Consider the following 230,686-nt stretch of genomic DNA (forward strand, 5'->3'; position numbering starts at 1 on the left):
TTGATTGCAGTAACTGTTTGGCTAGAAAAGACTCATCCCCTAAGAAACGCAGTGGGGGGGATAACACAACGGTTGCTATTTGTCCTTCTTGCACCATGCTTATTTGCGACAGCGTTTTTGTGGAACCATCAAAATACTCCCTTTAATAATTTGATGACCTCAATTGATGATCAGCCGATGTTTTACAATCAGTTAAGTGGAGCAAGAATCAATGGCCCATTACTTCAATTCATGAACAACATTGATGTTACGGTAATGGTCAAGCCAGCCGGATATTCTCAACAGACAATGACAGCAATTGTTCATAAGTACCACTTGGATGCTCAACAGATTAATCGTCAGCGGACAAACTCGTTTAGCAAGCAAACGATTATTTTTAATTTGAGTGAAAGCTTTGCTAATCCCCAACGGGTTCCTGGCGTTCATTTGAAGAGCAATCCCGTACCATACATTACTAAGCTTAGTAAACAAAATACTGGTGGCTTAATGATCAGTTCGGGCTATGGTGGTGGAACAGCCAACATGGAGTACATGGCATTGACCGGATTCGCGTTAACTAATTTTTCACCGACTTTGCCAACTCCATATACCCAATTGGTTAATAATTTGAAAAACAATCCATCAATCGCTCAGCAATTTAAGTCAGCAATCGCAATCCATCCCTATAACGGGGCCTTTTATAACCGTACCGAGGTTTACCGGAAGTTTGGCATTGATCGCTTCCTCTATTTGGGAAGTAAGTACCCAATTCGTCATCAGAAAAAGATCGATCGTAGTCCATACCTTTCTGATCAAACTTCCTACCAGAATGTGTTAGATCAGTTAACGAATTATCATGGTGGTCGGTTCATTAATCTGGTAACAATGCAGAATCACTTCCCATATAATCAGCACTTTTACAATGAAATTAGTAAATATCAGGCGACAAAGGTTTCTGCCGGTACTGATAAGTCGTCGGTAAATGATTTTGCTACTGGGATCCACCATACTGATGAAGCGATGAAACAATTCATTACTGCAATTGACCAAATTAAAAAGCCGATTACGGTTGTCTTTTATGGGGATCACTTACCAGAAATCTACGGTAATGAGATGACTAAGGATGGGCTCAAACTTCATGAAACAGATTATTTCATTTATTCTAATCGGTATGCACGAGAACATGGTGCGCGAAACTATAAGCAGAAGACAGCTTACGTTGCGCCCAACGATTTTATTGCGATGGCAGCTAAGCAAACCAACTCCAAGGTCAACTGGTATCAAGCCTTGCTGACACGAGTCTACGAACAGCTGCCGGTGATTACCGAGGATGTTCAGGCAAGCGGTAATGTGAATGCCTACAATAGTAATAGTCGCTTTATTACGCAAAAAGGAAAGATCCTTAAAGAAAACCAACTAACGAAAAAGCAAAAAACACTACTTCATGATTACCGTCTTGTTCAGTACGATGTCACGGCAGGAAAGCACTATGTTGTTAAAACGATGAAGTAGGCAATACTTACAGATAGAGGGTGGGAAAAACATTTCGTTTTTCTCACCCTCTTTGTCGTAGTTACTTTTGAATACTCTTGTTGGCTTGCACTGCTTTCAAGGTTAAGATTGCTAATAGAAAGGAATGAATTATTTTTCTCATTTACAATCAAACTTCCTTAGTGTATGGTAGAGGGGATGTTGTGGCACCTGCTTTTACAAGGTGTCCTTTTATTTTGTAAATGTTAGGATTATGATAATGAATCGAGAAAAATTTTATCATTGGCTGTTTTGGCCGATCGTTTTTTTGACAATTGCGACATTAATCTTTGTTTGTACCAAAATTCAGTTTATCTTTAAACCGTTTTGGACATTTCTATCAGTAGTTTTTGTTCCATTACTGTTATCAGGATTCTTATACTACATGCTGAATCCAATCTTAAACTTAATTGTGAAAATTAAGATCGGCAAGTTCCGCATAAATCGTGGTATAGCTAGTTTATTGATTGTCGTCTTGCTAATTCTGATTATTGTTTGGGGGATTTCTGCATTGATTCCGCCAGTGGTAAAGGAAATTAGCCAATTAGTTAATCATTTACCACAAACAGTTAGCGGGCTACAGAGCTTAATGAACGATACAATTAAACATTCACCCTTGAAACATGTGGATCTTAATGCATATTATCGTCAATTTGATCACCAATTGGCCGCTTACGCGCAGAAGATTCTAAAAGGACTTTCTGAACGAGTAGGCGATATTATTGGAATGGTTACTAACATTACCGTTGTTACCATTACGGTTCCGGTGATGCTTTTCTACATGTTAAAGGATGGCTCAAAACTAGTTCCTGCCATTCAAAAGTGGCTTTCACCACATCATGCTAAGGAAGTTAACCAGTTACTTGGTAAGATGAACAACACCTTGTCGTCATACATTGCCGGACAAGTGATTGAATGTCTCTTCGTCGGCGTCTTTACTTCGATTGGTTATCTGATTATTCACGAACCACTAGCACTTGTCCTGGGGATCGTTGCTGGTTTGTGCAACATCATCCCCTATGTTGGTCCATATATCGGGATTGCCCCAGCACTATTTGTTTCATTGACAATGGCCCCGGATAAATTAATTTGGGTAATTGTCGTTGTTCTGATTGTTCAACAGGTTGATGGTAATATTATCTATCCAAATATTATCGGTAAGACCCTTAAGATTCATCCGCTAACAATCATTGTCCTCTTACTTGCTGCGGGGCACATTGCCGGAATTGCCGGGATGATTCTTTGTATTCCATTCTATGCAGTTCTTAAGACTGTCGTTGAATATATGTTTGATATTTATCGGATTGAGCACCCGGTGAAGGATGAACAGGGAGAATAATAGCTTTTTGTAATGTTTTATTAATAGATCTAAAAAATCCTGTAGGGCACTTCATAATGCACCTACAGGATTTTTAGGTTTTAAAGAATGTGAATTACTTGTTCTGTACCGCTTGGGTAGCCTGTTCAGCAGTTAAGTTGAATGATCTCATTAAGCGTTGCTTGATATCCTGGGTATCAAGGCCAAGTTCTTTGAAATTAATCACAAATTCTTTAATTGCCTTATTATTAGCTACTGATTGACCCTCTTTTAGGCCTTCTTCCAAACCTTTTTCATGAGCTTCTCTCTTAGCATCCATTAAATCGAGTTCAAATTTCATAAAACCAGCTCTCCTTTCTGGATCCTGCTTAACCTTGGTAATTTCATTTTGAATCTGGGTGATAAATCTATCATTATTGTCTACCCGCTTACGCATGAGGTCAAGAAAACTTTTAATTGGTTTTTCTTCAGTGGTAAATTTTTTAGCCATCGCGTTAAAAATAATTATTTTACGTCGATCACCTAGTTCTAGAGATAGGTCACGAAGGCAACGGTGTTCAAAGGCATAACTTGCCCATCCCCGACCAAAATAGTCAAAATCACAAAACATAATTACGTAAGTGGGGTGACGGGTTAAGGTACGGTAGTTATCACCGGGACGAATTAATCCATGATCGATTTGCTCTTGATAATAACGTAGTCGTAAGGGAAGGTTTCCCTTATTAGCTACTTGCATCTCGATAACAATAATCCGACCGTGATCATCACGAACATACACGTCATAACGGACCTTACGACTGGCAAACACATTGATATCTTTCTGAGTAGTAAGGTGAACGATTTCGTTAACTTTTAGTCGTGGCAGTGCCCGTCGAATTAGCTCAAGACAAATTTTCTTATTCTCCATTACCATCCCAAACATTGGATCACTAGTAATTGTCATCTTTTGCCAACGCTCCATAATATTAGCAATTATTGAACTATTTGTTTCTGGTGAGTAAGACATAAAAAACTCCAATCAATTATATTCGGAAAGACTCCTATATATAAAGAACGGCTAAAAATGTAATTTAAACTATTTTTTATTTAAGCTTGCAAAAATCTTTATGATCCTATATAGTTAGTTACATAAGTAATTAACAAAATGACTGATTGACTGTCAAGGAGATGATCTTTTGCAATTTCACTTTAACGAGTCAACACCGTTATACCAACAAATCGCAAGTCAATTGGAAGAAATGATTTTTACCGGCGGCTTTGATGAAGTGAGCCAGGTACCATCAACTACCCAGCTTTCCCAGCAATTACATATTAATCCAGCAACGGTTTTAAAAGGGATGAATATCCTGGTTGATGCGGGGTTGATTGAAAAGCACCGTGGACGCGGAATGTTTGTACGAACGGGGGCTCGACAAAAGATTATGGAAGAGCGTAAAGAAAGTTTCTATAAGGATTATGTCAAAACTCTCCTTGTGGAAGCACATAAATTAGGAATTAATAAGCAACATTTAGTCGAATTAATTGAGCGGGGTGAGCATGATGGAACAATTAAAGATTAGTCATTTATCAAAGAAATTTGGTCGTCGGGTAATTCTTGATGATGTTTCATTTACTTTAGAGCCGGCAAAAATTTATGGTTTGCTCGGTCGAAACGGGGCAGGGAAATCGACCCTCTTAAACTTAATCAGTAACCGGATCTTTCCGACATCTGGTTCGATTAAGTTAGGCGATCAGGAAGTTAACACTGATCAAACTTTGGATCAGGTTTTCCTTATTGGAGAAGATAATCTTTACTATAAACAAGTTAAGATTAACCAAATGTTTGACCTCGCTGACGGTGCGTACGGCAATTTTGATTATCAAAATGCTGAACAAATGCTTAAGCGGTTTGAACTTGAAGGTAATCAAAAATTTGCCAAACTTTCTACTGGTCAGAAAACCGCTGCTAAGATTAGCTTGGCACTAAACGTTGATGCTGATTATATTTTTCTTGATGAACCGGTATTAGGATTAGATGTTAACCACCGTGAAATCTTCTATCAAGAATTAATTAAGTCATATCAAAAGCGGCCACGGACGATTGTTCTCTCAACCCACTTAATTGATGAAATTCAACAGCTGGTTGAGCATGTGATCTTGATTGATCGTCATCAGGTCCTTGAGGATACCGATGTTCAGGACTTATTGGACCGGGCATACGATATTTCAGGTCCGGCAAAATTAGTTGATCAATACACTGAAGGGTTGAACGTCCTTTCAACAACTGACTTGGGAAATATCCGCACGGCTCATGTCTTTGATCAGTTGCCAGAAGATCGGATCCTTCCTGATCAAGTTCAGGTTGGACATTATGATTTACAGCACTTATTTATCTACTTAACGAATGGGGGTCAACAAAAAGATGCTTAGTCATGAACAACGATTAGTAATTACCAATGTTTTTCATCGCCTTGGTTGGGCGTTAGCTGTTGCTGCTGTTTGGGCTGTCGGAGTAGTCTTTTTGGGATATCTTGTTGAATTGCTAATTGATCATCGTATTGATTCATTTCTTGTTAGCTTGCAAGGAATTCCGGGAGTATTACCGCCAGTATTTACAATGATTTTACTCGGTTATTTCTTAATCACTGCCTACGATGATTTTAAATGGACAATTCAAAATGGAATTTCACGCAAGACACTTTGGTGGGGACGGCTGATTGCCTTGGTTCTTGCTACTATCGGAGTTTGGGTGGTTAATAACTTACTAAGTTTGTTTGAGCACCCGCTAGCAAGTTGGCAAGCGATGGGGATGCAACTATTAGTACTTCTTTCTAGCGTATTGATTCTTCAAATGATTGGTAATGGCTTTGGCTTGCTTAATCGGACCTGGAAGTGGATTGTTGGTATTGGTTTACCAATCCTATTTATTCTTTTCTTAGTTGCATTTGTTAGGGTAATGATGAGTCTTAATATTGACTATCAGCATAATGAATGGATCGGTCCTAGTAGTGCTCTTTGGACAATTCTTGGTTCTTCAAGTACTTGGTGGATTATTTGGGGAGTTACCATGGTTATTGTTGTTCTTCTTTCTAAGTTCTTTAACGATAGAATGCAATTGAGAAGGGACTAAGGAAAGAGAGTGTGAGCCAGCAGAGAACTTGCTTGCGTTTGTGGCTCCTCACAACATCAAACAATACAGAAATAAGTCACAGTGCCTAATATTTGACGCTGTGACTTATTTTATATAAATAATTTAATTGTACGAAAGGTTATTAGTTGCTTTTTTATGCTGCAAAAGGTTAAGATATAGGCGTATAAATAGTGATGTATAATAAATCAATTGATAATTATCATTATGTTTTTGATTGGTTATTATCGTGAAAAAAGAGGATTGGAGTGTTAAACGTGGTTAATAAGCAATTAATAGGAAAATTATCTGTTGTTGGTTTGGCGTTATTGTTGGCGGGCTGCGGTGCTCAGTCAGCAAATTCTAATTCTTCATCGGGTTCATCAGGAAGTTCTGCAATCACTAATAATCAAAAAGTAAACCTTGATTCAACAAATATGCCACCACAAGAGGTTAGTAGCTTAGTAACGATTTACAGTAGTAAGAAATACGGTGGTGACTGGGCCAAGGTTGCTAATAGCGCGAAAAACAGTGGACTACGGACAAACCTTTACGATACGAGTGATTACCGATTGGATAATCCTGGAGCTACCGGTGAAGATGGTTCCGGAATCCTTTATAACGCGACACCAGAAAAGAATTCTGCTGATGTTGCCTACACATTAAATGATGATGGTAGTATTAACATCTATGAAAATGTTAAGAAGGGCCAAAAAGCGAAGAAGCTGGGAACGGTTAGCCAAAATGATATGGTTTACTACATTAACCAGCACAGTCAAGCAAGTAAGGTTCAAAAACTGACAAAGCAAAGCAAGGTATATGACGAACGCTCAGGACGGAATGATGCTGCAAACCATGAATTCGGTCGTCAGGCAGTCTTTACCACTCCAAAGTCAATGCGGGGCGTTTGGTACTCTGCTGATGGCAACCAGCAAACTGTACTAACGATTCGTGAGCATACAATTACTATCTCTACGAATAATAATTCAACTAAGTCATGGTTATATAAGCAATATCCTGACTTCCTTTCAAGTCCAGATGCAAAGAACAAATCAGTTCAAAAGCAAACTCAGACTTGGCAGAGTGCAAAGTTTGTTAATGCTCATAATCAAAATTGGTTAAATATTCGTGGATGGTGTGATACTGAGAATAAGGGACAGTTCTACCTCCTGCATCATGAAACTATTAACGGTAAACAGACACCGGTTATTGTTTCAGCTAACGGAGATAATGTAACAACTGATAATGTCTTTTACACCAGTCAATCAACAGCCCAAAAACAAGCTAACCACCATTACGCTGACCTTGACTACCCGCAAAGTCCCGAAGGCGAGGATGAGGTAAATAATTAAAGAGTGCGAGCCCGTTAAAACCTTCCGGTGGCTAACGATTTCTCCACCGAACGACGTTTCGTCGTCGGAGGTGGAGGTCGTTAGCTCGAGGAAGGTTAGGGCGAGCAGATCTTAGCTATGCTGCATTAGGAATAACAATTTCTCCTGACTGGATGCTGAATATCTGAGAGGGAGGTTGTTAGCACTATCAATTCCCTGGCGAGCAGATCTTAGCTATGTTGCCGAGAACTTGCGGAAAGCTAACAATTTCTCGACAATTATTTAGCCCAAAACATAAACAATCCCGTCATTAACCATTTAGCAGGTTAGTGACGGGATTACTATTTTAAAATTATTGACATTTTTTATTTTCCAGCTGCCTTATTAATCGCATCAATTACAGCATAGCGGAACCGGTTCTTTTCCAAGGCCAGTACACCCTTAATTGTCGTGCCAGCTGGCGAAGTAACCTGATCACGAAGTTCAGCAGGGAGCTTTTTAGTATCAAATGCTAGTTTACCGGTACCTTTAACCATGCTGGAAATTAACCGATAAGCTATTTGTCGTCCCATGCCGTTTGCTACGGCGCCATCACTCATGGCATCCATGAAAACATCGACAAATGCTGGACCGCAACCACCAATAACGCCAACAATCTCCAGTTGCTCCTCGCTAACGGGAATCACATCCCCTAATAGTTCAAGAAAGGTAATAATTTTGTTTGCATTTTCTTCAGGAATTTCTTCAGGGAGAGTAAGTCCAATTGTCCCGGCATTAACAGCGACCGGTGTATTTGGAATCATTGCAGCTACAGTAGCATCGGCAATTACTGATTGTAATTTCTGCAATGAAACACCAGCAGCTGCTGAAATAACGGTTGTTGAGACGGGAAGTTGGCTTAGTTCTTGAGCAATTTTCAGAGTAATCGGTGCGGGGGTAGTAAGGATAACAAAGTCAGGGTTAGCTTTGACGACATCAAGATTATTATTAACAACGGTAAAGCCAAGTTCTTGCCCGAGAGAGGTAACATGAGGGTTAGTTGGATTTTCACCAATAATCTTAAACTGTCTTGTATTTATAAGCCCCTTGATAATTGCAGTTCCCATATTACCAACACCGATAACCGCGATGGTTTGTTGATTAGTCTTCATTTTGCTCCTCCAATTTGACGTAATTACCGGTAATAAATGTTCCATTACCAAGTTTATACCAGATGATTTCATCATTATCACTCATCTTACCGGTAATTGTGATTTCTTGACCATCCTTAATTTCGCTAACTTTATCGCCATATGGTTTATCAAAAGCATCAATTGCTTTTCCTGGAAGGTAGTCAATCACTGCCTTTGTCTTCTTCATTGGGATGACTGCCATGTTGTCAGCGAGTTTAGATTGGAAATCCTCATCTTCAGTTTTAAACGGGTTATCCACAATTGTCATCTTGTCATATTTTACCCACTGGTCGCTACCAATTTCGTACCAAAATTCGCCTGATTTCGTTGCAACACGGTGAAAGGCTTTCAGAACAATATCGTCCGGGAAGGGCGTGCCGACTTGCATCCCATTTGGCATATCATATACCGCAGTAACCGCATTGAGGTGAAGATACATTTCGATCGATTCTACTTCACCCCAGTTTTTATTTCGGTAATAAACGTGAATGCTATGTGGTTGATCATCAAATTTTCCGGTTAATTCACCCTCATTTTTGATAAATTGGTAACCGTCGAATTGCTTCTTTTCAACAGAATACCTTTCTCCGAGAAATCCCCGTAAAAGTTGGGGGACAACCAGATTTTCTCCAGTATCAATATTTGTGTAGTAGACCCAAATTGGGTTTCCTGTTTTGAACTTATCTTCCATCCTTTTCACCCCGTCAACTATATTTACTCTTTATTATAGCATTGATAAGGTGAAACCTCTGTGATGAACAGGTTAACAAAGTGTAAAGATAGAAAAAAGCTGGAAATTGACCCATTCAAGAGCCTATTCGGATTTCCGCGATTAGACTCTGTAAGTTCGGAGACTACTAGTAAATATTAAAGAGATTGTGACATAAGTACTTTTACCAAGTTCAAATACGAACAGTGCGGTACGCAAATGGGTTCCAGTGTCCGGTATAACCGAACTCTGGAACCCTATTCACGCTCCCTCTTTTCATCAATAATTTAAATGTTATTTATCTGCAGTTTGTGCAGCGCCAACAGTAATGTTACCGTCTTTATCCAATTGTGCGACAAGTTCGTGAGCATCATTGTGATCAAGAACATAGTCAGCGATCCGATCTTCGATTTGTTCTTGAATTACCCGACGAAGGGGACGAGCCCCCATCTTTGGATCATATCCTAGATCAACTAACTTCTCATCAACATCTTCAGGAACGGTGATTGATAAGTCACGGTCAGCCAACATCTTGTTAACATCACTGATCATCAGGTTAACAATCTTCATTAAGTTATCCTTGCTGAGGGCATTGAACTGAACGATGTCATCAAACCGGTTTAAGAATTCTGGCTTAAAGTAATTGGTCAATTTATCAATGATTGAGTGAGTACTTCCGGTTGATTCAGCACCAAAACCAACACTAGCTTGGGCATCGCCAGTTCCAGCGTTAGAAGTCATAATAATGATCGTGTCCTTGAAACTAACGGTCCGTCCTTGTGAATCTGTTAATCGACCATCGTCAAGAATTTGCAGGAACATGTGCATAACGTCAGGATGAGCCTTTTCCACTTCGTCTAATAAGATTAGGCTGTATGGGTGACGACGAACTTGTTCGGTTAATTGACCAGCTTCTTCATAGCCAACATAACCAGGGGCGGCACCAATAAGTTTTGAAGTAGATGTCTTGTCCATGTATTCTGACATGTCAAAACGGATCATTGAATCCTTAGAACCAAAAAGCTGGAGCGCAAGTTGCTTAGCTGTCTCGGTCTTCCCAACACCAGTAGGTCCAACAAAGAGGAAACTCCCAATTGGTCGACCAGACTTGTTTAAGCCAATCCGATTCCGGCGAATTGCCCGCGCAATCTTATCAACTGCTTCAGTTTGACCAATGACATGTTCGTCAAGCTTCTTATCAAGATCCCGAAGTTGGTTTTCTTCTTGCTTCTGCAGATCGCCGACAGGAATATTAGTTTTTTCTTCAACAATCTCCTGCATATCCTTAACGGTTACCGTTGCGGATTCTTCAGAATGGTTTTCTTCTGCTTCTTTTTTAGCCTTTTCAAGTTTGCTTACCTGATCACGGTAGAAGGCAGCCTTTTCGTAGTCTTGGTTATCTGCTGCTTGTTGCTTGTGAGCTTCAGCGGTGTGAATCTCATTTTCGATTGCATTTGGATCAACATTCTTCAATGTTAGGTTCTTCCGTGAACCCGCTTCATCCATCAGGTCAATTGCCTTGTCGGGAAGGAATCGTTCTTGGATGTAGCGATCAGAAAGTTTAGCGGCTGCAATGATTGCATCGTCCGTGTACTTAACGTGATGATAATCTTGGTAGCGACCTTTAATTCCGTTAAGAATTCGAATTGTCTCATCAACTGAAGGTTCATTAACTTCAACTGGTTGGAACCGCCGGGCAAGGGCAGCGTCTTTTTCAATCTTCCGGTATTCGTTAAGGGTAGTAGCACCAAGGAGCTGGAAATCACCACGAGCAAGGGCAGGCTTTAGAACGTTTCCGGCATCCATGCCGCCTTCAGCGTTACCGGCACCCATGATTTCGTGAATCTCATCAATGAAGAGAATGATGTTCTTGTTCTTCCGAACTTCTGCCATTAATTGTTGCATCCGTTTTTCAAACTGTCCCCGGATTCCAGTTCCTTGAACAAGGGAAACAACATCAAGTCGGATAATTTCCTTGTTAGCAAGCTTCTCTGGCACTTCACCGGAAACAATTGCGGTAGCTAAACCTTCAACGACAGCAGTCTTACCGACACCGGCTTCACCAATTAGGACTGGATTATTCTTAGTCCGGCGATTAAGGATTTCAATAACTCGCTTAATTTCGTTATCACGACCAATAACTGGATCAATCTTTCCTTGGCGAGCAAGATCAGTTAAGTTAATACCATACTGACCGAGGATTCCCTTACCACGGCCGCCGTTGCCACCTTGTCGTTGGTTTTGACCGCTAAAAGCAGCTCCATTACCAGCAGCTTGTTGACTTTGCATATTATTCATGGCATTCATGAAGTCTTCGAGGCTTCCAAAACCGAAATTATTCATTCCGTTACCTCCATTCATCATATTTGTTTGCATGTTTTGTAATTTTTGATAACAGTTTTGACATAAATCGAGTTGAACTCGTTGGCCATTAAGGTTCATTTGTAAATGGATCGTTGCAGGATTCTGATGACAATTTTGACAAAGCACCGTAAAAAATACCCCCTTAATAAAATAGATCCGACCATCGAAAAGGAAATTATTATCTTTGACCTTTCCTGACCATTGATGTTAATTATACTTACTTTTTGTTTGACTGCAAGCCAAATGAATCGGTTTAAGAAAAAATTAGTCAGACTTTCTATTAAATTTTAGCACTCTTAACAGATGAATGCTAAAATAAGGGTGGTGAAAAAGTCAGAGATCCTTTAATGAGGTGGTTAAATGACAGAAAGAGATTATCAACAGGAACTTGATGACTTGCATTCGGGAAAGACTAGTCATTTTGATATTACTCCAGAGGAATTTCAAGCGTTTCAGCCGGTTTTTCATGGTTATCAATATCGGACACAAATTGAAGCTGAAGCTCATCGTGGGGGAACGCTTACATATCGATTAAAAAAGCGATAATCAATCGTTGAGAGAACTTGTAATTGAAGTTTACAATTGCTAAAATAAAAGCAATGAAATTATCAGGGGCTGGCCACTGATAATTTGCTAATATGCTCGAAGGAGAATGATTAATTATGGAAAAACGTGATTTTACAATTACATCTGAGACAGGTATTCACGCTCGTCCAGCAACTATCCTGGTTCAAGCAGCTTCTAAGTATAACTCTGATGTTACCCTTTCATACGAAGGTAAGAGTGTTAATTTGAAGTCCATCATGGGTGTTATGTCACTTGGTGTTGGTCAAAATGCTTCAGTTACCATTACTGCTAAGGGTGACGATGAGAAGGAAGCTTTGGATGCCGTTGCTGAAACAATGAAGAAGGAAGGCCTAACAGACTAATGTCCACACTTTTAAATGGCTTGGCAGCGAGCAGTGGAATTGCGATTGCTCCCGCCTACCTATTAGTGGGACCAGATTTATCTGTTAACCAACAATATTCAGCAAATGAGAATCATGAGGTCAAACGGCTTCATGATTCTTTTGCTTTAACGCTGAATGAAGTTCGAACAATTCGTCAGCATGCCCATAAGTCATTGGGGAAAAGGGCGGCTGCGGTTGTCGACGATCAGCTGGCAATTTTAGATGACCGGTCCCTCCATGCTGAAATTCTTAAAAAAGTTAATCGTGATCACTTCTCTGCAGAATGGGCAATTAAGAAAACTGCAGATGAGCAACTAAAAATCCTTGAAAAAATGAATGATAATGACTATCTTTCGTCACGAGCAACGGCAATTAAGGACGTTACTAAAAGAGTGCTTAGTCATTTAATGGGGGTCGAACTTCCCAATCCAAACCTTTTAGATCATCGGGCAATTTTTGTAGCCCAAAATATTACACCAACCGATACCGCCCAATTTGATCGGCGGTTTGTTGCTGGGCTAGTAACTGATGATGGGAGTCGGACTTCCCATTTTACAATCATGAGTAAAACTCTATCATTACCGGCAGTTGTTGGGACTGAAAACGCTACTAAAATAATAAAAAATGGTGATTTACTGATCGTTGATGGGATTCATGGCAAAGTTATTGCTAATCCGTCAGAGGAAGAAGTGGATCATTATCAGCGATTGGCCGCCCAATTCGATCGCGAACAACAAGAATGGGGGACCTTAAAGGATGAGCAAACTGTTAGTACCGATGGCCGTCATTTTAAGGTTGTAGCTAATGTTGGAACACCAATTGATGTCCTCGATGCTCGGCAAACCGGGGCCGAAGGAATAGGTCTTATTCGGAGCGAATTCTTGTATGCAGGTAGTGAACAGCTTCCCGGGGAAGAAGAGCAAGCACAGGCTTATAAACAAATTTTAACCGAAATGCCGGGACAACGAGTCGTGGTCCGCACGCTTGATATTGGTGGCGATAAAAAACTTGGAATGCTAAAGCTGCCTCAAGAAAATAACCCGTTTCTTGGTTTTCGGGCAATTCGAATTGGCCTCGCTAAACCTGAAATTCTTCGTCCACAGTTGCGGGCACTTCTCCGCTCGTCTGTATATGGACGTCTTGCAATTATGTTTCCGATGATCGCAACAGTTGAAGAATTTTGGCAGGCACGAAAAATTTTGGATGAAGAGCGGCAACATCTATTAGATGAAGGCGTTCAAGTGGCAGATAATATTGAAGTTGGAATGATGCTCGAAATTCCCTCAAGTGCTGTGATGGCAGATGTCTTTGCCCGCGAGGTCGATTTCTTTAGTATTGGCAGTAATGATCTAATTCAATACCTATTTGCAGCTGACCGGGGAGATCCTCGTGTCGCCTATCTTTACCAAGAATTGCATCCGGCTGTTCTTCGTTTGGTTAAGCAAGTCATTGATGCCGCTCACGCTGAAGGTAAATGGGTAAGTATGTGCGGTGAAATGGCAAGTAACCCATTAGCAACCCCATTGTTAATGGCGATGGGATTAGATGAGTTCTCCATGAATAGTAGTAGTATTTTACATATTCGATCATTAATTAATCAACTTAATACTCGCCAACTACAACCGTTAGTCCATAAAGCTCTTAATGCGGTAACCGCTGCCGAAGTTGAACGATTGATTCGTCAGGCGGTCCCTAAAATTATCGAATAAATCCTTAAGTGATCTTAATATTTGTCAAAAAAACTTGTTGTTGCTGATTGAACAGTCTACAATTGTTGGGATATCTTTTTGCGGATTGTTAAATGCTTTTGTATAATGATCTTGCAATTATTTTAAATTGAGATTAAAGAAAAAAGGAGCAATTATCTTGAAGATAGGTCTTTTTACAGATACATATTTTCCCCAAGTAAGCGGAGTTGCGACGTCGATTAAGACGCTCCGTGATGAACTAATTGCTCAGGGACACCAGGTATATATTTTTACCACAACGGATCCTAAAGCAAAGGACGATGACGAGGAAAATGGTATTTACCGTTTTCCAAGTATTCCCTTTGTGTCATTTACGGACAGAAGAATTGCGATTCGGGGTGCCTTTCGCGCAATCAAGATTGCAGAGAAACTTCAATTAGATATTGTGCATAATCAAACTGAATTTTCATTAGGTGTAATGGGCAAGGTTGTTGCTCATCACTTAAACATCCCCTGCCTTCATACCTATCACACAATGTATCAGGACTACCTTCATTATATTGCTAATGGCCATATTCTGAAGCCAAAGGATGTTGGTCGGTTAGCCCATATCTATCTTCATAATATTTCTGGAGTAGTAGCACCGAGTGAACGGGTGTTAGAGACGATGCGTTCTTATAATGTTGACGCGCCAATTCGGATTATTCCAACTGGGATTAATTTGCGAGTATATGGTCAGCGGGATTCCGTTGAAGAGAAGGATGCTCTTCGTGCCAAGTGGGGATATAAACCAGATACACCAGTGCTCTTATCGCTAAGTCGGCTTGCATTTGAAAAGAATATTCATACCTTGATTGAAGCGATGCCCGATATTTTAGCTAAAAAGCCTGATGCTCAGTTATTGATAGTCGGGGATGGACCTGCAAGAGAAACTTTGGAACGTCAGGTTCGTCACCTGCATTTGACTGATCATATTCAGTTTGCGGGTCAGGTTGATAATGATGACGTTCATCACTACTATCAAATGGCAAATGTTTTTGTTTCGGCGTCTGATTCTGAATCACAGGGATTGACATACGATGAAGCGTTGGCGTCTGATTTACCGATTGTGGTAATGAGAAGTGACTATACCGATGAGTTAATTGATGATCCAGCAATTGGGGTTAGCTTTCAAAAACGAATTGATCTTGTTAACGGTGTTCTCCGTTACCTTAATAATCCACGGACACCTGAAGAACAAGATAAACGTGATGCAAAGTTACACGAGATTTCTGCTGAAGTATTTGCTCAGCGGATCCTTAAATTTTATCGGGATTGCCAAGAGACAATGGCTGAGAAGCAATCTGATCAATCAAAGGGTACGTTTCGGAATCTTTTTCATCGATCGAGGAGTTAAGCAATGTTAAAAATTACCATGTTTTCGTCTGCCGATAAGGTTGCTGGACAAGGGGTCGGCAGTGCTTACATAGAATTAATTCATCTTTTAAGAACTCGCTTTGCCGATCAGTTTGACATTGCGATTAATAAATATCGAAAAAGTCAGATCAGTCATTACCACACGATTGATCTGCCCTTTTATTTCTCAACGTTTTCTAAAAAGCGTGGACGGAAAATCGGCTACGTTCACTTTCTTCCCGAAACTTTAGAGGGAAGCCTGCAAATCCCACAACCATTTCGTGGACTTTTTTATCGGTATGTAATCGCCTTTTATAAAAGGATGGATCACTTGGTTGTTGTTAATCCATCCTTTATTGATAAGTTAGTAGCATACGGAATTCCTCGTGATCATGTAACGTATATTCCTAACTTTGTTGATTCAGATAACTTTTTCCCGGTTGACAAGTCAACTCGTCAAAAATATCGGCAAAAGTATCATTTACCAGCGGATAAGTTCGTGGTTCTTGGAAGCGGTCAGATCCAGGAGCGAAAAGGAGTCCCTGACTTTATTAAACTAGCTCAACAAAATCCTGATATTCAGTTTGTGTGGGCAGGCGGCTTTTCGTTTGGTCGATTAACTGATGGTTACAGTGAGTTAAAAAAAGTCGTTGATAATCCACCAACAAATTTGCTATTTACTGGTATTGTTAGTCGAAAAGAGATTGCAGAATTAAATAATGCTACTGACTTATTCTTACTTCCGTCATTTAACGAACTATTCCCGATGTCAGTTCTTGAAGCATTTAGTTGTGGAACCCCGGTGATGCTTCGTGATCTTGATTTATATCATTCAATTATTGATGGGGACTACGAGCCAGCTAAGGATGTCGGTGAGATGCAAACTAAGCTTGTAGAGCTTACCCATAATCCAGAAAGATTGAATTACTTACGGAAACAAGCGGTTGAAACTTCAAAGCGTTACTCGAAAGAACATCTTGCAAGGGTTTGGGATCGCTTTTACCGACAACAAGCAAAGGAGGCTAATTAATGAGCCGACGTAATTGGGGCGTCCTGGCTATGATGCTCCTGATTGGGGTGGGGATTTTTGTATACGCCTTACGTGACATTAATCTTCATGTTTTAATTCAGGAATTTAATACAATTAATTGGGGATGGATGCTCGTTGCGGTTATTTGTATTTGTCTTTACCTTGGTTTAGAGGGAGTTGTGGTAAAGATATTCATGAAGGATCGCTATCCAGATTTTACCTGGAAAGACTCATTTCGGTTACCTTTAATTGAACAGTTATTTAATGGGATTACCCCATTTTCAACTGGCGGACAGCCTGCACAGTTAGTAGCAATGATTCAATCAGGTGTTGACGGGGGGATTGCTAGTTCAGTTCTTCTGATGAAATTTGTTGTTTTCCAAGCAATGATTGTGGTAAATTTCCTTATCTCACTGCTAATTGGGTTTCACTATATTGAAGAAAAGCTTCATGCATTAGCATTATTAGTTGTCTTTGGCTTTACAATTCACCTTGCTGTTATTGTTGGCCTACTAATGGTAATGTATTGGTACCACTTTACTAAAAAAGCAATTAACCTGCTTATTAAACCGCTTGCGTTATTTATGAAAGCCAAGCGATATGAGAGAATGAAAATTCTTTTGAACGAGAAAATTGATTCTTTCTATCAGGAAAGTTTAAAAATGAAAAAGGAATATGGTAAGTTAGCAAAGGTATGCGTTGTCACAATCGCTCAGCTCTTTTTCTACTACATTATTCCGTATTTTATTCTTCTTGCGTTAGGTGTTCATCATATTAACTTCATAATGGTGGTTAGCCTGCATGTGTTAATTTTTATGGTGATTTCGCTATTTCCAATTCCTGGGGGTGCAGGAGGAGCAGAGTATAGCTTTTCAGTTTTATTTGCTAGTTTTGTCAATTCAAATACTAAATTGATTTTAGCAATGCTTCTTTGGCGGTTACTAACGTATTATTTTGGGATGTTTGCTGGAATAATTGCTTTAATCGTCAAGCCAAATCGAGTTCAACATCGCAAATAAATTTTATGGATTATCGAATCATGGTGAATGATTAGCATAATTTAGAAGCTTCCAATGGAAAGCAAGTTTATTTTTGTGTAATTGGATTTTATATATTCAAGTAGAGTGAGGGTGAGAAAGATTTTCTCGCCCTCATTATTTAAAATGAATGTGAGGGATAAAGGGTGTACTCTTCAAATTTAGAAAAAATTATTAAACGACTTCAAGCAATGGCGCTTGATCACTCTAATAATAGACAGAAAAGAATCTTTGAACAGTTTGGAATTCCTCTTTGTGAGGTGACGTATATTCGATCAAGCCGTGAATTTATTTTTGAACGCTATCGTCCACGAGAACGATTTCGTTTTGACGATATTGATTTAGCCGCAATTGAAGTTTTTAATTGCTTATATGATTTTAAACATACTTTTTAAATTAAAATTTCCTATTGACGTGGACTGATGAACAAGGTATATTAGTTATCGTTGTCTGTGAGACAATATAAATGGACGTTACATTTGATTGTAAATTCATTTGAAATAATATGTTGACATTAATTTGTTGTCATGATATATTATTTAAGCTGCTTGTTGAGATTAATGATTTAATCTTTGGCGATTCAATTAAGTGAAATTAATTGTTGACATTAGAATGGGCATGCGATATAATCTTAAATGTTGTTCAGCTTTGCAGTTGAACAAAGTAGACCTTTGAAAACTGAACAAAGTTTCGACGAATCAAATGTGTAGGGTCTTCAATCATAATGATTTGAAGCAAAACATTTGCGAAGTCAATTCGCTTAATTAATTTGAATTAGAGCTATTCAAGTTCTTATATTTTATATGAGAGTTTGATCCTGGCTCAGGATGAACGCCGGCGGTGTGCCTAATACATGCAAGTCGAGCGCACTGGCCCAACTGATATGACGTGCTTGCACTGAATTGACGTTGGATTCCCAGTGAGCGGCGGACGGGTGAGTAACACGTGGGCAACCTGCCCTGAAACGGGGGATAACATCTGGAAACAGGTGCTAATACCGCATAACAACGAAAACCACATGGTTTTCGTTTCAAAGATGGTTTCGGCTATCACTTCAGGATGGGCCCGCGGTGCATTAGCTAGTTGGTAAGGTAACGGCTTACCAAGGCGATGATGCATAGCCGAGTTGAGAGACTGATCGGCCACAATGGAACTGAGACACGGTCCATACTCCTACGGGAGGCAGCAGTAGGGAATCTTCCACAATGGGCGCAAGCCTGATGGAGCAACACCGCGTGAGTGAAGAAGGGTTTCGGCTCGTAAAGCTCTGTTGTTGGAGAAGAACGTGCGTGAGAGTAACTGTTCACGCAGTGACGGTATCCAACCAGAAAGTCACGGCTAACTACGTGCCAGCAGCCGCGGTAATACGTAGGTGGCAAGCGTTATCCGGATTTATTGGGCGTAAAGCGAGCGCAGGCGGTTGCTTAGGTCTGATGTGAAAGCCTTCGGCTTAACCGAAGAAGTGCATCGGAAACCGGGCGACTTGAGTGCAGAAGAGGACAGTGGAACTCCATGTGTAGCGGTGGAATGCGTAGATATATGGAAGAACACCAGTGGCGAAGGCGGCTGTCTGGTCTGCAACTGACGCTGAGGCTCGAAAGCATGGGTAGCGAACAGGATTAGATACCCTGGTAGTCCATGCCGTAAACGATGAGTGCTAGGTGTTGGAGGGTTTCCGCCCTTCAGTGCCGGAGCTAACGCATTAAGCACTCCGCCTGGGGAGTACGACCGCAAGGTTGAAACTCAAAGGAATTGACGGGGGCCCGCACAAGCGGTGGAGCATGTGGTTTAATTCGAAGCTACGCGAAGAACCTTACCAGGTCTTGACATCTTGCGCTAACCTAAGAGATTAGGCGTTCCCTTCGGGGACGCAATGACAGGTGGTGCATGGTCGTCGTCAGCTCGTGTCGTGAGATGTTGGGTTAAGTCCCGCAACGAGCGCAACCCTTGTTACTAGTTGCCAGCATTTAGTTGGGCACTCTAGTGAGACTGCCGGTGACAAACCGGAGGAAGGTGGGGACGACGTCAGATCATCATGCCCCTTATGACCTGGGCTACACACGTGCTACAATGGACGGTACAACGAGTTGCGAACTCGCGAGAGTAAGCTAATCTCTTAAAGCCGTTCTCAGTTCGGACTGTAGGCTGCAACTCGCCTACACGAAGTCGGAATCGCTAGTAATCGCGGATCAGCATGCCGCGGTGAATACGTTCCCGGGCCTTGTACACACCGCCCGTCACACCATGGAAGTTTGCAATGCCCAAAGTCGGTGGCCTAACCATTTGGAGGGAACCGCCTAAGGCAGGGCAGATGACTGGGGTGAAGTCGTAACAAGGTAGCCGTAGGAGAACCTGCGGCTGGATCACCTCCTTTCTAAGGAATAAAACGGAAACCTACACATTGTGGAAACTTTGTTTAGTTTTGAGAGGTTTACTCTCAAGCTTGCACTTTGAAAACTAAATAATATCAATTTTCTTTATTAATTAACAAAACAAACCGAGAACACCGCGTTATTTTGAGTTTTTTAGAAATTAATCGCTAACTCAATTAATCGGATAATCACGAAGTGATTATCAAGGTTAAGTTATGAAGGGCGCATGGTGAATGCCTTGGTACTAGGAGCCGATGAAGGACGGGACTAACACCGATATGCTTCGGGGAGCGGTAAGTACGCTTTGATCCGGAGATTTCCGAATGGGGAAACCCAACCAACTTAGTCGTTGGTTGCTTGACTAGTGAATCTATAGCTAGCAAGCGGTAGACGCAGTGAACTGAAACATCTCAGTAGCTGCAGGAAGAGAAAGAAACATCGATTCCCTTAGTAGCGGCGAGCGAACGGGGAAGAGCCCAAACCAACGAGCTTGCTCGTTGGGGTTGTAGGACTGAACATTTGAGTTACCAAAGAGCGACGTAGTCGAAACAGTTGGGAAGCTGTGCCAGAGATGGTGAAAGCCCAGTAGACGAAACGGCACTCTCTCAGTTCAGGATCCTGAGTACGGCGGGACACGTGAAACCCCGTCGGAAGCAGCGAGGACCATCTCGCAAGGCTAAATACTCCCTAGTGACCGATAGTGAACCAGTACCGTGAGGGAAAGGTGAAAAGCACCCCGGAAGGGGAGTGAAATAGTTCCTGAAACCATGTGCCTACAAGCTGTCGGAGCCCATTAATGGGTGACGGCGTGCCTCTTGCAGAATGAACCGGCGAGTTACGATTGCATGCAAGGTTAAGGTGGAAAAACCGGAGCCGCAGCGAAAGCGAGTCTGAAATGGGCGTACGAAGTATGTAGTTGTAGACCCGAAACCAGGTGACCTACCCATGTCTAGGTTGAAGGTGCGGTAAAGCGCACTGGAGGACCGAACCCGTGTCAGTTGAAAATGGCTGGGATGAGGTGTGGGTAGCGGTGAAATTCCAAACGAACTTGGAGATAGCTGGTTCTCTCCGAAATCTCTTTAGGGGGAGCCTTGGGAAAAAGAATCGTGGAGGTAGAGCTACTGTTTGGACAAGGGGCCCGTCATAGGTTACCAACTTCAGATAAACTCCGAATGCCATTGATTTATGCCCAGGAGTCACACGATGAGTGATAAGATCCACCGTGTAAAGGGGAACAGCCCAGATCACCAGTTAAGGTCCCTAAATATATGCTAAGTGGAAAAGGATGTGGAGTTGCATAGACAACTAGGATGTTGGCTCAGAAGCAGCCACCATTTAAAGAGTGCGTAATAGCTCACTAGTCGAGTGATTCTGCGCCGAAAATGTACCGGGGCTAAGCATATTACCGAAACTGTGGATGTGCACTACGTGCACGTGATAGGAGAGCGTTCTAAGGGCGGTGAAGCTAGACCGTGAGGACTGGTGGAGCGCTTAGAAGTGAGAATGCCGGTATGAGTAGCGAAAGACAGGTGAGAATCCTGTCCACCGAATGACTAAGGTTTCCTGGGGAAGGCTCGTCCTCCCAGGGTAAGTCGGGACCTAAGCCGAGGCCGAGAGGCGTAGGCGATGGATAACAGGTTGAGATTCCTGTACCAGTTAACTGCGTTTGACGATGGAGGGACGCAGGAGGCTAAGCAAACCTCACGATTGGAAGAGTGGGGCCAAGCAGTAAGTCAGGATGTGAGTCAAATGCTTACATCCGGGTTGACAAGCTGTGATGGGGAGCGAAATTACAGTAGCGAAGTTGCCGATGTCACACTGCCGAGAAAAGCTTCTAAGGAGCACGTTAACTGCCCGTACCGCAAACCGACACAGGTAGTCGAGGAGAGAATCCTAAGGTGAGCGAGTGAACTCTCGTTAAGGAACTCGGCAAAATGACCCCGTAACTTCGGGAGAAGGGGTGCTGGTCGCAAGACCAGCCGCAGTGAATAGGCCCAGGCGACTGTTTATCAAAAACACAGGTTTCTGCAAAATCGTAAGATGAAGTATAGGGGCTGACGCCTGCCCGGTGCTGGAAGGTTAAAAGGAAGGGTTAGCTTCGGCGAAGCTCTGAATTGAAGCCCCAGTAAACGGCGGCCGTAACTATAACGGTCCTAAGGTAGCGAAATTCCTTGTCGGGTAAGTTCCGACCCGCACGAAAGGCGTAACGATCTGGGCGCTGTCTCAACGAGAGACTCGGTGAAATTGAAATCCCTGTGAAGATGCAGGGTACCCGCGACAGGACGGAAAGACCCCATGGAGCTTTACTGTAGCTTGATATTGAGTGTTTGTACTGCTTGTACAGGATAGGTAGGAGCCATAGAAGTCGGAACGCTAGTTTCGACGGAGGCGTTGGTGGGATACTACCCTTGCATTATGACCACTCTAACCCGCAGCACTGAACGTGCTGGGAGACAGTGTCAGGTGGGCAGTTTGACTGGGGCGGTCGCCTCCTAAAAGGTAACGGAGGCGCCCAAAGGTTCGCTCAGAATGGTTGGAAATCATTCGCAGAGTGTAAAGGCACAAGCGAGCTTGACTGCGAGACAGACAGGTCGAGCAGGGACGAAAGTCGGGCTTAGTGATCCGGTGGTTCCGCATGGAAGGGCCATCGCTCAACGGATAAAAGCTACCCTGGGGATAACAGGCTTATCTCCCCCAAGAGTCCACATCGACGGGGAGGTTTGGCACCTCGATGTCGGCTCATCGCATCCTGGGGCTGTAGTCGGTCCCAAGGGTTGGGCTGTTCGCCCATTAAAGCGGTACGCGAGCTGGGTTCAGAACGTCGTGAGACAGTTCGGTCCCTATCCGTCGCGGGCGGAGGAAATTTGAGAGGACCTGTCCTTAGTACGAGAGGACCGGGATGGACATACCGCTGGTGTACCAGTTGTTCCGCCAGGAGCACCGCTGGGTAGCTATGTATGGACGAGATAAACGCTGAAAGCATCTAAGTGTGAAACTCGCCTCGAGATGAGATTTCCCATTCCTTCGGGAAGTAAGACCCCACAAAGATGATGTGGTAGATAGGATGGAAGTGGAAGTGCCGTGAGGCATGGAGCGGACCATTACTAATCGGTCGAGGACTTAACCAAGTTAAGCGGTAAGGTTTGGAAGAAGAGCGATATTGTTTAGTTTTGAGAGCGCAAGCTCTTGCCCGGAAGGGTAAGTGTGGTGATGATGGCTTGAAGGATACACCTGTTCCCATGCCGAACACAGAAGTTAAGCTTCAACACGCCAAAAGTAGTTGGGGGATCGCTCCCTGCGAGGATAGGACGTTGCCACGCGATTTGATTGAGCTTTGGCACCTGGTTCGTTGCCAGGGCTCGGATTTTGGAGAGTTGTCCGAGTTGGCCGAAGGAGCAACATTGGAAATGCTGTATACGGGTTAAAGCCTGTATCAAGGGTTCGAATCCCTTACTCTCCGTTGTTATGACCCGTTAGTCAAGTGGTTAAGACACCAGCCTTTCACGCTGGTATCGTGGGTTCAAATCCCGCACGGGTCACTCTTTATGGAGGATTAGCTCAGTTGGGAGAGCATCTGCCTTACAAGCAGGAGGTCACAGGTTCGAGCCCTGTATCCTCCATTCACAACGAAAGTTGTGTTTGGTAATTTAATAAAACCCATATTATCGCAATGGCTCGGTAGCTCAGTTGGTAGAGCAACGGATTGAAGCTCCGTGTGTCGGCGGTTCGATTCCGTCCCGCGCCATTTATGGGGGAGTAGCGAAGTCTGGTTAAACGCGACGGTCTGTAAAACCGTTCCTTCGGGTTCGGTGGTTCGAATCCACTCTCCCCCATTTTATAGGGATATAGTTAAACGGTATAACTACGGTCTCCAAAACCGTCATTGTGGGTTCGATTCCTACTATCCCTGCTTTTATGAATTTTTTGGCGGTATTGGTGAAGTTTGGTTAACACACCGGTTTGTGGGTCCGGCACGCGTGGGTTCGAATCCCACATACCGCCCTTTGTTAAAAGGCATTTATCACTTTTAACGTTAACTATTTGGTGGTATAGCCAAGTGGTAAGGCAGAGGTCTGCAAAACCTTTATCATCGGTTCAAATCCGATTACCACCTTTTAGTTGTTAGCTAATATTAATATTTTGCCTCTGTGGCGGAATTGGCAGACGCGCTGGACTCAAAATCCAGTTCCCGTTGAGGGAGTGTGGGTTCGACCCCCACCGGAGGCATACTTTAGACGGATAATTAATATTAGTTAGCAAATAATGGAAATAGGTTGAAGCTTGATGCATCTTGCTTCAACCTATTTTTTACTTTTTAAATTAATTATTTTTGTTCTTGTACATTGTTTGTACATCATTGTCCGAATTTAGGATATCTAATATCACTTCAATATGTTTCTTAGATTTTGCTTTCATTTAATTTATTTTGAATGGAAATCCTGTGCCCTAGTCCTCTATGGAATTATGACCTTGATTTTGATTGCTGTGATTCTTGGCTTGATGATTTTGGTAACCGCATTGCCAATTATCATGCCTGCGTATGTTAAGCTAACTTATGATTCACGAGTTAATAAGGGAATCAAAATAAAAAGCAATATAAAATAACCATAAATTTAGACCTCTCCACTGAACTTTATTGAAGTAATCAGTTAAGGATTAGCTATATATGAATCATTTTTCATATGTCTAGACTAATAAATTTTTAGTTAAGTGATTTATCTATTGATAATATGAGGAAGAGAAAAAAGATGGATTTTCAATACAAAATCCAGGAGAAAGTTAATAAGGCAGGACTTTGTACTTTATCATTCTTAATTAGATTATCTCAATTGAGTAAAAATCACAATAAATAGTGGATATAATATCCTACCCCCTACATATTGTGTTGGGGAAGTCAACCTTTCTCTTCAATTTATTCAATAGTAAGATAGCAATCGTTAAACAATAAAAGAGGGGTCTGCAGAAATGAAAATAGAGTTAATGAATGATACAAGTTTACAAAATCTGACCGATGTAAAGGTTGTAAAGCGTGACGGCACTGAGACACCCTTTTACGGTTATAAGATTGACTTAGTGTTAAAAGAACTAAATGCTGATAGTGAAACGAAAGCTGCTGTTTACCAAGAGCTGCTCTCCTTTATGGGAAAGAAAACAGTTTCTACGATTGAAATTGCACAGGCATTTATTTCAGGGCTAAAGAAAGCAGACCAAAACATTTTGGCTCAAAAATATGTTAACTATCGTCGTCAAGACGAAGAAAACTTCGCGGAAGCAACTGATCCGCAATATAAGCTTAGTCAATTGTTTGACCGTAATTCACGGGTTGTCCACGAAAACGCCAATAAGGATAGTCACGTTTTTAATACGCAACGGGATCTGGAAGCAGGGGTCGTTAGCCGTGCTTTGGGATTGAAAATGTTACCTGATTTAGTAGCTAAGGCGCATTTACGTGGCGATATTCACTGGCATGATCTGGACTATTCCCCAGTGACTCCCGAAACTAATTGTTGCTTGATCGACTTTGATGAAATGTTCAAGAATGGCTTCAAAATTGGGAATGCTTGGGTTTCTTCACCACGTTCAATTCAAACTGCAACTGCTCAGATGTCCCAAATTATTGCAAACGTGGCTTCATTACAGTACGGTGGTTGTTCCGCTAACCGGATTGACCAATTATTGGAACCATATGCTAAATTGAATTACCAAAAGCATATGAAGGATGCTGAGGAGTGGATCGCTCCTGAAAAGCGGGAAGAATTTGCTCGGGCGAAGACAAAGAAGGATATTTATGATGCAATGCAGGCCCTGGAATATGAGATCAACACTCTTTATTCAAGTCAGGGTCAAACACCATTTACCACAATTAACTTTGGCCTAGGGACTAGCTGGATTAGCCGGGAGATTCAAAAAGCAATTCTGCAGATCCGGATTAAGGGACTGGGAAAGGAACACCGGACAGCAATCTTCCCTAAATTGATTTTTACATTGAAGCGTGGGTTAAACTTACAACCTGGTGATCCAAATTATGATATCAAGCAACTTGCACTTGAATGTTCAACTAAGCGGATGTACCCAGACCTACTAATGTATGACAAAATTAAAGAAATCACTGGCAGTTTTAAGACACCAATGGGATGTCGTTCGTTCTTGCAAGGGTGGAAAGACCCTGAAACCGGTAAAGAGGTTAATTCTGGTCGAATGAATCTTGGGGTTGTAACGGTTAACTTACCGCGAATTGCCCTTGAAGCTCAAGGCGATAAGGAACTCTTTTGGCAAATTTTCCAAGAAAAGATGAATATTTGTCACACTGCCTTGAAGTACCGGATTGCGCGGACAAAGCAGGCCAAGCCCGAAAATGCACCATTGCTTTACATGTATGGTGCGTTTGGAAAGCGACTAAAGCGGACTGATAGTGTTGATGAAGTCTTTAAAAATAGTCGAGCAACCATTTCTTTGGGGTACATTGGATTGTATGAAGTTTGCACCACCTTTTATGGTTCAAATTGGGAACATAACCAGGAAGCTCATGACTTTGCAGTTTCGATTGCTAAGGCGATGCATGAACTTTGTGCTAAATGGGAAAGCGAAGAAGGCTACCACTACAGTCTTTACTCAACTCCCGCTGAATCATTGACTGATACTTTCTGCCAAAATGACCTTAAAAAATTTGGCCGGATTGAGGATGTTACTGATAAGGAATATTACACTAACAGTTTCCACTATGATGTTCGCAAGCATCCGACACCATTTGAGAAACTAGAATTTGAAGAAGCGTTCCCATACCAAGCTGCCGGTGGTTTTATTCACTATTGCGAGTATCCAAATCTTCGTCAAAATCCGAAGGCGCTCGAAGCAGTTTGGGACTGGGCTTATGATCATGTTGGCTACTTAGGAACAAATACCGCAATTGATCAATGCTTTAAGTGTGGCTTTAAAGGCGAATTTGAGGCAACTGCACGTGGGTTTAAGTGTCCGCAATGTGGGAACCACGATCCGGCAACGTGTGACGTTGTTAAGCGGACTTGTGGCTACTTAGGTAATCCACAACAGCGACCAATGGTTCATGGTCGGCACGAGGAAATTATCCACCGAGTAAAGCATATGAGTTCTTCAATGATTAAGTCGGCTGCTCAGTTTGAACAAAATCGTCAATTCGATTCAAAAGAAGATCGGGCTGCCATTAATGGCGATCAAATTTAGTGGGGGATTAGAATGGTAGAGAAAAGGCCGCAAAGATTACCAAAAAATCCACAACCAAAGGAGTGGTTGGCAAAGGATCATTCACTTCAATACGTAGCGGACTATAAACCGTTTAATTTTGTTGATGGTGAAGGGGTTCGATGCAGTGTTTATGTTAGTGGTTGTTTATTTAATTGTCCGGGTTGCTACAATAAGGCGGCACAAAATTTTCACTATGGACAGCCTTATACCCAGGAACTTGAAGATCAGATAATGGAGGATCTTTCGCAAAGTTATGTTCAGGGGCTTACTCTTCTTGGCGGCGAACCGTTCTTAAACACTCAGGTTTGTTTAAAGCTAATTCACCGGTTACGAAAAGAATTCGGCCATACTAAAGATATTTGGTCATGGTCTGGATATACCTGGGAAGAACTATTGAAGGATTCTGATGATAAATTGGAAATGCTTCATAATATTGATATTCTGGTTGATGGTCGGTTCTTGTTGGCAAAAAAGGATCTGACTTTACAATTCCGGGGCAGTTCCAATCAACGAATTATTGATGTCCCTAAGTCATTTGCTAGTGGCAAAGTGGTTATTTGGGATAAGTTAGTCCATTAACAGGTGAAATGAATGAATGAAGAATTATTGAAGACTGTTCAAAAGGCTAGTCAGGGACAACCAGACTGGCTCCAAAAGAAGCGTTCATTAGCAATAATGTTGCAAAAACGGTTTCCGTTAGCCAATCACCAGCAAGCATGGTTAGCAAAGTGGCAGCAACCAAGTATTGCTGGTAATGATGAATCTTTATCACTGAATCATGATGGGGATGATTTTGTAGCACTGCCAATCAATGTGGCTGTTCAGAAATATCCCGAATTATTACAGGAAAACTTGATGGAAAAAGCAGTTCGCTGGCAAGATAACCAGTTGAATGCACTTCACCTGGCATTAATGGATACTGGTCAATTTATTTATGTTCCAGATGAGACAAAATTAGAGAAACCGTTAAAAATTGAGTTAGTAACGAGGAGCAATAATCCGCATAACCTAATCATCGTTGGTGCTGGCGCTCAAGTAACGATCATTGAAGAAGGTAGTTATGAGACGCAAGCTCCGTTATATACTGCTACTGAGATTTTGATGGGGGCAGGAGCGCAGGTAAAGTTCTGCCAAAATAACAGCTATTATGGCAATTTAGTTTGTCAAGCGGTTCATTCTTATCAGGCACGGAGTTCAAAGCTGGATGTGGAAGGAATTATTCCAAAGAATCAACACGGATACAGCAACTTTTATAGTTTTCTTGATGGCTCTGATGCGCGTTGGAATGTTCAGTTAGCTTCTATGGTTGAGGCTGACTGCCAGCAAGAGGTGGTTACTCAGGTTGATGGCTACGGTGAAAACACTAGTGCCCAAGTGAATGAGTGGGGATGGGTAGCTCCTAATGCACAGTTGAAGTGGGGAAAATTAGCCACTGTGGATGACGAACCATTGGAGCTTCATCAACACCGTGTAATTGCTAGTAGTGCAAAGACAGTGGTTAATGATCAAGAAGAGACCTCTCATTTTAATGCTCCTGATGACTTCTTTAAGACGCAATTACCAGCTAGTTCATGGTTAGCGCGTCTTTCTTAGTTACAAAACAGTTACAGAAACACACTGAATAGTGATAAAAAGTCTAAATTAAGGGTCAGAAATCTCTAATTTAGACTTTTTTGTTTTTCTTTATTACAAAATATCTTTTATAAATGATTTGATAAAGAAAGACACGTGGAGCGCTTGCTACTGGGATTTATTATCATTTCTCAAGAGTGAAAATAAACTTTTTATTACATCAGATTACGGAAAAGGCTGAAATTGATAATTTGTGGTAACTACCATGTAATTTTAATCGTGTATATTAGAAACCGTTGATGAGGTCATCAACGACTTAAATTAATAATTAGAAATTTGAAACAATATTTGAGAAAAGGAAGGTATTTCATTTATATGAATAAGTTATCGAAGAACATCGCTAAAGTTACAGCTGCTGTAGCCGGGGTTGTTGCCTTAGGAACTATCGCAACTACCACAACCGCTAACGCCGACTCAATTTACACGGTGCAAAGCGGTGACACCTTATCAGGAATTTCATATAAGTTAGGTCATGATTTAACTTTTGTTGATACATTAGCTTCAAACAACAACATTGCTAACAAGAACTTGATTTACGTTGGTCAAAAGTTAGTAATTAAGGATGACGGTGAAGTTGCACCTGCTACTCAACAACAAGTTGAAACCTTACCATCAGCAAATACTGCTAACCAAACCAGTTCTGCAGCTACCTCAACTAGTGTTGCTAGTCAAAGCCAAGCACAATCACAACAAGCTGCTTCAGCAAATACTCAAGCACAAACTGCAACTGCAACAACTTCAGCAAGCAATGCTGCAAGTTACAGCAACTACACATCAAGCGTAGCCGGTAATGATGCCGCTGCTAAGGCATGGATTGTTGCCCGTGAATCAGGTGGTAACTACGGTGCCCAAAACGGTCAATACATTGGTAAGTACCAATTATCCGCATCATACCTTAACGGTGACTACTCCGCCGCAAACCAAGAACGAGTAGCCGACCAATACGTAGCTAGCCGTTACGGTTCCTGGAGTGCCGCACAATCATTCTGGCAATCACACGGTTGGTACTAAAATAGATAGAGCGTGAGCAGGATAAAAAAGTCCTGTAAGACAACAATTTCTCCCGACTGGGTGCTGAAAGCACCTGGGAGGGAGTTTGTTGTCTCTAAGGGCTTTTCTGCGAACGCGTTTCTGCAATAAAATAGTAAATAACTCTCGATAATAGTGTGTTATCCGCTATTATTGAGAGTTTTTGCTATAATCTATGAATAGGTGTGGGAGATAAATGCTGTTTAAGTCAAAAAATGATCAGGAATCGATGGATCGCGCTAAAAAGATGTATGGAGCAGGAATAAATCGTGGCCTAGCAGGTTTTGTTTCTCAGGGACGAAAGAAGGAAAAACGGTCAGTAATTGATGAAATTACTTTAACAACGACTGAACAAATTCCAGAGAACGATTATAGGATTATTGGAGTAGTATTTGGGACTGCTACTAGAGAGGAGAAAACGTCTGCCCATGAGCAAGCAATTAAAGCATTACGAGATAAAGCAAAGCAAGTTGGAGCAGATGTGGTAGTAGCGATGCGCTTTGAGTCTACTTCTTCAACGGTTACGGCATACGGGACTGCGGTCAAAATAGTCAAATAAATATTAAACGGCTTCTCAACTTTCAAATTATTATGAGAGTTGAGGAGCCGTTATTAAATTAATTTTCCCATGGTTTATCTTTACTGATTGAGTTGATAATTGCTGCTTGTTTTTGACGATTTTCTTTTCGATGCTGGCGACGGGTTGCATAGCCAGCTACCATTGCTTTTTGCTCTGCTGTTTGGGGAATCAATTGGTCGTACTGGATTACTTTCTTAGGGTCTTGGATTACGTAAGTCATGAAGCAAGAAAAGCCGACGAAACGTTCACCAGTCATCAGGTGTTCACCAATGACTTTAACGAAAACTTCTAATGATCTATGACCAACACCTGTAACATAAGCTTCCATGCACATTGAGTCTTGGAGTTGAAATGGTTTAAGAAATTGAACATGATCCATAGCGGCAGTCACGACAGTTGAGCGGGTGACCCGCATAGCGGCAACAGATGCCTCACCGTCCACTAGCTCTAAAATTCGTCCGCCAAAAACGGTTCCGTGTTCATTTAGGTCTGCATTAAAAACACGGTGAAGAGAGACGGCAAGGGTTTTATTACAATTTATCTTCATTATTAATGGCTCTCCTTAAAAATATTTACTTATAGTTTATTTTAGCATAGTTAAGAAACCGTTTTCTTTAATAAAATTTGGTATTTTACGTAAATAAATGAAATTTTGTTAATATTTTTTTCATCTCTCTCTTAAAAATATACTATAATAGAGACACTACGGAGATGAAAGGATGAGATTAATGTCAAAAGACAGTCAGATTATTGGTACTAAGTCACTATATGTAAATCCTGAACGTGGAGTAGCGACCTTAAATTACAGTCAAAATTACTTCACTGATATTCCTTCATTAGTAAATAGTGATGAGGTAAAGCAAATCGTTAAATTATACTTGGATTCACGAAATCCTGATAATAATGATGATGCTTTTGATAATGCCAGTGTTGATAAGTTTATCGATGTATTAAAGAAGATCCTTTTTGACGATGATAGCGCCTTTGATGAATATGATCCTAAAGATATCTTAGCTAGTGTCGAAGAATTGTACTCATACTATCGTTCATTATTGCGGGTTTCTGTTATTAGTTACAATGATAATAAAATTGTTGGCAATGAATTTCGGACTATTGATACCCAGTTTAATGATTTAGTACGGAAACTTTACCGGATTCTTGAAGAAAAACTTCAAGGATTTGAAAACCGGACTTACCGGCAAGTCAATGCGGCAACTAACGCTACAATTTTAGTTCAACAACATGATTGGAAGATTCCTGCTGGTTATGAAGAACTGCGTGACATTGATTTCATCAATACCGTAATGCTCCGACCACCAATGATGATGCATACTAAGAGTAACAAGCGGGAAGGTGTCTTCTCGGCTGTAGAAGAGAACCCGGTCGATCGTTTCCATGGTGAGCGGGGTAAGTGGTTCTGTTATCCAGCTAAGATTGGTGAAAGTCTTGCCTTCATCTACTTTAACGTTGACTACTTAGTAAACGGGATTGCTCTTTCAAACTTGTTTGAATTAGCATCACCCGAAGAAGTTGAAGGACAAAAGCCAGATCTTGTTGTTCTCTTTGGTCTTGAAAAGACTGAGGGAATGTTTTCACATTATTACCACGATGAGAAGAACGATATTTGGGTTGGTGAAGTACCATATACTGACAAGACCACTTACTTTGGTTACATGAAGAAGATGTGCTTGACCGTTCATAACCTTCACCAAATTTACAATGGTCGTTTACCAATTCACGGTTCAATGTTGAAGATCAAGTTCACTAATGGTAAGGAAAAGAACGTTGTCTTCTTTGGGGACTCCGGTGCCGGAAAGTCAGAATCAATTGAAGCTTTGCAAGAATTAGCTGATGATAAGATTGTCAGCATGGAAACCATTTTTGATGATATGGGAAGCTTTACCTTAACTGATGATGGTCACATCTATGCACAAGGTACAGAAACTGGTGCCTTTGTTCGTTTGGACGACTTGAGCAGTGCGGTTGCATTTAACAACATGGACCGGGGGGTATACCTTAACCCTGAATTGAGTAACGCCCGGGTTATTATTCCAGCTGATACTTACCAAAATGTTGTTAAGCACCATCATATTGACATGTGGTTGTATGCTAACAACTATAGCGATCAAGTTGGAATTCACCGCTTTGACACTAAGGAAGAAGCTGAAAAAGTCTTTATTGCTGGTCAACGGAAGGCCTTGGGAACAACTGATGAAGTTGGGATGAGTAAGACATTCTTTGCTAACCCATTTGGTCCTGTTCAAGAACCAGAAAAGACCAAGCCAGTTATCGACAAGGTCTTCACTGAACTATTTAATAAGGGAGTTTATGTTGGTGAAATCTTCACTCACCTTGGAAATGATAAGTCTAAGGATGCATTGAAGGAGTCTGCCTCTGAATTGCTTGATGTTTTGATGAATAACTAAATTCAGATTACAAAGACATCAATAATTGAAATAGTCCTGTAACATTTACGTGTTATGGGGCTTTTTTTAGCTTAAAATAAGAATTCTTAGTAAAAAGCAGCGAAAATAATGGAATATTTGGTTGGTTTCCAAATTAACGAAGGAAAAATTTAGGATAACCGAAGAACGTTGGTATATCAGCAAATGACTCTTTTAGTGAAATGAATATATAAGAAAAAGATGCATATTTGTTACAAAAAATTACAAAAATAGCGGAATTTGAAAAATCGTGGTAACCCATCCGTAACGCTGAACCTGTATAGTATATAACCGTTGATGATATCTAAAACATCAATTTCCAAAACAATTAACATCATATTACTTACAAACTTACAAGAGAAAAGGATGGATTGATTTTTTTATGAAGTTATCTAAGAAAGCAGCTAAGATTACAGCAGCCATTGCCGGTGCCGTTGCTTTAGGTACTGTAGCTACTGCAACCACCGCTAGCGCCGACAGTATTTACACTGTTCAATCAGGCGACACCCTTTCTGGGATTTCTTACAAATTAGGTCATGATTTAACTTTCGTTGATACTTTGGCCTCAAACAACAACATTGCTAACAAGAACTTGATCTACGTTGGTCAAAAGTTAGTAATTAAGGATGACGGTGAAGTTGCACCTGCTACTCAACAACAAGTTGAAACTTTGCCATCAGCAAATACCACAACTCAAAACAACCAAACTAGTTCTGCAGCTACTACTAACAACTCAGTTGCACAAACTGCAACTGCAACAACTTCAGCAAGCAATGCTGCAAGTTACAGCAACTACACATCAAGCGTAGCCGGTAATGATGCCGCTGCTAAGGCATGGATTGCTACCCGTGAATCAGGTGGTAACTACGGTGCCCAAAACGGTCAATACATTGGTAAGTACCAATTATCCGCATCATACCTTAACGGTGACTACTCCGCCGCAAACCAAGAACGAGTAGCCGACCAATACGTAGCTAGCCGTTACGGTTCCTGGAGTGCTGCTCAATCATTCTGGCAATCACACGGTTGGTACTAAAAAAATAGAGTGTGACTCAGCAAAGAACTTGCGGAAAGCTAGCAATTTCTCCTGACGAAGGCGACTAGCGCCTAGGAAGGAGGTTGCTAGCTCTAGCAAGTTCCTGAGGAACAGATCTTAACCATATAATAGTTAAAGAGCTAATTAGTATTCGCTACTAGTTAGCTCTTTGTTGTCTCTAAGGGCTTTCCTGCGAACACGTTTCGGCTATGTTGCCGAGAAACCGCTCTTAATCATATAACATTCAAGAAGCTAATTAGTGTTTATCACTAGTTAGCTTTTTTCGATCTTCTAGCAATCACTTAATTATTTTCGAGTCTATTAAGTCTAATTACGAGAATCAAACTTCTTTTTCTCAATCTAATTATTCATCCCCAAGAGAAACTGGTAAAATAGGTAATTGACATCATGATATTGTGTTTTATTAGGGAGTGAACACTAAATATGGCTATTTTACAGATAAAAGACCTTCACGTTGCGGTTGAAGATGAAGAAACTCATCAACAAAAGGAAATTCTCAAGGGTGTTAATCTTAAAATACAAACTGGGGAAATTCACGCAATCATGGGCCCGAATGGAACGGGGAAGTCAACCTTATCGCAGACGATTATGGGACAACCCAACTATCACGTTACGCAAGGTGATATTTTATTAAATGGTGAGAGTATCCTCGAGATGCCCGTTGATGAACGTGCCCGAAAAGGATTATTTTTAGCAATGCAGTATCCAGCAGAAATTCAAGGGGTAACCAATGCAGAATTCTTGCGAGCAGCAATGAACGCGCGACGACCAAAGGATGACCAAATTTCAATTATGGATTTTCTTCAGGAACTTGACCAAAAGCTGGCACTGTTAGACATGAAAGAGTCAATGACGGAACGCTACCTTAACGAAGGCTTTTCGGGTGGCGAAAAAAAACGGAATGAAATCCTTCAACTATTGATGATTAAACCAAGCTTTGCAATCTTAGATGAAATTGATTCGGGACTAGACATTGATGCTCTAAAAGTCGTTTCTCGGGGAGTTAATTCTATGCGGGGTGCTAATTTTGGTTCGCTAATTATTACCCACTATCAACGACTACTGAACTATATTGTTCCTGATACGGTTCATGTAATGATGGGCGGGCGAATTGTTAAGGATGGCGGCCCTGAATTGGCAAAGAAACTAGAAGCTGAGGGGTATTCCGGATTGCGTGATGAGCTTGGCTTAAAAGTTGATTTGGTTGATGAAGATAAGTAGGGGTACTGATATTATGAATTTTGATTATTCACACCTTAAATCCCAACTTCAGCAGTTTGCAACGACTAAGGAGCCAGAAGAGCTGACTCAGTTGCGTCAAAGGGCATTTCAGGATGTAACCACTACACAGTTGCCCAAAGTAACAAAATTTAATTTTCAAGATTGGCCGCTTATTTCTGATCAGTCTTCGTCTCTTCAGTTTCCTAAAGTGATTGAACAGCTAACGGACTCTGAACAAGTTATAGTAGAGGTAAATTCCCAGAAAGTTACAGTTACGCTCCCTAATCAATTGAAAGAACAGGGGATTATTATTAGTGAGCTAGGTTCGGCAATCACTGCTTATCCTCAAATACTAACTAAATACTTAGCAAGGGTAATTCAACCGGATGAAAACCTCTTAGCGGCTTACCATACTGCCTTTATTAATCAGGGCCTTTTTGTATATGTTCCGCGCAACGTCGAATTAAAGGAGCCAATTCACCTGACAGTTAACTTTGACCAGACCATCAAAGGGACAATTAATTTTCATCTATTAATTGTTGCTGGAGAAAATAGTCGCTTCCAGATTATTGATCACTTAATTTCCGCTCGTCAGCAGACTAATCCCCTAACTAACTTTGTGGAAATCATGGCTGAAGAAAATAGTGAGGTCCATTTCTCTTCACTTGATCATTTAGCGCAACAAAGTCCTAGTTATTATCAGTACCGGGCAGCAATTAGAGATTATGCTAAGGTGGACTGGTCAATTGGGTTGATGAATGAATGTAATACTGTCGGTGAAATTGATTCGGAATTAATTGGTGAAGGAGCACGTGCTAACTCACAACTGATTGCCCTAACCACAAATGACCAACAGCTTGGGATTAATAATCGAGTTACTAACCGCAGTCCTCATTCACAGGGATTAATTAATCAGCGTGGGGTTGCTCTTGGTAACTCACGACTGATTTTTAACGGAATTGGTCAGATTATTCATGGTGCTCATGGCTCAGAAGCAGAACAGCAAAACCGGTTATTGATGATGTCGCCACACGCAACGGGCGATGCCAACCCTATTTTGTTGATTGATGAAAATGACGTTGAAGCAGGGCATGCAGCGAGTGTCGGTAAGATTAACCAGGATCAGCTTTACTACCTATTAAGTCGGGGGATCCCCTTACACCAAGCGCAGCGAATGGTGATTCGGGGATTTTTAAGCGCGGTAATTACTGCTATCCCTGATAAGAATGTCCGCCAAGAAATGGTTGATATTTTGGAAAGGAAGTTACTGGAAAATGCCTAATTGGGAGCTTGTTCGTCAAGACTTCACTGAATTGCAACAGACAATGAACGGTGAACGGCTTGCCTACCTTGATAATGCGGCAACAAGCTTAAAGCCGACGTCCGTTATTGACCGGTTAGTCAGCTTTTATCAACGAGAAAATGCTAATGTCCACCGGGGAACATACCAGCTATCATTCAAAGCGACTGCAGAATATGAGAACGCTCGTAAAATCGTTCAGCACTTCATTAATGCTAAAGCTTCCCGTGAGATAATTTTTACCCGAGGAACGACCGAAAGCATTAATTTAATTGCAGCCACTTATGGTGAACAGAATGTTAAGCCAGGGGATGAAATCGTAATCTCGCTTGCGGAACATCACAGCAATTTGATCCCTTGGCAACAGTTAGCGATTAGAAAGAAAGCAATCTTAAAATACATTAATTTAACCCCGAACGGTGAAATTAATTTAGCCGATGCCAAGCAAAAGATCACCGCTAAAACGAAAATTGTTGCGGTGACCCACGTTGGTAATGTTCTTGGTAACGTTAGTCCAATCAGGGAATTAGCAGAGCTGGCTCATCAGAACGAAGCAATTATTGTTGTTGACGGTGCCCAAGCAGTTTGTCATGTTCCGGTAGATGTGCAAAAGCTAGCAGTTGATTTCTATGCCTTTTCGGGACATAAGATGTTGGGACCAACGGGGATTGGTGTTTTATATGGAAACCAACAGCTCCTTGAACAAATGCCGCCTTATCAATTTGGCGGTGAAATGATCGCGGATGTTCAGCTCGATAACAGTAAGTGGGATCAGATCCCACATAAGTTTGAAGCGGGTACGCCTAATATTGTGGGAGCAGTCGGATTAGCAACGGCAATCAAGTATTTAGAACATGTCGGGATGACGCAAATACGGACACGGGATACGGAATTGATGGCTTATTTAGTACCTAAATTAATGGCGATTCCTGGAGTGAAAGTTTACGGTTCACAGAATCCTCAGCAGCACGTTGGGGTTGTTTCGTTCAACATCGGTACTCTTCACCCCCATGACGTCGCAACGGCATTAGACATGGAAGGAGTAGCCGTTCGAGCGGGCCACCATTGTGCTGAACCACTCGTTCATTCATTAGGGACCAATTCGACTGTTCGCGCTAGTTTGGCATTTTATAATAATCAAGCTGACTGTGACCAGTTAATTAATGCAATCAAAGAAACAAAGGAGTTCTTTAAGGGTGAGCTTAGATAAATTAAATCAATTATACCGGGCAGTAATTTTAGAACATGCAGCTAACCCCCATCACCACTATGCTGTGGATAACGCTACTAATGAAAAGACGCTCCATAATACAACTTGTGGCGACACAATTAACATTAGTCTTCACCTGGGAGCAGATAACAGAATAACTGATATTGGGTTTACCGGTCAGGGGTGCACGATTAGTCAGGCTTCAGCCAGTATGCTTACCGATGTGATGATGGGGAAAACAACGGAAGAGGCATTAGCAATCGCTAAAATTTTTTCCGATGAAGCAATTGGAGAAAAGCACTCTAGAGATGAATTGAAAAAATTAGGGGATGCCCAGGTGCTAACCCAAATCATGGAGTTTCCTGCCCGGATCAAGTGTGCAACTTTAGCCTGGTGGGCTCTACAAGAAGCCTTGCTCAAGAATGCAAAAGGAGACAAGTGATCGTGACAGATGTAAATAATGTCCTCGGTAATCAAGATTATCAATATGGCTTTCATGATGACGTGAAGCCACTTTATTCAACGGGACGCGGATTGACTGAAGCAACAGTCCGGAAAATTTCGGCAGAAAAGCAAGAGCCGCAGTGGATGCTGGATTATCGCTTAGAATCATTTCATACTTATCAAAAAATGGCGATGCCTAAATTTGGTCCAGATCTATCTGGCTTAGACTTGGAGAATATGTTGTATTATCAGAAAATGACCGCTAAGAAGTACCGGGATTGGAAGGACGTTCCTGAAGAACTAAAACGAACTTTTGATCGTCTTGGGGTGCCAGAAGCAGAACGAAAATATTTAGCTGGTTCAGCTGCCCAGTACGAGTCAGAGGTTGTTTACCATAACATGAAGCAACAGTTTGCCAAACAAGGGATCATTTTCACGGATACTGACACTGCCTTACAAAAGTACCCAGACCTATTCAAAAAGTGGTTTGGAAAGTTAGTCAAACCAGCTGATAATAAATTTGCTGCGTTGAACGGTGCCGTTTGGTCTGGAGGGTCCTTTATTTATGTTCCTAAGGGCGTTAAGGTCAAGACGCCAATCCAGGCTTATTTCAGGTTGAATGCGGAGAATACGGGGCAGTTTGAGCGGACGCTGATTATTGTTGATGAGGGCGCTAGTGTTGATTACGTCGAGGGCTGTACTGCGCCAAACTATTCGTCTGATAGTCTGCATGCCGCAGTAGTTGAAGTGAATGTTCTAAAAGACGCTTATTGCCGTTATACGACGATTCAAAACTGGTCAAAGAATGTTTATAGCTTGGAGACGAAGCGGGCAGCTGCAGCCGAGAACGCTACAATGGAATGGGTTGATGGAAACCTTGGCTCCAAAGTTACCATGAAGTACCCGAGTGTCTACCTTAACGGCAAGGGGGCCCGGGGGACAATGCTCTCGATTGCAGTGGCTAGTGATCACATTCATCAAGACTCAGGAGCGCGGATGATCCATAATGCTCCGAACACCTCTAGTTCAATCGTTTCCAAGTCGATTGCCCGGACGGGTGGCTCAACGGATTATCGGGGCAATATCCGCTTTACCGAAAAAGCTAACGGTTCAAAGGCCCATGTTGAATGTGACACAATTATCATGGATGACCAGTCATCTTCCGATACGATTCCAATCAATGAAATTAATAATTCGGATGTCACAATGGAACATGAGGCTAAGGTCTCGAAAATCTCCGAAGAGAAACTTTACTACTTGATGAGTCGGGGAATTAGCGAACGAAAAGCGACGGAAATGATTATCATGGGCTTTGTAGAACCCTTTACGAAGAAACTGCCAATGGAATATGCAGTTGAGCTAAATCGACTGATTAGTTTTGAAATGGAAGGTTCGATTGGCTAAGGGGGATTATCATGTTAGATAAAGAGAAATTAAGTCCTATTGAACAAGAGGTCCTTGAAAAATTACAAACCGTGATTGATCCAGAGTTGGGGATTGATCTAGTCAATCTGGGCCTTATTTACGACATTGAGGTTAATGATCAACAATGTAAAATTACGATGACCTTAACAACGATGGGCTGTCCGATCAGTGATTTGCTTTATAAAATGATTAAGGAGGCCGTTCTCCAAGTAGCGGAGATTACGAAATGTGAGATTAACCTCGTTTGGGAGCCAGCTTGGGGACCAGATAAAATGAGTCGCTTTGCCCGGATGGCACTGGGAGTTCATTTTTAAGCGAAAAGAATAAATACAGAAAGGCTTTAGAAGACCAAAATCGTGGACTTCTAAAGCCTTTTTTAGTGAAATTATTTTAAATCACGCTTAATGGTTCTTTGTGGGTTGGCTTAGGAAAAGCTTTTGTTAAGGCAGCTAACTCATCATGACTAAATGTGATGTTTAATGCTTCAACATTTTCTCTTGCATGGACGGGACTAGCAGCCTTGGGAATTGCTAAGGTATGCTGATCACGGATTACCCAGGCTAACATTATCTGGTAGACCGTTGCTTGGTGATTAGCAGCTAATTCTTTTAGGAGGGGATTGACTGCTAAATTACCACTTAATCGATCTCCTTGAGAAAGCGGTGAATAAGCAATTAATGGTAAGTCATTATCCCGCATCAGAGGGAGAAGGTCATATTCAATTCCCCGGCGATCAAGGTTATACAGATCTTCGTTAGCAACGCATTCTCGACCGTGAGGAAGTGCCCATAATTCTTCCAAATCAGCAACATCAAAATTAGAGACGCCCCAGTGACGAATCTTTCCCTTAGTTTGCATCTTAACTAGTTCATCTACCGTTTCTGCAAGGGGGATTCCGCCTCGCCAGTGGAGTAGGTAAAGATCGAAATAATCAGTTTGCATTAGCTTAAGACTCCGATCAAGACTTTTTTCCAATCGTTGATGACTGGCATTTTGGGGTAGTACCTTGTCGATGAGATAAAGCTTTGACCGGTCAAACGGCTTAATTGCTTCACTGGTAAGTTTTTCTGAACGTCCCTGACCATACATTTCGGCAGTATCAATGACGGTTGCTCCTGCATCAATTGCTGTTTGAATTGCTTTTACCTCTTCGCCGTGTTTTGCTGGTTCCTCACCAATATTCCACGTACCAACGCCAATTGCTGGTACAGTTGTTTGACCTAATTGTACTGTGATCATCAAATCCCTCCTTAATTTAATTACGATTTGATCCTACCATTCTTTTTCCATAAATACATCTGAATAACATATGATTATTATTTCATATGTTTAAATTAAAATTTATATTTTTGTGGGGAAGTAGTAATTCCTTAAAGCTTGTCATATAGGAATTGGTCAATAAAGGTAAAACTATTTTTAGCACTCTTTTACTTAAAGTGCTAAAAATAGTTGCGCTTTCTCTTCTAGTGATTAAGATAGGTAATGTAATCAAGATCAAGTTAACGGAAAGGAAGCTTTATTATGGCTAACGATTTAACACGTCGGAATAACTTTTTGGATAACATGATGAACATGCAGAACTTAATGAATGATGATTTCTTCTCTGACTTTACGCCAGTTGAAGATCACATGAAGACTGACATTGAAGAAAATGATAAGCAGTATCAAGTAAAAATTGATATGCCAGGCTTTGACAAGAAAGACATTCATATTAGTTACACAAATAATATTTTAACCATTACTGGTCACCGTGACACTATTGATGATGAGTCAGATAAGAATGGTCACATTCTTCACAGTGAACGGCGTTATGGTCAAATGAGTCGGCAATACCGTTTGCCAGATGTTGAACGGAAGAACATTACTGCTCATTATGAAAACGGTGTTCTTTCACTTGTTTTACCAAAGAAGCAGGCTGAAAGTGATGACGATACGCGGATTGAAATTGATTAATTGATGACTAACGAAAAGGGTCCTAGCGTTCAAAAGCTGAATGCTAGGACCTCTTTTGTTTAATTAAAAGCTTGAACAATCTTTAGAACACCGAAGATAATTAGGAAAACAGAAATAATCCAAACAACTGTTAAAGCGGAAACAACAGGACTAAAGAGGAGGATTGCTCCTAGAATAACCCCGAGAATACTAAAGATAATGGTTAACCAGTAGTAACCACCACTGACACCCTTGAAAAGACGGCCAACGGAAAATTCCATAATGGAATCCAAAATAAACCAGATAGCAAAAATAATTGCAATGTATAATGTGCCGAAGCCGGGATGGAAGACAAAGATGATTCCTAAGACGATGTTCAATATGCCAAGAACTACAATCCAGCCAGTGCCCTCACCGAGTGAACGAAGAAAGCGGCGCCGAATTGTTAGTTCGAAGATCCCATCAAAAAGGAAGACAACTCCAATAATAACAGACAATAAATGTAAGGTTTTATCTGGTCGTGAAAACGAGAGAAATCCTCCAAGAATAAAAAGAATTCCAATAAGTAAACTAAACCAGTCGAACCGCCGATGCGAAACATTATTCATAGCGCATAGCTCCTTTCTCTGATAAGTTAATCATACCGCAAAAAAAGAAATAATGGTTGTACTATATGTTACCTCCAGAATGTTTGTAAGCAGAAAGAAAACCGATGAAAGATATAGGTGCTTCATCGGTCTCTAGTTTTTAAATATGTTCCTTGATACCGTTCTTAAAATCCTTGTCGATCTCTTTAAGAATTGGTAGAAGGTAGTTGATATATTCATGATATGCTTCGATTGGCTTCATGTCCTTGCCATTAGCTTGAACTAAAGCAATAGCAATATCGTGAGCCCTTTGTTCGTTTGAAATCATTATAATCACCTCATCAGTAATAGTTTACCAAACTTTTCTATGATAGGAAAAAAGGATGGATTATTTTATCAATAAATCCTCGATCAAGTAATTTTAGTCCATAAAAGCCAACTATTCCACCAATGGTATTGGTAATAATATCATCAATATCCGCTACTCGACCAATGTGGAAAAGAAAGTCACAGACAAATTGATTTCCCTCAATAAAGAAACTAAACAAAAAGCTGAGAATAAGAATAGTAACAAAAGAATTTTTTCGGTTGACCAGATATAATAAAATACCTAGTGGGATCGTCATGATGATATTTAATAACCATTCTAAATCTAACTGTTGAAAGGGAAGAAGGTTGTATGGTACTCCGTGAAAATAGCGTAAATTACGGTTAGCAGTAATAAAACTAAAGGTAACTGGAGTTAGGCAGAGACGAAGGATGATAACAAAATAACATAGAAAAGCAAAAATTGTTAATCGCTTACTAAATTGCTGATAACGCGAAGAAAAATTAATTGCTAAAACAAGTGCGATAACAAAATAACCACAAAATGGAAACCAGTGTAACAAATTCATTCCCTCCTTTCATGAAAAAAGGTATATAATAAAAATTCGGATAAACTATTTACCATTATCAAATAAAATAATCTAAAAAGCGATAGGTTATTAATGGTTTTTTACGAGAAATTAAATTTAAGGAGAATTGAACCATATTGGCACAAAATAAAATGAAGCGTAGCCTAAAAAGTCGCCATATTCAACTAATGGCACTTGGTGGCACCATCGGAACTGGACTATTTTTAGGATCAGGTCAAGCAATTCACTCTGCAGGTCCTGCAATATTACTAGCTTATATCATTACCGGAATTATCTGCTTTTGGATTATGCGAGCACTTGGTGAGCTCTTGATGTCAGATCTTAATTACCGCTCATTTGTTGATGCAATTCGTGTTTACCTTGGTCCACGAGTAAGCTTCATTACGGGATGGGCATATTGGGCTTGCTGGATCGCATTAGCCATGGCAGAAATCACTGCAATTGGGATGTATTTTCAGCTATGGCTTCCTCGCGTTCCTCAATGGATACCGGGGTTGCTAACATTAATTGTCCTTTTATGCATTAATTTAATTACTGTTAGTGCGTTTGGTGAATTACAATTCTGGTTTGCATTAATTAAAATTTTGGCAATTGCATTGCTAGTTCTTGTTGGGATTGGTATGATGCTGGTTAGTTTTAAGAGTACTAGTGGTTATGTTGCTTCACCGGAGAATTTATTCAATAATGGCGGTTTCTTTGCTGCTGGCGCAAAGGGGTTCATCCTTTCGTTTCAAATGGTAGTATTCGCTTTTGTTGGAATTGAGATGGTTGGGATGACGGCAGCTGAAGCGGAGAATCCACGTCACGTTATTCCCCGGGCAATAAACGCAATTCCTTTTCAAATCTTGCTATTTTATGTTGCCGCATTGGCGGTAATTATGTGTATCTATCCCTGGGACCGCTTAGCACCATCAAAGAGTCCTTTCGTAATGGTTTTTAATGATATTGGCTTACGTGGAGCAGCCAGTTTAATTAACTTTGTCGTTGTTACGGCTGCAGCATCCGCATGCAATAGTTCACTCTATACGACGGGGCGGATGCTTGCGGAACTAACATCAACATCGCACCGGCCAGGAATTAGGTTAGTTAGCAAATTATCGCGAAATTCTGTCCCAGCACTAGCGGTTATTATTTCTGCTGGCGTAATTGCTATTGCCGCGATCTTAAACTTGATAATGCCTGGCGGAGTTTTTACGGTTATCTCGAGTATTGCCACGACGAGTTTTCTCTTTATCTGGGCAACAATAATTGTGACTCATTTAAGGTACCTTCAATCTAATCCCCAAGAACGGTCTTTTAAGGTTCCGGGAGCACCGTATACTGATTACCTAGTACTAACCTTTTTAGCGTTTGTTTTAGTCGTTTTGTGTCTTGATAAACAAACGCTAGGAGCATTGATTTTTACTTTAATCTGGTTTGCAATTTTAGCAGTTGCCTCACTATCTCAGCCACGAAAACAAAAATAGAGTGTAGTTCAACAAAAAAACTTATAAAAAAACTTATTTTGATAAGTTCTTTGCTGAACTACACTCTTTTCTTTTGGTAATAACTATTCTTTATCTATTCAAATGTAATTTTCTTTGGCAGTTAGGACAAATGCCGTGAACTTCAATATTATTGCCAGTGACGAGATAACCGGTTTTTTCTCTGGTCATGGCAGCTAGATCCTTACTGATTTCTGTAAAATGGGGATCAAACACGTCAGTAATTTGACCACAATTATCACAAATAACGTGGTAGTGAGGATGACCAAAGTAGTCATAATGAGTACTGCCGTCACCATTCTTTAATTCGATGACGAGGTTATAATCGACAAAAAGCTTTAACGTATTATAAACCGTTGCCATGCTAATGTTATCAACACTATCCTTCAAATCTTCATAGATCATTTCCACGCTAGGATGGGTATGATGCGAAATCAAGTAGTTTAGAATCGTTTTTCGTTGGGGAGTAACCCTAACGTGATTTTCTCTAAGTTGTTCAATTGCTCGATCAAATTCTGCTTCAGCCAATTTACTCACCTCACTAGTTTAAGAGCTTTGATTTACGTTAAGTATAACATTTACAATTGTGATTTTAAACTTTATAATACAATTTGATTATTAATAATAATTCTAAAGAAGGGGATTTTATGAGAGAGTCAATTGATCAAAATGGCCGACCATATAGCCGGTTCTGGTTTATTTTTACACTATTAATTGGAACTTTTACGATGTCGATTAGTCAATCGTCCCTGTCGACAGCTTATCCAACGTTAATGAGCGCTTTTGGAATTTCTGCCTCGACAGTACAGTGGCTAACAACTGGCTTCATGTTAGTCATGTGTGTCAGCATGCCCATTAGCCCATGGATGTTGAATAACCTTAATTTTAAGACCATGTTTATTGGTGCACTAGCCCTGTTTGATATTGGTTCATTGATGATTATTTTGACACCTGCTAGTTGGGGAGTATCCGGTTTCTGGTTTATGATGATCGGTCGGGCAATGGAGGCCTTTGCTGTGGGTGTTCTGTTCCCATCGTACCAATCAGTTCTTCTTGAGATAACGCCGCGAGAAGCTCGGGGAACGACAATGGGAATTGCTGGCTTAGTAATGGGTTCGGCATTAGCTTGCGGTCCAATTGTTTCCGGAATTATTCTCAAATTCTTTACTTGGAAGAGCTTGTTTATTTTCTTTATGATCATCATTACTGTGATCATTATTATGGCTGGTTCAGGACTTATCCGTGACGTTATGAAGAGACATGAAAGTAGCCTTGACTGGCTTTCTGTTTTCTTGTCTATCGGTTTGATTGGCGTAATGTACGTAATCAACCAAATTGGTAAGGCGAAAATTAACTGGACAATTAGTGGCACAATCTTGCTTGTCAGTATTTTAGCAATTATTTGGTTCTGCGTTCGGCAATTAAAGCTACCGAATCCGCTATTGGAACTTCGGGTAATGAAAACCTTTAATTACGATTTAGCAATTTTACTAACTTCAATCTCTTACATTGCCTTGATTGTTACAACGATTATTTTTCCGTTGTATTACCAGGGAGTGCTTAAAGTTAGTCCGTTTGTTTCGGGAATGTCGCTTGTTCCTGGGGCTGCCTTGTTAAGTATTCTTAATCCATTAACGGGAAAGTTAGCCGACAAAATTGGCTTTAAACCGACAATGCTTGTGGGGATGACGATGATTGTAGCTGGCTGGTTTGCCGGTCTCTTCTTGATTAACCAAATGAGCTTATGGATTATGATCCTTTGTGCAATGGTTATTGAGGGCGGAAATGCTTTTGTGATGATGCCTGCCGTTACTTTAGGGGCTAATTCCTTACCTAATGAGCTGGTTCCTCATGGGACAGCCGTTATAACAACAGTACGGCAAGTCCTTGGTTCTACCGGAGTTGCTGTATCAACAATTATTTTAACAACCGTAACTAGTCATCACCTTAGTCACGGAATGGGAAATCTTAGTGCGGCCCTTAGTGGTTACCATTATGTCTTCTTAACAATGTTAGCCGTTGAAATTTTTGGTCTCTTTTTGGCTCTTGCCTTAAAGAATACAGTTAAAAAAGATGCAAAAGCTTGATTATCTCGTTTTGAATATATAGAGAGATTTTAATGGGGTGATCAAATGACAGCGAGACGACCGCTGTGGGCAGAAGCATCTGAATTAATGCGGAATTATTATGATACGAAATGGGGCTTTCCTGAACATGATGATCGTGAACTATTTAAGATGCTGACATTAGAGTTATTTCAATCTGGATTATCATGGTCAACAATTTGGAAACGCGAGGCTGCCTTTGAAAAGGCGTTTGCTAATTTTGATGCAGCTAAGGTGGCAGTATTTGATCAGGATGACTTTAAGCGCTTAATGAACGACTCAACGATTATCCGTAATCGGCGGAAAATCATGGCGACGATCAACAACGCTAAGGTAATTCAAGAATTATTAGCAGATGGTGAAACGTTAAATAACTATGTGTGGTCATTTGTTAACTTTAAGCCTCAGCGGCTACAGTTAAACGGAAAGCGACTACCATCACAAACAATTGAATCGAAAAAGATGGCCCGGAAAATGAAGGCGGATGGCTTTCAATTTGTTGGGCCGACAACAGCTTATTCATTTATGACCGCTGTTGGGATGGTTAATGCTCGTGAAGATTAGTCAATTTATGTTTGAATATGGTCAGCAAATTATGCTAAGATGGTTTTCGTTATAAAGCAAATTCCCGATAGGATTCACATTACTGTGAAGATGCCTTGTAACCACTGAATGTTTCAATTGCAACTTGCATATGGGGGAATTAATACACATGGTAGAAAAACATTTATTTACTTCAGAATCTGTTTCTGAGGGGCATCCTGATAAGATTGCTGATCAAATTAGTGATGCTATTTTAGACGCAATGCTTGAACAAGATCCTGATTCACGGGTCGCTATTGAGACTTCTGTTACGACCGGACTTGTATTGGTTTTTGGCGAAGTTTCAACTAAGGCATACGTTAATATTCAAAAGGTTGTTCGTGACACAATTCGGCGGATCGGTTATACAGATGGTAAGTATGGCTTTGATGCTGACAACTGTGCAGTAATTACTGCAATCGATGAGCAGTCACCGGATATTGCACAAGGGGTTGACGATTCTCTGGAAACTCGTGAAGGGGATGCTGATCCGCTTGATCAAATTGGTGCCGGTGATCAAGGATTAATGTTTGGTTACGCAACTGATGAGACACCAGAATACATGCCGTTAACTTTGATGCTTAGTCATAAGTTAATGCAACGGATTGCTAAGCTTCGTAAAGATAATACTATTCCTTACCTCCGTCCAGATGCTAAGGCTGAAGTCACTGTTGAATATGACGAAAACGATAAACCTTTGCGGGTTGATACTGTTGTGTTGAGTACACAACACGATCCAGAAGTTTCACTTGATCAAATTAAAAAGGATGTTATGGAGCAAGTCATTAAGGCTGTTATTCCTGCAGAATATCTTGATGACCAAACTAAGTACTTCATTAACCCAACCGGTCGTTTTGTTATCGGTGGTCCTCAAGGGGATGCTGGTCTAACCGGTCGAAAGATCATTGTCGATACTTATGGTGGTGCTGCCCATCATGGTGGTGGTGCTTTCTCCGGTAAGGATGCTACCAAGGTTGACCGGTCAGCTAGTTATGCTGCGCGCTATATTGCTAAGAATTTAGTGGCTGCTGGCTATGCAAAGAAGCTTGAAATTCAAGTTGCCTACGCTATTGGGGTCGCTGAACCAGTATCAATTTCAATTGATACTTATGGTACTGGGACCCGGAGTGAAGCAGACTTAATTGCTGCGGTTCGTAAGGTATTTGATCTTCGCCCAGCGGGAATTATTAAGATGCTTAATCTTAAGCGTCCAATTTATGAACCAACTGCGGCTTATGGTCATTTTGGTCGGACTGATGTTGAGCTACCATGGGAACAACTGGATAAGGTTGAAGAACTAAAGAAGGTTCTTGGCTAGTTTGATGCTTGCATTTACGAATGCTGGTTGTTAGAATATCATTAAATATTTGATCGAATTGGAAATAGTAACTGTTAGTTAATTCTTCAGAGATCGTGTGGTGCTGTAAACACGAGGATTACTAATAATGAACTCGTCCAAAAAGATTATTACTGAAAGCGAGTAGGTAATAACGTCTGCCGCGTTATGGCGTGAAGTGTCATGGTTATGTTAACCGTGGAAATTCGGGTGGTACCGCGGAGTAAATTCGTCTCGTAGAATAGTTTTCTACGGGGCTTTTTTATTACGATCAAACAGAAGAATTATGCAAATAAAAGGAGAGAAAGATATGGCTTACGATCACACTGCCATTGAAAACAAGTGGCAACGATTCTGGAAAAAGAATGAGACATTTAAGGCTAACTTAAACAAGGATCAAAAGGAATACTATGCCTTGGATATGTTCCCTTACCCATCTGGACAAGGACTTCACGTTGGTCACCCAGAAGGTTATACCGCGACTGATGTGATGTCACGAATGAAGCGGATGCAAGGATACAATGTTTTGCACCCAATGGGCTGGGACGCATTCGGTCTTCCCGCAGAGCAATACGCACTGAAGACCGGTCATAATCCCAAGAGCTTTACTAACCAAAACATTGATCATTTTCGTAACCAAATCCAATCACTTGGTTTTTCATATGATTGGGATCGGGAAGTTAACACGACTGATCCAGAATACTACAAGTGGACTCAATGGATTTTTGAACAACTCTATAAGAAGGGTTTAGCTTACGAAAGCGAAATTATGGTTAACTGGGCACCTGATTTTATGGGTGGAACCGTTGTTGCTAACGAAGAAGTTGAAGACGGTAAGACAAAGCGTGGTGGCTACCCAGTTTATCGGAAGCCAATGAAGCAGTGGGTCTTGAAAATTACTGCCTATGCAGACCGCTTAATTGATGATTTGGATCTTGTTGACTGGCCAGAAAGCGTTAAGGAGATGCAACGTAACTGGATCGGTCGGTCAGAAGGGGCTTCTGTTTACTTCCCAGTTGCGGGAGATGAAGATACTAAGATTGAGGTCTTTACTACCCGTGCAGATACATTGTTTGGTGCATCATATGTTGTTCTTGCTCCTGAACAAGAGCTGGTTGACCAGTTAACTACTCCTGAAAATAAGGAAGCAGTTAAGAAGTACCAAGAAGAAGCTTCTCGGCGGTCTGATCTTGAACGGACCGATCTGAACAAGGATAAGACTGGGGTATTCACTGGTTCATACGTTATCAATCCGGTTAATGGTGAGAAGTTACCAATTTGGATTAGTGACTATGTCCTAGCATCATATGGTACAGGTGCTGTAATGGCAGTTCCATCTGGTGATCAACGTGACTATGACTTTGCTAAGAAGTTTGATTTGCCAATTAAGCCAATTATGGAAGGTGCTGATCTTTCAGAAGGTGCCTTTGACGGAGATGGCAAGCACATTAATTCTGGTTTCTTGGATGGCTTGAACATTGCAGATGCCAAGAAAAAAATGATTGAATGGCTTGATGAGCATAATGCTGGTCACAAGAAGGTCAATTACCGTCTTCGGGATTGGATCTTTAGTCGGCAACGCTACTGGGGTGAACCGATCCCAGTAATTCACTGGGATGATGGTCGGACTACCTTAGTTCCAGAAGATGAATTACCATTGAAGCTGCCTGATACTGATAATATTGAACCATCTGGTACTGGTGAAAGTCCGTTAGCGAACGTTAAGGACTGGGTCAATGTTTATGATGATCAGGGTCGGCATGGGTTACGAGAAACAAATACAATGCCACAATGGGCTGGTTCATCATGGTACTGGCTCCGGTATACCGATCCACACAACAGTAAGGAATTTGCCTCAAAAGAAGCATTAGATTACTGGTCTCCAGTAGATCTGTATGTTGGCGGGGCGGAACATGCTGTCCTTCACCTTCTTTATGCGCGCTTCTGGCATAAGGTCTTATACGATTTGGGACTTGTACCAACTAAGGAACCATTTATGAAGTTGGTTAACCAAGGAATGATTCTGGGATCTAACCATGAAAAGATGTCCAAGTCTAAAGGAAATGTTGTTAACCCAGACGATATTGTTGAAAAATATGGTGCGGATACCCTTCGTCTTTACGAAATGTTTATGGGACCATTGACCGAATCCGTTCCGTGGGATGAAGAAGGACTTCACGGTTCATACAAGTGGATTCAACGTGTATGGCGGTTATTGATGGATGAAAATAATCACCTTCGTGACCGGGTTTCTAACTTTAATGATGGTAAGCTGACTAAGGTTTATAACCAGACCGTTAAGAAGGTTACTGAAGACTACGAACGGATGCACTTCAATACAGCCATTTCTCAATTAATGGTCTTCGTTAATGAAGCGTTTAAGGCTGATGATCTTCCTGTCGAATACATGGAAGGCTTTATTAAGATGATTTCACCAGTGGTACCGCACGTTGCCGAAGAATTATGGAGTCACTTCAACGTTAGTGATACAATTGCCTATCAACCATGGCCAACATATGATCCAAAGGCATTGGAAGAAGACGAAGTTGAGATGATTATTCAAGTTAACGGGAAGCTTCGTTCAAAGATTAAGATGGCAAAGAATATTGATCGTGAAGAAGCACAAAAGTTAGCTCTTGCTGATGAACACGTTCAAAAGTTTACGGATGGCAAGGATATTAAGAAGGTCATTGTTGTTCCAAACAAGATCGTAAATATCGTTGCTAAATAGAAAATGATAAAGAGCCTGGGAAAAAACAAAATTTTTTCCCAGGCTCTTACTATTACCAGTAATTTTAAAATTTACTGAGTCTAATCGCGGGAATTAACCCGAGCCTTCGAGTCTAACTACGAACGACTCTGATGATTTCATCATCATTCATCGTTCTAGGTTAGCCCACCAGGCTCTTAAATGGGTTAATTCCCAGCTTCCTTTTGTTCGTGGTAAAATATTGGTTGTTTCAAAAAGAAAAAGTGAGGAATCAAAATGGAAATTGTTAGTTATCCCGCAATTTTTCAACAAAAAAATAATCAGATTGAAGTTGATTTTCCGGATCTACCTGAAGCATTTACTCAAGGGAAGAATATGGAAAAAGCAATGGAGTTCGCTAAGCTAGGGTTAGCCATTACATTAAACGATAAGTTAGGCCATTTTGAAAAGGCTCCGCAAGTCAGTGAATTAGCTGAGGTGCAAGCAGCTCATCCAGGAGCAGTGGTAAAAATGGTAACAGTTGATTTGGAGCAGTATTAGCAAAGATTTCTTAAAATAATTTGCGACAATGCTCCATTAAGGATAGAATGATTAGTATTGATTTTAAAAAGTAAAAGGTAGGATTTAAAAGTTATGAGTGAAGGACAACAAAAGGATACTGCTCGTTCAAAAATGCTGAATGGTTCGGCATGGATGACGGCGGGGAATATTACTTCGCGCATTCTTGGGGCGATTTATATTATTCCCTGGGTTACCTGGTTAGGGGCGTACAGTGATGAAGCAAATGCCTTGTACGCTCAAGGATATAATATTTATAGCCTCTTTATTACCATCTCAACTGCAGGGATCCCTTCAGCAATTTCCAAACTGGTTGCTCACTATAATGGATTAAATGAGTACGGGGTAAGCCAAAAATTGAATCGATCGGCATTGTACATGGCGCTCGCATCGGGAGTTATTTGCGGTACCATTATGATGTATATTGCTTCATGGCCAATCGTTTACAATGGCGATACGAACTTAATCCCCGTATTGCGGTCGTTGGCTTGGGCAATTTTCATTATTCCGTTAATGGCAATTAGTCGGGGGATTTTTCAAGGGTATAGTATGATGGCTCCCTCTGCAATTTCCCAGTTTGTGGAACAGCTCTTTCGGATAATTTACATGTTAGGTGCTACTTACCTAATCATGAAGATTCAAAAAGGCAGTTGGGTTGCAGCGGTTAGCCAGTCAACATTCGCTGCCTTTATTGGTGCAATTGGTGCTTGTGTTGTTCTCTTCTTGGCATGGCTGAAGTATCGGGGAGTTATGCGTGGAACCGGTACTATTGAACAGCCAGTTACTGAAGTATCAACGACTGAACTAATCTTGAAGATTGTTTATCAATCAATTCCATTTATCATTATTGAATCAGGGATTAATCTTTTCCAAATAGTTGATCAGTATAGTTTTAAGCGGATGATGCCATTAGTCGGGCATTTTTCTAAGTATCAAATTGATGTTTTATACGCCTTGTTTGCGTTTAATGCCAATAAACTTTATATGATTATTATTGCCTTAGCAAACGCCTTAGCGGTTACTGCCATTCCGTTATTAGCGATGGCACGGGCAAGAAATGATCATGCGGGGATGAGAAACCAAATTGAGAATGTCCTAATGCTCTTTTATTTTGTCATGATTCCGGCTGTTCTTGGCTTATATGCAGTTGCCCAACAGGTATACACTGTCTTTTATCGGTATAATCATGCGGGGGTAATCGTCCTGGAATTTGCTGCTTTCATCTCTATTCCGTTAGGCTTATATACGGTTGCAGCAGCAATGATGCAGGGGATTTCTGAGAATCGCCGAATGATGAAGTACTTAGGAATTGGGTTATTAATTAAGTTAGTAATTCAATTTCCATGTATCTGGATTGCGCAGGGCTTAGGACCATTGCTGGCTACTGGAATTGCGATGATGGTTATTAATTACCTTATTATCCATTCATTTAATCAGGAATTCCGGTTAAACTTCGAACAGATGGCGCTGCCAACCAACCAAATCTTGGCATACTCACTTGTTATGTTGGTTGCTACTAAGGGAGTAATGCTTTTATTAGGATTATTTATTAGTCCTTATGGGCGTTACACTGCTTTCTTCACACTAGTAATTGGCGTTATTGTTGGTGCAGGTGTCTATGGTTACCTATCGCTCCACTTCCGTCTTGCGGATAAGTTGCTTGGCAGCCGAGCACAAAGATTACGACAAATATTCCATATGAGTTGATGTAAAATTAAAGAAAACTGGAAATTACTAGTAATAGTAAGAGACAGGGAAAATTCCGCTTTTCCCTGTCTCTTCAGTTTTTAAATTCAAATGTAAAAGTGATTAGCTCAGGAAACCAATTTGGTGCTCAGTTTGGCCACCCTCCATTTTCTTCATAAATGATGGTAAGGACCGACTAATTTGGTGCGGAAGAACGATGTATTGGTTTTTGGCAATCTGTTCAGCAACCGCACTATGAGCATAGACAGCGGCTAAAACTGCCTTTAATGGGGTCTTAGAGAATTCGGCAGTAAAACCACCAACCATTCCGGCAAGCGTGTCGCCCATGCCGCCAACAGCTTGAGCAGGAGTACCAATTGTTAATTGGTAAACATCATCGTTAGTATAAATTTCTGTATGGTGTTTTTTCAGAACAACGGTAGCGTTTAACTTTGCCTGTGCTTCTCGATTTCGTTCTTCACTTTGTTCTGCAATTTTAATTCCTGAAAGACGCTGCCATTCCATCTGGTGCGGGGTATAGGTAATATTTCCTTTTGGTTGAGCGAGGTCTTCTCGCGCCATTAGGGTAATTGCAGAACCGTCAATAATAACGTTTTGCTTTTCGTTAGTATGATCAAACACATTCTTAAGAATTGCTAGGCTGGTTTGATCATCCCCAAGACCTGGACCAACGACCACCGTTGTAGCAGGTTCAACTAAGGATGCTAGTTGGTCAGCATTATTAAAATCAGCAAACATTGCTTCTGGCAGTTGTGAATGGAGAGCTCCCGAATTACTAGGATCGGTAGCAGTGGTAACTAGTCCGGCACCAGAGCATACAGCAGCCGTGGATGCCATAATAATTGCTCCGCCAAAGTTACGGTTACCACCAACTAAGGTTACCTTCCCGTATGTCCCTTTAAAACTATCGTTAGGACGTGGCTTAATAACGTCAAACAGGATTTGATCAGTTAATTTTTTCATTTTAATGCTCCTTTATATCAAGTGCTTTCAAACTGAAAACGACTACTTTCATGGTATCATTATTTTAACGAAAAGATTAACGGAGGTTGATAAAATGACGGATTGGATGAAAGCAGCACAAAGTCAGGAAGAAAGCTACCTTAAGGATTTAACTAACCTGTTGAAGATTCCAAGTGTTCGTGATGATGGTGCAGCTACGGATGAATATCCATTAGGACCGATGCCAGCGAAAGCTTTGCAAGAATTTTTGAAGATGGCAAAGAATGATGGCTTCCGGACAAAGAATATTGATAATCTTGTCGGATATGCAGAATGGGGTGAGGGTGATGAAACCTTAGCAATTCTGGCTCACCTTGATGTGATGCCTGCGGGGAAAGGTTGGGATACCGATCCATTTGATCCCGTTATTAAGGACGGTAATTTATATGCTCGGGGCGCTTCTGACGATAAGGGTCCCGGAATGGCTTGCTACTACGCTCTTAAATATTTGAAGGATCAGGGAGTTAAGTTCAATAAAAAGGTCCGCTTTATTGTGGGAACGGACGAGGAAAGTAATTGGGCGGGGATGCACCGCTACTTCGACGTTGAACCAGCATCAACAATGGGTTTCTCACCGGATGCGGAATTTCCGGTAATTAACGGTGAAAAAGGTCAATTCTCGTTGCTTCTTAATGTTCCTGCAGGTAATGGCGGTAAGGCTCAGCTTAAGAGTTTCCAATCTGGCTTACGGTTCAACATGGTTCCTCGTGAGGCAGTTGCTGAGATCACAGTGCCAGATAAAGAGCAGGTAATGAGTGAATTTGGACAATTTATCGAAAACAATCCAGTAACTGGTAAAAGCAAAGAAACAATGGATGGCTTAAAATTGACAGTGATTGGGAAGGCCGCTCATGGGATGGAACCGGAAAAGGGAATTAATGCTGGGACGTACCTGGCTTCCTTCCTGGATAAGTATGATTTTGCTGGTGGCGCTGCTAGCTTCATTAGTTTTCTTGCTAAGTATCTTCACCTTGATACGAGAATGGAGAAGTTTGATTGTTCATTTACCGATGCTGTAATGGGCGAATTAACGATGAACGCTGGAATTTTAAATTATGATGAAGAGAATGGCGGTCAAATTAACATGAATTTCCGCTATCCAAAGGGAATTACTCCAGATGAAATTCAAGCCAAGGTTGAAAAGATAACCAAGTCACTAGCCATCACTGTTAATCAAGGTGACGGCCAACTACCACACTATGTTGATCCTGATGATCCAATTGTTAAGACATTAATGGAAGCATATATTGATATTAGTGGTGACCAAAATGCTAAGCCTGAAGTAGTTGGTGGCGGAACTTATGGCCGGCTAATGAAGCGTGGTGTTGCTTTTGGTGCTCTTATGCCTAATACACCAAATACAATGCATCAAGCAAATGAATTTCAGCCTGTTAACGATTTAATTACTTCAATGGCAATTTACATGCAAGCAATTAATAACCTGGTAACAGATTAATCGCTACTAAAGCAATATGGTAAAATAAGATTAATGGTAGAAGAATTTCTGGAGGTGTCAATATGAGTTATCAAAAGATCCTTGTCGGAATTGACGGTTCAAAGCAATCAGAAATGGCCTTTTCAAAGGCTGTTGATATTGCAAAGCAAAATGACGCGGCGTTGTACTTACTTAGTGTAATTAATGGTGAACGCTACCCAACAACAAGCCCAAGTGGTTTTGGCTTTGTTGATAAGAGCATTTATGATTCTGCTATTCAAGAGATGAACAAACGGTTAGCTGAAAATAAGCAAAAGGCTGAGGATGCCGGGGTAAAAGAAGTTCATACCGATGTTGAAATTGGGAATGCTAAGGTAGAATTAGCTGAGAAGTACCCAAAGGATAACCAAATCGATTTAATTGTAATTGGCGCTACCGGGTTAAATGCGATTGGTCGCCTAATTGTTGGTTCAACTGCGGCTTATACTGTTAGGATTGCTCCATGTGACGTGACAGTAGTTAAAACTGACTTAGAAAATAAAAAATTAGATATTAAGGAAAGTAGTTATCCTGAAATTTAACTACTAATTCAGAAGACTTCTGGGATCAGGTATTTCCTAATCCCAGAAGTTTTTCTTTTATAGTAAAATGATGATTTAGTAAAAATTTATTATTATAGAACTAATAATTCTGTATTTTTGATAACATACGTTCGATAAAGCATGCTAATTTTACTAGATCGTGGTAAAATATGACAGTCGATACTTTGCTATTACTGATTCGACGTGAGGAGTATTTTTCAATGCGTTTTCAATTGAAGCACTGGCTATTAGTAATTATTGCATTATTAGTAATTGTTCTTGGAATTAATTGGTGGCACCAAGCACATCATTTTAACAAGAATGTTACTATCAATGGGATTAATGTTGGTGGGTTAACTACTAAGCAAGCCCTAAAGAAGGTCAAATCAACGAAAAATCAGAATCAGGTTTATTTAAATGACGATTTAATTTATGATGGTTCTGATACTGACTCAGCATTTACATTAGCAGATGAAGGCAAGATCAAAAAAGTATTTCATGAGCAGTTTACACTCTTTCCTTCCCGAAAGGCTTATTCTTTAGAGGTAAAGCCTAGTAGACGGGATCTCAGTCAGTATGAAACAAAAAAAGCAACCGTTCAGTCAATTCTTCAACGAGAAAATCGGGGACGACAAGCTCCGGTAGATGCTTACGCTGAACTTCGTGACGGTAAGGTGACAGTTCATAAGGGACAAAAGGGAACCAAGATTGATGAGCAACGGATTCTTCACCAATTAAGTTCTCAGGCAACTAACAGTAAGATTTATCTTACCGCTAAGCAACAACAACCACTTTCGCCAAATAGCAAACCTGTGCAAAACGAAAAGAAGCAGTTGCAAAAGCTAACGGGAAAAAGGTTAACTATAAAGTTGAAAAGCAGACTTACCACTTAACAACGGGTGACGTGATTACGAGTGCTACCTATAAAGATGGCCAATATCACTTTAATACGTCTGTTATAGATAAGAAGATTAAGCAGATTAATAAAAAGCAAGCAACGCTAGGTAAAGCATTTAAATTCAAGACTCCTGATGGTAAGGAGATAACTACTGCAAGGGATGGTAGTTACGGATGGAAGATAAGTGCTGAACGTGCCGGCAAATCTTTAGCTAATGCAATTGCAAATGGCAAATCTTCTGTAGATGCTAAGGCAGATATTTATGGAATTGGTTATAATCGTCGTGGGACTGGTTATGGGGTAACAGAAAACGATGGTATTGGTAATACCTATGCTGTTATTTCAATTGCTGACCAACACGCCTGGTTCTATAAAAACGGTAAGTGTGTAGACGATGTCGACGTTGTTACCGGAAAGATGAGTAATAAGGCTGACCAAACACCTAAGGGAGTCTGGTATATCATGTATAAGCAATCTCCTTCAGTACTAAAGGGGACGAGCGACAATGGTTCTAAATATAGCAGCAAGGTTCAATACTGGGCTCAATTTACCGATAGTGGTTGTGGCTTCCATGATGCTTCATGGCGGCATAATTGGTCTAAAACTGCTTATTTAAATGATGGTTCAAATGGTTGTGCTAACATGCACCCAAGCGATGCTGCTGGGGCATATAATAGCCTTGAAGTTAATGAACCAGTAATAATTTACTAATGAGAATATAAAGGATTAGTGATGTTCGATAAAGAAATATTACTAATCCTTTATTAGTTACTGGAAATTTGTATATACTCAAATAATTTTTAACTTTAAAGGTGCAAAGCAAAATTTATTCCGTATTGATTATTTAGAGGACTAATACGGGAGTGAAATAGATGAATGATAAGGTAATTTTAGGAACAGTTGTAATGTTGGTTTCGCTTAATACAGCGTTACCTGGTCTTGCTAATCAACAGGACGACGCACGAAATGCTGCTGAGATTGCGGTAATTAACCAAGAATTGGTAGACGTGCGAGTGCTAAGAAGTCATGGTGATGAGTATACGCGTGAATTTTTACTTCAGTTTCATAATGCAACACAGAAATATTGTCAGGCATTTCAGTTAGGAGTAGCGGATCAGGAAAAAGGAAGAACCCGTGCATTTAGTGATCACGTTGAGCAAGCTGCTTACCAACGAGGAATTGAAGAGGCAAAAACACGAGTTCAGGTAAAAACAGGATTAAAAGAAAATACTCTCTCTGACCAACCAGTTGATCAGAAAAAGTATTTACCCAAGCAGCCATTACCGAACCAAGCACGTTTTATTAATCAGATTGCTGATGATGCACGACAAATTGGTAAGGATTATGACCTCTACCCATCCATTATTATTGCACAGGCTGCATTAGAAAGTAGTTGGGGAACGAGTGAACTTAGCCTAGCACCGCATCATAATTTATTTGGTGTAAAGGGAAAATATAATGGACGTGGTGTACTAAAGCCAACGACAGAATTCGTTGGCTCTCAATCAACACAGATTCAGGATGTTTTTCGTTCGTATACTAGTAACAAGCAATCCTTACAAGACTATGCTAAGACGCTTCAGCAACCCTTGTATAGAGAAGTGCACCGTTCAGTTACAAAAAGCTACCGTGAAGCAACTCATGCACTTGTCGGCCGGTATGCGACAGATCTTGGTTATGATAAGAAGCTGAATCAAATTATTGATAGTTATCGACTAACAAGGTATGATGACCCGAAAAAGGACGGGAATGATCAGGCGCAAACCATGAATAGGCAACAATTAAGAATGCCTCGAAAACCTCACTTAAGGAATACTCACCAACGGACAATTTCAAAACATAAAAAATTTTCACCAGTTGTTTCAGTTATTGGTGGTGCCGCATCGGCTGGAGCGATTACTGGTTTAAAGAAGCTTCTTGTGAGTTAGAAAAGAGGGATGGTCAAATTCTAACTTATCAGTGCTTGATTTTCACGACTAAGCTCGGTGATTTCGGAAATTACTGGTAATAGTTAGAGGCTAAGAAAAAACGTTTCGCTTTTTCTCAGCCTCAATATGTAGGTTATTATAATGTATTGTGGTATTTCTTCAAAAGGAAAACGAAAAAGATAATACAAATAATTGAGGAAACGGCAACGATTCCAAATCCAGCATTCCAGCTGGTTTTGCCAACGATGGAACCAATTCCATATGATGCAATGACTTCACCAAAAGCATAGCCGAAGAACCCAGACAAACCAATTCCTGAGGCAACTGATTCTACTGGTAATGCGTCCATAATTACGATTCCAATTAAGACCTGCTGACCATAAATACAAATCCCTAAAATTCCTAAAATAATATCAACGATTACAATACTTTGGGATAGGGCATAGAATGGAATTAAAATTAGAATAATGGTTGAAGTAAACAACATTATTGGAACACGACGACCATTTAAAACTTTGTCTGATAGTAATCCCAGAAGAATTGTTCCAGGGATTGCGGCATATTCGAAAATGGTAAATGCTGAGTTAGTAGCAACTTAGGAGAAGCCCTTCGAGGTCGAAAGATAAATAGGAATCCAGTTTTCAATTCCGTAACGTAAGATGTACGAAAAAGCATTCATGATACAAAGCGCCCAAACAATCGGGTTCTTCATAATGTTATCTCGGAAAGCACCCCAGGAGGTTTTATGCTTAATATTCTTTTCTTTGTTCTTATTAACTTTTGGTAGGCCGACTGATTCAGGTGTATCAACACCTAATGCCATAACAATTAATGCCATTACAATGGAAATTAACGAGGGAATTAAGAAAATGTTATGAATATTAGCTGCTCCAAAAGCCCCAACAGTTCCAGCAACAATTAATGATGCAGTTCCCGAACCAATATTATGTGAAATGTTCCATGTACTTGTTGCTGTGCCAAGTTGATGCTCATCAAACCATGTTGCTAATGATTTTTGGCAGCAAGGAGCACCGATTCCTTGAGTTACACCGACACCAATCATCAATAGAACCATTACCCATAAATTGCGTGTGTAGCCAAAAAAAGTATTAAAAATTGCAGATAAGATTAAGCCAACACCAACAAAATAGCGGGGATTTAGACGATCGGCAAGTAACCCCATAAAGAATTTACCAATCCCATATGAAATTGCGAGGGCTGATAAAACAAGTCCAATATCGGCTGTCGTTAAACCAACGTCTTTTGTCAGATATGGTGATGAAAGAGTAAAGTTTGATTTGACAATGTAGTAGCTTGCATAAGCCAGAATAGTGCTAACTAAAATTCTAGTTCGGTACTTAATAAAAGCACTATGTCGTTGCTCTTTCGGTATTAATTTGTCAGCTGGTGCACTTGGTAGTAACCAATTAACCATGGCTAACCCTTCTTTCAAATGAATTAACTCACTTATTTTTAGATGAGTCAGCCTTAGAATAGAAAATAAAGAAAGCGCTGTCAATTTGGCTATTAAATTATATTAAAACATTCATAAGTTCTCTTTTGATTTACTATTTGTGCAAACGATTGCCTAAAAATTTTAGTTAAATTTACTGAATTGAATCTAAATTTGGATTAATTATACTGAAATTGTAATAATAAATTGAAAAGTGATGATAAGTATGGAACGACGAATTGCAATTATTGCAGATGTTCATGGTAATTATACGGCTCTAAAAGCAGTTCAAAATGATATTAGCAAGCAAGATGTAAATGAATGTTGGTTTCTAGGTGATCTATTCATGCCAGGACCAGGAGCAACAGATATTTGGCGGATACTAAAGTCATTAAATCCATCAATTTGTCTTCGGGGAAACTGGGATGATGATTTGGTGCAAGCTTATGATGGTCAGCATTCTTACGATGATGAGACTAAAATTATGATTTCGCGAGTTGGCGAATATATTGGTAGTCGGGTTGGGTCTAGAATTATTGATCAAATAAAAAAATGGCCGATAACGACTGATACACAGGTTGATGCATTGCATATTACTTTAAGTCATAATCTTCCTAAAAATAATGCTGGACAAGGTTTGTTCCCAACAAACGATCAGCAACAAATGGATCAAATTATGCCTTTGTCTGGAGATTATGATGTTGGAATTTATGCCCATGTACATCACCAATTATATCGGTATACTAGTCAAGAACAGTTAATCCTTAATCCTGGATCTGTTGGTGAACCTTATGATGGATGGAATGTTCACCAGAATAATCTTCGTGCTCGATATTTATTGCTGACAATTGACGATGCAGGAATTGCTGATCTTGATTACCGTAGAGTAGAGTGGGATCGCCAAGCTGAACAGAAACGTGCGTTAAATGATGATTTACCATACAAGGAAATGTATTTACGTCATTTAGAAAATGGTCGAAATTTTATTCATGATCAGCCATTCTTAGCCCAAATTAATCATAAACATAATTATTTACAGGATGTTATTCATTATTCCAGGAAACACTAAATAAAAATAACTTAGCTAACGTTAATTCTTTGAATGGATCAACGTGAGCTAAGCTATTACTAATTATCAAACTTTCTATTAGTTGCGAATATCTTTTAATCGATCATCAATCAAACCAAGAACAGTTTTAACATTTTGTGGATCTTCCAGATCGTACTTTTCCAGATCGATTTTCATTTTTGGACTGGCATCGTAATCGCGATACCAGTCTTTATAGGCATTCCACATTTTGTAGTAATAATCTTTTAATTCAGGATTCTTATCGATTTGTTCATAATCCCGACCGCGCTTTTTAATACGATAAAGAATTGTTTCGAAATCTGTTTCAGAATAAACCATTAAGTCAGGTGCTTTTTTTGGTAGCCGATTAAGATCAGCCATCATGTTATCTAATAGTTTAAGGTAGACCTCTAATTCTGTATCGCTAATGTTTCCTTCTGCGTTATTTTCACGAGTAAATAATGCGTCTTCGTAGATGGAACGATCTAAAACATTATTATCATCGGATAATGCTTGTTTGATCATTGAAAACCGTTTGTTAAGAAAGTAGATTTGCAATAAGAATCCGTATTGTTTTGGATTTGCATAATAAAGTGGTAATACTGGATTTTCACCAACCGGCTCATAGTAAGCTTTTGTATTTAAATGTTCTGCAATTTTACCAGTTAAGGTAGTTTTGCCAACCCCAATCATTCCTGCAGTAATTATCACCATAATGGCCCCTCTTTACTATAATTTTAAACACAGGCATTATCTTACTACAAAATATTGGGGATTCCTATTCAATTTTTGATATATTTTGTATGAAGAGGACAATCACTTATCGGTTTATACCTACTTAAGAATTGAATTTTCTTGATGATTCTTGGTAGACTATTTTTTGTAAATTTTTATTTGACTAATCAAATGACAATTAGGAGGCAAATACTTGAGAGAATCAGATAAGCAAGATGTTAAAATTCAATTAACCATTGCTAAGCAACAGGGAAAATTGATTGAAGTGCATAATATCAAAAATGATGATTATTTTAATGTTGGCTTTGTAGTAGGCATTGATAATTATTTTTGCTTGATGATCAGTATTGATTGGGATGGGAAAATCAACGGCTTAATTGCAATTCGTCTTGATAGCATTATCACTGTCAATGATCAAACAGATTACCTAACAACTGTTTCTGAAAAAACTAAAGTAGCTCATGAATACCACTATTTCGATATTTGGCAAGTTCAACAGTTTATTGATGAGCACCCAGAAATAACAAGCGGAAACATTCTCATGAACATATTAAAAGATTCGGCTGACAACCAATTGCCGGTGGTTATCGGAACAAAACAATACCAAGGAATAGATGACTTTTCGGGGATGATTCATGATTTAAATGAGATTACGTTAAATCTTCACTATTTTAATGAGAAAGATCTGTCTTCGATGTGGAGTTATGATATTCTTATTTCACAGATCGATTATGTCCGTTCTCGAGGAACACAGATGGCAACAACTAAGCAAATCTTGGAAGATGTTTTTCACCAGGATTAGAGTGCTATGTAACTGAAAAGAAATTTTAAACAAGACGATGGAGGATTAAAAGGTGAAAGCAGAATTAATTTTAAAAGTAGTATTGCCCCCATTAATTATTTTTGCAATTTTAGTGGCATTAACGATTGGCAAAGTAATTTCCGGCTGGTCGATGTATATTTTATGGATTTTAGGATTTGTAGTTGCTAACTTAATGGTAACGAAGGTAACCGCGAAATGGAGTTACCAACAACGAAAACAAAAGCACCTTCAAGAACAAAAGAAGGAGCAACAAAAATGAGTGAAATTTTTTCTCTTATTAAGCGCTACTGTTTAATGGCAGCCTTTTTCTTGTGTATTGAGTTACCACCGATTGCAATGCAAATTGCTAATCGAAGCAACAAGGTAACCGTTAAAACCATTGGATTAGTTCTTCTTTTCCTTCTGCTGTTCGGTTTTATTATCGTATGGTCTCGGCAAACGTACCACCGCTATAACCAGCTGCCGATTAGAAAAAGAATTGATTGGAAATTAATCCTTGGTGGGTACCTCTTTATTTTAGGAGGAGAGTTTATTCTTGGTGTGTTGAATATTTTAATCTATCACCAGACAGAAACAGCGAATAATCAAAGTTTAATGACGATTTTGGGCCATAATCCATTAGTAACAGTTGTATTTGCAATTTCCGCGGTGGTTTTGACTCCGATAGCGGAAGAGCTAATTTTTCGTGGGGTATTAATGAATCTTTTCTTTAAACCCAATACGTTCTGGCCAAAGGTGATTTTATCTGGCATTGTTTTTTCCGCTGGCCATGTTAGCACGAATATTATTAGTTTCCTCTTGTATTGTATGCTGGGGATGACATTAGCGTACGTTTATCGAAAGAGTGAGGACATTCGAAACTCAATGCTACTGCACGGTTTAAACAATTTAGTTGCAATGTTTTTAATGCTATCACAAGTATTTAATTAACTCTTGAAAGCGGTTACTAAAGGTGGTATATTATTGGTGAGGAAGGATAAAGAGACATAAAATATTGAGTCTCCCGTTCCAATAGAGTCGAAGGAAGTTAAGGAGTAGACTAGAAGCAACGTAAGAGTAACCTGAAAGATCTTGATTTAAATTGTGGTTACCAGGGTGCGCTATTTGAACGGTAACGAATAAAAGCGACTTTGCGGAAGATTAGAATCAAAAGTTTGTATTTAGTAATAAAGTTCCAGTGCAAAGTGGCAAGATTCCTTCCGTAGATATTATGAGGAAGTGGCCAACAGAAACTAATAGGTTGGTCCCCTCATAAACACAAATAAGGCTTTAACGTTTAGAATTACTGAGCGTTAAAGCCTTTTTGTTAGTTTGGTATAATAAATAAGGAGGTGAATGAAATGTTTCTTTCAACAGAAGATTATCCACAGGCACATAAAGTCCTGGGAGTTGTTAATGCGACAGCTCATTTAATGCTGCCAAGTGATGCGATTGACTCATTTGAATCTTTGGATCAGCTATTTAGTGAGGTTCAGCAGAAATTACGAGAACGGGCAGCCGAGAAGAAAGCTGATGGAATTGTCGGAGTTCGTTTTAATACTAATGTAGCTAACGTTCAGGTTGCCCCCAAGTTCCTAGTTTTAACTGGTTATGGTACAATGATTCAATTTATTAAAGGTAAATAGGACTTGTAATTCAATAAAATTCCAGTATAATAAGATTGTTGTTATTTCATTAATAACGATGCCCCAGTGGCGGAATTGGCAGACGCGCAACGTTCAGGTCGTTGTATGGTTTTCCATGTACAGGTTCGAATCCTGTTTGGGGCACTTTTGAGAAAATGTGTAAAAACGTAAATACGCTATAAATCCTTGATAGAAAAGGATTTACAGCGTATTTTATTTATTTTAAAAAACGCATAAAAACGTGTAAAATTGTGGCCTCTGCACACATTCTGCACACATTTTATATTGATGATAAAGCCTGTAATATTTGTTTATCAGTTTTGTCTTTATATTCATCAATTAGATAAGCATATACATTTGCGGTGGTGGAAATATTGCTATGACCAAGACGCTTGCTGATTGCGTATAGATCTACTCCATGTGCCAATAGGAGTGCCACATGGCTGTGTCTAAGAGAATGAAAGTGAAAGTTACGTCGATGGATATTAAGGCCACTTAGAAGTCCTCTCAGCGTCTTATTGACTGCATTAGAAGTAGGGATAGTTCCATATTGGTTGAAAAATACTAAATTAGATTTTCGATGATCACGTAAAATATTTAAGTAGTGCAAGAGTTCTGTATTTACTTTAATTATCCGATTACTTGATTCGTTTTTAGTCGGCTTAAAATCTTTTTGTTTCATATTCCACGACTTATTTATATTGATCGTCTGATGCAAAAAATCAATATCTTTCCAAGTGAGAGCCTGAATTTCAGACAATCGCATCCCTGTGTAAATCGCGGTGATAATCATAAAACGAGAAGTAAAACCCGGCCGCGATTCAATGCTTTTTGTAGTAACTTTTACAAGACCTTTAATTTCGTTAAGATTTAAATAGTCAACTTTAATAACTTTGCTTTTATTAGCAGAAAGTTCTACGCGTTGGGTAAAATCTTTGAACAGATAATCGTCAAGAATTGCTGATTTTACGCACGATCGAATAATAGAATTAACTTTTTTGACTGTTGTTGGCGCGTGAGTAGAGCCATATTGATTGATAAACTCTTGGTACTTCACACGGGTAATTGATTTTATCTTATCTTCATGAAAGAAATCATTGAGTGCTTCACCAGTATATTTGTAACGGTCAAGTGTAATTGCTGATAGTTTATCTTTCTTGTAGGTATTGACCCAGTTGTTGTAGTAATCAACCAAACTAATTTCTTTAGCGATTTGTACGCCTTTGTTTAATTTGCTTTCTTGGTCGACTGCCCATTGCTTAGCAAGGAGTTTAGTGGAAAAGCCCGACTTGGACTTTGAATATCGTTTCCCATCGTCATCAGTCCATTGGATTCTTGCCGACCATGCTTTGCCACGTTTTACAAATTGTGCCATAGTATATCCCTCCTATTTATATGCTAAAATAGAAAGATTGATGATAGTGTACGCCAATACTTTATCAACCCTGGCCCTGTTAGTGCTGCCACACTAGCAGGGTTTTTTAGGTATTAATAATTAGCACCAGGCGCAGTGCTTGTCGCACCAGCTCCGCTATTGTTTGTTCCTTGATTAGTATTAGGGACAGAATCTTGTTGATTACCATATATAGGAACGCGATAAGCTCCATGCTCATCATCATAAGCTTCCGTATAATCTGAACTATCCCAATCGCTTTCTGGTAAATTTTTTCCCTCTACCATTGCATTTAAGTCGCGTCCTTTTCGCGTAGGCGTCCCATCAGGATTCAATAACCCTTTTTGAATTAGCGCCTGCACACGAGGATCAGATAAATCCGCGTTTGAACTAGTAGAAGTAGATTCGGCTTTAGAACCGGTTTTATTATTAGAACTTTCTGATTGCCTTTTGTTATCATGCTTCTTATGGTGCTTGACTACTTTACTACTGTTTGTTTTGCTAGATGAACTAGATTCCTTTGATGACTGATTACTGCATGCTGCTAAGCTCATCCCTGCCAGAGCAACAGTACAAATTAAACCTATTTTTTTCATGATTTACTCCTGAACTTTAATTTTTATCTTTTAGTAGTTTAATAATTTCTTCGTTTTGTTTGGCTAATTTATCATTTTGCTTAATTAAAAGCCAGTTCTGCTCTGAAATCCCTAAAAGAATATTTTGCATGTTACGCTGTAAATCTTTGTCACTAGCTGCGATATTATTCAATGCTCCTAGGAATCCCGTACCCCATAATTCCGTTTTAATACGATCTACTTGAGCGTAGTCGTCCTCGGATAAATCTTCTAAGTTGCGATCTTCTAGCCATTGTTGCATTTTAGCTTGCTTTTCTTGTTCTTTTTCTTCCTTTGATTTGAATAATCCCATAATAAAGAATCTCCTTTAATTAATTCAGCTTTTAGCGTCTTCAGATTTTGGACGTAAATAATATTAAATAATAACGACTCCACGAATTGCAAAGTCGTTGTATTCATGAATTGTTATGTTTGGATATTTTTTGTTTAAAGAAATTAGTTGAACATCCCCGTTCTCCAGTCTTAATTTCTTTACAAAAAACTCGCCATCAACTTCTGCAATAACGAATTGATTATTTCTAACATCAGATTTGTCTGTTTTGTTGACATAGATGATTTGCTGATTAGTAAAAATTGGTTCCATTGAATCTCCATTTACACGTACAGCAAAATCATGATCCGGAACAACACCCTCAACAATGGCCTTCTCTGGTTTATCCTCATCTTGAGGAATATATTCCCCGGTACCAGCAGAAACAGCGCCATAAATATATACGATATGCTTATTCTCACCAATTAATGAAGAATAGGCATTTTTTTGTTTGTTTAGCTGATCAGATGCGTAATTGTAAACATTATTTTGGCGCTCTGAATTAAGTTGATTATAAATTTCTATGAGCTTAGTAGAATTTACATCGGATTGTTTTAACGCTTCTTCAAGTTTTCGACTCCTATCTACATCAAATCCCATTAGCCAAGGTTCACTAACATTCAAAGTTTTAGCAAGTAAATATAAGCGTGGCTGATCTGGCGACTGTTTTCCACTAACATATTGAGATAGTGTACTTTTTCCCATACTAATGTCTAAAGATTTCTGAAAGGGTTTAGACATATTTAAAATGTCGACCTGCTTCAAATTTCTTTCGGACATTAACTGTTTTAATCTATCGGCAGTATTTTCCATGTCCGTTCTCCTTTTATAATATTATGGTTTTATTATAAGTTTGATTGAATATAAGTTCAATAAATAAATTCACGATTTATGAACTTTTATATTGACAAAGATAAAAAGTCATAATATTATAATGAATGTAAAGTTCACGAGACGTGAACTAGTCAAGAAAGGAGGAAAATGATATGAAATTTGACTATTCAAAATTGAACGGTCGAATAGTAGAAATTTTTGGAACACAATTGAATTTTGCAATGGCTATGGGATTATCAGAACGTAGCATTTCATTAAAGCTAAATAATAAAGTTTCGTGGAAAAATACAGAAATTGCAAAAGCTACAAAACTTCTAAAAATCAAATCTTCAGAAATACCAAAATATTTTTTTAGAGTTTTAGTTCACGAATCGTGAACTAAAACGTGTTGTAAAGAAATAATTAAACAGGAGGGGCTATGGAACTTAAGATAACTGGAACGCCTGATGAAATAGAAAAACTGCTCAATGCTATTGGTGGTAGCAAAGAGCAGTATGTTCAAGATATTAATGGGCATTTAATTAACGCATCAACTTATTTAAGCGAGCGTAATAATCGGAAACAAGATCCATTACTTGGTCAGGGCTAGCTGGCTGATTACGAACCTGTTCCTTGGAGACAGTTGAAATAGCATTGTAGTTTAACTGACCATTAGTTAATTCAACAGCCATTTTTAGTAAGTCTTTGTCCATAAAAATACCTCCTTTCACTAGGGGGATGTCTTAAGTATAGCAAAAGAAAGCAAAGGGATTGTTTATGAAAGAACTTGATTCTTTATCTACTGATTTAGCAAAAATAACTACAGAAATTAAGACATATCAAAGCATTGGTGGGCAAGCAATTTTTGAAATTGGTCGGCGCCTGAAATGGGTTAAAGAACACGATTTGGCTCACGGGCAGTACCTAAAATGGCTGCAATCAATCAAAATGGATAGAACACAAGCCTCAAGGTTTATTAAAGTATCTGCGACTTTGCCTAATGATGGCACGTACCAACATTTGGGTGCTAGGGCTCTATATGAAATTGCGACCATGCCACCAGAAGAACGTGACAAGCCACAGCAATTATCTAATGGCAAAGTTAAAAAGCCTGAGGACATGACCGTTCGTGAGCTTCGAGAAACTAAACGAAAGCTTAAACAGCGTGAGCAAGAATTGTCTGATAAAGATGCCCAAATAGCAGACCAGCAAGCTGAACTTGAAGAAAATCGCAAAACACAAGCAGAACTTAACAATCAACTCCGCAAAGTTTCAAACAGTCAATCAGTTCCTAAAGTAATTACAAAGACAGTTACTAAAGAAGTACAGGTTGAACCTGATGACTATAGGCAACTTAAGCGAGAAAAAAAACAACTAGAAGAGAATTTCAGTAAAGCAGCTGGTGAACTTGATAAGGTCACTAATAGGCTTAAAGATTACGAGGATGCAGAACACCAAGAACATAGGGCTAACCATTGGAAAAATCGTGGACGTGTGAGTGTCTATAAACTTCGTAGCAATATTCATAATTTTTTAATTACTAATGAAATTGGATCGGAAGATCGTGAAGCAGCTCTTGATTCCGGTAAAGAAGCATTAGAAAGCCTGAATAAAGCATTAGATGATTTACAGTCATGGATTGATGATAAACGGTCAATCACTGGTGGTCGCCGGACTGTAAATACATTAGAAGGAGAGATTATTAAATGATCAAAAGCAATGAGATTGTAGGAAAAAGTACTGGTCACGTAGCACAAAAGAAAAGGACTCGACTAATGGCCGAAATGGTTACGTCAATTGATGAGTTAGATACGCGGGTTACCAGTCTTGAAGATACTATGAGGATCAACGGAACGCAGGAATATAAGATTCATGAAAAGGGTAAAGCCTCGGTAATGAAAGCATTGGGCGGTAAAGATACGCCAGCATATAAAAAACTAGGAAGAAAAGTGTTCTCAGCTATTTGGAGTGAATTTAAACATTATTTTGATATTCCACGTTATAACGAGTTACCCGCAAAACGCTTCAAAGATGGACTGAAGTTTGTTGAAACATGGCACCCTAAGCAGGAATTACTGATGAATATTGAAGAACTTAATAAAGGAGTTAGCAATGACTAAAACACCACAGCAAGCAGTTTATGAAATGATTAAGTATGTGTCTCCAACAATTGATAAACAAAGTTGGGAGTGGCAAAAAGAATGGTTGTTTACTCTGGTAGATTTAATTGAGGAATTAACGCCTCGACAATTTGAACAAATATTTCCAATTAAGAAATACTTCAAAGGGTATAAATACGGCGAAAGAGATTACTTTAGTGTTGTTAATTGGATTGATGAACACATTGGACAAGATACCTAATGGAATTGAATTCTTGTTTGAATATCAAAACGATGTTGCAGATGAAGCAGCAATTAATGCCATGATGATTATTAATAAATTTCATCGACGACAAAACGGAAAAGGATTAATTGAAGATTTTTGGGAAACTCAGGGAAGTAAATAATCAACAACGATAAACCAAGAAAGGAGCTGATCGAATGAGCGCATTACTTGAACTTATCAAAGAGGCACCGCCTGAGGATAGGCGGGAAATGGCTGAATACCTTAAGCCGTATTTAATAACTAAAAAAAAGAAACCAGTAATTGAGCATTGGGTAAATCTTGAAGAACTACGACCATATACACCTGGGAAGAAAGCTAAGGCATGGATTCAGTTGTACATTCTGGACACTTACCCAGAAACGAGAAAATGGTCAACTAATCCACATCCCGGCAAGGGACGAGCAATCAAGGTTAATTTGCCAGTTGCTAGGAAATGGATTGAAGAACATATTGATGTAATTGATTGGAATAAACCATTGCCGTGAGGAGGAAAGATGATGCAGTTTATTAAAGGAATTTTCTATGTTGCTTGTGGTTGTCTAATTACAATCTTTTACCGCGAGGGGATGGAAATAGCGATGAGTTGGACGTTTATGATCTGGCTACCATTTATTGCTCATGATTTAGCAGAAGCCATCACGCCACGCCCAACAAAAAAGAGCACTCGTTCTGCAAAAACGAATGCTCAAAGTAAATAAGTATATCAAATAGTATTACGTAATTAGTATATCATGAACTACTTATGAAAGTAAGAGGTATATCAATTGGTACGAATGAAAGGAAATAAAAGTAATTATGTAGCTGTTACCCACGCAAGTGAGATTGAGGTGTGATAGATGGCAATATTAAAAAAGATCCATCACGGCGATGTGAGATTAATAATTATGGATCATGAAAATAAAATGGCATTTGGCAATGGCGGAACATTATTTTCAATAAATGAGGCTAATGAATTAATCAACTATTTGGAAAATTCAAAACAATACGTAGCTAAAAGGTGTATTGATGTTGATTTGTTTAATAAAAGATTAGATCGAGAAAAGATTAAGTGAGGTGATTACTATGAAAGCTGCATGGCTATATGATGAGCACCCTATTTTAATCGATAAAAAATTAGCTTCTGTTATTGGATTGAATGAATCTATTGTCTTACAGCAGCTTAACTACTGGCTTCACGGTAAAAGTGCTAAACAAATAAATGACAGATTATGGATCTATAACACGTACGATAACTGGCAAAAAGATAATTTTCCCTTTTGGAGTAAAAGTACAGTAAGAAGAGCACTTGATAGTTGCATAAAGAAGGGATTGATCATTACCGGTAATTTTAACAAGGCAGGTTTTGATAATACCAAATGGTATTCGATTGATATTGGAAAACTTGATCAAGTAATGAGCAGTGCATCTGTTCAAAATGAGCAGACGGTCTGTTCAAAACGGACAGATGGAAGTGCTCAAAATGAGCAAGCCAATACCAGATACTACACAGATATTACTCCAGATAAGAATGATGATGATCATCCAACCGAGGATGCATTTAATCTGGCACAACTAGCCGGGATAAATGTTAACAGCGGATTAAATCTACCCGTCTTTACAGACTACATTAATCGTCTTGGTAATGAATTGGTTTGTTATGCCATTAAACGAACTAATGATGTTGCACAACATCCTAGCTGGTCTTATCTCAAAACAGTTTTGAAATCACTAGAAGATAACCACGTTAAAACGGTAAAGCAAGCCGAAAAACTGTCAAAGAAGTACGGTCAGAATCGTAAGAGTGGAAAATCATCCCCTCGGAAAACTGGTAAGAAACCTCAATATCATTTTGAAACTCGAAAAGCTCCAGAGGGAATGAGCCGAGATGAATTCTTTGCTAAAGAGTTAGCAGAAATAGAAGCAGAGGATAAAGCAAAGGAGAATGGGGATGATAATTAATGGCGTTTAAATCAATCCGAAATATCTTAAATAATCCCAAGGCATTAGACATCTTTCGTGAACACGGAGTTGATGTTGACCACCCAGAGCTTTGTGCACTTCAAGCTAAAATCTACCGAGAAAAGTCTAATAAAGAGATTCAAATAGCTGGTGGTGGAGCTAAATACATCATGTTTGATAGCTTGTGCTTATGGGAAGGCAAAAAGAAATTATCAGCGAGTTTTGATGAGTGGGATCCAAATCAACAGTTGAATTTAACGGCTGCAAGGAACTTAAAGGGGCATGCTAGCCAACTTGCAAAGGTCATGAGTCGCCATCCCAAAAAGGCAGTTCTTTATGGACCACCGGGAACCGGTAAGACAATGCTTTCACTGGCAATGATGAAGTATTTAAGAGCTGACGGGAAAACGACAATGTTTGTATCGTCGACTGAATTAGTTGCTCTTTTCTGGAGGTCATATAAATACAAAGACGCCCAGGATCGTAAAGAAAAGATCCTGGACGCTATGGAAAGTGTCGACGTATTGGTGATTGATGACCTTGGAACTGAAGGCGGAGTTAACTCTGACAAGCCTGTTCAAAAGGACGTTCAGCAGGCAATTAATCAGATAGCCACCGCAAGATACGATACAAGCAGTAATAAGGTATTCAAATCAACAATCGTCACGACTAATAATACACCAGATGAGCTTAGTTTGATATATGGAGGTAAGACGGTAAGCCGATTGTTACCACATAATCCATACTATCAATTTGATTTTTCAGAACTTAGTGACATTAGAGAATAGGAAGGACGAACGGAATGACGGAACAAAAGTTTAATATTCAAAATGTGGAGCAAATTAATGCTGATCTAGATGAATTAAAGGAACTGATAGATACAATTGATGATTTGTTCCTCAGAATTATTTCTCCAATCGAGGGGGATGCTTTTTCTAAATTAAATACTAGCAAAATTAATTTATGTGTCTATGAACTTTGTCGTGATAAAGGAAAAGTTTTGTCCCTTATTGATGTAATTAGAGCAATGCTTGTTAAAAATTATTCTAATTTAGGAAATGAAGTTAACAATTATTACGAGGATAAGAGTAATGACAAAAAAGATAAGTAAAACTTATGTAATAGAAGCTTATGGAATTAATTTACTTCAAGAAAATATTGACGAGTTCATAAAGTACAAAAAAATAGTCAGTGTTTCGATTACAGAAACAATGGGACCACAACACTTTTTAGCTTTGATTGTATATAAAGAAAATTAGGAGAAAATTTATGATCGGAAAAAAGATTAGTGATATTACGAGTTTCATACTCGGGCAGGTAATAATGTGGGCCGGAGCATTAACTATTATTGGTGGGCTTACATGGTTGGCTATAAAGATCTGGACGTCAGCATTTCATATGATTTTCGGATAAATAAAAAACGCACCACTCATGGCACGCATACTCAAATAGATTATATCATTTCTTACGGCGATTATGTTTACGTCGTTTGCTATAAGGTGGTGTTTGTTTTGACTTTGGCAATTTTTGCACTGGCAATGTCAATTGTTTCATTGCTTCTTGCTTTGATTTCATTCCTAATTCAACGTTAGAAAGATCTAAGTCTCTTCTGAACGATTTATAACGATGCTTTTTTCCAAAATATGGAAAACTTCTTACGGCATACTTAAATTGAAAGGACAGTTGCTTAGGAAATGGTGACCCATCAGTAGTTACAAATAGGTAAAGAGGAGTGAAAGAGTGCGCTTTAAATACTCCTTGAGGAGCAGAAGGTATGAAAATTTCTCCTGGGCCATGTATTAAGTCGTTCATAACAATTTTTGCTCTATCAGTAGCCCATCCAAGTGTTTTAAGAGTCCAAACATCTTTATGAATTTTTTTATCTACAATAAATTCCATATGAAAATACGCGATATCTTGTGGGGAGGGATTGAAGACCTGTATATGATAGAGAATTCCATTAGGAAAAGGAATTTGCTTTTCTTTTCCACTATCATTTTTGTATCTTGCAAAAATCTCGGAATTGACAATGGCTAATGGTTCTAAATCATCATGAAAAAAGATCAATTCAGCTTTGTTAGATGTGAATGAAAGAATGGCAACGGTAGCTGATAATCCGGAAATTATTAATGAAATTATTGAAATAGTGATTGTGTTCATTTTGTTCCTCCAGAGTAAAAAAGACGCTCTACCGTGAGAGCGCCCTTGAGATATAAATAAAAGCAAATCAATTATATCACAAGGGAGAGTGCTAATGGTGGCGTTGTTCGATGAGTTAGACGTTAATGGAACCTATCATGCTGTAAGATGGTTCTTCTATGAACGATTACCAGAAATCAAGCGAAAAGCTGGAGCATGGGGAGATTACAGCTCACCATCAGTTGACGGTATGCCTAAAGCACCCTCTGCTGGCAATGGTTCTGAAAGGAGAATGATTAATCATTCCCGTTATGCAAGTGCTTTGTATGCTGTACGGTATGCAATTAAAGGGTGTAGTTTAACCAGTCAAAAGATAATTCAGCTTAAGTACATTGACGAGTTGCCTAACTGGAAAATTAAAAATCAAATTGGCTATACAGATAACAGCACATTTAGCTCCTTAGTTAAAAGGGCAGCTTGCGAGTTTGCCGATTGTATTGAACCAGCTTGCGATTACTATGCTGTCTCCGAAAAAATCATTCCAGACCTACATGTTAATCAAAAAGAGGACAAAAGGAGGACAAATACAGGACAAAGGCAGGACAAATAGAGGACAGCACCAGGACAGTTTTTACATGATAATGGTATTGTCGAAAGAATAAGATGTGACCCGAGCACGAATGACTTCAGCATTCATGTCCTTAAACTGCTTAATAATACGACTTTATTGACTTTGGCAGAGGAGTAGACGAGTTACTACCAGCAACTCAGGATTCTCTCTGTTAAGTGTGTGGAACGGTAACCAAGCCGGAGATGGATGCGAGTTCCATAATCCACGTTGAGACTAGCATGTACTAATGCCATACACATTTTGATGACGTAAAGAAACACTTCCTTTGTTTTTATGTATACCGGCTCTGCTAGTCTCACGGTAGCCGTGCTGTTATCAGCAGAAGAGTGCGTAATCTTACTCAACGGCTAGAAGATTACACTTATTCAGAACACTAACGTCCGTTACAGGAGTAGGCGGAAAACTACGACCGGGTGCGGGAGTTAATTAGTTCTGATTATGTGAATGCGTGAAAGTAGACACCAAGCGACAACGCTTGTGGGGGCAGTTCCCAGTGTTCACTTTGGAAGGCAATATATATCTGGAGGTGAAGCTAGCACCTCACTTGTCTTATGCCTTCCATATTGAAGCACAATAAATTAAAGGAGATGTTAAGCCTCCTCTTTTAATGTTTAACAGTGCTTCAAGCAGAGAGATGACACTCAATTCAATTTAAAGGAGTTGATAGTCACCTGCTTTTCACAAACTCTCTGTAGCTAACGTTCTCTGGTGAGAGCACAGGTGGAAATTTTATGCGATTCAACGGAAGCCTGCGCATGAAGTTCGGTTCGATTCCGGCTCTTAGCATAGTAAACAATCATTAAGAATAACTACTATAATCTTAGACACATCAACTCGATTGCTTACGAGCTTCAGCAAGCACCACAAAATATATTGATAATCATATATTGGTGTGAATGCAACATCGCTTGTTGGAGCGTACTCGGTGTGGAAAGCCGGGCACATCATTTTATTTTTACCTCAGCCTGAAGTGCCTCATAATTGTTAGACAAAAGTTCTAACGATTGTGAGGCACTTTTTATGACTAAATACAAACCTGACTTTAAAGCTAAAATTGTCCACGAATATCTGACTACTCCACAAAGTTCTCGAGCCTTGGGGCGCAAATACAGTATCAGTAGCCGACTGATCAGGAAATGGATTCAAAGATATCGCTTAAGTGGGATAGACGCCTTGAAACGGCGTCGTCATCCACGAACCCTTACCGCAGATTTTAAGTTGAGTGTGATAGACTACTACCAAACTCATGAGGAATCGATGGTTAAAGTAGCGGCTCGATTTGACGTGCAAGCGTGCCAAATTTCACTTTGGCGGTCACAGTTCAAGCGAGATGGTATTGAAGCCTTGAAACCTCACCCGAAAGGTAGGCCGTCAAAGGTGAAACATACTAAGAAACGACTTCGTCGTCTTACTAATAAGACTGAAGTGGAACGTTTAAAAGAAGAACTTGCCAAGAAAAGCCAAGAACTCTATGACACAAAATTGGAACGTGACATCTTAAAAAAATCGTTGGCCCTGTTCGGACCCTCCAAGGCAAAGAGAAAACGCAAATAGTTGATCAGATCAGGGCAGATCAAGCATCGCTACCGAAGAAATATCGCTATAAGATTGGTGACATTCTCCATAAAATCAACCTTCCTAAGGCTACTTACCATGATGAGCGCAAGCGCATCGCTAACCATCATGATAAATATGCGAGTGTTAAGCAAGTGATTCTTAGCGTGGCTAAAGAAGGGCAAGTCCGCGGACGATGGACCTACGGTTATCGTCGCGTGAACCAAAAACTGCGGGCAATGGGCATTCATTTGGCGGACATGACGGTGAACAAGTTGATGGCGAAATTAGATGTTCAAGTGGCACTGTATAATCGCCACCGTAGTGGTAAATACTCATCTTATGAAGGTAATGTGGGCACAGTTGCGGATAATCTACTAAAACAACAATTTCAGGCCACCATTCCTTATCAAGTCCTCCACACAGATGTTTCTCAAGTTCGCTTAGCTAATCACAGTTGGGCTTATATTTCCTCAATTATCGATGAAGCCAGTAAGGAAGTTTTAGCCTTCCAATTGAGTCAACATCCTGATCGACAGTTGATTACCGCTACTCTCAACGAGCTATGTACAAAGCTGCCTGATAATGCTCAACCAATTATTCATTCTGATCAGGGGTGGCACTATCAACTGGGGTACTATACCCAAAAGTTAGCTGATAATCACTTTATTCAAAGTATGTCCCGTAAGGGAAATTGTCATGATAACGCACCAATGGAGAGTTTCTTTCACCTGTTTAAGACAGAGTTATTAGATGGTTTCCCACCATGTAAAGACTTAGCTGAATTAAAATCACTCTCAGCTCAATACATTCATTACTTTAATTACCAACGTATCTCCTTAAAAACAAAAGGTATGACTCCGGTTGAATACCGAAATCATACCTTGGTAGCTTAAATAATCAATTTTGTCTAACTTTTTTGTTGCACTTCAGCCTAGTCTAATTGACTGGGCTTTTTGTATTAATATAGATAAAAGATATCTATACATATTTATCAACTGATGCATCGTTAAACGTCAGTATTAATGAGAACAAATTATTAAGATTTGTGCAAAAGCATTCTCAATATCGTAGCATATATTGTACTATATAATTGTTGATAAGGAGGGAGCATTATGTACGACGTTTTTAAGATAGTTAATTGGTTACGTGTTAGAAACAATGCAGATATGCGTACGAACCCCAATGTTGAAGAACTGACTCAAATGAAGGCTATGAAATTACTATATTATATTCAGGCTGCAAGTTTATCTATTACGGGTCATCGTATGTTTAACAATGACATTGTTGCGTGGAGATATGGACCTGTGGTTGAAGAAGTTCATGAAAAATATAGAGGTCATCGTGGGATAGTCGGTGAAATAACAGAAAGCGATCTTAATGATTATAGTGAGCTTCAGAATGATTATGAGGCTTCAAGTATTTTAAATAGTATCTATGATGTTTATGGTTATAGTTCAGCTTATGATTTAATGAGGCAGACTCATAGTGAGAAGCCATGGCAAGAAACTCCTCAAAGTGAAGTTATAAGTGATAAGGCAATTAAAGATTTCTATAGCGGGGTCTTTGTTTCTGATGAAGATAAAAAGTAATAACTTTAATTCACCCTCATTTCCAAAAGAAACCAAAATTAAACCTCATCATACATCTAGGTTTGCCTTTAATTTTTCTTTTTTGACTAAGGAATCAAAGTATAATCTTGATAGTCGAGGAAATACTATTGATAATAGGGTAAGATTAAAACTTTTAGAAAAAATATATCAGCTTTCTCAAGAAGATATTGTTAGAATTCTTGGGCTTAATAAAAACCAGGGGCTTGAAAAGATACCTGAAGAAAAAGTTAGACTAAGAATTCATTCTGATTTCAAATCTAGTAATCGCTATAAAGAATGTGAAGATGATTACTGGGTATTTCGACTTGGGAATCTCGGCAGAGTTATTGGTAAAAAGAATTCAAATATTTTTTATGTGATGAGTATTGACGCATCTTTTGATCAATATGATCACGGTTCATAATGAAATAGATTATTTAGTCAGCCTAGCGCTGGCTTTTTTGTTTGGAGGAATACATATGAGCCAAGAAGAACTTGCTAAAGGTGTTATGGCAATCTGTAAAGTGTTTCAAAGCTTAGCAATAGAGACAAGCCGAAAAAGAGAAGAGCAAGAAGTCGAAAAAGCTCTTCAAAGTGCAATCAACAAAAAGAAGAAAGCACATGATGAATTTCATAAGTTTGTGAGGTCATTATGATGTTCCAAACTAAACGATTCGGCTTGGTGGCATCTAAGCAAGAGTATATTATGCTGTGCCGAGCTGACAGACATATGAAGCAAAAGAAAAAGCTGATAGGTCAACGCTTGCCAGCTTTTAAAGTACATAAAAATAGATAGATTTCTTTCAATATTTTGTTGTATTCTATACGTTAATAATGTATAATATAAATGTAGTCAAGTAAGGGACGCCCGAAAGACTACAGCGTTCCGGAAGTGATTCCCTGAATCCGGAAAGGGGATGATACTGATGGAAATAACAGTACTCCGGAAAGAGAGGCTGCCATGTTATCGCACTGACAATTTGGTTATTGTCGGTAGCCGCGATTAACTTCGCTAAGGCTTATGCGATAATAAAAAAAGCTAATCGCAAATAGCGGTTAGCAGGTTAGCTTTATTTCCGGAACGCAAGAAGTCAAGAGATGGAGCCTCTTGGCTTTTTGCATATTTAGTATACCATATTAACGTGAGAAGGTCGACATTATGGTTAGTGAAGCTCAACTGAAGGCTAATAAGAAGTGGAACGATAAGAATAAGGATAAGCAACGGATATATCGTTATCGGTCTTATGCGCGTAAGTTTATCCGTGATTTAGCTGATGATGATGATTTGAAAGAACTACAAGAGCTTATACATAAACGATTAAATAATTAAGGCGATAGTTTAACGGCTACCGTCTTTTTGTTTGCACTGAAGTAGAAAGGTGGTGTGATGATATGCGTACGCATGAATGCTGGTATCGGGGATGTCATGAGTTATGTATCCCAGGACATGACTATTGTAGTAAGCATGAGCAGGAACATAAGCAGGCAGAATTACAACGGCTACATGAGTACCACCAGACAGAACAGTATCACCAATACCATAATGAATGGCAACGGATATATAACGAAGAACAACGTGATCCAGTTGCTAATGCATTCTACCATTCAACACAATGGACTAAGCTACGTGATTATGTGAAGCGAAGAGATATGATGATTGATGGTTCAACAGGTAAAGCATTGAGTGATCATGATTATATTGTTGACCATATCATCCCGCGAAAGTATTGTGACAATCCATTTGATGAAAGCAACTTATGGCTGTTATCGAAGTCACAACATAACCGCAAGACATTAATCGAACAAGCAATTGCTAAGAAACCAGGCGGAGTCAATAAGCTTCGGCACATCAGCCGGAAGACTTGGCGGAGATGGTTGAACGAAAAGAAACCGAAAACTGAAAAATATTTTTGAAAAATGAAAACATCCCCCGCCCCCGTGAGAACCAAAATGAGCGTATCACATAGAACAACCCGGCTTTGAAAAAATCCGAGTTATTTTATCTTAACGGGTAGGGGGGATAAACCGAACGAAAGCAGTCGAAAAAAGGCGAAACGCTTTCAAAATTGTTGAAATCAAGCCCAATCTTAAGGAGGTGATAAGATGGCACGGAAAAATAAAATTACCGATGACCCAAAAGCCGAGAAATACCAGCGTGATCGGACACAGAAACTCAAAGATAGCACCTCAAGCTGGGCTCAGTTGCAGAAAACACCTCCTGTCTACCTAAGTGACGCTGCTAAGCGCGCTTATCGGTCAATCTTACCGGCATTAGTTAAATCTGACGTTGTAAAACAACCTGATTTAGCTGTTGTCGTTGCTCTATGTGTGCAAGTAGACTTGTTCCGCCAATCTTATGATGAGATTAAAGAACATGGTATCCAGACAGCTATGTATGACATTATTGTCTCTCCTAAGGGTGAAATCATCGACGAACATCATTTCTCTGGATATAAGAAGAATCCAGCGGTTACTACCCTGAGTGATTGTACTAGTAAGATTAAGCAGTTAGCAGCTGAACTAGGATTAACGCCACAGTCACGTGCTACATTACTCAACCTCTCAGATGGGGATGATGATAGCGACCCAATGGCTGATATTGCCAAAATAATTAATGGAGGTGGTAAAGCATGAGACCGTATGATTTTAATAAATCAGATAATGTCGTTGAAGCGGTAATGAATGCTTACCATCATGAGAAAAAAGCAGGTAACTATGAAGCTATCAAAAAGAAGTATCAAGATCCTGGTACTCAATATTGCTTTGAAGTCCTAGATGGCAAATATAAGACTTCAACAATGCTGAAGCTTGCTGCTTTTCGTCAATTACAAGATTTGCGAAGAATAACAGAGGATGATTCGTTTAACTATGTCTATGACTTAGACCATGTGCGAATCATCCTTAATTTTTCAAAAATTGTGCCGGACGTTGATACTGGTAAACCAGTTCCATTGATGTTGTGGCAGAAAGCCATTTTGTCAATCATGTTTGGCTGGCGGGATAGCTTGGATAACAAGCGTTATGACCGGGTAATTGTTTCAGTTGCCCGAACTAACGGTAAAACCTATCTATCAGCAATTATCTTGACTTACTCATTCATCATTGAATCAGCTGGCAAGTCTAACCAAGATATGGCATATATTGCTCCCGTTACTAGTCAATCGAAAAAGGGGTTCTCATATCTTAAGACGACAATGGATCACTTTGCAGAAATCCCAGCTTTTAAGAAGCTGTTTGAGCAAATGGATACTCACGTGCAGAATGACCAGATTATCTCTAAGAATCCGCAAAACGTGATTCTTCGTTTAAGTCATGAATCAGGGCGATTCGATAGTCGGCACTTTGTTATGGCCGTTCTTGATGAATCAGGTTCCGATGGTGCTAAGGGTAGTCCGGCCGCAATTGCTCAGATTGCCCGGAACGTTGGTCAGGTATCATCTGGGATGATGCAGACCGGTGGTTCAATGTTTCAAATATCAACGGCTTATCCAGACCCCAATTCTTACTTTTACAAGGATGAACGAATGCTTGAACGAGTAATGAGGGATGATACTAGTCGTGACCTTGATAACTACCTTTGTTTAGTTTGGGAACAAGATTCCGTTAAAGAAACAGAACAGCCGGACACCTGGGAGAAATCCAATCCATTAATCACTTTGAGTGAAAAGAAAAAGGAGCAGATGATCCGTTCCCTGATTAATGAGCGCAATACGCATATGGCAGCGGGGAATATTCAAGAGTTCCAAAACAAGAACATGAATATTTGGTTGAAGACGAAGGCTAACACCTACTTGACCCTTGCTGATATTGAAAAATCGGTAGTTCAAGAGCCACCAATTGATATTGACGGGCGTGAGGTAACCATTGGCTTTGACAAATCAATGTATGCTGATGATACATCGGTTAGTTTTATCTTCCCTTACTCTGATGGCACTGAACATAAGTGGTTCATTGTTCAGCATTCATTCATTCCGTTAGCATTTGCGCAAGGTTCTATTAGCCTGAAGGAAAAGCAAGACGGCATTAACTACCGTGAAGCGGCTAATTTAGGCTTTGCTGACGTTACCAAGGACGCTTACGGCTTTATTGACGATGGAGCAGTCTTCAGCTGGATTACTAATTTTGTTCAAGAACACCAGTTAGAAGTTAAAGCTTTCTGTTTCGATGCCTGGCACGCTGACGAAGCGGTTACTATGTGGATTGACCAAAAGACCGACTGGCTAACCATTCCAGTAAGGCAGGGTAGTCTATCCTTGAATAAGCCTACGTTAGCTTTCAGACAAGCTATTAGCTCGGAACAGATTCGCTGGTTAGATGATCCGCTGATTCGATACAGCTTCAATAACGCTGTGCTAGTGACAGATAACAATGGTGTCAAGGTCGACAAGAACAATGCTAACGCCAAAATTGATATTGTCGATGCCACGATTGATGCTTTCTTCCGGGCACAGTATGACTTCGACGACGTTAACCTTGATAAAGAACAAAAAGATCCTTTCGCTAACATGACACCTAAGCAGCGAAAGGAATACTGGAATAACTTTAGTTTTTAGGAGGTGAGAAAAATGGGATTTTTTAGAAATATCTTTCGGTCACGAACGTTAGCCAACGGAACGACACCGCTACTTGTGTTTAGTGGCGGAAAAATTCAAACTGAAACAACTGTTGACGTTAACAAGGCATTTAAGAACTCAGATGTTTTTGCAGTCATTGAGCGTATTAGTTCTGATATTGCTTCTTGCTCATTCAACGCCCAGCAATATCAAACATTACTGGATAATCCTTTTAAGCTAATGAATCCGTATTCAGGCTGGCAGGCAATCTTAATTCAGTTATTGCTTAACGGCAACGCTTATGTGGTTTTACACCGGAACAATCAGCATTTGATTACTCAATTGGAACCAGTGCCTTCAGATGACGTCGAATTGACGCTAACTGACAATGCAGCAGATATTATCTATAAGGTTCACTACACCGATGAGCGACCGGATAAAGAATATCCTAGCGCTGACATGCTGCATTTTAAGCTCGTGACACCGGGGATGGACGTTAACCAGTACACAGGGGTTAGTCCGTTAATCTCACTGGTTCCAGAGTTAGGTATTCAAGATAACAGCAAGAAGTTAACTTTAACCTCGCTGATTCATGCAATCGCCCCAACTAACATCTACACCACCCCGAATGCATTAACTGATCCAAACGCCAAGGAGACTATCCGGGAAGCGTTTGAAAAAGCTAACACGGGTGATAACGCTGGGCGACTATTAGTTATGGATGCCGGTGCTAAGTTGGAAACAATTGATGTTACCCCAAACGTTGCTAAGCTTTTAGATAACGCAACCTTTGCGCAAACTCAAATTGCGAAGGCTTTCGGTATTCCTGATAGTTACTTAAACGGTCAAGGGGATCAACAATCATCAATTGAAATGATTAGGAGCTTATATCAGAATGCTTTAACAATGTACATTCGACCGATCGAGTCCGAACTGTCATTCAAACTTGGTTCACCAGTTAAGCTAGACGTGACAAGTGCAATTGATGTTGATCATCAACAAGAGCTTACTAATATTCAGAACCTAGCTAAGGCAGGCTTAATGACACATCGACAAGCGTTCGGGTTGATGTTAGCTCATGATATTATGCCCGGATTAGATGTACAGCCTGAAGACTTGACTGAATTAAAGCAAAAGAATCAGGCTAAGCCTCAATCCACCACAAAGGAGGGAGGTGAAACAGAAGATGACAGCTCAAACAATTCCCAAGCAAATGAATGACGTTCGTACATTCGTTGCTAATAATTTAACTGTTAGCCGGGACACTACGAATAATAGTCGTAAGGTATCTGGCTATGCAGTTACTTTTAATCAACCATCAAAGCCGTTACCATTTACGGAATATATCCGACCAGGGGCTTTTGATGGCGTTGATTTTAGTGAAGTACAACTCTTATATGCTCACGATTTCGATAATATTTTGGCGCGTGTTGACTCGGGCACTTTATCTCTAAAGGTAGATGATAAAGGGCTCTTTTTTGTTGCTCAAATCCCAGATACAACACTGGGTAATGATGTTTATGAAAATATTGAAAACGGCAACTTAAAGGGTCTTTCTTTTAATGCACAGATTGATCAAAACAATGGTGATTCATGGTCACAAACGGATGATGGCACGGTAATTCACACAATTAACCATTTCAGTTCATTAAACGAGATTAGTCTAACTTCAATTCCAGCTTATACAGAGACAAGTGTTCAAGTGAGCCGTGACTATAAGGAGGTCTTAGAGAAAATGGAAAATAACGATAATACCATTGAGCGTTCAGCAGCTTCTTCAGCTACGAGTGCAGCAAGTTCCGCTAGTTCAACAAGTTCTAGTGCTGCTTCTACTGCTAGTTCTGCTGAACCAACCAATGCTCAAATTTACGCCATGCTGACAAAACTAAATTCCCAAATTAACGGGAGTGCTGCGCCAGCTTCAAGCGCTACTAAACGTGATGACGATGAGGCAAGCAGCGATGATGTCGATCGCTCTGCTGCACCAGCTGATCCAGGCAACCCAACTAGTTCAAGCTCTGCTAAAAGTTCAGCAACCGCTTCTGGGGATCCAGGGAATCCAGCTTCCAGTGCTAAATCTAGTTCAACTAGTCGTTCCGCTGCCCCTGCTGACGATGCCATTCAGCGAAGTGCAGAACCAGCCAATAACAATGAAAATGGAGATGAAAATAATATGGCTACTAAGCTCAATGATAATAAAGAAAGTATCACTCGTGATTTCGCAAACTTCTTAAAAACAGGTCAAGTATCAGACAGTATTCGTCGTGATAACAATATTGGCTTAAGTGCCGGTTCAGTTATCATTCCGGAAACAATTCTTACCCCAGAACATGAAGTACACCAATTTCCACGGCTAGGATCATTAGTGCGGACGATTAAGGTTTCAACCACTACTGGTAAGCTTCCAGTATTCCAAACTTCAACTGATAAGTTGAGTCTCCACACTGAGTTCACACCATCAGAACGTCATGCTGCTCCAGAAATTAAGCCGATTAATTGGGATCTGAAGACATACACTGGTAACTATGCCTTCTCCCAAGATTTGATTTCTGATAGCTCCTACAACTGGCAATCAGAACTTCAAAGCCGTTTGCAAGAATTGAAGGATAACACCCAAGATGACTTGATTATTAACGCCTTGACTAATGGTGTAACTGCTACTAAGGCAACTGATTTAGTTAACGACATGAAGACCGCTCTTAACGTCAACTTGAAGCCTCAAGATTCAGCCGCTGCTTCCATTATTCTTTCACAATCAGCATATGACGAACTTGACCAAATGAAGGACCAAATGGGACGGCCACTCGTACAACCAGATGTTACTAAGGCGACCGGTCAAGCTATCTTAGGTAAGACAGTAGTTGTCGTTGATGACTTACTCTTCCCTAAGGCTAAGACTGGGGATGCTAACATTATCGTTACTCCGCTTCAAAAGGCTGTAATTAACTTCCAAGAAAACGAAATTACCGGCCAATTCATCGATAGCTACGACATCTGGTACAAAATCTTAGGTATCTACCTTCGTGAAGATGTTGTTCAAGCACGTCAAGACTTAATTACATTGATTACTTCAAGTACCGCAACTCAAAAGGCTGCTTCTGCGCCAACTGATCCAACTCAAAAGTAGTGTCGTAAGAAGGTGAACAATCATGACTAATGATGAGCTTTGCCTTGAATGCATGAGCAATCTTAATCTTGATGAGATTGATGAAACCAAGCAAACAATTACTTCCTTAGTTAGTCAGGCAGAGTCGGTAATCATGAATGCTGTCAATAATCAGGTTGACTTAAAAGATTATCTTGATGACCGTTTGTTTGTTGCAGCAGTTGAAGCATTAACGACCCAGCTATTTTACGATCGGACGTTAGAAAATAATCTCAGCTTGGGAGTTCAGATGATGATTGTTCAACTTCAAGCTAGATATTTTAATAATTCGGGCGGTGATAATCATGGCAATGCCAAGAACGGTTAGCTATTTACCATATCTTTTTAACAAGCGCGCTGAGTTTGGCGTTACGAAGTCAATTCTGAATAAAAATTCAGGCGTTAATGAACCGCACTTCGTTAAGCAGTTCAGCTTACATGTATATCCACAGAAGCGGACTCTTGACATGCAGTATCGGGCGCTCGGTACTAATTATCAGAATGCGATTACGTTAGTGGTTAGGCATACTCACCGAATCAATGACCAACTAGAGGTTAAGTATGATGGTGAGAAGTACCGAATCATTAATATCAGCTCTGATGATTCAGCTAACTATCAGACTTACGATTTTCTGACCTTACAAAGGATTGATGGGGAGAGTGGTTTGAATGGCTGATAATTTTGATCAACAGATAATGGACTTTTTGCATCATGTGCAGAAACTTAATCCTGATGTTAAAACTCAAGCTAAGATGACCAATGCTGGCGCTAAGGTCTTAAAATCTAAGCTGGAGCAAGCAACCCGGGAAAAGCACTATGATAGTAAGTATTACATTGCTAAGCGATACCGAGGAAAAAACATCAAACACCTTGCTGATTCAGTTGAGTATTCTAATACTAATCTGAACGGTGAAGTGGATGGTAGTTCAATAGTGGGTTTCCAAGGGATTAAATCTTCTGGAGTCAATCATGCGCGAATTGCGCGGTTCATTAATGATGGGACTAAGAAAATGCGCGGCGATCACTTTGTCGAACACACCCGAAAAGATTACGCACAACAGGTATTTAAAGCAAACGCTGAGGCTTATCAAGCTCATGTGAGAGGGGATGATTAATCGTGGAGTTGCCGGTTATTCAAGCAAGAAAATTAGTAATGTCAGCTGGCTTCACTTGGATTGATCATCTAGCTACGATGAATCTTGAACAAGAATTTGTCGACGATAAGACTAAGACCGTTGTTTTAATTACTGAATCAGATAATGAACCTATCTTCTACGCTAATGCTACCTTTAAGGGGATTAACGCCGGAGTAGAGGTTCAAATTTTTTACAAAGAAAATATTGATTTCAATATCCAAGACGCTGAGATTAATCTTCAACGTCTTTTTATTAGTGATGATTGGCAGGTAAGTATTTCACGGGAACATGTATATGATCCCGATACCGGACAGCTTACTAAGACCTTTTATTGCAATAAGAATTTCAAAATCTTAACTAATGACGGAAAGAGGGATAAATAATGCAAGGAACAAGTTTCTCTGGTATTAACTGGGTCGCATTCGGAATTATCGATCCTAATACAGGTAAGATTGTTGCTGACGCTGATAAGGGATTATCTTCAACCGGTGTTGTCTTAGTTGATGGTGATGGTCAAGGTGCCACTACCGCTAACATCACTGGCCTAGAATCTGCCGGTCAGAAGCAATATGCCAACAATAAGGCTAAGCGGACAACTCACGGGGCACAAGCTCCTCAGGTAGCCCTAACCATGTTAGATATGCCATTTGAATACGGACAAAAGATGAAGGGTTATGTAGGCGATGGCAAGGGTGGTTACGTCCTTAAGGGTGGCAACAAGCCTAATGTTGCTATGCTGATTTGCTCGAGTGATTACTGGGGTAATGCCATGTATGATGCTTTCGCCAATGGTGAATTAATTGAAGCGGGACACAACCACGCTACTAACACCAACAACGAAGCTGACTACAACTCAACCTACACTTACTCAGGATTAGCACCTATTTTGGATAACGTCTTCATCGATCCAACAACTGGTCAACAGCAGCCTTACAAGCAATTTGCTTCTGCTGATAAAGGTTTTGATGAAGCAGCTATGCTTGCGGAAGTCTTCGGTGGTTACAAGGATGATGGTACCTTCGCAAATCATGGCAAGGTAACTAGTTCAACCTTTACCCCAACCAACCAAGACCCACAACATCCAACTCAAGCGTAAAATTAAAAACTCGCCATTGAAATAAACAGTACCTTGTGGGCGGGTTTTAGGAGGATTCAGAATGAAAATTAATGCTAAACAGATTGGCTTTAACAAGCCATTCAATGTTAAGCCAAGCGTTAAGAACTACACCAAGGCTAATGAGATGCTGATTAAGGTCTTAAAGCTTTCAGCTAATCAAACACGGGATGCAACACTCCAACCAGATAATCCTAAGTATGCCGATTTTATTCTTAAGACAATTGAACAAGAACAATCGGTTATCAGTGACGGCTTACAGTTTTTACAAGAAATCTTCAAGCTTAACGATAAGCAACTAGAACATGTTGAAGAAAGTATTCCCGGTATCAATGAGTTTGCTAACTATCTTTCATACGTTATTCAACGGATTAAAGGGATGAGTGACGGTCAAATTAAGACTGAAACTGAAAAGGAACGTAAGCGTCAAAACCAAGACCCAAAAAAATAGTGGGCGACATCTTCAAGTCAATTGATAGTGTCAAAAATGAAATTGAGGATATGAACTATCTGAAAAGGGAATTGTTCTATCAGTCTGGAGTTTTACCTTCAAGATTGGATGATGAAGATTTCTTTGAGCTACTGAAAGTTCAAAAAGCTAAGAGTCGTGAAGAACGACCACTTAGTCCAACAGAAGCCCATGCACGGCTTCGCAATATGTGAGGGAAGGAGGTAAAAGATGGCTAATAGTAATGACATTCAAAGTACGATGTCGACTAAAATTCAGGTCGATACGCAACAGGCCGGAGAAGAGGTCGCTAATTTAACTAATAAGTTCAAAGACTTAACCTCTAGCTGGAAAGCTGAGGAAGCAATGGCTAAAGCTAGTGGTGACGCTATCGGTGCTGCTAAAGCTCGCTATCAAGGATTATCAGAAACCCTTGAAGTTCAGAAACAAAAGGTTGAACAGCTTAAGCGTGAACGCCAAGACATGCAACAGACGATCCGTGAAAGCGCAACTGTTACTAAGGAGCAAACCGATGATCTAAATAAGCTGGATCGACAGTTAGCTAGTGCTTCAAATAAGTTGAACAGCTTGTCTAATCAACAAGAACGGGCTAAGCGTTCCTTTGAATATGCTAGTTCTGGGCTAAAAGAGTTAAAGAATGAGTATTACAACAGTAGTCGAGCAATTGATTCTAATGTTGAACAGCTACGTGCTGAAGGACAAACTGCCGAAGCACAGAAAGCTAAACTGTCTGGTTTAAAAATTTCCCTTGAGAATTTAACTAAACAGCAAAAAGCGGCTAAAGAGCTTGCTGATTCTGTCGCTCGTGACGAAGGTAAAAACTCAACCGCTTATCAACGACGAATTACCGACTATAACAAAATTAGTGCTGCAATTGCGAAGACTAAGACCGAAGCAGAACAGCTTTCCAAGTCACTTAATCCGCCACGTACTACTGCATGGGATACTTTTAAAACTAAAATTCTTGATGTAAATGGTGCTGAAGAAAGGGCTGCAAAAACCGGACAAAGGTTTAAAAGCGTTTTCTCCGGTGCCTTTTTAGGTACTTTAACCGCTAATATCTTGCCAGCAATGCAGAATCAGTTGCACCAGATAACGACAACGGGGATGCAAGCTGCACAGGCTGGAATGGCAATGGAAGCACGTTGGAAGAATGTTGGTTTGTCAGCTTCTGGAATTAAAGAGTTGCAAACTCAGGTAGGGCAGTTAAAGACGAACACTAACTTATCAGCACAGGCAGTTAACCAACTACAATCACGTTTTTATGGGATGACTCATTCTGTAAGTATGACTAAGCAGTTAACTCAAGGTGTTGGTAGTTTGTCTGATCAGTTAAAACTATCAGATAAACAAGTCAATGGTTTTGCTAGTGGCTTAAGCCGAATTGAAGGTTCTTCTAAAGTAACTTCTAGCTCTTTAGGGCGTTTGGAAAAACAGGCACCTGGTTTAATGACCGCCTTATCTAAGGCTAGCGGTATGTCTCAGGACGCTTTCCAAAAACTAGTTGCTTCTGGGAAAATGACAACCCAGCAGTTTAATCAGTATTTAGTCGAAGCCTCTAAGAACTATGATAAGAATTCTAAAAGTTTTAGTGCATCTGCTAATGGTTCAATGCATAAATTGCAAATGGAGTGGGCCACCACTCAAGCTGCATTGGCAAAACCACTAGTTAAGGTTGAGGCGACTGGATTAAACCAGTTAAGCGCTGCACTGGAAAATAAGGATACTCAACGAGGACTACAACAGTTAGCAACTGGAATGGCTACATTAGCAGTTAACGCTGCTAAGGCGTTGGCGGTTATGGCTCGTCACCAGACAGCTGTTAAAGCTCTTGCTGTTGCTTTTGGTGGATTAGTTATTTCAATTAAGGCCTTGCGTACCTTTACTTCAACGGTCATTATGTTTCAGCAATTTACTAAAATTGTGAACGGCTCTTCATTAGCTGCGCGAGCATTTGGTGTAGCCCTTCGATTTATGACGGGACCGATTGGCATTGCGATTACTGTGATTGCTGCACTGGGTGCCGCATTCGTTGCACTGTACAAACACAACGCTAAATTTAGAGCGTTTGTTAATGGTATTGGCAAGCAACTCAAAAATATGGGTAAAAGCTTTGTCAATGCTGGTCGAGGTATATTAAAGAGTGCTGATAACTTACATAAGAAGTTATCAAAGGGCTGGTCTAACTATTGGCGACAACGACAAAGAGAACAGCAACAAGCTCAAAAACGAGAGGATCGTTATTGGGATAGTGTTCGGAAGTCAGCCACCAAGGGTTGGAACAACTTTGTAAGAAGTGCTCAAAGCGGTGCTAAACGAGTTAATAGTGCTTACCAGTCGATGAATAGCTGGACTTCTAAGCAGCTTAACAACATGGCTCGTAATCACCCGCGTACATTTGGCAATATGTATCGGTTAATTCAAGACCGTACACGCGTTTGGCACGATGTTGTTAGTGGCCACTGGTCTGATTTAGGTCGTGATACTGGACGCTTAGCTTCTGATGCATCAAGGACCAATCGTTCTATCTTTAAGTCAATGTATGACGATATTAACGATAAAACAGACGGTGGACTTGGAAGAGTTGTTAGTTCTTGGCAAAGCCATATGTCTTCAATTGGAGATGCCATTAAGTCAGCTGCTAAACATGCTGCTCAAGCGATGGCTGATTTAGCTAACCTTGTTTTGAAACCATTTAAGATCTTGATTGATGATATTCAAGGCGGGATTAACTGGATTCTTGATAAGGTCGGTGCTAGCAAGTTAGGCGGTAGTTGGTCGGCTGCTATTCCAACATTTGCTACCGGTACTGCTGGTAACCCAGACGGCTTAAAGAAGTCAACTATTGGCATGGTGAACGATGGTCAAGGTAGCCATTGGCGTGAACTATATAGTTACAAGGGTCATGTTGGCGCGTTTCCTAACAAACGGAACTTCATTACTTATCTTCCTAAAGGAATGTCAATTCTCAATGGAGAAGATAGTCATAAGTTAATGAACATAATGGGGATTCCTCGTTTTGCAAATGGGCTTGGTGGCGGATTCACTGCATTCTTTAAGTCAATTCTTAAGGATAGTGACGCTTTACTTGAACACGTTCCTGATATTTTGAAACACCTTATCGACTTTGTTAAGTCAGTTTTTGACGATATGATTACTGGTCATATTAACAGCAATATCAAATTTGCTAAGTCATTGATTGAAGGTGTTCCACCATACATTGCTACTAAGATGGCAGAGTGGATCAAGAAACAATTCCAAGAATTAGCTAATCCTGGTGGTTCTGGAGTTGCTCGGTGGCGTCCTTACATTGAGCGAGCAGCTAAAATGGAAGGTATCAATCTAACACCTACTATGATGCGCAAAATGCTCACCCAAATTAATACTGAGTCCAAAGGTGATCCCAGAGCCATTGGTGGTACCGATGGATTGTCAGATGGGCACGCCACTGGACTACTCCAATTTAAGCCTGGAACATTCCGTTCGTGGATTTGGCATGGCCACGGGAATATTATGAATGGATTTGATCAAATCCTTGCTGCTTTCAATGCACTGCAACATGGTGGTGAAGGTGGCTGGGGATCCTTTGGTATTCCCGGACGTGGCTGGGCTAACGGTGGCCTAATCAGTACCCACGGAATGTATGAAGTTGGTGAAGGCAATAAACCAGAGATGATTATTCCATTGTCTGCTTCTAAGCGTTCTCGTGCTTACCAATTGCTCTCTGAAGTAATGGCCCAATTCAAGTATGAAGATAACAACGGCTCTGAGACACATTCAAGTGGTGGACTATACGACAAACAAGATTTCGTTAACGTTCAGCGGCTTATTGATGAATTGAATAATGGTATTAAAACCCTGATTTCTCTGCAACAGACACAGATTGCTGTTACAAAGGCTCAGGGTAAATTTGATCCACATCAACAATATATTCAACAAGCTCAGGCATTGAGTATGAAACTACAACAATACTAAGGAGGTAAGACAAATTGAGCGACCCTAAAATCTACCTGAAGGTTGGCAATGAAGATGAAATCTGTTTAACAGACAAAATCTCTGGTCTTACTTACTTAGGTCAGAGCGATTCATCATCTTCGCCACAGATAACTAATAATTATCAACAAATTTCTGGATTAGATGGTTCCCAGTTTCTCAATCAGACCTTCGATAAGCGCACAATCAATGAACAGTTTTCCCTTGACTTCATGGATTATGAAGATTTGGTAGCAACTAAACACGAGATTTATCGACTGTTTGCCAGTCGCCAATTAATCCGGATTAGGCATTCGGATAATATGGCTAAGTGCTACTTTGCATACCCGTTGGCATTTGATATAGCACCGTTTGAATCAGGAACCAATACAGCAAACTTTACGATTCCGTTTGATAATCCATCCGGCTATTGGTTCTCAGTTAATCGGAGTGATAAAGTGCATGACTTTGATGGGTCAGATGTGGCATTTGCGTTAGGTTTTCCAAATGAAAATATTGGTAACTATCAATATGATTCTTTGAATTTCAACGTCTACAACCCGTCAGATATTGCAATTGACCCTTACTTTGAACATCACGACATGAAGATTAAATTTTCATTCAATGGTGGGGGCTTTAATCTGAAAAACAATACCAATAACACGGGATTTAACTATAAGAAATCTTATAGCGGACAGTTAACCTACGATGGCTTGAACGTATATAAGAATGATGGGGCTTCTACTGACGACAATATGAATGAGAACAGTGACTATGGGACGATTACACTTGCTCCAGGTAATAACTCATTCACTGTGTCGGGCTGTTCATCAGCTAATATTACGTTTAGTTTCCCATTTATCTACTTGATTTAGGGCGGTGATTAATATGAAAAATGATTATTCATCGAACGGGAAAGTAATTGTGTATGACCATAGCAACTTTAATCATCACGCTGCTTTAAAATCATTTTTACCTGATTCTTTATATTGGACCGTAGCAGTAAATGGCGATTATACATTGTCATTCACTGCTTATGATGATGGCTCAGAAGCCTTTTCCATGTTGACTGGTCAGAACGTGATTTTAGATCATGGTGAGTTTTTTGTAATTAAGCAAACTTCTGATACTAAGGCTAATGGTGGAACTGCACTACAAATATCTGCTTCACAGGTATATACAGAACTATCTCGTCACCGTATCGCAACTGATGTTTATGACCCCGATGCACAACAAAGTACGGTTCCTACTGATTCGGACCAAAATAACCAATCAGATCAAATTGCATTGGACGGTACGGCCACTACGGTTACTCCCGACAAAATTCTTCATTACTATATTGGTAATGCCAATGGTCAAAACGGCTGTGGTATGAAATGGGCAGTACATGGTAATTTCAATGCTCAACCAGTTGTGTTTGAGGCAACAGACGTAAAATCGGGGATTAGTAAGATTACCGAGACCTGGACTGATGCAGTTATTTATCCGCATGGTTATTGTGTTGATGTCTATACTCATGATGAGTTCTATAAATCATACGGGCACCGGATTGATTATTTACATGACACATCACAAGTGCAATTAGATACTGATACAACAGTAATCGTGAATCAAGTTAGAGCAGTAGGTGCGACTTATTCTTCAAGTGGTACTGGAACAGCGGACACAGGGCTTCCCAACGGTGCCTTGGGTGCTGGTTCAGGAGCTGTTGCTGCTGATGCACGAAAGTATATTGGTGTTCCATATGTCTGGGGAGGTGCTGGCGGAGCACGTGGCGGTAATCCTTATAGTGGTATGGATTGTTCTAGTTTCGTGTCACAAGTATATAAGGATTTTGGCATTAACATACCTGCTTACACAGTCGCAATGGAGTCAAGTTTTCACGAGATACCATACAACCAAGTGACGACTGGGGATGTTGGCTTTTATGGCCCTCATGGTGGTACTCACCATATTTGTTTAATGTTGGACCATAATACAATGATTTATGAGCCACAACCTGGCGAGAAATGTAAAACTGAACCGGTAAATTATTATCGTCCGTCTTGGTTTGCCCGTAATGATCAAATGGCAGCGGTCGTTGCTAAGTCATCAGATGATAGTGGTACAGCTACGACTGAGACTTATAACGATACCAGCGCTCAATATTACTTCCAACCATTCATAGTTAGAGATAAGGAATCTATCAAGCGTTGGGGAATTTTTGAAGGCGAAGATGTTACTAATGACACAATAACTGATGCAGGACAAATGAAAGATTATGCTCTGAAGCAGATGGTGCCTAATCCTTCAATCTCCATTACTGTTACTAAAATTACTAATGAAAAGCCAATCATTGGCGAGAAAATACGATTAGAGATTAAGCCAATTAATTATGTGACATTTGTAAATGTGACAGGTTTTACTTGGTATCCATATAGTAATAGCACCGCTACTACGATTAATCTAAACAGTAATCCTAAGACTATTTTGGACTACGATGCTTCATTCCATAACTCAACGGAAAAAACAAGCACGATTGTTAATAATTGGCAAAAGATGACTTGGACTAAGCAGGAGGTGAGAACATTTGGCGAAAACATCCAAAACGCAGACAGTGATCTTGACAAAGGAAAGTCAACTCAACCAACTGGATAATATTGGTAGTGTATTGATTTATCCCAGCAAGGTTGACACTAAAAGCTTAATTAAAGCCGTACAAGATAAGAATTTAGTAATAAACTCCATTGTCGAGTACGATCCTGATAATGCTTATACTGCTAAAAATTTAAGTGACCAAGGCTTTCCAAATGGCTGTTATTTAGTAGTTGATGTAACCACTAAAGTTGAGCCAACAAAGATTATTGGCAATTTTAGTTTAGCCTTGCAGATGGGATATCGAGCCGCAACGATTTTGAATTCAAGCGATTATACGAAAGAAGAGCTAAGTCAATTTAGTTCAGCGCAAATTCATGTAATTAATCGTTCATTAATTAAAGATGATTGCTTTGATGACCCTGAAATGTTGACTAGTCGAAATGTTGCACTTGCCCGTGATTACACAAATGTTGATGATACCTTGACTGAAGGCGCCTATGTTGGAGTTAACAAAGATACGTCTGGTCTTGGTGGTGGTCAAGCGTTTGGGTATTCTACTAATGGTAAGAACTTTTATTCAGTAATTACGCCTAAAGGAATTATCTTCCGGCAAAACGATGCAGATCGTCTTTGGCGATTATTGAAGCTAACTCAACGAAGCGACATTGAATCTACAGTTAATGATTCAGTCTCAAAAGAGATAGAAGCTCAAAAGCCACTTATTGATGGGGCTAAAGAAGTTGCTCAGACTGCAGTTGATACCGCTAATCAAGCAATTGCTAATTCTAGGGTTAATTCAGAAGCTATTATCAACATCAATTCAGCCGCAAGCGCAGCTAAGAGTGATGCTCAGAACGCTACTAATATCGCTAATGCGATGAAGTCGAGCGTGACCGATCAGCTCAAGAACTTGGATAGCACTAGCAAAGAGTTAGATAATGCTCGATCAGAAATGACTCAGTATGCTAAGACCGCACAGGATCAAGGCAAAGACATTGCTGATCTAAAAAAGTCCACTGCAGAAATCACAGCGGACGTTGCTAACACCAAGGGTGATGTGGCCGAGTTAAAGATCAATGCGAGTGCTACGGCAGTCATGGCATCAAACAACAAGAGCGATATCACTCAATTGCAAGTCACGGCAAGTAACGCCTCAATCGACCTGCAAAACGCCAAGTCAGATATTGCTTCGTTTAATGCAACGGCTAACAAGATTAATACTTCGATCAAAGATCAAGATAATCGGATCAGCACCGTTGAGCAGACCGCTAAGGGCATTCAGGCCACCATTGGTAATCAACAAAACGATATCAACACCATCAAGCAAGAAGCCACTGGTATGAAAGAAACGATCACCAACAACCAGAAACAACTCACGGAAATCAACACCAGTGTTGACGGACTGTCGACTAAAGTCGCTGGTGCGGTCGGTAAGGATTTTGTTGAGTCTTCGATTAAGCAGGCTAACGACAAGATTAATGAGTCGATTACGTCAATCAATGGTAATATTCAAAATATCACGGCTGATCTGAACGGGGTTCAAGCCACCGTGAAGAACAAGGCTGATGTGAGTCAAATCACTCAGCTTACCAACTTAATCAGTACAAAGGTTAATCAGGATGACTATAAGAGTGCTATCACACAGCTTGGTGACGATATTAACGCTCGTGTGCAAAAGGGTGACCTAATCAGTCAGATTAACCTAGAAGCCGGACAGACGTTGATTCAATCGAAGAAGCTTTTCTTAGATGCCGATTCGGTTGTCTTCTCTGGGAAAGCTTTTATTCCTGATGCGGCAATTGCTAACCTAAGTTTGGATAAATTGACAACGGGGCATTTAACCGTTCCGATTGCTGATGAGTATGGCAACCAGATTGAGATGGGTAATTCTGGGATTGATCTTATATCGGCTAGTGAACCGATCAATTATGCTTCATCGGGAGGGACTTCTAATGATAAAAGTACATTTAGGCTTAACTTAAGTTCGAGTGGTATTTCATTCACTAACCGGATTGAGTATGGTGATACGTCACCACACAATAATAAATTTGATGATTATCAGTTTGTTAATTTACAACCTGATATACTTCATGCATCTGATGGAGATACTGATATGGTAACTATTCCCAGCGGAATGACAATGTATATACCAGTTAACTATTCTAGTGACTTAGGGCCAAAATCGCCCGGTGGATTTTTTGCTTTAGGACATGAAATAACTAGTGAAGCTAATGGTACCGATAGGGGCGTTGATATTGCTTACGTTACTAAAGAGATTAATGGTTGGGAGATGGGACTACACGTTAGAACACCAATGCATATTTTGCCACCCGGTGCCGATCACGGCATCCGAACAACATGAGTTAGCTGGTCTAACTGGGATAATGGAGAAAAATACCCAGCCCTTGTTCAAGAAGGTTCAAATTGGGGAGGAATTGCCTTTCCCAAATCTGGACGGGTAACATTGTTTGATGCCAATGGACGTTACTACACTCCTGATAGAAATACAGGAATTGGCCCTTATAACAATTACGGAGGATCATAATGCAAAAGACAGTAGTGTTAACCGATGAAGTCAAGAACTCTGATGAACGAGTGATTGCTCAGATGCGGGTAGTCCTTAACGGTGATGGTTCAACGCCTAACGTGATGACAATGGGGACTGATAACCCAGTTGGCTATAACGATGATGGCACACCGATTTTTCCAGATGTCGATAGTAGCTTACTTAAGTCAGCTCAACAGCAGATGATGGCACAGGCAATTCAAGTTCAAAAGGAATTGACTAAGGAAAATGGCGGTGACCCATCTAAGGTTAATGTGATTGGTGCTGAGACTGAAACGAAGGCAACACCCACGCCGCAACAGACGATTCAAGCTTCGATGATGAAGAGCATCGCATCATTACAAGCTCAGGTATTGCAATTAAAGAAGGAGACTAATAAAGATAATGGAAACTAAGGATGTATTAACCAAGTTAGCAATCCGTAATGCTAACCTTGAAATTGAGATTGCTACATTGCAAACACAAAACGATGAATTAAAACAGAAACTAGCTGATTTGGAAAGCGACGACAAGAGTTCACAGAACAAGAAAAAGTAGGCGATTAAATGGCAACTGATGTTATTAAACAAATATCACAGTACAAATATATCTACTTTGGCTTTGACCCAGCAGGTGAAAATAGTTCTAATCCATGGAAAGCTACTCCAGTATTGAGTGGTTCAAATGATGCGATTAACTGGAATGTGATTGCAGAATTTCCACAATTAGGAAATTTACGCGATGGCAATATCGCTAAGTACAATGATTACTACTGGATTACCGGGACGACCGGATTGTACCGCACTAAGGACTTTCAGACGTTTAAGTCGTTTGACGTATCATTCTTACAGCGAGATGGTTATACCGACATCTGGGCCCCAGAGTTCTTCACTGATTATAGTGATAACTGGCACTTGGTTTGGGGCGCGGTATCCGATTCTCGACACGTTTATGTAGCAGACTTTGACCCTGAAACGGGTGAAGTTACTAATTCATGGCAGATGGTTAATGAAGATCATGGAATGGATCCTCATATCTGGAAGATGAATGGTAAGTATTACCTATCAATTGATGCTTATTGGTTGTATGAAGCTGATTCATACATGGGACCATATACATTGATTAAGAACAATATCGAACACTCAGACGAGAATGGTAAAACAATCTGGTATGAAGCCGGGGAAACCTTAGTAGATGGTGACACCATCTACTTCTACTGTGATCACATTACCGGCTCAGTTCCTGGAGTTGCCGATTCTGGTCAGATGGTTGTACAGACCGCTAATATTCACGACCTTAGCAAGTGGACTGGTCCGCAAAATGTAACCTCAAGTATTAACATGCGTCACGGGTCATTCTTAAAAGTTGAATCAGGTTCCGATGCAACGGTCACTAAAGTTAACTTGACTCACGTTGATAAGCCGTTTGATCTCGGCAGCAATACCAAACATAACTATGAACAGTGTCTCTCTGCAATCAACACAATTTATAACCGATTCGGTAAGCTGCTAGGTGACGATGTAGGTGCTAAACCAGATCACTTGCAACTGCGAAGTTCCGGATTGGACCGTAATGCCTGGTTGTATATTGTTCATGTGTTCGACCAGCTAGAATTAGAAATTAATAAAGCCGTTGGAGTATTTCGCTCTAACGGCTTTGCTAATATTCGGACCAAAAAGGATTTTGATTATATTGAACTAGTTCGACCATTGAATTTGATGATTGATACCAGCTATCAAACTACTTTGAACAACAACTGGGATCAAGTTCAGACTACTTTAAATGATTTACTGGCGGTTCTTACTAAGTTCCACGTATAGAAAGGAGATAAACAATGGCTTATAAAGATTATTTAGAGGTCGACATTGAAAAACCAGTCTCGACTTTTGTCGACTTAACTAATTACTTCCAAGCCAGGGTGGGTGACGCTAGGGCTTACTGCAAGCTTCATATTAAGTCGGGCAGTAATTCTGTCGATATGACAAACCATAAAATGAGATTTTATGGCAAGGACAGTAACGCCACCCCATTTACGGCAGCTGGTGGTTTTGATGATGACCAACCGGGTGATGACCGACAATTAGGGTTAATTACCTTTTACTTTCCAGAAGGGATTTTCCAAAAAGAAGGTAAGTGGCAAGAAGCCTATTTCAAGATTCAAGGCGAAGACGGCTCTGATATTTCAACAGTTAACTTAACCTTGAATGTTTTACCAAGTCAGGTTGAAATGGGAATCAGTGTTCGGCCATTTATTCCGGAATTGGAAAAGACCCGAACTAAAATCAATCAGGCTTTACGGGAAATGAACGCTCAGCAATTGTTGAATCAAATTGAATCGATGAAAACAACTGTTGGAGCTTACACCGACTTGATTGAGCAACACGCTGTGCTTAACAAGCCGGAAACGGTTGATTTAGTTAGCGGAATTGTTAACCCATTCCGTCAACAATTAACTAGTCAGATGGACTCATTAAGTTCCAGCGTTACTAGTCAAATGAATGCGGTAAAAGCAGATGTTACTGCTCAATTAGAGAAAAATAAAGTTAGATATGAATATTTCAGCGGTACTATGCTTAATGGATGTACTGGCTGGATTGGTGGCTGTCTGGTATATATTCAAAATATCGCTATTGGATTCATCATGGGGTGGACGCATTTTCCCGAGAAGTCTTGGAAAAACATTAATTTTGCCACTAATCCACTAGCATCAAAAGTGGACTTTTCAAACTTACCAGCGGGAGCAACTATTATGATGATGCCAGCAGGAACACAAGCTCGGCGAGCAATGAAGTGTGCGCCTGACGAAAAGAGTGGCTTTCAACAAATTGGCTTATGGAACTCTGAAAATGACTATAATTCAGAAGTCTATGATCCTGCCGCTGATTTTACCTATGAGTTCTCATTTGTTGCCAGTCCTGATCAACTAAAGTAAGGGGGCTAAATAATGAATAACGATGTGGTTACAGCATATGTCTATGACACGCTTGATAAGAATAAGCTCATTGGGACAATTAAGGTCCCACGTGGCTCTGAATTACTGGTCGGCCAAACTTATATCAAACCTGCCGATGGTCTGTATGGAACTCCAATGTTCGATGAAGACCAGCTACGATGGTTTGGAATGAGTAAGGAAGAGTGGCTGAAGTCCGATCATTTAAATGGTGGGGAACCAACCAATACGCCAAGTCCACAACAACAGTTAATGGCTAGCTTAATGAAAACTAATGCTGATTTACAAAAGCAAGTTAAGCTACAAGTCACGGTCAACGCAACGATGATGAAGAGTATTGCTGAGCTTAAATTAAAAACTAAGTAGGAGGTAATTACATGGCTAATGATGTAATGTTTAACTTTTATAAGTCCTATTATGAAATGGGATTGTTTACGGCAGATGATATTAAGCTGTTTGCAGAAGTCAATGATTTGACCCAAGAGCAAGCTAATCAAATCCTTCAACCAGCAGCATAAAGAAAATACATAGTCGCCATAGAAAATCACAATACATAAATAAAGCGTACGAAAGCGTTAAAAATTTAACGCAATCGCACGCTTTTTGTTATGGGCGGCTTTGGGAAAGGAGACAAAATGAGAACACTTGTATTAGATGATGACTGGGGCAAGTGGAAGTTCGGTGATACGGATGCTGTAATGACATTCACACCAAAGACCGATGACAATACCCTTAGTTATGATAACAACGTGTTAACTTTTAAGATCGCACAAGCTGACGGTCTCAACAGTGGGGACTATATCGCTAGTGCTCCGGGTCATGTTGCTAGCAACAGCCAGGATGTGGAATTAGATACGTCTGATTTAGCACAATTAGAGCCTGGTACCTATGCGGTAGAACTCTGGATTACTAATAGCATAACGAGAAAGACTCAGGTCTACCCATCTGATTCATATTGCTTTTTCACCATTGATCAGAACACGATGGGTGTAACTGATATTAGTAACATCTCAAATAAAACACTTCAAGCGGTCTATGCTGACTTGCTCCAAAAGGTCAATGCTTTTAAGCAAGGGGTAGCTGGTGAGGATGGGGTAACCCCTAAATTGGTTGCTGGTACTGTTACTAAATTACCATCTGACGCTCAACCAACCTTCTTATTAACACCACTATCGACTGATCCGAATACCTATCGGATTGATTTAGGCTTACCAGCGGGACCAAAAGGTGATAAGGGAGACAGCATAAAGGGAGATAAAGGTGATCCCGGTGATGATGGAGTTACTCCTCATATTGACAAAGCTACTGGTGATTGGTTCGTTGGTAGCTTAGATACGATGGTCAAAGCCCAAGGGCCAGCTGGAGAAGTACCTGATATGAGTCAGTTTGTCAAAGTGGATGCGCTGAATGATCAACTAACAGCAATTAATGCTGCAATTAAGTCACGAGTTACTAGCGATCAGTTGCAAGCCGTTGCAGACGCTAACGGTCAAACGTTAAGCAAGCTAAATAGCTTAATTAATAGTCTTTCCAGCGCATCTGTTTCAACTTCACAGAGCAATTCAACTAGTTCTAGTAGCTCCACTTCGCAAAGTATGAGTTCTAGTAGCTCCGCTTCAACCTCAACCAGTGCTAGTGCTTCGCAAAGTATGAGTTCTTCGATTAGCTCTAGCCCATCCGCTTCACAGTCAATTAGTGCTTCGGCTTCAACCAGTTCCAGCATGAGTTCATCGTTAAGCGCTAGTGCTAGTCAATCAGCTTCCGCAAGTGCTCCAACCAGTACTTCACAAGCTAATAGATAGAGGGTGAAGAAATGAATTGGATTACACCACATTCTTTCTTATCTCTTAATTGGGATGAATGGGCTTCAATCATTGCTATTCTAACTGCAATTGCGTTGATACTTCGCTGGTTAATTAGCAAGGCTGATGTGCAACTTTTTGGACCGATTCGAGAACAATTAAGTGATGTTAATGCTGGGCTAAAAGAGTTTAATCAACGCCAGCGAAAGGCAGAATTACGACTTGAGAATGGTGATAAGAAGTTTATTCGGCATGATGAAGAACTGAAGGATCATGAGCGAAGAATTACTAATTTGGAGGAACGAAGATGAACGAGATTATTAATGCAATTCCTGAATATGTAATTACGTTAGTCGTTTCAACGGCCATTGTGTATGCATTTAAGTATTTGGAAAACTTGATTCATGCTAAGGCATTACATGCGAAGACCGCTCAATCAAAGGAACTGTGGAGCTTTATTGAACAAGTAGCTGACACAGCGGTTAGTTCACTGGTTAATGCTCAGATGTCTGGCAATGACAAGTTCAATCAAGCAATTACGATTGTTCAAGACGTCTTGGCTAAGCGTGGTTTCACTAATGTTGATGTCAAAGCAATTGAATCAGCCGTCCAAGCGGCTTATGAAAAGTCAGACTTAACTGGTAATGATACTGCTGACTCTGTTAAGGTTGCCATTCAAACGGCACCTAACCGGGCTAACGATTTGACAAAGGAGGATGATTAGCAATGGCATTGTATACAGTTGATGTTTACTCTGGAAGTTCCGACAGCATTATTCAAGATTCACACGCTGATGGGGTCATTGTTAAAGCTACTCAGGGTACCAGCTATGTTAATCCTTGTTGTAATCATCAATGGGACTTAGCCGGTCAACTTGGTAAGTTGCGAGGATTATACCACTACGCAGGTGGTGGCAATCCAGAGAGTGAAGCCCAATATTTTATCAACAACATCAAGAATTATGTTGGTTAAGGAATCCTTATTCTTGACTGGGAATCATACCAAAACTCATCCTGGGGCGATGCTTCATGGCCGTTGCGCTTCGTTACTGAAGTTCACCGACTTACTGGAGTATGGCCCTTAATTTATGTACAGGAATCAGCATTGTGGCAGGTTGCTAACTGTGCTAAATACTGCGGTGTTTGGGTAGCTAAATATGCATCAATGACTTGGAACAGTTGGACGTTACCAAACATGAGTGTCAGTGCTGGTGCTTTTGGTGCTCTGACTGGTTGGCAGTTTACCGGTGGTGATATGGACCGGAGTATCTTCTATCTGACTAAGGAAGCCTGGATGAAGATTGCTAACCCAAGTGGTAACACAAATGGCTGGCAAGGCAGCGGTGATAATTGGCAATACTTTGAAAATGGTTCTGCAGTGAAGAACGACTGGCGCAAGGTTGATAATCGTTGGTATTACCTAGATGCATCTGGGAATACGGTTACTGGTTGGCAACAGATTAATAACCACTGGTATTATTTCGATGTTAACCATGACGGAACGTTTGGTGCCGCTCTAACTGGCTGGCAACAGATCAACGGGAAGAAGTATTACTTTGATCTTGAAAATGCATGGATGTTAACTGGACGGCAAGAAATTGATGGTAAGCTATACGCCTTTGGTGACGATGGTGCTCTTCAAGAAGAAACTACTCAGGAAACTAAGCCAGTTGAAGCAAAGCCAAGTATTGATAAGCAGATTGCGCTTGATGATCAGCTTAAAGCCTACATTCAAAGTGAAGTTAAGGCACAACTTGCAAAATTAAAAATTAAAATGGAAGAATAGGAGGATAGACCCTCTGGCAATGTAATACAGCCCGGGTGGTTGTTGCAGATAATGCAATGGCCACTCGGGCTTTTTTTGTCGTATAATGTTAACAATTCTGAACCAGTAAAACCTGTTAACGGTGAGAAAAGCAATGAAGAAAAACAAGAACATGGAGCTATTTGGAGATGGCTTCACGGAAAGGATTGATTGAATGGCACGAGTTGAAGGGTCTACGGATTTATGGGTGGATCACTTGTTAAATGATTCTAAGATTGATTTGGACTATCAAAGCTCTCACATAAAAAATATTGATGATGCACTTCATACTGCTAGTAAAAAATTAAATGGAAAATCTGGTTATCCCGAGTATGTTGGGGTCGTAAAGGACTATTTGCTGGTGATTGAAGATAAGGCTGATATTTCCAATCATGTTTATACTGATCACGATGTTATTACGACTGATGATCCGATGGTCGTTCCTAAATATGCGTTGAATGGGGCATTACATTATGCTCGGCATATTCTGGAACGGACTTCGTATAAGAAGTGTTTTGCCTTTGGGGTTTCAGGTAATGAGAAGTTACATAAAATCACGCCAATGTTCATTAACGAGCGTGGTGACTATGATGTACTGCCAGATGTTGAGTCTTTTATTAGTTTTAACGAGAAAAACATTGATGAATATTATCAAAAAGAAGTGCTTCATGAGGACACTAACGAGGAAAAGACTACTGCTGATATTCTTAAAGATGCTGCTCAACTCCACGAGGATTTGAGAACATACGGTCAGTTAAAAGATGTTGATAAACCGCTGGTCGTATCTGGTATTCTTTTAGCTTTGCGTGAAGGAGAAGCTCGCAACTTTAGTATTGATTCATTAACTGGCGATACGGTTACTACCGATGGAGATAAGCTAATGGACGCCGTTAAGTCTAATTTACGGCGTTCTAACGTCCAACCACAGACCAAGTTGGATAAGTTACTGAGTCAGTTTAGTATTATCAAAGATTCAGCTAAGTTGAATACTAAAGATGCTCGACTGGGTATGACACCATTACGCTACTATACTGAGTTTATCAATCGTACTATTTACCAAGACATTCGTTACACGAACTCCGCAGAGGACTATTTGGGACGCTTCTATGGTGAGTTTATGAGTTATTCAGGTGGTGACGGTCAAAGTTTAGGTATTATTTTGACGCCCAAGCATATCACAGAGCTATTTTGTGACCTTGTAGACCTAAAATCTACTGACCATGTATTTGACCCTACGTGTGGGACTGCTGGCTTCTTAATAGCTGCGATGCATAACATGCTTAAACAGGCCTCTGGTGAGCAGCAGCGACGTGATATTCGTCGTAATCAGCTATATGGAATTGAGCTACAAGATTATATGTTCACCATTGCAACAACCAACATGATTTTACGCGGAGATGGAAAATCAAATCTAAAAAATGAAGATTTTCTGCAACAACCAGCAACAAAACTCCAAACCGAAACAATGGCCACTGTTGGTATGATGAACCCACCATACAGTCAGGGCTCAAAAAAAGATCCTGAGCAATATGAAATCAACTTCATTAAGCATTTGTTGGATAGTGTCCTTCCTGATGGTCGTGTGGCTGTGATTGTTCCTCAGTCTACAATGGTTGGTAAGTCCAAAGCCGAAAAGCAGTACAAAGAAGCTATTCTGAAAGAGCATACCCTTGAAGGGGTTATAACGTGCAATCCTAACACTTTCTATGGTGTCGGTACTAACCCTGTGATTGCTGTATTTACTGCTCATGTGACTCACCCTGCGGATAAACAGGTCAAGTTTATTGATTTCCGTGATGATGGCTATGAAGTTAGTCCTCATATTGGATTAATTGCTACTTCACGTGTCAAAGATCGTAAACAATACTTACTAGATGTTTGGCATGATAACGTGGAAGCTCCAACAAAGTTCTGCGTTAAGTCAACGGTTAAACCAACGGATGAATGGCTGCACAGTTTCTATTACTTTAACGATGAAGTACCGTCGGAAAGTGATTTTGATAAGTCAATTGGGAATTACCTTGACTTTGAGTTTTCGATGGTTATGGCTGGTCGTGATTATCTCTTTAAGAAAGACGGTGATCATGATGCTTAATTTATCTGATCGTGATTGGAAAGAGTTTAATGCGTTTGGCACGGACGGACTTTTTGAGATTCATACTACGAATAGCAGTATTGATAAGAATAAATTGTTATCTGGAGATAATCTAACTGTACCTTATGTGACTCGTTCTGGTGGTAGTAATGGAGTATCAAAATTCGTTAGTTCTGAAAATTATAGGTATGGTTTTGACAATGGCAAGTCTATAACGGTGGGTTTAGATACTCAGACAGCTTTTTATCAGCCTTATAAATTTGTCACTGGACAAAACATTCAAGTTGTTACTGGTGAACATCTGACCCCATCAGTGATTCAATTTTTGTTACCATTGTTTCGTTCTCAAATGACTGCTAAGTTTAACTGGGGCGGTAATGGTGCGACATTATCACGTATGAAACGATTAAAATTACTTCTTCCAGTAAATGAGCAAGGTAAACCTGACTTTAAGTTTATGGCTGATTATGAGCAAGAATTACTTGAAAAAAAGAAAAATTATTATTTGAAGTATGTTCACTCAGTTTTGGCAAAGTTGGAATATGTTAAAATCCAGCCATTATCTAATCTTCAATGGAGAACTTTTAGAATTGACGACCTGTTTGAGAGTGTTACACGACCGCCTGCTCGTTCTAAAAACAAGTATGATGAGGGTGATATACCATTCATAGCGTCGGGGGCGAGTCTTAACGGTTCTGTAAAGTTTTGTCGGCCTCATGAGAATGAAGTACCAGATGCTAGTAACTGTATAACTGTCAGTCCGGTAGATGGAAGTTCTTTTTATCAATCAACGGAATTTTTAGGCCGTGGTGGTGGTGGTTCTTCGATTATTATGTTGAGATCACAACGTTTGAATAAATATAATGGAATTTTCATGGCTAGAGCTATCAACAATACTACGTCGAAATATCAATATGGACATATGGCTACTAGTGATGGCATTAAACGTGATCGAGTTCTATTACCTATTGATGCTCAAGGCCAACCTGACTATGACTACATGGAACAATACGTTAAGAATAAGATGATCCAAAAGTACAATAACTATTTGCAATACCTCAATGCACGTTAATTATTTGAATTAGGAATTGTACAAAATGGGGCGCGGTATATATAGTAGTATACTGATATCAATTTGAAAGGAGCTAATATAATGAATCAAAGGTTAAGAGGACAATTCGTTAAGGCTCCTAGTAAAAAAATAAGCAAAGTTGTAAATAAAACTGTTGAAATTAATCCTAAATCAACTATGAATGAATTATTAGAAAATCCTAAATTAGTCAAGGCCTTACAGAAGTTATCATTAGTTTAGAATAATATGGTATACTGATTACAAGTTAATTTTGAGTGGGACAAAATACCCGGCACTTCATTTGAGGTGTCGGGTTTTATATAAAAAAATAAAGCGCTGCACACATTCTGCACACAAAACTGAGTTAAAGCCTTGATATATAAGGCTTACAACTGCCTGTTTGGAACTCAGAACGGTTTCACGAGTGGTATATGAAGTGTCCAGCAAAAGATATTTACATTAGTGAGTACACACCTTTACCAGATACTGAAATAGTCGCTGACTTAGGTAATAAACACAGTTTCACTGCAACAGGGAAACGTAAGCACGAGCTACTGTTGAAAGTAAAGAAATAAGCCGACAGGTCAACGCTTGCCAGCTTTTAAAGTACATAAAAATAAATAGTAAATTCTAGCAGAAAGGTGGTGTGGTGATATGCGAAAAATCACAGTGTATAAAATTCATAGTGCAGATAATTTGGTAAAAAAGATTGCAGAGCTACGTAATCAAGGGAAACATCCCTTTAGTATTGCAATGTTTAACCAAGATGATAATGATTTTCATGGAGATCCAACATATTTGCTTGATGCACCAGTTGGCTATTCAACACGACCGTATCAAGCAATAGCACCATATATTAATCAGTACAATATCGTGGAGGTGTAATTTTGATGAATTTAAAAAGGGAAATCCGCTTCAGGGGTTACGAGGATGACTGGTCTGAACGTCAGCACAAAGACCCATTGGGCTTTGGCATGGAGAAATGGCTAAATGAGCTAGCCAAAGAGTATGATGATGTTGAAATCGTTGGATGCAGTCATGACCAAACTATTGATGTGCCTGCCGATTCATTTTCACCTAATAAGCCATATGAAACTATCTACATAATTGCAAAGGTCATTAAATATGTCTAGATATAGAAGATGTCGTTATCCTGGTTGTCATGCGATGGTACAGTTACCAGATCATTACTGTAAACAACACTATGAACATGAAGCGGAGTATTTGGCTAATCGTCAACGATGGGCACGGTCACATAGTCAACAGTACCAACACAAGTACAATATTCAAACGCGTAATCGGAATAGTGTTAAGCATAATCAGTACCAGTTCTACCGAGGCCGACAATGGCAACGGTTAAGACCACAGGTGTTAGAACGTGATCATTACATCTGTCAATATTGCGGTCAACCTAACAGCAATACCGTTGATCACATTGTACCGATTGAATATGATGAGAACCTCAAAGATCATCTTGATAACTTAGCAACCATCTGTCGCAAGTGTCACCGATTAAAGACCGATTGGGAACATGAGTGGTATGGTACAGGCATCGACAACCAGCGCAAGCAAGTCGCCGAGTTGCATGATGTACTTAGTATCAAGTATCTAATGACTAAAGGGCACCAATAGACTCTAACGCAATGAATTTAATAGTTAAAACGACATCGCCCTGAGAGCCTCAGAAATGTCCGTAGAGCAATTTTAATTTTGATGAAAATTATTTCCAAACGGGGCAGAAGTTTAGCACCCCGCCCCCGTTACCATGCTCAGAAAGAGCGCACACATTGCAGCCAGCTTGCACGCAACCCCTAATTTTAAAAATTTTACCCCAGGGGGGGTCAAACTGTTTCAAAAATAATGAAAGGAGATCCAAGAATGCCCAGAAAAGCCTATTTTAAGCAGAATAATGGACGTTTACCCAAAGATCAACCTCATTATTTAGGACGCTTAGCAAAAGGGTGTTGGCGTAAAGTTGTGCCTTTTTTAGAGAGTACGCAACGGGTTCAAAGAATAGATGATGCATTAGTTGAACAATATTGCTCGGAATATGAAATTTATCGCCAAGCGTATCAAAATATTCAGGAAAATGGGATTCAAACTAAATTATTTAATTCATTACAAGATTCAACTGGTCAAATTATTGGTAAAGATTTTGCTGGTTACCGAAAAAACCCAGCTGTTGCAACAATGAATGACGCACTAAAACAGTTGAAGTCAATTGGCTCACAATTAGGGCTTTCACCACAAGCTCGTCAGGAATTAATGCAGATTGCTAGTCATAAAAAAGAGAAATCAGTGGCGCAACAGTTTAAGGATATTGGATTAGTTTAGAAGGTGTAAATAGAAATGCAGAAAATCGATTTAACTCAAACTCATGATGTGATTGGAGCATATCATCAATGCGATTTTGAGAATATCCGTCACCAATATACTGATCCAGCTACGCAATATGCTTTTGATGTTTTGGATAAAAGGCTAATTAGTGGTTACTTGATTAAACTAGCTGCCTTTCGTCATCTACGGGATCTACAACGTGCAGAGCGTGGTGAATTTAACTATCATTACGACTTAAAAGAAGTCGATAAGATTTTGAAATTTGCTAAAATTGCACCAAACGTTGATACGGATGAACCAACAGCTTTAATGGATTGGCAAAAATTTATTTTTGGCATGATTTTTGGCTGGCGGGATGATAAAAATAAGAAACGATTTACGCGGGTCATTCTTTCGGTTGCGCGGGGGCAAGGAAAAACTTACCTTATGGCTATTTACATGGTTTACTGTTTTCTGATCGAATCCATGGGGTTAGCTAATCAGGATTTTTTAGTTACAGCTTCTAACTATGATCAGACCGGTAAGCTGTATGGTTATATCAACCATATGCTGAAAATCATCTTTGACCGGCAGCCAATTTTTGCTCAACTAGCGAAAGAACAAGACATTGTGATTCGGGACCATACTGGAATTACTATGCGTAAGACTAACAATAACTTGTGGCCGATGTCGATGAATGCTGACAAATACGATTCAAAACACTTTACAACTGCAATCTTTGATGAAATTGGGAATGTTGCGACTCGTAAGGGTAGTGAAGATATTATGTCCGGACAGTCGAAAATTCCCAACCACCAGTACATCGAAATTTCAACCTCTTACCAAGACCCATCTGTGCCATTCCATGATGACCAGAAGGTAGTTCAACAAATCATGGAGCAGGATTATTCCCGTGACGGTGATCGGATGTTGGGGATGATTTGGGCACAAGATAGCTTAGATGAAACCTTTAAAGAAGATACCTGGTACAAATCTAATCCGCTTTTATACTTACCAGGTCAAAGGGATATTTTATTAGATGGGTTGCGTGACAAACGTGATTCAGACATGCTAACCGGTTCAATTGATGATTTTCAAAATAAGAGTCTGAACTTATGGCTACAGGAAGCTACTAATAGTTATTTGAAGCTATCTGATATTGAAAGGACCAAAATGAATTTTGATCAGATTGATGGATGTCAAGTTTATATTGGTTTTGACTATTCTATGTTCAGTGATAACACGGCGATAGCATTCATCTTTCCATATACGGATAATCAAGGCAATCCTCGCTGGCACATTAAACAACATAGCTTTATTCCTTGGAATAAGGCCGGTTCCATTGAGGCGAAGGAAAAGCAGGATGGAATTGAGTACCGGGAGTTAGCTAAGCAAGGTTACTGTACAATTACTTCACACCCTCAGGGCTTGATTAATGATGACCAAGTTTATCAGTGGTTGCTAAATTATGTTCATGAACACGATTTTAAAGTCATGTTTTTTGGTTACGATGCATGGGGAGCTACAACGGCTATTAAACAGATGGATATTAATACAGAATGGCCGTTGGAACCGATTCGTCAACGTACTAGTGAATTAAAGGATCCTACTAAATTCCTACAAAAAGGCATGATTGAAGGCACAATTACCCGTGACGATGACAAAATTATGGAAAAAGCGCTAATTAATGCTCAAATCATGGAAGATAAGATTGGCATTCAAGTTGATAAAGCTAAGGCTACGTTAAAAATCGATGTAGTTGACGCTATTATTGATGCTCTTTATCAAGGCATGTATCACTTTGAAGATTTTGGGGTTGCTAATGATAAGAGTAAACAGGTTGACCTAATGACCAGTGAACAGGTAAAGGCGTGGTTTGAAAGCGAAGAATCTGGATTACTGGGAGGTGATGACGATGATGATTAAATTATTCCAGACAATTTGGCGTTTTATTGATGTTATTTGTTTCTTAGCAGCCTTTGGATGTATTATCTGGGGCTGTTTTTTAATTAACCTAATTGTTGGGTTATTTAGCATTGGAGTTGTGTTGATCCTAGTAGGTTTAGCTACAGAGTATTTGGCATCACCTCCAAAATAATGAAAGGAGATGAAATGAATGCCTATATTTAAGATGCCAAAAGTTAGTCCAGGACTTTCAATTACGACAGATGATGACGTGTTGCATTTTTTGAACCCAGATAATAAAAGTAAGTACGTAGATGCTCGGACAGCTTTGAAGAACTCCGATATTTATTCACTTGTTTACCAGTTATCATCAGATATGGCAGATGCTAAATTTGTAGCTGAATCGTCACGAACGCAAGGAATTTTGAATAATCCAACATTGACTTCCAATGCTCATGCGTTTTGGCAGTCTATGTTTGCTCAATTACTTTTAGGCGGTGAGGCGTATGCTTACCGTTGGCGTAACAGTAATGGGACTGATACTCAATGGGAGTATTTGCGACCGTCACAAGTTGCGCCTTTTTTATTAGAAGATGGTTCAGGGTTAGTTTATAACGTTACATTTGACGGACCAGAGATTGGCTATCGACAAGCTATTCCGCAAAGCGATATGATTCACATCCGATTGCTTTCTCAGAACGGCGGTAAAACAGGAATCAGCCCGTTAGCATCTCTGGCTGATGAATTAGCAATTCGGGATAGTTCCAATCGGTTAACACTTACTGCATTGGGCCGGTCAATTATGGCACCCGGTGTGTTATCCATTACTAAGGGTGGCTTGTTAAATGGCAAGATGAAAGCACAACGCTCTAAGCAGTTTATGAGGCAAATGAATGATTCTAACAATGGACCAATTGTTTTGGATGATTTGGAAAAATACGAGCCTTTGGAGATCCAGGGGAATGTTGCTCAATTGCTGAATCAAGCCAGTTGGACCGGTGCTCAGATTGCTAAGGTGTATGGGGTCAGCGATAGTGTTATTAATGGTCAAGGTGACCAACAATCATCTATTGACATGATGAATGCTAATTATCTACAGTCGCTCTCACGATTCACTAATTCCGTTACAGCAGAGTTAAACGATAAATTAGCTGGTAGGATCAAGATGGATTTACGCCCTGTGATTGATCCAACTGGGGATGCTTATGTTACTAGTATTTCTAACTTACAGAAGAATGGCACAATTGCCGCTAATCAAGCAACTTGGTTATTACAGCAAGCCGGCTACTTACCGGAAGACTTACCGGAAAAAGAACAACCCCAAGCACAGGTTCAAGCCGTGCAAGTGGTATCCGGTGATAAGGCAACGAAGGGAGGTGATAACGATGATGAAGATTCCGATTAAAGGTGATATTGTTGATGATGCTACAGCAGCTTTTTATGATTTCTTTGGTATTCCATCAACGTCACCGTCTAAAATTAATAACTTAATTAATTCAGCAGCTGGTGACGCGTTAGAAGTCGATATTGCTTCCAATGGTGGGGATGTTTCAGCAGCTTCGGAGATTTACACCAATTTAAAGGGTTATCAAGGTAAAGTAACTGTCAATGTTGAAGGCCTGGCCGCTAGCTCTGCCAGTATCATTGCAATGGCTGGGGATGAGGTTAATATGTCTCCCACCGCTCAAATGATGATTCACAAGGCCTGGACTATTACCCAAGGAAACGCTGATGATTTATCCAAAGCAGTTGATATGATGGATGCCACTGATCAATCGATTGTTAATGCTTATGAACTGAAGACGGGTATGAAGCGAGATGACATTCTACAGATGATGGCTAAGTCAACCTGGATGACTGCACAGGAAGCAGTGGATAAGGGATTTGCGGATAAGATCTTGTTCGTTGATGAAAAAACTCCTCAAGTAGTTAATACTACTTCAACGATTGTTCCTAAAGCAGCTGTTAACAAATTGTTGACTTTATTAAACCGGAAAGATGTTACTAAGAACGCACTTAAGCCGGAAACTAAAAATAATAAGCAAAAGCCAACTCCTAGTTTGAGAGACCAGAAGTTGGCGATTTTATTTGGAAAGGATGATGACCAAAATGGTAATTAATGAATTAAATGATGCTTGGATTGCCAAGGGTCAAGAAGTGTCAGATCTAGATAGTAAGCTGAATGCGGCCGTTTTAAATGACAACTTTTCTACAGAAAAGTTCAATAAATTAAAAGGCAAGCGTGACCAATTGAAGTCACAGCGTGATGCAATTAAGGAGCAACTAAATGAAGCACGAGCTGTAGAAGTGGCAAAGATGAAAGATAAGGATAAAAAGCCTTTGACCGATAAGGAAAAGGATATGAAGAAGGACTTTGTCAATAACTTTAAGAATATGATTCGTGGACGTTTTAACGCAGTTACTTCATCAACAGAAACCGATATTGCTGGTAATGGTGGCCTGACAATTCCGATTGATGTTCAGACCGCTATTCACACCTTAGTTCGTCAATTTGCTACTTTGCAAAACCTGGTTAACGTTGAATCAGTTTCTACAACGTCTGGATCTCGGGTATATGAAGTACTTAGTGACATGACACCAATGGCTAAGATCGATAGTGAAGGAGCTGAAATCGGTGCAGGTGATGATCCGAAGCTTCGTTTAATTAAATATGCTATTGACGAATATGGTGCTATTAATACGGTTACTAACAACTTATTAAAAGATTCCGCTGAAAATATTTTAGCTTGGCTTTCTAACTGGATTGCTAAGAAAGTAGCTGTTACTCGTAATGTGGCAATTATCGCCGCAATGGGCAAACCTGCTAAGAAGCCAACAATTGCTAAATTTGATGATATTAAGGACTTAGAAAATAATACATTAGATCCAGCTATTATGCAGACTTCATCCTTTGTTACTAACCAATCTGGGTACAATGTTCTTTCAAAAGTTAAGGATGCTGAAGGTCGCTATATGTTACAACGCGATGTATCTCAAAAGGATGTTTATTTGCTTGATGGAAAGCAAATCACAGTAGTTGCTGACAAGTGGTTACCTGATATTTCTGGTGCTCATCCGCTTTACTACGGTGATTTGAAACAAGGTATTACTTTATACGATCGTGAACATATGTCATTGTTTACAACTAACGTCGGTGCAGGAGCATTTGAACATAATACGACTAAGATTCGTTGTATTGATCGTTTTGATGTAGAAGTGATTGATGATGGTGCGTGGGCTGCTGGCTCATTTAAGACTGTTGCTAATCAATCAGCAACTACTCCAGACAATAGTGGTCAAACTGCTTAATTGAAAGTGGGTGAACTGATTGGCTGATTCAGATGACAAGATGCTGAACGAAATCAAAGGATTACTGTACCTGGACGGGTCAGCGGATGATGGCCTCTTAAAAGGGTATATTGCAGCCGCTGATCAGTTCATTAAGAATGCTGTTGGCGATAATCAAGATTTCTATGAGAAGGCAAATGTAAGGCCGCTATTTGAAAGTGCTGTTAAGGCATTAGCAGCGACTTATTATCAATATCGGTTAGCATTATCCGATACACAAACATTTCCTATCAATTTGACTGTGAACAGTATTATCGGTCAGTTACGTGGGCGGTACGATTTAGAAGTAGGTGATAATGATGAAACTAGCGATCAGCCGGCTCAATCATCTAATTGATTTTGGAGTGACAGAGCAGATCGATACGGACACCATTGATGGCTCTACGACCAAGTTTGTATCCAAAAGGTGCCTGCATTGTGCCTTTTATCAGCGTTCACAAAGCCAACAGTATTCGTTATTAGGAACAAAACTGGAAGACACGATTGTGGTTGCAGTCCGTTCACAGTACAAGATTGATAAAACGATGTTAGCTCAGCTTGATGGTAATAATGACGTAACTTACCGAATTATTACCATTAGTCGTGATGATAGTCATTCGTTACAGCGTTATGACCTGATTACATTAAAAGATGTTACGAAAGGTGATGATTAGGATGGCGGATTTAGCAGATATGATGGAAACGTTCGGGAGAAGTACCGAGAAACTGATTCCAGATTATGCTACTAAGAAAGCTATGACTGCAGCTGGTGCGGAGACATTAACACAGGCGTTAAAGACTGAAACCAGGTCAAAGCACTATCAACGTGATAGTAAAAAAGGTAGTAAACGGAAGATCAAACACTTTGCGGATTCAGTAGTATTTGAAAATACTGATGTTAACGAAATTGATAACGGTAATTCAGTGGTGGGTTTTCAAGGTAAAGATGAAAGTGGTATTAACCACGCGCGGATTGCTCGCTTTCTTAATGATGGAACGATTAAGATGCGTGGCGATCATTTCGTTGATAATATTCGACGTGCAACCGCCCCTGCTGTGTTTGAAGCTGAAAAGAAAGTTTATGATGCAATGACTGGTGATAAAGGATGAAATTACCAGTAACTCAAGCAAGAGAATTGATGGGGAATGATTTTCCCTGGATTAATCGTTATTTCAAGGAAAAGGTTCCTAAAGGGGCTGGAGTCAAAGCCAGTGAAACAATATGTATTATCAGTGAATGGTTAAATGAGCCAACCTATTATGCGAACCAAACTTTTAAAGGCTGGACGATTGGTGTAGAAGTTCATATCTTCTATAAATTAAATTCTGGCCTTTCAACATTAGATGAAGAGATGAAAATTGCACGGTTGTTTGTTAAAGACGGCTGGACAATTGAAAATTCAAGAAACCATTCAACGGACCCTGACACTCAGCAAGTGGATAAGGTCTTTTATTTTGCCAAGGATTTAGTAATAAAGGAGCGTGAAAAATAATGGCAGGTATGTCTGTTAAAGGGATTGACTTTGTCATGGGTGGAATTACTGATGATAAAGGTATTTTAATTACTGACCCTGATAAGGGTGGATTAGGACCAGCTGGGATTGCTCTTTGGGATGGTGACGGTGATGGTGCTACCACTGCCAATGTCACTGCACTTGAAGAAGCTGGTCAGCAACAATATGCGAATAACAAAGTTAAGCGGATTAATCATGGGGTTCCAACACCTCAGTTGGCCTTAACAATGTTAGATATTCCATATGAAGATGCTAGTAAGATGGTTGGTTATGGTGTTGTTAATGGTGGCCGTGTACTAGGTAGCAAGAAGCCCCATGTTGCGATTTTACTAGCCACTCATGATTTTGACGGTAATTGGTTCTTTGAGGGCTTTGCTAACGGTGAAATGATTATTCCAACTCGTAACCATGGAACTTCCAATAAGAATGAAACGGATAGTAATGCAGCCTTTACGTACCAAGCAATGGCGCCAATTCCCAATAACGTCTTTCTGAATGTAGATGGGTCACAGCAGTCCTACAAGATGTATAACACTGGGGACTCTAAGTCCTGGAAGGGTTATGACGTTATGCTGGCAGAAGTGTTCGGTGGGTACAAGGGTGATAACCCGATGGCTTCCTATATTCAAGCCACTGGTACAGATAGTTTTACTAATACTAATCAGTCGGATGTTAATAAGCCAACCGCATAAATAAAATACTAGTCGCCAATTGAAATACACAATACGTAAGGGCGGCTATGAGGGGGAAACTTTATGGTTGTTAAATTGAATACAACGAAAATTGGTTTAAAAAAGCCTGTCAACGTTCACGCTAATTTAACCAACGTTGATAAGGCTGATGAAATGATGATTGCGATGCTCTCATTAAATGTCGATATGGACGAAGCAGAAAAGAATAGTGATGAAGAAGATTCTGTTAAGCAATCATTAACGATGTTAACAAAAGAACGTCAATTTACTAAGAAGTCATTAGAATTCTTGCAAGATGTTTTGAACTTATCTGATAAGCAAATTACAATTGTTAAGGATCATGCGGACTTTACTATTCTTGGTGAATATCTAAGTTATGTATGTAATCGAATCAAAGGCGTGCCAGAATCGGCTTATGAAAAGGAGACTAAGAAGACAGCCCCAAAAGAACAGTCGGCCAGCTCAGAAGAGCAATAAATGATTATCAACAAGAGCTAGAAGATCGAAACTACTTTCGCCAACGATTAATGCTTGAATCAGGAATTTTACCATCAGAGTTAGATAAGCAGGATTATTTTGAGTTACTGAAAATTCAAAGTGCCAAAGCTCGAGAAGAACGGCTATTACAAGGTGCTGAAGGATTTAAGAAAATGGCTCAGATATTTGGAAATTAGAGTATAATGATTGCTGAAGGAAGGGTGAACTATATGAAAGAAAAATGGTTAGCATTTTACAATAGCAAGTATTTCTTGCCCTTGTGTGCAGCTTTGATTTTAGCTATTGAAACGTTCATATTTATTAAAGTTATGGATGCTTTTAATTTATGGTTTGCTCTAATTGCAGTAATTATGCTCTTTATAGTAGTCAAAATTGTTACAGCTTTACTAACAATGGTATTATCAATTTTCAAATAGATAGAATAATTGAATATTTCATCGGGCCGGTCATTATGATCGGTTTTTTTGTACTCCGGGGAAGGAGGTGTCACATTGAAAGTACAAAATGAAATGTCAACTCGTATTTCTGTGGAAACAGTAGCTGCCATTGGTAGCTTAAAAGCCTTTAGGAATGCAGTTACCGCAACAAGTAATGCTTGGCGCGCTCAAGAAACAGCACTCAAAAATTCTGGTAATTATTCAGAAGCGGTTCGCTCAAGAATTAGTGGTCTGAATAAAGTAATGGAATTACAACGAGCCAAAATTAAAGAATTACGGTCAGAACAAGAAGGGCTTGATACCTCAAATAGGAAACAAGCAACACAGTTTTTAAAACTTGAAAAGCAAATTTCACAAGCTAACAAACAACTTGCTAGTTATGATGGTCAAGCTAGAAGAGCCAAAACTGCTGCTGCTTATCAAGTGTCCGGACTGGCATCATTGCAAAGTGCCTATCGTTCGGCACAGTCTGCATCAAATGCATATGTAGAACGCTTAAGAGCTGAGGGTAAATCAGCAAGTGCAAGTGTAACCAGATACCGATCATTAAAAACGAGTCTTGCTAATTTAGAATCTCAATATCGTAAACAAGAGTTTATGCTTAAGCAGGTTGCCAATGCTAGTGGCAAAGATTCTGAAGCTTACCGTAAACAAGAAGCACAATTAAATAAAACTGCCACTTCAATTGCTAAAACTAAAGATGAAATGAAGTCGTTGCGAGGAACTGTTGCCAGTCTTCAGCCAACTGGAATCAAACGTATTGATAATGCTGTGTTGAAGATTAATGACCATACTAGTCGGATGAAGACTAAGTTTAAGGATGCTTTTACGAATATTCGGCAAGGGGCTTCTGGTGTTGCTAACACAATTGGCGTTATTACCGTGGGACTTGTTGATGCCGCTAAAAAAGCTGGCTCTCTACAAAAAACTTATGTTGAAAACCAAAACTTGATGACCACCGCTGGGGAAAAGAGTGCTGATGTTCAAAAAGAAGTTAATCAGATGTACTCGCAGGGTGAAAAACTATCGGTTAAATATGGCGTTTCCCAAAAATCTATTTCAGAAGGATACCAAACTTTAATTAAACGTGGCTACGATGGTAAACAATCGCTAGGTGCAATGAATTCAATATTGAAGGCATCGAAAGCGTCTGGTGATGATTTTGATGACACCATGCGAGTTACGACTTCAACCTTGGAAGCTTTTGGGATGAAGGTAAATTCCACTGGTGGAATGATGAAGAACACAGCTAAAGTAGCTGACACTTTGGCCAAGGCAGCTGACGTTACTTCAACCAGTTTTAAAGATATTGGTGAAGCCATGACTTATGCTGGACCATCAGCAAAAGCAACTGGTGTTTCACTGAAAGAAACTTCTGCTATTCTAGGGGTGCTTTCCAATAACGGATTAGAGGCTACGCAAGCAGGTACCGGTTTACAACGGATCCTTACTCGTTTGGCGGCACCAACTGACACTGCTAAAGCATCTTTAAAGAAATACAATATGTCAATTGATGACTTTAAGACAAAGTCAGGTAAACTAAAACCTGTTGGTGATATCTTTAAGGAAATCAATAAACATGTTCCAAAAGCTGAACGACTAGAATTCTTTAATAAGGTATTTGGTCAAACTGCACAAAACGCGGCATCAATTCTTTCAAGTTCTACTAAAGATTTAGACCATGTTAATAACCAGTTAAAAACTGCATATAAAGAAGATTATGCTGGTAAGCTTGCCGAGAAGAACATGAAATCAGCTAAAAATTCTTCTGATCGTTTTAAGTATGCAATGCAAGCTGTTCAAATTGAATTAGGGCGTAATATGCTACCAGCTATTTCTAAAGCCTCACAGTCGATGGCGGAAGCCTTTATGCGTAAAGATACTCAGAATGGTATGAAAGCTATTGCTAAGGGTATTGGAAGCATCGCATCAGCCTTAGTTAGCTTTGTTACTTTAATTGGGAAGCATACGACAACAGTTAAAGTATTTGGGAGTGCCTTATTATTAGCGTTTGCTAATTTAAAGGTTCTTGAAGGCATTGGACGAATTAAGAATGCCATTTCGATTCTTAGTGGATTAAAAGCAACAACCAAGATAGTGAAAGCATTTTCATTTGGAATTCGTGGTATTGGTACCGCATTAAAAGTAGTAACTGTCGGTTTTAACCCTTGGGTGATTGCTATTGAAGCCGTTGTTGTAGCATTTACTCTACTGTATAAACACAGTAAGAAGTTCCGAAAGTTTGTTAATGGTTTAGCTAAAAGCGCTAAGTCAGGTTTGAAAAAGCTTGGCGGTTTCTTTAAGTCAGCATTTAGTAACATCGGTAAAACGATGCAAAAGCACAATAAGGAACAGGCTAAGCTTCAGCGTCAAGAAATTAAGCAGCGTCAGCAAACCGCTAAACATATTAGCAAAACTGTTTCAAAGATGTGGCGTGGAATTAAAAAGACTACGCACATAGCTTGGCATAACCAGATAAAGGAAAATCAGCGTGGCCTAAAAGATGCTCATAAAACTTGGAATTCAATGAGTCGGAATGTTCAACGAACTTCCAAAAGTATGTGGAAAAGAGCTAGTCGTGACGCTCGCAACGGTTGGAACTATGTTGCTCGTTGGGGTAACCGGAGTTCTAAGGATGTTGCTAAAACTTGGAACTGGATGAATCGGCAAACAACCAGGGCGGCACAAAGAATGTTCCAAAAGCATAAGCGGACGTTCAAGGCCGGCTACAAGGTTATTGAGGACCAAACGAAGACTTGGAAAGATCTTACTAGCGGTCATTGGGATCGTTTAGCAGGTGATACTCAACGAACAGCTAATGATATGAATAAATTTCATCAACGGTTGTTTAAGGATATGTATAACAAGTTAAATGACCTAACAGGTGGCCGCTTGGGTGATATGGTTAAGGCTTGGCAAGACAAAATGAATAGTATTGGTGATACCGTTGCGAATGCAAAGCAAGCTATTCATACTCACTTTGTTGACTTGGTACGTGTCATTATCAAACCATTTAACGATATGCTGGCTGATCTACAAAAAGGGATTAACTGGGTATTGGATAAGTTGGGAGCATCTAAGATTGGAGGCTCCTGGCAAGTGCCGATGCCAAGTTATGCAACCGGTACCCGAGATGCACATCCAGGTGGATTTGCTAAAGTTAATGATGGTAAAACTGATCACTATCGGGAACTATACCGACTACCAAATGGTGCTGTGGGAATGTTTCCGGCAGTCCGTAATATGATTGTTCCATTGCCTAAAGGTACGTCAGTCTTAGATGGTGAACGCAGCTACGCCCTAATGCGGATGATGGGTAAAATTCCTCATTATGCAGATGGCATTGGTGCTTTATCTGATATGTTTAGTAATATTATCAACACAACTGGTGATGCCCTTGATGGAATGATGGAGGAAGCAGATAAAATAATTGCTCACCCAATCGAATTCATGGAAGGTGTATTTAAGAAGTTTGTTCAAGTTTCTACACCAGTTAAGTTTGCTAGTGATTTGGTTACATATGTTCCAAAGTATATTGCTAAGCAAATGGCAGATTGGATAAAGAAACAATTTGCTACCTTAACTAATCCAGGCGGTGCTGGTGTAGAACGTTGGCGACCTTACATCATTCGAGCATTTCATCAGTTAGGTGTTGAGCCAGTTGCGTGGAAGGTTGAAAAATTATTACGTCAAATTCAAACTGAATCTGGTGGTGACCATTAGCCTTTCAACATGGTTATGTTGATGCTAACACTGGTGGTAATGAAGCACGTGGTTTGCTTCAATTTGCTGGATCTACGTGGGCAGCAGATGCTCTACCTGGTCATACTGATTGGAAGATTAGTTATAACGAAATCTTAGTTGCTATTAATGTCCTCGAACAAGGTGGCGAAGGTGGCTGGGGTAACGTTGGTAATGGTCACGGTTGGGAAAACGGTGGTCTTATCAATAAACATGGTATGTATGAAGTTGGTGAATACAACCGTCCAGAAATGATTGTGCCACTTGACATTTCAAAACGTTCGCGAGCTTACCAATTATTAGGTGAGATTGTTACTCGTTTTCATGCAGAGGAGCCAAGTCATGGTAACCAGGTTGATAATTCTGAAGATCATAAGCAGTTGCAAGAACTTAACACTAAGTTTGATCAACTACTTGGAATGTTTAGTCAATTATTAGGTTTGAGCAATGATCAGGTTCAAGCTATTAAAGGACAAGGGACTTTTGATACCAAACAATTTTATAAGAAACAAGCGCGCGATGCTGCAATGAGATCATTTAGTTAGAGGATGAGCTAGTCATGGAACCATTTTTTAAAATGAAAATTGGTGATAGTGATGAATTTGACATTATTGATAAGATTCCAGATATAACATATTTGGGAGTTGATGATGCTAGTTCATCACCACAATTCACTAATAATTATCAAGATCTATCTGGGAAAGATGGGTCTTTTTTTGTGGGTCAAACATTCGCTAAGCGGACGTTTAATGAACGATTTATATTGGCTTCCAGAAATTGGGAAGATTACCAATTAGCTAAGCATGAAATATATAAGTTATTTGGACGAAGAGAATTGATTAGAGTACGAACTGACGTGAATAATGCCAAAGTTTATTTTGGCTATGTTAACCCGTTTGATATTACGCCAATTCAATCAGGAGCTAATTATGCTAATTTAACAATTCCTTTTGATCTGCCTAAGCCGTATCGTTATTCACTATATCGTTCAGATTCCCCTTATACGTTTCAACAATTGGGGTGGCAATTTGGGATGAATTTGCCTAGTCACTCTGATTCAGTGAGTTATAAATTTACAACTAATAATTTTAAGGTTTATAACGCCAGTGATATTAAAGTTGATCCTTATTTTCAAAATCATGATTTAAAGATAATCATTAAGTTTAATGGAAATTCATTGAAGATTCACAATAAAACTACTGATACTACTTGGACCTACAACGAAAGTAGCGACGGCAACCATAGGATTATCTGGGATGGTCAATCATTAACTACCTATCTTGATGGTGATCAGGTTAACGGTAAAACTGATTTTGGTTATATTAGTTTAGATCCTGAATGGAATGATATTGAGTGTACTGGAGCTAACTCAATAGATATTACATTTAGTTTTCCATTTATCTATTTGATATGAGTTCACTTACAACTCCCTTGGTTATTTTGGAGATTAAGGATGGGTACTTTTATCCTCCAGTAAACCCTGGAAATGATAATATAGCAGTTCTCCAGTCTGCATTATCAGATTCAATTTATATCCAATGGGAAGTAAATAATACGTATCAAGCGCAATTTACTGCTTATGATGATGGCTCAGAAGCCTTTAATCTGCTAGAAGTTCAAAATATGGTAAAAATTGCTGATCAATGGTTTGTAATTAAACAGATTCAACCAGACTATTCAGGTGGGATTGCGACGGTGGATGTGAGCTTATCACATGTTTCAAATGAAATTTCGCGTATAAGGCATTACAGTAATAAGGATCCAGTTGATTGGGGAGACAATTCACATTATTCAGAAGATAATAGCAATTCAAGTCAAACCGATTTACAAGTTTCTTCAGATAGCAGTAATGACGATCAGACTGAGCAAGTGACACCACAGAATATCCTAGATTGTATTTTTAAGAACAACAGCTGGGGCGTGACGTATCAAGTAATTGGAGAATTTAACTCAGTTAGTGTAGACGATCCATATGCTAGCGGTAGTGGAAAAGATCTCTTAGACCGAATCAGAGAAGCATGGCCAGATTGCGTAATTTACCCAGACAACTTAAATATCCGTGTTTATTCGCATGATGAGTTTTATAAAAATTATGGTAATCGGATTGATTATTTGCACGATACAGCAGAGATAACGTTATCTTATGATTCTACAAATATGAGTAATTGTGCTCGCCTAGTTGGCGCTACGTATGAGCAGGATACTACAGTCGATACCGGTTTACCCAATGGAAATGCGGGTAAAGGTGCTCAAGCAGTAATTGATGATGCCAAGAAATATGTTGGTGTTCCATATGTATGGGGTGGTGCAGGTGGTTCACGAGGTGGAAATCCATTTAGTGGAATGGATTGTTCTAGTTTCGTTTCACAAGTATATAAGGATTTTGGTATTAATGTACCAGCGTATACGGTGTCACTTGAGAGTTGTGGAAGCGATGTTGCTTCACCACAAACTGGTGATATGGGATTCTATGGTTCTCATGGAGCAAGCTACCATGTAACTCTTGCTTTAAATTCAACCACGATGGAATATGAACCACAGCCTGGAGAATCGTGCAAGGTTACCCCAATTAGTTACTATCCGCCATCGTGGTGGGAACGTAATGATCAAATGGCGGCAGTAGTTGGGTCAGCTGGGGATGATAATGACGTTGACAATACAACAACTGATAGCAAAGAAATGTATTATTTTGCACCATTCTGGTATCAAAATCAGGAAAGTGTTAACCGATGGGGACAATTTGGTGCGGATGATATTACTTCTGATACTATTCAAAACAAGGATGAGATGAAGAGATATGCAGATACTCAGTTTAATCTCAACCCCGATTTAGAGATTGACGCAACTTTACAAGGTAATCGGAAGCCAATTCCTGGCGAATTAATCAGAGTTGAAGTTAAACCCAAGCATTTTGTAACTACTGTGGCTGTTGTTGGTTATCAATGGTATCCATATAGTGAAATCAGTCAGTCAACTGAAACGCTGAATTCTAATGGTAAAAATATTCTTGATTACGATAATGCCCAACTCAATAACATTTCAGTTATTCAAGATAGTGTTCGCAAGATAATGACTTCTAATATAGAAACACAAAATGGTCAGGAAACTTGGACTGAAAGTGAGGCTAAACAATATGCTGACACCCAACGTGATTGATATTTCTGAACAATGTTCAACCACAGATTTCAGTAAATTAAAGTCTGAAGGGATTAAATCAGTAATTATTCGTCTTGGTGTGGGGAATGTTCAGGATGAGCGGGCAGCTAAATTTATTATAGGTGCTAAAAATGCTGGATTAATTGTTCATGGCTACCACGAATACCAAGATGATGTTGAGAATCAGATTCAATGGTCTGTCCGGAATGCACATAAACTTGGATTATCAAATAATGCTTATTATTTTTTAAAAGTAAAAAGTAGAAAAAACATAGAAGAAATTTTTCGTCCATTTTATCGAAATTGGAAGATGAATCGATGGAATGTTGGCTTATATGCTCCGGCTACTAAATTTAATAATTTTGATTTCGATGAATTCGAGAGAAACTCCATTTATAAATGGGCCGTAAAGACTGATGATCAATTAAATCAAAAGATGGATTTGTTAAGTATTAATTCCCTAAATGGGCTAGGGAAAGACATTGATGTTAGCGGTAAATTAATTCAGGTAATTGATGCAAATGAGTTAATAGAAACTGATCCCAATAAAGATTATCGAGTTAGTTCTGGTGCTTTTGTGGGCTTTGACTATTCAACCACTTCCGTTCAGGGTGGCAAATTTTTGGTATCCTCTCCAGACGGTATTAATAAAATTCCTAAATTAGGACCTGATGGATCATTTATGTTTAACCGAGATGATGGTGAACGTATATTGAAATTAATAGGAGCTAAGGTTGTTCCCAAAATTCGTATAAATAAAAATGCATTATTGAAAGCACCAGCTGATTATTCAGATGGTGTTTTTTATGAAAAAGTATTTTTAGATAGTTTTCAAATTAAAGTCAATCAGGGAAAACTAGGAATATTAACTACCAAAGTAATTGTTGATGATAACCATTGTTATGCTAGGCAACAATTAGAAGTTATTGATAGTAAAAAGCCTGTTACTTTATTAAGAAATGGTCAGGGAAATGCTTGGAATAATTGGAACTATTTGTTGGGAGATGAAGAGAATGCAGGATCAAATTAGGTTACATACAACTGATTTACCAATTATGCTTAGTCGAGAATTTTATGATGATTTAGTTGAGAACTTTAGGTTAATTGAACAAACATTGAATAATCTTAACAGTGAGATTAATTCGCTGAACGGGCAATTTAATGATTTGAACAAAGATGATATTCAAACTGAATTAATTAATGATGCTGGAATTTCTGTTACTGATAATGACGGAGAGACCAGCATTATTGATATTAGCGATACGGATACTTCATCTGAAATTAGTTAGAAAAGGAGGGATTAATTTTGCCAGTTAAGGTAACACATAACAATAGTGGCCACCATTACCGAATAGCGATTGATATTGCTAAAGAAGGGGCCGAAGTGTTTGACCTAACGCCTTATTTCAAAGGGCGTGTTGGTGATAATAACTTTGGCCTGCAAATTGTTTGGTATTATCAAGGACAGCTATTAGACGTTTCCGGTATGAAGCCCTTTATTCAAGGGAATGTTGGCCACTATTCATTTGATGATCAGAAAAACTTACAAATGGCACCTGACGCTGGAACGGTTTCATCAACAGGCGATCCAAAGGATTGCCAAGCCAATGGTCAAGCACTATATCGGTTTCCTGAGCAGATGTTTCCTAAAGAAGGAATTTTCAAGGGCTTTATTGGGTTACTTGATGATTCCGATGACGGTGGTCATACACATTTAACGGGAGTTAATATTTGGTTCCGAGTTCTGGGCGGCGTCGCTCAAATGGGACGAGCTTGTGATTTCTACATTAGTGATTTGGATATTGCGTTGACTAACGCTAAAGAGAAGCTCCGTCAAGAAGGTATTGAACGAGAACAAGAATTTGAAAAGATCCTGGCCGATTTGCAAACTAAGCAAACAACCATTTCAAAGGAGTTAGATAAACTTGGCGATGATACTAAGCAACAATTCCTTGAATGGTTAGCTAAATATAAGCAATCACTACAAGATGCTCTTAATGCGGTTGATGATCCTAAAGAAGGATTAATGACGAAGTATTCATCGCTGCTAACGATGGCGAAGCAGATTCAAGAGATTCTTAAACAAGCCCAATTCCATGACCGGCCATTCCACTTTGCTACCGTTAGTGCTATGCAGAAGTACACAGCGTTAATGGATGGTGACCTTGCAATCACACATGGTTGGGACAATTACGATGATGGTCATGGGGCTTACTGGAATATTCGGGTTAAGCATAAGGACGAAACGCCGGATGAGCAGAACGTTATTAGCATTAATACTGATATGGGCTTAGTTGCGGAACGGAACTCATCCTTGCTGAGTGCGGATAGTCTGGAAGACTTCCTGTATGGGTACACGATTGAGATTAAGCATAATCAATGCGAACACCCACTACGTCCAGCAGTGCTGTACTACGAGGACGCTATCGGGACTGAACGGGATGGCTTAGGAAAAACTAGTCATGGTTTCGGGCAAACAAATACCAAGCTAATTAATTGCATTGCGGAATACCCGGATGCAAACACAATCAAGGTTAAGATTCCGCGGAACTTCTATCTTGATGCCGTACCGCACTATAAGTTTGGCGCTTGGTATCTGATTGATGGTAACCGGACGATCAAGGTTGACTTGGGAATAACAATTGATGACGCTAAGGCCCAAGCAGGTGATGGAGAAGGTAATTCTTACCTATCACCGAATACGGGTTACTTCTCAAAGCCAACGAGTCCAACCGACCTCCGGGCGGTCTACATTGATGAACACACACAAAGATTATTGTGGAGGGATTAGTTAATGAAATACTATATTTATCAAGGAACAGGAACGGACGGTGAACTGACGAAGATTGCCGAAGTTGAGGACAAGAAAGAATACACCGTTACTGGTTTAACAGCTAACTCAACTTATCGCTTCGCTGTAAGTTCCTATAATGGTTTGCGAGAAAGTGCTAAGTCGAACGTGATCACGGTTAAGACCAGTGCTATTCCGGTTCAAAGTATTACCTTGGCAATTGATAAGACAGCACTTGAAGTTGGTGGAACCGCTAAGGTTACCGTTACGATTACCCAAGCTAATGAAACTGACGGTGCAGCAGTATTGACCTCATCAAACCCGCAAGTGGCAACGGTTGATGGTGCGGGGAACGTCAAAGCAATTGCTCCGGGGACAGCTACGATCACCGCAAAGATTGGCGAAAAGGTTTCTAACGTGATTAGCTTGACGGTTTATGAAGCGCTGGTTAACGTGACCAACTTAGCGGCAACTAACGTAACACCAAACTAGCTTGATTTAAGTTGGGACTGATGATGAATGCAGTATCGAATCCGAAACGGTGATCAATTAATTGGCACGGTGAACAACAAGCAGTATCAAGTAACGGGATTAACTCCCAACACTGCTTATAACTTGTCAGTGGCGTCCTTTAACGGCTTCCGTGAAAGTCCAAGGACGAGCTTGACAGTTAAAACTCGAGGAATCCAAGTTAAGGTGCCAGTTAGCTTAACTACTGGAGCAACGGTGTCGTTAGTCTATCTTGAATATGCCTTGGGATTAGTCCCGATTGGGACGGAACCCAAGGGCATGTTTGGTGGTGGTAATCGACAAATTATCCCAGCCAAAGTGGTTAGCTCGACTAACGGTATAAGCACGGTTGAAATTACCAACAGTTTTAACTTGATGAGCGATGGCTTAACAATGAAACAACTACCAGACAAGAGCTTTGGAGTCTTTGAAGGCTACAAGGCTCTTTACTATAAGGGAAAGGAATGATAATTAATGGCAATAACAGCAAAAGATATTGCAAGCATCTTTACTGGTATGGACTTAGGTGCAGAAAAGATTGCTGAAAACTTTAACAAACTACTTGAAGAGAATATTGGTCAAGATAAACAATTAGGCACGCTGAATACTAATACACTGCAAGTTGGTAACTTTATCGGGAAAGATAATTCTGATCTTAATAATGTCAGTGGGGGAGTGCATGGCTTTGGCTTTTGGGATGATAGCAAGGTGCCAGCGAATAGCACTTGGCCTAAAACAATGCAAAACTGCATTGGATGGGGCTGGCTTATCCATCTGGGAACCGGCGATAACTGTAAAGTACAGTTAATCTGTTGTACTGGTGGCTGGATGTTCATGCGAATCTATGCGGGCACTGCATGGGATAAATGGACAATAGTACAAACTAAGTACGAACAATAAAGGGGAGGTGAAATCGGATGAAAGCATTCATGTATGATCAACATTACGGGTATCTATTAGCTGAAATTGAAGTCGTTGATGCCAATAATTTACCGCCATATACGACAACGGTAGCGCCAGATCCAACTAAGAGCTATCAAAAGTTTAATAGTACTGAGTGGGTTGGCGGAATGGACGATGCAACATTCCAACAACAAGTAGCGGCATCAATCGCCCAGCAACAAGCTAACATTAAACCAAGTGAAAGTGCACAGGCTATGAATACCCTTGGTTTACAAGTTGCGTCATTAACAGCTGAAAATAAGCAATTAAAGCAGTCAATTAATCAGCTAGGCTTGCAGTTAGCACAGTTAACCATGAAAGATAAGAAAGAAAATGGAGGTAACTAATTATGGATTGGATGGAATTTGTTAAAACGATGTTTATCCTAGGTAATGTAGTAACAGGGTATGTTAATGTGGTAATCACACCAGAACAGTACAAGCAAATTACTGGTAAGGATTACGTGGCACCAGCTACGGTTGCCTAGATAGTAAATTAGATAGCTAGATATAGTTGATATATAGCTAACACATAGTCGCCGAAGAAATACACAATACATAAATAAGCCTCGCTGTTGATACAACGGGGCTTTTGTTATGGGCGGCTATAAAAAGAAAAAGCGCTAATCCGAATCGGAGAATTAGCACTTTCTATATGTTTGTTGTAGTTACCTTTGGGAAGGATAACTATGCGACCTCAAAGGGCCAATAAATAATGTGTCTTTAATAAGACAAATTCATTATATCATTAATTAGATAAAGTTTAAACTAAAAAAGGCGCTTATTAAGCGCCCACAACCGGTTCGACTTAAGTAACCAACTGAAGTCGTTTTGCACTCCGGCCATTCATTATCGTAACTGTATTATAACATAGTTTTTCTATGGTACAATAGTTAGGCACTTCGAGGTCACCAACCTCAAAATGTAAGTGCAATTGGGGGTGTACCCCATGAGCCATTTTTGGCTGTTCATTATCGTAGTGCCTAGTAAGCACGTTAAAAAATTAGTTAAGGCCTTAATCAAGTTGATTATTGGCCGAGTTGGTTAAAACCCGGCGGCGCTTATCTTCGGATAGGCGCTTTTTTGTACCTAAAATTTGGAGGTGAGCATGAAATGGGTTGGATTACACCTCATTCATTGTTTAGTTTAAGTTGGGACGAGTGGGGATCGATAGCTGCAATTTTGATAGTGATAGTAGGGATTATTCGATGGGTAATCAAGAAGCTCGATATTGAGCTTTTTGGCCCGATTAGACGAAAACTAAGTGACGTTAACGACAATTTAACTGAATTTAATCGTCGTCAGGCAAAGGCAGAAGCACGATTGGAAAATGGTGATAAGAAGTTTATTCGACATGATGAAGAACTAAAAGATCATGAACGAAGAATCACTAGTTTGGAGGAACGAAGATGAATGAAATTATTAATGCAATTCCGGAATATGTAATTACAGCGGTTGTTTCGACCGCTATTTTTTATCTCATGAATGCAGGGAAGAACTTACTACACAGCAAGGTTCAACATGCCAAAACTACTCAATCAAAAGAGCTGTGGAGCTTCATTGAACAGGTTGCTAATACGGCAGTCAACTCCTTAGTAAGTAAGGACATTACTGGTGATGCTAAGTTCGCCCAAGCAACGGCAATTGTACAAGATGCACTTGCCAAGCAGGGCTTTACTAACGTTGATGTCAAAGCAATTGAATCAGCGGTGCAGTCAGCTTATGAGAAATCGCCTTTAACATCGCTCACATTTGTAAAGCCAAATTCGGACGCTTTGGGACAAAAAGCACATGCTAGTGTCCCAGATGGTAGTGTAAAGGCAATTGACCCTAAGGAGGTAAAGTAGTATGCGTAACCCATTTATTGATGTTTCAAGTTACCAACCTGATACGGTAGCATTCTTTCAGGCAGCTAAGAATCAAGGAGCACAAGGAGTCGTTGTAAAGCTAACTGAAGGTAGTGAAGATGGTTCTAATTATATTAACCCACGAGCAGCAGCACAAATTCGCAATGCCCTAGCAGTAGGCTTACGGGTAACTTGCTATCACTTTGCTCGCTACACTTCAATTCCCGATGCACAGAATGAAGCACGATTCTTTGTCAAAGTTGCTCGGCAGTTTGGCATGTATGACGATACGCTGATGATTGATGATGCGGAGGTCAATTCAGCAAGTGACTATCAAGGGGCTACCTTAGCCTTTCTTCAAGAAGTAGAAGCGCTTGGTTATAAGAGCACCGGTGTCTACTCAATGCGGAGTTTCTTTACTGATGGAATCTTAAACAGTCACGGCTTTGGCAACCGGAAGAAGTGGGTAGCTGGCTATGGAGTTACTTCACTCGGAATTGATAATGCGAACGCTTGGCAATATACCGATCACGGAATCATGGGGATTGACACCAGTCTTGATTTTGATGGCGCCTTTACTACTGGAGAAGCAAGCGGTAGTGTACCAAGTAACCCCGTGCCAGCACCGCAACCAACAGAACATGTTGGTCAACCGGCTACTGGTACTTATATTGTGCAATCAGGCGACACTCTGAGTGGAATTGCTGAAAAGTACGATACAACTTGGCAAAACTTAGCGGCAATTAACAGCTTGGGTAATCCTAATCTACTTCAAGTAGGTCAAGTATTGAAAGTGACGGGCAATGCATCACCGCAAAACACTTACTACGTGCAATCAGGCGATACTTTGTCCGCCATTGCTTCTAAGTTTGGTACCACAGTATCGAGCTTGGTCAGCCTTAATCATATTGCTAATCCCAATGTTATTTATGTTGGTCAAAAGATTATTATTGCTGGTAATGGGCAATCTAATGCCTATACTGTACAAAGTGGTGATACCTTATCAGGAATCGCTTCAGCTAACGGGACAACTTGGCAAGCATTAGCAGGTAAGAATCACATCGCTAATCCGAATATGATTTTTGTTGGTCAAACAATTCAACTATAAAGATTAATCCCTAGTGGTAGTTGCATAATGCAATTGCTACTAGGGATTTTTTGTGCTTTATAACCGTTTATACACGTTGACACATTGATGATACAAGTATATACTAAACAATGTGAGTATGCGTAACAGACGTCTACTTTCAAAGGAGGACTATAAATTGGTACAGGTACTTAAGCTAGGCAAGTGGGGTAATTCCAATGCTATTCGTCTTCCTAAGGGAATGTTAGAAAAAGTAGGAATTACTCCCACCGATCAAGAAGTTTCGGTTGATGTGACAACTGATTCTATCGTTATAAAGCCTAAAAAAGAAGAAAAAATGATTAATAAGTTGTTTGAGAACTATGACAGTAGTAAGCCTTATCCATTTGAAACGGTGGATAAGGGCGGTGCTGTTGGCGAAGAACTATATTAAATATTATTTGTGCGAGCGAATTAAGTAGCGTCTTAACACGAAAATATTTAATTATTGGAGGTAATGTGTATGGCATTATCCGAATTACCCTATGGACGGGGAGATATTATTTTGGTGTCAAACGACCCAAAGCCAGAGGATACTAACGAACAAAAGGGGACTCGTCCTTGGCTGATTGTTAGTCAGAAGGAAGTTAATGAACATAGCCCATTTGCTTGGGGTATTCCATTTACGAGAACCGACAGGAGTTATTACCCTCTGGCATTTGATTGGACTCACGAGGGACCAGCCACAAAAACAATGGGAACCTTACTGTGTGATCAAATAGCAGCACTTGATGTAAGAAAAAGAAAGTGTAGACTATTAGAACATACAGAGGTTCCCTCAAGGGTTGATGATTTAATTCAAGCCGTTTTGGGGTATAAATAAAAAATCCATCAGGGATAACTGATGGCAATGACGATATACTAGACTTGACAGTTAAAGTATATCGTCTTTTTTTATTTCCGTAAAGCGAACAGCAGTTTATGGTAAAATATACATATGGATCTTGAAGTACAAAAGGATAAGAATTAACCAGCTTATCTGCTTGTATTCTTCTAGGGAGTCTTCACATTGAAGACTCTTTTTTTGTTATCAGTGCAAAATTACATTAAATTGCACCGATAATAATATGCTATACTGATTTAAATTTAACGATGGGTCCTATTTAGGTCCCACTTACAATCTAAAGTATTGATAAATCAACGATTGCAAACACATATTACTGCCTGTTTGGGCATTCTATATAACCTGTAATTACTGTTATATCAGTGATTTGAGCCTTGAATATACATCTTTTGTATATTCGGGGTTCTTTTTTATATTTTTAAGGCATTCCTCAATTTGTTTCTCAACTTTATTCTGATACTCATCTACTAGGCAAGAGTATACTTTGGATATAGTGCAACTATGAGGGCACTTCTGTATTACTACAGCTAGTTTTTTAATTTAATAATGAACAGAAAGAGGACTATCAGTTGAAGAAAATCTTACTTTTTGACGTTAATCTACTGATAGGTTATCATTTCAAATTTTGACTTTGAAATGATTGGGCCATCGTCCTAAGGTTGTGATACAATACCATGAGTAATATTATAGCGTGATTAACAAAGCGAGGAGAAAATGAAACGCGTTAACCTTTTTAAACGTTGGAAAATTGCTCTAGTGACTATTATTACCAAATTACTAACCTTTCATGCAGCTTTTGCCTCAATGGGGTCAACTGGTGGAGGGGGCAGTTCATCTAGCGGTGGTGGAAGCTCATCAAGCGGCAGCAGTATTATAAGCAGTGGGCATAGTGGTTCCGGAGATAGCTTTAGGGCATTCTTGTTTGTCCTGTTTTTCTGTGGGTTATATGTTCTTAGCTTTGTCAGTAAAATGTCAGTGCGACTTTACCGGAGAACTCGTGATATCGCGGAAGTTAATGGCTTGGCTAGCTGGATGCTAATTCCTAATATGAAGATTAAGGACTTTAAACAAGGACTCAAGAGAGCTAAGATTCGCTTAGAAAATGATGCTGTTGATGATCAATTAGCACAGATCTTAGTCGAGACATATGCTTGGGCACAATTTATTTATGGCCAGTCGATTCGTCGGTGCTTTGCTGATAGCAGTAATTATTTGGATCAGTTGAAATCACAACTGGGACGAGTTTTCCTGTCAACAATGCATGATGAAATTATTGCCAAGGCATCGAACGGGATTATTGATGACGTGCTGGTTAGCCATGGGAGGGTCGTATCAGCTCAGAAAATTTCTCCTGACCTAATTATTGCAAAGGTTCAAGTAAGCGGGATCGATAGTGAAGTGAATGTTATTTCTGATTTTAATTCGTCATTTAAACGGCAACAGTGGACAGATTATGTTGTCTTTGGGCGAAAACAAGGAAGTGTACAGTGGAGGATTTATAACATCGTTTATGGTGCCCACTTCCACCTGAATGGAGAAGACTTTAATCATCAACAGAGCCTTGATATCAGTGGGTACACCGAAGAACATTTGGAAGTTTCGCCAGAGTTGGTTAAGTCAGCTGAAGCCTATAAGAAGCGTTTCAATCAGCGTAAAAATGTGAAAGCGGTGGTCCGTTGGGTAGGGTTCGTTCTAGGATTACTGTTTGTTAATCATATTTTAGGTTAAGTAAATGGCACTATGAAGCCTACTATTTCAGGATTGGTAGTGCCATTTTAGGAAGGAGTGTCAGTATGAAAGCCTTATCGATTCGGTCGGATTACGCTGCTGAAATCATGAATGGGACAAAAACTGAAGAATACCGTTCATGGTCAACTAAGTATCGGGGAGACTTGTTGATCTGCAACACTGCCAAGAAGATTCGTGGCTTCGTGCCTGGGTATGCTCTCTGTGTTGCTAAAATTGTTGGCATTGAGCAACGGCAGGATCAGGATGGTTCTTATTATGCTTGGAAGATCGCTCCGTTTGCGAAAAATGGATCGTATTGGATTAAACCAATTAAAGTTAAGGGGCAATTGCGATTATTTAATATTGATGATCACCTGATTGAACGGGCCCCATTTACAGATATTCATAGTAAGACAGCAATGGAATGGATTAACAAGGTAATTGCACCGCTTCGTTATTAGGAGGAGATTCAATTGCAGTTTGTTGTTGCTAGTCATAATCACGATAAAATTAAAGAACTTCAACAGATTTTTCGTGTTTGTAATAATGAAGTAATTCCATATACGGACTTGCTCTCTAAAATAAAATTCCCTCCAGAGGGGAACTATTCATATGAAGAAAATGCTAGTGATAAAGCACTCTTTATTAGTAAGCTGCTTCCTGATAAATTAGTCATTGCAGATGATTCAGGGCTACTGCTTACAGCTAGACCTAAAATTCTTGGAGTGAGGACAGCACGTGATCTTACAAATTACCCCACGCCCCAACAGTATGCACAGCACATTATTCGTCTTGTTCAAGGAAGAGACCGCAAATTTATCATGCAGACGAGTATTGCATGTGCTCATCAAGGAAAAATTATTAAAGTCGTTGATGGTACATTAAAGGGACAAATTGCAAGCACTGAACGCGGAATTAATGGCGAAGGATTTAGCAGAATTCTTATTCCACGTGGCTTAACTAAAACATTAGCTCAGATGACATTTGAAGAAAGCTATCCGTACTTAACTCGGGCGCGGGCTACTGAAAAATTAATCAGATTCTTAAAAGAAAATCACGATTAATGCCAAACAAAGGTTAATAATCATCCCCACAAGAACTAATCTTGAATGACGAGGATTACCAAATGTTACAATTTTCTCACGGAAAGCATTCGCAGTAAGAATGAAGAGGATGATAGAAATGACCAGCCAAATAAGATTGACGAGGAGACTAGTCTTCCAGGTGAGAAACAGTTGAACTATCTGGCAGGTTAAGAGAATAAAGAAGAAGCAACGGGTAATAATTAACCAATTACTAACGTGCTTTTCCATTTTAGCGTGGAGACCAGCAGTAGAAGAAATAAATAAAATAACAATTGCAAATAAAATTAGAAGATTTAGCATCGGAAAACTCCTTTCAGAATCTGATTTTATCACTGATAAGAATTTATGGTCCTTAAGAGAGACACTTTACTTGAAAAAATGTTAGAAAAAGTGTATTGTACATTATTGTGTTTACTAGAATAATGAAGAGGTGATAGCCTGTGGCTGATTTTGAAATTGGTGATCTTGTTAAGGCAAAGAAATTTGGCCCGATGGATCATGACTTTACCGGAATCGTTGAAAAAGTCTACAATAATTCTATTATGATTTCGATTCAAGACTTTGATCCTAGCGATAAGAATGGGGTTAATGAATTAAACAGTCGTGCTGTTATTCGGCAAAGTGAAGCCAAGATGATTAAGGCTGTTCCACGTACTGAAAAAGCTGACGATGAAGGCGAAGATGGTGACGAAAAGCCTTCTGAGTCATCCGCTGATTCAAAGACAACAAAAAAATCATCAAAAAAGGCTGACAAATAGTTGGATTAGCGATATACTTACTAAGTAATTGCTATTACTTAGTTTATGCGGGTATAGTTTAGTGGTAAAACTTAACCTTCCCAAGGTTGCGTCGCGAGTTCGATTCTCGTTACCCGCTTATAGAAAAAGGCAAGGAAAACATTTTGTTTTTCCTTGTCTTTTTCATTTCTACTAAATTTCTTTCAGGACTGCGGAGAGCTGTTCTGCAGAGGTATGCATTTTAGCTAATTCAGTTGGTGATAACTGGTATTCAATTACCTGACCGATCCCCTGACGGTTAATGATTGCAGGTGAACCAAGGTAAAGATCATTAATCCCATATTGGCCGGTGAGAGGAGCAGAGACGGGGATTACAGTATTTTGGTTTTCAATAATTGCACAGACAATTGATGATAAGCACTTAGCAACACCGTAGAAAGTTGCTCCCTTATGCTGGATAATTTTTGCACCAGCTCGACGAACCTGTTCCTCAATTTCATCCTTTTCTTCCGGTGTGAGTTGAATGATTTTATTTAACGGTTGTCCATTAATCATTGCCTCGTCAAAAGTGACGAATGAAGAATCGCCATGTTCACCAAGGACTTGTGCATCGACTGCATTAACTGAAATATTTAATCGCTGACTAAGAATCAACCGTAACCGCATTGTATCGAGTGAAGTTCCCGTACCAATTACCCGCTCTTTTGGGAACCCAGAAATTTGCTGAGTTAGAGTGGTTAGAAGGTCAACCGGATTGCTAGAGATTACAAAAACCCCTTTAAAGCCACTGGCAATGATCGGTTTAATGATCTCCTTAAGAATCTTAACATTTTTATGAATGAGATCTAGACGACTTTCGCCAGGTTTTCGCGGTACACCAGCGGTAATAACCACGACATCAGCATCATGAGCATCTTCATAATTGCCAGCAAAAACGTCTGTAGGCCCGGTTAGCGGGGTGATATCAGCAAGATCGAGAGCATCACCAACCGCCTTATCATGTTGACGAGTTACGATAACTAGTTCGTCGACTTCACGATTTGATTGGAGAAGGGAAAAAGCAAATGCAGAACCAACCGCACCATCCCCAACTAAGACTACTTTATGACGATAGTGATTAATCATTATAATTCCTTCTTTTTTAATTCACGTTCTGCTGCCCAGTGGTTAATTGGTCCAAATTTATGACCAACCTCCAGTGGATGAGAAATAGCAGCATAAACAGCATCCTTAGCACGAGTAACGGCATTCTTCACGTCCGTGCCCTTAGCTAATTCAGCAGCGATGATAGCCGAAAAAGTATCTCCAGTTCCGTTAACGTGAGTCGTATCGAAGAATGGCTTAGTTAGTTCAAACCGCGAGCCGTCTTCCAACAGGACTACATCAACTACTTCCTTTTGAGTTGGATCATTGTGTTCGCCTTTAATGACAACGTTTTTTGCTCCCATCTCATGAAGCTTGACTGCTGCATCGAACATTTCTTGGGTATTTTTTAACTGTAGTCCGGTTAATTTTTGTGCTTCGTAGAAGTTGGGTGTAATCACAGTTGCTAAGGGAACAATTCGTTCACGGAATAATTCGTATGCTGATTGTTCAAGAAGCATTGCCCCGTGTTTGGTAATAATTACAGGATCAACCACTAGTGGACCAAAATCAACCTTAGCATATTGATCAGCAACGACATTAATTACATCATCATTAGCAAGCATTCCCGTTTTTGCAGCAGAAATCTTGAAATCAGTAGATAATGTCTTAAATTGCTGTTCAATATAATCCTTTGGCATTACTTGTGCCGCGTCAATCCCATAAGAGTTCCCGGAAACAGCAGCGGTAAGGAGTCCGTGACCATAAACACCATCTACAAAAAATGCGTGGAGATCAGCTGGCATTCCTGCACTACCGTCTGAGTCATGACCAGCAATTGTTACTGCTTGTACTTGTTGATTAATCATGTCTATCAGCAACCTTTCTTTAACGTGTTGGGAAAATTGTAACATAAAAGGATTAATAATGATTCAATAAAAATGCTGTTAGAAACGAAATACTAAAAGAAAAGTGGACGGAGATGACAAAGCAAATCGAAAAATCTTGTTTACAAATAAATGGAATATGATAAACTAGACAAGAAACCGATGATTGAGGAGTAGTAATAAGGTACGGTTGATTAGCGATCCTGTGATGGTGGAAGTCAGGAAGCTTAACCTTATGAAAGCGTGCCCCATAGGTAAAGCTTAATAAATGAGTGGAATTCTAATTCAATTAGAGTGGTACCGCGGGTAAATCTCGTCTCTAGTAAATCCTTGTTATTTACTAGAGACTTTTTGTATAGGAGAAATTAATTTATGGATGAAAAGTTACAAGTAGCGAATGCTCTAGCTGTTGCACTGCCAGATTTAGAGCTAAACGAAATTGAAGAAAAGATTGAACGGCCAAAAGATTCAAACAATGGTGATTACGCCTTTCCAACATTCTTCTTAGCTAAGAGCTTACATAAAGCTCCACAAATGATTGCTAGTGAATTAATTGAAAAGATTGACCAAACTGGTTTTGATAAGGTGGTTGTAGCTGGTCCATACATTAACTTTTTCCTTGATAAAGCCAATGTTGGTGCTGGCGTGTTAAAGACCATTTTAAATGATCCAGAGCACTATGGTGAAAGTGATCTTGGTCACAAAGCTAATGTAACAATCGATTATTCATCACCTAATATTGCTAAGCCAATGGGGATGGGTCACCTTCGTTCGACTATGATCGGTGAAGCAATTGCCCGGATTCTTGAAAAAGTTAACTACAACTTAATTCGGATTGACTACCTTGGTGATTGGGGAACTCAATTCGGTAAGATGATGGCTGCCTACAAAATGTGGGGCGATAGTCAAGAAGTTCAAGACGGCCTGAAGAGTGATCCGATTAATACGCTGCTTCAACTTTACGTTCGGATTAACACTGAAGCAGATGAACATCCAGAATATACTGATGCAGGTCGGGAATGGTTTGCTAAGCTAGAACACGGTGATGAAGAAGCTTGGCGTCTCTGGCACTGGTTCCGGGAAATCTCTTTGGAACGGTTCCAACGGGTTTACGACATGTTAGATGTCAAGTTTGACTCATTTAATGGTGAAGCATTCTCAGCACAAAAGATGGAAGAACCAATTCAACTCCTTCGTGATAAGGGATTGTTAAAGAAGAGCCGTGGTGCCGAGATTGTTGATCTTGAACAATTCAACTTGCCACCATTGCTGATTATTAAGAGTAACGGAACTACCACCTACATTACCCGTGATTTAGCCACTGCTTTATTCCGGAAGCGGATGTATGGTCATGCTAAGTCCCTTTACGTTGTCGGTGCTGAACAAGAAGTTTACTTTAAGCAATTGCGGATGGCATTAAAGGAACTTGGCTTTAACTGGTGGGATCAAATTGAACATATTTCCTTTGGTTTAATGAACTTAAATGGTCAAAAGATGTCAACGCGGAAGGGAAATGTTGTTTCTCTTGAAGATGTTCTTAACGATTCCGTTGATCTTGCCCGGAAGCAAATTGCAGAAAAGAACTCTGATCTAAAGAATGCTGACGAGGTTGCAAAGCAAGTTGGTATTGGGGCCGTAATTTTCCACGATTTGAAGAATTACCGGCGGAATGCAGTTAACTTTAAGCTTGAAGATGTTGTTAAGTTTGAAGGGGAAACCGGTCCTTACGTTCAATATGCACGGGCCCGGGCTGAGAGCATTTTGCGGAAGGGCGGCATTCGTGACTTTAGCGATGTTGACTTAACTCAAGTTGGTGATGGTGCTTGGGAATTAATTAGCTTCTTAGGTCAATATGGTGAAGCTGTCAAGCGGGCCGCACTTAACTATGATCCATCAGTAGTTGCAAAGTATGCATTGGAACTTGCCAAGAAGTTTAATCAATACTATGCTCATAACCGGATCCTAAATGATGATCCACAACAACCGGCACGGTTAGCATTGACTCAAGCTGTTAGTCATGTTTTGAAGTCCGCATTGGCTCTTCTTGATGTTAAGGCTCCAGATGAAATGTAAGAGAAAAATTTTTAACTAAAAGGAAATCGAGAATATCTCGGCTTCCTTTTATTATTTTAAATTTTAGTTATACTGATCGAAAATTGACTATGGAAAAATTCTCCTATGGTAAAATGATTGAGACTTAATGTTACTAAATATGGGGATTAATAAATGAGAAGAGAACCAGAAAGAAAGCCACCTTTTCGGGAACGGATGCTTGCCTGGCTAAAACAGTTTTGGCAACGGGTAAAAGAGGTTGTTAATGAACTTTGGCAACAGCTTACTCGTTGGTTAAAGCAGTTTTGGCATCGGTATCAACTAACACGGTGGCTAATTGCAATTTTTTTAGGATTATTTTTGGTAACTAGTACTTACCTGACATTTGTTGCTAAGACAGCAGATGTTAAGAACTTAGAACATCGTTTACAGCGACCAACAATGATTTATGATCATGATAATCAGTCTGCTGGAAGCTTATATTCGCAAAAGGGGACATATGTACCACTTAGTAAAATTTCGGCAAATGTTCCAGCAGCGGTAATTTCCACTGAAGACCGGAACTTCTACCATGAACATGGCTTTTCAGTTAAGGGCCTTGGGCGTGCCGGCTTTTTGTTGATTAAGAATAAGCTGCTGCACCGTGACTATATTTCTGGCGGGGGAAGTACCTTGACTCAACAGTTAGTTAAGAATGCCTTTTTAACCCAACAGCAAACATTTTCACGGAAGGCACGAGAAATTTTTATCGCGGTAGAAGTTGAAAATCAATACAGTAAAAAGCAAATTCTGACGATGTATCTCAATAACGCCTATTTTGGTAATGGGGTCTGGGGAGTTCAGGATGCTGCCAAAAGGTATTTTGATTGTAATGCAACTGAATTAACTGTTCCTCAGGCTGCAACGTTGGCAGGAATGTTAACATCACCAGGAATTTATGATCCGGTTACTCATCCAGATGCAACTAAGCAACGTCGTAACTTAGTCCTCCAGCTAATGGTTGAAAATCATCAATTAAGTCAAACTGCCGCTGATCAATATAAAAAGGTTCCGTTAGAAGTTACTAACGGGTATGTTGCACCGGATACTTATCGTTATCCATACTATTTTGATGCCGTAATTTCTGAGGCAATTAATAAATACCATCTTTCGGAAAAGGAAATCATGAATAATGGTTATAAAATTTACACGACCTTGGATCAGGATCAGCAGCGCTCAATGCAGCAAACTTACGAGGACGATGATAACTTCCCTAGTAATTCAGTTGATGGGACTAAGGTGCAGTCAGCTTCAGTTGCGATGAATCCGAAAACGGGTGGTGTTACCGCAATTGTTGGTGGTCGGGGGAAACATGTTTTCCGGGGCTTTAATCGGGGAACGCAGATGCGTCGGCAACCAGGCTCAACGATTAAACCACTGGTTGTTTATGCTCCAGCCTTAGAACATGGTTATTTCTATGACTCCATGCTACAGGATAAGAAACAAGCGTATGGGACCAACGACTATACACCAAAAAACTATGATGATACTTATGCTGGAAGTGTTCCGATGTATAAGGCAGTCTATGAAAGTCTAAATGCTCCAGCAGTATGGTTATTGAATAAAATCGGGGTTAATACTGGGTATAAGATGGCCCAGAAATTTGGCTTGCCAGTGGAAAAGGGAGATAAGAATCTTGCCCTTGCTTTAGGGGGAATGACTAAGGGCGTTTCTCCTGAACAGATTGCTCGTGCTTATGCTACTTTTGCTAATGAAGGAAAGATGCCTGATACCCACTACATTACAAAAATTAAGGATGCTTCTGGAAAGACGATTGTTACCGCCAAGACGGCAAAACCTAAACGAGTCGTCACTGCTAATACTGCTAAAAATATGACGAGTATGCTGATCGGTGTCTTTGAACACGGTACTGGTCAATCTGCTCGGCCTGCTGGTTACACGTTAGCCGGGAAGACAGGAACAACGGAATCAGCGGTTAAAAGCGATAGTGCTGATGATCGTGATAAGTGGATTGTTGGTTATACTCCTGATGTGGTGGTTGCTACTTGGGAAGGCTATGATGATACTAATTCATCCCATGCCTTGCAGGATATTTCAATGAAAAATGTTAATAGCCTTTATAAAGCTGAAATGAGCGGAATCTTGAAGAATACGCCAAATACGAAATTTAACGTTCAAGATGCCCAAACCCGAGCAACCGCAAATAGCGGGAAGAGTAATAAGGGCTGGGGCTCATTGCTGAAAAATGGTGGTGACCTGATGAACCGGTTTAATCAATCGGTAAATGACTTTGGTAATCGTGCTGGCCAGTTATGGAATAATGTTCGCTCTTTATTCTGAAAGAATGATGATTAACTGATAGTATGATACAATCGAATTGTTGAATAAATGAAAAGAGGTTACAAAAAAATGGTTAATATTTACGACACCGCTAATGAACTTAGTAATCAATTAAAAGAAACCCAAGAATATCAAGGATTAAAGAAGGCTTTTGATAGTTTGAAGGCCCAAAAGGATACTTTTGAAACTTTTAAGAAGTTCCAACAAATGCAGGCTGATGCTCAACAAAAGCAAATGACTGGTCAAAAGCTTACTCAAGACGAAATTAATGCAATTCAGACCGTTGCTAAGGAAATGAGCTCCAAGCCCGAAGTACAAACCTTAATGAACCAAGAACGAGCCGTTGATAACATGCTTCAACAACTTAACCGGACAATTACTAGTCCTATTCAAGATATCTACAAGGATGTTATGCCACAAGGTCCACAACCAACTGACAAGTAACTGTTAATTTAGTTATAAAGATGATAACGGGAAGAAGAATGATGACAGTCGTGTCTGAGTGCTCTTCCCGTTTTTCCATTCAAAGGGTGAAAAAATGAAGTTTATTCATACTGCAGATTTACATTTAGATAGCCCGTTTCGGGGATTAGATGAGATGCCAACACAAATTTGGCAACGGGTTCACCAGTCAACATTTACGGCATTTGAACGAATTGTTGATGCTGCAATTAATCAGCAAGTTGATTTTGTCTTAATTGTTGGAGATATTTATGATCGTGACCATCATAGTGCTGAAGCGGAAGATTTCTTTATCCGCCAATGTCGACGGTTAGCAAAACAACAGATTCCTGTTTATTTGAGTTATGGTAATCATGACTATCAGCCAGTAACGGAACAATTAGATTCATTGCCGAACAATGTTCATGTATTTAGTAACCAGGTTGAAACAAAAACATTAACGCTTGCCGATGACCAGACAGTAGCAATTACAGGATTTAGTTACGGTAAACGTTGGTTAGTTGAAGATCAGGTTAGGGAATTTTCTGAAAAAGGGACGGTTGATTGGCAGATCGGGATGCTTCATGGCGCCATCTCACAAAATAATCCCGATCAAGATCACTACGCACCCTTCACACTTCCTGAGCTTTTACGGAAAAAGTATGATTATTGGGCGTTAGGACATATTCATAAGCACCAGGTTCTGAACGACAAACCGCTAGTTGTTTATCCAGGTAATCCGCAGGGACGCCATAAAAATGAGGATGGTCACCATGGCTATTATCTTGTTCAAAGTGATTCTGATAAGTTAACGGCAGAGTTTAAGCCAGTTGCACCAATTGAATGGTGTGAAATTGATGTTCAATTAAAAAACAATCAAACGATTGATTCATTAATTGAAATGCTTCTTCGTAAGGGAGAGGCAGAAGATGGATTTAAGATGATTGCGTTTAATGTCCATTTGACTGATCAGGATAATGTTTTAACTAAAAAATTGCTAGCTAATGGGACAATTTTGGAACGACTTCAGGAAAATCTGAGTGAAAAGGGCAATTATCAATGGTGGCCATATCAGCTTAATCTCTTAAAAGATGCTACCTTACCGAAAATGACCGATTTAGACCAGGAATATTGGGACCAGTCTGCTAAGGATGTCTTTAGCCAAGCTGTCGTTATTGATTTAGCTGAAAAGTTGGCTAAGTATGGTTTTATTGCGGATCAACTTGCAGATCCTTCCCTGGTTGAACAATTACGTTATGAGGCAAGTCAGAAATTAGGTGAGGGGGATCACGATGAAAATTAAACAGGTCCACATTGACGGCTTTGGAAAATGGCATGATCAAGATTTTAGTTTTACCAACAATCCGGTTCTAATCTATGGGGCCAATGAAGCTGGGAAGACCACTTTGGCTGCGTTTATCCTGAGTATCCTTTTTGGATTTGCGGATGGTCGAGGAAAAAATAAATACCAGCAATATATCCCTAAGGATGGTTCGGGTTATGGTGGCTCCCTAACAGTAATTGCTGATCAACACCAGTATGTTATTAAGCGTGTAAAAGGGAAAAATGGTGGGAAGGTCACAATTACCAATGAAAAGGGGAAAAAGGAAAAGCAGGATTTCCTTACTAAATTGCTTGGCCCCTTAGATCGTGAACTTTATCAAACCATCTACAGCTTTAACCAAAATAATATTTTAAATGATGAATTGGATCGGGAACAATTAGAACAGCATTTACAGCGATTAGGAGCGGTTGGCAGTCAGGAATGGCTCCAACAAATTGCTCACCTAGAAAAAGCAGCAGATTCCCTATATAAACCTCGTGGGCGGAAGTTAAGTCTAAATCGTCATTTGAAGGAATATGAAGAACTTCGCGAACGGGTTAACCAAGCTCAATCACAGAGTAGTGATTACCACCGTTTAGTTGAGAAACAAGTTGAAAAACAATCTGAGTTAGAACAACTAAAGCAAGAACAGCCCAAGCTTAAGCATCAGGTTGAAGAAGAAGAACGACTGCAACGATTATGGCCAATTTATGAACAGTGGCAAAACCATCAAAAGGAACCCCTTACAGAGCGGTTAACGGATGATGAGATTATTAAGATTCAAGAACTGCAAAGTAGGGAACGGGAACTTAATACTCAATTAAAGTCATTTAACCAACAGCAGCTTGAACAACAAGCAATCGTCAAAAAACTGAGTGATCCTGAAGTAAATGATTATCGATTACGCAAAGCACATTATCAGCAATTAAAAGATCAGTTGTTGGCCTTACAAATTCAGAAAAATGGTCAAACAGTTAATCAGCAGGAACAATGGCATACCGAACTTAAGCAGCTAGCAGAACGTTACGGAAGTGTTAATTTACCAGAGCCACTTTCTGAACGAGCAGTGAGCGAACTGGAGGGACTACTTAGGGCTAGCGCTCAAACTAACAATAGCCAAAATCTATTTATTCCTGGAATTGGAATTGTCCTTTTCATATTGGGATTGATTCTTCGCCAGCCCCTGGTTTGGATTTGTGGAATTATTGCTCTTGGTGGTGCAGGGGTATTATGGTTTAAACAGCAACAACGCGAAAAACAGTTGACTGAGGAACAAAACTCCGCACTTCAATCATTTGGAAAACAACATAATTTAACGGCTTTTCCAACAAGTAAATGGTTAATGATGCAGGGGGATCTTCATCGTTATCATGATTTAAGAGCTCAAGTAGAGCAAGCAGATAAGCGCAAAACTAGTTTTGAACACCAGCTAGAATTAATTAAGCAACAATTACCGGTTAGCTTAACAGCTGATTCTCTCAATGAATTAATTAATAGTTATCAGCGATGGCTTGTTGAGATGCAGGATCAGGTACAACAATTGAATAGTGTAGAGCAGGAATTAACCCGAATTCAAAGACGGAATAATCAATTAACGCAACGGTTGACCGAGTATCGTCAAGCTAAGGAGACCGAATATAAGTCGCTTGGAATTAAAAATGATAATGAGTTCAAACAACTTCTGGCACAAAAAGTAGCTGACCAAACTAGGAAGGTCACGGTTTCAGCTTATGGTCAGCAACTAACGACTAGTGATCGTCAACAGTTAGCTCACTACGATAGCAAGCATTCACTTGATGCTAAGGTTTCCCTTGTCCATCAGAACTTAGCAGCTAATGAACAAAAACAAACGGAGCTTGAAACGGCATTGGCCCAAATCAATGTCCAAATTAATGCCTTAGTACAGGATGGCTCATTTAGTGAATTAAACCAGAAATTAACAAATCTGCAGACAGTAATTTGGAATGAAACTAAGCAATGGCTAAGTAGTCAACTTGCTATTCGGTGGATTAATGGGGCGTTAAAATTAGCATCTCAAGATCGTTACCCCAAGATCCTTCAACAAGCAGAAAAATTCTTTGCAATTTTAACTGCTGAACGTTATCAGAAAATTATCGTCGATGATAGCGGAATTAGTGTATTAAATCATGAACAGCAAATTTTCCAGGTTGCTGAATTATCGCTTGGAACAGCAGAACAATTATTTATCTCTCTCCGCTTGGGATTTATTACCGTAATTAGTGATCAAATTAAGTTGCCGGTTATGGTGGATGATGGTTTTGTTAATTTTGATAATGTTCGTCGGGGACGGATGTTAAAATTACTGAACCAGCTGGCTGAGGAAAACCAGGTGATCTACTTTACCGCTAACGAGCAGATTAATGAGCTAGGGTCCCCCATTATTAATCTTGATCGGCTAAATAAGAATAAAGTTTGAAAATCATTTAAACATTCTGGATCAAGGCGTGGGATCGCTTTTTGAGTGTGGTATATTAGATTGGTAAGTTTTTGTGAAAATTAAATTTAATTGAGGAAGTGTTTTTGTGAAATCTAAGAAGTTAATTGCTATGATTGCCTGTGCAACGCTGGCCTTGCCGTTAGCAGCTTGTGGGAGTAAGGCCGTTGCAACTACTAGTGGGGGAAAGATTACTCAAGAAGAGTACTATAATGAAATGAAAACCACCACTAACGGGAAGCAAGTTCTTCAGCAAATGATCTTGGATAAGGTTTTGGAGAAGGAGTACGGAAAGCAAGTTTCTGATAAGCAGGTTAATGCCCAATACAACACGTACAAGAATCAATATGGTTCACAATTTAGTGCGGTGTTACAACAGCAAGGATTGACTGAGAAAAAGTTAAAGCAACAAATTCGTTCTAATCTTTGCTTGGAAGCTGCGGTACGGAGTTACACTCATATTACTAATGCGCAAATTGACAAGCAGTGGAAGAAGTACGAGCCGAAGGTGCAAACTGCTGAAATTCTTGTTGGAAGTAAGGACGATGCTCAAGGGATCATTGATCAGTTAAATAATTCAGATCATCCTTATAAGACCTTTAAGAAGTTAGTTAAGTCAAAGTCAACTGACGCATCAACTAAGAATGCTGGTGGTAAGGTTGCAGCATTTGATAATACTTCAACTTCGGTTGACTCAGCATACAAGAAGGCTGCATTTAAGTTGAAGACTGGTGAATATACTACTGAGCCGGTTAAGACGGATGATGGCTATGTTGTGATTTACATGATTGAACACCCGGCAAAAGGGAAGAAGAGTCAACACATTAATGACTTGAAGACACAAATCGTTCAAGAGAAGATGAATGATTCTAAGTTCTTACATAAGGTTGTTTCAAATGTCCTTAAGAAGGGAAACGTTTCAATTAAGGATAACGATCTAAAGAATATTATGGATGACTACTTGAATAGTAATGCAAGCACCACTAAATCAAATAGTGGCTCATCCCTCGCTAATAACTAAAATTATTTTGGCTAAAGTAAAAGGAAGCTCTTGGCATCCGGTTAATCCGAATACGATGAGCTTCCTTTGCTATTCTTTTAGTTTATCAGTAATTTGCTGAATCTTTTCAAGGTGGGGCTGACTCTCAAATTGCCACTGCTTATGAAGACGTTCAATCTCATCAGCGTACTTTTCAAGCCCTTTAGCAGCATCTTTTAATTTTTTGGTACTTGTGGATAGTTGTTTAAGTGAGCGGAGAAGAAACTTAATATTCGTTAAGTCTTCTTGAAAATGATTAGTTATTGGTGTTATCAAATTGTCGCTTAATTGATTCTTGAATTTCTTTGTATTTAGCGTCATTGTATTCACCTGAATTATCCTTAAAAATCATCTTAAAATCGTCTTGATCGGAGTAACGAGGAATTAAGTGAATGTGTGAGTGGAAAACAGATTGGTAGGCAACTTTACCGTTATTATTCAAGACATTCAGGCCCTTAATTTTCGGGTTTGATGCCTTAACTGCTCGTGCAATTTTCGGCAGGCGAGAGAATACAGCAGCAGCTAATTCTTCGTCATATGCGAAGAGATCTGGGACATGCTTCTTGGGAATGACCAAGGTATGCCCAGGTGTTCCTTGAGAAATATCAAGGAACGCTTTTACTACGTCATCTTCGTATACCGTATAACTAGGGATTTCACCCTTTACTATTTTACAGAAAATACAGTCATCCATTGGTGATCGCTCCTTTGAAAAAATTTATTGTTATTATAAGTATACCAAAAGTGTTCTGAAAAAGAGCTGTCAATAAGTGACCTATGATATAATCAACGCTAGATAAGTCAATAAAAAGAGGGAAAATAATGGCACTTGAAATAAAAAATTTGATTGGGGGATATTCCCGAATCCCAGTATTAAAAGGAATTAGTTTTCAGGTTAAGCCTGGCGAGTTGGTCGGTTTAATTGGCCTTAATGGTGCCGGTAAATCAACGACAATTAATCATGTCATTGGATTACTAAGACCATTTTCAGGCGAAATTGCCTTAAACGGGGTTAATATTCAACAGGATCCCGTCGACTATAAAAAACAAATTGCCTATGTCCCAGAAACGCCAATCTTGTACGATGAACTAACTCTTCGAGAGCATATTGAGCTAACGATTAAGGCATACTCTTTGAATAGCGAAGAGGCATGGACGCGGGCTCGGAAATTATTAAAAACATTCCGGTTGGATAATAAGCTTGACTGGTTCCCAGCAAATTTTTCAAAAGGGATGAAGCAAAAAGTTATGATTTGCTGTGCCCTAATGACTAATGCTAAATTATTAATTGTCGATGAGCCTTTCTATGGTCTTGATCCATTAGCGGTTCATGATTTATTGGAATTGATTGAAGAACGGAAGAAGGCCGGCACTGCAGTTTTGATGTCAACCCACGTTCTCGATACTGCCCAACGCTACTGTGATCGTTTTGTCCTATTAGCTAACGGTAAGGTTCGCGCTCGGGGAACATTAGACGAATTACGGCAAAAAGCGGATAAGCCTGATGAATCACTTGATGATATTTATCTCAGCCTAGCAAGGGATGATCAAAATGAATAATTTATTTAGTCAACGTCGGCAAAGGCATTTTATGGAGTTACTAAAGTATTGGCGGTTGGTATTTAATGATCACTTTGTCATTGCTTTATTCTTCCTCTTTGGTGCACTGGCCTATGGTTATTCCCAGTGGTTGCCACAATTAAATGATCATCTCTGGTGGTCGCGGTGGTTGTTAGTTCTTTGGTTTGTGTTAATTACTCAAGTTGGGCGGCTAGCAACACTGCTTAAACGCCCTGATCCTATCTTTCTTCTTCCCCAGGTAAGATCCATTAGTCGTTATCTAAAACAAGCAACTATTTATAGTATGATTTTGGGCGTGCTCATGGTGCTTACCCTCTCGGTAATTGCACTACCATTTGCTTTAACGACAGAACGCTTAACAACGTTTGACATTAGTCTAATCTTAATCACCGCGTTGATTACTAAGGTGACGTGGCTTTGGACGGCCAGAAAAGCGATCAGTATTCGCTGGGGAGCACAACGTAGTAGAACGATTGCTGAATATTGGATAAACCCATTAATCGTTTGGCTAGTGACGTGGTTTGTGGGACCTATTTGGGGCCTGCTAGTATCGGCAATCTTGTTAGTTGCAATGACTACTTATTACAGAAACGTTGCGATTGATTGGCGACTGGCCGTTCGCGCAGAACAAGATCGGATGTTTAGTATTTACCGGTTCTTTAACCTCTTTACTGATGTTCCAAGTGTTCAGGGAAGTGTTAAACGACGGAAATGGGCAACTGGTTTAATTAAATTGCTAGAAAATGATAATCATGCTTGGGCATACTTATATGCGCATGGTTTTGTGCGAAATACTGAGGTAAGTGGGTTAGTAACGCGGTTAACGATTGTTGGGATGCTAGTTGTCTTCTTTATCCCGGTCAATTGGCTGAATACCGTTATTGCTCTGCTATTTATCTATCTTGTTGCTACCCAGCTAATGCCATTTTACGAGCAGTACCAGAATAATGTTTTTACTCATATTTATCCGATTGACCATGAAGTTCGGGTTAAGGACTTTCAGCGGTTATTGAATAGGGTAATTATCATTGAAATGCTACTAATAGTGATCGCAAGTATTGGTAGAGATCTTAACTGGCAACGGTTAGGGTTGAACTTGGTTTTAGGGATTGCAGAAAGTTATCTTTTAACTAAATTTTATTTTCAACGTCGAATTAAAAAAATGACAAAGTGAGGAATATTATGCGTGTAAAACATAAGAAGTGGGCGGACCCATTAATGGCGGAACACCCTGAGTTATTGGTTGACGATGCAGCAAAGTTTAAGGGAAAGTGGCAATCGCGCTTTTCTAAGAAACAGCCTCTTCATCTTGAAGTGGGAATGGGGAAAGGGCAATTTATTATTGGAATGGCAAAAGCACATCCGGAGATTAACTTTATTGGTTTGGAAATTCAGCGGACTGTTGCCGCAATTGCCTTAAAAAAGGCCCTTCCTGAAAACTTACCTAACCTGCAGCTGATTTGTGGTGAAGGTGAGGAGTTAACTGAATATTTTGAACCTGGCGAAGTTGAAAAACTTTACCTAAATTTCTCAGATCCATGGCCAAAGAAGCGGCACGCAAAACGACGGTTAACTTATCACACCTTTTTAAGTGAATATCAACTTATTTTACAGTCACAAGGACAAGTTGAACTGAAAACTGATAATATGGGATTCTTTGAATTTTCTGTTGTTAGCATGAATAATTTTGGGATGAAATTTGCTGGGCTTTGGCTTGATCTTCATAATAGTGATGAGAATGAGCATAATGTTGAAACTGAATATGAGCATAAGTTTGCTTCAAAGGGCCAGCCAATTTATAAGCTAACCGCAACAATGCCGAAAAAGGATAGCTTATAAGGATGATTAAATGAAATTAATTATTACAGATAGCGCCAATAAATGGTTTCAGGATAATTATGGCCTCAAATCTGGGGATGGAGTCAGAATTTACGGCAAAACCGTTCAACCACGGGATGTTCATCATGGTCCCTGGCAAGGATTTGCTCCAGAAAATGATCTATCAAATGCAACGATAGTCGAGAAAAAAGATGGAATTAACTATCATATTAATTTTAACGATAGCTGGTTCTTTTCGGGACTAGTAACGTTAATCAACTATCAGAATAATAATCAGTATCCAGCCTTCTTCTTTCAACGGGAAGAAAATGGGCAAACAGTAACTGCAGATAATTTTATTGGCGAAAATGTTGACGCTACTACCGGAGCTTCAAGTAAATTTGAAGATTACTGGGAATGATAAAGAGTATAAATATAGGGTCCCAACGCTCGGTAATGCCGAACTCTGGAACCCTATATATTTTCTATTCTAAAGTAGTTTTTAGTTATTTAATGATCGCTCAACCCGCTTCAATGAAAGAAGACTCCCTGTTTTTGCGTCAGCAATAAATTGATAATCAACTGGCTGGTCATCCTCTAAACGGGTAACACCGCCTTCGTAGGCTTCAGTTTTAACTGCGAAACGTTGATAGGGGATCCGGTGTTGGTTAATCCAACTACCAGTAACCTCTCCTTCGCGTTTGAAATCGTCGCGAATCATTTTGAGAATTTGGTCAGCTGAAATTCGTCGTTGACCAAACAACTTTCCAGCAAGGAACCCAACTACCCCAGATGCACCGAGTGTCACTGGTAATAACCAAGGATTGAGTGAATTATTAGAATCATTCATTTAATTAATTGCTTCCTTTGTCAGTTAGTATCAAAATTAATAATGTTAATTTTAACATTAACGGATAGAAAAAGCTAATTAAGAGCTAATGTGATAGCATAATGATATAATTACTTCAAATTCATCATGGAGGTAAGAAAATGGAAAAATTACCGCAAATGCAAGAGGATCAATTGTTAGGAAAGATTAGTAAAGGAAAATACGTATTGTTCTTTGATGCTGGATGGTGTCCCGATTGTCACTTTATTAAGCCAGCAATGCCAGAGATCGAACAAGATTTTCCAGAATACACCTTCATTGAGGTAGATCGCGATGAAAACATTGACCTTGCTGCTGAATTAAATATTTTTGGTATTCCAAGCTTTGTTGTTTACAGTGATGGCAAAGAAATTGGGCGCTTTGTAAACAAAGATCGAAAAACTAAGCAACAAGTAGAAGATTTTTTAAATGATTTGAAGTAAAATGGTAAACGGTAAAAAGAATGAAGGGGTCGGCGTATTGTTAATCACGATTCCCTTCATTGTTATTTTGATGGAGAAAGGAAAATCTGATGTTAATTTCTAGTTATAACCCTCAAGAGATGGGTGATATTTTAGTTATTATTACTGGCCCTGATGTAGCTGACCAAACCGTAAATTCTAAGGGAAAGGTTACACAAATTACTGCTGCTAAAGATGGACGCCTCCTTGGTTACAACTTTTTTAATGCCAGTGAAATTTTGCCGGAGTTAAAGGCCGAACGGGGACAAGTATTCTTAAGTGATGAGCAAGTTGTTAAATTGAATAAGGCTTTGAAAGAAGCTGGCTTTACTGACGAATTAATTGCTGATCATACTCCTAAATTCGTTGTCGGTTATGTTGAAAAAATTGAAGATCATCCCAAGTCAGATCACCTTAAAATTACGCAAACACGGGTAGAAGATGGCAAGACAGTTCAAATTGTGTGTGGTTCTCCAAATGTTAAGGAACATATTAAAGTAGTTGCAGCGCGTCCTGGTGCAATGATGCCGAGCGGTAAGATTATCTGGCCTGGTGAATTGATGGGAGTTGAAAGTGAAGGAATGCTATGTGGCTTCCGTGAACTTCGCTTGAAAAATGCTCCTGACAAGAAGGGACTATGGATCATCCCTGACGATTGGCAAGAAACTGGCGAGGCGGTTGACTTTGAACGGGCCAATACTTACTTCCCTGCCGAAAACTAAACTGTTAATTTAACGATTGTTTGTGAAAGGAACCAGACTAATGGATAAGAAAACTTATTATTTTATTGGGATTAAAGGAACAGGGATGGCATCACTTGCGCGAATTCTTCACGACAAGGGAAATGAAGTCTTGGGATCAGACATTGAAAAGGAAAGCTTTACGCAAGAACCATTACTAAAAAATGGGATTAAGATCTTGCCATTTGATCCTGCTAATTTAAAGCCGGGAATGATTGTTGTTCAGGGAAATGCCTTTGGTGATGATCATCCAGAAGTAAAGAAGGCTCACGAACTTGGACTAACAGTCATGAGTTACCCTGAAGCAGTTGAGCATGAAGTGACTAGTCATACTAGTATCGGGATCGCTGGAGCGCACGGTAAGACTAGTACGACTGCCCTCTTAGCTCATGTTCTTGATGGCGTTGAACCTACTAGCTACTTGATTGGTGATGGTGTTGGTAAGGGAAATGCCAAGGACCGCTTCTTTGTATTTGAGGCAGATGAGTACCGTGATCACTTCTTAGCATATCACCCAGACTATGCTATTATGACAAACATTGATTTTGATCACCCTGACTTTTTTAAGGATATTGATGATGTTCGCAGTTCCTTTGAAACATACGGAAAGCAAGTTAAGAAAGCGATCTTTGCTTGGGGTGATGATGATAATCTGCGGAAACTCGATGTTGATGTTCCTGTATACTACTATGGAACAAATGAAAAGGACGATTTCCGTGCAGAAAATATCCAACGAACACCAGCTGGTTCGACCTATGATGCCTACTTTAAGGACCAAAAGTTAGGAACATTTACCATTCATCTTTATGGTGAGCACAGTGTTCTTAACAGCTTAGCGGTAATTGCCGTTGCTTACATGGAACATGTTGATATGGCAGATATTAAACGTGAGCTGGCAAACTTTACTGGAGTTAAGCGGCGATTTAGCGAGACCGATATTGCCGATGAAACACTGATTGATGATTATGCTCACCACCCAAGCGAAATTAAGGCAACCATTGATGCGGCTCGGCAAAAGTACCCGGATCGTCAAGTGATCGCCGTTTTCCAACCACATACTTATTCGCGATTAGCAGCTTATATTGATGGCTTTGCAGAATCATTAAGGAAAGCAGATAAGGTTTTTGTTACGCCAATCTTTGGTTCTATTCGTGAACAAGCTGGTCATGTTTCAAGTGAAGATCTTGAAGCAAAGATTCCTGACAGTGAAGGGATTGATATGGATACGATGACGAAGCTTCTCCACTATCATGATGCTGTGGTTGTCTTCATGGGTGCTGGGGATATTGAAAAATATGAAGATAAGTACAAAGAACTATTGAATAAATAGTTGGCAGGTTGAAGACTGCTATTAGATTTGTTATTATTTTGGAAAGGTCAGAGAAAGTCAAATTAAAAGGAATGATATATAATGAATAACTTTTCTGAACAACCGGAACGTCGGGTTGTTACCGATTCTGCAGGACTAAATCGGTTTTTGACTCGGATGTACGGTAATATGGTGGTTGCGATTTTAGTTTCTGCATTCTCCGCTTATTTAACGATGAATACATTTCGTCGTGAAGTTTTCGGTTACTTTGGTGCCCATCCAGCAATGATCTGGCTTGTCTTACTATTGCCAATTGCCTTATCAATGGGGATTAGTTTTAGTGCTACCAGAAATCCTGTTGGCGCCTTTTTAATGTTAATGCTGATATCAATCATTTATGGAGTTGAGTTTGCATTGATTGCTGGTGTTTATACTGGCGCAAGTATTGCTTCAGCTTTTGTTTCATCATCAGTGATCTTTATTGTAATGGCGATTTACGGGACCGTAACCAAACGGGACCTAACTAAGTTTGGATCACATGCAATGGCAGCATTAATTGCTTTGATTATTGCCTACATTATTAATATGTTCCTGCAAAGTCCAGCGATTGCTTACATTTTCTCTTTCATCGCAGTAATTATTTTTACTGTGCTGACTGGCTGGGATGCACAGAAAATGAAGCAGATTTATGTTAATTATGGTGATCAAGTTTCAGTAACTGGATTAGCGGTTTTGGGTGCACTTCAATTGTACTTAGACTTTGTTAACCTCTTTATTTCACTCCTTCAAATTTTTGGGATGAGTGAGCGAAACTAATTAAAAAGAAGAAGGTGAGAAAAATGTTTAGTTTTTCTCACCTTCTTCTTTTTAATTAGTTTTATGGACTTTTTGAGAATAATAAAATATATCAGTTAAGAAGATAATGGCAACTGCAACCCAAATCGTTTTCATCCGGAAGAAGGGCTGAATGATTGCTGATGAAATTGCGCCAAGGGTAAATGCTAAAACGACGATGAAGTAGTTAATAGCGATTTTTAAATCTTGTTGGCGATGGTGGTAGAGATATTCTGTGCCAAAAACCACTGACTTTTTAATGTTACCTGTAGTAAAAACACTGCTGTAACCGAGCCCCTCAATCTTACTGAAGGCAGTATTTAGTAACGCAAGGCCAAAGGAAACCAGACCAACTGAGAGATATGTAGGGAAGTCCTCAGGCATAGCGCCCACGAATCCGCCAATAATTAGGATTGGGAAAAGACAAAAAATTCGCCAGTATTTGATATTTGCTTGAAAGGTAATGGCAACGATGATACCGATAATGTAGAGGATAATTGCACCACACCGGTCGATAATTCCAATAACATTATGATTAACCAACGCTGCAGCGAGGAAAACAATATTCCCAGTTTGTGCCGCGGCAAGCGTGTGACCACATTGAATATAGGTAAATGCATCAAGAAAGCCACCACAAAAAGTCATGATGATGGCAAACAGACGTGCCTCTTCAACGTGATGAGTATTAAGTAATTTGTTCAAAAGATCCCTTCTTTAATAAATGATAAAACCTTAACGATCTCATTAAATTCGTGAACAGGAAACTAACGGAGCCTTTCAATCTTTGGTACAATTATTAAGAATAAGAGAAGGAGCGGTATTAAATGGCAAAGCAACTATTATTAATTGATGGTAACAGCATTGTTTTTCGGGCATTTTTTGCGATGCACAACCAGATTGATAAATTTACTAACAAGGACGGTCTGCACACGGCAGCTATTTATGGCTTCAAATTAATGCTTGATCATGTTTTAGCAAATTTTCATCCAGATGCAGCATTAGTCGCTTTTGATGCTGGTAAGGTTACTTTTCGAACCAAAATGTATGGCGACTATAAGGGTGGCCGGAGTAAGACTCCCGAAGAATTAACCGAGCAACTTCCGTATGTCCGTGAACTAGTAAAAGATTCTGGATTACATAGTTATGAATTAAAGGGCTATGAGGCTGATGATATTATCGGAACCCTCGCTAAGGAAGGCGATGATGCTGGTTATGAGACGTTAATCGTTACAGGTGACCGTGACTTAACCCAACTCGCCAGTGAACATACTACGGTAGCAGTTACCCATAAGGGAGTTACTGATACTGAACATTATACGCCAGAACATGTTCAAGAAAAACTTGGGATCACACCAGCTCAGATTATCGATATGAAAGCTTTAATGGGTGATACTTCTGATAATTATCCTGGAGTTACCAAAATTGGGGAAAAGACCGCAATTAAGCTTGTAAAACAGTTTGGTTCTGTCGAAGGTATTTATGAAAATATTGATAAATTGAAAAAGAGCAAGATGAAAGAACACCTAATTGAAGAGGAAAAGATTGCTCGACAGTGTAAGACGTTAGCCACAATTTTGCGTGACGCACCGGTTGAAATTAAGCTAGCAGATCTTGAATATAAGGGCCCGCAAACAGAAAAACTAATTGATTTCTACCAGAAGATGGATTTTCAGTCATTCTTGAAGAAAATGGCTGTTTCACCAGATGATCAGGACATTGAAACTGCACCGATTGAGTATACAGAACTAACCGCTGATAACCTGGATCTAGTTGCTAAATTAGGTGATCGGGGAAGCTTTTACTTAGAGATGCCGGATCCAAACTATCATACTTCACCATTTGCCGGCTTTGCGCTGGGCAACGATAAACAGTGGTTAGTAAGTCGTGATCCTGAATTGCTGAAGACTCCTGAACTCAAAAGCTGGTTAACAGATTCTAAGATCAAGAAGGACGTTTTTAATGCAAAAGCACAGATTGTTGGCTTGAACCGATTAGGAATTGCTCTTGATGGAATTGATTTTGATCTTCTTCTGGCATCCTATCTTTTGAATACTAATGACAATAGCAATGATCTGGGAAAATTAGCTCATGAGCATGGATATGATGATGTGCAAACGGATGAAGAGGTTTATGGAAAGGGAGCTAAGAGGGCAATCCCTGATGATGATCAGCTGTTCTTTCAGCACCTTGCCAATAAGGCACGGGCAATTGAACAATTGCGCCCTCAATTATTTGAACAGTTAAAGAAAAACGAACAGTTACCTCTTTATACTGATATTGAATTGCCACTAACCCAGGTCTTAGCCAAAATGGAAATTACTGGGGTTCATGTTGACGCGCAAACGTTAAAGAATATGGGGAGCAAGTTAACTGAACGGCTCACGGAGATTGAAGAACAGATTTATCAAGAAGCTGGCGAAGAGTTTAACATTAACTCTACTAAACAGCTTGGTAAAATTCTCTTTGAAAAGTTAAAGCTACCTGTTATTAAGAAAACTAAGACAGGGTATTCAACAGCTGTTGACGTTCTCGAAAAATTAGCTCCCCAGGCACCAATTGTGGAAAATATTCTTCAATATCGTCAGATCTCAAAGCTTCAATCAACGTATATTAAGGGACTGCTAAAAGTTATTCATTCGAGCGATCAAAAGATCCATACCCGTTATTTACAAACATTAACCCAAACTGGACGCTTATCGTCGGTTGATCCTAATCTACAGAACATCCCAGTACGATTACCAGAAGGGCGGCTTATTCGTCAAGCGTTTGTCCCGAGTCATGAAGGGTGGCAGATATTCTCTTCTGATTATTCACAGGTTGAATTACGAGTTCTCGCTCATATTACAGGTGATCATAATCTTCAGGAAGACTTTAAGAACGGTGAGGATATCCATGCCAGTACAGCTCGCCGGATTTTTCATTTAAAGCCGGATCAAGAGATTGACCGTAATATGCGTCGGCGGGCAAAGGCAGTTAACTTTGGAATTGTTTATGGGATTAGTGATTATGGGTTAGCCCAACGAATTCACGTTAGCCGCAGTCAAGCTCATGAATTCATTCAAAATTACTTTAAAGAATTCCCAAAGGTTAAGGATTATATTCATAACACGATTGAATTTGCACGGCAAAATGGGTATGTTGAAACGATTACTCATCGTCGCCGTTACTTACCAGACATTAATGCCAAGAGCTTCAGTCGGCGTTCATTTGCTGAACGAACCGCAATGAATACGCCAATTCAGGGAAGCGCTGCGGATATCATTAAAATTGCAATGATTAAGATGCAAGATGAATTAGAAAAGCGTCAGTTAAAGGCTAAGATGCTTCTCCAAATCCATGACGAATTGGTCTTCGAAGCGCCAAAAGAAGAGATTCCAGTATTGAGTAAACTGGTTCCTGATGTAATGGATTCAGCGGTTAAACTTTCTGTTCCGTTAAAGGTCGATAGTAAATATGGTGACACGTGGTATGATCTAAAGAAATAATTTGAGGAGGAAGGATAGATGCCGGAATTACCAGAAGTTGAAACGGTCCGTCGGGGATTATTAAAGATTGCTGCAGGACGGAAGATTAATGGAATTAATGTTCATTATGGTAAGACAATTACTAATGATGTTGAACAGTTTAGGCAGTCGCTGATTGGCCAGACAATCAAAACTGTTGACCGTCGTGGCAAATACCTTCTTTTTCGGTTTAGTAATCACCTAACAATGGTTTCTCACTTGCGTATGGAGGGCAGTTACTATACACAACCGGCAGGGACTTCGGTTGATAAGCATACTCATGTTGTTTTTAAATTTACGGATGGAACAGAACTTTGCTACCGTGATACTCGGAAATTTGGCCGAATGACACTAGTAAAAACTGGCGATGAGATGACAGTTGGCGGGTTAAAAACAATTGGTCCAGAGCCCACTGCTACTGACTTTAAGGTTGACTACTTTAAACGAATCTTGCGACGAAGCCGTGGAAAAATAAAACCGTTTTTGCTTAATCAACGACATGTTGCTGGATTAGGAAATATCTATGTTGATGAAGTCCTTTGGATGAGCGGGATCAATCCTGAACAGCCCGCTAACACCCTTACTGATAAACAGATCCAGGTCCTACATGATAACATTATTCAAGAGTTATCCAGGGCAATTGAGTATAAAGGGACAACTGTTCATACGTTTAAAAATGCGTTTGGCGATGCTGGTGCATTTCAGGAGCAGTTAAATGCGTATGGTCACGGTGGCGATCATTGTCCGCGCTGTGGTACAAAAATGGTGAAAATAAAAGTTAATCAGCGAGGAACCACATTTTGTCCACATTGCCAACCATTATTGGAGATGAAAAATGACTAAGCTGATTGGATTAACTGGTGGAATTGCAACTGGTAAATCAACTGTTAGTAATTTGTTAAGGTTAAGTGGGTATCCGGTAATTGACGCGGATCAGGTGGTTCGTCAGCTCCAAACCGCACATTCAAAGGGGTTAGAACGGTTAACAGCAGTATTCGGGAGTGGGATCTTGAATGCTGACCAAACGTTAAATCGGCAGGCGTTGGGTTCCCTTGTATTCAGTGATCAAACTAAATTAGCTAAGTTGAATATGATAATGCAGCCATTGATTCGTGAAGAGATCTGGCGACAGGTAAAGAACTACCAAAAACAACAAATTCCGTATGTAATTTTAGATGCTCCGCTCCTATTTGAGGAAAACTATACTGATGAATGTGACCTGGTCGTGGTTGTTACTACCGATCATCAAATCCAGGTCCAACGATTAATGAAGCGGAATGGGTATTCGCAAACTGAAGCAGAGCAGCGGATTGACTCTCAGATACCATTAGCAAAGAAGAAACGATTGGCTGATATTGTAATTGATAATAACGGAAGTAAGGAAGAATTAAAACGACAAGTTGCTGGATTAATTGATCAGATGCATAATAATAAGTTATGATAAAATGAAAACTATTTAATAGTAAGCAAGGAGGAAGGCCAGATGCGTTGTCCACACTGTCATAAAAACGGTTCGCGTGTTGTTGATAGTCGGCCAAGTGAAGATGGCACTTTTATTAGACGACGTCGAGAATGCATTCACTGTGGTTTCCGGTTTACCACTTTTGAACGGTATGAAGAGACCCCATTATTGGTGATAAAAAAAGATGGAACACGGCAAGAATTTAGTCGTCAAAAGATTTTAAACGGGATTGTTAGATCCGCAGAAAAACGTCCTGTTAGCATGGAGCGCCTAACAAAAGTAACTGATAAAATTGAAAAAGAAGTTCGCAGCCTTGGTGAAAATGAGGTCTCCAGTCAGGTGATCGGTAAATTTGTCATGCAAGAATTGAAAGACATTGACGAAATTGCCTACATTCGTTTTGCAAGTGTTTACCGTCAATTCAAGGATGTTGATGCGTTCATGAACGAGCTGGAATCCATGATGAAAAATAGCGATAAGAAGTAAAGGGGAACGAGGCCATAATGACTAAAAGCAAATCAATATTTGATCCAGGGGCTGGATATATTGTTACTGCTAGCCACCAATGGTCGAATTTTAATGAAAATGTTTTTGAACTTTTTTACCAGCCAATATTAGGAACAGCTGCATTTGCGATGTTTCATGCCTTAAGAACACAATTGAACGAAAAACCAGCAATTAGTGATCGGCATCTCCAATCTCAATTACTAGTTCAGCTTAACGCAGGATTGCAGACAGCTGAAGAAGGCATTCAACGCCTGGAAGGAACCGGGATGCTACGGACTTTTGCCCAAACTGATCAGCTTGGTGATTTATTCGTTTATGAGCTTCAGTCAACACTTACGCCAGCTGAGTTTATCAATGATAACCTTCTTAGTATTCTGCTGCTAGAGGCTGTTGGCGAGGCGCGTTTTAAGGAGTTGGGTGAATTTGCTAACCGTTTTACCTTAGGAAATCGTCAAGCAACATTAAAAGAAATTACCCATAACTTCTTTGATGCTTTTCATGTTGATGATCAGCGGATTACACATTTACCGACAGAGATCGCTACTACTCGCAAAAAAATAGTTAGTGAAAAGAAACCAGAGAAAGAGGTAGCTACTGTTGATTTTGACTGGCCGACTCTAGTGCAATTGTTAAAGAGCCAGCCCATAACCGAAAGGGATCTAAGTAGTAATCGTGATTTAATAGAAGTTGAGCACCAACTCTATGGAATTGATGAACCGACAATGGCCCGACTGATTACCAAATCAACTGATTTGACAACAAGCAAAATTCGTCCGCAGCGACTTAAACAAATTATAGCTGAGGAATACCGGGTCGATGCTAAGCGGCCGGACAAAGAAAAAGTTAGTGAAGAAAAGAGAACAACTGCATTTTCGCAGGAAGAACAACAGTTAATTGAAACATGTAAATACTATGCACCGGTGACGTTTCTTCAACAGCTAAAACAACAGATGGGTGGCTTTGTGACTTCAGGAGAACGGGCGATTATTCGGAACTTAATTCAGGAACAACGATTAGATGCAGGCGTTGTTAATATTCTTTCATGGTATGTAATTGCATCGCTTAAACGACCGACACTTCAAGCAAATTATGTAAATGCGATTGCTAATAACTGGATGCGTGCTGGAGTGGCGACCGCTGAAGAAGCGCTTGCCCATATCCATGAGTTTAACGATCAAAAGGCGCAGAAACGTACTAGTCGTCAAACAAACTATTATCGCCAGCGAACTACTACTGTTCGCGAAAAGATGCCAGCATGGGCTAATGAAGATGAACAGCAAATCAAGAAGCCAACACCAGAACAATTAGAGCGGCTTCGTCAACGGTTAGCAAGGCGAAAAAAGTCGGGTGGCTCTGAAGGGGATGAGAGTAAATGAAATCGTTAAGTAAAACAATGAAAGAAATTATGAAGAGCCAAAATTTCGGTCCTGCTTATGAGCAAATGATCAGTCAGGTTCTGAATGATCCAGAAGTTGCCACCTTTTTGAAGAATAATTCTCAAAAACTTTCACCACAAGCAGTTGAGCGAGGCGAGGCCAAGCTTTATGAATACTTTCACGAAAAACAATTGATTAATAAGGGAACGGCCACGGTAGCGCCGGGTTATTCCCCGCAATTGATTGTTAATGCGGGACAAATTGACGTAACTTATGTGCCTACCAAAAAACTGCTTGAGCAACAACGGCAAGCTCATATTAAGCAACTGGTTTCTTCAATTAATATGCCTAAGTTTATTCATGGGGCTTCCTTTGATCGATTTTATATTGATGAGCCGTACCAAACAGAAACACGGAACATTGCTTTAAATGCAGCCCTTGATTTTGTTGATCAATATTCTCCAAATGAATTTCATCCCGGATTATATCTTTACGGTCGGTTTGGTGTTGGGAAGACTTATCTTTTGGGAGCAATTGCCAACGAGCTTGCCCAACAAAAGGGTGTTGCAACAACGATGATGCATTTTCCGAGTTTTGTTGTTGAGATGCGTAATTCAATTAAGACAAATAATTTGGGCTCAAAACTTGATGCGGTAAAAAAGGCCCCAGTATTAGTGCTTGATGATATTGGTGCTGATGCAATGACCACTTGGGCCAGAGACGATATTCTTGGTGTTATCTTAGAATATCGAATGCAAGAAGAACTTCCAACATTCTTTAGTTCAAACTTTTCAATGGATGAGCTTCAAGACCACTTGACGGTGAATGTAAAGGGAGAAGAAGAGCCGGTTAAGGCAAGTCGGATTATGGAACGGATCAAGTTCCTTTCTCGTCAATATGAAATGGCTGGGGCCAATCTTCGTGATAAAGGATAAAAATATTTAATGCTATCCCTTGACATTGAATGATCGCTTTAGTATTCTAGATAACGTTGAAAGAAAAAGCAGGAGCACCCGCTTCTCGCCTAGGTGATAAGAATTGCCGGGCTGACGAGTTAAATAAGAACAATAATAGTGTTGTTTATTATTAGCGGGGTGTAGAATGCACTCCGCTTTTTGCTTGATCTTTCGCTAATAAAATTGGAGGTGCGTTGCCATAGCTCAAGATATGATTGTCAATAACGGTATTCGTGCTCGTGAAGTACGGCTAATTGGTCAGGATGGCGAACAGTTAGGAATTAAGTCAAAACGCGAGGCGTTACAATTAGCTGAAGATGCTAACCTTGATTTGGTTTTGGTAGCCCCAAAGGCGCGGCCAGCTGTTGCCCGGATCATGGATTACGGAAAGTACCGTTACGAAATGCAAAAGAAAGAGCGTGAAGCTCGAAAGAAGCAAAAGACTGTAACGGTTAAGGAAATTCGGTTGAGCCCTTCAATCGATACGAATGACTTTAATGTCAAATTGAAGCGAGTTCGTAAGTTTATTGAAAAGGGCGATAAAGTTCGTGTTTCCTTACGATTCCGTGGTCGTGCTATCACCCATAAGGATATCGGTCGTGACATGATTGAAAGAATGGCCAAAGAAACTGAGGACATTGCAACAGTTGTACAACGACCAAAGATGGAAGGGCGGAGTATTTTCTTAACTCTTGCCCCAGCTGCTGATAAAGCAAAAAACTAATTTAAGAAAGTAGGGAATTTTTCTTATGCCAAAGATGAAGACTAACCGTGCCGCTGCAAAGCGTTTTAAGCGTACTGCTAATGGTGGATTCAAGAGTGGTAATTCATTCACCAGTCACCGTTTCCACGGTAAGACCAAGAAGCAACGTCGTCAATTACGTGGCTTGAGCATGATGGACAAGTCCAACGTAAAACGTTACAAGAAGTTACTCCCATTTAAGTAAACTTCGTTCGAAATAAGAAAAACACGTAGGAGGAATTCAACATGCGAGTTAAAGGTGGAACTGTTACGCGCGCACGTCGTAAGCGCATTATGAAATTAGCAAAGGGTTACCGTGGTTCAAAGCACCGTCTTTTTAAGACTGCTAAGGATCAAGTAATGAAGAGCTACACTTATGCTTTCCGTGACCGGAAGGTTAATAAGCGTAAGTTCCGTGAACTTTGGATTGCCCGGATTAACGCTGCTGCACGCATGAACGATATTAGCTACAGCAAGTTAATGCATGGCTTGAAGTTAGCTAACATTGACATTAACCGGAAGATGTTAGCTGATTTGGCTGTTAACGATGCTGAAGCATTCAAGGCTATCGTTGACGAAGCAAAGAAGGCTCTTAACTAAGAGTTCTTAAAATGAAGCAACGGTCATTGGTGAGTAGCCAGTGGATCGTTGCTTTTTTATTTTCCCAGATTAATTAGGCCGTTAAGAGTAGCGGTTGGAAGAAACAATCGTTATAATTAGAATAATAGTAATTATTTGAGAGGTATGACTTTGTTAGAAGAGTTTAAACCAACATGGATGGTAGAGAGTATTTATTCAGTTTCTCCTGAACAATTAAAGGCTCATGGTATTCGTGCTGTTTTTAGTGATTTAGACAATACTTTGATCGCTTGGAATAATCCGGAGGGAACACCGGAATTACATCAGTGGATGGCAGAACTAAAGGAAGCGGGGATCCCGTTAATTGTTATTTCAAATAATAACAAGAAGCGAGTTGCCAAAGCTGTTGCTAATTTAAAACTACCATTCATGTCACGTTCCTTAAAACCGTTAAGCTTTGGGATTACCCGAGCTCGTAAAAAACTAGGCTTAGCTAAAAATGAGGTAGTAATGGTTGGTGATCAGCTAATGACGGATATGCTGGCTGCTCATCAAGCTGGAGTTCGGAGTATTTTGGTTAAGCCAATCGTCCAAACTGATAAGTGGACTACCAGAATGAATCGGTTGATAGAAAAGTATGTCTGGCGTGAATTGCGCCGGCATTATCCAAATTTAAAATGGCAGGAGGATTTGAATGACTGAAGAAAAACAAAATCGTGATGATTTAAGATGTATTGGTTGTGGAGCAAAGATTCAAACGACTGATCCCAAAGAGCCCGGCTATACTCCTCAATCAGCACTCGAAAAAGGATTGAAGAACAATGAATTATATTGCCGACGTTGCTTTAGACTCCGGCATTATAATGAAATTGCCCCAGTTTCTTTGAGTGATGATGACTTTCTTCGTCTTCTTAGTCAAATTCGGAATGATAATGCGCTAATTGTTTATGTTGTTGATATTTTTGATTTTAACGGTAGTATAATTCCGGGATTGCATCGTTTTGTTGGTTCAAATCCAGTTTTACTTGTCGGCAATAAAGAAGACTTGTTACCTCGTTCGTTAAGACGTTTGAAGCTTCGTGATTGGTTACGTCAGCAAGCTAATTTAGCAGGATTACGGCCAATTGATACGGTTCTTGTATCTGCCAAAAAGAATCATCAAATTGATTACTTGTTAGAAGAGATTGATAAATATCGGCAAGAACGGGATGTCTATTTTGTTGGGGTAACTAACGTTGGTAAATCAACACTGGTTAACCAAATAATTAAACAACAAACAGGGATTAAAGAACTAATTACAACGTCTAAATTCCCGGGAACAACCTTAGATAAAATTGAAATTCCGCTTGATGATGGTCATCAGTTAATCGATACTCCAGGAATTATTCACCAGCATCAAATGGCTCATGTTTTATCAGCTAAGGATTTAAAGTATGTTTCACCACAGAAGGAAATTAAGCCACGGACTTATCAATTGGATCCGGAACAGACTATTTTTATTGGTGGAGTAGCTCGTTTTGATTACTTAACAGGTCATCATGCGGGGATAATTGCTTACTTTGATAATAACCTTCCCCTTCATCGGACAAAGCTGAGCAATGCTGATCGCTTTTATGAAAAGCATCTTGGCGAATTATTAACACCACCAACGAAAGACGAATTAAAAGAATTTCCACCATTAGAACGTCAAGAGTTTCACTTATCCGAGAAGAGTGATGTTGTGTTTGAAGGCTTGGGCTGGATCACTGTTCCAGCAGGGACAACCGTTGCTGCCTGGGTCCCAAGGGGTGTTTCAAGTTTAGTACGGCGAGCAATGATTTAAAAAAGAGGTATAGAATGGAATTAAGAGGAAAACAAAAACGTTTTTTAAGGGCACAAGCTAACCATCTTCAACCAATTTTTGCGGTTGGTAAGGAAGGATTAACTCAAAACTGGGTTGATCAATTAGATGGGGCATTAGATCATCGAGAATTAATTAAGGTTAATATTCTCCAAAATTCTGATGTGACGCCTAAAGATGTTCAACACTTTATCGAGAGTCAAACGGAAATTCAGGTTGTTCAAATCATCGGTCGGGTACTAGTTCTTTTTAAGGTATCTGCAAACAAGGATGCTCGGGAATTATCATCACGGGTAAAGAAGATCTAGTTGAGGTGAAGCTTTTTGCAACAGTGTGGAGTTTTAACAAGTACAAAAACAGCTACTAAGTCACAACCCCAACTTGCTCCTAATCAGCAGCGCCAGCGGATCGGCCTATATGGCGGAACATTTAATCCAGTTCATAATGCTCATTTACTTGTGGCGGATCAGGTTCAATCCTTATTGTGTTTAAATCGGGTTGATTTTATGCCGGATTTTATTCCTCCGCATATTGATCATAAAAGTGCTATTGATGCTCAAGAACGGGTTGACATGTTAAAGTTAGCAATTAGTGATAATAGTCGTTTTGGAATTGAAATGGCAGAGCTGAAACGTGGTGGGGTCAGTTATACCTATGACACAATGAAGCAATTGCTGGAACAAAACCCGTTAACGGAATATTACTTTATCATTGGTGGTGATATGGTAGATTACTTGCCGAAATGGCACCAAATTAATGACCTAGTAAAGCTACCCCGTTTTCATTTTGTGGGAGTTCGTCGGCAAGGCGCGAAGAACGAAACCAACTATCCGGTAATTTGGGTTGACATTCCGTTAGTTGCTTTTAGTTCAACTGATATTCGTCATCGAATCTCAACGGGGCAGTCGATTAGGTACATGGTTCCAGAAAAGGTTGCACAATACATAAAGGAGCACCGACTTTATCATGAGTGAAGAGCAAATTAAATATCAAAAACACTATATTCCATTAACTCGGGACGAATTGATAGAACGTCTGCACTTAGCATTACGTCCGAAACGCTTTAATCATGTACTTCGAGTTGAGAAAACAGCAATTAAATTGGCAAAGACTAATGGAGTTGATCCCGAAAAGGCTAGTATCGCTGGTCTTTGTCATGATTATGCAAAGCAACGTCCAGATGATGTTTTTATCCAAGTAATTAAGGATAAAAAAATGTCACCAGAATTGTTAAACTGCGGGAATGCCATTTGGCACGGTGTTGTTGGTGCTGAGTTGTTAAAAGATGAGCTCGGCATTTGGGATGAGGATATTCTAAATGCGGTTCGGCATCATACAACTGGGGCTGCAATAATGAGTAAGCTAGAACAAGTAATTTATATGGCAGACTATATTGAACCAGCACGGGATTTTGATGGAGTTCAAACAGCACGAAAAATTACGGCTGATGATCTTGGTGCTGGGGTTGCATATCAGACTAAACATACTCTTCAATATTTGATTGCAAATAATAAACCCGTTTACCCAAAGACAATTGAAACCTATAATGCTTGGGTACCAAAATATGAAAGGAAGATAAATTAGATGGATAGTAAACAACTATTAGAAATGGCAGTTAAAGCCGGTGACGGTCGTCGGGCTGAGGATATTGTTGCTTTAAAGGTCGACCAAATTAGTCCAATGGCAGATTACTTTGTGATTATGACTGGTGGCTCTGACCGTCAAGTACAAGCAATTGCCAATGCGATTATCGAAAAAGCGCATGAAGAAAAAGTTAATATTGGAAGCGTCGAAGGGAAAAATCATGCCCAATGGGTACTAATTGATCTTGGCGATGTTGTTGTTCACGTTTTCCGTGAAGAAACGCGGGCCTTTTATAACCTTGAAAAGTTATGGTCAGATGCACCAATGGTTAATATTAGTGAATGGGTTAATGATTAATGATTTACCAGAGCTTTGCCCAACTATACGACCAATTATTTGACCAGCAGCTGTATAATCGTTGGCTTGATTTTACCTTGAATTACGGACAAGTTATTGCGGAGAGTAAAGTCTTAGAGCTTGCTGGAGGTGCTGGTCGTCTTGCTGTAATGTTAGCTCAACGCCACTATGATGTTACGGTTGCCGATTTTTCTTCTGAAATGTTAAGCCTTGCAAGTCAACATGCTGATGAAGCAGGAGTTAATTTGAAAATTATTGAGGCCGACATGCGGAACCTTACTAATTTACCTCAATATAATTTAGTGACCTGCTATGCTGATTCGCTAAACTACCTAGATGACATAGCTGCCGTGCGGATGACTTTTCGTCAGGTTTATGAGCATTTGACCACTGATGGTATCTTTTTATTTGATATGATAAGTCCCTATAAAACTGATGTTGTCTATCCAGGCTATATGTATAACTATGAAGACGAGGATCACCGCCATGCATTTATGTGGCGAAGTTTTATGGATGATGAGGTTAAGCATGGGGTAATCCATGAGTTAGCTTTTTTCAATCAGTTAAGCAATGGTGAGTATCAGCGGGTTGGCGAAACTCATTTTGAGCGAGCCTATCAGTTGGTAGAACTGCAAACAGCGTTAAATCAAGTTGGCTTCAAACGGATTGAGGTCTACAGTAACTTTGGGCAAAATAAGGTAACTGATAAAGATGAGCGGTGGTTCTTTAAATGTCAGAAATAGGAACTAGGATGCATGCAGTTGGGTTAGTTACCGAATATAACCCGTTTCATAATGGGCACATTTATCATATTGAGCAGGCAAAAAAGATTACGAATGCTGATGTAGTAGTTGCGGTAATGAGTGGTAATTTTACTCAACGTGGTGAACCGACAATTCTTGATAAATGGCAGCGAACACGAGCAGCACTGGCAAACGGTGTTGATCTAGTAGTAGAATTACCTGTTTTTATGGCTGTTCAGCCTTCTCATCGCTTTGCAGCGGGAGCACTACAATTACTAAACGATTTACAGGTAACTGATGTGGTTTTTGGTGCAGAACACCCATCGTGGGATTTTTCAAAGCTTGTAACGGCAGAAAGGCATTTTAATGAGAAATCTTTTGAACAATTTAATGCAACCTATGCAACGCAATTTAACCAACAATTAAATGAATTAACTGGTCATCAGTTAACAGATCCAAACGATATTTTGGCTTTTGCGTACTATAAAGCAATCATTGACAATCAGTATCCAATTGCCCTTCACCCAATTAATCGCTTGGGAAGTCAGTATCATGATCAAACGGTTACCGGTACAATTGCTAGTGCAAGCGCAATTCGCAGGGCAGTTGAGCTTCACGAGGCAATTGACCGAGTAACGCCCGCAGAGACTGCAACTGCACTAGCTAAATTAAAAAAATTACCAAAGTGGGAACAACTATACCCGTTATTAAGGAATTTTCTAATTCAAACGCCAGTAGAAGAGCTTCACCAGATTTACCAAATGGCTGAAGGATTAGAGTATCGTTATCGTGAGGCTGCAGAATGCGAATTAACGTTTCAAGGCTTTATTCATCGCGTGAAAACAAAACGGTATACCTATTCACGCTTACTCCGTGTGTGCCTGTATGCCGTAATGGAAATTACAAACTCTCAAATAGCTCAGGCCGGTGCTCATCCATACTTGCATGTTCTTGGATTTACAGAACGGGGACAAGGGTATTTGCACCAGGTTAAAAAGAAGGTGGAATATCCTTTGTTAACCAAGATTGGTCAGGATGAACATGATGGCTTAGTTAATTTAGATTATCGGGCAGGAAAGTTATATCAAATGTTTACTGACGTGGAACAAGACGTTAAACATGCACCAATTATTGTTCGTAAAGGGAATTAAAAGTGTCAAGGATAAAACATTGACAAGCAAATTTGTGACTAGTATAATTGTGCTTGTTGCATTAGGAGGTTAATACGATGAAATGGTCAATAGCAGAGTTGCATCGTTATTCAGATGAACCGCTACACATTCAGACAACCCTCGATTTAAACCAGATTTTAACAACATCATTTCCGGACACCATCTTGGCTGTTCAACCAGTTAAGGTTGATGGATATGTTAGTTATGATCAGGGGGATGTTACCATTAGTACTCATGTACAGACAACGGTAACTGTGCCTTCTAGTCGATCATTAACACCCGTAGCATTGCCACTCGATTTTTCGTTTACAGAGACATATGTAGATGATCCTGCACACCTTTCTCGTTATGAAGATGACGAGGATAATGATGCGATTGTCTTTGTCTTAAAGCACGGTGAAAAGATTGATTTTGATGAAGCCGTGGCCGAAAACATTGTTGAGCAAATTCCGCTACGAGTTCTTTCTGATGATGAACGTGATGGTAAGTCATTACCAAACGGGAAAGGCTGGGAAGTTATCACTGAAGATGACTATAAAGCTAATCAGCAGAATGCTAAAAAAGTTGATCCACGTCTCGCTAAGTTGAAAAAACTATTTCCTGATCAGGATGAAAAAAAGTAGCGGACGGTTAACAACCATTTGTGGATAATTAATTTCTTAGGAGGTGTCAAACATGGCTGTTCCAGCACGGAAGACTTCAAAGACTAAGAAGCGTATGCGTCGGGGTCACATCAAGTTGAGTGTACCTGGTCTTGCACCTTGCCCAAACTGTGGTGAACTTCGCAAGTCACACATGGTATGTCCAAATTGTGGCTACTACGATGGCAAGCAAGTTGTTGATACTAACAACTAATATCAATATTAAGAAAGATCCTTTTCTAGGCGCCGGACCTGAAAGGGTCTTTTTATTTTTAAAATTTAATTTATTACGTGGACATTACTTCAAACATCTGAAGTGCCTCATAATTGTTAGACAAAAGTTCTAACGATTGTGAGGCACTTTTTATGACTAAATACAAACCTGACTTTAAAGCTAAAATTGTCCACGAATATCTGACTACTCCACAAAGTTCTCGAGCCTTGGGGCGCAAATACAGTATCAGTAGCCGACTGATCAGGAAATGGATTCAAAGATATCGCTTAAGTGGGATAGACGCCTTGAAACGGCGTCGTCATCCACGAACCCTTACCGCAGATTTTAAGTTGAGTGTGATAGACTACTACCAAACTCATGAGGAATCGATGGTTAAAGTAGCGGCTCGATTTGACGTGCAAGCGTGCCAAATTTCACTTTGGCGGTCACAGTTCAAGCGAGATGGTATTGAAGCCTTGAAACCTCACCCGAAAGGTAGGCCGTCAAAGGTGAAACATACTAAGAAACGACTTCGTCGTCTTACTAATAAGACTGAAGTGGAACGTTTAAAAGAAGAACTTGCCAAGAAAAGCCAAGAACTCTATGACACAAAATTGGAACGTGACATCTTAAAAAAATCGTTGGCCCTGTTCGGACCCTCCAAGGCAAAGAGAAAACGCAAATAGTTGATCAGATCAGGGCAGATCAAGCATCGCTACCGAAGAAATATCGCTATAAGATTGGTGACATTCTCCATAAAATCAACCTTCCTAAGGCTACTTACCATGATGAGCGCAAGCGCATCGCTAACCATCATGATAAATATGCGAGTGTTAAGCAAGTGATTCTTAGCGTGGCTAAAGAAGGGCAAGTCCGCGGACGATGGACCTACGGTTATCGTCGCGTGAACCAAAAACTGCGGGCAATGGGCATTCATTTGGCGGACATGACGGTGAACAAGTTGATGGCGAAATTAGATGTTCAAGTGGCACTGTATAATCGCCACCGTAGTGGTAAATACTCATCTTATGAAGGTAATGTGGGCACAGTTGCGGATAATCTACTAAAACAACAATTTCAGGCCACCATTCCTTATCAAGTCCTCCACACAGATGTTTCTCAAGTTCGCTTAGCTAATCACAGTTGGGCTTATATTTCCTCAATTATCGATGAAGCCAGTAAGGAAGTTTTAGCCTTCCAATTGAGTCAACATCCTGATCGACAGTTGATTACCGCTACTCTCAACGAGCTATGTACAAAGCTGCCTGATAATGCTCAACCAATTATTCATTCTGATCAGGGGTGGCACTATCAACTGGGGTACTATACCCAAAAGTTAGCTGATAATCACTTTATTCAAAGTATGTCCCGTAAGGGAAATTGTCATGATAACGCACCAATGGAGAGTTTCTTTCACCTGTTTAAGACAGAGTTATTAGATGGTTTCCCACCATGTAAAGACTTAGCTGAATTAAAATCACTCTCAGCTCAATACATTCATTACTTTAATTACCAACGTATCTCCTTAAAAACAAAAGGTATGACTCCGGTTGAATACCGAAATCATACCTTGGTAGCTTAAATAATCAATTTTGTCTAACTTTTTTGTTGCACTTCACATCACCATATTAAGGCTGGGGTTTATTAGAAAATTGTGATAAAATTATTGTGTTTTATTAATGTGCGAAATAAGAATTAATTGTGTAGGTGAAAGCAATGAGTCGAATTTTAATTATTGAGGATGAAGAAAATTTAGCAAAGTTTGTTGAGATGGAGCTTAAGCATGAGGGTTATGAGACCGATGTTGAATTAGATGGTCGTGCAGGACTGCAAGCAGCTCTTAACCAGGACTTTGATCTCATTTTACTTGATTTAATGTTACCAGAACTAAACGGGATTGAAGTCGCTCGACGGGTTCGTGAATTAAAAAATACACCAATTATTATCATGACTGCTCGGGACTCTGTGATCGATCGAGTATCTGGCTTTGATCATGGTGCAGATGATTATATTGTAAAGCCGTTTGCAATTGAAGAGCTTTTAGCTCGTGTTCGTGCTTTGTTACGGCGAATCAATATTGAAGATAGCAGCAATAAGGAACATCAGACGACTGTCCAATATAAGGACTTAACAATTGAAAAAGAGAATCGGGTTGTTCGTCGTGGCGATGAGGTAATCAACCTTACTAAGCGAGAATATGAACTTCTTCTGATCCTAATGGAAAACATTAATGTTGTAATGTCACGGAAAGAACTACTGAGTAAAGTTTGGGGCTACGATTCTAAGGTTGAAACTAACGTGGTTGATGTTTACATTCGTTACTTACGGAATAAAATTGACCAACCTGGTGAGAAGAGCTACATCCAAACAGTTCGGGGTACAGGATACGTTATTCGTTCCTAGGATTGACTGATGGAAAAATCACAAAAACAAAAGAAATTTTTCTCGTTAAAATTAAAATGGGCGTTAGGAACTTCTATTGGTTCTTTCTTGATCTTTTGCATGGTCGCGATGTCGCTGTTCAGTGCTTTTACGCAGAATCTCTTAAGTTCTGAGCGTGAGCTGCTTAATTCAGGAATGAACGTAATCAGTCAGCAGCTAGGACGCAGTAACACAGTCTTAAGCAAGACCGGGATTAATAATATTATTATTCCTGAGCATGAACGGGATGATTTTGTTAATGGCCAACGTTATCGGCGACCAATTATTCAAGAATTAAGTGATTCGCACCTGATTGTTAACATCTATACTCCTAACAAGCAGAATATCTTTAGTACTGGTAAGCCGCTAAGTCATTTCCAATTCTCACAGGACAAACGAATTAAAGAGGTTCCTGGTCCCAAGCATAATGTTCTTGCTGGAACGCAAGCAATTTATTCTAATAGGAATCACCAGTTGATTGGTTACCTAAAAGTAGAAAATAGTCTAAATGCTTACTATAAGAGTTACAATCAATTCAAATTAGTTTGTTTCTTTGCTATGTTACTAGTGATTCTAACAAGCGGATTACTAGGCTACTTCTTATCGTACTTCCTTCTTCAACCATTAAGCGATATTCATGATACGGTAAAAGAAATTAGTGAGGACCCGACAAAGAATATTCGGGTTCCTGTAACGGGAAGAAATGATGAGTTAGCAGAGTTAACTGCAATGTTTAACGAAATGTTGGACCGAATGCAACGGTATATCGATCAGCAATCGCAATTTGTTGGTGATGTGAGTCATGAATTACGAACACCGGTCGCAATTATTCAGGGACATTTGGAAATGCTTCAGCGCTGGGGAAAGGATGATCCTCAAGTATTAGCGGAGTCACTAAATGCTTCTCTTGCCGAAACAAAAAGAATGAAGAACCTGGTTCAAGAGATGCTCGATTTGAGTCGTGCGGAACAGGTCGAAATTAACTTCCGTAATCAACAAACAGTTGTTAATGACGTGGTTCATCAAGTATTTAATAATTTTAAAATGCTTTATCCAGAGTTTACTTTTACTTTAGATGATGATCTTCATTCACCGGTTATTAGTAATATCTACCGTGATCATCTAGAACAGGTATTGGTAATTTTATGTGATAATGCGATTAAGTACTCACAGGAGCGGAAAGAGATCCATATCTCGCTTTCTCGTGGGATGAATACTGTTGAGATTGGTGTCCAGGATTTCGGTGAAGGAATTGCTCCTGAAGATGTTAAGAAGGTCTTTGACCGCTTTTACCGAGTTGATAAGGCGCGTAGTCGGAAAAAAGGTGGCAATGGGTTAGGACTTTCTATTGCCAAACGATTAATTGAAGGCTATCATGGTTCGATTACCCTTGAAAGTTCATTAGGTGGTGGCTCAATTTTTCGGATAATTTTACCGATCGTTGAAGAAGATAACCTAGATACAGATACTAAATGAGAAATTGTTTTAATATCTTTGAAGTAAAGTGAATTACTAAGTTAATTGTGACTTTATTTTATTCTCAGTGATGGGGAGTATTTTGATAAATACGAATAAGGATTCTGGTTCATTGTCAATCATTATTGATTGATGGTGAACCATTTTTTATTAATTGAAATACCTTAAGCACCGACAGATGGAGAATTATTTATCAGTACTGAATATTTGTAGAACCGGAATTTCAAAGTGCGAGATTTTCGTACTCTGAGCGCTTATTTTGTTCTATCCTAGCTGACTAGTATTATAACGAGGTAACAAAAAATAATTTGGTACCAAAATATATTGACAAAAATAATTACTAGTAATATATTATATGCATCGGTACCGAAGCATATAATATATTAAGTAGGAGAAATGATATGATTATCCATCAACTGATTGGCTTAATAGTGATGATAGGGATCTTAATCCTTATTTTATCTAGTAACACGTTATCAACTGCTGACGTGAAGAAAAATTAGTTAAACTAGCAAAAAATTGGTAAAGAAAGGGAGAGTTAATAATGACTGAAATTAGTAATATGGAATTAATTAAAAAAATGTTGAAGAGCTTAGTGATTCTCAGGAAAAGTTCATTTGCAAATGCTCATCAGCCATTCCAAGGTTCAATGCCTGGTTTTGGCTTGGGAAGAGACGGTCAAGAATTTCCAGGCAGGGGAATCGGACCCAACGGAATGTTTAACGATCATCAATTTTCACCAAGAAGTAGGCGAACAATGTCGGGAGATCGGCCAATGAATGGCGCCTTTTCAATGATGAACGGTCGGCAACCAGACTTTTCAGGGCGTCAAGGATTAGTTCGGGAAAATCTGCTAACGATTATTGTCGCTGCTCCTGAGGGAATTCGTGCAAAGCAAATTGCTGCTCAAGCTGGTATTAACCAATCATCTGTTTCGGAATCGCTTGGGAAGCTAGAAGATGATGGTTATATTAGGCGAACAACCGATCCTACTGATAAACGAGCTACCCTAATCTTCTTAACTGACCTAGGAAAGGCGCGTGCAAGCGAAGTTGAGGATCAACAAAAGGAAATGTTTGGTCATTTATTCGACTGTTTAACAGCAAATGAAAAAGCAGAATTAGGACGGTTACTAGACAAGATTATTGCTGGTAATAAAAAATAGCTAGTCAAAATAATAAGTGGAGATGAGAGAATATGAACGAACGACATGGCGGACTTCGAGTAGAAAAGGGGCATGGCCGCTTTAATTTTCGAAGCTTCTTTAAATTAATTAACCAGGTTCATCCTAAATATTGGCAGTTCATTTTGGGGATTATAATTGGACTGATTGCTACTGGAATCAATTTATGGGTTCCTAAGATGGCCCAAAAGCTAATCAATAGTTATAATGGTCACTTAGATAAAGAATTAGTCGTAATCACAATTGGCTTATTTATTGCTGGAATAATTATTAGTGCCTTTTCTGGTTTAATTCTTGGTGTATTTGGTGAGAATGTTGTGGCTAACCTCCGGCGTGAGTTATGGGGAAAATTATTAAAGCTACCTGTTCGCTACTTTGATCGGACTAAAACCGGTGAAATTGCTTCGCGTTTATCTAACGATACTTCTCAAGTGAAGAACCTCTTAGCAAATACCGTTCCCAATGCGTTGACATCCTTACTGCAGTTCGTCGGTGCGTTAGTGATCATGATTGCAATGGACTGGAAAATGACGGCGATTATTTTTATCACGGTCCCAATTGTTTTTGTCGCTGTAATGCCGGTAATGAAGATTGCTGGACGGATTGGCTGGAAGCGGCAAGATGAATTGGCAAATTTCGCCGGAGACTCAACTAATATTCTTAGTGAAATTCGCTTAGTAAAATCTTCAAATTCGGAGAAAAAAGAATTAGTTACCGGAAAACAACGAATTAATAACCTATACAATATTGGTGTTAAAGAAGCAAAAATCAACTCGTTAACGACCCCATTAACAAATATGATGATGATGGTGCTCTTCATCGGTGTTTTAAGCTATGGTGCGGTCCGTGTAATGAACCATTCATTATCAATGGGGACGCTAATTTCCTTCTTAATGTATCTTTTCCAAATGATGGGTCCCGTTATGATGGTTAGTCAATTATTTAACGAGTTAGCTAAGACTAGTGGCTCAACTGAACGGATCCAAGAAATGCTCAATGAAGATGAAGAAAAGGCTAAAGCAGAAAAAGAGATTACGGTAATTGATCAGCCATTGAAACTAGAACATGTTGACTTTGCGTACGAAGAAGGAAAGCAAATTTTACATGATATTAATGTGGTTGCTAAACCAAATACCGTGGTTGCTTTTGCTGGTCCGTCTGGTGGTGGAAAGACGACGATCTTCTCGCTGATTGAACGTTTCTACCAGCCAACTGCTGGAACAATTAAAATCGGTAATGAAAACATTGATAATATCAGTCTTAGTTACTGGCGAAAACAAATTGGCTTAGTTGGTCAAAATTCAGCGGTAATGCCAGGAACGATTCGCGAAAATCTGATCTATGGCTTGGACCGTGAAGTGAATGATGATGAACTATGGCGGGTATTAGAAATGGCGTATGCAGATAAGTTCGTTCGGGAATTAGACAACCAACTTGATACTGAAATTGGTGAACGTGGTGTTAAAATTTCTGGTGGTCAACGACAACGAATCGCAATTGCTCGGGCATTCCTGCGTAATCCAAAGATCTTAATGCTTGATGAAGCAACCGCTAGTCTCGATTCTGAATCAGAATCAATGGTTCAAAAAGCATTAGCAACCCTGATGAAGGGACGAACTACCTTAATAATTGCGCATCGTTTAAGTACCATTGTAGATGCTGATCAAATTTACTTTATTGATCATGGAACAGTTTCAGGATCCGGTACTCATAAGGAATTAATTAAGAGTACACCGCTTTATGCTGAATATGTTCACAATCAATTTAAGGCAAGTAATGGAGAAAATTAAACAGAATATTGGATAAAGGATGGGAGCGTAAAAACGAAGTCATTTATGACCTCGTTTTTACGCTCCTGTTTGTGTACTGGACTGTTCATACTTTATCTAAGCAATAGGGCTTATGTCACGGCTTCATAATTATATATAAAGAGCAATGAATTGTGATCGTTTGTACAAATTTTGTTGATTTAGGCTTATAATGTAAGCGGATAACTTAATATTGTTAAGGAATTGGAATAAGGAGTTGAAGATCCGTGGCGACGGAAAAGAAAAAGTTAATTACGACACCAACGCTGGTCTTGATGATCATTTCGACCATTTATGGATTCGGAAATGTTTCGATTGCCTATGCTCAGATGTCATATGCTGGAATGTTTTGGTATATTATTGGGGGAATCTGTTTTTTCTTCCCGTGTTGTTTAATGATGGCCGAGTATGGTTCAGCATTTAACGAAGCAAAAGGGGGAATCTACTCTTGGCTAGCGGGTTCAATTGGCGAAAAGCTTGCATTCATTGGAACGTTTATCTGGCTTGCTAGTTGGGTCCTGTGGATTATTTCGAGTGCTTCACGACTTTGGATTACGTTATCAGCATTGCTTTTTGGGCGCGATACTACGCAAAGTTGGCATATTGGCGCTTTAGATTCGACGCAGTTGATCGGGATTTTGGCAATTATTTTTGTAATCGTTGTTACCTGGTTAAGCTCGCGGGGAATTAATGGTATTACAAAGATTAGTTCCTTTGGTGGTGCCTTCATGATCATAATGAACTTTATCTTTATTTTTGCTAGTTTAATTACGATTATTGCAAATCATGGTGTTCCGGCACAGCCAATTGATGGAATTAAGACATTTTTTGTATCGCCTAATCCATCATTTCAAACACCAATTGCAATTATTTCATTTGTAGTTTATGCGATCTTTGCATATGCAGGAATGGAAAATCTTGGTGGGGTTACTGATAGTATGAAAAATCCTTCAAGAACTTTTCCTAAGGGGTTAACAATTGGGGCTATCTTGACCATTGGTAGTTATGTATTAATGATTGTAATGACTGGATTTAGTGTAAATTATAATCAAGTAATTGCTAAATCAAGTGTTAATCTGGGGAATGTAACATATGTTGTTTTCCATCGTTTAGGTTACATGATGGGCGTTTCTCTAGGGTTAAGTCATGGAGTAAATCTATTCTTAGGAGATTTATTTACCCGGTTGATTGCCCTTGCCGGGTTAATGGGGATGCTTGGTGCAATGTTTATCCTTGTGTATACGCCAATTAAGTCTTTTATTATGGGATCAAACCCTGATTTATGGCCAGCACGTGTTACCAAGTTGAATCAACATGGAATGCCCGCTTTTGCAATGTGGATTCAAGCAATCATTATTTCAGTAATTATCTTTCTAGTAGCCTTTGGTGGTTCTGCGGCAGCTAGTTTTTATCAGATCCTAACTGATATGGGGAATGTTTCCACTTGTGCGCCATATATTTTCTTGGTTGGAGCATTTCCAGCATTTCAGCGGAAAGATATTCCACGTGAATTTGTGGCATTTAAGAATCGCTTTTGGACTAAGGTTCTGGTATGGTTTGTCGAAATTATTGTTTGTTTGGGAATCATCTTTACTTGTATCCAGCCGATTTTGGATCATGATTATCAAACAGCCTTTTGGACAGCAATTGGACCGGTCTTCTTTGGAATCGTTGCGTGGGTGCTTTATGATTATGCATCTAAGCATGCCCGAGCATAACTAAAAACAACCTAAGATTATTTTCGTTCTGAACTAATCTTAGGTTGTTTTAATTTTAAATATCATTGTATTGAATAATCCGTTGATGAATTAAGACGATTCCAATTCCCGTGACAATTAGTTCAGTTAACGGAACTGCTGCCCAAACGCCCTTAAGGCCAAAGAAAAACGGCAGAATAAATATTAATGGTAGGAGAACCAGGTAACCGCGGAGCAGTGATAGAGCAAACGAAGCACGAGCTGAATTAGTCGCTGTTAAGAACAAAATAAAGAGGTAATTTAAGGCGCTGAAGAAGGCGCTCGTGAAGTAAATTGGTAGTCCTACAGCGGCATAATGAACGAGCTGAAGTGAATTTTGAGTATTAAAAAGACCGATGATTGGGTACTTAAATGTAGTTAAGATGATAAATTCAGTAAGTGCTAACGCAAGTGTAATGATGATCCCAACCCTTAATGCGTGCGATACGTTGCTGAAATGGTGTTCACCGTATTCGCGACTAGCAACTGGTTGAACTCCGAGGGCAACCCCGTTAGCAATTGCTAGAACCACGATTGCAATGTTTGAAATAACACCATAAGCCGCAACGGCATAGTTGTTTGCTAGCATTAAAAGAACATGGTTAAAGAAGAAGACGCTAACACCGGTGCTTAATTCATTTAGTGCTGCCGCAGAACCTAGTCGTGCTGATTCAATGAGTGGCTTAAAGGAAGGACGAACAAAGTGAAAGTGAAGTCGACGATTTTTAAATTTCCGGTGAAATGATAAAACTACTAGACTAATTGCGGGTGAAAAGATTACTGCTAAAGCGGCTCCCTCCATTTTTAAACCGAGGCCAAAGATGAAGAACCAGTCAATGATAATTACTGATGATGTTTCGATAACAGTCGCCAACATGGTTAAGGTTGGGTTGCCATCATTACGAATAAAGTTGATACTAACATAGTTGCACATTACAAATGGGCCACACCATGCCACTATTCGTACATAGGTAATAGCGAGTTCTCTTGTAGCATTATTGGCACCGAGAAAGTCAACAATTCCGACTGAAAAAATGTCAATTAGAATTGCAAGTGCTATTCCCAGAATTGCCGCGGAGATCATTAGTGAGCTGTATAATGATTCAATCCGCTCAGGGTGGAGAATTTTATTTAGCGAAAAAATTGTTGCACCACCAACACCGAGTAATAAACCAAGGGCGTTAAAGAGATTAAAGATGGGCAGAGCAAGGTTAAGCGCAGTTAATCCTAATGCGACCGCAGCAATTGAAATAAAAAGGGTGTCAATCAAAACATAAATTGATGTTCCAAGCATGGCAATAATGTTTCGACTAACATAATGAAAAACTTCTTTAGTGATTGGCAAAATAAAAACCTCCAGATTAGCTTCCCATCCTCCAGAAATTTGGACGCCTGTTTGGAAAGTAAAATAATTTATAAACAAAACCCGGCGATTTTGTGGCTCTTATTTCATTAACTTTATCTTAGCAAATCGAGTGTAGCGGTAAAAGAGGTGGACCTTAGATTAGGATCCCATTAAGGTGATCAATCTCGTGTTGGACGATCTCTGCAGCTATATCTGAGAGCTGTAAGGTTTGTAAACGCCAATCTTGATCACGGAAGGTAACCTTAATTTGACGATAACGCGTAGCCGCTCTTTTTCCGGGAAGTGAAAGGCAGCCTTCAGTTGCCTGATATGGCTCTTGTTTTTGAGTTATCTGTGGATTGTACATTACCATGTTAATTGGACCAAGGCTTGCAATAATAATTGCCTTATTGATGCCAATCATATTTGCTGCCATCCCAATGCATTCTGCTTGGTGTGCATTTAAAGTATCTTTGAGATCGATACCAACATTAAGATCTTGCTTTGTTGCAGGGATAGCACGTTGTTGTAAAAGTATTTGATCGTGGTTAATTGGTTTAATCATTATCTTGTCTCCTAAAATAAAAGGGCTATAGTAATTGCCATAGTCCTTAGTTTTTTAATTATTGTTTTTATGATGATGGCGTTGCTTACCAGCATTTCGTTGACGATTGCTTGGCTTTGGTGCAGCTGAAGAAGCCGGTGCAGCAGATTTCTTTAATTGATCAATCGTTGCAGAAACGTTATCAGTTGCATTCGCTGCTGAATCATTTGTTGTTAGAGCATCAGGAACCTTAACTGGGTTGTTCTTATTTTCTTCTGCAATTTGTTTGCGAATTCGTGGGCGATATGCGTTGATCATTAAAGTTTGAAGAATTGCAAATAACCCACCAATAAAGAAGTAAAGGCCTAATCCAGCCGATGAAGTTAACGAGATGAAGAAGGTCATGAATGGACTCATCCAGATTGCCATCTTCATTTGCTTCTTTTGCTCTTCAGGAACGCCAACTAATCCAAGGTAGCTTTGTGCTGCGTATGCGATGAAGGAAAGGATTGCAAAAAGAATGCTTGGCTTCCCGAGGGCGATTCCCATAAAGGTTGCATGATAAAGGTCAGGGGAATAGCGGATTGCAGCATAGAGGGCAGCAAAGACTGGAAACTGGATTAGAAGTGGTAAACAGCCAATTCCCCCAGTTAAACTGACATTGTTTTCCCGGTAAACAGCCATCATTTGTGCACCAACAGCAGCTTGTTCTTCTGGGGTTTTAGCTTCCCGTTGCTTCTTTTGGAGCTCTTTAAGTAGTGGCTGGATCTTGGCCATTTTTTCTTGCATGATGGTTGATTTTTTCATCTGTGAGAACATCACTGGTAGCAGGATTGTCCGAACAACAACAACAATCACAATAATTGCCCAACCATAATTATTACCTAAGTGGCTAGCAAGCCATTCCATTAAGTGTTGCATTGGTTTTGCAAGATACGTGTATGTCAGTCCGTATGGCTTTCCCGACTTTGTTGTTCGCACACAGCCAGTCAGAAATAACAGGGTAACGGTTAATAGTCCCGCAACTGAAAGTCGTTTTCGTTTCATCAATATTCTCCCTTAGTGTATTTAAATATAGTGTTAAATAGTATAAAACAGTACATATATTAACATTAAATCTATTAGCAATTCTACTGATTTAACGCTATTTAATCATAAAAAGCTGATAATGCTGGGGTGGTAGTTCCTCAATCCGCAAGTTGGTAACGTGGGCAAATGGGGTTGGCCCAGCTTTAATTAGATGAATAAATTCTTTCAAGTTTGGGTGATTACCTTCAGCAATGATTTTGACAGTTCCGTCTGATAGGTTCTGGACGGTTCCTGTAATGGTGAGGCGGTTAGCAATTTGTAATGTTCCGTAGCGAAAACCAACCCCTTGAACAAGACCGTGGGCAATTATTTTTAAACAGTGAGGTTCCATTTAGACTACTCCTCTCCTTAATAAAATCATAGAAATTATTAACATCATTGTACGCTATAACCATGGTATAATTAATCAAAAGAGGAGTCGATAATTAAATGGAAAAACTTACGTCGATTCATAATCAACACGTAAAAAATTGGAAAAAGCTTCAAACAAAGAAATACCGTCGGCAAACGGGGACATACTTGCTTGACGGATGGCATTTGGTAAGTGAGGCGGTTCAATCTGGCACTCAAGTCTTACAGTTAATTGGAACGAGTGAACAGCTTGTTGCTCATCCTGATTTAACTTCACTTACTGATGAAGTATATGAAGTTACTGAAGAGGTAATGCAGCATATTACTGACACGGTTACCCCACAAGGAATTGCTGCAGTGGTTCCGTTGCCGGATGCACACAAGATTCCAGACATGGAAAATCTTCGTGGTGGCTGGCTATTTCTTGATCGTGTTCAGGATCCAGGCAACGTTGGTACAATGGTACGAACCGCTGATGCTGCTGGATTTACAGGTGTAGTTGTCAGTCATCGTTCGGCAGATATTTTTAGCCCGAAAGTGATTCGTTCGATGCAAGGATCTCAATTTCATTTGAATTTATATGAAGGGGATCTAGCAAAGTGGGTTGAAGATTTTAAGACGCTTAATGCACCAGTTTACGGGACTCAGCTTAACCCGCAAGCAAAAAGTTTTCGTGATGTTGAACCTGGCAAGACCTTTGCTTTAATTATGGGAAATGAGGGGCAAGGGATGAGCGAACAGTTTCTTAGTCAAACGACGACTAACCTTTACATTCCAATGCAAGGACAGGCAGAGTCACTAAATGTTGCTGTTTCTGCTGGCATTCTTATGTTTCAGTTAAATAAAAATTTATAATGCTTAATGATTTATTTGTTAAGATAGATCTTGTAAAATATCTTTAAGAATTGAAAAGGGGGATTATATGAAGTCAATTAATGAATGGCGAACCGATTCGGAGTATGTTTCTATTGTTAGTGATTTATTAGCTCAGCCAGCTGTTCAGAAGTTAGCTCAGTATACACAGCATCATCACTCGAACCGTCTCCAACATTCGATTGCGGTCTCATTCGATAGTTACAGGATTGCTAAACGAATGCACCTTGATTATCGGAGTGTTGCTCGCGCTGGCTTACTACACGATCTCTTTTATTATGACTGGCGAACTACTAAATTTGACTTGGGGACACATGCGTTTATTCATCCGCGAGTAGCTTTGCGAAATGCTGAAAAATTAACAAAATTAAATGCTAAGGAGAAAGATATTATCCTTAAGCACATGTTTGGTGCAACATTAGCGTTGCCAAAGTATCGTGAGAGCTGGATTGTTTCCCTTGTGGATGACTTTGAAGCTGAGCATGAATTCTTTAGTCCGCTTCGGGCTAAGTTGGCACGGAAGATCCGTAAGCGTCGCATGAAGTCTGTATGGTAGTTTGTGGAAGGGAGTTGTTACTATGCAACAATTAGCTGAGAAGTCGGCTAATGCTGGTGGTTGTAAACTTTGTCCGAAATTCACCCATACCTTTTCGATCCTTGGCAAAAAATGGAATGGCTTAATCATTGAAGCCCTTTTGGTTAAGGATCCAATGCGTTTTAAGGATCTTTCAGCAAGTATTAATGGTTGTAGTGATCGGGTTTTATGTGAACGTCTTAAAGAACTGGAAGATGAACACATTGTTGTCCGGAACACTTATAAGGGGGAAAATCGGATTGATTACTCATTAACAGAACGGGGGCAAGAACTTCGCAAAGTGATGAGCACCGTCCACCGGTGGAGTGATAAGTGGAATTAATTTTTCCTTGACCTGCTAAGGGTGCTTAGCTACAATAGTCTGTGATATTAAAAGTGTCGATGGAAACTAGTACCTGGATTATTATTGTCAGAGAGCTGTTATAATTCTGCAATTAACGGTCAGTAATATCAAGGGAATTTCATTTCCGGAGCCGATATGTAATGATATTCCGGTTGATCACCGTTATCGATTTTGAGTGTGCATTTTTTGCAAACTAGGGTGGTACCGCGAAGCCTCGTCCCTAATCGGACGGGGCTTTTTTTGTTTATTAAAAGGAGTGAAATTATGGGATTAAAAGAACGACTTGCTGAACTTCGTGAAGAAGGTTTGCAAGAAATCAGGGAATCTGAAGACCTGAAAAAAATTAATCAAGTTCGGGTAAAAATGCTCGGAAAGAAGGGGCCAATTACTAACGTCCTTCGTGGGATGCGTGACTTAAGTGCTGAAGAACGGCCAAAGGTTGGTCAATTTGCAAACAAGGTTCGTGATGAGCTTACTGCTGCAATTGAAAGTAAAAAGGCAGAACTAGAACAAGCTGCGATGAATGCAGAATTAGAGGCAGAAACCGTTGATGTTACTTTACCCGGAACACCAGTGGCTCAGGGAGAACCACACGTTATCCAACAAATTATTGACCAAGTGGTTGACCTATTTGTTTCAATGGGATATGAGGTTGCTGTTGGTGACGAAGTAGAACAAGAAGTTTATAACTTTGAAAAATTAAACTTGCCAAAGGATCACCCAGCACGAGATATGCAAGATACTTTCTATGTTACTCCGTCTGTCTTAATGCGGACCCAAACTTCCCCGATGCAGGCACGGATGTTGGAGAAACATGACTTTAGCCAGGGACCATTAAAAATGATTTCACCGGGAAAAGTTTATCGGCGTGACACGGATGACGCCACCCATAGTCATCAATTTAACCAAATTGAAGGGATGGTTGTTGGTGAACATATCACAATGGCTGATTTAAAAGGAACTTTGAAGGTTGTTGCTCAATCGCTTTTTGGTGATAAGCTAGATGTTCGTTTGCGGCCAAGTTACTTCCCATTTACTGAACCATCAGTAGAAGCTGATATTACATGCTTTAATTGTATGGGGAAAGGATGCTCCATTTGTAAGCATACCGGCTGGATTGAAGTCCTTGGTGCCGGAATGGTTCATCCAAATGTTTTACGGATGTCCGGTGTTGATCCAGAGAAGTTTGGTGGCTTTGCCTTTGGATTAGGACCCGACCGATTTGCGATGTTGAAGTACGGGGTTACTGACATTCGGAACTTCTACCAAAATGATGTTCGTTTCTTAACTCAATTTGATCGGAAAGGATAACGGCAATGAAAGTTTCATACGATTGGTTAAATGAATATTTGGACCTTGACGTTGAACCACGCGATCTTGCCGAAAAGATTGCGCGGACGTCTGTTGATATTAATGATGTTTATTCGTTAAGTGATGGCTTGAAAAAGTTAGTGGTGGGGAAAGTCGAAACTTGTGAACCTCATCCCGATTCGGATCATTTACATGTATGTTCCGTAAATGTTGGTGAAGAGGAACCGCTTCAAATTGTTTGTGGAGCACCTAATGTTGCGGCCGGACAAAAAGTAATTGTTGCCTTAAACGGTGCCCGCATTGCAAATAACCAAAAAATAAAGCGTGGTAAAATCCGCGGAATTGAATCAAACGGGATGCTTTGCGCCTTACAAGAGATTGGCTTTAGTGACCGCATTGCTCCCAAAGCATATGAAGCCGGAATTTACATTTTGCCTGATGATGCTAAACCTGGAGAATCAGTATTCAGTTACCTGGGGATGGATGATACGATAATTGATACCGATGTTACTCCTAACCGTGGTGATATGTTGAGCATCTATGGTAATGTTAATGATATTGCTGCATTTTATAATTTAAAGCCGCACTTCAAGGAAGTTGCAGTTGAAGAAAATGATGACCAGGCCACTGCTGACCTCATTAATGCGGAAATTAGTGATAACAAGATTGCACCAACATATAAATTACGGGTAATTAAGGGCGTTCAGATTCAGGATAGTCCATTATGGCTGCAAATTCGCCTATGGAATTCTGGTATTCGGCCAATTAATAATGTTGTGGACGTTACTAACTATGTTCTGCTTAAGTATGGTCAACCACTACACAGTTATGATTATGATAAGTTGCCAAATCATGATATTAGTGTCCGTCACGCTCGAGCAGGCGAAAAGTTCGTTACTCTTGATGATGAGGAACAAGCATTAAACGAAAATGATATTGTTGTCGTCAGTGGTGATCAACCAGTTGCACTTGCCGGAACAATGGGTGGTCAAGCAACTGCTGTGTCAGGAGATACTACAACTGTGGCACTTGAAGCAGCGATCTTTGATTCGGTAATGGTACGGAAACAAGCTCGTCGTCTTGATCTTCACAGTGAATCCTCAATGCGCTTTGAGCGGGGAATTAATCCAGCAACCGTTGAAACTGCTCTTAATGAAGCTGCCCAACTGATTGCTCAATTAGCTGGCGGAACTGTTACTAAGGGAATTGTTACCGGTAGTGAAAAGCCAGCTGAGGATAAGAACATTGAGTTGTCATTAGCAAAGATCAACCATGTTTTGGGAACTGACCTAAAGATGGAGGATGTTACCAGCGTTTTTGATCGGTTAGCCTTTCCTAATAAGTTAACTAGTAATGATACGGTTCTAGTTACAGTTCCTGCTCGCCGTTGGGATATTAGTTTGCCAGCCGACCTTTATGAGGAAGTTGCCCGGATCTATGGCTATGATAATTTACCCGAAAGTTTACCGGTAATGACCCGTAATCATGGCGGATTATCTCCTCGGCAACGGTTTATTCGCGCTACCCGTCATGATTTTGAAGGAATGGGGTTAAACCAAGCCATCAGTTATTCATTGACCACTATTGACAAGGCCAAGCAATTCCAAATTGATCCGGTAGCTGAACCAATGAAACTTGACTTCCCAATGAGTTCTGATCACGTTGCAACCCGGATGAGCATTATTAGTGGTTTATTAATTGATATTGCTTATAATGTTGCTCGTAACGTTAACAATGTCGCCCTTTATGAAGAAGGTCGAGTATTTATTCCGCGTGGTGGAGAACGGCCAGAAGAACAAGAACATGTTGCAGGAGCGATCACTGGTCAACTATTGAATAATAGCTGGCATGTTGCTGATCAGCCTGTTGATTTCTTCCAAGTAAAGGGAATGTTGGAACGCTACCTTCACAACATGGGAATCGCAGGAAAGGTTGAATACGTTGCTGATCGTTCTCGTGAAGAAATGCACCCTGGACGGACAGCTAATATCTTAATTGATGGGGACCTAGTTGGTTTTGTTGGTCAGGTTCATCCACAAACAGCAAAAGAATATAAGGTTCCCGAGACCTACGTTTTTGAATTAAATCTTGAACAGTTAATGAAATCCAAGAAGATTGAAAATGAATATACGCCAATTAGCAAGTTCCCAACAATCACGCGTGATATTGCTTTATTAGTTGATACCAACGTTACCAATGAAGAGATTGTTGATTTAATTAAGCAATACGGTGGTGCCTTCTTGAAAGATGTTCACTTGTTTGATGTTTATAGTGGTGCCCACCTTTCTTCTGGAAAGAAGTCATTGGCATACACATTAACTTACCAGGATACCAATGCAACCTTGACGGAGGACCAGGTTAACCAAGCATTTGCCAAGGTAACAAACCGCCTTCAAGAACAACTAAATGCTGAGATTCGTTAATAATGACTAACGAGAAATTACATCGCCAAAATCGGGTTGTCCTGATTATTCTCATTCTTTTAATTTGTTGTGGCTTAGGGATTTATCAATATTTTAACTATGCTTTAAGACCAGTCGATCCTTCAGCAAATCAGATGCTGAGTGTTAAAATCCCCCAGGGGGCGACTGATCATCAGGTAGGCGTGATTTTAAAAAAGAAACGATTAGTGCGGAGTAGTTTTGTCTGTGATTACTATTTGCAAACTCATAAGGAATCAGGAGTAAAAGCTGGAACATTTAAGTTGAAGGCTTCGTACTCGACACCGCAGATTGTTAGCCTTTTGCAGGAATCCCGTGAAAGTCATTAAAAATATTTTTAGGATAATTATTTACATTTATCTAAACAAATGGTAATTTACCAATGGATATAAGATAGGAGTGTGTAATTAAATGGCTGAAGAAAAAACTTTTCCAATGACGCTGGAAGGAAAACAAAAACTCGAAGAAGAACTTGAAGATCTTAAAATGAAGCGGCGCCCAGAAGTTATCAAGCGAATTAAAATTGCGCGAAGCTATGGTGACCTTTCTGAAAATTCTGAATATGAATCAGCAAAGGATGAACAAGCCTTTGTTGAAGGACGAATTTCACAGATTGAAAATATGCTTCAGTATGCTGAAATCATTGATAACGAAGATGTCGACAAGGATGAAGTATCAATGGGACGGAAAGTAACAATCAAGGAACTTCCTGACGAAGAACCAGAAAGTTACCAAATTGTTGGGGAATCAGAATCTGACCCATTTAACGGTAAGATTTCTAATGAGTCACCAATGGCTAAGGGACTTCTTGGTCACAAGGTTGGTGAAGAAGTCGAAATTGAAATTCCTAATGGCACGATGAAGGTTAAAATTTTGAGTGTAGAATAATCAAATTAGCCTTAATATATTAAAGGTCCAAATTCCGCAAGGGGAGTTTGGACCTTTTATGATCAGTTATCTAATCTATTAAGTTTTAACTTTATTAACCGAAAATAATATCTTTCTTCCTAATGAAAGTGCTATCATAAGGTATGGTAATCGAAGGGATGTGAAGTTAATGAAAATGATTATAACCGATGCTGCAGATAATTGGTTTAGAACTAACTTAAGCTTGGAAAATGGTGGTGGAGTAAAATTCTACGGGAAAACTTATGGTTCAACTGAAGTTCACCACGGCTTTTCACAGGGCTTTACACGTGAAGATGTTCCTGTTTCACCAATTCTGGAAGTAAAGAAGGGCAACGTTAATTATCATATTGATAACCTTGATGAGTGGTTTTTCAAGGGATTAATAATGACGGTTGATTATGATGAAAAATCTGATGGTCCAATTTTCCATTTTAAGCATGAAGATGGTGATTCGACACCTGATGTTGCTGGATTAGATAAAGACTCTGATGATCATGCAGATAGTAAGGCCGATGCTTCTGCACAATGGAAATAAATAATTTAAGGCGAAGAAAAAGCAGAAACGAATGCAGAAGTTAATTTAGCCTCTGCTTTACGTCTCCGCTTTTTTCTTTTATTGATGGCGAACATTAAGTTTAATCAAGAAGGACGTTGCCAATAAGCTCAGCACGCTAATAATCATTCCGGTGATTAAGAATGGTGGCCGGTAATGAAGGGTTACTTGATGGGTTCCTGGTTTAATCTTCAGTGCTAAAAAGGTATTAATAACTTTTTGACATTTTACCGGATGACCATCGATTTTAGCATGCCAGCCACGATCGTAAGGGATCGTTGTCATCAGTACTTCCTGATCCTTTTTTATATTTACTTTTCCTTTAAGGGTTGTGGCACTAGCATGGCTGAGCTTTAATGGCGACCGTTGCAACACTTTGAGGTCGTGATTAAATGCTTGCTGGTTAAGCCGGTACAAGCTCACGTTTTGCATCCATAATTCCGCGTGCTTCAGATGAAAGGTAATTACGATTTTCTGTCCTTTTTGATGATGGTCAACATTCATAACGATTGTATCCCGGTAAGTTTGATACTGGCTAAAATGCTGATTATTAACCGTGATTGATGCATCATCCTTAACATTTGGTCCAACCGTTAAATAGTATGAATCATTACTATTAGGAATGAATTCTAATCTGACGGTTGCACCGGCAGATTTTTGTTCTTTTTGAAAAACGGTTCCGGTAATTTGGGTTGCACTTTGAACATTTTGAAAATCGACCTGGTTAAAGTTTTGTACTTCAAATAGTGGTTGTGGAGAGTTAGCTAAGTCTTGATAGATTTCAGACTGGTAAGCTACGGGATCATAAGTATCATGGCTTAAGTTGAGAATTCGTGAATTAGCACCAAACGCAATCGGTAATGCAGCTTTGTTTTTTCTTATTCCAATATTATTAGTTACTGCTACAGGTTCCTGAGTATTCCAATCAGGACGATAACCTGATAAGGGAAGAAATGGTGTTGAACGATTTGGATCAATAACTGCCATTGTATAGCGGAAACCTAATAACGAATCTGTTACTTGAGTACCATTATCATATGACACGAAACCATCGCCAGCCGGTTGTCCAATTGCTCCCATGAATGTGGGGAGACTAGGAACAAGCGTTGAGCCAAAGTGATCACCACCGTTAAAGCCGCTTTGCATAGGATCGTCTTTAGTTCGCATAAATGTTTTAGCAACCCGGTAGAATCCTTGATCACTATTCTTAGTTTTTGTAGTGGCGTTATTGAGTGCCGTGGTATACTCACCAAACTCGGATTGACTAACGTATGAGATTTGGTTGAGGGCAGTGTAGGCACTGGTTGAAACATCACAAATTGTGATCAGTACTAGTAAAAGATTGTTTAAGCTTGGGGAAGCTGCGTGAGGGATCGCTAAAAAGATAATACTGATAATTGCGATTCCTAGTCCGATTAATTTCTGACTGTTGTTAATGTAAGAAACGGTTAGGGTTTCAACATATGCAAAGATTGCTAAGGTAGCTATCAGTAAGGCTGCGAGTTGCCATCTTTCAGGTTGAAAATCTTTTTGCAGACAGGTAGTAGCAAGAAGAATTGTCCAAAAACAGAAGATAAATGAAAACCGTGAAGGGTACCATACCGGAAATTGACCAATATGCCAAAAAAGGTCAAGAGGTTCATAACAGAACGAAAGAATGAAAAAGATCGTAATGAGGAGAGCGAGAATTCGCTGACGAAGGTTGATATTACGGTTTAAAAAGTATAATCCAAAGCCAAACATCATTAGCATTCCCACATAAATATTTGCTTGACCGCTAGGCATTTGGTTAAAATTAAACGATCCAGGAACAAGCTTAGCAAATAGTTTTAGCGGATTATATTCGAATCGACTTCGAATATGGTTATTAGTATAAGTTCCCTTACTTTGAAGAAGGGTATAAATAGTTGGCAATAAGACGATACAGCTGATACCTGCAACAATTAATGAAGAAATTACATAGCGACTAAATGCTCGCAAGCGATCTTGCCAATTACTAATTAATGGAAGCTGCCAGATGAAGAAGAGAATTGTAAATATGCAGATCATCCATGCCATGTAGTAGTTATCGATCATCATTACGGTGAGCCAGCAAAGATAGCAGGTAAATTTACGAGCAAAAATAACCTGATGAAGACCCCAGACAACTAGCGGCAAAATGATCATCGCATCAAGCCAGAGTAAGTTTAGCTGGTTAGCAACGATCCAACCATTAAGAGCATAAGCAGTACTGAATGCAAGAATACGAATACCGGTTTGTAGCTTAGTTTTTGTTAGTAACCAGGCGAATGAAAGACCAGAAAGACCGTATTTTAATAGAGTTAATACCAAAACACCACTGGAAAGATGGGCAGCAGGGAAGAAGATAAGAATTAAATTTAACGGGCTACAAAGGTAATAAGCGTTTGTTCCCCACATCTCTCCGCCAAGCCCCTTGCTGAATGAGTAGATAAATTCACTCGGATGATGCAGCAGGGTTCGCCGGAAGTAAGAGAAGAAATCAATGTATTGCTGCCCAAGGTCAACGGTTAGCAAACTGTTTTGCCCAAATGGCGCCATTGAGCGATAGGCGAAATAGCCCCCCATTATAATCACGGGAAGGAGAAAACTGATTAATAAAATATGTTGTTTTTTAAGTTGAGAACGAAATTGCACAAAATGTCCTCCTAAATAAAATATCCTTGTCATTATATACCGAATTAATCCCCAATGAATATGAAGGTTCTGTTAAGTTTCTTTGATTTACCGATTTACGTATTCATTTTTACAACAATAAAGTGTATGATTTCATTTTGGTAAGTCAGCTTTAACTGTCAAATGAAGTAAAATTTGCTACAATAGAATTCATCACGGTAAAAGGAGAAGTTTAATACTGTGAAGTTTTTTGATCGAATTACGAACTATTTTAGTTCAAATAAAGGTAAACATAAAAACGCTCAATCCATAATTCCATCACGGTTGAACTTATTGCTTTGGATTGTCGGAATCTTGCTACTAATGCTTGCTGGTCGTTTATTTTACTTGCAAGTCCTTAACGGATCATCCTATAAGGCGGAGGTTAAACGATCGGATACTACGATTCAAACAAATAATGTTCAGCGGGGAATGATTTACGATAGTCGCGGTAAGGTAATCGTTGGTAACCAGACTCACCAAGCAATTACTTATACTAAGAGTTCTGACGTAACCACTGATCAGCTATATAAGATTGCTAATCGCTTAGGAAAATACATTACCGTAAGTAATAGCGATACACGGTTAACGGACCGGAATGAAGAGGATTATTACTTAGCAAATAAAGATAATCTTAAACGAATTACTAAAAAGCTGAACCTCTCTAAAGATGCTAGTGATGATGATCAATATAATGCTGCATTAAAGTATTTAAAGAATCATCCGAATGAATGGCGATTATCAAATCATGAGAAGAGCAATGCCCGGATATATGCCGCGATGACTGGAGCATATTCGTTATCAACAACTTACATCAAAAAGTCTGGAGTTACTAGTAAAGAGCTTGCAGAAGTTGGTGAGCACTTAAACCAAATGCCTGGTGTAAAAATCGGAACGGCTTGGACAAGGAACTATCCACAAGGAAAGGATTTTCAATCACTAACCGGGACTGTTTCGACAACCGGACTACCGAGTGACCAAGTTAATAGTCTGCTTTCACAAGGTTATTCCAGAAGTGATAGTGTGGGTCAAAGTTACTTGGAAAAGATGTTCCAGGGAACTCTGGCTGGCTCAAAATCACAGACACAGGTGACTACTAGTGGAAATAAGGTAACTGATGAAGTGGTTAAGTACCCTGGTAAGAAGGGGGATAACCTTGTCTTAACGATTAATTCTAAGTTCCAAAAACGTGTTCAAGAAATTTTAAAGCAAAATTACTCTTCGGCAGGAATTCAATACTCATCAGGAGTTTATGCAGTAGTAATGAATCCACATACTGGTGCAATTTATGCTATGGCTGGAATTGACCGGGATATTAAGACTGGCAAGCAAACTGTTGATGAGATTGGAGCAATTAATCACCCAATTACAATGGGATCTGTTGTTAAGGGTGCTACTATTATGGGTGGTTTAATGAGTGGTGTTATTACGCCAACCAATAACACCTTAACTGATCAACCAATTAAGGTTGCGGGGACCTCAACGAAGAGTTCGTGGTTCAATAAAACCGGTTCTGCTAACATGGCTTTAAGTGCTCCAATGGCACTAGAAGTTTCATCAAACTCCTACATGATGCAATTAATCATGAAGGAGGGCGGAATGAATTATAAACCAGGTGCCCAGTTAACATTGAAACCAAGTATTTTTGCTAAGGAACGCCAATACTTTAACATGTTTGGTTTGGGGCAAAAGACAGGAATTGATCTGCCAGGAGAAACAGCTGGCTATAATGGACCGTCGACTCAGGCACATATTGGTTCAGCACTTGACTTATCATACGGAAACTATGATGGTTATACTGTTATTCAGCTGGCTCAATATATGTCAACGATCGCTAATGGTGGGAACCGGATGCGGCCGTATGTGGTTAAGGAAATTCGTGGTAGTAAGTCTAATGGTAAGCTGGGAAGAGTTGAATCCACAACCCAACCACAGGTTCAATTTACAATTCCTGCTTCAAAGGAAGACTTTGATCTAGTACGTCAGGGACTGTATCAGGTTACTCACGGGACGAGTTCTTACGTAACTGCTAAGTCTTTGGGAAGTGCTAAACCATCTATTTCAGGGAAGACGGGAACCGCTGAAACTGTCACTAATGGTCATCAGACTTCAACGATTAGTTTTGCTGGTTACTCGCCATCAAAGAACCCTCAAGTTGTTGTTGCCCTTGCAATTCCGGGGGTAACTAATGAAAATGGTGGTGCTAACTTGAACATGGCTAAGCAAATATTCAGTGCTTACTGGAAGATGGTTCAGGATTCTAAGAGTACCAGCAATGATTAGTCGTTAGATTGTCTGTCAAGTATTTTTCCTTAACAATTATCACAAAAGACTGGTCAAACTAGTTAATTAATGATATAGTTGTACGAGTTAGGGTTAATAACCACGTTAAATAATAAAAAAATAGGAGGTCATGACAATGCGTGTCAACATTATCCTTGAATGCACATCATGCCACGAACGGACTTACTTAACTAGTAAGAACCGTCGTCACAATCCCGACCGTCTTGAATTAAACAAGTACTGCCCTCGGGAACGTAAGGTTACTTTACACCGTGAAACTAAGTAATAAAAAAAGCACCTTTTTAGGTGCCTTTTTTATTACTTAGTGAAAAAACGCTTGCATAAATAGTCATGAGCTGTGATAATTATAGATTGAAAACGTTTAAAAGGAGAGATTGTAGGATAATGACGTATTCAAAGAAGGAGTTGCGTCAGGCGTATATCGCACGACTGCAACAACTTGATCTTAATACGCGTTTACATGAAGAAAAAAGATTAACTTCAATGCTATTTGACCAACCCGAGTGGATGAATGCTAAGGTTATCGCAACAACGTTAAGTCAGTCCTTAGAATTGGATACTTCTCCAATTATACTTCATGCTCGTCATGAGAACCGTCAAATTGTTGTCCCACGAACCTTGCCAGATCGTCAAATGGAGTTTGTGGCGTTGAATGAAGATACCGAATTTGTGGAAACAACTTTTGGTATTTTAGAACCAAAAAATGGTCGAGTGTACCAACCCGATGAGATTGATTTGATGATTGTTCCAGGGGTTGCATTTACTCTGTCTGGTCGTCGGATTGGTTTTGGCGGGGGATACTATGATCGTTACTTAGATAAATATGATGGTGATACGGTCTCATTATCTTTTACTACCCAATTGGCAAACGAAAACGAGTGGCAAAGTGACCAATACGACCGACATGTCAATAAAGTGCTTTCTTTACCGGAGACTGATTAATGAGGGATCAAATATGGCGAAGAGCACCAGTAACCGTTGTCCTCTTGATTATTCAGATAGTTGCATTTATTATAATGACACTATTAGGCGGTTCAACGAATTCCAGTGTTCTAATAGAGTGTGGTGCGCGGGTTACGTCCTTGATCCATGAAGGTCAATGGTGGCGGTTAATAACACCGGTATTTCTCCATATCGGCATTGCCCACCTCATTATTAATAGTATTACCCTTTATTTCTTGGGAATGTATATTGAGGAATTATTTAGTCATTGGCGAATGCTGGTGATTTATTTGGTGAGTGCTTTTACTGGTAACTTGGCAAGTGCTTATTTCTTGCCTAATACAATTTCAGCTGGTGCGAGTACGGCACTTTTCGGTTTGTTTGGAGCATTCTTAATGTTAGGAGAATCTTTTCACGATAACGAATTAATTCAGGACTTAAGCCGACAATTCTTGGTTTTAGTCGGAATTAACATCGTGATGGATTTCTTCCTTCCTGGAGTTGATCTTGCCGGACATATTGGTGGCCTTCTTGGTGGATTTTTAATATCATATGTTGTTGGTGCACCATTTGTCGGGCACGTTCGTCTTTATAAACGAATGATTGGCAGTGTTGTATTGTTCTTTGGCATTATTACTATGATAATTGCAATTGGCAGGTGATTAAAGATGACACGACCGCGAGAATATCGAACTCTATATGATGTTCAACAGTTGCTAAAAGAATTTAATGTATATGTATATGTTGGTAAACGGTTATATGATATTGAGTTAATTGCGATCGAGCTGGATCACTTATATCAAGCTGGGGTTGTCGATAACGCGACCTACATGAAAGCAAAAATTGTTCTTCGAAAGGAACATCGTGAAGAAGAACTGCGTGAAAAAAACGGAACAGCGATTTAAGTTGTTAATTAAGAAAGGAAATGAAAAAATGGCTAAAAAATTAATTGGTGTTGATCTTGGTGGAACTACTATTAAGTTTGCGATCTTAACTGAAAATGGTGAAATTCAACAAAAGTGGTCTTTACGGACTAATATTTTAGATGAAGGTTCACATATTGTTCCTGATATTATTGATTCAATCAACCACCACCTTGACTTATACAAGATGGATCGTGATCAATTTGTTGGTATTGGAATGGGAACTCCAGGTACAATTGACCGTGATAAGGGAACTGTTGTTGGTGCTTATAATCTTAACTGGAAGACTACCCAAAAAGTTAAGGAACAAATTGAAGAAGGAACCGGCATGAAGTTTTCTCTTGACAATGATGCTAACGTGGCTGCCCTTGGTGAACGCTGGAAAGGTGCTGGTAATGAAGGTGATGACGTTGCCTTCATTACACTTGGTACTGGTGTTGGGGGTGGATTAATCTCCAACGGCAAGTTAGTTCATGGTATGGTTGGTGCCGGTGGTGAAGTTGGTCATATGATCGTAAAGCCTAATGGTTATCTTTGTACTTGTGGTAACCGTGGCTGTCTTGAACAATATGCTTCCGCTACTGGGATTGTTCACATTGCTCAAGACAAGGCTGAAGAATACGAAGGCGACAGCCGCCTAAAGGCAATGATTGATAATGGTGACGAAATTACTGCTAAGATTGTCTTTGATTTAGCTAAGCAAAACGACTACCTAGCAAACACCGTTGTTGATGAAGTTGCGTTTTACCTAGGATTAGCTGCTGCTAACTTAAGTAATGCGCTTAACCCTGAATACCTTGTTATTGGTGGTGGTGTTTCAGCTGCTGGTGACTTCCTTTTGAAGCGGGTTGATGAAAACTTCAAGAAGTTTGCTTTCCCAACTGTCCGGACATCAACTCAATTGAAGTTAGCTGAACTTGGTAATGATGCTGGGGTTATCGGGGCTGCTTCTTTGGCTCGGCAATTCATGTAAAAAGTGAGGAGCGTTAACGTGGTTCTTGGAGTTAGTAATGGTTTATTAACCTTTAATATTGTTATTATCGTCCTTTTGCTTGCTTGGGGACTTACTTGGCTTTTCCAATACTACCGTCGGAAGAAGTATGCAACGGTCCTGGATCAAGATGCTTTTCATCAGGGAATGCGTAAAGCGCAAGTGATCGATCTTCGGCAACCCAATGACTTTAAGAAGGGTCATATCTTAGGGGCACGGAATTTGCCATACATTTACCTAAAACAACAATATGGTGAGTTGCGTCCTGATCTTCCTGTATATATGTATGATCAAGGAATTGCAATCAGCACTCAAGCTGCTGCCTTTCTTGCTAAACATGGTTATCACCAACTGTACATCCTTAAGGGTGGCTATAATGGTTGGAAAGGAAAGACTAAGAAGTCTAAGTATTAAAAAGAAAATGGCAATTAATGTCTTCGAAGTTAGGCTTGCTAAGTTCGGAAACTATTAGTTACAGAGAAAGGCCGGAAAAAACATTTCGTTTTTTCCGGCCTCTTTTTTATAATAGAATTGATTAAGCTTGGTGAGCTGAACGACTCTTTCGAGTGGCAGCTTTCCGGTTCTCATCAAATTTTTCTTCTTGATCTTCAATTGGTTTAACAACTGTCTTGTGGAAGGTGAATGCTCCACTAGCAATTGCGGCGAGAGTACCGAAAGTTCCAATTAAGACACCCTTAGCAAAGTTTTTCATAATATAGCCTCCTCTTGTTACTATGTTACTTCTATTATGCAAGACTTAATGCCTTTTTACCAGTCAGAAGGATCAAAATTTATATTAAGGAGATAAAAAATGTCTAAAGTTGTGGCAATTGTTGGCCCTACAGCGGTAGGTAAAACTGCCCTATCAATCGAAATCGCAACCGCCTTTAATGGTGAAGTAATATCTGGTGACTCAATGCAAGTATATAGACACCTGGATATTGGAACAGCTAAGGTAACAGCTGAAGAAATGGCAGGAATTCCTCACCACTTAATTGATATTTGTGACGTTGATCAACAATATTCAGTTGCTAAATTTAAACGGGAAGCTAATTCTTGGATTGAAAAGATCAGTAACGTTAAACGGTTACCGTTAATTGTTGGTGGAACAGGATTTTATTTACAGTCATTAACAAATAACCTTTCGTTAGGTGGTCATCAGGATAATGCTCATTCGGTAAAGATTCGCCAACATTGGCAAGAAATTTTAGAAGCAAATGGTGCTCATTACCTCTGGCAACAACTGCAAAAGAGGGATCACCAGGCAGCGATGGCAATTCCTGAGAATAATTCACGGAGGGTAATTCGCGCACTGGAAGTAATTGAAACTAGTGGTCAGCTATTCTCTCAACAACATCAGGCAGAATCAATGGATGATTTTCTATTGATTGGACTTACCACAGCGCGGCGAGTACTATATGACCGCATTAATCATCGAGTTGATTTGATGATAAAAGCTGGATTAATTGATGAAGCTAAATGGTTATATGATCAGGGTGGAATTGAATTACCAGCCGGAAAGGGAATTGGCTATCATGAGTTATTTCCCTATTTTGCTGGTAAATGTTCTCTTGATGATGCTATAAATAAAATCAAACAAGATTCACGTCATTATGCAAAACGACAGTTAACTTGGTTTAGAAATAAGATGGATGTTCACTGGTTTGATCTAGTAAGCGGTCAAAATAATACTAACGAAATTAAACAATTTATTTCTTCGTGGTTAAAAAATTAAAGTTTTTGTGCTGATTTAGTTATAATCGGGTTAAAACGTTTTCAGTAAATTGACTTAATGATTTTCAATTGGTATCCTTAAGCAGTACTAAAGAAACAGGGTTGCCTAATGAAAATAAGTTATTTAGTTTAGATTGGTCTAGTCTAAGTTTTAAATTGACACTAGCCAGTAAACTTTTTATTTACTTTCTTTTATTAAGTAACTTGATTAAGGTGTCTTCAAGAAAGGGAATGAATTTATGGCTAGACATTTATATACCAAAGATGAAGTACGTCAAATGGTTAAAGATGAGGATATTCGCTTTTTGCGGGTAATGTTCACCGATTTGTTAGGAACAATTAAGAGTGTTGACTTACCAGTTAGCCAACTTGATAAGTTAATGGATAATAAGATCATGTTTGATGGTTCTTCAATCGATGGTTTCGTGCGGATTGAGGAAAGTGACATGTACCTTTACCCTGATATGTCGACTTGGTTAGTCTTCCCTTGGGGAGCTGATCATGGAAAGGTTGCTCGGGTGATTTGCAGTGTTCACATGACAGATGGCACTCCATTTTCAGGTGACCCACGGAACAATCTCAAACGAGTTATAAAAGAAATGCGAAAGATGGGCTTTAATTCATTCAATATTGGCCCTGAACCAGAATTCTTCCTTTTTAAGACGGATGATAACGGTAATCCAACCACTAAGGTTAATGATTCCGAAAATTACTTTGATATGGAACCAGCTGATATTGGTGAAGATTGTCGGCGCGATATTGTCCTTGCATTAGAAAAGATGGGCTTTGATGTTGAAGCAGCTCACCATGAAGTTGCTCCTGGTCAGCATGAAGTTGATTTTAAGTACTCTAATGCACTTGAAGCGGCAGATAATATTCAAACATTTAAGCTGGTTGTTAAGACAATCGCCAAGAAGTACGGCTTACATGCAACGTTTATGCCGAAGCCATTGTCTGGAATTAATGGTTCAGGGATGCACCTTAATATGTCACTCTTTACTCAAGATGGCAAAAATGCTTTCTATGATGAAAACGATAAGAACCAATTGTCAGAAACTGCTTATCATTTCTTAGGTGGCTTGATGAAACACGCACGGAGTTATACGGCAATTGTTAACCCAATTGTTAACTCTTATAAGCGGTTAGTTCCAGGTTATGAAGCACCAGTTTATGTTGCTTGGTCAACCTCTAATCGTTCGCCGCTAGTTCGGATTCCAAACGATCGGGGAATGGGAACTCGTCTTGAATTACGGTCAGCTGATCCTGCAGCTAATCCATACTTAGCAATTGCTGCGGTTCTTGAAGCGGGACTTGATGGTCTACGGAACAACTTGCCACCAGTTCACAACGTTGATGAAAACATCTATGATATGACTGTTAAGGAACGGAAGAACAAGGGGATTGTTAACTTGCCTGATACTTTACACAGTGCATTAAAGGACTTAGCTGATGATGAAGTGATTAAGAGTTCAATGGGTGAACACTTATACCAAAGCTTTGAAGAGGCTAAGACCCGTGAATATGATGCTTACCGTGCTCATGTTTCTGACTGGGAACGGCAACGGTACATGGAACAATATTAATAATTTTACCGTCATAATAAAATAGCAATAATGAGGGACTGAGTACTAGTACTTGCGGTCCCTCATTATCTGTGCTTGAATGAAATTGACAAATAGCAACATTCCGATACAATTAAACATGTTGCAGTCACGAATTTGTTCGTGAAACAGATATAAAGGAGAATCGCAAACATGGATGACAAGAAGGTCAGAGTTCGCTACGCACCTAGTCCAACAGGTTTCTTACACATTGGTAATGCGCAGTCAGCCCTTTTTAATTATTTATTTGCCCGTCACTTTAATGGAACAATGGTATTACGGATTGAAGATACTGATACCAAGCGAAATGTTAAGGACGGAGAAGAAAGTCAACGGGAGAACTTGCATTGGTTAGGAATTGATTGGGATGAAGGTCCTAACAAACCTAATCCGAAGTATGCTCCGTACCGTCAAAGTGAACGGAACAAGCAAGGAATTTACCACAAGTATATTCAAGAATTGCTTGATAAGGGGTTAGCCTACAAGGATTACTCAACGGAAGAAGAACTAGCGGAAATGCGGGAACGGCAACGGGCTAATAACGAAGCACCGCATTATGATGGTCGCTGGTATGGTAAGAGCGAAGAAGAGCAAAAGGCTGCTGAAGCTAAGGGCTTAAAGCCAACTATTCGTTTCCACTTCCCAAAGAACCATGACTATGAATGGGATGATATTGCTCGGGGGCATGTTTCCTTTAACTCTGATAATCTTGGTGGTGACTTTATCATTGAAAAGAGTGATGGGATGCCTACTTACAACTTTGCGGTTGTTGTTGATGACCACACGATGGACATTACTCACGTATTACGTGGTGCTGATCATATTTCAAATACACCAAAGCAAATTGCAATTTACGAAGCATTAGGCTGGGAGCACCCCACTTTCTGCCACATTCCATTGATCTTTAATCCAAAGACCCGGAAGAAGTTAAGTAAGCGTGATAAGGATACCTTGCAATTCATTAGTGAATACAAAAAGCACGGGTACCTTCACGAAGCAATCTTTAACTTCATTGCTTTCTTAGGCTGGTCACCAGTTGGCGAACGGGAAATTTATTCTAAGGATGAATTAATTAAGGTTTACGATCCAAACCGGATGTCAAAAGCTCCGGCTTACTTCGACCAAAAGAAGCTTGATTGGATGAATGCTCAATATATTAAGAGCATGTCCGTTGATGAATTGACCGATCGGACCATGGAATTGGTAAAAGAAGGCGAAACTGAAGAAGCTAAGCGTTTGCAATCAATTCCGGAAGATCAGTTGAAGGACTTGATTATGAAGACAATCCATGTTCATCAACGTGATGTTAATAAGTTACTTGAAGTGATTGAATATGTTTGGTCCTATTACAACGTTCTTGATGAAAACTTCAATTACGATCTAATTAAGGACAATGAAGACTTCGCTAATGCTGATGTTTTAGCTGTCTTAACCGGATTAAAAGAAAAACTTGAAAACGGTGCGGATGACTACAGTCAAGCAATCAAGGAAGTTGGTAAAGCTACTGGCATTAAGGGACGTGGTTTGTACTTCCCACTTAACTTAGCATTTACTGGGTCAACTTCTGCTCCACAAATTTATGAGATTATGGACATCTATTCTCGTGATACAGATATTGAATTACTTGACCGGATGATCAAGGCGCTTCAAGATTAATTTTAAGATATAAATTATAGAGGAAGTTATGATTAGGCCTAAGATAGGCTTGACCAGAGCTTCTTCTATTTTATTTTTAAAATTTAACGAAGAAGCTTGACCATTACTGAACAAAAGACGTAATCTAGTAATTAATGATAAAATGAAAAACGAGGTTGTTAGAAATGGTTGAGATGAAGCAATACATGCGGAAATCATTGAAAGATGTTCCTAAACTAAAGATTTTTGAATTTAGTAATTATGCCTCACAATTTGACAATGTGATTAAATTTACAATTGGTGAACCAGATTTTAATACGCCAGAATACATTAAAGATGCAGCAATTAAAAGTATTAAGGATAATCGAACTCACTATGCACCACAACGGGGGACTGCAGGTCTGTTAAAAGCAGTTGCGGATTTCTTAGCTCAAAATTATGATTTGCATTATAATCCTCAAACTGAGATTTTAATTACTAACGGGGTAACTGAGGGAGTCTATTCAGCGATTACTGCAATCACTAACCCTGGTGATATTATTTTAGTTCCAACACCAACCTTTTCGATCTATAGTCCTGATGCAGTAATTGCTGGCGGGACAGCTGTTGAGGTTGATACCTCAAAGACAGATTTTAAATTAACTCCAGAATTATTGAAGTCCTATTTAGACAAATATGGTGAACGGGTTAAAGGGGTTGTTTTTGTTAATCCATCAAACCCAACCGGGATAGCTTATACTCAAGAAGAACTCAATGCGCTTGCCAAATTAATTAAGGGCAAACCGATCTTTGCGATTAGTGATGAAATTTATAGCGAACTAATTTATGATGGTGGATATGCTTCGATGGCACGGGCGCTACCTGAGCAGACAATTTTAACAAATGGTCTTTCTAAATCGTACGCAATGACTGGTTGGCGGATTGGTTACCTTTGTGCACCAGAAGCAATTACTAATGAAATTTTTAAGGTCCACTCTTTTGTAATGACGGATGTTGCGACCTTTACTCAAGATGCTGCTGAAGCGGCTTTAAAGGGCGGAACAGCAGCAACTAAAGAAATGGATGAAAAATATATCCACCGTCGTGATTATATGAAGAAATGGTTGACAGCAATGGGATTCGATTGTAGTCGGCCAATGGGAGCATTCTATATTTTTGCTAAAATTCCTGATTTCTTAGAGCAAGATGATGCTAAACTTGTTTATGATCTTGTTAAGAACGCGCGGGTGGCAGTCACAGCAGGTTCATACTTTGGTAAAGGTGGCGACGGCTACTTGCGGTTTAGCTACGCAACTGGGATGGATCAGATTAAAGAAGGAATGGATCGCTTAGAACAATACATTAATAAAACACGTCATCAGTAGTATTGAATTAAAAAAGCGACTCATGGTATTTGAGAAACATCAAATATCATGAGTCGCTTTAGGGTCTTTTCTATAGTTTAAAAAGAATTTAAGAGGCTTTGGAGTAAGCCTCTTAAATAAAGAGTGAATTGCTTCAAAAAAGTTAATCGCTCAGTTTCTTGGCGTCAGCATCAATCTTTGCAAAACCAGAACCATTTGGCTTCTTGTTGCTACGCTTTTCCATGGCTTTACGTGCCATTTCTTTACGTTCTTGCTTACTAAGTGCCATCTAACTTCGCCTCTTTCCGAAACGCTTCAACAACATAGATATTACACAAATGTGATATATCTATATAATAATTATAACCGATTTTATTTTAAAATCAACGATCAGTGGTTAAATGTAAAGAAACTCTTCAATAATTTATGAAGTTCTTTAAATCTTGCAGCAAGTCGATTAAGATAAAAGCTAGTTATTAAAGTGAGGAGCGGTGCATAATGGCAATTTCAGGACACGAACAAGCTGCTCATGACGTAAGTGGAATTATTAATCAGCGGATTGCTGAAAAGGTTTCCTTCCTGCGCCAAGTGGACGAAGCAGTAAAAGATCACCATGATAAAAAAATCTATCAGTTATTGGATAATCAACGTTATGCTAAGGAGATTGAACATCGGGAGCAACAACCCAACAACCAAAGCGTGATGAGTCTAGTTGATGACATTACTAATTACTTAAGCAACTTCTTAAGTATTAAATTAATTGATTATTTAGGAAAGAAGTATCCATTCTTTTATTATGAGGAATATGAGACTGGTCATTATCGGATCTACTTTGGTAATTGGTGGGATCGCCGTGAATTTGGTGAATTGGACGTTCTCAACGTTCGCTTCCTGTTTAATAATGATGAATACGATAAACTGAAGAAGACATTCGAATTGTCCCGTGATAATAAGCGATACAATAGCGATAAGATTGATAAAATCTCTGCTGAAAATGATCGGCTACAAGACTTAATCGATCATCAGCGTGAACGTGAAGAGCAGCGAACTAAGTTACAAGAGCAACTAAAGGATGTTAGTTCACGTTCAGGAATTTGGGAAAGTACTAAGAACAAGGAAAGCCGGCAAAGCCTTGTTGATGCTCTTCAAAAGTTAGAAGATGAAGAGGAAGAATCGCGAACAGCTACGCAAACAATCAAGGACAATGAGCAGGTAGTTCTATCGCTTTCAAAAGAAAATACGATTCTGAGCTATGAGCAAAAGGGCATTTTAGACACGTTTGGTTCCTTTGAAGACTTTGAATTAGCTAACCGTAATTTATACGCTAACTACATTAAGAGCTTATCTGATGACCAAGAAAAGCAGGTGACAGATGATGAACAATAAGCAAATGTTGAATCAACCATCTGAACAGTTAAATGCCTTGGCCCATTCTTTTGAGCACGGTCTGGAAATTGGTCAACATTACGTTAAATTACTAACTAAACTAGCCCAAACTGAAGATGCTCATGATCTTCTTACGGCAACAAACGATTTAGTAAATTTAGATTTAGAGGACGCGTTTGTTAAGTTTCCTCAACACTATCAGACTGCGGATTATTATTTGCTATTAATGGGACGATTGCTGGAAATGCACGCTAATGCAGAGTTCAAAATTACTGAAGATCCAACAAGTCATCGTTTTTATGCAACGATTTCTTCATTAGGTGAAAAGGTCCTCTTTCATTTTATTAAGGATGCGGAAGGAAATGCGGCCTTTACCGATGTTAATGATAATGAGCCGATTTTTTCTCTAAACCTCAAACATCAAATGTTGCGATTTAATAATAAGGCATTGGTAAACTACTTTATCATTAATGGGTTAAAAAAGTATTCGGATCTCGACTTACGCTCAGCAATCAAACCGTTATTGCTGTTTGCGCAAGCACTCCATGATGATTTGAATTTTGTAATTGATCGGGGAATCCTTGGTACAAGTAACCAACAACACTATGATTTAGCTCAGCCTGAACTGTCATTAACCGTAATCGATCGGTTATTCGTTGCTACTGCCGAAACTGACTACATGCTATTTAATTTGCCAAAGAATAATGGTGCTGAATTACGGCTTGAACGTCAGGTTAATCTTGATCTTTCGTTTGATCCTGATGACTACAGTCAACAATGGTTCTTCTCTGTTCAAGATCCTGACGCCCAAGTTTCATTCTTTGACCTGTTACTTCATTACCAACTAATTCGTGATTGGTACCTAAGCAATCGTGATGAATTAGCGGTTAAGTCGGATCCGTTAATGTTTGCCGATGATGAACAAGTTGAACAGGATGAGACGATAACCGATGAGCCAGTTCTTGAGGATGATGAGAAGATTGATTAATTGGACAACATTATTACATCAAGTAATTGATTTGGAACTCGATGTGGATGAGGCAAAGGAGCTGACGATTGGTCCAGAAACGCGCAAGCAAACAATCTTCGTTGCATTAGATGTAGAACTAGCAAAGCTTGCGAACAGTAATGGCTGGTTTAAAGTTCTTGATCAGCCCAAGAAAGATCCCGAGAAGTCACTTAAACATTACTTGCAATCACTTGAATTGTTGTTGCTGTTCAGTGCAAAGCAGCAGTGGACACATTTGATTGTTATGGATCAAAAACAATGGGATTTAATTCAACGGACTAAACCAACAACGAAACTTGCCGACCTTAATAAGCAATACTTAGCGATTAAACACTTTCTTAACGATGCTTACTATAATCATCGTCAGGAAAGCTTTCGCCATGCTTGGCATCTCCTAATAAAGTGGGGGCTGGTTGATTTAGAATTTAGTGGCGAAGAAGTTACTACTAAGTATAAAGAATTAATTGAACAGCAACGAACTTATTGGGTAAAAAATTAAAATCATTAATAGCAAAAAAAAAGGCTGACAGTTTGCCAGTCCTCTTTTTTGTTGAATCGAAAACGATCATGCTTTCCGACTATTATAACTGTTACGAGAAGCAACATGTTTACCAGCTGCTTGATCATCATTATCGGCTTTGTTACCAAACATAATTTGACCAACAACTGAACCAATTAAAATTATTATAATAACAAAGAATGGTAACATGATAAATCACCTCAAAAAGCATTCTCTATTTTTATTATTAGACTTTTTCATTATTTTGCAATTAATAACTAATAAACTGACCTAATCTTTATTAAATGTTTAAAATATTATCAATTTTAGAAGATTTAGCATGAAAGGTTTAACTATCACTGACCCTGGATTCTTTTGAGTTATCAATAGATTATTATTAAATTATTGAAGACTGCTTATATCCTGAGCATATTATTTGTTTAATACTTAATTAGTTGAAAAGATAGCTAATAGATTGATAAATTAATCATATATTAAAAAATATTTCAGGAAATGAAATATAGTCATTCTAGGACTGTCAAGTTGCTCACGTAGATGATATTTAGTGTAAAAAATAGCACTTCCTATTTTAAAGGAAATGCTATTTTTGTTCTATACACTATCTGCACACAAAATAAAAAAGAAGCCTGATATAACAGACTTCTAACGTACTATTTAATGAAACGAGAGGGACTTGAACCCTCAACCCTCGGTTTAGAAGACCGATGCTCTATCCAGTTGAGCTACCGTTTCAGACAGGTTATAGTATATAATTTTACGTCCATAATTGTCAATGTGGTTTGAAAATATATTGCATTTTTTATAGAATGATTACTTTGATTGTTTGACTGAACCGCTTTCAAAACCTATACTTTAAATTAGTAGAAGTACGAAAGCGAGGGGAACTTAAGCTGAAATCGAAGGGATGATGATTTATGGCAGGTAATAAGACAGATCCACGTGTGGTGAAGACACGGAATAGTCTTCGTAAAGCACTAGTTTATCTAATGCGAAGAGAAAAATTAGAAGACATCAGCGTTCAAAAAATTACTGAAACCGCCAACATCACCCGGGGAACTTTCTATCTTCACTATAAAGATAAGAAGGACTTCATCAGATCAGCGATTAATGAGATTCTTGATGAATTCTTTGATCAAGTGATGGTAGAGAGTGAGGACCTTAGTTTTTCTAAAGGGCAAACGGTGCAGGTGTTCTCACTCCAGAAGGCGTTTCAGTATATTGAAAGTGAAGCTGATATTTTTGATGTATTACTGAACAACGAACGAAATGACTTCTTTTATGAACAACTTTATGATCGGTTATCTGAACAGCTATCAAGGTTTTACACCGTGATGGCTGAATCAGATGAGCAACCAAAAGTTCCCTTGAATTTGCAGATCTCCTTCATTGATTCAGCACTTCTTGGGATAATAAGTCATTGGCTAAAAGACGGTATGATTTATACATCACGATACATGACTCAAAGCGTGGGGAAGATGCTTGATCAGTTAGATTCTAACAATATCCTCTTACTTGACTTCTTTAGTCATGAGGCTGAGCCAGCATTACAGGATATTCAATGAATCTTAATTTAGGGAGCGTCAGAATGGCAATTAGTCAGCTGACACTCCCTTTTTGAACTCTATAAAAGTTATGGTTGACTAATTAGTTGATTTTTGATATTATGCAACTGTTGTATTTGTGACCTAACAACTACAACCGCACGCTGCCAAGTTTAAAGCATTTGCTGCTTGGTTCGGCGAGTCTTAGAAATTAAGGAGGTGCACAAATTTATGTACGCAATTATCGTAACTGGCGGTAAGCAATACAAGGTAGAAGAAGGTTCATCCATCTACGTTGAAAAGCTTGATGCTAAGGAAGGCGACAAGGTTACTTTTGATCAAGTTGTCTTTGTTGGTGGCGATAGCACTAAGATTGGTACTCCATTAGTTGATGGCGCATCAGTTGAAGCTACTGTTGATAAGCAAGGTAAGGAAAAGAAGGTTGTTACTTTCAAGTACAAACCTAAGAAGCACACCCACACTAAGCAAGGTCACCGTCAACCATACACTAAGGTTACTGTTAACAAGATCAATGCTTAATGCGGAGGTAAATAATGATTCGGGTAACTTTTAATTTAAATTCGGATCACCTAATTACCGCTTTTCAGATGGCAGGGCATGCCGATGCTGGTCTTTATGGTCAGGATATTGTTTGTGCTGCTGCATCTGCTTTATCGATATCTACTATTAATGGTTTGACGCAGGTTGCTAAAACCAAGCCGAATGTTGATAGTGATGATGATAATGGTGGCTTTCTCGATGTTACTGATATTAGTTTGGCTCATGATGCTCAGATTATTATGCAGACATTCTTCAATGGAATGAATGATATTGCAGAAAGTTATCCTCAAAACATTGAAATAAAAATGTTTGAAAATTAAAAATATTTGCTGGAGGTGAACAACTATGATTATGAATTTACAATTCTTCTCTCACCACAAAGGGGGCGGTTCCACTGCTAACGGTCGGAACTCAGCTGGTCGTCGTCTTGGTACTAAGGCTGCTGATGGTTCAATCGTTACAGCTGGTTCAATCATTTACCGTCAACGTGGTACTCACATTAACCCTGGTGAAAACGTTGGCCGTGGTGGTGACGATACCCTTTACGCTAAGGTTGCTGGTCGAGTTAAGTTTGAACGTCTTGGCCGTGACAAGCGGAAGGTTTCTGTTTACCCAGTTGCCGAATAAAACATATGGGGACCGTGCCTTTAATGGTTCGGTCTTTTTTATTTTTAAATATTACCCCTCGTCATTAATTATCAAAATTACCTATAATAGAATTAAATCAGAAATGGGGGAATCAGCTAATGTCAAAAATCAGTAAATTACAAAAGAAGTTTGAAAAATTATACATTGATGCCTTTTTAGTAACTGATCAAAAAAACATTTATTATCTAACAGGATTTAACCTCCTTCAGGGGGATGGATGCTTACTAGTGACGCCGCAAAATGCCATTATTATTACTGACGAACGGTATCAGTTAGCCTTAGAAGAATTTGAATCTGATGAAGTTGTTGCAACGATTAGTCGGGATTATTATGGTGCCGTTAATAAAATTTGCGAGGGGCTCGACTTAACGGTCCTCGGCTATGAAGATACTATTCCCTATTATCTTTTTGATGTTCTTGATGAACTGATGACGTCTGATATCGTTCCTTTTCATCATTTGATAGAAAAAATGCGGTTAGTTAAAGATAGCACTGAGATTAGTAAGCTTCGTGCTGCCGCTGAATTACAATCAGCAGGATATGACTACGTTCTCTCGATCGTTCATCCAGGGATAACAGAACGTGAATTAGCAATTAAGCTTGATTACTGGATGAAGATGCAAGGTGCTTCAGGATCATCTTTTCCAACAATTGTTGCTAGTGGAGTTAATTCCGCAAAACCGCATGCAACTGCTTCAAGTAAGCCGATTGCTGATGGGGATGTTGTGACATTAGATTTTGGTTACTACCTTGATGGCTACACCGCAGATATGACAAGAACCTTTGCTGTTGGCTCAATTGATCCTGAACTCCGTGATGTTTATAAGATTGTGAATGAAGCTCGTCAGTTAGTGATCGATCATGCCAAAGTTGGTACCCATGGTGATGAACTGGATGCGTACGGTCGTGCATTAATCGAAGAAGCTGGCTACGGTGATGAATTTAATCATGGAATGGGACATGGCATTGGTTTAGCTGTCCATGAGCTACCGGCAACGTATGCGCCAGGAACAACAAGGGTCAAACTAAAAAATAATGAAGTGATTACGGTTGAACCAGGGATCTACATTCCCCAAATTGGTGGTGTTCGAATTGAAGATGATATTATTGTGACTCATGGTGGTGCAGAAGTGATCACGACTGCGCCAACAGAATTGATTATTGTTGGGGACTAGCAATGGATAAACTGAATCAACTTTATACCCAGATTGAACAGCAAGGAATTCAGGCGATTAGGACTCACCAAGAACAGCTTGATCCTAATTTGCAAAATTTAGAAGCCGATTCCAGGCAAGGGCTAACCCTACTTATTAAACTACCAGCTCACGTTACCAGAAACATTAATTTTGTACTAAATGAGCTTGAAAGACGGGAACCGTATCAATATTATTACACAGCTAATACTATCCATATTACTGTGATGGATATTCGGTGGGCTGTTTCTGACTTTCGTATGACCAAAGAAGAGTTAATTAACTATCAGCGAGTTATTCAGAAAACGATTGAAAATGTTAATGCAATTAATTGGCATCTGGCTGGATTGATTTGTAGTCCGGGAGCAGTTCTTGTTAAGGGCTTTTATTCTTCAGAATTACAGCAGCTTCGTAATGATTTAAGGACGAACTTCCTTAAGAACGGATTAGTATTGGATGAACGTTACGCAACCTCTTCTGGTCATGCAACAGTTGCGAGATTTAAAAAGAATCTTATTCACCCGCAAGAATTTTTAAATGAAATTAACAATTTTCATACTGTTGAATTCGGTGACTTCCGAACTAGTGAAGTTGATTTAGTAATTCATGATTGGTACAATCGTCGGCCACACCTGATAGAACGCTTCTCGCTCAAAACCACTTGAGTGGATTGTTGCTTTTTTCTAATAGATAGTGCAAAATAATACTGAGATACTTCGATGAAGATTATTGTAAAACCACTAAAATAATTAGTAGTTAATATACTGAAATACTATAAAATGGAGGACTTATAATGGCAGAAGATTCAAAGATCATCTTGAGCAGTGAAGATCAATCTCTCGGTACGATTGAAGTAGCACCTCGTGTTGTTGAGATTATTGCTGGCGTTGCTGCAAGTGAAATTGACGGTGTTTCAAAAATGTACGGTTCGCTTGCCAATAGTTTTGGTGAATTATTAGGACGGTCTGATCAGCGTCGTGGAGTTAAGTTAACTAGCCAGAATGATAATTTAACTATCGATATTGATGTTTATATTGATTATGGTGTTTCAGTTCCTAAGCTCGCTGCAAAGATTCAAGACCGGGTAAAACAACAAGTAACGTTGATGACTGATCTAAATGTTAGTGAAGTTAATATTCACGTTAAAGGAATTGTTCAAAAGAAGGAAGAACAAACAGTGGATCCGGATGATATTTTTGGAGAACACGAAGATGATAAGGCTGGTGAAAAATAATGATGCCAAATCGACACGCAGTTCGTGAAGAAGCCTTTCAAATTTTATTTGCTAAGCAATCAAATCCAGACGCAACGTTAACCGATATTTATGAATCATTACCAAGCCATGCTGATAAAATTCCAGCATACTTACAAACGTTAGTTGAAGGAGTTACTGAACATCAAGAAAAACTTGATGAGCAAATTACGCAACTTTTAGCTAGTGGTTGGGAAATTAATCGTCTTGCCCAAACAGACTTGGTAATTTTGCGTTTGGCTTTATATGAGATTCAATTTGTAGATGAAGTACCAACTGTTGTAGCAATTAATGAAGCATTGGAATTAGCTAAAACATACAGTAATGATAAGTCCCGTAAGTTTATCAATGGTGCATTAGGCAAGTTTGAACGCCAATTAGAGAGTAACTAAATATTGGTTTAAGGGAGAGAATGCAGTAAAAATGCAAACTCTCTTTTGCTTTAAACTTCTTTTGGTATTGATATGGTAAAATATTTTTAGGTAAATTGGAAAAGGAGAATGGCAGAATGGCGATACTAATTGACGGCCGTGCAGTGGCAAAAGAAATTAATGAAAATACTGCGGAACGAGTAGCCCGCTTAGCCAATGAAGGGATTATTCCCGGCTTGGCAGTAATTTTGGTCGGTGATGACCCGGCCAGTAAAATTTATACCCGAATGAAGGATAAAAAGGCCAAAAAATTAGGAATTCATTCTGTGCTTTCGGTCTATCCAGAAGATGTTCGTCAAGAAGAACTTTTGCATGATATTCGTCAATTTAATGAAGACAAATTAATTAATGGGATTCTTATTCAGGAGCCATTGCCTGATCACCTAGATGGAAATGAACTCCTGAATGCGATTGATCCGCGTAAAGATGTTGACGGATTCCATCCATTTAATGTTGGCTGCCTATATAACAATATTAAGGAGAACTACCCGGTTAGTTGTACACCGCGTGGTATCATGAGCCTTTTGAAACATTACCAAGTGAATTTGGAAGGAGCCCGTGCAGTCGTTATCGGCAGGAGTATTCTTGTTGGTAAACCGATGGCAACGTTACTTGAAAATGCTAATGCGACAGTTACAGTTGCTAATCGTCATACTAGAAATCTTAGTGAAATAACTAGACAAGCCGATGTCCTTGTTGTTGCGGCAGGAGCTAAGCACTTAATTACCGGTGAAATGGTCAAAAAGGGTGCAATTGTAATTGATGTTGGCATTCACCGCTTAAAAGATAAGACACTGACGGGGGACGTTGATTTTGAAAGTGTTGCTCCTGTTGCCAAAATGATTACTCCTGTTCCGGGTGGTGTTGGTCCGATGACGATTGCGACACTAATGGAACAAACCGTTGATCTTACGGAGTGGAGTCATAATGGATAGAAGTCAGTACTTAACAGTTAGTGAATTAACGAGTTATCTAAAACAAAAATTTGATCGTGATCCTTACTTAAAAACCGTTTATTTGACTGGTGAACTTTCAAATTTTCGTCTTCGACAACGCCATCAATATTTTAGTATTAAAGATGAAAATGCAGTTATTGATGCTGTAATGTTTGAACGTCAATTTCGTCAAGTAAATTTTCGTCCTGAAACTGGGATGAAGATTTTAGTTGTTGGTCATATTGGTCTCTATGAAAAAAGCGGTCGATATCAGATTTACGTTGACCGAATGGAGCCAGATGGGCTTGGTGCTCTTTACCTCCAATTTGAACAGTTAAAAAAGAAATTGGGGGCTGAAGGACTCTTTGACCAAATTCCCCGACCAATTCCGCAATTTCCTAAAAGAATTGCTGTTGTAACTAGTTTAGATGGTGCGGTAATTCGTGATATTAACACAACGGTTCGTCGCCGTTATCCAATCGCCCAGGTCGTTCTATTCCCGACTGTTGTTCAAGGTGATAAGGCTGCCGCTGATATTGCTCGTCAAATTAACCGGGCAAACCAGATAGGAAATTTTGACACAATGATTATTGGTCGTGGTGGTGGATCGTTGGAAGATTTATGGCCCTTTAATGAAGAAATTGTTGCGCGAGCAATCGCTAACAGCCATATTCCAGTGATTTCGTCGGTTGGTCATGAAACTGATACCACTATTGCTGATTTAGTTGCCGATCAACGGGCAGCTACGCCAACTGCAGCGGCAGAATTAGCGACTCCCAATCGCCTTGCAGATGTTTTAATGACTATTCAAGATGATCAAGTTCGTTTAAATAGTACAATGAAAAAATTGATTGATTTTGACCGAAAACAATTACAAAAACAATTGCAAAGTTATATTTTTCAGCAACCAAGCAGGCTATATGAAAATTATGCTCAGAAGCTAGATCAATTAACACAAACCTTAGAAAACGATGTTGATAATCTTGTTAAGGATCGGTTAAACCGTGTTCAACAACTACAAGGAAGGTTACAAATTAACTCTCCTCAGCATACAATTGAATGGGCACAAGAAACGGTTACTCAACTTCAGAACAGGTTGCTAAGTAGTGCCAAAAATAGTCAGCAACAGCGCCAGCAGCAAGTAATGAGCCTGATTCAGCAGTTAGATTCTTTAAGCCCGTTGAAGATTATGGGACGTGGATATTCATATGTTACCTACCGTAATTCAGTTGTTAATACAGTTAAAGAATTGAAAACTGGTCAGCAGGTAAGCCTTCATTTTAATGATGGAAAAGCAACAGCAAAGATCATTAACACAAAGGAGAACTAAAATGGCAGAGAAAAAAGCAACATTTGAGGAACAATTAAGCCAACTTCAACAAATTGTTAGTCACTTGGAGCAAGGAAATGTTCCGTTGGAGGAGGCACTTACTCAATATAAAGATGGAATTGAGTTGGCGCGGGCACTTCAAAAAAAGTTAACCAGTGCTGAAAAAACATTAGGAAGTCTAATTGATGACGAAGGCAATGAGAAACAGTACGAGAAAGCGACAGATGATCCAAGCAATAATGGTGGTGGCAATCGTGGCTATGGCAGTGATGATGAACCGCTAGAGGAGTAATTTGATGCTTGAACTTAAGGAATTAAAAGAACAAATTGATCAATTCCTGGAGCAGCAGATGGCTTCTGATATTGATCAAACAACGTTGGCATCATCAATGGAATATTCTGTTAATGCTGGTGGTAAAAGATTGCGTCCAGCATTAACATTGGCGACTGTTCAAATATTTGGCGGGCAACTTAATCAGGATGTAATGAAAGCGGCAACCGCCGTTGAATTGCTTCATACGTATTCACTAATTCATGACGATTTACCGGCAATGGATAATGATGATCTGCGTCGGGGTAAGCCAACTAACCATAAGAAATTCGGGGCAGGAATGGCTACTCTCGCAGGAGATGGTTTGTTGACCATGGCATTTCAATGGTTAACGGATAACCAATTGTCAACGGAAACACAAGCAAAATTGACACTGGCACTTGCTAAAGCGGCCGGTCCTGCGGGAATGGTTGCTGGGCAGGCTCGAGATATTGAAGGAGAGCACCAAAATCTAACTCTTGAGCAATTACGTTACCTTCATCGTCAAAAGACAGGGGCTCTTTTAAGTTATGCTGTTTTAGCTGGTGGAATTATTACAAAGCAAGATTCATCTACTCAGAAGCTTCTTACTGATTTTGGTGCCCAGTTTGGGCTGGCTTTCCAAATCTATGATGATTTAATGGATGTTATTGGTACGGCAAAACAGATGGGAAAAGCTGTTCATAAAGATGCTGGAGAACATAAGAATACCTATCCGGGATTACTGGGTGTTCAGGGAGCCGAGAAACAACTCCATTTAGCATTGAAGCAGGCTAAGGAGAGCCAAAGAAAGCTGACTGAGAAAACCGGCTGTGATTTTAGTGCTTATGATCAGTTTTTAGCATATTTTAAATTGTGAGGGTAACAATGGAAAAACAACGTGTTGATATTTTGCTTGTAAAACAAGGGCTTTTTGACTCTCGTGAACAAGCAAAGCGAGCTGTGATGGCTGGTGAAATATTAGGAAAGAATAACGAACGCTTAGATAAACCAGGAGAAAAGATCCCTGTAACCACAACGCTGCATATGAAGGGGCATAAGATGCCATATGTTAGTCGTGGCGGGTTAAAATTGGCCAAGGCACTAAAGGTCTTTGGTATTAGTGTTAAAGATAAGACGGTGTTAGACATTGGTTCTTCAACTGGTGGTTTTACCGATGTGATGCTGCAAAATAGGGCAAAGCTAAGTTATGCACTTGATGTTGGAACAAATCAACTTGTGTGGCAGCTTCGTGAGGATCCACGAGTGGTTGTTATGGAGCAAACTAATTTTCGGTACAGTAAACTAGCTGATTTTGATCATGGTCAGCCTGAGTTTGCTTCGATTGATGTTTCGTTTATTTCTTTGCGCTTAATACTCCCACCGTTAGCAAAAATCCTTATTCCTGGTGGGGAAGTAGTGGCATTGATTAAGCCACAATTTGAGGCAGGAAAAGAAAAAGTAGGCAAACATGGAATCATCAAGGATCATGCTGTTCATCGGGAGGTCCTTGAAGATGTTCTTTCCTTTGCTCGGGAAGATGGCTTTGATATTCTTAATTTGGACTTTTCACCAATTAAGGGTGGCCAAGGAAATATTGAGTTTCTTGTTCATTTAAAATTAACAGGACAGCCTGGTAAAATCGCGGAACAGGTTAATATTGATCAAGTATTGGCTCATGCTGATGAAGAACTTAACCATAAGGAGTGAAAAATGATGAGAAAGGTTGAGCGTCAACAGTTAATTCGGGAAATTATTACTAAAAGTCAAATTGAACGGCAGGATGATTTAGTTGCTGCATTAATGGTTCGTGGTGCCCGCGCAACTCAGGCGACAATTTCACGTGATATTAAAGAATTGCAATTGGTTAAGGTCCCCTCCAATGATGGTGGGTATCGCTATGCCCTGCCTGCACAAGGAAACATTGATAATCAAACCAGATTAAGTACTGAATTGTCTAACAACATGCTTTCTTTAGAACGGCAAACACAATTTTTATCTATTGTTATGCGTCCGGGGAATGGGCCAGTAATGGCAAGCTTGATTCGGCAGTTAGAAATTGATGACGTTTTTTCGGTAATTGGTGATGATGCAGGGGTCCTTGTTGTTTGTCGGTCAGCTGATGCAGCAGTTAATGTTGAAGAGATGTTTCAAAATCTGATGAATCAAGGTGACTAAATGTTACAAGAATTAACAATTGATAATTTAGCAATTATAAAGCATCTGTCACTGGATTTCTCTGATCAAATGACTGTTCTAACAGGGGAAACCGGTGCCGGAAAGTCCATCATTATTGACGCCGTAGGATTGCTAGCAGGTGGCCGTGGTTCTCAAGAATATATTCGCCGTGGCGCCGATAAGCTATCTCTTCAAGGACAGTTTGCTCTTCCTCAAGATCCAGAGTTTAATCATTTATTAGATTCATTAGGAATTGATCATGAAGATGGAATTCTGATTATTTCACGCGAAATTTATCGTCGTGGGCGAAATGTTATCCGGGTTAATGGTCAGTTAATTAATACAGCAACTTTACGCCAAATTGGTTCGCGATTAGTGGATATTCAGGGACAAAATGAGCATCAGTTATTATTACAGCCAGAAATGCATCTCGGAATGCTGGACCAATTTGCTCATAATGAGGTTCAGGAATTATTAACTCGCTACCAAAATGAGTACCAAGATTATGTAAAATTAAAAGCAGCAGTTAGTAAAAAACAAAATAATGAACAGCAATGGGCCCAACGCTTAGATATGCTTCGCTACCAAGTTAACGAGATTGCGGAGGCTAATCTAAAGGCTGATGAGGAAGAGCAGTTAACAAGTGAACGAGATCGTTTAGAACATTTTCAACAGATTAACAATGCGCTTCAACAGGCAGTCACGGTGTTCAATGGTGGTGACCAGGGAGCAGTTCTTGATCAAATTGCAACCGTTATGAATTCAATTAACGAAATTGCAGAATTCGATGGCGCGTATGATTCGTTAAGTAAATCGTTGAATGATGCCTACTATGCTCTTCAAGATGTTGCCACAGAAGCTAGTCAACAACTGGACTTATTGGAGTTCGATGATGACCGCCTTAGTGAGATAGATCAACGATTAACTATGATTGGCGATTTAGAGCATAAGTATGGTGATAGTGTTAAGGACGTTCTTGATTACTATGATCAAATTAAGCAAGAACTAGATTCAATGGAAGAAGCTGCAGATTCAAACAGCGATTTAGAGGAACGCCTGTCAACCGCTGAAGAAAAATTAATTAAGACTGGTCAACAGCTAAGTCAGGTCCGCCAACAGGCAGCTCACCGGTTAACTAAACTAGTTCACCAGCAGTTAAAGGAACTTTATATGGATAAGGCGGTTTTTGAAGTTCACTTTGCAAAACAGTCACGAGCTCACTTTACCCCAAACGGAATTGATGAGGTTGAATTTTATATTCAGACCAACCCTGGAGAAACAATGGGCCCGTTAGCACGAATTGCTTCTGGTGGTGAACTTTCACGGGTGATGCTTGCTCTTAAAACAATCTTTGCGCAAAATGAAGGTGTGACGAGTATTATCTTTGATGAGGTAGATACCGGAGTTAGTGGTCGTGTTGCTCAAGCAATTGCGGATAAAATTAAGGTAATTGCAAATAAGTCACAGGTTCTTTGCATTACTCACCTGCCACAAGTTGCTGCGGTGGCTCAACACCACTTTTTAATTCAGAAACACGTTAAACACGAGCGGACAACCACAATGGTGACAATTCTTAGTGATAAGCAACGGGTTAATGAATTGGCCCGGATGTTATCGGGTGAAAAGGTAACAAAATTAACCAAAGAACATGCGGAAGAGTTATTAAAGATGGCACAGGATTAGATAATGCAGGCAATGTGGAATAATTTTGGTTAGGGATCAAAAAGAACGAGGACAGGGAATTTCTGCTTTTCCTGACCTCGTTCTTTTACTCACTTACTATTAATTTAGAAAAATTAAAAATTTGCGATATAACGAATTTGATTAAAATTAACTACGTAACTTACGTTTTGATTTTGGATTAGGTACCGTTCGCTATCTAATTTCTTAACGGTTCCACGAACGTTAACAGGGTAGCCATCATTGTTAACAGGCATTAATTGAACCAACACTTGCAAACTGTTGCTGATAGTTTTATTGAGAAAAGAGAGTCGTTGTTTTGCTGGTTGGGGAGTTAATAATCGAATTGATTCCCCGTGAGATGAAAAGTCATTATTTAATAACTGTTGTAATTTGCCATTAATGATAGTTGATGCTGATTTAAATAAGGATTGTTCCATTTGCATTTCACACATCTCCGAACGTTTGTTTGTAATCACAGTATACGAACAGACGTTCAAAAATGCAAGCCCCAATTTAGAAAAAATGATGAAGTGCCTCATAATTGTTAGACAAAAGTTCTAACGATTGTGAGGCACTTTTTATGACTAAATACAAACCTGACTTTAAAGCTAAAATTGTCCACGAATATCTGACTACTCCACAAAGTTCTCGAGCCTTGGGGCGCAAATACAGTATCAGTAGCCGACTGATCAGGAAATGGATTCAAAGATATCGCTTAAGTGGGATAGACGCCTTGAAACGGCGTCGTCATCCACGAACCCTTACCGCAGATTTTAAGTTGAGTGTGATAGACTACTACCAAACTCATGAGGAATCGATGGTTAAAGTAGCGGCTCGATTTGACGTGCAAGCGTGCCAAATTTCACTTTGGCGGTCACAGTTCAAGCGAGATGGTATTGAAGCCTTGAAACCTCACCCGAAAGGTAGGCCGTCAAAGGTGAAACATACTAAGAAACGACTTCGTCGTCTTACTAATAAGACTGAAGTGGAACGTTTAAAAGAAGAACTTGCCAAGAAAAGCCAAGAACTCTATGACACAAAATTGGAACGTGACATCTTAAAAAAATCGTTGGCCCTGTTCGGACCCTCCAAGGCAAAGAGAAAACGCAAATAGTTGATCAGATCAGGGCAGATCAAGCATCGCTACCGAAGAAATATCGCTATAAGATTGGTGACATTCTCCATAAAATCAACCTTCCTAAGGCTACTTACCATGATGAGCGCAAGCGCATCGCTAACCATCATGATAAATATGCGAGTGTTAAGCAAGTGATTCTTAGCGTGGCTAAAGAAGGGCAAGTCCGCGGACGATGGACCTACGGTTATCGTCGCGTGAACCAAAAACTGCGGGCAATGGGCATTCATTTGGCGGACATGACGGTGAACAAGTTGATGGCGAAATTAGATGTTCAAGTGGCACTGTATAATCGCCACCGTAGTGGTAAATACTCATCTTATGAAGGTAATGTGGGCACAGTTGCGGATAATCTACTAAAACAACAATTTCAGGCCACCATTCCTTATCAAGTCCTCCACACAGATGTTTCTCAAGTTCGCTTAGCTAATCACAGTTGGGCTTATATTTCCTCAATTATCGATGAAGCCAGTAAGGAAGTTTTAGCCTTCCAATTGAGTCAACATCCTGATCGACAGTTGATTACCGCTACTCTCAACGAGCTATGTACAAAGCTGCCTGATAATGCTCAACCAATTATTCATTCTGATCAGGGGTGGCACTATCAACTGGGGTACTATACCCAAAAGTTAGCTGATAATCACTTTATTCAAAGTATGTCCCGTAAGGGAAATTGTCATGATAACGCACCAATGGAGAGTTTCTTTCACCTGTTTAAGACAGAGTTATTAGATGGTTTCCCACCATGTAAAGACTTAGCTGAATTAAAATCACTCTCAGCTCAATACATTCATTACTTTAATTACCAACGTATCTCCTTAAAAACAAAAGGTATGACTCCGGTTGAATACCGAAATCATACCTTGGTAGCTTAAATAATCAATTTTGTCTAACTTTTTTGTTGCACTTCATGACAACTTCACTAGTTGATTTTATCGTTTATTTAGTGCATTATAGTAATAATACGTTATATTTGAATAGGAGAATTAGCATGGCAAAAAGGGGAATGTTAATTGTACTTTCTGGCCCTTCTGGTGTGGGTAAGGGTACTGTACGTAAAGCAATTTTTGATTCCAATGACAATGACTTTCAATATTCTATCTCGATGACAACACGACAACCACGGCCTGGTGAAAAAAACGGGGTTGATTACTACTTTGTTTCAAAGGAAGAATTCGAACACGAAATTCAAACGGGTGGAATGCTTGAATATGCAAAGTATGTTGACAACTATTATGGAACCCCATTAAAATATGTTAATGAGACCTTAGATTCAGGGAAGGATGTTTTCCTTGAAATCGAAGTTAACGGTGCAATGCAAGTTCGTTCAAAATGCCCAGATGGTGTCTTTATTTTCTTAACGCCACCTGATTTGGATGAGCTAAAGCAACGATTAATTCACCGTGGTACTGACAGTATGGATGTTATTAACAAGCGAATCCGAAAGGCTTTTGATGAGATTCGGATGATGCAAAATTATGACTATGCAGTTGTTAATGACAAGGTACCAAATGCTGTTGCTAAAATTAAGGACATTATTCGTACGGAACGGCTCCGGGTTAACCGAGTAATGCCACGCTATCTTGAAATGTTAGGAGATTCAGCACAATGATTCTTTTTCCATCAGTTGATGAATTGTTAAAACGAATTGATTCACGTTACTCTTTGGTAATGCTTGCAAGTAAGCGAGCACATGAATTGGAACGTGGATCTGCACCACTTCTTGATCACTACTACTCAAGTAAGCCAGTTGGAAAGGCTTTGGAAGAAATTGAAGCCGATAAGGTAACAATTGATCCAGACCACTTTGAAGACTTACAAGACTAACTACTAAGTGGGCACTATTATATTGAAGCATTCGTAATTTCTGAATGATTAATTCACCGGGGTTACGAATGCTTTTTTCTATTAAATAATTATTGTGGAAGTCACGGAAAAACTGATTGAGAATGATATAATCAAGTTTGGAGTTAAACGATTGGAGGGTGCTAGATGGCAAAAATAGCGGTATATATGACAGGAGGAATTGCTCTATATAAGGGTATTGAGGTAATTCGTGCTTTAGAAAGAGATGGACATCAGGTTCGCGTGGCGATGACTGAGTCCGCAACTAACCTAGTAACTCCTTCAACGTTGCATGCACTAACGCACTATCCCGTACTAACAACCCTATGGAATGATAATAATTCTCCGGTTCCTCACATTGAGCTTGCAGACTGGTCCGACTATGCAATCGTATTACCAGCAACTGCTAATATTATTGGTAAAATGGCGAACGGAATCGCTGATGATGCTGTATCGACAACTCTTTTAGCTACAGCAGTTCCTAAAGTTGTTGTTCCAGCAATGAATAGCAATATGTGGAATAATCCTGCGGTTCAACGGAATGTGGCTCAATTAAGGATAGATGGGGTAACGGTTATTGAGCCAGCAGTTGGAATGCTCGCTGAAGGTTATCGGGGGAAAGGACGTTTACCGGAACCTTCTGAAATTATTAGTCAGTTACGGTCGATAATTAACGGTTCAACTCGTGGAAGCCTTCGTGGGAAAAAAGTATTAATTACTGCCGGTGGAACCCGCGAAGCAATTGATCCCGTTCGTTTTATTGGTAATCGCTCTTCAGGCAAGATGGGGATTGCAATTGCAAAAGCGGCCGCAGATGCAGGTGCTACTGTTGAACTGGTTCTTGGTCAAATTTCAGTTCCCCAACCAGTACACCCACGAATTAGTATTTATCGGGTTGAAAGTACGGAGGAAATGCAGACAAAAGTGACGGAACTCTTTCCATCAGCTGATATTTTAATTATGGCAGCTGCAGTTGCTGATTTTCGTCCCGCGCAAGTCGCTAACCAAAAGATAAAGAAGCAGGATGATCAAGAACAGTTGGAACTCCAATTAGTGAAAACAACGGATATTTTAAAAACGGTTGCGGAAAAGAAGCGGGCAGAACAGCTCGTAGTCGGTTTTGCTGCGGAAACCGCAGATCTAATACAAAATGCTAATAAAAAGCTAAGAAGTAAGAATGCTGATATAATCATTGCCAACAGTGTTGCTGGGGACAATGGAGCATTTGGCAGTGACTTAAATCAAGTAACAATTCTTCAATTAGGGACTGAGCCAGTTCAATGGTCAAAAATGAAAAAGATAGAAGTGGCAATCAAACTAATTCAGTTACTTGCTACCAAGATGAAGTAAGGTGAGTGAGAGTGTGGCACAGTTAGCACAGGTAATTGTTGATGTTCCTACAATGCAAACAAATCGACCCTATACATACCAAGTGCCAACTCGGCTCGAAAATCAGGTTAAATTAGGGATGCGGGTAGTCGTCCCGTTTGGCAATGGTAAGCGACAGGTACAAGGGTTTGTTGTTGGCCTTGACCAACCAACGAAGTATAACGGTCAGTTAAAAGCAATTGATGCCCTAATGGATTTGCAACCGGTAATTGGGGATGAATTATTAAGGCTTAGCAAATGGCTTGCTGATCAGACATACTCTTTTTGGATTTCTAGTATTTATACAATGCTACCCAACATGTTAAAGGCTAAGTCAACACGAGTCGTTAAAATTGTTGATGAGGTGGATGAACGGGTTACTTTTGATGTTTTTCATGGTAAAGATGAACTGGATTTTGCAACGGTTCAATCAAATCCTCAGATAGTTAGTTTGCTGCTCAAACTGCAAAAGCGGGGAAAGGTTCGCTTTGAGTATGTAGTGGCGGACAAAGCAAAGGCCAAAACAACGGTAGGGATCCGTCCTCAATTAAATTTTGAGGAACTTGAGGAAGCACGAACATCTCTCCATGCTAATGCGCGCGCGCAGAATCGTTTGCTCTCTTATTTGCAAAGCATTGTTGGTAAAGCTATCAAGCAAGCGGATGCTGAAAGGATCAGCGGACTAAAAGCGGCAACTTTCAATACTGGTGTTCAAAAGGGCTGGTTAACGAAGGTACCAATTGAAGTTTATCGGACACCGCTTGGACAGGAACCTTTACCAGATGATCACCACCTTGCTAAGCCGTTAGCCTTGAACGATGAACAACAAGCGGCTGCTGATAAGATTGAGCAGGCAATTGATGATTCTCAGAGTCGCGTTTTTCTTCTTGAAGGAGTGACGGGTAGCGGGAAAACCGAGGTTTATCTCCAGTCGATTGCTAAAGCACTTCAAAATCATAAAACAGCGTTAATGCTTGTTCCAGAAATCTCATTAACTCCTCAAATCGTGAACCGGGTTCGTCGTCGCTTTGGTTCAAAAGTTGCGGTCCTTCATAGTGGACTTTCTGCTGGGGAGCGTTTTGACGAGTGGCGACGGATTAATCGTGGAGAGGCTCAAGTTGTTGTTGGTGCGCGATCTGCGATATTTGCTCCTTTGACTAATATTGGTGTGATCATTTTAGATGAGGAACATGAATCAAGCTATAAACAAGATGAGGCTCCTCGTTATCACGCTCGCGAAGTTGCAAAGTGGCGGGGAAAGTATAATGATGCCCCGATTGTTCTTGGATCTGCTACCCCAAGCTTAGAAAGCCGGGCACGAGCAATGAAGGGGGTTTACCAACTTCTTCAATTAAAGCACCGGGTAAATAAACGTCCCTTGCCACCCATTAAAGTGGTGGATATGCGTCCTGAGATTAAGGAGAGGGGAGAGAGTAACTTTTCTCGTGAACTTTTAACTAAGTTAACTGATCGATTGGCAAAAAATGAACAAAGTATTTTAATGCTTAATCGAAGGGGCTTTTCATCGTTTATGATGTGTCGTGATTGTGGGGAAGTCCTTAAGTGCCCTAACTGTGATATTTCTTTAACCCTCCATATGGATAGTCACACGATGAAATGTCATTATTGCGGTCATGAGGAACCGATCCCCCGTTTTTGCCCTCATTGTGGTAGTCGTGAGATCCGCTACTACGGGACGGGGACAGAAAAAGTCGAACGGGAGCTGACTAGTTTAATTCCTCAAGCACGTATTATTCGGATGGACGTTGATACCACCAGACGAAAAGGAATGCACGAAAAACTTTTGCGGCAGTTTGGCCAGCATCAGGCTGATATCCTCTTGGGAACCCAGATGATTGCTAAGGGACTTGATTTTCCCAATGTTACCTTAGTGGGAGTCCTTAACGCGGATACTGGATTAGGACTTCCCGATTTTCGGTCAAGTGAACGAACGTTTGACCTGCTAAGCCAGGTTAGCGGACGGGCTGGACGAGCAGATAAGAAGGGGGAAGTAGTAATTCAAACCTATAATCCTGACCACTACGCTATCCAATTTGCTCAAAAAAACGATTATGAAGGATTCTTTAAGCGGGAGATGACATTGCGCCACCAAGCCGGCTATCCTCCGTATTACTTCACTGTTCGCTTAATGGCGAGTCATGAAGATGAAGCAGTTGCTGCACGTGCAATGGCGCAAATTAAAGAACAGCTAACAAAAAGTCTGATGCCCTCAACAATTATTCTTGGGCCGACGCCGCGGGCAATCGCGCGAATGAAACGGCGATATTACTACCAAATTGTAATCAAATATAAGCAGGATCAATATTTGCATTCGCTCTTACAAAAAATTCTTCAAGAAACCCAGAGTAAGGGAAAAAATGATGTTCAAATTTCAATTGATCCAGATCCACAATATTTTATGTAATGAAAGGATGACTTACTTATGTCAACATCAATCGTATTTATGGGAACCCCTGAATTTGCAGTTCCAATTCTTCAAAGCCTTATTGACGCGCCTGAATATGATGTTAAAGCTGTTTTAACCCAACCTGACCACCGTGTTGGCCGTAAACATGTTTTAACCCCATCCCCAGTGAAAAAGCTTGCGGTAGAAAACCAAATTAAGGTTTTACAACCAGCTAAGCTTAGTGGTAGTCAAGAGATGACAGAGATTATTGAACTGCATCCTGATTTGCTAATTACTGCTGCTTATGGTCAGTTCTTACCGACGAAGCTACTCGATGCCGCGCAGATCGCTGCAATTAACGTCCATGGCTCACTACTGCCGAAGTATCGTGGCGGTGCACCAGTTCAATATTCGATTATCAATGGTGATCGGGAAACTGGGGTTACAATTATGTATATGGTTAAGAAAATGGATGCTGGTGATATGATTTCTCAGCGAGCAATTCCAATTGAACCTGATGATGATAACGGAACAATGTTTAAGAAGTTGAGTATCCTTGGTCGGGATCTCTTGTTAGATACGCTACCTGACTTGATTAGTGGAAATGTTAAACCACAAAAACAAGATCCGGAAAAGGTAACTTTCTCACCAAATATTTCAAGTGAACAAGAGAAAATTGACTATACAATGTCAGCATCGCAAATTGATGATAAGGTTCGTGGGTTGCGTCCTGCACCAATTGGCAACATGAAGATTGATGGCCTTCGAACTAAAATTTATGACGTGACACCATTGGCTGAAAAAACTGAGTTGGAGCCAGGAAAGGTTGTTCGGGTCGACAAACACCATCTGGTTATTGCTGCTGGTAAGGGGACTACATATCAAATTAATGAGTTGAAGCCTGCCGGTAAACAAAAGATGAATATTACGGCTTACTTAAATGGTCACCAAAACATTAAGGAAGGGATGCAAGTGGTAACTGATGACTAAATTCACCCCACAAAATGCGCGGGAATTAGCTTTTACTTCTTTAGAGCGAGTTCGGAAAACAAAGGCATATTCAAATCTTCAAGTAGACGAAACACTTCGTCGACATGACTTAAGCCCTGCAGATCGGCGGCTGGTAACGACAATTGTTTACGGAACGCTCCAGCACCAGCTTACTTTAGAATATTGGCTAAAGTCCTTGACACCAGGTAAACGGTTGGATCCGTGGGTTGAAACGCTCCTATTAACAGCTCTTTATCAATATAATTATTTAGATCGGGTTCCCGATTGGGCGATTACTGATGAAACGATTAAAATTGCTAAACATCGTGGAAATCCGGGGATTAGGAAGTTTGTTACGGGAGTCCTTCATTCTGCATTACGAAAAGGAGTTCCAGATCTTGCGTCAATTAAGCCAGTTGCAAAACGATTATCAATTGAAGCAAGTGTTCCACAATGGTTAGTTGAAAAATTTATTGAAGAAAATGGCGAACAGACAACGGAAAAAATCTTGCAAGCAATTAATGAACCTGCCCATGTTTCTATTCGCGTTAATACTAAAAAGAGTAATTTGGAAACAGTAAAGCAGCAATTACTAGATGAAGGGATTGAAACGGCTGAAAGTCAGGTTGCGGCTAATGCATTAGTTGTAACTTCAGGAAATGTTGTTAACTCCCCGTTGTTAAAGGATGGGATTATCACGATTCAGGATGAAAGTGCCATGTTAGCAGTTGAAAGTATGGATCTTCATCCACAATTTAAGGTGCTTGATGCATGTGCAGCACCAGGTGGCAAAACGGTTCAAATTGCTGAACAGCTCTCATCTGCTCAGGGTGGTCAAGTTGTTGCTCTAGACATTCACCAACACAAAGTTCGCCTAATTGAGAGAAATGCTCAACGAATGGGAGTAGAAAGCGTTATTAAGCCGTTAGCACTTGATGCCCGGAAAGTTAATGACAAATTTGCCGATGAAGAATTCGATCGAATTTTAGTTGATGCTCCATGTAGTGGAATTGGTTTATTACGGCGTAAGCCAGAAATTCGTTATACTAAAACTGCTCATGACAGCCAGCAATTACATCAAATTCAATTAGCAATTTTAAATGCTGTTGCTCCAAAAGTGAAAAAAGGCGGTATAATTATTTTTAGCACGTGCACAATTTTAACTGAAGAAAACGAACACACCGTTCAAGAATTTCTTCAAGCGCATCCAGACTTTACCCTGGAGCGAACAGTAACAAAACGTGCTCTTAAGGACGATCGAGATTCGGCAACTTTAACAATTCTGCCGAGTGATTACGGTTCCGATGGCTTCTTTATTAGTTGCCTTAAGCGAAATCTGTAGAAGGGAAAAGCATTATTTATGAAAGTTGCTTATCAAACAGATATTGGTCATCAAAGAAAGGAAAATCAGGATCGGGTAGCCAAATTCACTGCCCCTGATGGAACTCTTTTGGTGGTCGTTGCCGATGGAATCGGCGGTGGTAGAAGTGGCGATGTTGCTGCCCAAATTACTGTTGATCATCTTGGTCGTCAATTCCAAGTGGCCTCACCAAACTCATCATTGGAAGCAATCCGGTGGTTCGCACGTGAGGTCCAATTAATCAATGACGAAATCTTACAAAAATCAAAAGAAAACCCAAAATATCAGGGGATGGGCACTACATTGGTTGCCGCAATTATTTTTGATCAGGCAATGGTAGTTGCTAATATCGGTGATAGTCGGGGATATGTTCTCCATGATGACTTGTTGACGCAGGTAACAATCGACCATTCATTAGTTAATGAGCTGGTCAAGCATGGTGACATTACAGAAGAAGAAGCTCGTAATTATCCACAAAATAATATTATTACTCGTGCTATTGGTGTATCAGCTGATGCTAGAATTGAAGTTAATCGCTTTGACTTGGGTGCTGGTGACCAAATTTTGCTGTGTTCTGACGGTTTATCAAAAATGATTACCCGAGAACAGATGATGAGGGTACTCGAATCAAATCTTTCATTAACAGAGAAGTGCTCGCAATTAGTAAAAATGGCAAACGAGGCTGGTGGGCCTGATAATATCACTGTCCTGATTGGGTTAGCAGAAGACCAGGAGGGGTAGTAAATGAATCCTGGATATAAGATCGGTAAACGATACAGGATTATTCGCACGCTTGGTGAAGGCGGAATGGCGAATGTTTATTTAGCATATGATGAAGTGCTTGATCGTAAAGTTTCGGTTAAGCTTCTTCGCTTAGATTTACGTGATGACCCAAATACTCAACGGCGTTTTGAACGAGAAGCGATGGCGGCGACACAATTAAATGATCCTCACATTGTTGGTGTCTATGATATTGGTGAGGATCATGGAATGCAATTTATGGTAATGCAGTATGTTGAGGGAACGGACCTAAAAGCTTATATTAAGAAAAATTTCCCAATACCGCTACCACAAGTAGTCGACATTATGGAACAAGTTTTATCTGCTGTTCAAACTGCTCATGATCATGGGATTATTCACCGTGATTTAAAACCACAAAATATTTTAATTGATAAAAATAAAAACATTAAGATCACTGATTTTGGAATAGCAGTTGCTGCGTATCAGGACTCATTAACCCAAACGAATACGTTGATGGGTTCCGTTCACTATCTTTCTCCTGAACAGGCACGGGGGAGTATTGCAACCAAGCAATCTGATATCTATTCTTTAGGGATTATTCTTTATGAATTATTAACTGGGAAGGTGCCATTTGAGGGTGAAACAGCTGTCTCAATCGCCCTAAAGCATTTTAAGGAAAACATCCCGTCAGTTCGTGATTTTAATAGGGAAATCCCTCAGTCATTAGAAAATGTTGTTATCAAAGCGACTGCTAAGGATCCGAGTGATCGTTACAAATCAGCAGCAGCGATGGCGGCAGACTTGAGAACGTCCCTAGATCCGGCAAGAAAGCATGAACCACGACTAGAATTTAATGCTGATGATGACGGTGAAACTAAGGTGATTGAATTACCAAATCACCATGAAAAGCAACCACAACAAGATACCAAAAAACAGCCACAAAAGAAGCAAGAAGCTATTTGGCACCGCTATAAAAAATATATTTGGGCGGGAATTGCAATAGTAGCTTTAATTTTGGCTGG

At 39.7% G+C, this 230,686-nt stretch carries 250 protein-coding genes, 12 tRNA genes, 3 rRNA genes, 1 pseudogene, 1 riboswitch and 4 other annotated features (2 of these 271 cut by a window edge); of the genes and pseudogenes, 229 read left to right on the forward strand and 37 right to left on the reverse strand.

Features of this window, described 5'->3' with window-relative positions:
• Together PRK60_RS02185 and PRK60_RS02190 are read left to right on the forward strand one after the other, a co-directional pair.
• Positions 1–1,491, forward strand: partial view of an LTA synthase family protein gene (locus PRK60_RS02185; protein ID WP_273646222.1) — the 3' portion only. Its footprint begins 987 nt before the window's first position; only the last 1,491 of its 2,478 coding nucleotides appear in the window; its start codon lies off the left edge, out of view; it ends in the stop codon at positions 1,489–1,491.
• A gap of 238 nt (positions 1,492–1,729) precedes the next feature.
• The gene (locus PRK60_RS02190; RefSeq protein ID WP_040530875.1) at positions 1,730–2,848 is read left to right on the forward strand and encodes an AI-2E family transporter; all 1,119 of its coding nucleotides are present in this window, start codon (positions 1,730–1,732) and stop codon (positions 2,846–2,848) included.
• Between the two features lie 94 nt (positions 2,849–2,942).
• Here the strand turns inward: PRK60_RS02190 and PRK60_RS02195 are convergent, their stop codons facing one another.
• Positions 2,943–3,833, reverse strand: coding sequence for an Rpn family recombination-promoting nuclease/putative transposase (locus tag PRK60_RS02195; protein WP_219721726.1), 891 nt, complete (start codon positions 3,831–3,833; stop codon positions 2,943–2,945).
• A 169-nt stretch (positions 3,834–4,002) separates the two neighbouring features.
• Between PRK60_RS02195 and PRK60_RS02200 the strand changes: the two genes are divergently transcribed.
• From PRK60_RS02200 to PRK60_RS02215, 4 genes are all read left to right on the forward strand, one after another.
• Positions 4,003–4,386 (forward strand): GntR family transcriptional regulator, encoded by a 384-nt coding sequence (locus tag PRK60_RS02200; protein WP_273646223.1) that lies wholly within the window; start codon positions 4,003–4,005, stop codon positions 4,384–4,386.
• On the forward strand, positions 4,364–5,236 hold the full coding sequence (locus PRK60_RS02205; protein ID WP_178696072.1) for an ABC transporter ATP-binding protein: 873 nt from the start codon (positions 4,364–4,366) through the stop codon (positions 5,234–5,236). Before PRK60_RS02200 ends, PRK60_RS02205 begins: the two co-directional genes overlap by 23 nt.
• Positions 5,229–5,936 carry a hypothetical protein gene (locus PRK60_RS02210; protein WP_102168419.1) on the forward strand — a complete coding sequence of 236 codons (708 nt, stop codon included), beginning with the start codon at positions 5,229–5,231 and terminating at the stop codon, positions 5,934–5,936. Before PRK60_RS02205 ends, PRK60_RS02210 begins: the two co-directional genes overlap by 8 nt.
• Before the next feature lie 275 nt (positions 5,937–6,211).
• The gene (locus tag PRK60_RS02215) at positions 6,212–7,285 is read left to right on the forward strand and encodes a hypothetical protein (protein ID WP_146001919.1); all 1,074 of its coding nucleotides are present in this window, start codon (positions 6,212–6,214) and stop codon (positions 7,283–7,285) included.
• A 344-nt stretch (positions 7,286–7,629) separates the two neighbouring features.
• Here the strand turns inward: PRK60_RS02215 and proC are convergent, their stop codons facing one another.
• From proC to PRK60_RS02230, 3 genes are all read right to left on the reverse strand, one after another.
• Positions 7,630–8,415, reverse strand: a complete 786-nt coding sequence (proC, locus tag PRK60_RS02220) for a pyrroline-5-carboxylate reductase (protein WP_273646224.1) — start codon at positions 8,413–8,415, stop codon at positions 7,630–7,632.
• A complete protein-coding gene (locus PRK60_RS02225; RefSeq protein WP_102168416.1) occupies positions 8,405–9,127 on the reverse strand; it encodes a MucBP domain-containing protein in 723 nt (240 codons plus the stop codon). Before PRK60_RS02225 ends, proC begins: the two co-directional genes overlap by 11 nt.
• Positions 9,128–9,439: 312 nt before the next feature.
• Positions 9,440–11,635 carry an ATP-dependent Clp protease ATP-binding subunit gene (locus tag PRK60_RS02230; protein ID WP_270512915.1) on the reverse strand — a complete coding sequence of 732 codons (2,196 nt, stop codon included), beginning with the start codon at positions 11,633–11,635 and terminating at the stop codon, positions 9,440–9,442.
• 234 nt (positions 11,636–11,869) lie between these two features.
• On the opposite strand from PRK60_RS02230, the gene PRK60_RS02235 reads away from it, so the two are divergent.
• The 24 genes from PRK60_RS02235 to PRK60_RS02350 all read left to right on the forward strand — a co-directional run bounded on the left by PRK60_RS02235 (position 11,870) and on the right by PRK60_RS02350 (position 30,422).
• Positions 11,870–12,055 carry a hypothetical protein gene (locus PRK60_RS02235; RefSeq protein ID WP_102168414.1) on the forward strand — a complete coding sequence of 62 codons (186 nt, stop codon included), beginning with the start codon at positions 11,870–11,872 and terminating at the stop codon, positions 12,053–12,055.
• 116 nt (positions 12,056–12,171) lie between these two features.
• Positions 12,172–12,438, forward strand: coding sequence for a phosphocarrier protein HPr (locus tag PRK60_RS02240; RefSeq protein WP_003716808.1), 267 nt, complete (start codon positions 12,172–12,174; stop codon positions 12,436–12,438).
• On the forward strand, positions 12,438–14,168 hold the full coding sequence (gene ptsP, locus PRK60_RS02245; protein ID WP_102168413.1) for a phosphoenolpyruvate--protein phosphotransferase: 1,731 nt from the start codon (positions 12,438–12,440) through the stop codon (positions 14,166–14,168). The genes PRK60_RS02240 and ptsP overlap by 1 nt, the downstream gene beginning before the upstream one ends.
• Before the next feature lie 157 nt (positions 14,169–14,325).
• Positions 14,326–15,543, forward strand: coding sequence for a glycosyltransferase family 4 protein (locus PRK60_RS02250; RefSeq protein ID WP_273646225.1), 1,218 nt, complete (start codon positions 14,326–14,328; stop codon positions 15,541–15,543).
• Between the two features lie 3 nt (positions 15,544–15,546).
• On the forward strand, positions 15,547–16,572 hold the full coding sequence (locus PRK60_RS02255) for a glycosyltransferase family 4 protein (RefSeq protein WP_273646226.1): 1,026 nt from the start codon (positions 15,547–15,549) through the stop codon (positions 16,570–16,572).
• A complete protein-coding gene (locus PRK60_RS02260; protein ID WP_273646227.1) occupies positions 16,572–17,591 on the forward strand; it encodes a lysylphosphatidylglycerol synthase transmembrane domain-containing protein in 1,020 nt (339 codons plus the stop codon). The genes PRK60_RS02255 and PRK60_RS02260 overlap by 1 nt, the downstream gene beginning before the upstream one ends.
• 209 nt (positions 17,592–17,800) lie before the next feature.
• On the forward strand, positions 17,801–18,004 hold the full coding sequence (locus tag PRK60_RS02265; protein ID WP_244973988.1) for a DUF1797 family protein: 204 nt from the start codon (positions 17,801–17,803) through the stop codon (positions 18,002–18,004).
• Between the two features lie 404 nt (positions 18,005–18,408).
• Positions 18,409–19,983, forward strand: a 16S ribosomal RNA gene (locus PRK60_RS02270).
• A gap of 204 nt (positions 19,984–20,187) precedes the next feature.
• Positions 20,188–23,109, forward strand: a 23S ribosomal RNA gene (locus PRK60_RS02275).
• Positions 23,110–23,184: 75 nt separating this feature from the next.
• A 5S ribosomal RNA gene (gene rrf / locus PRK60_RS02280) occupies positions 23,185–23,301 on the forward strand.
• The 16S, 23S and 5S rRNA genes sit together here with 9 tRNA genes alongside, the layout of an rRNA operon.
• A 48-nt stretch (positions 23,302–23,349) precedes the next feature.
• Positions 23,350–23,441: transfer RNA gene (locus PRK60_RS02285), tRNA-Ser, on the forward strand.
• A 7-nt stretch (positions 23,442–23,448) separates the two neighbouring features.
• Positions 23,449–23,520 (forward strand) — tRNA-Glu (locus tag PRK60_RS02290).
• Positions 23,521–23,528: 8 nt separating this feature from the next.
• A tRNA-Val gene (locus PRK60_RS02295) sits at positions 23,529–23,601 on the forward strand.
• A gap of 52 nt (positions 23,602–23,653) precedes the next feature.
• Positions 23,654–23,726: transfer RNA gene (locus tag PRK60_RS02300), tRNA-Phe, on the forward strand.
• Between the two features lie 5 nt (positions 23,727–23,731).
• A tRNA-Tyr gene (locus PRK60_RS02305) sits at positions 23,732–23,814 on the forward strand.
• A gap of 6 nt (positions 23,815–23,820) precedes the next feature.
• Positions 23,821–23,891: transfer RNA gene (locus PRK60_RS02310), tRNA-Trp, on the forward strand.
• A 17-nt stretch (positions 23,892–23,908) separates the two neighbouring features.
• Positions 23,909–23,983 (forward strand) — tRNA-His (locus PRK60_RS02315).
• Between the two features lie 41 nt (positions 23,984–24,024).
• Positions 24,025–24,095, forward strand: a tRNA-Cys gene (locus tag PRK60_RS02320).
• A 28-nt stretch (positions 24,096–24,123) separates the two neighbouring features.
• Positions 24,124–24,208: transfer RNA gene (locus tag PRK60_RS02325), tRNA-Leu, on the forward strand.
• Positions 24,209–24,946: 738 nt separating this feature from the next.
• Positions 24,947–27,181 carry an anaerobic ribonucleoside-triphosphate reductase gene (nrdD, locus tag PRK60_RS02330; protein ID WP_273646228.1) on the forward strand — a complete coding sequence of 745 codons (2,235 nt, stop codon included), beginning with the start codon at positions 24,947–24,949 and terminating at the stop codon, positions 27,179–27,181.
• Positions 27,182–27,193: 12 nt separating this feature from the next.
• On the forward strand, positions 27,194–27,781 hold the full coding sequence (nrdG, locus tag PRK60_RS02335; RefSeq protein WP_102169087.1) for an anaerobic ribonucleoside-triphosphate reductase activating protein: 588 nt from the start codon (positions 27,194–27,196) through the stop codon (positions 27,779–27,781).
• Positions 27,782–27,793: 12 nt separating this feature from the next.
• Complete coding sequence (locus PRK60_RS02340) at positions 27,794–28,795, forward strand: SufD family Fe-S cluster assembly protein (protein ID WP_273646229.1); 1,002 nt, start codon at positions 27,794–27,796, stop codon at positions 28,793–28,795.
• A gap of 354 nt (positions 28,796–29,149) precedes the next feature.
• Positions 29,150–29,845, forward strand: coding sequence for an aggregation-promoting factor (apf, locus tag PRK60_RS02345; protein WP_273646230.1), 696 nt, complete (start codon positions 29,150–29,152; stop codon positions 29,843–29,845).
• A gap of 214 nt (positions 29,846–30,059) precedes the next feature.
• Positions 30,060–30,422, forward strand: coding sequence for a heavy metal-binding domain-containing protein (locus PRK60_RS02350; protein ID WP_219721798.1), 363 nt, complete (start codon positions 30,060–30,062; stop codon positions 30,420–30,422).
• A 58-nt stretch (positions 30,423–30,480) separates the two neighbouring features.
• Here PRK60_RS02350 and PRK60_RS02355 read toward each other — a convergent pair whose 3' ends face one another.
• Positions 30,481–30,993 (reverse strand): acyl-CoA thioesterase, encoded by a 513-nt coding sequence (locus PRK60_RS02355; protein ID WP_102169090.1) that lies wholly within the window; start codon positions 30,991–30,993, stop codon positions 30,481–30,483.
• A 178-nt stretch (positions 30,994–31,171) separates the two neighbouring features.
• Between PRK60_RS02355 and PRK60_RS02360 the strand changes: the two genes are divergently transcribed.
• The 8 genes from PRK60_RS02360 (at position 31,172) to PRK60_RS02395 (ending at position 39,858) form a co-directional block, all read left to right on the forward strand.
• Positions 31,172–32,869, forward strand: a complete 1,698-nt coding sequence (locus tag PRK60_RS02360; protein ID WP_273646231.1) for a phosphoenolpyruvate carboxykinase — start codon at positions 31,172–31,174, stop codon at positions 32,867–32,869.
• Positions 32,870–33,269: 400 nt separating this feature from the next.
• Complete coding sequence (gene apf / locus PRK60_RS02365) at positions 33,270–33,923, forward strand: aggregation-promoting factor (RefSeq protein ID WP_273646232.1); 654 nt, start codon at positions 33,270–33,272, stop codon at positions 33,921–33,923.
• 444 nt (positions 33,924–34,367) lie between these two features.
• Positions 34,368–35,165: a Fe-S cluster assembly ATPase SufC gene (gene sufC / locus PRK60_RS02370; RefSeq protein ID WP_273646233.1), complete on the forward strand. Its 798-nt coding sequence runs from the start codon at positions 34,368–34,370 to the stop codon at positions 35,163–35,165.
• Between the two features lie 13 nt (positions 35,166–35,178).
• Positions 35,179–36,447 carry a Fe-S cluster assembly protein SufD gene (gene sufD / locus PRK60_RS02375; protein ID WP_244974035.1) on the forward strand — a complete coding sequence of 423 codons (1,269 nt, stop codon included), beginning with the start codon at positions 35,179–35,181 and terminating at the stop codon, positions 36,445–36,447.
• Entirely contained in the window at positions 36,440–37,675 is a 1,236-nt protein-coding gene (locus PRK60_RS02380) for an aminotransferase class V-fold PLP-dependent enzyme (protein ID WP_102169095.1), read from the forward strand. Before sufD ends, PRK60_RS02380 begins: the two co-directional genes overlap by 8 nt.
• Positions 37,662–38,117: a Fe-S cluster assembly sulfur transfer protein SufU gene (gene sufU / locus PRK60_RS02385; protein WP_102169096.1), complete on the forward strand. Its 456-nt coding sequence runs from the start codon at positions 37,662–37,664 to the stop codon at positions 38,115–38,117. Before PRK60_RS02380 ends, sufU begins: the two co-directional genes overlap by 14 nt.
• Positions 38,118–38,119: 2 nt before the next feature.
• A complete protein-coding gene (gene sufB, locus PRK60_RS02390) occupies positions 38,120–39,523 on the forward strand; it encodes a Fe-S cluster assembly protein SufB (RefSeq protein ID WP_102169097.1) in 1,404 nt (467 codons plus the stop codon).
• An 11-nt stretch (positions 39,524–39,534) separates the two neighbouring features.
• The gene (locus PRK60_RS02395; RefSeq protein WP_102169098.1) at positions 39,535–39,858 is read left to right on the forward strand and encodes a metal-sulfur cluster assembly factor; all 324 of its coding nucleotides are present in this window, start codon (positions 39,535–39,537) and stop codon (positions 39,856–39,858) included.
• Between the two features lie 76 nt (positions 39,859–39,934).
• Here the strand turns inward: PRK60_RS02395 and PRK60_RS02400 are convergent, their stop codons facing one another.
• Positions 39,935–40,783: an aldo/keto reductase gene (locus tag PRK60_RS02400; RefSeq protein ID WP_102169099.1), complete on the reverse strand. Its 849-nt coding sequence runs from the start codon at positions 40,781–40,783 to the stop codon at positions 39,935–39,937.
• A gap of 282 nt (positions 40,784–41,065) precedes the next feature.
• Here PRK60_RS02400 and PRK60_RS02405 point away from each other — a divergent pair, with 282 nt between their 5' ends.
• A complete protein-coding gene (locus tag PRK60_RS02405) occupies positions 41,066–41,497 on the forward strand; it encodes an Hsp20/alpha crystallin family protein (RefSeq protein ID WP_273646234.1) in 432 nt (143 codons plus the stop codon).
• A 59-nt stretch (positions 41,498–41,556) separates the two neighbouring features.
• Here the strand turns inward: PRK60_RS02405 and PRK60_RS02410 are convergent, their stop codons facing one another.
• The 3 genes from PRK60_RS02410 to PRK60_RS02420 form a co-directional block, all read right to left on the reverse strand.
• Positions 41,557–42,084 carry an HdeD family acid-resistance protein gene (locus tag PRK60_RS02410; protein WP_102169100.1) on the reverse strand — a complete coding sequence of 176 codons (528 nt, stop codon included), beginning with the start codon at positions 42,082–42,084 and terminating at the stop codon, positions 41,557–41,559.
• Positions 42,085–42,223: 139 nt separating this feature from the next.
• Entirely contained in the window at positions 42,224–42,391 is a 168-nt protein-coding gene (locus PRK60_RS02415) for a hypothetical protein (RefSeq protein WP_164476887.1), read from the reverse strand.
• Between the two features lie 37 nt (positions 42,392–42,428).
• On the reverse strand, positions 42,429–42,953 hold the full coding sequence (locus PRK60_RS02420; RefSeq protein ID WP_180960003.1) for a VanZ family protein: 525 nt from the start codon (positions 42,951–42,953) through the stop codon (positions 42,429–42,431).
• Between the two features lie 158 nt (positions 42,954–43,111).
• On the opposite strand from PRK60_RS02420, the gene PRK60_RS02425 reads away from it, so the two are divergent.
• A complete protein-coding gene (locus PRK60_RS02425) occupies positions 43,112–44,446 on the forward strand; it encodes an amino acid permease (RefSeq protein ID WP_102169161.1) in 1,335 nt (444 codons plus the stop codon).
• A 90-nt stretch (positions 44,447–44,536) separates the two neighbouring features.
• Here PRK60_RS02425 and PRK60_RS02430 read toward each other — a convergent pair whose 3' ends face one another.
• A complete protein-coding gene (locus PRK60_RS02430; protein WP_191913138.1) occupies positions 44,537–44,992 on the reverse strand; it encodes a Fur family transcriptional regulator in 456 nt (151 codons plus the stop codon).
• 119 nt (positions 44,993–45,111) lie between these two features.
• Here PRK60_RS02430 and PRK60_RS02435 point away from each other — a divergent pair, with 119 nt between their 5' ends.
• The 6 genes from PRK60_RS02435 (at position 45,112) to PRK60_RS02460 (ending at position 53,462) form a co-directional block, all read left to right on the forward strand.
• Positions 45,112–46,551, forward strand: coding sequence for an MFS transporter (locus PRK60_RS02435; protein ID WP_273646235.1), 1,440 nt, complete (start codon positions 45,112–45,114; stop codon positions 46,549–46,551).
• 45 nt (positions 46,552–46,596) lie between these two features.
• Entirely contained in the window at positions 46,597–47,133 is a 537-nt protein-coding gene (locus tag PRK60_RS02440; RefSeq protein WP_273646236.1) for a DNA-3-methyladenine glycosylase I, read from the forward strand.
• Positions 47,134–47,177: 44 nt separating this feature from the next.
• Positions 47,178–47,284: riboswitch (SMK box riboswitch) on the forward strand.
• Positions 47,282–48,469, forward strand: coding sequence for a methionine adenosyltransferase (metK, locus tag PRK60_RS02445; RefSeq protein ID WP_273646237.1), 1,188 nt, complete (start codon positions 47,282–47,284; stop codon positions 48,467–48,469). Its footprint overlaps the riboswitch before it by 3 nt.
• Positions 48,470–48,512: 43 nt before the next feature.
• Positions 48,513–48,727, forward strand: a binding site (T-box leader).
• 70 nt (positions 48,728–48,797) lie between these two features.
• Entirely contained in the window at positions 48,798–51,218 is a 2,421-nt protein-coding gene (gene leuS / locus PRK60_RS02450; protein WP_273646238.1) for a leucine--tRNA ligase, read from the forward strand.
• 255 nt (positions 51,219–51,473) lie between these two features.
• The gene (locus PRK60_RS02455; RefSeq protein ID WP_102169106.1) at positions 51,474–51,737 is read left to right on the forward strand and encodes a type II toxin-antitoxin system HicB family antitoxin; all 264 of its coding nucleotides are present in this window, start codon (positions 51,474–51,476) and stop codon (positions 51,735–51,737) included.
• Between the two features lie 93 nt (positions 51,738–51,830).
• A complete protein-coding gene (locus PRK60_RS02460) occupies positions 51,831–53,462 on the forward strand; it encodes a putative polysaccharide biosynthesis protein (RefSeq protein WP_102169107.1) in 1,632 nt (543 codons plus the stop codon).
• A gap of 102 nt (positions 53,463–53,564) precedes the next feature.
• On the opposite strand, the gene PRK60_RS02465 is transcribed toward PRK60_RS02460, so the two are convergent.
• Complete coding sequence (locus PRK60_RS02465; RefSeq protein WP_102169108.1) at positions 53,565–54,425, reverse strand: NAD(P)H-hydrate dehydratase; 861 nt, start codon at positions 54,423–54,425, stop codon at positions 53,565–53,567.
• A 94-nt stretch (positions 54,426–54,519) separates the two neighbouring features.
• Between PRK60_RS02465 and pepV the strand changes: the two genes are divergently transcribed.
• From pepV to PRK60_RS02485, 4 genes and pseudogenes are all read left to right on the forward strand, one after another.
• Entirely contained in the window at positions 54,520–55,920 is a 1,401-nt protein-coding gene (pepV, locus tag PRK60_RS02470; RefSeq protein ID WP_273646239.1) for a dipeptidase PepV, read from the forward strand.
• 62 nt (positions 55,921–55,982) lie between these two features.
• Complete coding sequence (locus PRK60_RS02475) at positions 55,983–56,480, forward strand: universal stress protein (RefSeq protein WP_102169110.1); 498 nt, start codon at positions 55,983–55,985, stop codon at positions 56,478–56,480.
• Positions 56,481–56,701: 221 nt separating this feature from the next.
• Positions 56,702–58,089 (forward strand): annotated as a pseudogene (locus PRK60_RS02480) (L,D-transpeptidase).
• A gap of 161 nt (positions 58,090–58,250) precedes the next feature.
• Positions 58,251–59,306 (forward strand): glycoside hydrolase family 73 protein, encoded by a 1,056-nt coding sequence (locus PRK60_RS02485; RefSeq protein WP_273646240.1) that lies wholly within the window; start codon positions 58,251–58,253, stop codon positions 59,304–59,306.
• 136 nt (positions 59,307–59,442) lie between these two features.
• On the opposite strand, the gene PRK60_RS02490 is transcribed toward PRK60_RS02485, so the two are convergent.
• Entirely contained in the window at positions 59,443–59,877 is a 435-nt protein-coding gene (locus tag PRK60_RS02490) for an MFS transporter (RefSeq protein ID WP_316243094.1), read from the reverse strand.
• A 24-nt stretch (positions 59,878–59,901) separates the two neighbouring features.
• Positions 59,902–60,741 (reverse strand): MFS transporter, encoded by an 840-nt coding sequence (locus PRK60_RS02495; RefSeq protein ID WP_273646241.1) that lies wholly within the window; start codon positions 60,739–60,741, stop codon positions 59,902–59,904.
• A gap of 244 nt (positions 60,742–60,985) precedes the next feature.
• Here PRK60_RS02495 and PRK60_RS02500 point away from each other — a divergent pair, with 244 nt between their 5' ends.
• Positions 60,986–61,828, forward strand: a complete 843-nt coding sequence (locus PRK60_RS02500; protein WP_273646242.1) for a metallophosphoesterase family protein — start codon at positions 60,986–60,988, stop codon at positions 61,826–61,828.
• Positions 61,829–61,906: 78 nt separating this feature from the next.
• On the opposite strand, the gene PRK60_RS02505 is transcribed toward PRK60_RS02500, so the two are convergent.
• Positions 61,907–62,542 carry a deoxynucleoside kinase gene (locus PRK60_RS02505; RefSeq protein WP_102169116.1) on the reverse strand — a complete coding sequence of 212 codons (636 nt, stop codon included), beginning with the start codon at positions 62,540–62,542 and terminating at the stop codon, positions 61,907–61,909.
• A gap of 214 nt (positions 62,543–62,756) precedes the next feature.
• On the opposite strand from PRK60_RS02505, the gene PRK60_RS02510 reads away from it, so the two are divergent.
• The 5 genes from PRK60_RS02510 to PRK60_RS02530 all read left to right on the forward strand — a co-directional run bounded on the left by PRK60_RS02510 (position 62,757) and on the right by PRK60_RS02530 (position 65,155).
• The gene (locus PRK60_RS02510; RefSeq protein ID WP_102169117.1) at positions 62,757–63,365 is read left to right on the forward strand and encodes a hypothetical protein; all 609 of its coding nucleotides are present in this window, start codon (positions 62,757–62,759) and stop codon (positions 63,363–63,365) included.
• 52 nt (positions 63,366–63,417) lie between these two features.
• Entirely contained in the window at positions 63,418–63,645 is a 228-nt protein-coding gene (locus PRK60_RS02515) for a hypothetical protein (protein WP_102169118.1), read from the forward strand.
• A complete protein-coding gene (locus PRK60_RS02520) occupies positions 63,642–64,316 on the forward strand; it encodes a CPBP family intramembrane glutamic endopeptidase (RefSeq protein ID WP_273646243.1) in 675 nt (224 codons plus the stop codon). Before PRK60_RS02515 ends, PRK60_RS02520 begins: the two co-directional genes overlap by 4 nt.
• Before the next feature lie 410 nt (positions 64,317–64,726).
• Positions 64,727–65,011, forward strand: coding sequence for a hypothetical protein (locus PRK60_RS02525; RefSeq protein ID WP_178695656.1), 285 nt, complete (start codon positions 64,727–64,729; stop codon positions 65,009–65,011).
• Positions 65,012–65,071: 60 nt separating this feature from the next.
• Positions 65,072–65,155, forward strand: a tRNA-Leu gene (locus PRK60_RS02530).
• Between the two features lie 136 nt (positions 65,156–65,291).
• On the opposite strand, the gene PRK60_RS02535 is transcribed toward PRK60_RS02530, so the two are convergent.
• From PRK60_RS02535 to PRK60_RS02550, 4 genes are all read right to left on the reverse strand, one after another.
• Positions 65,292–66,386, reverse strand: a complete 1,095-nt coding sequence (locus PRK60_RS02535; RefSeq protein WP_273646244.1) for a site-specific integrase — start codon at positions 66,384–66,386, stop codon at positions 65,292–65,294.
• 113 nt (positions 66,387–66,499) lie between these two features.
• Positions 66,500–67,000, reverse strand: coding sequence for a hypothetical protein (locus tag PRK60_RS02540; protein WP_216972378.1), 501 nt, complete (start codon positions 66,998–67,000; stop codon positions 66,500–66,502).
• 16 nt (positions 67,001–67,016) lie between these two features.
• Positions 67,017–67,331 carry a hypothetical protein gene (locus PRK60_RS02545; RefSeq protein ID WP_216972371.1) on the reverse strand — a complete coding sequence of 105 codons (315 nt, stop codon included), beginning with the start codon at positions 67,329–67,331 and terminating at the stop codon, positions 67,017–67,019.
• A gap of 63 nt (positions 67,332–67,394) precedes the next feature.
• A complete protein-coding gene (locus PRK60_RS02550; RefSeq protein ID WP_216972370.1) occupies positions 67,395–68,162 on the reverse strand; it encodes a S24 family peptidase in 768 nt (255 codons plus the stop codon).
• A gap of 173 nt (positions 68,163–68,335) precedes the next feature.
• Here PRK60_RS02550 and PRK60_RS02555 point away from each other — a divergent pair, with 173 nt between their 5' ends.
• Complete coding sequence (locus PRK60_RS02555) at positions 68,336–68,560, forward strand: DUF739 family protein (RefSeq protein WP_191913155.1); 225 nt, start codon at positions 68,336–68,338, stop codon at positions 68,558–68,560.
• 144 nt (positions 68,561–68,704) lie between these two features.
• Here the strand turns inward: PRK60_RS02555 and PRK60_RS02560 are convergent, their stop codons facing one another.
• Positions 68,705–68,875, reverse strand: a complete 171-nt coding sequence (locus PRK60_RS02560) for a hypothetical protein (RefSeq protein ID WP_216972369.1) — start codon at positions 68,873–68,875, stop codon at positions 68,705–68,707.
• A gap of 64 nt (positions 68,876–68,939) precedes the next feature.
• On the opposite strand from PRK60_RS02560, the gene PRK60_RS02565 reads away from it, so the two are divergent.
• The 11 genes from PRK60_RS02565 (at position 68,940) to PRK60_RS02615 (ending at position 73,744) form a co-directional block, all read left to right on the forward strand.
• Positions 68,940–69,872: a hypothetical protein gene (locus PRK60_RS02565; RefSeq protein ID WP_216972368.1), complete on the forward strand. Its 933-nt coding sequence runs from the start codon at positions 68,940–68,942 to the stop codon at positions 69,870–69,872.
• Positions 69,869–70,282 carry an ORF6C domain-containing protein gene (locus PRK60_RS02570; protein ID WP_216972367.1) on the forward strand — a complete coding sequence of 138 codons (414 nt, stop codon included), beginning with the start codon at positions 69,869–69,871 and terminating at the stop codon, positions 70,280–70,282. The genes PRK60_RS02565 and PRK60_RS02570 overlap by 4 nt, the downstream gene beginning before the upstream one ends.
• Positions 70,275–70,523, forward strand: a complete 249-nt coding sequence (locus tag PRK60_RS02575) for a hypothetical protein (protein ID WP_273646245.1) — start codon at positions 70,275–70,277, stop codon at positions 70,521–70,523. Before PRK60_RS02570 ends, PRK60_RS02575 begins: the two co-directional genes overlap by 8 nt.
• A gap of 13 nt (positions 70,524–70,536) precedes the next feature.
• Positions 70,537–70,668, forward strand: coding sequence for a hypothetical protein (locus tag PRK60_RS02580; RefSeq protein WP_273646246.1), 132 nt, complete (start codon positions 70,537–70,539; stop codon positions 70,666–70,668).
• Positions 70,669–70,756: 88 nt separating this feature from the next.
• Entirely contained in the window at positions 70,757–71,032 is a 276-nt protein-coding gene (locus PRK60_RS02585; RefSeq protein WP_273646247.1) for a hypothetical protein, read from the forward strand.
• A gap of 12 nt (positions 71,033–71,044) precedes the next feature.
• Positions 71,045–71,245: a hypothetical protein gene (locus PRK60_RS02590; RefSeq protein WP_273646248.1), complete on the forward strand. Its 201-nt coding sequence runs from the start codon at positions 71,045–71,047 to the stop codon at positions 71,243–71,245.
• A gap of 138 nt (positions 71,246–71,383) precedes the next feature.
• Positions 71,384–71,599 (forward strand): hypothetical protein, encoded by a 216-nt coding sequence (locus PRK60_RS02595; RefSeq protein WP_191911332.1) that lies wholly within the window; start codon positions 71,384–71,386, stop codon positions 71,597–71,599.
• A gap of 10 nt (positions 71,600–71,609) precedes the next feature.
• The gene (locus PRK60_RS02600; RefSeq protein WP_216972363.1) at positions 71,610–72,485 is read left to right on the forward strand and encodes a DnaD domain protein; all 876 of its coding nucleotides are present in this window, start codon (positions 71,610–71,612) and stop codon (positions 72,483–72,485) included.
• Positions 72,485–73,273 (forward strand): ATP-binding protein, encoded by a 789-nt coding sequence (locus PRK60_RS02605; protein WP_273646249.1) that lies wholly within the window; start codon positions 72,485–72,487, stop codon positions 73,271–73,273. Before PRK60_RS02600 ends, PRK60_RS02605 begins: the two co-directional genes overlap by 1 nt.
• Before the next feature lie 14 nt (positions 73,274–73,287).
• Positions 73,288–73,596 (forward strand): hypothetical protein, encoded by a 309-nt coding sequence (locus PRK60_RS02610; protein ID WP_273646250.1) that lies wholly within the window; start codon positions 73,288–73,290, stop codon positions 73,594–73,596.
• Positions 73,577–73,744, forward strand: coding sequence for a hypothetical protein (locus tag PRK60_RS02615; RefSeq protein WP_273646251.1), 168 nt, complete (start codon positions 73,577–73,579; stop codon positions 73,742–73,744). Before PRK60_RS02610 ends, PRK60_RS02615 begins: the two co-directional genes overlap by 20 nt.
• A 199-nt stretch (positions 73,745–73,943) precedes the next feature.
• On the opposite strand, the gene PRK60_RS02620 is transcribed toward PRK60_RS02615, so the two are convergent.
• Positions 73,944–74,645, reverse strand: coding sequence for a hypothetical protein (locus PRK60_RS02620; RefSeq protein ID WP_273646252.1), 702 nt, complete (start codon positions 74,643–74,645; stop codon positions 73,944–73,946).
• A gap of 94 nt (positions 74,646–74,739) precedes the next feature.
• Here PRK60_RS02620 and PRK60_RS02625 point away from each other — a divergent pair, with 94 nt between their 5' ends.
• From PRK60_RS02625 to PRK60_RS02980, 72 genes are all read left to right on the forward strand, one after another.
• On the forward strand, positions 74,740–75,234 hold the full coding sequence (locus tag PRK60_RS02625; RefSeq protein WP_273646253.1) for a hypothetical protein: 495 nt from the start codon (positions 74,740–74,742) through the stop codon (positions 75,232–75,234).
• A gap of 1,041 nt (positions 75,235–76,275) precedes the next feature.
• Positions 76,276–76,809 (forward strand): helix-turn-helix domain-containing protein, encoded by a 534-nt coding sequence (locus PRK60_RS02630; RefSeq protein ID WP_102169382.1) that lies wholly within the window; start codon positions 76,276–76,278, stop codon positions 76,807–76,809.
• Positions 76,810–76,817: 8 nt separating this feature from the next.
• On the forward strand, positions 76,818–77,705 hold the full coding sequence (locus tag PRK60_RS02635; protein WP_260846181.1) for an IS3 family transposase: 888 nt from the start codon (positions 76,818–76,820) through the stop codon (positions 77,703–77,705).
• Positions 77,706–77,924: 219 nt separating this feature from the next.
• On the forward strand, positions 77,925–78,401 hold the full coding sequence (locus PRK60_RS02640) for a Panacea domain-containing protein (protein ID WP_273646254.1): 477 nt from the start codon (positions 77,925–77,927) through the stop codon (positions 78,399–78,401).
• Positions 78,385–78,825 carry a hypothetical protein gene (locus PRK60_RS02645; protein ID WP_273646255.1) on the forward strand — a complete coding sequence of 147 codons (441 nt, stop codon included), beginning with the start codon at positions 78,385–78,387 and terminating at the stop codon, positions 78,823–78,825. The genes PRK60_RS02640 and PRK60_RS02645 overlap by 17 nt, the downstream gene beginning before the upstream one ends.
• Before the next feature lie 55 nt (positions 78,826–78,880).
• The gene (locus PRK60_RS02650) at positions 78,881–79,057 is read left to right on the forward strand and encodes a hypothetical protein (RefSeq protein ID WP_273645348.1); all 177 of its coding nucleotides are present in this window, start codon (positions 78,881–78,883) and stop codon (positions 79,055–79,057) included.
• Positions 79,058–79,560: 503 nt separating this feature from the next.
• The gene (locus tag PRK60_RS02655) at positions 79,561–79,731 is read left to right on the forward strand and encodes a hypothetical protein (RefSeq protein ID WP_003717397.1); all 171 of its coding nucleotides are present in this window, start codon (positions 79,561–79,563) and stop codon (positions 79,729–79,731) included.
• A 62-nt stretch (positions 79,732–79,793) separates the two neighbouring features.
• Complete coding sequence (locus tag PRK60_RS02660) at positions 79,794–80,315, forward strand: HNH endonuclease (protein ID WP_273646256.1); 522 nt, start codon at positions 79,794–79,796, stop codon at positions 80,313–80,315.
• Between the two features lie 189 nt (positions 80,316–80,504).
• Complete coding sequence (locus PRK60_RS02665; RefSeq protein WP_102168993.1) at positions 80,505–81,035, forward strand: phage terminase small subunit P27 family; 531 nt, start codon at positions 80,505–80,507, stop codon at positions 81,033–81,035.
• Positions 81,032–82,954: a terminase TerL endonuclease subunit gene (locus PRK60_RS02670; protein WP_273646257.1), complete on the forward strand. Its 1,923-nt coding sequence runs from the start codon at positions 81,032–81,034 to the stop codon at positions 82,952–82,954. Before PRK60_RS02665 ends, PRK60_RS02670 begins: the two co-directional genes overlap by 4 nt.
• A gap of 12 nt (positions 82,955–82,966) precedes the next feature.
• Positions 82,967–84,175 carry a phage portal protein gene (locus PRK60_RS02675; protein ID WP_273646258.1) on the forward strand — a complete coding sequence of 403 codons (1,209 nt, stop codon included), beginning with the start codon at positions 82,967–82,969 and terminating at the stop codon, positions 84,173–84,175.
• Entirely contained in the window at positions 84,141–86,081 is a 1,941-nt protein-coding gene (locus tag PRK60_RS02680; RefSeq protein ID WP_273646259.1) for a phage major capsid protein, read from the forward strand. The genes PRK60_RS02675 and PRK60_RS02680 overlap by 35 nt, the downstream gene beginning before the upstream one ends.
• A 22-nt stretch (positions 86,082–86,103) precedes the next feature.
• On the forward strand, positions 86,104–86,427 hold the full coding sequence (locus PRK60_RS02685; protein WP_273646260.1) for a head-tail connector protein: 324 nt from the start codon (positions 86,104–86,106) through the stop codon (positions 86,425–86,427).
• On the forward strand, positions 86,405–86,776 hold the full coding sequence (locus PRK60_RS02690) for a phage head closure protein (RefSeq protein WP_273646261.1): 372 nt from the start codon (positions 86,405–86,407) through the stop codon (positions 86,774–86,776). The genes PRK60_RS02685 and PRK60_RS02690 overlap by 23 nt, the downstream gene beginning before the upstream one ends.
• Complete coding sequence (locus PRK60_RS02695; protein WP_273646262.1) at positions 86,769–87,215, forward strand: HK97-gp10 family putative phage morphogenesis protein; 447 nt, start codon at positions 86,769–86,771, stop codon at positions 87,213–87,215. The genes PRK60_RS02690 and PRK60_RS02695 overlap by 8 nt, the downstream gene beginning before the upstream one ends.
• Positions 87,216–87,217: 2 nt before the next feature.
• On the forward strand, positions 87,218–87,619 hold the full coding sequence (locus tag PRK60_RS02700; protein ID WP_273646263.1) for a DUF806 family protein: 402 nt from the start codon (positions 87,218–87,220) through the stop codon (positions 87,617–87,619).
• Positions 87,619–88,332 carry a phage tail protein gene (locus tag PRK60_RS02705; protein ID WP_180959997.1) on the forward strand — a complete coding sequence of 238 codons (714 nt, stop codon included), beginning with the start codon at positions 87,619–87,621 and terminating at the stop codon, positions 88,330–88,332. The genes PRK60_RS02700 and PRK60_RS02705 overlap by 1 nt, the downstream gene beginning before the upstream one ends.
• A gap of 61 nt (positions 88,333–88,393) precedes the next feature.
• The gene (locus PRK60_RS02710; RefSeq protein WP_102168987.1) at positions 88,394–88,801 is read left to right on the forward strand and encodes a phage tail tube assembly chaperone; all 408 of its coding nucleotides are present in this window, start codon (positions 88,394–88,396) and stop codon (positions 88,799–88,801) included.
• A 228-nt stretch (positions 88,802–89,029) separates the two neighbouring features.
• Positions 89,030–92,794, forward strand: coding sequence for a tape measure protein (locus PRK60_RS02715; RefSeq protein WP_273646264.1), 3,765 nt, complete (start codon positions 89,030–89,032; stop codon positions 92,792–92,794).
• Positions 92,795–92,808: 14 nt separating this feature from the next.
• Positions 92,809–93,666, forward strand: a complete 858-nt coding sequence (locus tag PRK60_RS02720) for a phage tail domain-containing protein (protein WP_273646265.1) — start codon at positions 92,809–92,811, stop codon at positions 93,664–93,666.
• A gap of 13 nt (positions 93,667–93,679) precedes the next feature.
• Entirely contained in the window at positions 93,680–95,428 is a 1,749-nt protein-coding gene (locus PRK60_RS02725) for a phage tail protein (RefSeq protein WP_273646266.1), read from the forward strand.
• On the forward strand, positions 95,361–97,730 hold the full coding sequence (locus PRK60_RS02730; protein WP_273646267.1) for a hypothetical protein: 2,370 nt from the start codon (positions 95,361–95,363) through the stop codon (positions 97,728–97,730). The genes PRK60_RS02725 and PRK60_RS02730 overlap by 68 nt, the downstream gene beginning before the upstream one ends.
• 182 nt (positions 97,731–97,912) lie before the next feature.
• On the forward strand, positions 97,913–98,329 hold the full coding sequence (locus PRK60_RS02735) for a hypothetical protein (protein WP_180959996.1): 417 nt from the start codon (positions 97,913–97,915) through the stop codon (positions 98,327–98,329).
• Positions 98,319–98,471, forward strand: a complete 153-nt coding sequence (locus PRK60_RS02740; RefSeq protein WP_180959995.1) for a hypothetical protein — start codon at positions 98,319–98,321, stop codon at positions 98,469–98,471. The genes PRK60_RS02735 and PRK60_RS02740 overlap by 11 nt, the downstream gene beginning before the upstream one ends.
• 8 nt (positions 98,472–98,479) lie before the next feature.
• Positions 98,480–99,733: a glycoside hydrolase family protein gene (locus tag PRK60_RS02745; RefSeq protein WP_102168980.1), complete on the forward strand. Its 1,254-nt coding sequence runs from the start codon at positions 98,480–98,482 to the stop codon at positions 99,731–99,733.
• Positions 99,734–99,747: 14 nt separating this feature from the next.
• Positions 99,748–100,845 (forward strand): BppU family phage baseplate upper protein, encoded by a 1,098-nt coding sequence (locus PRK60_RS02750; protein ID WP_102168979.1) that lies wholly within the window; start codon positions 99,748–99,750, stop codon positions 100,843–100,845.
• Positions 100,846–100,857: 12 nt separating this feature from the next.
• A complete protein-coding gene (locus PRK60_RS02755; RefSeq protein ID WP_273646268.1) occupies positions 100,858–101,229 on the forward strand; it encodes a hypothetical protein in 372 nt (123 codons plus the stop codon).
• 11 nt (positions 101,230–101,240) lie between these two features.
• On the forward strand, positions 101,241–101,381 hold the full coding sequence (locus PRK60_RS02760; RefSeq protein ID WP_102168977.1) for an XkdX family protein: 141 nt from the start codon (positions 101,241–101,243) through the stop codon (positions 101,379–101,381).
• Positions 101,382–101,498: 117 nt separating this feature from the next.
• Entirely contained in the window at positions 101,499–102,665 is a 1,167-nt protein-coding gene (locus tag PRK60_RS02765) for a hypothetical protein (protein WP_102168976.1), read from the forward strand.
• An 11-nt stretch (positions 102,666–102,676) separates the two neighbouring features.
• Entirely contained in the window at positions 102,677–102,976 is a 300-nt protein-coding gene (locus tag PRK60_RS02770) for a hypothetical protein (protein ID WP_102168975.1), read from the forward strand.
• On the forward strand, positions 102,973–103,389 hold the full coding sequence (locus tag PRK60_RS02775; protein ID WP_216972301.1) for a phage holin family protein: 417 nt from the start codon (positions 102,973–102,975) through the stop codon (positions 103,387–103,389). Before PRK60_RS02770 ends, PRK60_RS02775 begins: the two co-directional genes overlap by 4 nt.
• 2 nt (positions 103,390–103,391) lie before the next feature.
• The gene (locus PRK60_RS02780; RefSeq protein ID WP_273646269.1) at positions 103,392–103,637 is read left to right on the forward strand and encodes a GH25 family lysozyme; all 246 of its coding nucleotides are present in this window, start codon (positions 103,392–103,394) and stop codon (positions 103,635–103,637) included.
• Positions 103,638–103,700: 63 nt separating this feature from the next.
• Positions 103,701–104,450: a hypothetical protein gene (locus PRK60_RS02785; RefSeq protein ID WP_273646270.1), complete on the forward strand. Its 750-nt coding sequence runs from the start codon at positions 103,701–103,703 to the stop codon at positions 104,448–104,450.
• Between the two features lie 193 nt (positions 104,451–104,643).
• Positions 104,644–106,563: an HsdM family class I SAM-dependent methyltransferase gene (locus PRK60_RS02790; protein WP_273646271.1), complete on the forward strand. Its 1,920-nt coding sequence runs from the start codon at positions 104,644–104,646 to the stop codon at positions 106,561–106,563.
• Positions 106,553–107,635, forward strand: coding sequence for a restriction endonuclease subunit S (locus tag PRK60_RS02795; RefSeq protein ID WP_244974018.1), 1,083 nt, complete (start codon positions 106,553–106,555; stop codon positions 107,633–107,635). The genes PRK60_RS02790 and PRK60_RS02795 overlap by 11 nt, the downstream gene beginning before the upstream one ends.
• Positions 107,636–107,716: 81 nt before the next feature.
• Positions 107,717–107,875 carry a hypothetical protein gene (locus tag PRK60_RS02800; RefSeq protein WP_273646272.1) on the forward strand — a complete coding sequence of 53 codons (159 nt, stop codon included), beginning with the start codon at positions 107,717–107,719 and terminating at the stop codon, positions 107,873–107,875.
• A gap of 414 nt (positions 107,876–108,289) precedes the next feature.
• Positions 108,290–108,520: a hypothetical protein gene (locus tag PRK60_RS02805; RefSeq protein WP_273646273.1), complete on the forward strand. Its 231-nt coding sequence runs from the start codon at positions 108,290–108,292 to the stop codon at positions 108,518–108,520.
• A 2-nt stretch (positions 108,521–108,522) separates the two neighbouring features.
• Entirely contained in the window at positions 108,523–108,768 is a 246-nt protein-coding gene (locus PRK60_RS02810; protein ID WP_392391043.1) for a hypothetical protein, read from the forward strand.
• A 34-nt stretch (positions 108,769–108,802) separates the two neighbouring features.
• The gene (locus PRK60_RS02815) at positions 108,803–109,267 is read left to right on the forward strand and encodes an HNH endonuclease (RefSeq protein WP_392391044.1); all 465 of its coding nucleotides are present in this window, start codon (positions 108,803–108,805) and stop codon (positions 109,265–109,267) included.
• A gap of 246 nt (positions 109,268–109,513) precedes the next feature.
• Positions 109,514–109,969, forward strand: a complete 456-nt coding sequence (locus PRK60_RS02820; protein WP_273646275.1) for a phage terminase small subunit P27 family — start codon at positions 109,514–109,516, stop codon at positions 109,967–109,969.
• A 15-nt stretch (positions 109,970–109,984) separates the two neighbouring features.
• Positions 109,985–111,877, forward strand: a complete 1,893-nt coding sequence (locus PRK60_RS02825) for a terminase large subunit (protein WP_273646276.1) — start codon at positions 109,985–109,987, stop codon at positions 111,875–111,877.
• A complete protein-coding gene (locus PRK60_RS02830) occupies positions 111,867–112,049 on the forward strand; it encodes a DUF1056 family protein (protein ID WP_273646277.1) in 183 nt (60 codons plus the stop codon). Before PRK60_RS02825 ends, PRK60_RS02830 begins: the two co-directional genes overlap by 11 nt.
• Before the next feature lie 18 nt (positions 112,050–112,067).
• Entirely contained in the window at positions 112,068–113,261 is a 1,194-nt protein-coding gene (locus PRK60_RS02835; protein ID WP_273646278.1) for a phage portal protein, read from the forward strand.
• Positions 113,242–113,976, forward strand: coding sequence for a head maturation protease, ClpP-related (locus tag PRK60_RS02840; RefSeq protein WP_273646279.1), 735 nt, complete (start codon positions 113,242–113,244; stop codon positions 113,974–113,976). Before PRK60_RS02835 ends, PRK60_RS02840 begins: the two co-directional genes overlap by 20 nt.
• On the forward strand, positions 113,966–115,165 hold the full coding sequence (locus tag PRK60_RS02845) for a phage major capsid protein (protein ID WP_273646280.1): 1,200 nt from the start codon (positions 113,966–113,968) through the stop codon (positions 115,163–115,165). The genes PRK60_RS02840 and PRK60_RS02845 overlap by 11 nt, the downstream gene beginning before the upstream one ends.
• Positions 115,166–115,184: 19 nt before the next feature.
• Positions 115,185–115,541 carry a head-tail connector protein gene (locus PRK60_RS02850; RefSeq protein ID WP_273646281.1) on the forward strand — a complete coding sequence of 119 codons (357 nt, stop codon included), beginning with the start codon at positions 115,185–115,187 and terminating at the stop codon, positions 115,539–115,541.
• Complete coding sequence (locus PRK60_RS02855) at positions 115,501–115,857, forward strand: phage head closure protein (RefSeq protein WP_273646282.1); 357 nt, start codon at positions 115,501–115,503, stop codon at positions 115,855–115,857. Before PRK60_RS02850 ends, PRK60_RS02855 begins: the two co-directional genes overlap by 41 nt.
• 1 nt (position 115,858) lies before the next feature.
• Positions 115,859–116,293 (forward strand): HK97 gp10 family phage protein, encoded by a 435-nt coding sequence (locus tag PRK60_RS02860; RefSeq protein ID WP_273646283.1) that lies wholly within the window; start codon positions 115,859–115,861, stop codon positions 116,291–116,293.
• Positions 116,290–116,676 carry a DUF806 family protein gene (locus PRK60_RS02865; RefSeq protein ID WP_191910849.1) on the forward strand — a complete coding sequence of 129 codons (387 nt, stop codon included), beginning with the start codon at positions 116,290–116,292 and terminating at the stop codon, positions 116,674–116,676. Before PRK60_RS02860 ends, PRK60_RS02865 begins: the two co-directional genes overlap by 4 nt.
• Positions 116,676–117,389 carry a phage tail protein gene (locus PRK60_RS02870; protein WP_273646284.1) on the forward strand — a complete coding sequence of 238 codons (714 nt, stop codon included), beginning with the start codon at positions 116,676–116,678 and terminating at the stop codon, positions 117,387–117,389. Before PRK60_RS02865 ends, PRK60_RS02870 begins: the two co-directional genes overlap by 1 nt.
• 63 nt (positions 117,390–117,452) lie before the next feature.
• Positions 117,453–117,866, forward strand: a complete 414-nt coding sequence (locus tag PRK60_RS02875) for a phage tail tube assembly chaperone (protein WP_273646285.1) — start codon at positions 117,453–117,455, stop codon at positions 117,864–117,866.
• A 230-nt stretch (positions 117,867–118,096) separates the two neighbouring features.
• Positions 118,097–118,303, forward strand: a complete 207-nt coding sequence (locus PRK60_RS02880; RefSeq protein WP_273646286.1) for a hypothetical protein — start codon at positions 118,097–118,099, stop codon at positions 118,301–118,303.
• 75 nt (positions 118,304–118,378) lie between these two features.
• The gene (locus PRK60_RS02885; protein WP_273646287.1) at positions 118,379–122,047 is read left to right on the forward strand and encodes a phage tail tape measure protein; all 3,669 of its coding nucleotides are present in this window, start codon (positions 118,379–118,381) and stop codon (positions 122,045–122,047) included.
• A gap of 53 nt (positions 122,048–122,100) precedes the next feature.
• Positions 122,101–122,610 carry a lysozyme family protein gene (locus tag PRK60_RS02890; protein ID WP_273646288.1) on the forward strand — a complete coding sequence of 170 codons (510 nt, stop codon included), beginning with the start codon at positions 122,101–122,103 and terminating at the stop codon, positions 122,608–122,610.
• Between the two features lie 14 nt (positions 122,611–122,624).
• Complete coding sequence (locus PRK60_RS02895; protein ID WP_273646289.1) at positions 122,625–123,479, forward strand: phage tail domain-containing protein; 855 nt, start codon at positions 122,625–122,627, stop codon at positions 123,477–123,479.
• A complete protein-coding gene (locus PRK60_RS02900; RefSeq protein WP_273646290.1) occupies positions 123,476–125,221 on the forward strand; it encodes a phage tail protein in 1,746 nt (581 codons plus the stop codon). Before PRK60_RS02895 ends, PRK60_RS02900 begins: the two co-directional genes overlap by 4 nt.
• The gene (locus tag PRK60_RS02905) at positions 125,199–126,251 is read left to right on the forward strand and encodes a GH25 family lysozyme (RefSeq protein WP_191913379.1); all 1,053 of its coding nucleotides are present in this window, start codon (positions 125,199–125,201) and stop codon (positions 126,249–126,251) included. The genes PRK60_RS02900 and PRK60_RS02905 overlap by 23 nt, the downstream gene beginning before the upstream one ends.
• Complete coding sequence (locus PRK60_RS02910; protein ID WP_273646291.1) at positions 126,235–126,510, forward strand: hypothetical protein; 276 nt, start codon at positions 126,235–126,237, stop codon at positions 126,508–126,510. Before PRK60_RS02905 ends, PRK60_RS02910 begins: the two co-directional genes overlap by 17 nt.
• Positions 126,511–126,527: 17 nt before the next feature.
• A complete protein-coding gene (locus tag PRK60_RS02915) occupies positions 126,528–128,012 on the forward strand; it encodes a DUF2479 domain-containing protein (RefSeq protein WP_273646292.1) in 1,485 nt (494 codons plus the stop codon).
• A 3-nt stretch (positions 128,013–128,015) separates the two neighbouring features.
• On the forward strand, positions 128,016–128,504 hold the full coding sequence (locus PRK60_RS02920; protein ID WP_273646293.1) for an Ig-like domain-containing protein: 489 nt from the start codon (positions 128,016–128,018) through the stop codon (positions 128,502–128,504).
• 27 nt (positions 128,505–128,531) lie between these two features.
• Entirely contained in the window at positions 128,532–128,990 is a 459-nt protein-coding gene (locus PRK60_RS02925) for a fibronectin type III domain-containing protein (RefSeq protein WP_273646294.1), read from the forward strand.
• A gap of 6 nt (positions 128,991–128,996) precedes the next feature.
• A complete protein-coding gene (locus PRK60_RS02930) occupies positions 128,997–129,422 on the forward strand; it encodes a hypothetical protein (protein ID WP_273646295.1) in 426 nt (141 codons plus the stop codon).
• Between the two features lie 17 nt (positions 129,423–129,439).
• Positions 129,440–129,811 (forward strand): hypothetical protein, encoded by a 372-nt coding sequence (locus PRK60_RS02935; protein ID WP_273646296.1) that lies wholly within the window; start codon positions 129,440–129,442, stop codon positions 129,809–129,811.
• A 2-nt stretch (positions 129,812–129,813) separates the two neighbouring features.
• A complete protein-coding gene (locus PRK60_RS02940) occupies positions 129,814–129,951 on the forward strand; it encodes an XkdX family protein (RefSeq protein ID WP_235980952.1) in 138 nt (45 codons plus the stop codon).
• 625 nt (positions 129,952–130,576) lie between these two features.
• Entirely contained in the window at positions 130,577–130,876 is a 300-nt protein-coding gene (locus PRK60_RS02945) for a hypothetical protein (protein ID WP_102168910.1), read from the forward strand.
• Positions 130,873–131,310: a phage holin, LLH family gene (locus PRK60_RS02950; RefSeq protein WP_269296135.1), complete on the forward strand. Its 438-nt coding sequence runs from the start codon at positions 130,873–130,875 to the stop codon at positions 131,308–131,310. The genes PRK60_RS02945 and PRK60_RS02950 overlap by 4 nt, the downstream gene beginning before the upstream one ends.
• Before the next feature lies 1 nt (position 131,311).
• Positions 131,312–132,418 carry a LysM peptidoglycan-binding domain-containing protein gene (locus tag PRK60_RS02955; protein WP_273646297.1) on the forward strand — a complete coding sequence of 369 codons (1,107 nt, stop codon included), beginning with the start codon at positions 131,312–131,314 and terminating at the stop codon, positions 132,416–132,418.
• 157 nt (positions 132,419–132,575) lie between these two features.
• Positions 132,576–132,830: an AbrB/MazE/SpoVT family DNA-binding domain-containing protein gene (locus PRK60_RS02960; protein WP_164476893.1), complete on the forward strand. Its 255-nt coding sequence runs from the start codon at positions 132,576–132,578 to the stop codon at positions 132,828–132,830.
• A gap of 69 nt (positions 132,831–132,899) precedes the next feature.
• The gene (locus tag PRK60_RS02965) at positions 132,900–133,259 is read left to right on the forward strand and encodes a type II toxin-antitoxin system PemK/MazF family toxin (protein ID WP_273646298.1); all 360 of its coding nucleotides are present in this window, start codon (positions 132,900–132,902) and stop codon (positions 133,257–133,259) included.
• Positions 133,260–133,994: 735 nt separating this feature from the next.
• The gene (locus tag PRK60_RS02970) at positions 133,995–135,008 is read left to right on the forward strand and encodes a hypothetical protein (RefSeq protein ID WP_273646299.1); all 1,014 of its coding nucleotides are present in this window, start codon (positions 133,995–133,997) and stop codon (positions 135,006–135,008) included.
• Positions 135,009–135,073: 65 nt separating this feature from the next.
• Entirely contained in the window at positions 135,074–135,469 is a 396-nt protein-coding gene (locus PRK60_RS02975; protein ID WP_102169122.1) for an ASCH domain-containing protein, read from the forward strand.
• A gap of 12 nt (positions 135,470–135,481) precedes the next feature.
• Positions 135,482–136,072 (forward strand): non-canonical purine NTP pyrophosphatase, encoded by a 591-nt coding sequence (locus PRK60_RS02980; protein ID WP_178695881.1) that lies wholly within the window; start codon positions 135,482–135,484, stop codon positions 136,070–136,072.
• Here the strand turns inward: PRK60_RS02980 and PRK60_RS02985 are convergent.
• The gene (locus tag PRK60_RS02985; protein ID WP_102169124.1) at positions 136,052–136,393 is read right to left on the reverse strand and encodes a hypothetical protein; all 342 of its coding nucleotides are present in this window, start codon (positions 136,391–136,393) and stop codon (positions 136,052–136,054) included. The two genes, PRK60_RS02980 and PRK60_RS02985, sit on opposite strands and share 21 nt — an antisense overlap.
• Before the next feature lie 140 nt (positions 136,394–136,533).
• Here PRK60_RS02985 and PRK60_RS02990 point away from each other — a divergent pair, with 140 nt between their 5' ends.
• Together PRK60_RS02990 and PRK60_RS02995 are read left to right on the forward strand one after the other, a co-directional pair.
• Positions 136,534–136,851 carry a hypothetical protein gene (locus tag PRK60_RS02990; protein ID WP_102169125.1) on the forward strand — a complete coding sequence of 106 codons (318 nt, stop codon included), beginning with the start codon at positions 136,534–136,536 and terminating at the stop codon, positions 136,849–136,851.
• Between the two features lie 47 nt (positions 136,852–136,898).
• A tRNA-Gly gene (locus PRK60_RS02995) sits at positions 136,899–136,969 on the forward strand.
• Between the two features lie 53 nt (positions 136,970–137,022).
• Here the strand turns inward: PRK60_RS02995 and PRK60_RS03000 are convergent.
• The gene (locus PRK60_RS03000) at positions 137,023–137,955 is read right to left on the reverse strand and encodes an L-lactate dehydrogenase (protein WP_102169126.1); all 933 of its coding nucleotides are present in this window, start codon (positions 137,953–137,955) and stop codon (positions 137,023–137,025) included.
• Positions 137,955–138,782 carry a bifunctional hydroxymethylpyrimidine kinase/phosphomethylpyrimidine kinase gene (gene thiD / locus PRK60_RS03005; protein WP_273646300.1) on the reverse strand — a complete coding sequence of 276 codons (828 nt, stop codon included), beginning with the start codon at positions 138,780–138,782 and terminating at the stop codon, positions 137,955–137,957. The genes PRK60_RS03000 and thiD overlap by 1 nt, the downstream gene beginning before the upstream one ends.
• Positions 138,783–139,172: 390 nt before the next feature.
• On the opposite strand from thiD, the gene argS reads away from it, so the two are divergent.
• The 6 genes from argS to PRK60_RS03035 all read left to right on the forward strand — a co-directional run bounded on the left by argS (position 139,173) and on the right by PRK60_RS03035 (position 148,433).
• Positions 139,173–140,873, forward strand: coding sequence for an arginine--tRNA ligase (argS, locus tag PRK60_RS03010; RefSeq protein ID WP_273646301.1), 1,701 nt, complete (start codon positions 139,173–139,175; stop codon positions 140,871–140,873).
• A 153-nt stretch (positions 140,874–141,026) separates the two neighbouring features.
• Entirely contained in the window at positions 141,027–143,192 is a 2,166-nt protein-coding gene (locus PRK60_RS03015) for a PBP1A family penicillin-binding protein (protein ID WP_273646302.1), read from the forward strand.
• A 69-nt stretch (positions 143,193–143,261) separates the two neighbouring features.
• Positions 143,262–143,636 (forward strand): YlbF family regulator, encoded by a 375-nt coding sequence (locus PRK60_RS03020; protein WP_102169130.1) that lies wholly within the window; start codon positions 143,262–143,264, stop codon positions 143,634–143,636.
• Positions 143,637–143,730: 94 nt separating this feature from the next.
• Entirely contained in the window at positions 143,731–144,936 is a 1,206-nt protein-coding gene (locus PRK60_RS03025) for a metallophosphoesterase family protein (protein ID WP_273646303.1), read from the forward strand.
• Positions 144,926–147,394 (forward strand): ATP-binding protein, encoded by a 2,469-nt coding sequence (locus tag PRK60_RS03030; protein WP_273646304.1) that lies wholly within the window; start codon positions 144,926–144,928, stop codon positions 147,392–147,394. Before PRK60_RS03025 ends, PRK60_RS03030 begins: the two co-directional genes overlap by 11 nt.
• A gap of 106 nt (positions 147,395–147,500) precedes the next feature.
• Complete coding sequence (locus PRK60_RS03035; protein WP_178695875.1) at positions 147,501–148,433, forward strand: peptidylprolyl isomerase; 933 nt, start codon at positions 147,501–147,503, stop codon at positions 148,431–148,433.
• 69 nt (positions 148,434–148,502) lie between these two features.
• Here the strand turns inward: PRK60_RS03035 and PRK60_RS03040 are convergent, their stop codons facing one another.
• Both PRK60_RS03040 and PRK60_RS03045 read right to left on the reverse strand, forming a co-directional pair.
• Positions 148,503–148,727 (reverse strand): hypothetical protein, encoded by a 225-nt coding sequence (locus PRK60_RS03040; protein WP_102169134.1) that lies wholly within the window; start codon positions 148,725–148,727, stop codon positions 148,503–148,505.
• Entirely contained in the window at positions 148,708–149,145 is a 438-nt protein-coding gene (locus PRK60_RS03045; protein WP_102169135.1) for an HIT family protein, read from the reverse strand. The genes PRK60_RS03040 and PRK60_RS03045 overlap by 20 nt, the downstream gene beginning before the upstream one ends.
• 128 nt (positions 149,146–149,273) lie before the next feature.
• On the opposite strand from PRK60_RS03045, the gene PRK60_RS03050 reads away from it, so the two are divergent.
• The 4 genes from PRK60_RS03050 to PRK60_RS03065 are packed head-to-tail and all read left to right on the forward strand — an operon-like array spanning position 149,274 to position 152,271.
• Positions 149,274–150,011, forward strand: a complete 738-nt coding sequence (locus PRK60_RS03050; protein ID WP_102169136.1) for an ABC transporter ATP-binding protein — start codon at positions 149,274–149,276, stop codon at positions 150,009–150,011.
• The gene (locus PRK60_RS03055; RefSeq protein ID WP_102169137.1) at positions 150,004–151,206 is read left to right on the forward strand and encodes an ABC transporter permease; all 1,203 of its coding nucleotides are present in this window, start codon (positions 150,004–150,006) and stop codon (positions 151,204–151,206) included. Before PRK60_RS03050 ends, PRK60_RS03055 begins: the two co-directional genes overlap by 8 nt.
• A gap of 8 nt (positions 151,207–151,214) precedes the next feature.
• Positions 151,215–151,871: a tRNA (guanosine(46)-N7)-methyltransferase TrmB gene (gene trmB, locus PRK60_RS03060; protein WP_102169138.1), complete on the forward strand. Its 657-nt coding sequence runs from the start codon at positions 151,215–151,217 to the stop codon at positions 151,869–151,871.
• Positions 151,872–151,881: 10 nt separating this feature from the next.
• A complete protein-coding gene (locus tag PRK60_RS03065) occupies positions 151,882–152,271 on the forward strand; it encodes a HesB/YadR/YfhF family protein (protein ID WP_102169139.1) in 390 nt (129 codons plus the stop codon).
• Between the two features lie 81 nt (positions 152,272–152,352).
• Here PRK60_RS03065 and PRK60_RS03070 read toward each other — a convergent pair whose 3' ends face one another.
• Positions 152,353–152,700, reverse strand: a complete 348-nt coding sequence (locus PRK60_RS03070; RefSeq protein WP_191910810.1) for a PepSY domain-containing protein — start codon at positions 152,698–152,700, stop codon at positions 152,353–152,355.
• 140 nt (positions 152,701–152,840) lie between these two features.
• Here PRK60_RS03070 and PRK60_RS03075 point away from each other — a divergent pair, with 140 nt between their 5' ends.
• The 4 genes from PRK60_RS03075 to PRK60_RS03090 all read left to right on the forward strand — a co-directional run bounded on the left by PRK60_RS03075 (position 152,841) and on the right by PRK60_RS03090 (position 156,044).
• Complete coding sequence (locus tag PRK60_RS03075) at positions 152,841–153,161, forward strand: thioredoxin family protein (RefSeq protein WP_102169141.1); 321 nt, start codon at positions 152,841–152,843, stop codon at positions 153,159–153,161.
• Between the two features lie 89 nt (positions 153,162–153,250).
• A complete protein-coding gene (gene ytpR / locus PRK60_RS03080) occupies positions 153,251–153,901 on the forward strand; it encodes a YtpR family tRNA-binding protein (protein ID WP_273646305.1) in 651 nt (216 codons plus the stop codon).
• A gap of 40 nt (positions 153,902–153,941) precedes the next feature.
• Positions 153,942–155,249, forward strand: a complete 1,308-nt coding sequence (gene murC / locus PRK60_RS03085; RefSeq protein WP_273646306.1) for a UDP-N-acetylmuramate--L-alanine ligase — start codon at positions 153,942–153,944, stop codon at positions 155,247–155,249.
• 81 nt (positions 155,250–155,330) lie between these two features.
• The gene (locus PRK60_RS03090; protein WP_102169144.1) at positions 155,331–156,044 is read left to right on the forward strand and encodes a Bax inhibitor-1/YccA family protein; all 714 of its coding nucleotides are present in this window, start codon (positions 155,331–155,333) and stop codon (positions 156,042–156,044) included.
• A 51-nt stretch (positions 156,045–156,095) separates the two neighbouring features.
• On the opposite strand, the gene PRK60_RS03095 is transcribed toward PRK60_RS03090, so the two are convergent.
• Positions 156,096–156,764, reverse strand: a complete 669-nt coding sequence (locus PRK60_RS03095; RefSeq protein WP_273646307.1) for a YoaK family protein — start codon at positions 156,762–156,764, stop codon at positions 156,096–156,098.
• 122 nt (positions 156,765–156,886) lie between these two features.
• On the opposite strand from PRK60_RS03095, the gene polA reads away from it, so the two are divergent.
• The 26 genes from polA to yjeM all read left to right on the forward strand — a co-directional run bounded on the left by polA (position 156,887) and on the right by yjeM (position 180,344).
• Positions 156,887–159,547: a DNA polymerase I gene (polA, locus tag PRK60_RS03100; protein ID WP_273646308.1), complete on the forward strand. Its 2,661-nt coding sequence runs from the start codon at positions 156,887–156,889 to the stop codon at positions 159,545–159,547.
• A gap of 18 nt (positions 159,548–159,565) precedes the next feature.
• The gene (mutM, locus tag PRK60_RS03105; protein ID WP_273646309.1) at positions 159,566–160,408 is read left to right on the forward strand and encodes a DNA-formamidopyrimidine glycosylase; all 843 of its coding nucleotides are present in this window, start codon (positions 159,566–159,568) and stop codon (positions 160,406–160,408) included.
• Positions 160,401–161,006 carry a dephospho-CoA kinase gene (coaE, locus tag PRK60_RS03110; RefSeq protein ID WP_273646310.1) on the forward strand — a complete coding sequence of 202 codons (606 nt, stop codon included), beginning with the start codon at positions 160,401–160,403 and terminating at the stop codon, positions 161,004–161,006. Before mutM ends, coaE begins: the two co-directional genes overlap by 8 nt.
• Before the next feature lie 42 nt (positions 161,007–161,048).
• Entirely contained in the window at positions 161,049–161,513 is a 465-nt protein-coding gene (gene nrdR / locus PRK60_RS03115) for a transcriptional regulator NrdR (RefSeq protein WP_102169149.1), read from the forward strand.
• Between the two features lie 17 nt (positions 161,514–161,530).
• Positions 161,531–162,910: a replication initiation and membrane attachment family protein gene (locus PRK60_RS03120; protein WP_273646311.1), complete on the forward strand. Its 1,380-nt coding sequence runs from the start codon at positions 161,531–161,533 to the stop codon at positions 162,908–162,910.
• Positions 162,907–163,845, forward strand: coding sequence for a primosomal protein DnaI (gene dnaI / locus PRK60_RS03125; protein WP_273646312.1), 939 nt, complete (start codon positions 162,907–162,909; stop codon positions 163,843–163,845). Before PRK60_RS03120 ends, dnaI begins: the two co-directional genes overlap by 4 nt.
• A 60-nt stretch (positions 163,846–163,905) precedes the next feature.
• Positions 163,906–164,036: a sequence feature (ribosomal protein L20 leader region), on the forward strand.
• Between the two features lie 41 nt (positions 164,037–164,077).
• Positions 164,078–164,590 (forward strand): translation initiation factor IF-3, encoded by a 513-nt coding sequence (infC, locus tag PRK60_RS03130; RefSeq protein ID WP_003717273.1) that lies wholly within the window; start codon positions 164,078–164,080, stop codon positions 164,588–164,590.
• 25 nt (positions 164,591–164,615) lie between these two features.
• A complete protein-coding gene (gene rpmI / locus PRK60_RS03135) occupies positions 164,616–164,813 on the forward strand; it encodes a 50S ribosomal protein L35 (protein ID WP_003715352.1) in 198 nt (65 codons plus the stop codon).
• 41 nt (positions 164,814–164,854) lie between these two features.
• Positions 164,855–165,208, forward strand: a complete 354-nt coding sequence (gene rplT, locus PRK60_RS03140; RefSeq protein ID WP_003717274.1) for a 50S ribosomal protein L20 — start codon at positions 164,855–164,857, stop codon at positions 165,206–165,208.
• Between the two features lie 150 nt (positions 165,209–165,358).
• The gene (locus PRK60_RS03145) at positions 165,359–165,889 is read left to right on the forward strand and encodes a YqeG family HAD IIIA-type phosphatase (protein ID WP_148444568.1); all 531 of its coding nucleotides are present in this window, start codon (positions 165,359–165,361) and stop codon (positions 165,887–165,889) included.
• Positions 165,882–167,009 carry a ribosome biogenesis GTPase YqeH gene (gene yqeH / locus PRK60_RS03150; protein ID WP_102169154.1) on the forward strand — a complete coding sequence of 376 codons (1,128 nt, stop codon included), beginning with the start codon at positions 165,882–165,884 and terminating at the stop codon, positions 167,007–167,009. Before PRK60_RS03145 ends, yqeH begins: the two co-directional genes overlap by 8 nt.
• A 14-nt stretch (positions 167,010–167,023) precedes the next feature.
• Positions 167,024–167,335 (forward strand): ribosome assembly RNA-binding protein YhbY, encoded by a 312-nt coding sequence (gene yhbY / locus PRK60_RS03155; protein WP_102169155.1) that lies wholly within the window; start codon positions 167,024–167,026, stop codon positions 167,333–167,335.
• 15 nt (positions 167,336–167,350) lie between these two features.
• Positions 167,351–168,001, forward strand: coding sequence for a nicotinate-nucleotide adenylyltransferase (locus PRK60_RS03160; RefSeq protein WP_273646313.1), 651 nt, complete (start codon positions 167,351–167,353; stop codon positions 167,999–168,001).
• Positions 167,994–168,611 carry a bis(5'-nucleosyl)-tetraphosphatase (symmetrical) YqeK gene (gene yqeK / locus PRK60_RS03165; protein WP_102169157.1) on the forward strand — a complete coding sequence of 206 codons (618 nt, stop codon included), beginning with the start codon at positions 167,994–167,996 and terminating at the stop codon, positions 168,609–168,611. The genes PRK60_RS03160 and yqeK overlap by 8 nt, the downstream gene beginning before the upstream one ends.
• Positions 168,612–168,968 (forward strand): ribosome silencing factor, encoded by a 357-nt coding sequence (gene rsfS / locus PRK60_RS03170; protein ID WP_102169158.1) that lies wholly within the window; start codon positions 168,612–168,614, stop codon positions 168,966–168,968.
• Complete coding sequence (locus tag PRK60_RS03175; RefSeq protein ID WP_102169159.1) at positions 168,968–169,711, forward strand: class I SAM-dependent DNA methyltransferase; 744 nt, start codon at positions 168,968–168,970, stop codon at positions 169,709–169,711. The genes rsfS and PRK60_RS03175 overlap by 1 nt, the downstream gene beginning before the upstream one ends.
• Positions 169,712–169,719: 8 nt before the next feature.
• Positions 169,720–170,862: a nucleotidyltransferase gene (locus tag PRK60_RS03180; protein WP_216972320.1), complete on the forward strand. Its 1,143-nt coding sequence runs from the start codon at positions 169,720–169,722 to the stop codon at positions 170,860–170,862.
• A gap of 77 nt (positions 170,863–170,939) precedes the next feature.
• Positions 170,940–171,506 (forward strand): YceD family protein, encoded by a 567-nt coding sequence (locus tag PRK60_RS03185; RefSeq protein ID WP_098044749.1) that lies wholly within the window; start codon positions 170,940–170,942, stop codon positions 171,504–171,506.
• A 52-nt stretch (positions 171,507–171,558) separates the two neighbouring features.
• Positions 171,559–171,738 (forward strand): 50S ribosomal protein L32, encoded by a 180-nt coding sequence (gene rpmF / locus PRK60_RS03190; RefSeq protein ID WP_003717284.1) that lies wholly within the window; start codon positions 171,559–171,561, stop codon positions 171,736–171,738.
• A gap of 152 nt (positions 171,739–171,890) precedes the next feature.
• Complete coding sequence (locus PRK60_RS03195) at positions 171,891–172,424, forward strand: helix-turn-helix domain-containing protein (protein WP_102169382.1); 534 nt, start codon at positions 171,891–171,893, stop codon at positions 172,422–172,424.
• A gap of 8 nt (positions 172,425–172,432) precedes the next feature.
• Entirely contained in the window at positions 172,433–173,320 is an 888-nt protein-coding gene (locus tag PRK60_RS03200; RefSeq protein WP_260846181.1) for an IS3 family transposase, read from the forward strand.
• Between the two features lie 134 nt (positions 173,321–173,454).
• Positions 173,455–174,141: a response regulator transcription factor gene (locus tag PRK60_RS03205; protein ID WP_273646314.1), complete on the forward strand. Its 687-nt coding sequence runs from the start codon at positions 173,455–173,457 to the stop codon at positions 174,139–174,141.
• A gap of 9 nt (positions 174,142–174,150) precedes the next feature.
• Positions 174,151–175,635 (forward strand): HAMP domain-containing sensor histidine kinase, encoded by a 1,485-nt coding sequence (locus PRK60_RS03210; RefSeq protein ID WP_102169451.1) that lies wholly within the window; start codon positions 174,151–174,153, stop codon positions 175,633–175,635.
• 544 nt (positions 175,636–176,179) lie between these two features.
• Complete coding sequence (locus PRK60_RS03215; RefSeq protein WP_273646315.1) at positions 176,180–176,800, forward strand: MarR family winged helix-turn-helix transcriptional regulator; 621 nt, start codon at positions 176,180–176,182, stop codon at positions 176,798–176,800.
• A gap of 32 nt (positions 176,801–176,832) precedes the next feature.
• Complete coding sequence (locus PRK60_RS03220) at positions 176,833–178,608, forward strand: ABC transporter ATP-binding protein (RefSeq protein WP_273646316.1); 1,776 nt, start codon at positions 176,833–176,835, stop codon at positions 178,606–178,608.
• A gap of 293 nt (positions 178,609–178,901) precedes the next feature.
• Complete coding sequence (gene yjeM, locus PRK60_RS03225) at positions 178,902–180,344, forward strand: glutamate/gamma-aminobutyrate family transporter YjeM (protein WP_273646424.1); 1,443 nt, start codon at positions 178,902–178,904, stop codon at positions 180,342–180,344.
• Between the two features lie 55 nt (positions 180,345–180,399).
• Here the strand turns inward: yjeM and PRK60_RS03230 are convergent, their stop codons facing one another.
• From PRK60_RS03230 to PRK60_RS03245, 4 genes are all read right to left on the reverse strand, one after another.
• Positions 180,400–181,722, reverse strand: a complete 1,323-nt coding sequence (locus PRK60_RS03230; protein ID WP_392391050.1) for an MATE family efflux transporter — start codon at positions 181,720–181,722, stop codon at positions 180,400–180,402.
• Positions 181,723–181,861: 139 nt separating this feature from the next.
• Entirely contained in the window at positions 181,862–182,272 is a 411-nt protein-coding gene (locus PRK60_RS03235; RefSeq protein WP_273646317.1) for a peptide deformylase, read from the reverse strand.
• 54 nt (positions 182,273–182,326) lie between these two features.
• Positions 182,327–183,298 carry a membrane protein insertase YidC gene (gene yidC / locus PRK60_RS03240; protein WP_273646318.1) on the reverse strand — a complete coding sequence of 324 codons (972 nt, stop codon included), beginning with the start codon at positions 183,296–183,298 and terminating at the stop codon, positions 182,327–182,329.
• Positions 183,299–183,395: 97 nt separating this feature from the next.
• Entirely contained in the window at positions 183,396–183,671 is a 276-nt protein-coding gene (locus PRK60_RS03245; protein WP_102169458.1) for an acylphosphatase, read from the reverse strand.
• Between the two features lie 98 nt (positions 183,672–183,769).
• Here PRK60_RS03245 and PRK60_RS03250 point away from each other — a divergent pair, with 98 nt between their 5' ends.
• The 8 genes from PRK60_RS03250 to PRK60_RS03285 all read left to right on the forward strand — a co-directional run bounded on the left by PRK60_RS03250 (position 183,770) and on the right by PRK60_RS03285 (position 190,698).
• Entirely contained in the window at positions 183,770–184,546 is a 777-nt protein-coding gene (locus tag PRK60_RS03250; protein WP_273646319.1) for a TrmH family RNA methyltransferase, read from the forward strand.
• Between the two features lie 67 nt (positions 184,547–184,613).
• Positions 184,614–185,120, forward strand: a complete 507-nt coding sequence (locus tag PRK60_RS03255) for an HD domain-containing protein (protein ID WP_102169460.1) — start codon at positions 184,614–184,616, stop codon at positions 185,118–185,120.
• Positions 185,121–185,142: 22 nt separating this feature from the next.
• Entirely contained in the window at positions 185,143–185,481 is a 339-nt protein-coding gene (locus tag PRK60_RS03260; RefSeq protein WP_102169461.1) for a winged helix-turn-helix transcriptional regulator, read from the forward strand.
• Positions 185,482–185,528: 47 nt separating this feature from the next.
• Positions 185,529–185,727: a binding site (T-box leader), on the forward strand.
• Between the two features lie 39 nt (positions 185,728–185,766).
• Entirely contained in the window at positions 185,767–186,813 is a 1,047-nt protein-coding gene (locus PRK60_RS03265) for a phenylalanine--tRNA ligase subunit alpha (protein ID WP_102169462.1), read from the forward strand.
• 5 nt (positions 186,814–186,818) lie between these two features.
• Complete coding sequence (gene pheT, locus PRK60_RS03270) at positions 186,819–189,236, forward strand: phenylalanine--tRNA ligase subunit beta (RefSeq protein ID WP_178695805.1); 2,418 nt, start codon at positions 186,819–186,821, stop codon at positions 189,234–189,236.
• A 2-nt stretch (positions 189,237–189,238) separates the two neighbouring features.
• Entirely contained in the window at positions 189,239–189,583 is a 345-nt protein-coding gene (locus PRK60_RS03275) for an endolytic transglycosylase MltG (protein WP_102169464.1), read from the forward strand.
• Positions 189,584–189,665: 82 nt separating this feature from the next.
• Positions 189,666–190,142 (forward strand): transcription elongation factor GreA, encoded by a 477-nt coding sequence (greA, locus tag PRK60_RS03280; RefSeq protein ID WP_102169465.1) that lies wholly within the window; start codon positions 189,666–189,668, stop codon positions 190,140–190,142.
• A 169-nt stretch (positions 190,143–190,311) separates the two neighbouring features.
• Positions 190,312–190,698, forward strand: coding sequence for a HesB/YadR/YfhF family protein (locus PRK60_RS03285; protein WP_273646320.1), 387 nt, complete (start codon positions 190,312–190,314; stop codon positions 190,696–190,698).
• A gap of 78 nt (positions 190,699–190,776) precedes the next feature.
• On the opposite strand, the gene PRK60_RS03290 is transcribed toward PRK60_RS03285, so the two are convergent.
• A complete protein-coding gene (locus PRK60_RS03290) occupies positions 190,777–193,404 on the reverse strand; it encodes a YfhO family protein (RefSeq protein WP_273646321.1) in 2,628 nt (875 codons plus the stop codon).
• A gap of 186 nt (positions 193,405–193,590) precedes the next feature.
• Here PRK60_RS03290 and PRK60_RS03295 point away from each other — a divergent pair, with 186 nt between their 5' ends.
• From PRK60_RS03295 to PRK60_RS03325, 7 genes are all read left to right on the forward strand, one after another.
• Entirely contained in the window at positions 193,591–195,672 is a 2,082-nt protein-coding gene (locus PRK60_RS03295; RefSeq protein ID WP_273646322.1) for a peptidoglycan D,D-transpeptidase FtsI family protein, read from the forward strand.
• Positions 195,673–195,808: 136 nt separating this feature from the next.
• Positions 195,809–195,958, forward strand: a complete 150-nt coding sequence (gene rpmG / locus PRK60_RS03300) for a 50S ribosomal protein L33 (protein ID WP_003717302.1) — start codon at positions 195,809–195,811, stop codon at positions 195,956–195,958.
• A gap of 119 nt (positions 195,959–196,077) precedes the next feature.
• Entirely contained in the window at positions 196,078–196,635 is a 558-nt protein-coding gene (locus tag PRK60_RS03305; protein WP_102169469.1) for a 5-formyltetrahydrofolate cyclo-ligase, read from the forward strand.
• Positions 196,635–197,297, forward strand: coding sequence for a rhomboid family intramembrane serine protease (locus tag PRK60_RS03310; RefSeq protein WP_102169470.1), 663 nt, complete (start codon positions 196,635–196,637; stop codon positions 197,295–197,297). Before PRK60_RS03305 ends, PRK60_RS03310 begins: the two co-directional genes overlap by 1 nt.
• Before the next feature lie 6 nt (positions 197,298–197,303).
• The gene (locus tag PRK60_RS03315) at positions 197,304–197,540 is read left to right on the forward strand and encodes a YqgQ family protein (protein WP_003717305.1); all 237 of its coding nucleotides are present in this window, start codon (positions 197,304–197,306) and stop codon (positions 197,538–197,540) included.
• A gap of 28 nt (positions 197,541–197,568) precedes the next feature.
• Positions 197,569–198,531, forward strand: coding sequence for an ROK family glucokinase (locus PRK60_RS03320; protein WP_102169488.1), 963 nt, complete (start codon positions 197,569–197,571; stop codon positions 198,529–198,531).
• An 18-nt stretch (positions 198,532–198,549) separates the two neighbouring features.
• Complete coding sequence (locus PRK60_RS03325; RefSeq protein ID WP_102169471.1) at positions 198,550–198,963, forward strand: rhodanese-like domain-containing protein; 414 nt, start codon at positions 198,550–198,552, stop codon at positions 198,961–198,963.
• 121 nt (positions 198,964–199,084) lie between these two features.
• Here PRK60_RS03325 and PRK60_RS03330 read toward each other — a convergent pair whose 3' ends face one another.
• Positions 199,085–199,261 carry a DUF3042 family protein gene (locus PRK60_RS03330; protein WP_102169472.1) on the reverse strand — a complete coding sequence of 59 codons (177 nt, stop codon included), beginning with the start codon at positions 199,259–199,261 and terminating at the stop codon, positions 199,085–199,087.
• Between the two features lie 99 nt (positions 199,262–199,360).
• Between PRK60_RS03330 and miaA the strand changes: the two genes are divergently transcribed.
• The 4 genes from miaA (at position 199,361) to PRK60_RS03350 (ending at position 204,883) form a co-directional block, all read left to right on the forward strand.
• The gene (miaA, locus tag PRK60_RS03335) at positions 199,361–200,284 is read left to right on the forward strand and encodes a tRNA (adenosine(37)-N6)-dimethylallyltransferase MiaA (RefSeq protein ID WP_102169473.1); all 924 of its coding nucleotides are present in this window, start codon (positions 199,361–199,363) and stop codon (positions 200,282–200,284) included.
• Between the two features lie 238 nt (positions 200,285–200,522).
• The gene (gene glnA / locus PRK60_RS03340) at positions 200,523–201,866 is read left to right on the forward strand and encodes a type I glutamate--ammonia ligase (protein WP_273646323.1); all 1,344 of its coding nucleotides are present in this window, start codon (positions 200,523–200,525) and stop codon (positions 201,864–201,866) included.
• A 171-nt stretch (positions 201,867–202,037) separates the two neighbouring features.
• Entirely contained in the window at positions 202,038–203,540 is a 1,503-nt protein-coding gene (gene gltX, locus PRK60_RS03345) for a glutamate--tRNA ligase (RefSeq protein ID WP_102168972.1), read from the forward strand.
• 164 nt (positions 203,541–203,704) lie between these two features.
• Entirely contained in the window at positions 203,705–204,883 is a 1,179-nt protein-coding gene (locus PRK60_RS03350; RefSeq protein ID WP_273646324.1) for a pyridoxal phosphate-dependent aminotransferase, read from the forward strand.
• Between the two features lie 142 nt (positions 204,884–205,025).
• Here the strand turns inward: PRK60_RS03350 and PRK60_RS03355 are convergent, their stop codons facing one another.
• Positions 205,026–205,151, reverse strand: a complete 126-nt coding sequence (locus PRK60_RS03355) for a hypothetical protein (RefSeq protein WP_270512906.1) — start codon at positions 205,149–205,151, stop codon at positions 205,026–205,028.
• 209 nt (positions 205,152–205,360) lie between these two features.
• Between PRK60_RS03355 and PRK60_RS03360 the strand changes: the two genes are divergently transcribed.
• Genes PRK60_RS03360 through PRK60_RS03370 form a run of 3 tightly spaced genes read left to right on the forward strand, consistent with a single transcriptional unit; the run spans position 205,361 to position 207,756 of the window.
• Positions 205,361–206,248 carry an exonuclease SbcC gene (locus tag PRK60_RS03360; RefSeq protein ID WP_102168970.1) on the forward strand — a complete coding sequence of 296 codons (888 nt, stop codon included), beginning with the start codon at positions 205,361–205,363 and terminating at the stop codon, positions 206,246–206,248.
• A complete protein-coding gene (locus PRK60_RS03365) occupies positions 206,235–207,236 on the forward strand; it encodes a hypothetical protein (protein ID WP_102168969.1) in 1,002 nt (333 codons plus the stop codon). Before PRK60_RS03360 ends, PRK60_RS03365 begins: the two co-directional genes overlap by 14 nt.
• Positions 207,220–207,756, forward strand: a complete 537-nt coding sequence (locus PRK60_RS03370; RefSeq protein ID WP_273646426.1) for a hypothetical protein — start codon at positions 207,220–207,222, stop codon at positions 207,754–207,756. Before PRK60_RS03365 ends, PRK60_RS03370 begins: the two co-directional genes overlap by 17 nt.
• Positions 207,757–207,822: 66 nt before the next feature.
• Here the strand turns inward: PRK60_RS03370 and PRK60_RS03375 are convergent, their stop codons facing one another.
• Together PRK60_RS03375 and PRK60_RS03380 are read right to left on the reverse strand one after the other, a co-directional pair.
• Positions 207,823–207,966, reverse strand: a complete 144-nt coding sequence (locus PRK60_RS03375) for a hypothetical protein (protein WP_003717317.1) — start codon at positions 207,964–207,966, stop codon at positions 207,823–207,825.
• A gap of 469 nt (positions 207,967–208,435) precedes the next feature.
• Positions 208,436–208,509: transfer RNA gene (locus PRK60_RS03380), tRNA-Arg, on the reverse strand.
• 182 nt (positions 208,510–208,691) lie between these two features.
• Here PRK60_RS03380 and PRK60_RS03385 point away from each other — a divergent pair.
• The 15 genes from PRK60_RS03385 (at position 208,692) to recN (ending at position 219,818) form a co-directional block, all read left to right on the forward strand.
• Positions 208,692–209,339, forward strand: a complete 648-nt coding sequence (locus PRK60_RS03385; RefSeq protein WP_102168967.1) for a TetR/AcrR family transcriptional regulator — start codon at positions 208,692–208,694, stop codon at positions 209,337–209,339.
• Between the two features lie 124 nt (positions 209,340–209,463).
• Positions 209,464–209,533: a sequence feature (ribosomal protein L21 leader region), on the forward strand.
• Between the two features lie 16 nt (positions 209,534–209,549).
• Entirely contained in the window at positions 209,550–209,858 is a 309-nt protein-coding gene (rplU, locus tag PRK60_RS03390; RefSeq protein ID WP_003717320.1) for a 50S ribosomal protein L21, read from the forward strand.
• 14 nt (positions 209,859–209,872) lie between these two features.
• Complete coding sequence (locus PRK60_RS03395; RefSeq protein WP_273646325.1) at positions 209,873–210,199, forward strand: ribosomal-processing cysteine protease Prp; 327 nt, start codon at positions 209,873–209,875, stop codon at positions 210,197–210,199.
• A gap of 25 nt (positions 210,200–210,224) precedes the next feature.
• A complete protein-coding gene (gene rpmA, locus PRK60_RS03400; RefSeq protein WP_003717322.1) occupies positions 210,225–210,506 on the forward strand; it encodes a 50S ribosomal protein L27 in 282 nt (93 codons plus the stop codon).
• A 119-nt stretch (positions 210,507–210,625) separates the two neighbouring features.
• Positions 210,626–211,702, forward strand: a complete 1,077-nt coding sequence (locus tag PRK60_RS03405) for a M24 family metallopeptidase (protein WP_273646326.1) — start codon at positions 210,626–210,628, stop codon at positions 211,700–211,702.
• 2 nt (positions 211,703–211,704) lie between these two features.
• A complete protein-coding gene (locus tag PRK60_RS03410; protein ID WP_102168906.1) occupies positions 211,705–212,385 on the forward strand; it encodes a 2'-5' RNA ligase family protein in 681 nt (226 codons plus the stop codon).
• A 128-nt stretch (positions 212,386–212,513) separates the two neighbouring features.
• Positions 212,514–212,954 carry an Asp23/Gls24 family envelope stress response protein gene (locus tag PRK60_RS03415; protein WP_102168905.1) on the forward strand — a complete coding sequence of 147 codons (441 nt, stop codon included), beginning with the start codon at positions 212,514–212,516 and terminating at the stop codon, positions 212,952–212,954.
• Entirely contained in the window at positions 212,954–213,364 is a 411-nt protein-coding gene (nusB, locus tag PRK60_RS03420; RefSeq protein ID WP_102168904.1) for a transcription antitermination factor NusB, read from the forward strand. Before PRK60_RS03415 ends, nusB begins: the two co-directional genes overlap by 1 nt.
• A gap of 116 nt (positions 213,365–213,480) precedes the next feature.
• Positions 213,481–214,338, forward strand: coding sequence for a bifunctional methylenetetrahydrofolate dehydrogenase/methenyltetrahydrofolate cyclohydrolase FolD (folD, locus tag PRK60_RS03425; RefSeq protein WP_273646327.1), 858 nt, complete (start codon positions 213,481–213,483; stop codon positions 214,336–214,338).
• Positions 214,331–215,668 carry an exodeoxyribonuclease VII large subunit gene (gene xseA, locus PRK60_RS03430; protein ID WP_273646328.1) on the forward strand — a complete coding sequence of 446 codons (1,338 nt, stop codon included), beginning with the start codon at positions 214,331–214,333 and terminating at the stop codon, positions 215,666–215,668. The genes folD and xseA overlap by 8 nt, the downstream gene beginning before the upstream one ends.
• Before the next feature lies 1 nt (position 215,669).
• Positions 215,670–215,960 carry an exodeoxyribonuclease VII small subunit gene (locus PRK60_RS03435; protein WP_102168901.1) on the forward strand — a complete coding sequence of 97 codons (291 nt, stop codon included), beginning with the start codon at positions 215,670–215,672 and terminating at the stop codon, positions 215,958–215,960.
• A 1-nt stretch (position 215,961) separates the two neighbouring features.
• A complete protein-coding gene (locus PRK60_RS03440; RefSeq protein WP_102168900.1) occupies positions 215,962–216,837 on the forward strand; it encodes a polyprenyl synthetase family protein in 876 nt (291 codons plus the stop codon).
• An 8-nt stretch (positions 216,838–216,845) separates the two neighbouring features.
• Entirely contained in the window at positions 216,846–217,667 is an 822-nt protein-coding gene (locus PRK60_RS03445; RefSeq protein WP_273646329.1) for a TlyA family RNA methyltransferase, read from the forward strand.
• 6 nt (positions 217,668–217,673) lie between these two features.
• Entirely contained in the window at positions 217,674–218,135 is a 462-nt protein-coding gene (locus tag PRK60_RS03450) for an arginine repressor (RefSeq protein ID WP_273646427.1), read from the forward strand.
• Positions 218,136–219,818: a DNA repair protein RecN gene (gene recN, locus PRK60_RS03455; protein WP_102168897.1), complete on the forward strand. Its 1,683-nt coding sequence runs from the start codon at positions 218,136–218,138 to the stop codon at positions 219,816–219,818.
• A gap of 113 nt (positions 219,819–219,931) precedes the next feature.
• On the opposite strand, the gene PRK60_RS03460 is transcribed toward recN, so the two are convergent.
• Positions 219,932–220,261 carry a hypothetical protein gene (locus PRK60_RS03460; protein WP_102168896.1) on the reverse strand — a complete coding sequence of 110 codons (330 nt, stop codon included), beginning with the start codon at positions 220,259–220,261 and terminating at the stop codon, positions 219,932–219,934.
• 137 nt (positions 220,262–220,398) lie between these two features.
• Here PRK60_RS03460 and PRK60_RS03465 point away from each other — a divergent pair, with 137 nt between their 5' ends.
• From PRK60_RS03465 to pknB, 10 genes are all read left to right on the forward strand, one after another.
• Entirely contained in the window at positions 220,399–220,932 is a 534-nt protein-coding gene (locus PRK60_RS03465) for a helix-turn-helix domain-containing protein (protein ID WP_102169382.1), read from the forward strand.
• Between the two features lie 8 nt (positions 220,933–220,940).
• Positions 220,941–221,828, forward strand: a complete 888-nt coding sequence (locus PRK60_RS03470) for an IS3 family transposase (RefSeq protein WP_260846181.1) — start codon at positions 220,941–220,943, stop codon at positions 221,826–221,828.
• 116 nt (positions 221,829–221,944) lie between these two features.
• Complete coding sequence (gene gmk, locus PRK60_RS03475; RefSeq protein ID WP_040531401.1) at positions 221,945–222,565, forward strand: guanylate kinase; 621 nt, start codon at positions 221,945–221,947, stop codon at positions 222,563–222,565.
• A complete protein-coding gene (gene rpoZ / locus PRK60_RS03480) occupies positions 222,562–222,780 on the forward strand; it encodes a DNA-directed RNA polymerase subunit omega (RefSeq protein ID WP_003717336.1) in 219 nt (72 codons plus the stop codon). The genes gmk and rpoZ overlap by 4 nt, the downstream gene beginning before the upstream one ends.
• A 165-nt stretch (positions 222,781–222,945) precedes the next feature.
• Positions 222,946–224,148 carry a bifunctional phosphopantothenoylcysteine decarboxylase/phosphopantothenate--cysteine ligase CoaBC gene (gene coaBC, locus PRK60_RS03485; protein ID WP_273646330.1) on the forward strand — a complete coding sequence of 401 codons (1,203 nt, stop codon included), beginning with the start codon at positions 222,946–222,948 and terminating at the stop codon, positions 224,146–224,148.
• Positions 224,149–224,161: 13 nt separating this feature from the next.
• On the forward strand, positions 224,162–226,591 hold the full coding sequence (priA, locus tag PRK60_RS03490) for a primosomal protein N' (RefSeq protein WP_273646331.1): 2,430 nt from the start codon (positions 224,162–224,164) through the stop codon (positions 226,589–226,591).
• 18 nt (positions 226,592–226,609) lie between these two features.
• Entirely contained in the window at positions 226,610–227,563 is a 954-nt protein-coding gene (fmt, locus tag PRK60_RS03495) for a methionyl-tRNA formyltransferase (RefSeq protein WP_102169426.1), read from the forward strand.
• The gene (rsmB, locus tag PRK60_RS03500; RefSeq protein ID WP_392391051.1) at positions 227,553–228,905 is read left to right on the forward strand and encodes a 16S rRNA (cytosine(967)-C(5))-methyltransferase RsmB; all 1,353 of its coding nucleotides are present in this window, start codon (positions 227,553–227,555) and stop codon (positions 228,903–228,905) included. The genes fmt and rsmB overlap by 11 nt, the downstream gene beginning before the upstream one ends.
• An 18-nt stretch (positions 228,906–228,923) precedes the next feature.
• Entirely contained in the window at positions 228,924–229,664 is a 741-nt protein-coding gene (locus PRK60_RS03505; RefSeq protein ID WP_102169428.1) for a Stp1/IreP family PP2C-type Ser/Thr phosphatase, read from the forward strand.
• Between the two features lie 3 nt (positions 229,665–229,667).
• Positions 229,668–230,686, forward strand: the 5' portion of a protein-coding gene (pknB, locus tag PRK60_RS03510; RefSeq protein ID WP_102169429.1) for a Stk1 family PASTA domain-containing Ser/Thr kinase. It continues 883 nt past the right edge of the window; 1,019 of the gene's 1,902 nt are visible here — the first part of the coding sequence; it begins with the start codon at positions 229,668–229,670; the stop codon falls past the right edge of the window.

This window comes from Limosilactobacillus portuensis, from assembly GCF_028607025.1.
GTDB lineage: Bacteria > Bacillota > Bacilli > Lactobacillales > Lactobacillaceae > Limosilactobacillus > Limosilactobacillus portuensis.

Coding starts and splice junctions, on each gene's coding strand:
- PRK60_RS02190 (WP_040530875.1), top strand. CDS start 1,730: ATGAATCGAGAAAAATTTTATCATTGGCTGTTTTGGCCGATCGTTTTT.
- PRK60_RS02195 (WP_219721726.1), bottom strand. CDS start 3,833: ATGTCTTACTCACCAGAAACAAATAGTTCAATAATTGCTAATATTATG.
- PRK60_RS02205 (WP_178696072.1), top strand. CDS start 4,364: ATGATGGAACAATTAAAGATTAGTCATTTATCAAAGAAATTTGGTCGT.
- PRK60_RS02210 (WP_102168419.1), top strand. CDS start 5,229: ATGCTTAGTCATGAACAACGATTAGTAATTACCAATGTTTTTCATCGC.
- proC (WP_273646224.1), bottom strand. CDS start 8,415: ATGAAGACTAATCAACAAACCATCGCGGTTATCGGTGTTGGTAATATG.
- PRK60_RS02225 (WP_102168416.1), bottom strand. CDS start 9,127: ATGGAAGATAAGTTCAAAACAGGAAACCCAATTTGGGTCTACTACACA.
- PRK60_RS02235 (WP_102168414.1), top strand. CDS start 11,870: ATGACAGAAAGAGATTATCAACAGGAACTTGATGACTTGCATTCGGGA.
- PRK60_RS02240 (WP_003716808.1), top strand. CDS start 12,172: ATGGAAAAACGTGATTTTACAATTACATCTGAGACAGGTATTCACGCT.
- ptsP (WP_102168413.1), top strand. CDS start 12,438: ATGTCCACACTTTTAAATGGCTTGGCAGCGAGCAGTGGAATTGCGATT.
- PRK60_RS02255 (WP_273646226.1), top strand. CDS start 15,547: ATGTTAAAAATTACCATGTTTTCGTCTGCCGATAAGGTTGCTGGACAA.
- PRK60_RS02260 (WP_273646227.1), top strand. CDS start 16,572: ATGAGCCGACGTAATTGGGGCGTCCTGGCTATGATGCTCCTGATTGGG.
- PRK60_RS02265 (WP_244973988.1), top strand. CDS start 17,801: ATGGCGCTTGATCACTCTAATAATAGACAGAAAAGAATCTTTGAACAG.
- nrdD (WP_273646228.1), top strand. CDS start 24,947: ATGAAAATAGAGTTAATGAATGATACAAGTTTACAAAATCTGACCGAT.
- nrdG (WP_102169087.1), top strand. CDS start 27,194: ATGGTAGAGAAAAGGCCGCAAAGATTACCAAAAAATCCACAACCAAAG.
- PRK60_RS02340 (WP_273646229.1), top strand. CDS start 27,794: ATGAATGAAGAATTATTGAAGACTGTTCAAAAGGCTAGTCAGGGACAA.
- apf (WP_273646230.1), top strand. CDS start 29,150: ATGAATAAGTTATCGAAGAACATCGCTAAAGTTACAGCTGCTGTAGCC.
- PRK60_RS02350 (WP_219721798.1), top strand. CDS start 30,060: ATGCTGTTTAAGTCAAAAAATGATCAGGAATCGATGGATCGCGCTAAA.
- PRK60_RS02360 (WP_273646231.1), top strand. CDS start 31,172: ATGTCAAAAGACAGTCAGATTATTGGTACTAAGTCACTATATGTAAAT.
- apf (WP_273646232.1), top strand. CDS start 33,270: ATGAAGTTATCTAAGAAAGCAGCTAAGATTACAGCAGCCATTGCCGGT.
- sufC (WP_273646233.1), top strand. CDS start 34,368: ATGGCTATTTTACAGATAAAAGACCTTCACGTTGCGGTTGAAGATGAA.
- sufD (WP_244974035.1), top strand. CDS start 35,179: ATGAATTTTGATTATTCACACCTTAAATCCCAACTTCAGCAGTTTGCA.
- PRK60_RS02380 (WP_102169095.1), top strand. CDS start 36,440: ATGCCTAATTGGGAGCTTGTTCGTCAAGACTTCACTGAATTGCAACAG.
- PRK60_RS02395 (WP_102169098.1), top strand. CDS start 39,535: ATGTTAGATAAAGAGAAATTAAGTCCTATTGAACAAGAGGTCCTTGAA.
- PRK60_RS02400 (WP_102169099.1), bottom strand. CDS start 40,783: ATGATCACAGTACAATTAGGTCAAACAACTGTACCAGCAATTGGCGTT.
- PRK60_RS02405 (WP_273646234.1), top strand. CDS start 41,066: ATGGCTAACGATTTAACACGTCGGAATAACTTTTTGGATAACATGATG.
- PRK60_RS02410 (WP_102169100.1), bottom strand. CDS start 42,084: ATGAATAATGTTTCGCATCGGCGGTTCGACTGGTTTAGTTTACTTATT.
- PRK60_RS02415 (WP_164476887.1), bottom strand. CDS start 42,391: ATGATTTCAAACGAACAAAGGGCTCACGATATTGCTATTGCTTTAGTT.
- PRK60_RS02425 (WP_102169161.1), top strand. CDS start 43,112: ATGAAGCGTAGCCTAAAAAGTCGCCATATTCAACTAATGGCACTTGGT.
- PRK60_RS02435 (WP_273646235.1), top strand. CDS start 45,112: ATGAGAGAGTCAATTGATCAAAATGGCCGACCATATAGCCGGTTCTGG.
- PRK60_RS02440 (WP_273646236.1), top strand. CDS start 46,597: ATGACAGCGAGACGACCGCTGTGGGCAGAAGCATCTGAATTAATGCGG.
- metK (WP_273646237.1), top strand. CDS start 47,282: ATGGTAGAAAAACATTTATTTACTTCAGAATCTGTTTCTGAGGGGCAT.
- leuS (WP_273646238.1), top strand. CDS start 48,798: ATGGCTTACGATCACACTGCCATTGAAAACAAGTGGCAACGATTCTGG.
- PRK60_RS02455 (WP_102169106.1), top strand. CDS start 51,474: ATGGAAATTGTTAGTTATCCCGCAATTTTTCAACAAAAAAATAATCAG.
- PRK60_RS02460 (WP_102169107.1), top strand. CDS start 51,831: ATGAGTGAAGGACAACAAAAGGATACTGCTCGTTCAAAAATGCTGAAT.
- PRK60_RS02465 (WP_102169108.1), bottom strand. CDS start 54,425: ATGAAAAAATTAACTGATCAAATCCTGTTTGACGTTATTAAGCCACGT.
- pepV (WP_273646239.1), top strand. CDS start 54,520: ATGACGGATTGGATGAAAGCAGCACAAAGTCAGGAAGAAAGCTACCTT.
- PRK60_RS02475 (WP_102169110.1), top strand. CDS start 55,983: ATGAGTTATCAAAAGATCCTTGTCGGAATTGACGGTTCAAAGCAATCA.
- PRK60_RS02485 (WP_273646240.1), top strand. CDS start 58,251: ATGAATGATAAGGTAATTTTAGGAACAGTTGTAATGTTGGTTTCGCTT.
- PRK60_RS02495 (WP_273646241.1), bottom strand. CDS start 60,741: ATGGTTAATTGGTTACTACCAAGTGCACCAGCTGACAAATTAATACCG.
- PRK60_RS02500 (WP_273646242.1), top strand. CDS start 60,986: ATGGAACGACGAATTGCAATTATTGCAGATGTTCATGGTAATTATACG.
- PRK60_RS02505 (WP_102169116.1), bottom strand. CDS start 62,542: ATGGTGATAATTACTGCAGGAATGATTGGGGTTGGCAAAACTACCTTA.
- PRK60_RS02520 (WP_273646243.1), top strand. CDS start 63,642: ATGAGTGAAATTTTTTCTCTTATTAAGCGCTACTGTTTAATGGCAGCC.
- PRK60_RS02525 (WP_178695656.1), top strand. CDS start 64,727: ATGTTTCTTTCAACAGAAGATTATCCACAGGCACATAAAGTCCTGGGA.
- PRK60_RS02535 (WP_273646244.1), bottom strand. CDS start 66,386: ATGGCACAATTTGTAAAACGTGGCAAAGCATGGTCGGCAAGAATCCAA.
- PRK60_RS02540 (WP_216972378.1), bottom strand. CDS start 67,000: ATGAAAAAAATAGGTTTAATTTGTACTGTTGCTCTGGCAGGGATGAGC.
- PRK60_RS02545 (WP_216972371.1), bottom strand. CDS start 67,331: ATGGGATTATTCAAATCAAAGGAAGAAAAAGAACAAGAAAAGCAAGCT.
- PRK60_RS02550 (WP_216972370.1), bottom strand. CDS start 68,162: ATGGAAAATACTGCCGATAGATTAAAACAGTTAATGTCCGAAAGAAAT.
- PRK60_RS02555 (WP_191913155.1), top strand. CDS start 68,336: ATGAAATTTGACTATTCAAAATTGAACGGTCGAATAGTAGAAATTTTT.
- PRK60_RS02560 (WP_216972369.1), bottom strand. CDS start 68,875: ATGGACAAAGACTTACTAAAAATGGCTGTTGAATTAACTAATGGTCAG.
- PRK60_RS02565 (WP_216972368.1), top strand. CDS start 68,940: ATGAAAGAACTTGATTCTTTATCTACTGATTTAGCAAAAATAACTACA.
- PRK60_RS02570 (WP_216972367.1), top strand. CDS start 69,869: ATGATCAAAAGCAATGAGATTGTAGGAAAAAGTACTGGTCACGTAGCA.
- PRK60_RS02575 (WP_273646245.1), top strand. CDS start 70,275: ATGACTAAAACACCACAGCAAGCAGTTTATGAAATGATTAAGTATGTG.
- PRK60_RS02585 (WP_273646247.1), top strand. CDS start 70,757: ATGGCTGAATACCTTAAGCCGTATTTAATAACTAAAAAAAAGAAACCA.
- PRK60_RS02590 (WP_273646248.1), top strand. CDS start 71,045: ATGCAGTTTATTAAAGGAATTTTCTATGTTGCTTGTGGTTGTCTAATT.
- PRK60_RS02595 (WP_191911332.1), top strand. CDS start 71,384: ATGGCAATATTAAAAAAGATCCATCACGGCGATGTGAGATTAATAATT.
- PRK60_RS02600 (WP_216972363.1), top strand. CDS start 71,610: ATGAAAGCTGCATGGCTATATGATGAGCACCCTATTTTAATCGATAAA.
- PRK60_RS02605 (WP_273646249.1), top strand. CDS start 72,485: ATGGCGTTTAAATCAATCCGAAATATCTTAAATAATCCCAAGGCATTA.
- PRK60_RS02610 (WP_273646250.1), top strand. CDS start 73,288: ATGACGGAACAAAAGTTTAATATTCAAAATGTGGAGCAAATTAATGCT.
- PRK60_RS02615 (WP_273646251.1), top strand. CDS start 73,577: ATGACAAAAAAGATAAGTAAAACTTATGTAATAGAAGCTTATGGAATT.
- PRK60_RS02620 (WP_273646252.1), bottom strand. CDS start 74,645: ATGAACACAATCACTATTTCAATAATTTCATTAATAATTTCCGGATTA.
- PRK60_RS02625 (WP_273646253.1), top strand. CDS start 74,740: ATGGTGGCGTTGTTCGATGAGTTAGACGTTAATGGAACCTATCATGCT.
- PRK60_RS02630 (WP_102169382.1), top strand. CDS start 76,276: ATGACTAAATACAAACCTGACTTTAAAGCTAAAATTGTCCACGAATAT.
- PRK60_RS02640 (WP_273646254.1), top strand. CDS start 77,925: ATGTACGACGTTTTTAAGATAGTTAATTGGTTACGTGTTAGAAACAAT.
- PRK60_RS02645 (WP_273646255.1), top strand. CDS start 78,385: ATGAAGATAAAAAGTAATAACTTTAATTCACCCTCATTTCCAAAAGAA.
- PRK60_RS02650 (WP_273645348.1), top strand. CDS start 78,881: ATGAGCCAAGAAGAACTTGCTAAAGGTGTTATGGCAATCTGTAAAGTG.
- PRK60_RS02655 (WP_003717397.1), top strand. CDS start 79,561: ATGGTTAGTGAAGCTCAACTGAAGGCTAATAAGAAGTGGAACGATAAG.
- PRK60_RS02660 (WP_273646256.1), top strand. CDS start 79,794: ATGCGTACGCATGAATGCTGGTATCGGGGATGTCATGAGTTATGTATC.
- PRK60_RS02665 (WP_102168993.1), top strand. CDS start 80,505: ATGGCACGGAAAAATAAAATTACCGATGACCCAAAAGCCGAGAAATAC.
- PRK60_RS02670 (WP_273646257.1), top strand. CDS start 81,032: ATGAGACCGTATGATTTTAATAAATCAGATAATGTCGTTGAAGCGGTA.
- PRK60_RS02675 (WP_273646258.1), top strand. CDS start 82,967: ATGGGATTTTTTAGAAATATCTTTCGGTCACGAACGTTAGCCAACGGA.
- PRK60_RS02680 (WP_273646259.1), top strand. CDS start 84,141: ATGACAGCTCAAACAATTCCCAAGCAAATGAATGACGTTCGTACATTC.
- PRK60_RS02685 (WP_273646260.1), top strand. CDS start 86,104: ATGACTAATGATGAGCTTTGCCTTGAATGCATGAGCAATCTTAATCTT.
- PRK60_RS02690 (WP_273646261.1), top strand. CDS start 86,405: ATGGCAATGCCAAGAACGGTTAGCTATTTACCATATCTTTTTAACAAG.
- PRK60_RS02695 (WP_273646262.1), top strand. CDS start 86,769: ATGGCTGATAATTTTGATCAACAGATAATGGACTTTTTGCATCATGTG.
- PRK60_RS02705 (WP_180959997.1), top strand. CDS start 87,619: ATGCAAGGAACAAGTTTCTCTGGTATTAACTGGGTCGCATTCGGAATT.
- PRK60_RS02710 (WP_102168987.1), top strand. CDS start 88,394: ATGAAAATTAATGCTAAACAGATTGGCTTTAACAAGCCATTCAATGTT.
- PRK60_RS02715 (WP_273646264.1), top strand. CDS start 89,030: ATGGCTAATAGTAATGACATTCAAAGTACGATGTCGACTAAAATTCAG.
- PRK60_RS02725 (WP_273646266.1), top strand. CDS start 93,680: ATGAAAAATGATTATTCATCGAACGGGAAAGTAATTGTGTATGACCAT.
- PRK60_RS02735 (WP_180959996.1), top strand. CDS start 97,913: ATGCAAAAGACAGTAGTGTTAACCGATGAAGTCAAGAACTCTGATGAA.
- PRK60_RS02740 (WP_180959995.1), top strand. CDS start 98,319: ATGGAAACTAAGGATGTATTAACCAAGTTAGCAATCCGTAATGCTAAC.
- PRK60_RS02745 (WP_102168980.1), top strand. CDS start 98,480: ATGGCAACTGATGTTATTAAACAAATATCACAGTACAAATATATCTAC.
- PRK60_RS02750 (WP_102168979.1), top strand. CDS start 99,748: ATGGCTTATAAAGATTATTTAGAGGTCGACATTGAAAAACCAGTCTCG.
- PRK60_RS02755 (WP_273646268.1), top strand. CDS start 100,858: ATGAATAACGATGTGGTTACAGCATATGTCTATGACACGCTTGATAAG.
- PRK60_RS02760 (WP_102168977.1), top strand. CDS start 101,241: ATGGCTAATGATGTAATGTTTAACTTTTATAAGTCCTATTATGAAATG.
- PRK60_RS02765 (WP_102168976.1), top strand. CDS start 101,499: ATGAGAACACTTGTATTAGATGATGACTGGGGCAAGTGGAAGTTCGGT.
- PRK60_RS02770 (WP_102168975.1), top strand. CDS start 102,677: ATGAATTGGATTACACCACATTCTTTCTTATCTCTTAATTGGGATGAA.
- PRK60_RS02775 (WP_216972301.1), top strand. CDS start 102,973: ATGAACGAGATTATTAATGCAATTCCTGAATATGTAATTACGTTAGTC.
- PRK60_RS02780 (WP_273646269.1), top strand. CDS start 103,392: ATGGCATTGTATACAGTTGATGTTTACTCTGGAAGTTCCGACAGCATT.
- PRK60_RS02790 (WP_273646271.1), top strand. CDS start 104,644: ATGGCACGAGTTGAAGGGTCTACGGATTTATGGGTGGATCACTTGTTA.
- PRK60_RS02795 (WP_244974018.1), top strand. CDS start 106,553: ATGATGCTTAATTTATCTGATCGTGATTGGAAAGAGTTTAATGCGTTT.
- PRK60_RS02800 (WP_273646272.1), top strand. CDS start 107,717: ATGAATCAAAGGTTAAGAGGACAATTCGTTAAGGCTCCTAGTAAAAAA.
- PRK60_RS02805 (WP_273646273.1), top strand. CDS start 108,290: ATGCGAAAAATCACAGTGTATAAAATTCATAGTGCAGATAATTTGGTA.
- PRK60_RS02815 (WP_392391044.1), top strand. CDS start 108,803: ATGGTACAGTTACCAGATCATTACTGTAAACAACACTATGAACATGAA.
- PRK60_RS02820 (WP_273646275.1), top strand. CDS start 109,514: ATGCCCAGAAAAGCCTATTTTAAGCAGAATAATGGACGTTTACCCAAA.
- PRK60_RS02825 (WP_273646276.1), top strand. CDS start 109,985: ATGCAGAAAATCGATTTAACTCAAACTCATGATGTGATTGGAGCATAT.
- PRK60_RS02830 (WP_273646277.1), top strand. CDS start 111,867: ATGATGATTAAATTATTCCAGACAATTTGGCGTTTTATTGATGTTATT.
- PRK60_RS02835 (WP_273646278.1), top strand. CDS start 112,068: ATGCCTATATTTAAGATGCCAAAAGTTAGTCCAGGACTTTCAATTACG.
- PRK60_RS02840 (WP_273646279.1), top strand. CDS start 113,242: ATGATGAAGATTCCGATTAAAGGTGATATTGTTGATGATGCTACAGCA.
- PRK60_RS02845 (WP_273646280.1), top strand. CDS start 113,966: ATGGTAATTAATGAATTAAATGATGCTTGGATTGCCAAGGGTCAAGAA.
- PRK60_RS02855 (WP_273646282.1), top strand. CDS start 115,501: ATGATGAAACTAGCGATCAGCCGGCTCAATCATCTAATTGATTTTGGA.
- PRK60_RS02860 (WP_273646283.1), top strand. CDS start 115,859: ATGGCGGATTTAGCAGATATGATGGAAACGTTCGGGAGAAGTACCGAG.
- PRK60_RS02865 (WP_191910849.1), top strand. CDS start 116,290: ATGAAATTACCAGTAACTCAAGCAAGAGAATTGATGGGGAATGATTTT.
- PRK60_RS02870 (WP_273646284.1), top strand. CDS start 116,676: ATGGCAGGTATGTCTGTTAAAGGGATTGACTTTGTCATGGGTGGAATT.
- PRK60_RS02875 (WP_273646285.1), top strand. CDS start 117,453: ATGGTTGTTAAATTGAATACAACGAAAATTGGTTTAAAAAAGCCTGTC.
- PRK60_RS02880 (WP_273646286.1), top strand. CDS start 118,097: ATGAAAGAAAAATGGTTAGCATTTTACAATAGCAAGTATTTCTTGCCC.
- PRK60_RS02895 (WP_273646289.1), top strand. CDS start 122,625: ATGGAACCATTTTTTAAAATGAAAATTGGTGATAGTGATGAATTTGAC.
- PRK60_RS02900 (WP_273646290.1), top strand. CDS start 123,476: ATGAGTTCACTTACAACTCCCTTGGTTATTTTGGAGATTAAGGATGGG.
- PRK60_RS02905 (WP_191913379.1), top strand. CDS start 125,199: ATGCTGACACCCAACGTGATTGATATTTCTGAACAATGTTCAACCACA.
- PRK60_RS02910 (WP_273646291.1), top strand. CDS start 126,235: ATGCAGGATCAAATTAGGTTACATACAACTGATTTACCAATTATGCTT.
- PRK60_RS02920 (WP_273646293.1), top strand. CDS start 128,016: ATGAAATACTATATTTATCAAGGAACAGGAACGGACGGTGAACTGACG.
- PRK60_RS02925 (WP_273646294.1), top strand. CDS start 128,532: ATGCAGTATCGAATCCGAAACGGTGATCAATTAATTGGCACGGTGAAC.
- PRK60_RS02930 (WP_273646295.1), top strand. CDS start 128,997: ATGGCAATAACAGCAAAAGATATTGCAAGCATCTTTACTGGTATGGAC.
- PRK60_RS02935 (WP_273646296.1), top strand. CDS start 129,440: ATGAAAGCATTCATGTATGATCAACATTACGGGTATCTATTAGCTGAA.
- PRK60_RS02940 (WP_235980952.1), top strand. CDS start 129,814: ATGGATTGGATGGAATTTGTTAAAACGATGTTTATCCTAGGTAATGTA.
- PRK60_RS02945 (WP_102168910.1), top strand. CDS start 130,577: ATGGGTTGGATTACACCTCATTCATTGTTTAGTTTAAGTTGGGACGAG.
- PRK60_RS02950 (WP_269296135.1), top strand. CDS start 130,873: ATGAATGAAATTATTAATGCAATTCCGGAATATGTAATTACAGCGGTT.
- PRK60_RS02955 (WP_273646297.1), top strand. CDS start 131,312: ATGCGTAACCCATTTATTGATGTTTCAAGTTACCAACCTGATACGGTA.
- PRK60_RS02965 (WP_273646298.1), top strand. CDS start 132,900: ATGGCATTATCCGAATTACCCTATGGACGGGGAGATATTATTTTGGTG.
- PRK60_RS02970 (WP_273646299.1), top strand. CDS start 133,995: ATGAAACGCGTTAACCTTTTTAAACGTTGGAAAATTGCTCTAGTGACT.
- PRK60_RS02975 (WP_102169122.1), top strand. CDS start 135,074: ATGAAAGCCTTATCGATTCGGTCGGATTACGCTGCTGAAATCATGAAT.
- PRK60_RS02985 (WP_102169124.1), bottom strand. CDS start 136,393: ATGCTAAATCTTCTAATTTTATTTGCAATTGTTATTTTATTTATTTCT.
- PRK60_RS03000 (WP_102169126.1), bottom strand. CDS start 137,955: ATGATTAATCACTATCGTCATAAAGTAGTCTTAGTTGGGGATGGTGCG.
- thiD (WP_273646300.1), bottom strand. CDS start 138,782: ATGATTAATCAACAAGTACAAGCAGTAACAATTGCTGGTCATGACTCA.
- argS (WP_273646301.1), top strand. CDS start 139,173: ATGGATGAAAAGTTACAAGTAGCGAATGCTCTAGCTGTTGCACTGCCA.
- PRK60_RS03015 (WP_273646302.1), top strand. CDS start 141,027: ATGAGAAGAGAACCAGAAAGAAAGCCACCTTTTCGGGAACGGATGCTT.
- PRK60_RS03020 (WP_102169130.1), top strand. CDS start 143,262: ATGGTTAATATTTACGACACCGCTAATGAACTTAGTAATCAATTAAAA.
- PRK60_RS03025 (WP_273646303.1), top strand. CDS start 143,731: ATGAAGTTTATTCATACTGCAGATTTACATTTAGATAGCCCGTTTCGG.
- PRK60_RS03030 (WP_273646304.1), top strand. CDS start 144,926: ATGAAAATTAAACAGGTCCACATTGACGGCTTTGGAAAATGGCATGAT.
- PRK60_RS03045 (WP_102169135.1), bottom strand. CDS start 149,145: ATGGATGACTGTATTTTCTGTAAAATAGTAAAGGGTGAAATCCCTAGT.
- PRK60_RS03050 (WP_102169136.1), top strand. CDS start 149,274: ATGGCACTTGAAATAAAAAATTTGATTGGGGGATATTCCCGAATCCCA.
- PRK60_RS03055 (WP_102169137.1), top strand. CDS start 150,004: ATGAATAATTTATTTAGTCAACGTCGGCAAAGGCATTTTATGGAGTTA.
- trmB (WP_102169138.1), top strand. CDS start 151,215: ATGCGTGTAAAACATAAGAAGTGGGCGGACCCATTAATGGCGGAACAC.
- PRK60_RS03065 (WP_102169139.1), top strand. CDS start 151,882: ATGAAATTAATTATTACAGATAGCGCCAATAAATGGTTTCAGGATAAT.
- PRK60_RS03070 (WP_191910810.1), bottom strand. CDS start 152,700: ATGAATGATTCTAATAATTCACTCAATCCTTGGTTATTACCAGTGACA.
- PRK60_RS03075 (WP_102169141.1), top strand. CDS start 152,841: ATGGAAAAATTACCGCAAATGCAAGAGGATCAATTGTTAGGAAAGATT.
- ytpR (WP_273646305.1), top strand. CDS start 153,251: ATGTTAATTTCTAGTTATAACCCTCAAGAGATGGGTGATATTTTAGTT.
- murC (WP_273646306.1), top strand. CDS start 153,942: ATGGATAAGAAAACTTATTATTTTATTGGGATTAAAGGAACAGGGATG.
- PRK60_RS03090 (WP_102169144.1), top strand. CDS start 155,331: ATGAATAACTTTTCTGAACAACCGGAACGTCGGGTTGTTACCGATTCT.
- polA (WP_273646308.1), top strand. CDS start 156,887: ATGGCAAAGCAACTATTATTAATTGATGGTAACAGCATTGTTTTTCGG.
- mutM (WP_273646309.1), top strand. CDS start 159,566: ATGCCGGAATTACCAGAAGTTGAAACGGTCCGTCGGGGATTATTAAAG.
- coaE (WP_273646310.1), top strand. CDS start 160,401: ATGACTAAGCTGATTGGATTAACTGGTGGAATTGCAACTGGTAAATCA.
- nrdR (WP_102169149.1), top strand. CDS start 161,049: ATGCGTTGTCCACACTGTCATAAAAACGGTTCGCGTGTTGTTGATAGT.
- PRK60_RS03120 (WP_273646311.1), top strand. CDS start 161,531: ATGACTAAAAGCAAATCAATATTTGATCCAGGGGCTGGATATATTGTT.
- dnaI (WP_273646312.1), top strand. CDS start 162,907: ATGAAATCGTTAAGTAAAACAATGAAAGAAATTATGAAGAGCCAAAAT.
- infC (WP_003717273.1), top strand. CDS start 164,078: ATGATTGTCAATAACGGTATTCGTGCTCGTGAAGTACGGCTAATTGGT.
- rpmI (WP_003715352.1), top strand. CDS start 164,616: ATGCCAAAGATGAAGACTAACCGTGCCGCTGCAAAGCGTTTTAAGCGT.
- rplT (WP_003717274.1), top strand. CDS start 164,855: ATGCGAGTTAAAGGTGGAACTGTTACGCGCGCACGTCGTAAGCGCATT.
- yqeH (WP_102169154.1), top strand. CDS start 165,882: ATGACTGAAGAAAAACAAAATCGTGATGATTTAAGATGTATTGGTTGT.
- yhbY (WP_102169155.1), top strand. CDS start 167,024: ATGGAATTAAGAGGAAAACAAAAACGTTTTTTAAGGGCACAAGCTAAC.
- yqeK (WP_102169157.1), top strand. CDS start 167,994: ATGAGTGAAGAGCAAATTAAATATCAAAAACACTATATTCCATTAACT.
- rsfS (WP_102169158.1), top strand. CDS start 168,612: ATGGATAGTAAACAACTATTAGAAATGGCAGTTAAAGCCGGTGACGGT.
- PRK60_RS03175 (WP_102169159.1), top strand. CDS start 168,968: ATGATTTACCAGAGCTTTGCCCAACTATACGACCAATTATTTGACCAG.
- PRK60_RS03180 (WP_216972320.1), top strand. CDS start 169,720: ATGCATGCAGTTGGGTTAGTTACCGAATATAACCCGTTTCATAATGGG.
- PRK60_RS03185 (WP_098044749.1), top strand. CDS start 170,940: ATGAAATGGTCAATAGCAGAGTTGCATCGTTATTCAGATGAACCGCTA.
- rpmF (WP_003717284.1), top strand. CDS start 171,559: ATGGCTGTTCCAGCACGGAAGACTTCAAAGACTAAGAAGCGTATGCGT.
- PRK60_RS03195 (WP_102169382.1), top strand. CDS start 171,891: ATGACTAAATACAAACCTGACTTTAAAGCTAAAATTGTCCACGAATAT.
- PRK60_RS03205 (WP_273646314.1), top strand. CDS start 173,455: ATGAGTCGAATTTTAATTATTGAGGATGAAGAAAATTTAGCAAAGTTT.
- PRK60_RS03210 (WP_102169451.1), top strand. CDS start 174,151: ATGGAAAAATCACAAAAACAAAAGAAATTTTTCTCGTTAAAATTAAAA.
- PRK60_RS03215 (WP_273646315.1), top strand. CDS start 176,180: ATGACTGAAATTAGTAATATGGAATTAATTAAAAAAATGTTGAAGAGC.
- PRK60_RS03220 (WP_273646316.1), top strand. CDS start 176,833: ATGAACGAACGACATGGCGGACTTCGAGTAGAAAAGGGGCATGGCCGC.
- yjeM (WP_273646424.1), top strand. CDS start 178,902: ATGATCATTTCGACCATTTATGGATTCGGAAATGTTTCGATTGCCTAT.
- PRK60_RS03235 (WP_273646317.1), bottom strand. CDS start 182,272: ATGATTAAACCAATTAACCACGATCAAATACTTTTACAACAACGTGCT.
- yidC (WP_273646318.1), bottom strand. CDS start 183,298: ATGAAACGAAAACGACTTTCAGTTGCGGGACTATTAACCGTTACCCTG.
- PRK60_RS03245 (WP_102169458.1), bottom strand. CDS start 183,671: ATGGAACCTCACTGTTTAAAAATAATTGCCCACGGTCTTGTTCAAGGG.
- PRK60_RS03250 (WP_273646319.1), top strand. CDS start 183,770: ATGGAAAAACTTACGTCGATTCATAATCAACACGTAAAAAATTGGAAA.
- PRK60_RS03255 (WP_102169460.1), top strand. CDS start 184,614: ATGAAGTCAATTAATGAATGGCGAACCGATTCGGAGTATGTTTCTATT.
- PRK60_RS03260 (WP_102169461.1), top strand. CDS start 185,143: ATGCAACAATTAGCTGAGAAGTCGGCTAATGCTGGTGGTTGTAAACTT.
- PRK60_RS03265 (WP_102169462.1), top strand. CDS start 185,767: ATGGGATTAAAAGAACGACTTGCTGAACTTCGTGAAGAAGGTTTGCAA.
- pheT (WP_178695805.1), top strand. CDS start 186,819: ATGAAAGTTTCATACGATTGGTTAAATGAATATTTGGACCTTGACGTT.
- PRK60_RS03275 (WP_102169464.1), top strand. CDS start 189,239: ATGACTAACGAGAAATTACATCGCCAAAATCGGGTTGTCCTGATTATT.
- greA (WP_102169465.1), top strand. CDS start 189,666: ATGGCTGAAGAAAAAACTTTTCCAATGACGCTGGAAGGAAAACAAAAA.
- PRK60_RS03285 (WP_273646320.1), top strand. CDS start 190,312: ATGAAAATGATTATAACCGATGCTGCAGATAATTGGTTTAGAACTAAC.
- PRK60_RS03290 (WP_273646321.1), bottom strand. CDS start 193,404: ATGACAAGGATATTTTATTTAGGAGGACATTTTGTGCAATTTCGTTCT.
- rpmG (WP_003717302.1), top strand. CDS start 195,809: ATGCGTGTCAACATTATCCTTGAATGCACATCATGCCACGAACGGACT.
- PRK60_RS03305 (WP_102169469.1), top strand. CDS start 196,078: ATGACGTATTCAAAGAAGGAGTTGCGTCAGGCGTATATCGCACGACTG.
- PRK60_RS03310 (WP_102169470.1), top strand. CDS start 196,635: ATGAGGGATCAAATATGGCGAAGAGCACCAGTAACCGTTGTCCTCTTG.
- PRK60_RS03315 (WP_003717305.1), top strand. CDS start 197,304: ATGACACGACCGCGAGAATATCGAACTCTATATGATGTTCAACAGTTG.
- PRK60_RS03320 (WP_102169488.1), top strand. CDS start 197,569: ATGGCTAAAAAATTAATTGGTGTTGATCTTGGTGGAACTACTATTAAG.
- PRK60_RS03330 (WP_102169472.1), bottom strand. CDS start 199,261: ATGAAAAACTTTGCTAAGGGTGTCTTAATTGGAACTTTCGGTACTCTC.
- miaA (WP_102169473.1), top strand. CDS start 199,361: ATGTCTAAAGTTGTGGCAATTGTTGGCCCTACAGCGGTAGGTAAAACT.
- glnA (WP_273646323.1), top strand. CDS start 200,523: ATGGCTAGACATTTATATACCAAAGATGAAGTACGTCAAATGGTTAAA.
- gltX (WP_102168972.1), top strand. CDS start 202,038: ATGGATGACAAGAAGGTCAGAGTTCGCTACGCACCTAGTCCAACAGGT.
- PRK60_RS03350 (WP_273646324.1), top strand. CDS start 203,705: ATGGTTGAGATGAAGCAATACATGCGGAAATCATTGAAAGATGTTCCT.
- PRK60_RS03355 (WP_270512906.1), bottom strand. CDS start 205,151: ATGGCACTTAGTAAGCAAGAACGTAAAGAAATGGCACGTAAAGCCATG.
- PRK60_RS03360 (WP_102168970.1), top strand. CDS start 205,361: ATGGCAATTTCAGGACACGAACAAGCTGCTCATGACGTAAGTGGAATT.
- PRK60_RS03365 (WP_102168969.1), top strand. CDS start 206,235: ATGATGAACAATAAGCAAATGTTGAATCAACCATCTGAACAGTTAAAT.
- PRK60_RS03370 (WP_273646426.1), top strand. CDS start 207,220: ATGAGAAGATTGATTAATTGGACAACATTATTACATCAAGTAATTGAT.
- PRK60_RS03375 (WP_003717317.1), bottom strand. CDS start 207,966: ATGTTACCATTCTTTGTTATTATAATAATTTTAATTGGTTCAGTTGTT.
- PRK60_RS03385 (WP_102168967.1), top strand. CDS start 208,692: ATGGCAGGTAATAAGACAGATCCACGTGTGGTGAAGACACGGAATAGT.
- rplU (WP_003717320.1), top strand. CDS start 209,550: ATGTACGCAATTATCGTAACTGGCGGTAAGCAATACAAGGTAGAAGAA.
- PRK60_RS03395 (WP_273646325.1), top strand. CDS start 209,873: ATGATTCGGGTAACTTTTAATTTAAATTCGGATCACCTAATTACCGCT.
- rpmA (WP_003717322.1), top strand. CDS start 210,225: ATGATTATGAATTTACAATTCTTCTCTCACCACAAAGGGGGCGGTTCC.
- PRK60_RS03405 (WP_273646326.1), top strand. CDS start 210,626: ATGTCAAAAATCAGTAAATTACAAAAGAAGTTTGAAAAATTATACATT.
- PRK60_RS03410 (WP_102168906.1), top strand. CDS start 211,705: ATGGATAAACTGAATCAACTTTATACCCAGATTGAACAGCAAGGAATT.
- PRK60_RS03415 (WP_102168905.1), top strand. CDS start 212,514: ATGGCAGAAGATTCAAAGATCATCTTGAGCAGTGAAGATCAATCTCTC.
- nusB (WP_102168904.1), top strand. CDS start 212,954: ATGATGCCAAATCGACACGCAGTTCGTGAAGAAGCCTTTCAAATTTTA.
- folD (WP_273646327.1), top strand. CDS start 213,481: ATGGCGATACTAATTGACGGCCGTGCAGTGGCAAAAGAAATTAATGAA.
- xseA (WP_273646328.1), top strand. CDS start 214,331: ATGGATAGAAGTCAGTACTTAACAGTTAGTGAATTAACGAGTTATCTA.
- PRK60_RS03435 (WP_102168901.1), top strand. CDS start 215,670: ATGGCAGAGAAAAAAGCAACATTTGAGGAACAATTAAGCCAACTTCAA.
- PRK60_RS03445 (WP_273646329.1), top strand. CDS start 216,846: ATGGAAAAACAACGTGTTGATATTTTGCTTGTAAAACAAGGGCTTTTT.
- PRK60_RS03450 (WP_273646427.1), top strand. CDS start 217,674: ATGAGAAAGGTTGAGCGTCAACAGTTAATTCGGGAAATTATTACTAAA.
- recN (WP_102168897.1), top strand. CDS start 218,136: ATGTTACAAGAATTAACAATTGATAATTTAGCAATTATAAAGCATCTG.
- PRK60_RS03460 (WP_102168896.1), bottom strand. CDS start 220,261: ATGCAAATGGAACAATCCTTATTTAAATCAGCATCAACTATCATTAAT.
- PRK60_RS03465 (WP_102169382.1), top strand. CDS start 220,399: ATGACTAAATACAAACCTGACTTTAAAGCTAAAATTGTCCACGAATAT.
- gmk (WP_040531401.1), top strand. CDS start 221,945: ATGGCAAAAAGGGGAATGTTAATTGTACTTTCTGGCCCTTCTGGTGTG.
- rpoZ (WP_003717336.1), top strand. CDS start 222,562: ATGATTCTTTTTCCATCAGTTGATGAATTGTTAAAACGAATTGATTCA.
- coaBC (WP_273646330.1), top strand. CDS start 222,946: ATGGCAAAAATAGCGGTATATATGACAGGAGGAATTGCTCTATATAAG.
- fmt (WP_102169426.1), top strand. CDS start 226,610: ATGTCAACATCAATCGTATTTATGGGAACCCCTGAATTTGCAGTTCCA.
- PRK60_RS03505 (WP_102169428.1), top strand. CDS start 228,924: ATGAAAGTTGCTTATCAAACAGATATTGGTCATCAAAGAAAGGAAAAT.